The organism is Micromonospora fiedleri, assembly GCF_016774385.1.
GTDB lineage: Bacteria > Actinomycetota > Actinomycetes > Mycobacteriales > Micromonosporaceae > Micromonospora > Micromonospora gifhornensis.
In genome coordinates this window covers 1-230,686 of record NZ_JAETXL010000008.1, presented here as the reverse complement: position 1 = coordinate 230,686, position 230,686 = coordinate 1, and the positions used below count along the sequence as shown (strand labels likewise).

The window sequence follows — 230,686 nt, the reverse complement described above, 5'->3', positions numbered from 1 at the left end:
CCCGACGGTTGAACCGTGCGGATCGGCCCGGCGTGTGAACCAGCAGGGCGATGGGCGGGCGATCCGGCGCGCCGTACGCTGACAGCCACGATCATCAAGCCGGAGGTGTCGATGTTCGAGAAGGCGCTGGGCCTACCCCTGCACGTGCTGGTGGTGCACGCGGTCGTGGTCTTCGTACCGCTGCTGGTGCTGCTCGCCCTCGCGTACGTCGCGCTGCCCCGGTTCCGGGCCCGCCTGGACTGGGCGGTGGCGGCCCTGGCGGTGGTGGCCCCGATCACCGCGTGGGTCAGCGTGCAGTCCGGCGAGGCGTTGCAGGAGCGGCAGATCGCGCGCGGCTTCTCCGGCGAGATCCTCGACAAGATCAACGAGCATGCCGAGTACGGCGACGTGCTGTTCTGGATCACCCTGGGACTGGCCGTGGCGGTCGTGCTGTTGCTGGTGGCGACCGGCCGTCACGACCGGCTGCCGAAGCTGCCCAACTGGGCTGCCCCGGTGCTGTCGGTGCTGGTGCTGGGGCTCGGGGTGGCCGCGCTGGTCTACGTCTGGCTCACCGGGCACTCCGGTGCCGAGATGGTCTGGGGCAACACCTTCGAGTAGCAGTGCCCCGGTGCGGCATCCGGGTTCGCGTCAGAACAGCGCCCGGGTGCAGAGCAGGCAGACCAACGCCACGAGGACCACGCCGGCGACCGCGCCCACCCCCCAGGTCACCCGCTGGGCCCGCTGTTCCTGCGCGTCGAGGGCGATCATGTCCTGCGGCGGCAACTGTCGGGGCGGGTTGGCCTGCAGGTGCACCGGTGGCCGCCAGCCGGCCGGCGGCGCGACGGTCGGTGGCGGCCCGGAATAGCCGACCGGCCCGCCACCCGGCGTCGGTCGCGGCGGCGTCGGCTCGCCGGAGGCGGCCCCGTCGTCGGTCTCGGGTCGACGCCACGGCTCGTCGGAGGTCGGGCCGGGTCGGGAGGTCGTCACGCCGTCCGACGCTACCAACCGCACCGCCTGGAGACGGTCAGGCCGCCCCGCCGTGCCGGTGAGTGCAGCTCGATCAGCGCGCCGGTCACGGCGCAGGCTAACCTTGCGCCTCGTGATGACGCAGGAACCCCGCAGCCGGGGCGACGACGACCGGGTGGTCGACCTGGGCGACGACTTCACGGTGCTGCCCGAGCAGACCGCCGACGACACCGACCAGGGGTGGGGCGAGCGGACCGGCGACAACGACGACCGGTTGCTGGCCGAACGCCCGCCGCACTGGGACTGACGCGCCGGCGACCGGCCGACTCAGGAGGTACTGGCGGCAGCCGGTGCCTTGCCACCGCCGGAGGAACCGCTCGACGAACCGCCTGTCGAACCGGACGACGAGCTGCTCGACGGGGTCGACGGCGTACTCGTGCCGGAGGAGGACGAGTCGGATCCGCTGGACTTGCTCGTGGTGCTGCTCGACGTGCTCTCCGAGCCGGACGAGCGGGAGTCGGTGCGGTAGAAGCCGGAGCCCTTGAAGACGATGCCGACGGAGTTGAACATCTTCCGCAGTCGCCCCTCGCACGCGGGGCACTCGGTCAGCGGCTCGTCAGAGAAGGACTGCACCGCCTCGAGCTGGTGACCGCACGCGGTGCAGGCGTACTGGTAGGTGGGCACGTTCTCCTCCGGATCTGATACGGCCGGGTTGGCACTCGACGTGTTCGAGTGCCAATGGTGCGTCATCGGGGCCCGATTCGTCCAGCGGACGTGTGGGTCACGACACCCGAGAGGGGGTCGAGCGAGAGCAGACCACCGGCCGGGGTGACGACCGCGCGTACCGGCCGGTCGTGACGTTCGGCCGGGAGGGTGTCGAGCAGTTCCCCGTCGTACAACGGCGTCACCGTCAGGACGTTCGCCGGCACCCGGGCCAGCGCCCGGTCGTACGAGCCGCCGCCCCGGCCCAGGCGTACGCCTCGGCGGTCCACCGCGACGGCGGGCGCGACGACCAGGTCGGCGGTGGCGATCGCGGTCAGCCCCAGCCGGCTCGTCGCCGGTTCCCGGATGCCCCGGCCGGTGGCCACGAGCGCCTGCGGCCCGGCCCAGGCGGCCCAGTCCAGATCCAGATCGTCGCGCAGGACCGGCAGCAGCACCTGCGCCCCGGGCGGCAGCGCGGCGGCGAGCACCGCCGGCAGTTGCGCTCCACCGGGCTCGCTGCCGACCGGCACGTACGCGGCGACCCGGGCCGGCCGCAGTCGGCGTACCAGGGCAGCCAGCTCGTGCTGGACGCGCGCCGCAGCTGCCTCGCGCTCGATTTCGGTCAGGGCCCGACGGCGGGCGAGCAGCTCGATCCGCACGGCTCGCTTCGCGTCATGCGTCACTTCCGCGTCTTCCGCAAATTCCGGCACGCAACACTCCTCACGCAACGCTCGTCATGTGGTTGCTCTGTGTCAGCATCGCAGGCAACGGTCGCGCAACTTCCGGGGGGAAGTGTTGACGCTACGCGGGCGGTTGACAGCAGCCTTCCTGGCCGTGGCGTTCGGCCCGATCCTGTTCGGGGCCGTCTTCGTCGCCTCGACCGTGACGGCGGTGGACCGTAGCCGCGCCACGGAACGGCTGGCGGTGGCCGCCGCTGCCGCGCGTACCTCGATCGACGCTCTCTGCCAGCAGTTGCGGGCCGCCGCGGACGCCGTCGCCCTGACCACCGACCACCGGAGTGCCGCCACCCAGGTGGTCGGGCGGGGACTCGCCGCAGCCGTGCAGGTCACCGACGTGACCGGACAGATCGTCGTGTCCACCCCGAACGCTCCGCCGGCACCCTGGCGGGACTGCGGTGACCACGTCCGGCCCGCCGGGCCGGTCGCCGCGCTCGCGGTTCGGGTCGAGTTGCACGACGTCAGCGGCGCAGCGCTGGGCACGGTCACCGCGGCGCAGCCGGTCGACCCGATGCTCGTCGCCCGACTGGCGGCGGTGACCGGGGTCGCGGTGACCCTGCTCGACGGTGCCGCCCCCACCCTCACGGTGGCCCACTCCACCGAGTCCGACGGCGGTGCGGAGGCCGTCCTGGCCGCCGCCTCCGCGCTGCACGAGGAAGGCGTGACCAGCACCCCCGACGGGCGTTACCTGCGGCGGGTCGGCCCGACCCCGGGGCAACCCCTCCCACTGGTGCTGTCGGTGCCCAGTGACCAGCCAGCCGGGCTCTACCCGGTGCTGATCGCCGTCGTGCTGCTGGCGGCCCTGCTGGGCGTGGCGGTGGCGTGGCGGTTGGCCCGGGTGACCACCCGGCCGCTTGTGGAACTGGCCGGCGCGGTGGACCGGGTCGCCGCCGGGGACCTGACCGCCCGGGTGCCGGTACGCAGCGGCGACGAGATCGGCCGGTTGGCCGAGGCGTTCAACCGGATGACCCGGGAGACCGGCGGCTACCTGGCGGCGCTCGCCAGCAGCCGGGACCAGCTGCGTGGCCACCTCGCCGTGCTCGGCGACACCCTGGCCAGTACGCACGACCTGCAACGGATCCTGCGGGTGATTCTGCACAGCGCACTCGCGGCGACCGGGGCCCGGGCCGGCGCCGTGCTGCTCACCGAGCCGGGCGGGATGCTCGTCGCGCAGTGCACCGAGGGCCTCGACGAGTACTGGGCCGGCACCGGGACACCGCCGGTGCCGCTGGGCAGCAGCGTGGTCGGTGCGGTCGCGGCCACCGGCCAGCCCTGCCGGGGACGGATGGAGGCCGCCGCCCCCGGCGAGCCGCGGTGCGGGACGTACATCGCGGTGCCGTTCGCCGCCCCGGAGGCCGGCAGAACCGCGGACAGCCGCTCCGGGGAGGAAGGTGCAGCGTCGGCCCGGCCGTTGGGGGTGCTCGCTCTCTATGACCGACTCGGCGGGGAGGAGTTCGACGACGACGACCTGGCGACGCTGCAGACCTTTGCCGGGCACGTGGCGGTGGCGGTCGACAACGTACGCGTCCACGAGGAGGCGCAACGGCTGTCACTCACCGACCCGCTGACCGGCCTGTGGAACTACCGCTACCTGCGTGAGTCGCTGCGTCGTGAGGTGGAGCGGGCCAACCGGTTCGGTCGGATGGTCAGTGTCCTCGTCCTCGACCTCGACCGGTTCAAAAAGATCAACGACACGTACGGGCATGCGGCCGGCGACACCGTGCTGGCCGAGTTCGCCCGCCGGGTCCGCGGCGAGATCCGCGAGGTGGACCTCGCCTTCCGCCAGGGTGGGGAGGAATTCGTGGTGCTGCTGCCGGAGACCGACGCCCGAGGTGCCACGATCGTCGCCGAGCGGCTCGGCGCGGCGACCCGCAACACACCGGTCACCGTGTTGGGGCACTCGGGTGTGCAGGAGTCCATCCGGTTCACCGTCTCCATCGGCATCGCCGTCTACCCCGATCACGCCGAGACCGGACTGCGGGTGCTGGAAGCGGCCGACGAGGCGCTCTACGCCGCCAAGGCAGCCGGTCGGGACACCTGGCGGGTGGCGCAGGACACGAGTCGGATCACCGACCCGGTCGACGGCGGCACCGGTGTACGGCCCGCCCACGCGGCACCTCCCACCCGGGAGATGTCGGTGTCGGCCGTGACGAGCAGCCCGGTCGACGGCCTGCCCCGGGCTGGTCCTGTCGACGCCACCGGTGTCTGCGCCGAACGCGACGAGTCCGCCTGAGACGGTTGTGCCCCGCACCGGCTGAACCGGTCGGGTGGGCGGCGCGTCTTCCGGTCCTCACCCGCCGAGGTGCGGTCGTGGCCGATAGTCTCGCGACATGTCGGAGCACTCAGCGAACCCCTCAGCGGCCGCCACCGGTCGCCCCCGTGCCGTCAAGGCCGTGATCCCGGCTGCGGGCCTGGCGACCCGGTTCCTGCCGGCCACCAAGGCGGTTCCCAAGGAACTGTTGCCGGTCGTGGACCGCCCGGTGTTGCAGTACATCGTCGAGGAGGCCGCGCAGGCCGGCATCGGCGACATTCTGCTGATCACCGGCCGGGGCAAGACATCGATGGTCGACCACTTCGACCGCCGGCCCGACCTGGAGGAGCGGCTCGCGGAGAAACCTGACCTGCTGGCCGCCGTCAAGCGGACCGAGGAACTGGCGGCCATCTACACCTGCCGGCAGCCCGAGCAGCTGGGTCTCGGCCACGCCGTCGGGTACGCCGAGTCGCACGTCGGTGACGAGCCCTTCGCGGTGCTGCTCGGCGACGAGTTCGTCAACCTCTCCGAACCGCTGCTGCCGGCCATGCTGGAGCTTCAGGCCCGTACCGGCGGCGTGGTGCTGGCCTTCTTCGAGGTCGACCCGGCCGAGACCAAGCGGTACGGCATCGCCTCGGTCGAGCCGGCGGAGGCCGAGCTGACCGACATCGGCGAGGTCGTGAAGGTCACCGGCATGGTCGAGAAGCCGGCGCCGGAAGAGGCGCCGAGCAACCTCGCCGTGCTGGGCCGCTACGTCCTGCCCGGCAAGATCTTCGATGCCATCCGGCGCACCCAGCCGGGCAGCGGCGGTGAGATCCAGCTGACCGACGCGATGGAACTGCTGCGGACCGAGGGCACCCCGGTGCACGCGATCGTCTACCGGGGCATCCGCTACGACACCGGTATGCCGCTGGGTTACCTCCAGACCGTGGTGCAGATCGCCGCCGAGCGCGAGGACCTGGGCAGCGAGTTCCGCAAGTGGTTGGTGGAATTCGTCAACTCCGACGCGTCGGGCGGTCGGGATACATGACCGCGACGGCCGACGCCGAGGCGGCCGAAAACGGGTTGACGCCGCTCGCCGACTACCTGGGCAGCGTGCTGCGCAGGTTACGCGCGCTGCCTCCACTCGACCTCGACCTCACCCAGGCGCACGGCAACGTCCTCGCCGAGGACGTTGTCGCGCCGCACTCGTTCCCGGCCTTCGACCAGGCGGCCGTCGACGGGTACGCCGCACGCTGGGAGGACATCGCCGGCGGGGGCCGGGGCGCGATCTACGTCCCGGCCCAGTCCGGCGGTGCGGCCGGCCGCACCGTACGGCTCAACGTGGTCGGTGACCTCGGTGCGGCCAGTTGGCGTCCGGTACGACTCACCCCGGGCTCGTGTTTCTCGGTCGCCGCCGGTGCACCCCTGCCGATCGCCGCCGACGTGGTGGTGCCGGTGGAATGGACCGACCAGGGCATGGCGGCCGTGGAGATCTTCCGCGTCCCCAAACGGGGGTACGGGGTACGCCGTACGGGCGAGGAGGTGGCCGCCGGTGCGGTGCTCGCCCGCTCCGGCACGTACGTCTCGCCGGCGCTGGTGGCGGTGCTCGCCGCCACCGGCATCGGGCACGTGGTGGTCCGCCCCAGCCCGCGGGTGGTGATCGTGGCCACCGGTGACGAACTTGTCGACGTGGGCCGGGGCAGCCAGCCCGGTCAGGTGGTGGACGCCAACTCGCACGCGTTGACCGCCGCCGCGGCGGAGGCGGGCGCGCTGGCGTACCGGGTGGGCATCTGTGACGACGACCCGGAAGGGCTGCGCGGCCTGCTGGAGGACCAGACGCTGCGGGCCGACCTGATCATCACCACCGGCGGCACCGGCACCGGGCCGGGTGACATGGTCCGTCGCATCCTGTCCCGCCGGGAAGGCAACCGGGCCGGCCCGGTCACCTTCACCGACGTGGCGCTCTACCCCGGCACCGCGCTCGGGTTCGGCACCGTCGGCGCCGAGGAGGTGCCGGTGGTCTGCCTGCCCGGCGACCCGGGTGCCGCGATGATCGGCTTCGAGGTGCTGGCCCGTCCGGCGATCAACCTGCTCGCGGGCGCCGAACCGGTCTTCCGGCCCAGTGTGCGGGCACACCTGCTGGAGACCGTCTCCTCACCCGCCGGGCTGCGCGAGTTCCGGCCCGCGCACGTCGCCGAGCGGCGAGGCGGGGGTTACACTGTCCAACCGCTCAATGGCGGCCCGTTCACCCTCTCCGGCCTGGCAGAGGCGAATGGACTTCTCGTACTTGGCGAGCGGGTGACCGCCGCCGCCGCCGGCTCCACGGTGGACGTGCTGCTGCTCGACCGCCGACGCTGACGCTGGAACGTGGAGGACAGGTGCGGTTCCGACAGGCACCCGGCTGGCCGGCGGTACTCACCGACGGTCCGGTGACCCTGCGGCCGTACCGGCGCTCCGACGCGATGGCCTGGTCGGAGGTGCGCTGCGCCAACCGCGAGTGGCTGGCCCCCTGGGAGTCCTCGCTGGGCGGTGACTGGGACCAGCTGAACTCGCCGGCCACCTTCCGGTGGGTGTACCGCGACCAGCGGCGATCGGCGCGTACCGGTGAGGGCATGCCGTTCGCGGTCTGCCTCTACGCCGACGGCGAGGAGCGCCTGGTCGGGCACATCAACGTGGGCAACATCGTGCGCCGCGCGTTCTGCTCCGGCTACGTCGGCTACTGGGTGGACCGCCGGGTCGCCGGCCGAGGCGTGATCCCGACCGCGTTGGCTCTCGTCGTCGACCACGCCTTCGGCCCGGGTGGGCTGCACCGGGTGGAGGTCAACATCCGGCCGGAGAACCGGCCGTCGCGCCGGGTGGTGGAGAAGCTGGGCTTCCGCGAGGAGGCGTACCACCCGCGCTACATGCACATCGACGGTGCCTGGCGCGACCACATCGGATACGCGATGACCAGTGAGGAAATCGCCGCCGAAGGTGGGCTGCTGGCCCGCTGGCACCGGCTACGTGCCCGTACGCCATGATCACGCCGTGAGGCGTCCCACGTGCAGGATCGGCGCGGCGCGGTGGTTCCGGCGACCCTGACCCGTAACCTCAAGTAACTGCAAGCTGCGGCAGGCGCTGCCCGCTCCGCACGTTTCACGTCGCCGACGCCGTTCGGTGAAAGATTCTGCGGCCGGTCGGCGGTTGCTTCGAATCTGGTGACGGGAGGGGTGAGGGTGCCGACCTCGGTGCTCCTCGCCGTCCTCGCCGCCGCCGGTCTGCTCGCCCTCGCTCCGGCGTTGGTTCGCCGGTACGACGCCGCCGAGCGGCTGGTGGCGGAGCGGGCGCAGTCGACGGCGCGGGTGCTCCAGCGCCGCCGACGACGCCGCACTGTCCCCGGACGCCGCCCCGTCAACGCGCCCCGCGCCCTCGTCGTCACGCTCAGCGAGGATGCCGCCTCGGGTGAACTCGCCCCTCCGGTCTCCGGCGTACCCGCCCAACGCCGCCGCTCCGACGAGCCGGCGGATTCGCGGTCCGGCGGATCTTCGTCCGGTCGCTCCGGTGGATCTTCTTCTGGTCGGTCCGACGGATCTTCTTCTGGTCGGTCCGGTGGAGCGCGTTCTGGCCGCTCCGGGGAGTCCGGGGCGGTGTCGCGTCGGTCCGGGCGTCCGAGCCGGCTGCGGTCCGTGCCGCCCGCCGCAGGTCGAGGTCGCCGTCGCCCCGACCGCCGTCGCCCACACACCCCCGCGATCTACCGTCGCCGTCGGGTGCTCGCCGCGTTGTTCCTGCTCAACGCCGTCGAGCTGGTCGGCGTCGCGGTGGTCGGCCCCGGCTTCTGGGTCAGCTTCGGGGTCACCGCCACCCTCCTGCTGGTGTACGTCGTACACCTGCGCGCCCGCGCGCTCGCCGACCAACGCCGCCGCCGCGCCCGTGCCCGCGAAGCCGCCTGGCTCGCCGCCCGCCAAGCGGAGGTACGCCGCGAACAGGCCCGACGCGCCGCCGCCCGCCGCGAGGCCCAACGTCGCCTGGCCGCCCAGCGGGAAGCCGTCCGGCGCGCCGCCATGGGCCTCGACCGCCCCGCCGACCTGCCACCCGCCGCCAACGGCGGCTCGGTCTCCTACCGCCGCACCGGCGGCCTCCGCGGCCGCCCCTACGAAGCCGGCCGAGGCTCCCACTCCGCCTGACCGACCTCGCCCTCACGCCCGCCCCCGCCCGCGTGGCCCGCTGCCGGTCCCCGGCCCTGGCACCCGGCCGGCCCGCCGGTCCCCGGCTCCGCCCGATCCTCCGCCCTGGTCCCCGGCCCAGCCCGGCCCAGCCCAGCCCGGCCCAGCCCAGCCCGGCCCAGCCCAGCCCGGCCCAGCCCAGCCCGGCCCAGCCCAGCCCGGCCCGGCCCGGCTCCCGGCCCCCTGCCGTAGGCCCTCGCGGCTCGTGGCGGTGCGTGATCGACTCCGTTTCGCCGATGTGGGTGTATCCGGCTGGCGCGGACACCGCAACATCGCCGAACTTGTGCGACCGCCCTGAAGCGGAGGCTGGGCGGGCTGGGCGGGGGCGGCTGGGCGGGGCGGTTCGCGGTGGAGGTGGTCGACCTGTTAGCCTTGGCGCCGGCCCGCCCGGTGACAGCCGGGTGGGACCGACGCCGGTTTACCGGCGGAGGGGCTGTGGCGCAGACCGGTAGCGCACCTCGTTCGCATCGAGGGGGTCAGGGGTTCAAATCCCCTCAGCTCCACCCAGTTCAAAGGCCGTTTCCGCTCGCCGGAGACGGCCTTTTCGATCTTGTGAAGCGGTGAAGCGGCAGCGCGCCAGCCTGCTTTGGCTGCGCTTCTGAAGCTTCCGTCGAGACAGCAGGTAGAGGTGCCAAGCGCTGCTGGTGGGTGGGTGACGGCCGTAACGGTGGTTAAGGTTTGACTGTGCCGTGGCGGCATAGTGTTTTCTCGGCGCATGGGTCGAAGCACGTGGGCTTATCTGGGGTCGTACAGCCTGTCTCTGCTGGGGAACGGGGTCGCGTCGGTCCTGTTTCCGCTGCTGGTGCTTGCGCAGACCGGCGACATTCTCGCGGCCGGGATTCTTGCCTCGGTGACCGCCGCTGTCGCTGCGGTCGTGGGTGTGCTGGCCGGGGTGATCGTGGACCTGGTCAACCGGCGGACCGTGTCGATTGTCAGCGATGTGCTGTCGGCGGTGTCGGTCGCCGCGTTGCCGGTCGTGGACGCCCTGTGGGGGTTGAACCTGACGTGGTTCATTGTGCTGGGCGTGCTCGGCTCGTTCGGTGACATGCCGGGGATGACGGCGCGGGAGACGTTGCTGCCTCGGCTCGTTGAACTCGACGGGGGTAAGCCGGGCGCGTTGGAGCGGCTGGTCGGTGTGCGCGAGGCGTTGGCGGGTGCGCTGGTGCTGGTCGGGCCCGGTCTGGGCGGGTTGCTGGTGTGGCTGGTCGGGGTGAACTCCGCCACCTTGTTCATCACGGCTGGGATGAGTGTTGCCGCGGCGTTGCTGTCGTTTGCGATGTCGTCGAGGGCGGGAGAGGTCACCCGGCGGGACGGGGCTGCCGCGCGGGCGGGTGTGCGTACCGTGGTCTCTGATCTGGTGGCCGGGTGGCGGTTCCTGCTCGGGCATCGGCTGGTGCTGGGGGTGAGCATGCTGTCGGCGGTGCTCATCGCGGTGATCGTGGCGTTGCAGACCACGATCATGCCTGCCTATTTTACGAGCGAGAATCTGCCCGAGTTCAGCGGTTTCGCCGCGATGGGGATCGCGGGCGGCAGCCTGGTCAGCGCCGCCATCTACGCGGCGACAGTGGGCAAGGTGTCGCGTCGTACCTGGTTCGTGGTCGGGATGGTCGGCGTCGGCATCGGGTTCAGCGTGATCGGTCTGCTGGCGGCGCCGTGGCTGGTGCTCGCCGCAGCCGTGTTCATCGGATTGACGAACGGTCCCATGTCGGCGGTGTTGGGTGTGGCGACCATCGAGGCGACCCCTGACCAGCTGCGCGGACGGGTGCTCGGCGTACAGAATGCGCTCATGCTCGCCGCCCCCGCGCTCACCGCGGCCCCCATCGCCGCGATCGCTTCGGGTCGCGGGCTCAAGACGGCCGGCATCGGGCTCGCGGTGGTCATCGTGCTGACCGTCATCGTCGCGCTCTGCGCCCCCGCCTTCCGGTCGTTGGACAGGCTGAATCCGGCAGCGGAAGCAGAGGGCTGATCGTGGCGTGGAGCACCCGGCAACTCGCGGACCTGGCAGGGGTCACCCTGCGTTCGATCCGCCACTGGCATGACATCGGGCTGCTTCCCGAACCGGAGCGCCTGACGAACGGTTACAAGCAGTACGGCGCGCGGCATCTCATTCTGGCGCTGCGCATCAGCCGGCTCAGCGGTCTCGGGTTCGCTCTGGACGACGTGGCGCGCATGCTCGCCTCGGAGGAGTACGGCCAGGAGTCGCTGCACGGGCTACGCGCGGAACTCGACACCAGGATCGCCAGACTCGAACGCATCCGCACCGAGATCGACGAGCTGATCCGCCTCGGTGTCTCGCCCGACCTGTCACCGGAAGCGCTGGTCGCCATGGAGACGCTGGGACGCGACCCCGCATCACGTGACGTCGCGATCATCTTGTCCCACCTGATGCCGCGGGAGGACATGGTCGCTCTCGTCGCGGTCCTCGAAGGCGTACCCGAGGAGTTGAGGAGCATCAACACGGCGATTCTCGAACTGCCCGCCGAGGCGTCGGAGGACGAGATCGTCACCCTCGCCGGTCGCGCGGCCACCGCCCTCAAGACATTCATCTCCGCCAACTACGAGACGTTTCCGGATATCGGCAGCGGCCGGGTGAACGCCGATGTCGTCGGCGCGGTCGCCACCGAGAACATGAACCAGGCCCAACGGCGCGTCATGCGCCTCATCCACGACCAGTTGCCCACCGAGACCGGGGGACAGCACGCCAGGCGAAACCGCGCAGCGGCAAGGCGGTGAGCAGTGGCTACGCTCGCGTCGTGACGCACGAGAAGGAGATCACCGGGCCGGTCGACCTGTGTCTGGCCGACGGGCGCCTCCGGCCCGACGCGGTGGGGTGGAGTCGTCGTCCCGTACACCGGGCGAACCTGCGTGGCTGGGGCCGCAACAAACGGTGGGAGTACTGGGGGATCGTCACCCCGCAGCACATCGTCGGCCTGGTCGCCTCGTCGCTGGACTACGCCGGGGTGCACAGCCTCTACGTGCTCGACCGTACGACGAAGGTCGAGATCGACCGCGGCGCGGTGGTGCCGTTCGCGCGCGGCACCGCCTTCCCGTCGGTCAGCGGGGCGGGTGCGGTGCGGGCCCGTGGCGGCGGGATCTCGATCGACATCGACCAGTCGGCGACGGGGACCACGATCCGGGCCAGCGCCGCAGACATCGAGGTCGATCTGGTGGTGCCGCTGCCGCCGCGGCACGAGTCGCTCGGTGTGGTGGTGCCCTGGAGCAGTCGCCGGTTCCAGTACACGGTCAAGGACGTCGGTCGCCCGGTGCACGGCACCCTGCGGGTCGCCGGGGTGCCGCACGTGGTCGACGACGCCGACTCCTTCGCCGTACTGGATCACGGGCGCGGGCGGTGGCCGTACTCGATCCGCTGGAACTGGGCCGCCGGCAGCGGGCCGGGCCGGGCCATCCAACTCGGCGGCCGGTGGACCGACGGCACCGGCTCGACCGAGAACGGCCTCTTCGTCGACGGCCGCCTGCACAAGATCGGCGACGAGTTGCGCTGGGAGTACGACCGCGCCGACTGGCTGCGGCCGTGGCGGATCAGCGGCGAACGGGTGGACGTGCGGTTCCACCCCTTCCACGAGAAGGTGGCCCGGACGAACCTCGGTGTGCTCGCCAACGAGACACACCAGTGTTTCGGGCACTTCACCGGCTGGGCGACGACCGATGATGGTGAGCGGGTCGACCTGGACGGTCTGGTCGGCTGGGCCGAGGAAGCACGCAATCGCTGGTAGCGGCGATGTCGAGATCCGCCTGTCGGCTCCGTCCCCTGGGTGGAAGCGGCCAGAATGGGTCGCACAGGCATCAAGGAGAACCACCATGGCGAAGTATCTGCTGCTCAAGCACTACCGTGGTGCGCCGGCTGCGATCAACGACGTGCCCATGGATCAGTGGACGCCGGAGGAGATCTCGGCGCACATGCAGTACATGAGCGACTTCGCGGCCCGGCTGGAGGCGACGGGCGAGTTCGTCGACGGTCAGGCGCTCGCCCCGGAGGGGACCTTCGTCCGGTACGACGGGGAGGGCCGCCCGCCGGTCACCGACGGTCCGTTCGCCGAGACCAAGGATCTCATCGCCGGCTGGATGATCATCGACGTCGACAGCTACGAGCGGGCCGTCGAGTTGGCCGGGGAGTTGTCGGCCGCGCCGGGGGCGGGCGGCAAGCCGATCCACGAGTGGCTGGAGCTGCGTCCGTTCCTGGCCGCGCCGCCCACCATCACGCAGTGACCTGATGGACGAGGCACTGCTCCGGAGCCTCATTCCGGGCGTGCTCGGTGTCCTCGTCCGCCGCGGAGTCGACTTCGCGGCGGCCGAGGACGCCGTCCAGGACGCGCTGGTCGAGGCGATCCGGACGTGGCCCACCGACCCGCCACGGGATCCGCAACGCTGGCTGATCACCGTGGCCTGGCGTCGGTTTCTCGACGTGGCCCGGGCGGACGCCGCACGCCGCCGGCGGGAGGACCTCCTCGACGAGGAACCGGCACCCGGGCCCGCACCCTCGGTGGACGACACGCTGGCGCTGTACTTCCTCTGCGCCCATCCGTCGCTGACGCCGTCGTCGGCCGTCGCGCTCACGCTGCGCGCGGTCGGCGGGCTGACCACCCGCCAGATCGCCCAGGCGTACCTGGTGCCCGAGGCGACCATGGCGCAGCGCATCAGCCGGGCCAAGCGCACCGTCTCGGCGGTGCGGTTCGACCAGCCAGGCGACGTCGCCACCGTGCTGCGGGTGCTGTACCTGGTCTTCAACGAGGGCTACTCGGGTGACGTCGACCTGGCCGCCGAGGCGATCCGGCTGACCCGGCAACTCGCGGCGGTGATCGACCATCCCGAGGTGGCGGGGCTGCTCGCCCTCATGCTGCTGCACCACGCCCGCCGCGCGAGCCGGACCGCGCCCGACGGCAGCCTGGTGCCGCTCGCCGAGCAGGACCGGGGCTGCTGGGACACCACCGCGATCGCCGAGGGCATCGCGATCCTCCAGGCGGCGCTCGGGCGGGACCGGCTGGGCGAGTTCCAGGCCCAGGCCGCCATCGCGGCACTGCACGCCGACGCCCGCGCCGCCGAGGAGACCGACTGGGTGCAGATCGTCGAGTGGTACGACGAACTCGCGCACCTGACCGACAGTCCGGTCGTACGGCTCAACCGGGCGGTCGCCGTCGGGGAGGCCGACGGTCCGCGTGCCGGTCTGGCGGCGCTCGCGGCGCTTGACGAGTCGCTGCCCCGGCACACGGCGGTCGCGGCGTACCTGCACGAACGCGACGGCAACCCGGTGACGGCGGCACGGCTGTACGCCGAGGCCGCCCGCAAGGCCCCCAACCTCGCCGAACGGGATCACCTGACCCGCCAGGCGGCCCGCCTCAACACCCAGCTGTTCCGCTGAGGCGTCGCGATCCCGCCGGGCTGATCGCCGGGTCAGTCAACCGGTGACCCGGCTGACCCGGGTCCTGAGTCGACTGTCAGGATTGCGGCCATGACGGTCCGATCTGCGCACAGGGTTGCACTGGTCACGGGCGGAAGCCGAGGCATCGGCGCCGCCGTCGCGCGCCGGCTGGCCGAGGACGGCATCCACGTCGCGTTCACCTACCGCGCCGCCGAGGCGAGCGCGAAGGCCGTGGTCGCCGACATCGAGGCATACGGTCGGAGGGGTTTGTCGATCAGCGCGGACAGTGCCGACCCGGCGGCGGTCGTGGGTGCGGTCGAGCGGACCGTCGCCGAGTTCGGGCGGCTGGACATCCTGGTCAACAACGCCGGGGTGTTCGCCGGCGGGCCGATCGAGTCGGTCAGCTTCGAAGACCTCGACCGGGCGGTCGCGGTGAACGTGCGCGGGGTGTACCTGGCCACCCAGGCGGCGGTCCGCCACATGGGCGCCGGTGGGCGGATCGTCAACATCGGCAGCAGCTTCTCCAGCCGGGTGGCGGCGCCCGGGGTGAGCGCGTACGCGATGACCAAGAGCGCGGTCAACGGGCTGACCCGGGCGCTGGCCCGGGAACTCGGCCCGCTTGGCATCACCGTCAACCTGATCCTGCCCGGCTCCACCGACACCGACATGAACCCGGCGGACAGCGCCGCTGCCGAAGCCCAGCGCGCCCAGATCGCCCTCGGCCGGTACGCCTCCCCGGCCGACGTGGCGGCCACGGTCAGCCACCTCGTCGGCGACGGCGGACGGCACATCAGCGGCGCGTCGATCGCCGTCGACGGCGGCGCCACGGCCTGACGGGGTGGGCTACTGAAGCCCGCCCCGCACCGAGGTGACGCGCTGGGTGTTGAAGCCGAGCCAGTGCATCCGGCCCACGTAGCGGGCATGCTCGACCTTGAGACACCGATCCAGGATGACCGTCAGGCCGCCCTCCTCGGCGATCCGGGCGCCCTCCTCGTTGATCACGCCGAACTGGGTCCACAGCGTCTTGGCCTTGATCGCGACCGCCTCGCGGGCGATCTGCGGCAGCGCGCCGGGTGCCCGGAAGACGTTCACGATGTCCACCGGCACCGGTACGTCGGCCAGACTCGGGTAGCTGCGCTCGCCGAGGATCTCGGTCTCCCGGGGATTGACCGGGATCATCCGATAGCCGTGTCGCTTCAGGTAGTAGCCGACGAAGTTGCTGGCTCGCAGTTGGTTGGCGGACAGGCCGACGACCGCGATCGTCCGCGTGGTGTGCAGGGCGCGCTGAATGGTTGACACGTCCTGGTATCGCCCGAGTTCGAACATGCGCTTGTCACCTCTCTCCGGCCACGGCGACGTGCTCAAGGGCCTGTTCGAGGTCCCAGATCAGATCCTCGACGGATTCGGTGCCGACCGACAGGCGTACGGTCCCCGGCCCGACTCCGGCCGCCCGCAACTCGTCGTCGCTCAACTGCCGGTGGGTGGTGCTCGCCGGGTGGATGATCAGGCTCTTGGCGTCGCCGACGTTGGCGAGATGGGACCAGAGCGTGACGCCCCGGATCAGGTTCTGCCCACCGTCGCGCCCACCGGCACAGTCGAACGAGAACACCGCACCCGGGCCCAGAGGTAGGTACTTGGCCACCAGTGGCTGGTATCTGCTGCCGGGCAGACCCGGATAGGTGACGTTGGAGACCAGCGGATGCGATTCGAGGAAGGCCGCCACGCGCCGGGCGTTGGCGACGTGCCGTTCCATCCGCAGCGACAGCGTCTCCAGGCCCTGAAGGAACAGGAACGCGTTGAACGGTGCGAGCGCGCCGCCGAGATCCCGCAGCGTCTCGGCGCGCAGCTTCATCAGATAGCCGTACGTGCCGAACGTCTCATGGAACTGGAGGCCGTGGTAGGCCGGTGACGGGTCGGCGATGACCGGGAACCGGCCGTTCGACCAGTTGAAGGTGCCCGCCTCCACGACCACGCCACCGATGCTGGTGCCGTGTCCGCCGATGAACTTGGTCGCCGAGTGGACCACGATGTCGGCGCCCCATTCGATGGGTCGGCAGAGGTACGGCGTGGCGAAGGTGTTGTCCACGACCAGCGGCAGTTCGTGTTCGTGGGCGATGCCCGCCACCGTCTCGATGTCCAGCACGTTCCCGCCGGGGTTGCCGATCGTCTCGCCGAAGAACGCCTTCGTGTTCGGGCGTACCGCCTTGCGCCAAGCCTCCGGGTCGTCGGGATCGACCCAGCTCAGCTCCACGTTCATCTTGCGCAGCAGGTGCTTGAGCTGGTTGACCGTGCCGCCGTACAGGGCTGCGGAGGCGACGACGTGGTCGCCCGGCTCCAGCAGGGTGAACAACGCCGCCGCCTGGGCGGCGATCCCGCTGGAGAAGGCGACCCCACCAGCACCGCCTTCGAGATTGGCGATCCGTTCCTCGAACACCGCGACGGTCGGATTCATGATCCGTGAGTAGGTGTTGCCGTACTCCTGGAGGTTGAAGTAGGCGGCGGCCGACTCCGGGTCCTCGAAGACGTAGCTGGTGGTCTGGAAGATCGGCACCGCCCGTGCGCCCGTGTTCGGGTCCGGGCGTTGCCCGGCGTGCAGTTGCCGGGTCTCGAACCCGAACTCGTGGGCTTCCTCGATGCGGTTCGGCTGTTCTGTCACGGATTCCTCGTTGCTCTCCGACGCTCGCCGGCTCACTGCTCGGCCAGGAAGCGACGGACGATGGGGGTCTGCTGGGCTTCCTCGAGCAGGAAGCTGTCATGGCCGTAGGGTGCTTCGATCAGGTGGAACTCGACCGGCTTACCGAGGGAGTGCAGGGCTTCCTCGATCTCGGCGGAGGCGGCCGGTGGGTAGAGCCAGTCGGAGCTGAAGGCGATCAGCAGCGTCCGGGCCGACACACCGGCCAGCGCCCGCCGAAGGGACCCCGCGCCGTGTTCCCGAGCGAGGTCGAAGTAGGTCAACGCGCGGGACAGGTAGAGGTAGGTGTTGGCGTCGAAACGCCGGACGAACGACGCCGCCTGGTGTTGCAGGTAGCTCTCGACCTCGAATTCCGGGTCCCGGAAGGTGTAGCGGATGTCGTCGGCGAACTGCAACCGCCGGCCGAACCGGTCGGTGAGCGCGGGCGCGGACAGGTAGGTGATGTGCCCGAGCATCCGGGCCACGCCCATGCCGGCCTCGGGTGCCCGGCCGGTGCCGTAGTAGTGGCCGTCCTGCCAGGCGGGGTCGCGCATGATCGATTCCCGGGCAATCGCGTTCCAGGCGACGCCCTGCGGGTGCAGGGCGTGCGTGGAGGCGATCACCACGATGGCGTCGACCTGGTCGGGGTAGCGGACGGCCCATTCCAGCGCCTGCATGCCGCCGAGCGAGCCGCCGGCCACGGCCGCGAGCCGTTCGATGCCGAGCACGTCGAGGAAAGCCCGCTGACAGCGCACCATGTCGGCCACGGTGAGGACCGGAAAATCCGAGCCGTACGGGCGGCCGGTGGCGGGGTCGGTCGAGGACGGGCCGGTCGTGCCGCGGCAGCCGCCGATCAGGTTCGTGGCGACGACGAAGTAGCGGTCGGTGTCGAAGGCCTTGCCGGGGCCGATCATGCCGTCCCACCAGCCGAGGCCTTTGTCGGCCGGGCGGTCACGGCCCTCGGCCCCGAACCCGTCGCGCGTGCTGGCCGCCGGTGGGGTCTTGGCGAAGCCCGCCGCATGCGCGTCGCCGCTGAGCGCGTGGCAGACGAGGATGACGTTGTCGCGCTGTGGCGAGAGGGTGCCGTACGTCTCGTAGGCCACCCGGACCGGGTGAAGTTCGCGTCCACAGTCGAGAGATAGCGGGGCCGGCAGGTCCAGGTGCTGCGTCTCGACGCTGCCGACCGAGCCGGCCGGAAGGGTCGTCGCCGTGGCCATGCGAGGGATGATAGCTAGCCAAACTCGGGCCGGGCCAGTGTAATGTCGTTTATCTCGATAGGTCTTCTAGGAAATTCGGGCGGGAAGGGAAATTCATCACATGTCGACTGTTGACAACGGGGTGAACGTGCAGGCACTGCTCGACGCGCGGGAGGCGCTCAAGGGCGCCCCCGAGGCCGCCCAGTTCACCTGGCGCGCGTCGTCCAGGTGGGAGAAGGGCGTGCACAGCACCACCACCATCGAGAAGTACTTCGGGCTTGGCCAGGAGCAGTCGCACAAGACCCGGGCGGAGTTCTCCGCCGACCACCCGGAGGTCTTCGCCGCCGAGGACAACGGCATCACCCCGATCGAGTACCTCCTCGTCGGCCTGGCCAGCTGCCTGACCGCCGGCGTGGCGTCGGTCGCCCAGAACCGGGGCATCCAGCTGCGGTCGGTAACCTCGACGGTCGAGGGCAGTCACGACATCCGCGGCATTCTCGGCGTCGACAGCGACGTCCGGAACGGCTTCAACGACATCAAGGTCACCTTCAACATCGACGCGGACGCCTCCAAGGAGGATATCCAGGCGTTGGTGGCCCAGTCGCAGAAGCGATCGGCCGTTTTCGACGCCCTCACCAACCCGACTGACGTCACCGTCGAAGTCGCCTGAGGCGGGCCGAGCGATCGAGCAGGTCACTACCGTCGTCGTCGGGGCCGGCCACGCCGGCCTGGCGGCGAGCCACTTCCTCAGCGACCGGGCGATCGACCATGTCGTGCTCGAACGCGGGGAGATCGCCAACTCGTGGCGGCACGAGCGGTGGGACTCCCTGAGACTGCTCACCCCCAACTGGCTGAACCGGCTGCCCGGCCACAGCTACCAGGGGCCGGACCCGGACGGGTACCTGACGATGAGCGAAGTGGTCGAGTTCATCGAGCAGTACGCCGCCGTCTCGGCCGCGCCGGTGCGTACCGGCACGAACGTCGAGTCGCTGCGGCGCGACGGCGACGGGTATCTGCTCGCCACCAGCCGGGGTGACCTGCGCTGCCAGGCGGTGGTCCTCGCCAGCGGCGCCTGCAACGTGCCGACGGTGCCCGCGATCAGCGCCGGGGTGCCGGCCTCCGTCGCCCAGCTGACACCCTTCGACTACCGGGGCCCGGATCAGGTCGCCGACGGCGGCGTACTGGTGGTGGGCGGGTCGGCGACCGGTGTGCAACTCGCGGCCGAGCTGCAACGCGCCGGCCGGCAGGTGATCCTGGCGACGGGCGAGCACGTGCGCCTGCCGCGCGTGTACCGGGGACGCGACGTGCTGTGGTGGATGGACGCCTCCGGCGTGTGGGACCAGCGGTACGACGAGGTCGACGACCTCACCCGGGCCCGCCGCCTACCGTCGCCGCAGCTCGTCGGCACCCCCGAACGCAGCACCCTCGACCTCAACGCGCTCACCGCGCTCGGCGTCGAACTTGTCGGCCGGCTGGCCGCCGTACGCGACGGCACGGCGCTCTTCTCCGGTGGGCTGCGCAACGTCTGTTCGCTCGCCGACCTCAAGATGCGACGCCTGCTGGCCAGCTTCGACGAATGGGCCCGGACCACCGGCCGCGACGCCGAGGTCGGGCCGCCGGAGGAGTACGCGCCGACGACGGTCGCCGCCTCGACCCGGCTGCGGTTGGACCTGCACGGCGGTGAGGTGGGCACGATCGTCTGGGCGACCGGCTTCCGCCCCGACTACCGGTGGCTCGACGTGCCGGTGGTCGACGAGAAGGGGCGGCTGCGCCACGAAGGGGGCGTGCTCGACAGCCCTGGCCTGTACGCCCTGGGTCTGCCGCTGCTGAGACGACGCCGGTCCACCTTCATCAGCGGCATCGAGGACGACGCCCGCGCGGTGGTCGACCACCTGGCGAAGCACCTTCCTGCGTCGGCAGGCTGATCAGCTGGCCGACGCGAAGTGTTGGGTCGCGGTGCGGACGAGCCCGGCCACGGCGCGGGAGCGGTTGTGCGGCAGCCAGGCGAGAACGGTGGTGACGTGCGGCGCGTCGGTCAGGGTGACGGCAGCGTGTGCGTTCCACAGCCACGATCGGGACGAGGCGCAGAGCACGGCCACGGTGTGCCCGAGCGCGATCAGTTGCGCCAGCTGGGACTGGTCGTGGATCTCGGGACCCGGGCCGGGCTCGTACGTGCCGTCCTGTCGGGGCCAACGGGCGACCGGCAGCTCCGGTATGTCACTGACATCAGCCACGGTCAGCGACGTACGCGCGGCGAGGGGATGCCCGGCGGGCAGGATGGCGACCTGCTGTTCGGTCAGCAGATCCTCGGTGTCGAGCCCGGTGAGGTTGTCGAAGGGCCGCTGCATGAGGGCGACGTCGGCACGGCCGTCACGTAGCATCCGCGCCTGGTCGCCCATGCCGCACAACAGCACGTCGACCTCGGCCGCGCCCGGCTCGGCCGCGTGGGCGTCAAGAAGCGTCCGCAACAGCTCGTGACTCGCGCCGGCCTTCGTCGCCAGCGTCAGCCGGTTCGGGGCGGAGGCAGCCCGTCGGGTACGCCGTGCGGCGGCGGTGGTCGCGTCGAGGATGGCACGGGCCTCGTCGAGCAGCACCCGACCCGCGTCGGTGAGGGTGACACTCCGACGGTCGCGATCGAACAGGATCACACCGAGACGCCGTTCGAGCTGCGCGATCGCCCGGGACAGGGGTGGCTGGGCGATGCCGAGGCGCTGGGCCGCCCGGCTGAAGTGCAGTTCCTCGGCGACCGCGACGAAGTACCTCAGCTCGCGGGTCTCCAGCGTGTCCACCATCCGACGATACTGCGGTGATACCGGCCGGGTATGACAACGCACCGCTTCGGTGTAACGAAGCCACCGACGGCCGAGCCACCATCGGCGTCATGAGCGACACGAAGACCGCGCTGGTCACCGGCGCGAACAAGGGACTCGGATACGAGATCGCGGCAGGGCTGGGCGCACGCGGCTACCGGGTGGCGGTGGGGGCCCGGGACCGCGCCCGGGGCGAGGCGGCGGTGGCGAAGTTGCTCGCCGCCGGAGTGGACGCGTTCGCCGTACCGCTGGACGTGACGAGCGACCGGAGCGTCACCGAGGCGGCGGCACTGATCGACCGCCTCGACGTCCTGGTCAACAACGCCGGCATCTCCGGCGAGACCGGACCGGGATGGGTGCAGGACCCGACGATGCTCGACCTCGATGTCGTCGGCGCGGTCGTGGACACGAACGTCTACGGCGTGATCCGGGTGACGAACGCGATGCTGCCGCTCCTGCGCCGCTCCGCCTCCCCGCGAATCGTCAACATCTCCAGCAGCGTCGGCTCCTTGACCTGGCAGTCGGACCCGACGATCGACGTCGGCCCGATCATGGCGGCCTACTCGCCGACGAAGTCGTTCCTCAACGCCGTCACCGTGCACTACGCGCGGCACTTCGCCGGTACGAACATCCTCATCAACGCCGCCTGCCCCGGCCTGGTCGCGACCGACTTCACCGGCTTCCACGGCCGACCGCCCCAGGAGGCCGCCGCAACCCCGATCCGCCTGGCCACCCTCCCCGACGACGGCCCCACCGGCAGGTTCTTCAACGACACCGGCCCCATCCCCTGGTAACCCCCACCCCTCTGGTTGATCAAGAGGTTTTGGTCTCCGATCGCGCCGTCGGAGACCAAAACCTCTTGATCAACGGGGCGATGCGGTGGGGTATGTGTTGACGGTGATGGATGTGAGCGCTATCAATTCGTTAACGGTCGGGTCGGGCGATGAGGGGTGCGGGCATGCGAGTGGCGTTGTTTGGGGGGAGGGTGGTCGCTGTGGTGGCCGCCGTGGTGGTGGCGGGGGTTGGTGCGGTGGTGGCGGGGGTTGGGCCGGTGCGGGCTGCCGCTGTCGTGTTCAGCAATCCGGTGGCCGAGCAGCGCGCTGATCCGCACATCTACCGGCACACCGACGGGTACTACTACTTCACCGCGACGGTGCCCGAGTACGACCGGATCGTGTTGCGTCGGGCCAGCACGCTGCAGGGGCTCGCCACCGCACCCGAGCGGGTGATCTGGCGTAAGCACGGCAGTGGCGAGATGGGCGCGCACATCTGGGCACCAGAGATCCACTTCATCGACGGCCGGTGGTACGTCTACTTCGCCGCAGGGCGGACCGACGACATCTGGGCCATCCGGCCGTACGTGCTGGAGAGCAGTGCGGCGAATCCGCTGGACGGGCCGTGGATCGAGCGGGGGCAACTCCAACCGGCGCGCAGCAGCTTCTCCCTCGACGCGACCACCTTCGTCCACAACGGACAGCGTTACCTGGCCTGGGCCGAGTACGCCGGCAGCAACTCGAACATCTACCTGGCCCGCGCGATCAACCCCTGGACGTACGCGGGCACCCCGACCCTGATCGCCACCCCCACGTACGCCTGGGAGACCCGGGGTTACCGGGTGAACGAGGGACCGGCGGTGCTGATCCGCAACGGCCGGGTCTTCATGACCTACTCGGCGAGCGCCACCGACGCCAGCTACGCCGTCGGACTGCTCACCGCCTCGGCCAACAGCGACCTGCTCAACCCGGCGTCCTGGAGCAAACGCGCCACGCCGGTGCTGGCCAGCGACAGCCGGACCGGCCAGTGGGGTCCCGGCCACAACTCGTTCACCGTCGCCGAGGACGGCAGCGATGTGATCGTCTACCACTCCCGCAATTACGAGCGGTACCTCGGCAACGGCTACGACCCGCTGAGCGACCCGAACCGGCGTACCCGGATCCAGCGGGTCTACTGGAACGCCGACGGTACGCCGAACTTCGGGGTGCCGGTGCCCGACGGCGTCACCCCGATCCGGCTGCGCGCCCACGACCTGCCGGACCGCTACCTGCGGCACTGGGAGTTCCGGGTCCGGTTGGAGCCGAACGTGACGAACCTGGCCGACTCGCAGTTCCGGATCGTCACCGGCCTGTCCAACTCCGGGGCGATCTCGTTGGAGTCGACCAACTACCCCGGCTACTACCTGCGGCACCGCAACCACCAGCTCTGGGTGGAACGCAACGACGGCTCCAGCCTGTTCCGGCAGGACGCCACGTTCACCCGTCGAGCCGGGCTGGCCGACGCGGCGAAGGTGTCGCTGGAGTCGGTGAACTTCCCCGGCCAGTACGTGCGACACCGCGACGGGCTGCTCTACCTGGAGGCCGTACCGGATGCGGCCGGGCGGGCCTCGGCCACCTTCGCGCTGGACTGACCGGAGTTGTCGGTGGCCGTGCCTAAACTCCCGCGGCATGGCGACGGTGACCTTTGTGGATGAGAGCACGGCTGGTGCTCGTACCCCGGCTTGGGCCTTGCAGATCTTCGAGGAGCGGCTGACGCTGCGCGAGCTGATCCGGCGGCGGATCCACCAGGAGGTGGCCGAGTACAACGCGGCCACCCCGGCACCCCGCCGGCTGCTGGTGCAGCCCACCTCGACCGAGCGGGTGCTCAACGCCGGCCGGGAGCAGGGGGAGCGTCGCCGGGTCGACGCCGCGCGGCAGGTCGCCCTGGCCGAGGAGGCCTTCGGGCGTAACGGTTTCGTGGTGCTGGTCGGGGACCGCCAGGTGGAGGAGCTGGACGAGGAGGTCGACCTGCGCCGCGACACCGAGGTCACCTTCCTCAAGCTCGTCGCGCTGGTCGGTGGCTGAGCCGATGACCACCACCACCGACACCGTCGGGCTCGCCACCCGCGTCCGTGACCTGGTCGCCGCGAACGACCTGACCGCGCTGGCCGACCACCTCTACACGCATGCCCGGTTCTGCCGGGACGACCCGGAGGTACGCGCTGCGCTGCGGTTACTGTCCCGCGCAGACGTGGCCCGGCTGGTGCAGGCCATGGCCGCCCTGGTGAGACACGACCCGGTCCGGACCTGGCTGGTGCGGGACCTGATCGGGCAGTTGTCCCGCAGGCTCCCCACCGACCTGGCACCCGAACAGCTTCAGGATCTTGCCGCGTACGCCGTGCAGGAGCCGTACTCGTTGTCGCCGACCGCGCTGGAGACGGTGGCCCGGAGCCTGCTCGCCACCGGTCCGCTCTCCGGCGAGTTGATGGCGGTGCTCGTCGACCGGTCCGACGAGAGTCAACGGCTGCGGCAGTTGATCGCCGAGCTGGCCGGGCCGCAGCTCGACCCGGCCGACCCGTGGGCCGAGCAGATCCTGGCCGAGCTGCCCACCCTCGACCCGGTCTGGCAGCGACTGGTCGCCCATGCCAGCACCGCGACCACGCCCCGACCCGCTGCCAGTTGGTCGACCGAGGCGTCCCGACTGCTCACCGCGGTCGACCCGGCCGAGGCCCGGCAGGTCCTCGACCGGTGGCTGGCCGCCGCCGCGCGGACGCCGCAGCGCCCGCCGGCTCCGATCAACGCGGACCTGCTGCGGGGGCTGCTCTGGCTGGTCGAGCGCACCGGCCCGGCCCCCGAGCAGGTACGCCTGATCGGCGGCCTGGTCGAGGCGATGCTGCGTCGGCTGCCCGGCATCGGCCCGGCCTGCCCGAAGGTGGCCAACGCGGCGGTCGGGGTGCTCGGCCGCCTCGACGGGGAGGCGGCACTGGCGCAGCTCGCCCGACTGTCGACCCGGGTCACCTACAAGGGCACCCGCAAAGAGATCGACAAGGCGCTCGACGCCCGTGCGGCGGCAATGGGTATCGGGCGGGACGAGATCGAGGAGTTGGCCGTTCCGGATTACGGCCTGACCGGAGTGGGTCGGCACGAGGTGACCTTCGGTGGCTGCCGGGCCGAGCTGCTCATCACCGGCAGCAACGCCACCCTGGCCTGGTTCAACGAGTCCGGCCGTCAGGTGAAGAGCCCGCCGGCCTCGGTGCGCCGGGACCACCCGGCGCAACTGGCCGAGCTGAAGGGCCTGGCCAAGGAGGTCAGCGGGATGCTGGCCGCGCAGACGGCCCGGTTGGACGGGTTGTTCCTGGCCCAGCGCAGCTGGACCTTCGGCGGGTGGCGGCAGCGTTATCTGGATCATCCGCTGGTCGGTGTGTTGGCCCGCCGGTTGCTCTGGCTTGTCGACGGGGTGCCGTGCGGGTGGGCCGACGGCGCGCTGCGCACCGTGGACGACACGCCGGTCAGTGCCGCCGACGACGCGCAGGTGCGGATCTGGCATCCGATCGGGCGGCCGGTGCCGGAGGTGGTCGGCTGGCGGGAGTGGCTGGAGCGGCACCGGGTCGTCCAGCCGTTCAAGCAGGCACACCGGGAGGTCTACCTGCTCACCCCGGCCGAGGAGACCACCGGCACCTACTCCAACCGGTTCGCCGGGCACATCCTGCGTCAGCATCAGTTCCACGCGCTGGCCGCGATCCGGGGCTGGACCGACCGGCTCCGGCTGATGGTCGACGACTCGTACCCGCCGACCTTCCGGGAACTGCCCGGGTGGGGTCTGCGCGCCGAGTACTGGGTGGAGGGGATCGGCGACGACTACGACGTCGACACCACCGGAAGCGGGTCGTACCTGCGGCTCGTCACCGATCAGGTGCGCTTCTACCCGATCGGCGCCGCACAGAACTGGTCGCACGCCTCCGGTGGTGGCTACTCGTCGGCACGGTGGGCGGACGCTCGGCCGGGCGAGCCGTTGCCGCTCGACCAGATCCCGCCGCTGGTGTTCAGCGAGATCATGCGGGACGTCGACCTGTTCGTCGGGGTGGCCAGCGTCGGCAACGACCCGACCTGGTCCGACGGCGGCCCGCGCGGCCGATTCCGGGACTACTGGGCGTCGTACAGCTTCGGGGAGTTGTCCGCGACCGCCGAGACCCGGCGCGACCTGCTGGCGCGGCTGCTGCCCCGGCTCGCGGTGGGGCAGCGGGCCCGCATCGACGGCCGGTTCCTGGTGGTCGACGGTGACCTGCGCACGTACCGGATCCACCTGGGGTCGGGCAACATCCTGATGAGCCCGAACGACACCTATCTCTGCATCGTGCCCGACCGAGCCGCGAGCCGGCCCGGCGAGCAGCAGTTCCTGCCGTTCGAGGGTGACGGCACACTCGCCGTCATCCTCAGCAAGGCGATGCTGCTGGCCAAGGACCGCGACATCACCGATCCGACGATCCTCCAGCAGCTCCGGCTCGGCTGACCGGTCAGCCCTTGATGGCGCCGATCAGGACGCCCTTGACGAAGTGCCGCTGGATGAACGGGTAGACCGCGACGATCGGTGCCACGGTGAGCACGACGACGGCCATTTTGATGGCCTCGGTGGGTGGCATCGTGGCGCCGATCGCCGCACCGGAGGTGTTCGGCGCCTGCCCGGCGAGCAGGTAGCTCTGCAACACCCGCTGGATCGGGTACATGTCGTTGCGGTCGATGAACAGCAGCGCGTCGAACCAGACGTTCCAGTAGCTGACCGCGTAGAACAGCCCGACCACCGCGATGACCGCCCGGGCCAGCGGCAGCACGATCTGGGTCAGGGTGCGGAAGTCGCTGGCCCCGTCGATGCGGGCGCTGTCCACGAGTTCGGACGGGATGCCCTGGAAGAAGCCCCGGACGACGACCAGGTTGAAGACGCTGATCGCGGGCGGCAGGATCAGCGCCCAGATGGTGTCCTTGAGCCCCAGCCCGGTCACCACGAGATATTTCGGCACCAGCGGCGGATAGATCAGGAACGGCAACAGGAAGTACGCGAGCAGCCAGCGGTAGCCGAGCGAGCGGGGCCGGGACAACCCGTACGCGGCGAGCACGGTCACGGTCAACGCCAGGGCGGTGCCGATGACGGTGACCAGGGTGCTGATCCACAACGCCCGGGTGACCGCGCCGCCCGCGAAGATCGTGGCGTACGCGGAGGTGTCGATCCCCTTGGGTACGACCACGAGGCCACCGGCCTCGGCGATCGTCTCGCGGGACGACAGGCTGGTCACCAGGATCACCCAGAGCGGGAACAGCACGCTGAACACCAGCAGGCCGAGCAGCACGGCCTTGGCGCCCTGACCGAGCGGGCTGGGCGGCTCCTCCCACACCGGGCGTCGGGGGCGGCTTCCGGGTGACTTCCGGATGAAGGTGGCGGTCATGACCGTGAGTAGATCCCTCGTTCGCCGAGCATGTGTGCGACCTTGTTGGCGGCCAGGATCAGGCAGAGCCCGACAGCGGCCTTGAACAGACCGGCGGCGGCGCCGTAGCCGTAGTTCCCGGTGGCGATGGAGAAGTGGTAGACGAAGGTGTCCAACACCTCGGAGGCCTGCCGGCCGACGGCGTCGCGTTGCAGCAGGAACTGCTCGAAGCCGACCGAGAGCGCGTCACCGAGGCGCAGGATGAGCAGCAACACGATCACCGGACGCAGGCCGGGCAGGGTGATGTGCCACAGCCGTCGCCACCGGCCGGCCCCGTCGGCGGCCGCCGCCTCGTACAGGTTCTGATCGATGGTGGACAGGGCGGCGAGGAAGACGATCGTGCCCCAGCCGACGTCCTTCCAGACCGCCTCGGCGGTGACCAGGATGATGAACGTGTCCGGGTTGGTCATCACGTTCCACGGTTCCATCCCGGCCTCGCGCATGGTCTGGGCGAGCAGGCCGGCACCACCGAACATGGCGACGAAGAAGCTGACCACCAGCACCCAGCTGAAGAAGTGCGGCAGGTAGACGACAGTCTGGATGAAGCCGCGCAGTCGGCTGGAGAGCAGGCTGTGCAGCACGATCGCCAGCAGGATCGGCAGTGGGAAGAAGAAGACCAGCTGGAACGCGGTGATCGCCAGGGTGTTGCGGAACGCGTGCCAGAACGCCGGATCGGCGAACAACAGCTGGAACTGCCCGAAGCCGATCCAGTTGCTCTGCACGAAGGCGTCCAGCGGATTGCTGCCGACGTACGGGTTGTAGTCCTGGAAGGCGATGACGTTACCGAGGATGGGCAGATAGCTGAAGATCAGCAGGATGACGAAGCCCGGCGCGACCATGGCGAGCAGCTGCCAGTCCCGGCGCAGGCGGGTGCGCAACGGGAGGCGTTTGCGCCGAGGGGCGGCCCCGCCGGGCCGGGTCTGGTCGGACCCGGCCTCGGCGGTGACCTCACGGACGGTCATCAGTCAGCCTTGGGCAGTGAGTCGGCGAGCAGCTGCCGCGCCGCCTCCCCGCCGGCGGCCTTCCACTCCTGAAGGATGGAGTCCACGTCGGACAGCGGTCGACGGCCGCGCAGCACGTCGGTGAACTTGTCCTCCGTCGGCACCTGGTTGGCCTTGAACGCGGCCGGCATCTCCAGCTTCACGCCGGCCCACGGGTCCTTCTCCAGGTACGCGACAGTCGCGTTGGAGTAGGCCAGCGCGTCGCGCACGTAGTTCGGAGTGTCCGCGAAGGGGCCGATGGTCGGGTTGCGGCCACTGATGAAGAAGTACTGGTTGGCGATCTCCTTGAAGGCCAGGTCGGTCTTGACCGGGCCGTTCGGCGTACGGGTGTGGTGCCTGCCCTCCACACCGAAATCGCGCAGTTGCGCCTCCTGGCTGCCCAGCGGCGCGGAGCACCAGTTGATGACCCGCAGCAGTTCCTTGACGCGCTCCTCGCCCACGCCCTTCTTGACGAAGGTGTAGGAGATCGGCTGGTCGCTACCCCAGACCAGTGGGTCGCCACCGGTGGCGGAGAAGTTCGGCACCGGCTGGATGTTCAGCGCCTTGTTGGCCTTCTGGTGCTCGGCCTGACCGCCCTGCCAGAAACCGAAACCGTCCTGCATGAAGAGGATGTTGCCGCCCTTGGCGAACAGCTGCTTGGCGTCGGCGCCCCGGCTGGCCACGATGTCCGGGTGGACCAGGCCGTCCTGGTAGATCTTCGCCATGACCTCCAGGGCCTGGCGGAACTCCGGGGTCTCGTACTTGAACTCGGGCGTGCCGTCGGAGCGCAGCCGCCAGCCCTGCTTGGCGCCGGGCACCTTGTGGTACATCTGGATCATCGGGAAGACGTCGTTGAACGCCCACACCTTGCGGGCCGGGTCGGTGACCTGCTTGGCGATGGCGAGCAGGTCGTCCAGCGAGGTGGGGATGGCCAGGCCGCGGGCGTCCAGCAGGTCCTTGCGGGTGAACATGACCCAGGCGAAGGGCCCGTCGGTCGGGTTCGGCACCGCCGCCAGCCGCTCGTTCCAGACCGAGTGCCGCCAGGCTTCGGTCGGGAAGGTGGCAAGCATCGGGTACGCCTCGACCGCGTTGCCCTTGAGGTGGTCGGTCAGATCCTCGAACAGCACGCCGATCGCCTCGGCGAACCGCGGGATCTTGTCCACCTCCCAGCTCGGCACGCAGAGCAGGTCCGGCACGTCCCGGGCGCCGAGCATGGCGTTGAGCTTGTCGGCGTACGTGTTGCCGTCCTGGATGGTGAAGTTCACCGGTACGCCCAGCTCGTCGTTGACCGCCTGTAGGTAGGCGCTCTGCCCGATCCCGGGCGGTGCGGGACCCCACGCCGGGGTCATCGCGGTGATCTCCTTGCCGCTGGTGCCCGGCTTCTCGGTGATCAGGTCCACCAGGTTGGCCGGGTACTTGACGTAGCCGTCGGGGACCGGCCGGATTCCGGCGATGTCGGGAGCGATGCTTCCCGTCAGGCCCTTGTGCGCGGGCAACAGGTGGCCGAAGGCGCCGAGGTTCTGCGCGGCACCGCTGCCGGCGGGTGCCTCGGAACACCCGCTGAGCAGGGGACCACCGGCGACGGCGACCGCGCCGAGGCCGAACAGGCTGAGAAAGCTACGGCGCGAGGTCGGCACGCCGGGGTTGTGCCGGGTCATCGGTCTCCCTTCGAGAAGGGCTGAGGGCGAGCAGGCTCGCTCGGGTGAGAGTTCGTCTGGATGGTAAACAAACTAATAGACGTCCATACGCCTGAACAAGAGGCGACCCGTCGCGCGGCTCCCGGCCAGCTGCGCAGCGTGCGGGGCCATTCACTGGCAGTTCCACAGGGGTCGATCATCGACAGGGACACCTGCACCGTCCTGGGGCGCTTCCCGCTGTCCGGAACGGACTCGGCGTGAACCGCCGGCAGGTCACGTCTCGGCACCCGACGCGACCTGCCGGCGGCGGCTCACCCGGAGGTGCGACTCACCTGGATGTGCGGCTTCACCTGGATGTACGGCTCACCAGAACGTGCGGCTCACCTGGAGGCCAGGTGGTTCACCTGGTCGCGGGGCGGCGGGTCAGCGCGAAGCCGACCACCCCGGCGACGGCGGCCAGCACCCCGCCGGCCGTGGTCCAGATCCAGCGGGAGCCCGCCTCCGGCAGCCAGCCGGTGAGGTCGAGATTCCAGCCGTCGCTCTCCTCGTCCTGCGTGGGTGCCGTCGGCACCGCCTCCAGCAGCTTGCCGGCGTTGGCCGGTGGCACCAGCGGCGCTTCCAGCCTGCCGTCCTCGGGCGCGCTGCCCGCGTCCCCGCTGGCGGAGATCAGCAGGTCCACGTCGATCGGCAGGCCGAGGTCGCGTTCGGGGACGTCGACCACGGTCAACCGGACGTAGTAGGTGCCGGGCAGCGGGTCGACGGACCACGGCTCCGCCCACGGCCGTACCCGGCGCAGCGTGCAGCCGATGGCCACGGTGGACACCGAGGCGTCGGCCGTCGGCGTCTGCGCACCGGCCGTGCACGCCTGCCGGCGACGCAGCCCGTCGAAGACCTCCACCGCCCAGGTTGAGCTGCCGCGCCGGTCCTCGGCCAGCGACACGGTGGCGTTGATCTCGTGGATCTCGCCCGCGCCCGCCGTGAACGACCAGTAGAGGTACTCGCCGGTGGAGGCACCCACCCTGACCGGTTGACCGGCCGCGACCGGCGTGGCGCTCAGGAACGAGGTACCGGCCTTGGTCAGGGTGGTCGAGCCGGGCGAGGGGGTCGGGGTGGGCGCGGCCAGCACCGTGGCCGGTGTCAGCGCGACACCGCCGGCCACCAGCGCGGCCAGGATCGCCGATCGGGTACGCATCACTTCTCCCTCCAGGTGGCCACCCACCAGCGGGTGAGCAGACCGGTGACGAGCCCGGTGAGCAGACCGGCCAGGGTCAGCAGGAGCAGCAGCACCCAACCCCGGCCCAGGTCGGGCCCGTCCGGGGTGGGAGAGGCGGCCACCACGTCGACTGTCAACTCGACAGGCATGCCGGGTTCCTTCTCGGTCCCGGCCCTGGGCGAGAACATGTTGCTGACCACCAGGCAGACCGTGGTGACGGCAGCCGCCGAGGCCGTCGGCGTCGGGGTGGCGTCCTCGGTTCGCGCCTGCTCGTCGTCGTCCGCCCCGGCCGACCAGCGCAGTCCGGCCGACACCACGTCGGTACGCCCACTGCCCGCGTCCACGCCGCGGACCAGTTCCCGGCCGTCGGACGCGGTGGCCCGCAGCAGTACGCCGTAGTCCGGGTTGACCGGGCGATCCATCGCCACGCTGACCGAGGCGCGTAGCTCCTGGTCCGGCCGGACCGGCACCCGGTACCACCGGTGCTCGGAGAAGGTCTCCCGGTCGGTGTAGACGCCCGGCGCCAACAGCGGCGCCCCCTGGCAGACGTCCGCCCCGGCCACCTTCGCCGGCGTGGTCGCGTACGTGTCGCGGGCCCGGTCCACCAGTTGTTTGAGCCGGCCGGTGAGATCCTCTGCGCTGGTCGCGGCCGTGTAGGTCCCGCCGGTGGCGGCGGCGATGCAGAGCAGTTGGCGGCGGACCTTCTCGTCGGGCGCCAACCCGAGCGTGTCCACCACCAACGTGGTGCCCTGGGCCGCCAGTTCCCGCGCCACCTGGCACGGGTCCGGCGGGGCGCAGGTGTCCTCGCCGTCGGTGATCAGCACGATGCGTCGGGCGGTGGTGCCCCTGCCCAGGTCCTTGGCGGCCTCCCGCAGGGCGAGCCCGACCGGGGTGAAGCCGGTCGGACGCAGCGTGGCCACGGCGGCCTTGGCGCGTTCCCGGTTCACCGGCCCGACCGGCACGATCTGTTGGGTGTCCAGGCAGCCCTGCTGCTTGTCCTCACCCCGGTAGGTGGCCCCGAGTACCCGGATGCCCAGCTGGGTCTCGTCCGGCAGCGCGTCCACCACCTCGCCGAACGCCTGCTGGGCCACGGAGATGCGGCTGCGCCCGTCGATGTCGGTGGCCCGCATCGAGCCGCTCACGTCCAGCACGAGTTGGACGCGAGGCGGCTCGGTGACGGGTTCTGCCGTGTCGTCGGCGGATGCCGGCGATGCGCCGGCCAGCGTGGTTGCCGTCAGTAGTCCCAAAAGGACCACTGACGACCATTTTTTGTTGATCACTGGCGGGAGTGTAGCGACGTCCATTGAGGACAAACGCCCCCGGTGCGCTCGGTTTCCCTCGGTGGTCTCCCGACTACGGCTTCCAGGAGCCGGCGATCTCGAACTGGTGGAGGTACTCCATGACGCCGTTGGTGTCGGCGACGTCGAAGACGACCCGGCCGGAACGCGTGCTGCCGGTGGGCAGGCTGTTGCCGGCGCCGAGCGGATCGCCGCAGCCGTAGACGGCGCCCACCAGACCGTTGACGGTGCTGCCGTCGGCGGCCCGCCACTGGAAGTAGAACGGGTTGATCGACCCGGTGCCCTTGGTGACCCTGGCCCTCACCTCGGCGATCAGGAATCGTCCCTTCTGCGGGGCGGGTGCGAAGGAACGGCAACTTTCGGTCACGGTACGGAACTGCGTCACAGTGATCTCGATCGTGCCGCTGTTGTCGCTCAGCACCAGCGTGTCGCCGGGCCGCATGTTGAACGTCTCGCCCTCCTCGTCCGAGAAGACCGGTGGGATCCCACCGTCCGGCGGCCGGGCCTCCGGGGTCCTCGGGACGGCGACCGAAGGAGTCGGTAGCGCCTCGGCGATCTCGTCGGCGGTCCGGTTCATCCCGGCGATCAGTGCGACGACGCCGCCGGCGCAGCAGAGCAGCGCGACGACCACCACCGTGATCACCACGATCAGCGTGGTCCTGCCGCCGCTGCCGCCGCTGGTCGGCATCGGCGCAGCGGCGCCCGGCGGATAACCACCGGGCGGGTAGGCACCGGGCGGGTAGGCACCGGGCGGGTAGGTGCCGGGTGGGTAGGTGCCGCCGGGTGGGTAGCCCCCGGCTGGCGGGTACCCACCGCCGGCCTGGTTCGGGTTGGCCGGCGGATAGGCGCCGCCCGGCGCGTACGGTCCGGCCGGGTAGCCGGCACCCGGCGGGAAGGGGCCGCTGGGCGGGAGCGGGCCGGCCGGCGGGTACGGCGTACCCGAAGTGGGCTGCGGGGCACCCGAGGCGGGATGCGGCGTGCCCGAGGTGGGCTGCGGGGCGCCCGACGTGGGATGCGGCGTGCCGGACACCGGCGGGGCGCTGCTCGGCGGCTGCGGAGCCGGCCACGAGCCGCCCGGGTCGGCCGGTGGGGGAGGCGACCAGGTGCCGTCCTGCGGTGCGCCGTCCGTCGACCCGGCCGCAGGCGGTGGTGCCCACGGGTCGCTGGGCTGGGGTTGGTAGGGGTCCTGCGGTCCACCTGGGGGCTGGGGGTAGCTCACCGTACTCCTCGGGCACCTGATACCGGACGTGAACCGCCTGACGCTACCGCGTACCGGCAACACCGATCGGTGAGCGTCATCGTCCGATCGGCGGCTGCCGGGCGGAGCCCTATCGTGGCGGCAGGACCGCAGCGGTACGGACCAGATTCGCGTCCACCGCGAAGCGTCCGGTGATCACCGAGGGCGGGTCGGCGGACCCGGCGGCGTCGATCAGGGCCGGAGCGATCCGGGCGGTGAACGTCGCGGTGGCCGGGTCCAACTCCACAAGCGCGTCGTGAAAACCGAGCCAGTCGCCGACGATCGGATGCCAGATCTTGTAGACGGTCTCCTTGGCGCTGAACACCACCGTCGACCAGGCGACGCCGGAGGGCAACCTGTCGTGTTGCTCCTCCTCCTCGGGCAGGCAGATCAGCCGGCTCACCTCCGCACCGAGCACTCGGTGCTGCTCGGCGTCCATGCCGACCGCCCGGATCTCGCTGGTGCGTCCCACCGCGGCGGCGCAGTAGCCCTTGGTGTGGGTGATGGTGCCGACGGTGCCCGGCGGCCAGACCGGCGACCGGTCCGCGCCGGCGGGGACGGCGACTGCGGGCAGGCCCAGCATGGCCATGGCCCGGCGGGCACAGACCCGGCCCGCGGTGAAGTCGCGGCGGCGGCTGTCCACCGCCCGTTCGCCGAGGCAGGCCGCCTCGACGGCGTACAGCTCGCCGGTCCAGTCGGCAGGCTCGGCGACCGCCACCGCGACGGCCGGGGGCAACAGGTCACGCACCGTTGACTCCCGGTCGCAGGATTCGACCAGTGAGCCCGGTAGCATCGGCGGGCGCTGAGATCGGGTGCGGGCAGCGGTTGTGGTGGGTGGTGGCGGCCATGGCTCGTGAACGTACCGCAACGATGTAACGCCGCAGCGTTCCCGGGCGCTGTTGGTTCTGCGCGGGGATCACGGTTGCGGTCGATGATCGACGGCGGGTTCGCCTGCTGTCCGAGACGAGGCGGAAGGGAGCGCGATGACGGGTGTTGCGGATCGCTCGGATGTCGGGGTGACGCAGGCGGACACCGGCGCGGTTGCGGTGGTGCCGGACGAGCACGCTCCACTGACACCCGACTGGACGTGCGGCACCTGTGGCGCTGAATGGCCGTGTGAGCCGAAGCGGGACCGGCTGCTCTCCGAGTACCTGACCGATCGCGCGATGCTCAGCGTCTACCTGGGTGCCTGTCTGGCCGCCGCCGCCGAGGACCTGCACCTGTCCGGGTCGACCTCCCTGCAGGACCGGTTCCTCGGTTGGTTGCCCCGCCGCCCCAGACGGTTCTGAGAGTTGATCGCCACGCCGGTGTGATGAGTAACGCACCGGTCACCGCGGGGAGTTTGGGACGCCATCGCCGTCTCGTCGGAAAACTGACCCGCGCCGCCCCGTTGTGCCGCTGGTCATGGGTGGTTAAGCTGCTGGTGCGCGCCCCAATCGCCCGCTTCCCCCGTGGCAGGCGATCGGGGCGCGTCCTATTTCCTGCTCAGGGCAAACCTGCCTCCTCAAGCCCTGAGGGCTCCGAACGACTGCAAAAGGCCTACACGCCAGACGTGTAGGCCTTTTGCGTAGGGCCTTTTCGTGCCGGTGGCGGCGGACGGGGTCCACGCCGGGAGTCCCGGACACCGGCCCGGGACTCCGCTCACGCGGTCAGATCCAGCGATCGCCCAGCCACATCCGCGCCGACCACTCGGCGTACGGGATGTTCAGGCCCACGAAGATCGGATAGAAGTACGCGAAGCAGATCACCACCAGTGCCACGTAGGCCCCGGCGATCACCGCGCCGATCATCCGGCGATCTCGGCTCGCCTCGGCGTCCGCGCCGTCGACGGGCAGAGTCCCGCTCATTCCGGCCGGCGACGCGATCGCACCCAGCACGTAGACCACCGCCAGCACGAGGAACGGCACGGCCGGCGCGGCGTAGAAGAAGAACATCGTCCGTCCGTCGAGGGCGAACCAGAACCAGGGCAGCAGCGCGGCGGCCACGAGGAGCAGGATCGCCCCGGCCCGCCAGTCCCGCCGGGCCAGACCCAGCCAGATCAGCGCCACCAGCGCCGGTAGGAACGACCACCACAGCAGCGGCGTACCGAGCAGCAGGATCTCCTCGGCGCAACCCGCTGCTGCCCCGCAGCCGCCCTGGGGCTGCACCCAGTGGAACGCCACCGGCCGGCCCAGCAGCAGCCACTGCCACGGCCACGACTGGTACTTGTGCGGGTCGTCGAGCTGGCTGTGGAAGCCCAACGCGGCCTGGTGGTACTGCACCAGGTTCCACAGCGGGCCGATGATCGGGGTGTCGCTGAGCCCCGCCTGCGGATAGCGCTCGGCGAGGCGGTAGTAGCCCTCATTGCTGAGCAACCAGCCCGACCAGCTGACCACGTAGGTGACCGCCATCAGCACACCGGCGAGCACCATCCAGGGAAAACCGTCGAGCATGGTGGCCCGCCAGGGCCGCGGCACCCCGGCCGAGCGGCGGGCGCCGACGTCCCAGAGCAGCATCAGCAGGGCGAACACCGGCACGAAGAACAGGGCGCTCCACTTCACCGCGAAGGCACAGCCGAGCAGCACCCCGGTCGCCAGCCGCCACCAGGGCCAGTTCCGCCAGCCACCCGGCGGTCGGCCGGCGCGTCCCCGGAGGGTCGGGTCGAGCCCGGCCTCCAGCGCCCGGGCCCACCGTCGGCGGGTGGCGTCCCGGTCCAGCACCAGCGCGCCGAACGCGGCCAGCACGAAGAAGAGCAGGAAGATGTCGAGCAACGCGGTACGCGACAACACCAGGTGGTACCCGTCGACCGCGAGCAGCAGACCGGCGGCGCAGCCGAGCACCGTGGAGCCGAACAGGCGGCGGCCGATGCGGATCAGCAGCAGCACCGACAGGGTGCCGATGAGTGCGGCCGAGAAGCGCCAGCCGAACTCGGGCGCGGTGGTGAACAGCTGGCCCGGCACCGAGATGCCGTGCTCGGCGTCGGAGTAGCCGAAGGCCCACTCGCCCAGGCCGATCAACCACTTGCCGAGCGGCGGGTGGACCACGTACGACGGTCCGCCGTCCTTGTAGTTCCACTCCACGCCCTTGTCGACCAGGGCCCAGGCGTCCCGCGCGTAGTAGATCTCGTCGAAGATCTTGCCCGGCGGGTGGCTGAGGTTGGCGAACCTGAGGATCGCCGCGATCGCCACCACCACCGCTGTGGCCAGCCATGACCGGCTGTCCAACCGGGTCTCGACGGTGGCCAACCGGCGGCGGACCATGGCCGGTACGCCGCTGGCGGCCCGATCGGTCGAACCGGTCGTGGCGGATCCGGCCTCCGGCTGCGGCTGGTCGGCGCTCGCACTGTGTGCTGTCGACGCACTCGTCACCCGGCGATCGTAGGCTGCCAACGGGGTCGGTGGCGTACATCGTCCCCGAATCCGGTACGACCGTCGATGAAAGAGCGCGTAGACGTGAGTGAAATGTCCGACCTGGGGCGCCTGATTCTGCTCGGGGCACCCCTCGGCAACCCCGCCGACGCCTCCGCCCGCCTGCGCGACGTGCTCGCCACCGCCGACGTGGTCGCCGCCGAGGACACCCGCCGACTGGGCCGACTGGCCCGCGACCTGGACGTGACGGTCGCCGGGCGGATCATCTCCTACTTCGAGGGCAACGAGGAGCGCCGTACCCCCGAACTGGTCGACGAACTCACCGCCGGAAGGGTCGTCGCCCTGGTCACCGACGGTGGGATGCCGAGCGTCTCCGATCCCGGTTACCGGCTGGTCCGGGCCGCCTTGGAGGCCGGGATCCCGGTCACCGCCGCGCCGGGACCGAGCGCGGTGACGACCGCGCTGGCGCTGTCCGGGCTGCCCTCCGACCGGTTCTGCTTCGAAGGGTTCCTGCCCCGCAGTCCGAGCGGTCGTCGGTCCCGGCTGCGTGCCCTGGCCGACGAGGAGCGGACCCTGGTCATCTTCGAGGCCCCGCACCGGATCACCGCCGCCCTCGCCGACCTGGCCGACACGTTCGGCGCCGACCGGCCCGCCGCCCTGTGCCGGGAGCTGACCAAGACGTACGAGGAGGTGGTGCGCCGCCCGCTGGGGGAGCTGGCCCGGTGGGCCGCCGACGGTGACCCGCGTGGCGAGATCACCCTCGTGGTGGCCGGTGCCCCGGCGACACCCGCGACCCGCCCCGACGACGACACGCTGCGCGCCGCGGTGGCCGACCGGGAAGCCGCCGGCCTGACCCGCCGCGATGCGATCACCGAGGTGGCGAGCAGCTTCGGGCTGCGCCGGCGCGACGTCTACACCGTGGTGCATCAGGTGTAAGGAAGGGCCCCTTGTTAACGCCTCAGGTATAGGAAGGGCCCCCTGTTAACGGGCGAATTCACCAGGCGGCGGCGAGGAAGCCGAGGGTGATCACCAGTGGGCCGGCGAACGCGGCGGCGACCGCCCAACGTCGGTCGACCGGGTCGGAGAACCGGGTGGCACCGGTCCACCGGGCGATGCCGGCGGCGCAGCCCAGCACCCCCAGCAGGCCGAGCAGCCAGCGCAGGTGTGCACCGACGCCCCGGTCGGCGTACGCGATGTCGGCGTTCGGGCCGGTGAGCCGGGCGGGCAGCACCGTGCCCGCGGTGGCCCGCCGCTCGGGCACCCCGCTGACCCGGATGCCGTAGCTGCGGAATCGATCCTCGGCAGCGGCGAAGTTGCCCCGGCACCGCTGGGACAGGCCCCCGCCGGTGCAGTCGGTCACCACCACGCTGCCCGAGGTGGCATGCCCGACCGCGAGCCAGAGCGGGCCGGCGCTGACCCAGGCGAAGAAGGCCGTGGCCAGACTCAACCCGACCAGCGCGGCCAACCCGGCCAGCGGGTCCGGCGGACGGCTGGACCGTTTCCGGTCGCGCCGCAGCGGCCAGGTGGGTCGCCACCAGGCGCGGGTGGTGCGCGCCCCGTCCTGCCGTACCGGGGTGCCGTCCCAGTGCACCTGCTCGATCGGCGCCCAGAACACCTCCTCCGTACCGTCGTCGGTCCGGCGGCCCCGACGCCCGGCGGACCGCAACGGCACCCGACGCGGCAGCGCGTCGACAGGCGCCCCGGTGGTGGGTTCCACCTCCACCCCGGGCGGTGCGGGGTCGGTGGGCGTCGCGCCGTCGGGCGGCACCGTCCGGGGTTGCGGCGCCACCGCAGACGTACGCGCGGCCGCCGGCACCTCCGACCACGGAGTACGCGGGGCCGTGCTCGGATCGGGCCGGGCGTCCGTGGGAAGGCCGTCGTCGTGGTCGCGGGCGGCTCTGCTGCCAGTCACGCGGTTCATTTGACACCGGCAGAACAGTCACAGAGGGCAGCTCAGGCAGCGTGTCGGCGACAAATCGGACGAGTGGCCGGGTCGAAGTGGTCCGCTTCATCGACCCGGCACCCCCTATTGGTTCGCGGCCACCCTCGACGGGTCACTAGGCTTGCTCGTCATGAGTCACGTTCTCGCGGCAGTGGCCTGGCCGTACGCCAACGGCCCGCGCCATATCGGCCACGTCTCCGGTTTCGGCGTTCCCTCCGACGTCTTCTCCCGGTACATGCGGATGGCCGGCCACGACGTGCTCATGGTCTCCGGCACCGACGAGCACGGCACGCCGATCCAGGTGCAGGCCGACGCCGAGGGGCTGACCCCGCGGGAACTGGCCGACCGGTACAACCGGGTGATCGTGGAGGACCTGCACGGCCTCGGTCTCTCCTACGACCTGTTCACCCGTACCACCACCCGCAACCACTACGCCGTGGTGCAGGAGTTGTTCGAGGGGATGTACCGCAACGGCTACATCGTGCCGAAGACCACGATGGGGGCGATCTCCCCGTCCACCGGCCGGACCCTGCCCGACAGGTACATCGAGGGCACCTGCCCGATCTGCGGCTACGGCAGCGCCCGCGGCGACCAGTGCGACAACTGCGGCAACCAGCTCGACCCGATCGACCTGATCGACCCCAAGTCGAAGATCAACGGCGAGACGCCCAAGTTCGTCGAGACCGAGCACTTCTTCCTCGACCTGCCGGCCCTGGCCGACGTGCTCCGCCAGTGGCTGGACACCCGGGAGGGCTGGCGTCCCAACGTGCTGCGGTTCTCCAGGAACCTGCTGGACGACCTCCAGCCCCGGGCCATCACCCGCGACCTGGAATGGGGCGTACCGATCCCGCTCGACGACTGGCGGGAGCGCACCGACAAGCGGATCTACGTCTGGTTCGACGCGGTGATCGGCTACCTCTCCGCCTCCATCGAGTGGGCCCGCCGCTCCGGCGACCCGGAAGCCTGGCGCAGGTGGTGGTCCACCGACGGGGCCGGGAAGGACGCCCAGGCGTACTACTTCATGGGCAAGGACAACATCGTCTTCCACTCGGTCATCTGGCCGGCCCTGCTCGCCGGCTACTCCGGCGAGGGCAGCCGGGACGGCGAGCCGGGGCAGCTGGGGCGACTCAACCTGCCCACCGAGGTGGTTTCCAGCGAGTTCCTGACCATGGAGGGACGCAAGTTCTCCTCCTCCCGCCGGGTGGTCATCTACGTCCGGGACTTCCTCGAACGCTACGACGCCGACGCGCTGCGCTACTTCATCGCCGTCGCCGGCCCGGAGAGCAACGACACCGACTTCACCTGGGCCGAGTTCCTCCGCCGCAACAACGACGAACTGGTCGCCGGCTGGGGCAACCTGGTCAACCGGTCGATCTCGATGGCGGCGAAGAACTTCGGCCAGATCCCCGCGGTCGACCCGAACGGGCTCACCGAGGCCGACGAGGCGCTGCTCGCGGTGGCCCGCGCCGGCTTCACCACGGTCGGTGACCTGATCGCCCGGCACCGGCAGAAGCAGGCCATCGGCGAGGCGATGAAGGTGGTCGCCGAGGCCAACAAGTACCTCTCCGACCAGGCGCCGTGGAAGCTCAAGGACGAGGCGGACAAGCCCCGGATGGGCACCATCCTGCACGTCGCCCTCCAGGTGGTCAGCGACGCCAACACGCTGCTCACCCCGTTCCTGCCGCACTCCGCGCAGAAGGTCCACGAGTTGCTCGGCGGTACCGGGGTGCACGCCCCGATGCCGGTCATCGAGCAGGTCGAGGACCTCGACGGCGGGCCGGCGTACCCGGTGCTGACCGGGGACTACACGCAGGGCGCGCGGTGGGAGTCCGTACCCCTTGCGGTGGGGCGACCGCTCGCGGCGCCCAAGCCGATCTTCCGCAAGCTCGACCCCTCGATCGTGGACGAGGAACTCGCCCGGCTCGACAGCTGAACGGCGCGACGGGCGCGACCCCCGCACCGGGGTCGCGCCCGCGTCCGTGGGCGGTCAGGCCCGGGCCATCGCCGGCGCTCCGATGAACTCCATGATCGCCTGGAGTACGTCGTCGGCGTTGGTCCACGGGGTGCCGTGCGGCGCGCCCTTGAGGGTGACCAGCCGGCTGTCCGACAGCAACGGCTGCAACCGCTGGCCGGTCTTCGGGTACGGCAACACCATGTCCTTGTCGCCCTGCACGATCAGCACCGGCACGTCGATGCGGGACACGTCGCCCCGGAAATCGGTGCCCCAGGCGTCCACGCTGTCGTGCGTGCCGATCGCCGAGGCACGCGCGCCGATCTCCCAGTGCGCCCGGTACGCCTCCTCGCTGACCAGCTTGCCCCGGTTCTCGTCGTAGTTGAAGAAGTTGTTGCAGAACTGGGTGAGGTAGGCGAACCGGTCGTCGATGATCGCCTGCTTGAAGCCTTCGAAGAGGCTCGGGTCCACACCCTCCGGGTTGTCCGACGTCTGCTTCAGGTACGGCGCCAACGGCGCCAGCAACACCGCCCGGTCCACCCGGTCCGAGCCGTACGCGCCCAGGTAGCGGGTCACCTCGCCGGTGCCCATCGAGTGACCGACCAGGATCGCGTTGCGCAGATCGAGTTCGCTCATCAGCACGTCGAGATCGGCGGCGAAGGTGTCGTAGTCGTACCCGAGGGCCGGCTGCGCCGAATTGCCGAAACCACGTCGGTCGTACGTGATCACCCGGTATCCGGCCGCGAGCAGCGGCCCGGAGATCTTCTCCCAGGTCGCCCCGTTGAACGGGAACCCGTGGATCAGCACGATCGGCTGACCGGAACCGTGATCCTCGTAGTACAGGTCGATGGGCGCGGAGTTCTCCGTACCGACGGTGATGAAGGGCATCTCACTCTCCTGCGGTCGGACGACATGGTCGCCCGCGCATTCCCGGGCCACCGGCCGATATGCGTGGCCCGACCGCACACCGCGGTGTCCGGTTCGTCAGAGGACGTACGGATGATCGACCACCCGGTCGTCGGTGACCTCGCTGCCGGGTGCCCAGGTCTCGTAGACACCCCGTTCGTGACACTGCGCGCCGGTTACGGCCACCGCGTCCGGATTCGGCTGCCGCAACCGCAACCGCAGCCAGTCCGCCTCCTCGCCGAGCACCAGGCAGGGCACGCCGCGCCAGGTGGCCTGCCGCAGCCGGCGGGACACCCCGTCGACCGGGTAGCGGGCGGCCCGGGTCAGCGCCAACACCCGGAACCCGCCGGGCAGATCCGCCACCGCCTCGTACTCCCCGCCGGCGTACGTGCCGACCAGCCGCGTGGACCGGGGCGCCTCACCGGTCGGCACGTACTCCTGATCCGGCGACAGCCCCGGCACCGCGGCGAGCAGATGCCGCCACTGGGGACCCACCATCCGCAGCCAGCCGCGCTGCTCGGCCTGGTAGACGTAGAGCACCACCTCGATGCCCTCGGCCGGATACGCCAACAGGGTCGCGTTGGCCGGCATCGGCAGGTCGGCGAAGTCCCGGGTGACGAACTCGGGAACGAGTTGACTGCTGCTCGGCGCGAAACCGGTACCGAGCACCGCCGGCCCCAACCGGTCCCGGGCACCCAGCGCGGTCAACCCCCGGTACGCCACACCGGCCGGCACGTCGTAGTCACCCGGATCGGCCGCCCGCCACCGCAGCGCGTACGTCACCTCCGCCGCGTCCCCACCACCCCCGCCATCGGTACGCAACACCGAGGTGGCCGCCGGAGTACGCAGATGCGCCACATCGTGCTCCCGGTAACAGAACCCGTGCGGCAACCAGCCCCGAACATGACCGGCGAGTTGCCGGGCGGAAAGGATCTTCACCATCCGGGTGCCCCGGCGGATGGTCGCCGACGCGCGAACCGCCCGGACCAGGGGATCATCCGCCGCGTTCGGCTGCTGGCTGAGCCGGTGCACCTGCGACCAACCCCGCTCGCGGTGCAGCGGCATCAGCAGCGGCGCCTCCGGCTCCTCCGCCGGCTCGGTCGGGCAGTGCACCGCACCGACCTCGGTGACGTGCACGAATCGCCGCCATGGCAGCGCCGAGTTGGGTCGGGGCGCCCACTGGAAACCCGGCACCTCGTGTGGGCTGAACAACTCGTACGCCGCACCGCGGGCGATCTCCTCGGCGGGATAGACGGCACCGCCGTACGCCACCCGCAGCCCGGTCTGCTCCGGCGCCGCGCCCTCGGCGCGAGGGGTGATGCTCACGGCCTCACCTCGCTTCCTGCGGTCACCCCCGCGACGGTACGACCGCCCGGCGTAGTCGAGGTGAACACCGGGTGGCGGACGGGTGGAGCGACCCGTTGTGTGATGCTGTCGCTGATGAGCCAGCCGACCGAGTCCCGCAGCCAGCGCGCCGCGCGCCGCGCCGGTGAGTTCCCGCCCGCCCCCGAACCGTTGCCCCGGCCGGTGCTCGACAGCCACACCCACCTGGACATCACCGTCAGCGAGGTCGGGGTGCCGGGTGCCGGTGACGCCGCCGACCCGGTCACCGCGGCGATCGATGTGGCCACCGCCGTGGGCGTCGACCGGCTGGTCCAGGTCGGCGTCGACGTGGAATCCTCCCGCTGGGGCGCCGACGTGGCCGACCGGCATCCCGCCGTGCTGGCCACCGTGGCGCTGCACCCCAACGAGGCGCCCCGGCTGGCCGACCTCGACGCCGCGCTGCGGGAGATCGAGTCGCTGGCCGCCCGGGACCGGGTACGCGGCGTCGGCGAGACCGGCATGGACTTCTTCCGCACCGGCGACGACGGTCGCGCCGCCCAGGAGGAGAGCTTCCGGGCCCACATCGCCATCGCCAAGCGGTACGCCAAGACCCTGGTCATCCACGACCGCGACGCCCACGCCGACGTGCTGCGCATCCTCGACGACGAGGGCGCACCCGACACGGTGGTGATGCACTGCTTCTCCGGCGACGCGCAGTTCGCCGCCGAGTGCGTCCGCCGCGGATACCTGCTCAGCTTCGCCGGGACGGTCACCTTCGCCAGCGCCGGGTCACTGCGCGAGGCCGCCGCGCTGACCCCGCTGGACCAGATCCTCGTCGAGACCGACGCGCCGTACCTCACCCCGATGCCGTACCGGGGGCGGCCGAACGCGTCGTACCTCATCCCGCTGACCGTGCGGGCCCTGGCCGACGCCACCGGCGCCGACCTCGACGACCTCTGCGCCGCGATCTCCGCCACCGGCGAACGGGCCTTCGGCCCCTGGCACTGAACGCTGACGTTAAGAAGGGGCCCTTGCTATACACGAGGCGTTAAGAGGGGGCCCTTCCTTACCCGTAGGCTGTCGGGCTATGGCCGCAGACCTGCTCGGACCGGCGGAGATCCGGGACCTCGCCGCCCGGCTCGGTGTCGCCCCCACCAAGCGGCTCGGGCAGAACTTCGTGCACGACCCGAACACCGTGCGCCGGATCGTCACCACCGCCGGGCTCACCGGCGACGACGTCGCGCTGGAAGTGGGACCAGGGCTCGGCTCGCTGACCCTCGCCCTGCTGCCCGTCGCCGCCCACGTACACGCCGTGGAGATCGATCCGACGCTGGCCGCGGCGTTGCCCAACACCGCCGCCCGGCACGCCGGCCCGCACGCCGCGCGGCTCACCGTGCACCACGCCGACGCGCTGCGGATCACCGGCGCCGAACTGGCCGACCCGGCACCCACCGCGCTGGTGGCGAACCTGCCCTACAACGTCGCCGTGCCGGTGGTGCTGCACCTGCTGGCCGTACTGCCCAGCCTCCGCCACGGACTGGTGATGGTGCAGAAGGAGGTCGCCGACCGGCTCGTCGCCGGTCCCGGCTCCAAGGTGTACGGCATCCCGTCGGTCAAACTCGCCTGGTACGCCCACGCCCGCGCCGCCGGCAAGGTGCCACCGAACGTGTTCTGGCCGGTGCCCAACGTCGACTCCGGTCTGGTCGCCTTCACCCGCCGCGAACCACCCCGCGCCGACGTACCCCGGGAACAGGTCTTCGCCGTGGTGGACGCGGCGTTCGCGCAGCGCCGCAAGACCCTGCGGGCCGCCCTGGCCGGCTGGGCCGGCGGCGCCGATCGGGCCGCCGCGGCGCTCACCGCAGCCGGCGTCGACCCCGGCGCACGGGGGGAGTCACTCACCGTCGAGCAGTTCGCCGCGGTGGCCGCGTCGGCCCGAGGCGGTACGTCCGCAGCGCAGTAGGCTGACGCGGACGCGGGACCGGCCGCCTGACACCGCCGAGGAGCTGATCGTGGAGAAGTCGTTCGACATCCCGTCGTGCGGACGGGGTGGCATCCGGTGACCGAGGCCTGGCGACCGGGGGACGACGACGAACGGCGCGGGGCCACCGGACCGGTCCGGGTCCGGGTGCCCGCCAAGGTCAACCTGCATCTGGGGGTCGGACCGTTACGGCGGGACGGCTACCACGAGCTGAACACCGTCTACCACGCGATCTCGATCTACGACGAGCTGACCGCGCGGCGGGGCGACACCCTCACCCTCACCATGGAGGGCGAAGGCACCGGCGAACTCGCCCTCGACGACTCCAACCTGGTCATCCGGGCCGCCCACGCGCTCGCCGGATACGCCGGTGTGATGCCGCACGCCCGTCTGCACCTGCGCAAACAGATCCCCCTCGCCGGTGGACTCGCCGGCGGCAGCGCCGACGCGGCCGCCACGCTGGTGGCCTGCGACGCGCTCTGGGGCACCGGCCTGTCCCGCGACGAACTGGCCGGTATCGCCGCCGACCTCGGCTCGGACGTGCCGTTCCTGATCCACGGCGGCACCGCGCTCGGCACCGGCCGGGGTGAGGCGATCAGCCCCGTGCTGGCCCGCCCCACCTCCTGGCACTGGGTGGTGGCCATCGCCGACGGCGGCCTTTCCACCCCGCAGGCGTACCGCGAACTCGACCGGCTGCGCGAGACCGGCGCCGCGGGACCGGCGCTCGGCAGCACCGACGCCCTGCTGGGCGCGCTGCGCCAGCGCGACCCGAGGGTGCTCGCCCGGACCCTCGGCAACGACCTGCAGGACGCCGCCCTGTCCCTGCGCCCCTCCCTGGCGGCCACCCTCAAGGCCGGCGAGGCGGCCGGCGCCCTGGCCGGCATCGTCTCCGGCTCCGGCCCCACCTGCGTCTTCCTCACCACCGACGCGGCCGACGCCGAACGGATCGCCGCCGAGTTGACCGCGGCCGACGTGTGCCGCCACGTCCGCACCGCCCACGGCCCCGTCCACGGCGCCCGCATCACCTGACCACCACGCCACCTCCGGCAAGATTGCGCTCGATTCGGGATCGAGTGGCCTCGTCGCGGGCGCAAGCCACTTGATCCCAGATCGAGCGTGACCTTCGGAGTTCCCCTGGCTGAGTGGGGGACGGGGCGCTGCCGGCAGGCGGGGCGCCGCTCCGCGTACGCTGAGAGTCAGGCGTCCTCAAGTGCCCACCGGCACCGGGACGCCTTGATCATGAGAGGTGGGTTCGTGGCCAACATCGTCAACCTGGACCGGGTGTCCAAGGGCTACGGCGCCGCCGGGCCGCTGCTCACCGACGTCTCGCTCGGCCTGGACGACGCCGACCGGATCGGCGTGGTCGGGCTCAACGGCGCCGGCAAGTCGACGCTGCTGCGGCTGCTCACCCGCGCCGAGGAACCCGACGACGGCCGCGTCACCCACCGTCGTGACCTGCGGGTCGCCTGGCTGCCCCAGAACCTCACCCTCAGCCCCGACGCCACCGTCCGCGACGTCGTGCTCGGCACCGAATGGCTCGCCGAGAGCATGGGCGCCGAGCACGAATGGGCCGGCGACGCCGGCGTACGCGCCATCCTCGACGGGCTCGGCATGCCCTACCTCGGCCTCGACACCCCCGTCGGACCGATGTCCGGCGGCGAACGCCGCCGCGTCGCGCTGGCCGCCCTGCTGGTCCGCGAGGCCGACCTGCTCATCCTCGACGAGCCCACCAACCACCTCGACGTCGGCGGCGTCGACTGGCTGGCCCGGCACCTGCTCGGCCGCAAGGGCGCCCTCGTCGTGGTCACCCACGACCGCTGGTTCCTCGACGCGGTCTGCACCACCACCTGGGAGGTGGCCGACCAGACCGTCCGGGCCTACGAGGGCGGCTACGCGGCCTGGACCCTGGCCCGCGTCGAACGCGAACGGGTCGCCGCCGCCACCGAGGCCCGCCGGCAGAACCTGCTCCGCAAGGAGATCGCCTGGCTGCGCCGAGGCGCACCGGCCCGGACCTCCAAGCCCAAGTTCCGCATCGACGCGGCCAACGCGCTCATCGCCGACGTACCACCCCCGCGCGACACCACCTCCCTGCAACGCCTGGCCACCGCCCGGCTCGGCAAGCAGGTGTACGACCTGGAGCACGTCCGACTGCACGCCGGCCCCAAGACCATCCTCGAAGACGCCACCTGGCAGGTCGGCCCCGGCGACCGGGTCGCCATCCTCGGCGCCAACGGCGCCGGCAAGACCACCCTGCTGCGGATGCTCGCCGGCATCACCCACCCCGACGGCGGTCGGCTGATCACCGGCTCCACCGTACGACCCGCGTTCCTCTCCCAGGAACTGCGCGAACTCCCCAGCGAACTGCGTGTCCTCGAAGCCGTCGAGGAGGTCGCCCGGCGGGTACGCCTCGGCGACCGGGAGATCTCGGCCGCCCAACTCGCCGAGGTCTTCGGCTTCGACGACCGGCGGCTCTGGACCCCGGTCGGTGACCTCTCCGGCGGTGAGCGCCGCCGGTTGCAGATGCTGCGCCTGCTCGCCGGCGAGCCGAACGTGCTGCTGCTCGACGAGCCCACCAACGACCTCGACACCGACACCCTCGCCGCGCTGGAGGACCTGCTCGACTCCTGGCCCGGCACCATCGTGGTGGCCAGCCACGACCGCTACCTCATCGAGCGGGTGGCCGACACGGCGTACGGGATGTTCGGCGACGGGCGGCTGGTGCACCTGCCCGGCGGCGTGGAGGAATACCTCAGCCGAGCCGCCAACCGGCCCGGCCTCAACGCCGCACCGGCCGCGCCGACCACCACCGCCGCGACCATCAGCGGGATGAGCGCCGCCGAGGCCCGACAGGCCCGCAAGGAACTGACCCGGTTGGAGCGGCAGGTCGGCAAGCTGGAGCAGAAGGAAGCCACGCTGCTCGACCAACTCGCCGCCAACGCCACCGACTACAACAAGGTCGCCGAGCTGGACGCCCAGCTCAACCAGGTACGGGCAGAACGGGAACAGATCGAGGAGGCCTGGCTCGCCCTGGCCGACGAGATCCCCGCCGGCTGAGTCGCATCACCGGTCCTCGGTGCTGCGCCGACGACCGGCAGCGACGTCCCGACCTGCCGGGGACCCCGTGTGCGGCGTCACACCGTGGGGTACGGGACAATCCCCGGAAGACCCTGACCCAACGGCGTTGGAGACACAGAAATGGCCCACACCCCCGTCAACCACCCCGCGCGGCCGATCTACCGGGCGATCGGCGGGCTGATCGGTCTGTACCTGGTGCTCTTCGGTCTGCTCGGCTTCTTCGCCAGCACCGGCGACCCGTTCTTCGGTCAGGGCGACACCCAGGTGCTCGGGCAGGGGACCAACCTCGGCTTCTCGCTGCTGAGCATCGTGATCGGCGCCGTCGTGCTGGCCGGCACGGTCATCGGCCGCAACCTGGACGTGCTGATCAACCAGTGGAGCGCGTACCTGATCATGGTGGTGAGCCTGGGCGGGCTCGCCTTCCTGCGTACCGACGCCAACATCTTCAACCTCAGCGTGGCCACCGTCATCGTGCTCATGCTCCTCAGCCTCGCGCTGCTGATGTCCGGCATGTACAGCAAGGTCGGCACGGACGAGGAGCACGAGGCTTGGCAGAAGGCTCGGCTCGTGCTCTGAGTTGTGAACTGGTTGCGGTGGGGTTTCGCCGGAGCCCGACCCGCTCCGGGCGGTCAGGCTTGATCCCTGCGCGGGTCGGGCTCCGGCGAAACCCTTCGTAGTCGCGCATCGTCCTGGCTGCACGGCCGGGAATGGATGGGTGATCTTTGGGGGAATGGCTGCCGAAGGTGGGGCTGGTGGGGGACGATTGTCCGGATTGTTCCCGGTGGCATGGAGGGGTCGATGCCGCACTTTCCCATCAACCATCCGGCGCGGCCGATCTACCGGGTGCTGTCCGGCCTGATCGGGCTCTACATCCTGGCGTTCGGTGTCTGGGGCACCGCGTCGACCTGGGGCGAACCGCTGTTCTCCCGCGACGGCAGCTGGGCTCTCGGACTCCGGACCAACCTGGCCTTCTCACTGGCCTCGGTGATCTTCGGAGCCGTACTCATCGTCGGCGCGTCCCGGCGCGGCAACCTGGGCCACTACATGAACCTGACCGCCGGGGTCGTCTTCCTGGCCACCAGCATCCTGATGATGTCGTTCCTGCAGACCCGCGCCAACTTCCTGAACTTCTCGATGTCGACGGTGGTCGTGTCGATGCTCTTCGGGCTGATCCTGCTCGGCACCGGCTTCTACGACAAGGTGGGGCCGTCCGAGCACGCCGAGGCCGAGCGGGAGCGCCGCTACCACCCCGTCGCCGAGATCCACCGCCGCCGCTGACCCGGCCGACCAGCCGGCTTGCGACGATCAACCAGCGCGGTGATCAGCGGCCGGCGGTGATCAGCCCCGGCTTCGCCTCCAGGTGCGACAGGCCGTTCCAGGAGAGGTTCACCAGGTGCGCCGCCACCGTCTCCTTGCGCGGCTTGCGTACCTCCAACCACCAGCGGCCGGTCAACGCGACCATCCCCACCAGCGCCTGCGCGTACAACTCGGCAAGCTTCGGGTCGTACCCCCGGCTGGAGAACTCCGCGCCCAGGATGTGCTCCACCTGGTGCGCCACGTCGTTCATCACGCTGCTGAAATTGCCGGTCGCGGAGAGCGCCGGCGATTCGCGCACCAGCACCCGGAACCCGCTCGTCTCCTCCTCGATGTAGCCGAGCAGCGCCAACGCCGCCTGCTCCAGCAGCTCGCGCGGATGGCCGGCGGTCAGCGCGGTGGTGATCCGGTCCAGCAGGGCCCGGACCTCCCGGTCCACCACCACCGCGTAGAGCCCTTCCTTGCCGCCGAAGTGCTCGTAGACCACCGGCTTGGAGACCTTGGCGCGCGATGCCACCTCCTCGATGGAGGTGGCATCGAAGCCCCGCTCGGCGAAGATCTGCCGACCGATCGAGATCAGCTGTTCGCGACGTTGAGCAGCCGACATGCGTACCCGTGAGGTCGGCTTGGCCGACGCGGTGCGCACCGTACGCCGCCGCTTGTCGCTTCCCTCGCTGGGAACCTCGGCCATCGCGTCACCTCGTTGGCGCTCGGTGACGCCCTGTTGGGGAATGCTGCCTGTCTTTCGCCCGGTCATCCCGAACATACTGCCAGGTAACTTGCCGGTGGAGTGTCGGCTTTCTCGTTACGCCGGCTGGTCCGTCGGCTTGACCAGCTTCGCCGCGAGCCGTTCCGGCTTCGGCCAGCGCACGTCCCACGCCGCGCCGACCTTCTCGAACAGCCAGATCACCCGGGCCGAAATGTCGATCTGACCCCGCAGCACCCCGTGCCGGGCACTCGTCGGGTCGGCGTGATGCAGGTTGTGCCAGCTCTCGCCGAACGACAGCAGCGCCAACGGCCAGAAGTTCGACGCCCGGTCACCGTGACGCATCATGAACGGCCGCTCGCCGTACACGTGGCACACCGAATTGATCGACCAGGTGACGTGGTGCAGCAGCGAGATGCGGACCAGGCCGCCCCAGAACAACGCGGTCAACGCACCCTGCCACGACCAGGTCAGCAGCCCACCCATCAACGCCGGGCCGAGCACCGAGACGATCACCAGTACGGGGAAGAGCCCGCTCACCCGCCGGATGTCCCGATCGTTGAGCAGATCCGGGGCGAAACGCTCCCGGTTGGACAGTTCGCGGCCGAACAGCCAGCCGACGTGCGCGTGGAACAGCCCCTTGGTCAGGCCCCAGAGGGTGGGACCGAACCGCCACGGGGAGTGCGGGTCACCCTCCAGATCGGAGAACGCGTGGTGGCGACGGTGATCCGCCACCCACTGGATGATGTCGCCCTGCACGGCGAGTGAACCGGAGACCGCCAGGCCCACCCGCAGCCCCCGCTTCGCCTTGAACGAGCCGTGGGTGAAGTAACGGTGGTAGCCCACCGTGATGCCCAGACCGGAGACCACGTACCAGAACGCGGCGACGCCCACGTCGACCCAGGTGAGCCAGCCACCCCAGGCCACCGGAACGGCGGCGACGAGTGCGGCGAACGGGATCACCACGAAGGCCCACAGCGCGACGAGGATTCCGCGCGACTGGGCACCCTGGGTGAGTGGTTTCGGGCCGGGATCGAGTAGGGCGGCGGACATGGCACCTCACACAGCGGTAATGCGAATCTACGGCTACGTCACCGTAACTTACGGGTCCGGTAGATCGCATCAGACAGCGAAGCGAATCGATGACAAAGTTGTCGTACACCGGTCCTAACCTGCGTCGCATGACCGACCCGCACGGCGACGAGGTGCGCCGCCTGCGCACCGAGGAACACCTCTCCGTCCGCGAGATCCGGGCCCGCACCGGCCTCGGCCGCAACCGGGTGTACGACTTGCTGCGCGGCGTGCCGCCGCCGGAGCGGACCCGACGCCCCAACGCCAAGGACGACCTGCGGACCGAGGCGGTCGCACTGCGCTCGACCGGGCACTCCGTCCCGGAGATCGCGCAGCGGCTGGGCGTCAGCCGGTCGACGGCGTACCTCTGGGTGCGCCACCTGCCGCTGCAGCGAGACCCGGAGCAGGAACAGCAACGCCGCCGGGCCCACTCGAAGACCATGACCGAAGGGCGGTGGGCGACGCACCGCCAGGAGCGCGATGAAGCCCAGGCGGCGGTGCACGACCTGGCTGCCCGTGTTGTCGGCGAGCTCGACGACCGGGACGTGCTGTTGCTCGGAGCGGTCAGCTACTGGTGCGAGGGCACCAAATCCAAGCCTTGGCGTCGCGACGACCATGTGCAGTTCGTCAACAGTGACCCAGGGCTGCTGTTGTTCTTCCTTCGATTCCTTGAGGTCTGCGGAGTCGACCGCGCCGCGCCGAGCTACCGGGTGAGCATCCACGAGACCGCCGACGCCGAGGCGGCCGCCGACTGGTGGGCGGAGGAACTGGCTTTGCCCCGCGACCGGTTTCAGCGTCCGACGCTGAAGAAACACAAGGTCAACACGGCCCGTCGAAACGTGGGCGATGCTTATCGAGGATGCCTTGTGATCAACGTGCCGGGCAGCCGCGAGCTCTACTGGCGGATTGAAGGTATGATCGCCGGGCTGTTCCACTCCGTACGGCACGTCTGAGCCTTCGTTGACGTGGCGTTACGGGTTGACATGTCAATGGGGTGTGGGGTAACGGCAACCCGCAGGCCTTTGGAGCCTTGAGCTCCTGGTTCGAATCCAGGCACCCCAGCACGGGCGGAAGTGCTGTCGATCCTCGTGGCCATGCCAATCGCAACGGATTGTCTGGTTAGCATGGCCGCGAGACTGTCCGCGTCCGACGGGAGCCACGTCGTGCCCGAGCCCCACCTCCGTACCGTCGTCGTGCTCGCCGCCGGTGAGGGCAAACGGATGAAGTCCTCACTGCCCAAGGTGTTGCACCCGCTGCTGGGTCGCACGCTGCTGGGGCACGTGTTGAGCGCTGCCGAGCCGCTGGGCGCGCAGCGGACGATGGTGGTGGTGGGGCACGGCGCGGACCAGGTCCGGACGCACCTGGCCGAGGTGGCGCCGGAGGCCGTCGCGGTGCACCAGGCCGAGCAGCTCGGCACCGGGCACGCGGTGCGGATCGCGTTGGAGGCGGCGCCGGAGGCCACCGGCACGGTGGTCGTCCTCAACGGCGACGTGCCGCTGCTGCGTCCGGAGACGGTCGCCGCGCTGGTGGCGGCGCACGAGGGCGAGCGGGCGGCGGCAACCGTGCTGGCCGCCGAGGTGCCCGATCCGACCGGGCTGGGCCGGATCGTGCGTGACGCGGCGGGTCGGCTGGAGCAGATCGTCGAGCAACGCGACGCCACCGCGGACCAGTTGGCGATCCGGGAGATCAACGCGGGGATCTACGCGTTCGACGCGGCCCGCCTGCGGGACGTGCTGGGCAAGCTCTCCACCGACAACGACCAGGGCGAGGAGTACCTGACCGACGTCTTCGGGCTGCTGGGCTCGGCCGGGGAGCCGGTGGCGGTGCACCTGGCCGCCGACCACACCGAGACGCTCGGCTGCAACGACCGGGTGGAGCTGGCGGGGCTGCGGCGGCTGCTGCGGGACCGGGTGAACGAGCGCTGGATGCGCGCCGGAGTGAGCCTGCTCGACCCGGCCACGACCTGGATCGACGTGACGGTGGCGCTGGACCGGGACGCGGTGGTGGACCAGAACACCCAGCTGCGCGGCGGTTCGGTGGTGGGTAGTGGCGCGGTGGTCGGGCCGGACGTGACGTTGATCGACACGGTGGTGCACGCCGGTGCGACGGTGCTGCGTAGCCACGCGATCGGTGCGGAGGTCGGCCCGGGGGCCAGCGTCGGGCCGTACGCCTATCTGCGGCCGGACGCCCGGTTGGCGGAGAAGTCGAAGGTCGGCACGTTCGTCGAGGTGAAGAACTCCGAGTTGGGTGCGGGTGCCAAGGTGCCGCACCTGTCGTACGTGGGTGACGCGACGATCGGGGCGCGGGCGAACATCGGCGCGGCGACGATCTTCGTGAACTACGACGGGGTCAACAAGAGCCGTACCGTGGTCGGCGAGGGTGCGTTCGTGGGCTGTGACACGAATCTGATCGCGCCGGTCGAGGTGGGTGCGGGGGCTTATGTGGCGGCGGGCAGCGCGATCAGCACGGATGTGCCACCGGGTGCCCTCGGGGTGACCCGGGCGCCGCAGCGCAACATCGAGGGATGGGTGGCGCGTAAGCGGCCGGGGACGGTGTCGGCGGAGGCGGCTGAGCGGGCGTTGCAGGGTGGGTCGTCCCAGGTGTCGGCCGCAAGTGAAGGTGAGGCAATCCACGGCACTGCCGAGTCGGTGGGCGCGGCGACCGAGGCGGGAGATACTGCAACCGAATAGTCCCCGGCCAGCTACCACCTCCAGGCCGGGTACCACCGACCAAAAACGGGAGCAGACGGGCCCATGGGCAGCATCGTCGCCGAAAACCGCAAGAGCCTGATGCTCTTTTCCGGACGTGGCTTTCCGGAGCTGGCCAAGGAGATCGGTGAGGTGCTCGGCGTCGCGCCGACGCCGGCCGACGCGTATGAGTTCGCCAACGGCGAGATTTTCGTACGGTTCAAGGACTCGGTGCGTGGTTCGGACGCCTTCGTGGTGCAGTCCGTCACGCACGGGGTGAACACGTGGGTCATGGAGACCCTGATCATGGTGGACGCGTTGAAGCGGGGTTCCGCCAAGCGCATCACCGTGGTTCTGCCGTTCTATCCGTACTCGCGGCAGGACAAGAAGCACCGCGGCCGGGAGCCGATCTCGGCGCGGCTGGTGGCCGACCTGTTGAAGACGGCGGGGGCCAACCGGATCCTCACCGTGGATCTGCACACCGCGCAGATCCAGGGGTTCTTCGACGGGCCGGTGGATCACCTGTTCGCGATGGACATCCTGGCCGAGTACGTGGAGCGCAGGTACGCGGGTCGGCCGATGACGGTGGTCGCCCCGGATTCGGGTCGGGTACGGGTGGCCGAGCGGTGGACCGACCGGTTGGGCGGCTGCCCGCTGGCGTTCATCCACAAGACCCGGGATCCGTTGAAGCCGAACCAGGTGGTGGCGAACCGGGTGGTCGGTGAGGTCGAGGGTCGGGTCTGCCTGATCGTCGACGACATGATCGACACCGGCGGCACGATCTGCAAGGCGGCGGACATCCTGAAGGAGTCCGGTGCGGCTGATGTGATCGTGGCGTCCACCCACGCGTTGCTCTCCGACCCGGCGACGGAGCGGTTGAAGAACAGCCCGATCAGCGAGGTGGTGGTGACCAACACGCTGCCGTTGCCGCCGGAGAAGCAGCTCGACAAGCTGACCGTGCTGTCCATCGCGCCGCTGCTGGCGCGGGCCATCCGCGAGGTGTTCGACGACGGGTCGGTGACCACCCTGTTCGGTGGTCTGAGCTGATCTGATCACGGGGATCCGGACGGGTCGGTCGACTCGTCCGGATTCGTCCCGGGCCGGTGCCGGCGGAAAAGGGCTGCGGGCCGGTCGGTGGCGGTGGTACGGGGACTGCCGGAACTTCGGGATTCCGCTCGGGTAGACTGGTGCGGTTGCCACGGCGAGGGTGCCCTGCGGGCCGCTGAGAAGCGCCGCACGGAGGCACCGTGATCGACGCGGTGCTCCGGGCAGTCTGCTGACGCATGAGCCCCTGCGAGCCCCCCGCCCAGCACCGCCAGACGACAAGCTGCCGCAGCGAAAGCATCAGGAGTTTTCCCGTGTCCGAGGTAAAGATCAGCGCCGAGCCCCGTACCGAGTTCGGCAAGGGTGGTGCCCGTCGTACCCGCCGGGCCGGCAAGGTGCCCGCCGTGCTGTACGGGCACGGTGAGAAGCCCAAGCACATCGCGCTGCCGGCCCGTGAGTTCGCGGCGGCCATCCGCAAGGGCGGCGCGAACCAGCTGTTCGCGATCGAGGTGAGCGACGGCACTCAGGCGCTGGCGCTGCCGAAGGCGATTCAGCGTGACCCGATCAAGGACACCTTCGAGCACGTCGACCTGCTGCTGGTGCGTCGGGGCGAGAAGGTCACCGTCGAGGTGCCGGTCGAGCTGACCGGTGAGGCCGCGAAGGACACCCTGATCGTGCACGACCACGACACGGTGTCGGTGACCGCCGAGGCGACCAAGGTGCCGGATCACCTGGAGGCCTCGATCGAGGGTGCCGAGCCGGGCGTCCAGGTCACCGCCGCGGATGTCGACCTGCCGGCGGGTGTGGAGCTGGCCGGTGACCCGGAGCAGACGGTCGCCACGGTGACCGCCGCCCCGACCGCCGAGCAGCTCGAGGCGACGCTGCCCGAGGTCGAGGTGGCCGACGCCGAGGTCGAGGCCGGGGTCGGCGAGGAGACCGCCGAGTCGTCCGAGGGTGCCGAGGCCGGTGAGCCGGCGGCTGCGGGTGGCGAGGAGACCGCCGAGGCCAAGACCGAGGCCTGATCGGTTCGTAGGCTGTGCGACAGGCGTCCCCGGTTCTCCGGGGGCGCCTGTCGGCGTACCGGGCTCGCCTGCGGCTTCGCCACGGGCGACGATGACGGAGGGAACGGGCGGTGACGGACGAGACCGGGCCGTGGCTGGTGGTCGGGCTGGGCAATCCGGGTCGGGAGTACGCGGGCAACCGGCACAATGTCGGGTTCCTGGTGGCCGATCTGCTGGCTGACCGGTTGGGTGTGAAGTTCGGCCGGTACAAGCGGGCGATGGCGGATGTGGCCGAGGCGCGGCTGGGTTTCGGCGGGCCGAAGCTGGTGCTGCTCAAGCCGTTGACGTACATGAACCTTTCGGGTGGCCCGGTGGCCAGCCTGGCGCAGTTCTTCAAGGTGCCGGCGGCTCAGGTGGTCGCGGTGCACGACGAGTTGGACATCGAGTACGGCCAGGTGCGGGTGAAGTTCGGCGGTGGCGAGGGCGGGCACAACGGGCTGCGCTCGATGTCGAAGTCGCTGGCCACAAAGGACTATGTGCGGGTGCGGTTCGGCATCGGTCGTCCGCCGGGGCGGCAGGATCCGGCGGACTATGTGCTGTCGGATTTCGGCGCGGCGGAGCGCAAGGAGTTGGACTTCCTGGTGGACCGGGCCGCCGATGTGGTGGAGTCGGTGATCACCCGGGGTGTGGAGCCGACGCAGAATCTGTACCACGGCACCTGAGGACGGCCGGCCGGGCGGCTGGTCGATAGGGTGCGGGTTCGCGGCCGAGCGGGGCGGCTGCTCGGCGTAGACGGATTGCGACGGGAGCGCGGGGCATGAGCAGCAGTCCTCCGATGGTCGACGGGGAGTTCGCCCGCTGGTTGGCGGCCCGGGCGGGTGAGGCGCTGGTGGGCCTGCGGGCGGAGTTGGGGTTCGACGATCCCGCCGCGTTGAAGGCGGCCGGGGACAAGGTCTCGCATGATCTGATCCGGACCGAGTTGGCGAGGTGGCATCCGGGTGACGCGGTGCTCTCCGAGGAGGACGAGGGCTCCCGTCAGGCGTCCACGGCGCAGGGCGAGGCGGGGGCCGGGTCCCGGTTGACCGCGGACCGGGTGTGGATCATCGACCCGTTGGACGGTACGCGGGAATTCAGCGAGCAGGGGCGTACGGACTGGGCGGTGCACGTGGCGCTGTGGGCGCGGGACGCCTCGGCTTCCCACGGTCTGGTCGCGGGTGCTGTCGGGTTGCCGGCACAGCAGCGGGTGTTGGCGACCGACCAGCCGCCCGCGTACCCGTCGGTGTCGGTCGGTGGTGCGGGCCGGTTGCGCCTGGCGGCCAGTCGGAGCCGACCGCCGGCGTTCCTGACCGACCTGGCCGAGGAGGTCGGGGCGCAGTTGGTGCCGATGGGATCGGCCGGTGCGAAGATCGCCGCGGTGGTGACCGGTGAGGTGGACGCGTACATCCACGCGGGCGGGCAGTACGAGTGGGACTCGGCGGCGCCGGTGGCTGTGGCGACGGCCACCGGACTGCACGCTTCCCGGATCGACGGTTCTGCGCTGAAATACAACGAGGCGGACCCCCGTCTGCCTGATCTGTTGGTGTGCCGTGAGGATCTCGCCAGCCGGTTACTTGCAGCGCTGCGCCGGCATGGCGGGTAGCCTGGCGCTACTTTCTGACATCCCCGACCGGAAAGGTCTGGAAAGCGGATGAGCGAGCGAATCGAGTCGGTGTCATGACCGTGACCGCGGCCTACCAGGTCACTCACCTCGACGCCCTGGAGGCGGAGAGCATCTTCGTGATGCGTGAGGTGGTCGCCGAGATGGAGCGACCGGTGCTGCTCTTCTCCGGCGGCAAGGACTCGATCGTCATGCTCCGGCTGGCGCAGAAGGCGTTCGCGCCGGCGCAGATTCCGTTCCCGGTGATGCACGTGGACACCGGCCACAACTTCCCCGAGGTGCTGGACTACCGCGACCGTCGGGTCGCCGAGCTGGGCCTGCAACTGGTGGTGGCCAGTGTGCCGGAGGCCCTGGCCAGCGGGCTGGTCCGGGAGTCGGCGGACGGGATGCGTAACCGGATCCAGACGCCGGTGTTGCTGGACGCGGTGGAGAAGCACCGCTTCGACGCGCTCTTCGGCGGGGCTCGCCGGGACGAGGAGAAGGCCCGCGCGAAGGAGCGGGTGTTCAGCTTCCGCGACGAGTTCGGCCAGTGGGACCCGAAGAACCAGCGACCGGAGCTGTGGTCGCTGTACAACGGGCGGCACCACCCGGGCGAGTCGATCCGGGTGTTCCCGCTGTCCAACTGGACCGAGCTGGACGTGTGGCACTACATCGCCCGGGAGCGGATCGAGCTTCCGTCGATCTACTACGCGCACGAGCGTGAGGTGGTCGAGCGCGACGGGATGCTCTACGCGGTCAACGAGTTCCTGCCGGCCCGTGCCGGCGAGGACCGGTTCAAGGCCCGGGTGCGGTACCGGACGGTGGGCGACGCCTCCTGCACGGCGGCGGTCCGCTCGGACGCGGACACCGTCGAGAAGGTCATCGAGGAGGTCGCCGCGACCCGGATCACCGAGCGCGGGGCCACCCGGGGCGACGACCGGGTCAGTGAGGCCGCGATGGAGGACCGCAAGCGAGAGGGCTACTTCTGATGACCACCGAGACGCTCGCGCCGGGCGACGCGGCGGACCCGACCCGCGCCGCGGCGGAGGCCCGCCCGATGGATCTGCTGCGGTTCGCCACGGCCGGCAGTGTGGACGACGGCAAGTCGACCCTGATCGGTCGGCTGCTGTACGACACCAAGTCGCTGTTCACCGACCAGTTGGCCGCGGTGGAAGCGGTCAGCGCGGCCCGGGGCGACGAGTACACCAACCTGGCGTTGCTCACCGACGGCCTGCGGGCCGAGCGGGAGCAGGGCATCACCATCGACGTGGCGTACCGCTACTTCGCCACGCCACGGCGCAAGTTCATCATCGCCGACACCCCCGGGCACATCCAGTACACCCGGAACATGGTCACCGGCGCCTCCACCGCCGACCTGGCATTGATCCTGGTGGACGCCCGTAAGGGCCTGGTGGAGCAGTCGCGCCGGCACGCCTTCCTCTGCTCTCTGCTGCGGGTGCCGCACCTGGTGCTCTGCGTCAACAAGATGGATCTGGTCGACTACTCGCAGGAGGTCTTCGACCGCATCGCCGACGAGTTCACCGCGTTCGCGGCGAAGCTGGACGTGCCGGACCTGACTGTGGTGCCGATCTCCGCGCTCAAGGGTGACAATATCGTCACCCGCTCGGAGAGCATGCCCTGGTACGAAGGCCCGGCGCTGCTGCACCACCTGGAGCGGGTGCACATCGCCAGCGACCGGAACCTGGTCGACGTCCGCTTCCCGGTGCAGTACGTCATCCGCCCGCAGTCGACCACGGTCACCGACTACCGGGGTTACGCCGGTCAGGTGGCCTCCGGCGTGCTCAAGCCGGGCGACGAGGTGATGGTGCTGCCGTCCGGCTTCACCAGCCGGATCTCCTCGGTGGAGACCGCCGACGGCCCGGTCACGGAGGCGTTCCCGCCGATGTCGGTGACGGTACGGCTGGAAGACGAGATCGACATCTCCCGGGGCGACATGATCTGTCGTCCGAACAATGCGCCTGCCGTCGCGCAGGACATCGAGGCGATGGTCTGCTGGATGGACGAGACCCGTCCGTTGCAGGTCGGCGGCAAGTACGCGATCAAGCACACCACCCGCGCGGCCCGGGCGATCGTCCGTGGCCTGCACTACCGCCTGGACATCAACTCGCTGCACCGGGACGAGTCGGCGAGCGAACTGCGGCTCAACGAGATCGGCCGGGTCCGCCTGCGGACCACCGTCCCGCTGCTCGCCGACGAGTACCGCCGCAACCGCACCACCGGCGGCTTCGTCATCATCGACGAGAGCACCAACCGCACGGTCGGCGCAGGCATGATCGTCGAAGCCGGCTGAGCTGCGCCGACCGGCCCCTCCGACCGGCCCCTCCGGCCGGCCCCGCTGTCCCCGCTTCTTGCCCGACCTCGCTCGTCAACTCGACGCGCCGTGACGGCCCGCGCCGCACCCGTGCCGCGCGGGCCGCACCCTTTTCGGGCCGCACCCTTTTCGGGCCGCACCCGCTTCCTGGCACACGGTCCTGCTTCCGGTTCGCGCGCCTGCTTCCGGGCCTACAGGCCTGCGCCCGGACCACGGTCCTGCTTACGGGCCGCGCCGTACCCAGAGGTGTGGATGTCCTCCCGGACCCCTTTGCTCTGCTTCAACCCACGCAACGGAATCCGGCGATACCTGTTGCGTGGGTTGAAGCAGAGCAAAGGAGAGTTGGCGAAGGTGCGCGGGCGCGCGTTCCAGCGTCCAAAGTGCGGTTGCCCCAGCGTTCCGGGATGCGTGTGCCCGGCGCTCCAAAGTGTGTTGCCGCGCGTCCCAAGGTGTGCGGTTCCTGCGATTCGGAGTGCACCACATCGATGGCGCCGGCGCTCCTGCCGTCACTTCACACCAAGACCATGCTCGATCTGGGATCGAGTGGCTATCAGTGCGCTCGGAGGCTACTCGATCCCAGATCGAGGCGAGATGCCGCGCGGGCGCGGCGCGCGAGGGTGGGCAGCGCGCGGGACGCGCGACAGCGCGCTGGGCGAGGCGGCTCGCTGGGCGCAGGGCGTGGGGCAGCGCCTGGGCGAGGCGGCTCGCGGGGCAGCGCGTGGGGCGGGGGCAGGGTGTGTGGGAGGGGAGAGAGAAGGAGGGCGGGAGCGGGTCAGTCGAGGCGGGTGGCGCCGGCGGCGGGGGTGACGGTGGTGTGGGTGGGGGCGGTGAAACCCCGTCGGGCGTACGCGTCGGTGACGGCGTTCGCGACCGTGTCGGAATGGTCGGCCTTGACCAGGGCGAGTACGCAGCCACCGAAGCCGCCGCCGGTCATCCGGGCACCGAGCGCGCCGGCGGCGAGGGCGGCCTCGACGGCAGTGTCGATCTCGGGAACGGTGATGGCGAAGTCGTCGCGCATGGAGGTGTGTGAGGCGACGAGCAGCGGGCCGATCTGCTGGATCTGTCGGGCGCGCAGCAGGTCGACGGTGTCACACACCCGCTGGTTCTCGGTGACCACGTGTCGGACCCGGCGGCGGGTCTCGTCGTCGGGGAGCCGGGCCAGCGCGTCGTCGAGGTTGTCGGTCGGGATGTCTCGCAGCGCGGGTACGTCGAGCAGGGCGGCGGCCTTCTCGCAGCTGTTGCGGCGGGCCGCGTACTCGCCGTCGACGTGGCGGTGCGGGGCGTTGCTGTCGATCACGAGGATGGCGAGGCCGGCGGCGGCCAGGTCGAACGGGATGTGTTCCACCTGCTGGGTGCGGCAGTCGAGGAAGAGGGCGTGCCCGGCGCGGCAGCGGATCGCCGCCGACTGGTCCATGATTCCGGTGGGTGCGCCGACGTAGTGGTTCTCGGCGCGCTGGGCCAGCCGGGGCTGGGCCTCGGCAGGCAGGTCGAGGCCACCGAGGTCGACCAGGGCGGCGAGCACGGCGGCCTCCAGCGCGGCGGAGGAGGACAGACCGGCGCCGAGCGGCACGTCGGAGGCGATCGCCAGCCGGGCACCGGGCACCCGGTAACCGGCCTCGCGTAGCGCCCAGACGATGCCGGCCACGTAGCCGGCCCAGCCGGTGACCCGGCCGGCGCCGGTCACCTCGGCGGCACCGAAGTCGACCGTTTCGCCGGTCAGCTCGGACCAGACCGTCCAGGTCTCGCCGGGCTGCGGTGCGGCGGCGGCGACGGTACGCAGGGGGAGGGCGAAGGGCAGCACGAAGCCGTCGTTGTAGTCGGTGTGCTCGCCGATCAGGTTGACCCGGCCGGGAGCCGCCCAGCGGCCGACGGGCGGCTCGGCGTACACCTGGTGGAAGCCGGCGGTGGCGCGGTCGGCGACGGTGCGGGCGGGGTCGGTCACGGCTGGGCCAGTCGGTGCGTGCGGTAGAAGGCCCAGGCGTCGTTGATCATGTCGTGCAAGGTCGGCTTCTGCGGTTCCCAGCCCAGCTCGGCGCGGGCCAGCGCGGCGGAGGCGACCAACTCGGCCGGGTCACCTTCGCGGCGGGGTGCCATCTCGACCGGCACGGGGTGGCCGGTGACCTCGCGGACCACCTCGACGACCTGCCGGTTGGTGAAGCCGTTGCCGTTGCCGAGGTTGTAGATGCGGTGCTGCCCGGGCACGGCGGCGTCGAGGGCGAGCAGGTGGGCCCGGGCCAGGTCGGCGACGTGGATGTAGTCGCGTACGCAGGTGCCGTCGATCGTGGGGTAGTCGTCGCCGAACAGTTGCAGCTTGTCCCGCCGGTCGGCGGCCACCTCCAGCGCGATCGGGATGAGGTGGGTCTCCGGGTCGTGGCGTTCGCCGAGGGCGGTGTCACCGTCGAGGTACGCCCCGGCGACGTTGAAGTAGCGCAGCGAGACGGCGGCCAGGCCGTGCCCGATCGCCTCGGAGGTGAGCGCCATGTCGACGGCGAGTTTGGTCGCCCCGTACGTGTTGGTGGGGGCCTTGACGGCCGTCTCGACGATGGGCAGCTCGACCGGGTTGCCGTAGACGGCGGCGGTGGAGGAGAAGACCAGCCGGGGTACGCGGGCGGCGCGGACCGCGTCGAGCAGGGCCAGCGAACCGACGGTGTTGTTGTGCCAGTACCGCTCGGGGGCGACCATCGACTCACCGGCGGCGATCAGCGCGGCGAAGTGCAACACGCCGTCGAAGCCGGCCTCCGGGGTGAGCACCCGCGCGGCGTCGTGGATGCCCGCCTCGACGAAGGTGGCGTCGGGGGCGAGGGCTTCCCGGTGACCGGTCCGTAGATCGTCCAGGACGACGACCTGGTGACCCGCGTCGAGCAACATCCGGGTCACCACGCTGCCGATGAAGCCGGCGCCGCCGGTGACGAGCAGTTTCACCTCGGTCCTCCTGCCTGGCCCGTTCGGTGTGGCCATGTGGTGAGGACAGCCTACGGCGGCTGTGCTGACTACCATCACTGTCATGCGGGCAGCGCGTCGGCGCGGATCCCGGCGGCGGTGGCAATCCCAGCCCCGCCGCGAGCCCGGGCGGCTCGCCCGGGCGGTGGCCCGGGTGGTGGTCCGGGCTGTCGACGGTGGGTTGCGGCTGGTCACGGCGTTGCTGGGCACGGGTCCGGCCGCCGGTCGGGAGCGGATCAGCGAGGCGGAGCTACGCGATCTGGTCGCCGCGAACACGGTGCTCGATCCGGTGGGCCGGCGCATCATCGACGAGGTGCTGGTGGCCGGGGCGAGTCTGGTGCGTGAGGTGATGATGCCCCGCACCGAGGTGGTGTTCCTGTCGGCGGCGTTGACCCTCGCCGAGGCCGAGCCGCTGGTCCGGGCCGGCATGCACACCCGCTATCCGGTGGTCGACGGCACCCACGACGACGTGGTCGGCTTCGTGCACCTGCGCGACGTGCTGTGGCATCCGGACCGCGATCCGGACACCACGGTCGGTGCGCTGGTCCGGGAGGTCAAGCGGCTGCCGGCCAGCAAGCGGGTGCTCGCCGCGTTGACCGAGATGCGGCGGGAGGGGCACCACCTGGCCGTGGTGATCGACGAGTACGGCGGTACGGCGGGCATCGTCACCTGCGAGGATCTGATCGAGGAACTGGTCGGTGAGATCCACGACGAGTACGCCGAGGGGCCGGAACCGGAGCTGGCCGGGCTGCCGGCGGTGGTGGAGGGGCGACTGAATCTCGCCGATTTCGCCGAACGCACCGCTGTGGTGCTGCCCGTCGGGCCGTACGAGACGGTGGGTGGGTTCGTGATGGCCGCGCTCGGGCGGCTGCCGAGGCCGGGTGACGAGGTTCCGGTGCCCGATCCGTCCGGGACGGGCGGCGGGTGGCTGCTGCGGGTGCTGACGCTCGACGGGCGTCGGGTGGCCCGGCTCGCGGTCACCGCCGGCCGCCTGCCCGAACAACGGCGGACGGTGGGTCGATCCGCCAGCCGGACCGGACCGGCCAGCCCGTCATGACGTACGCGGGGTGATGCTGACAGAATTGCCGGCATGTCCGACGTACCTGCCCGCCCGCGCGTCTTCTCCGGCATCCAGCCGACGGCCGACTCGTTCCACCTCGGCAACTACCTGGGTGCGGTGCGGCACTGGGTGGCGTTGCAGGAGTCGCACGACGCCGTCTACTGCGTGGTCGACCTGCACGCCATCACCGCCGGGCACGATCCGAAGGTGCTGCACCAGCGCAGTCGGGTGGCCGCAGCGCAGTTGCTCGCCGTCGGGTTGGACCCGGAGCGGTGCACGCTGTTCGTGCAGTCGCAGGTGCCCGAGCACGCGCAACTGGCCTGGGTGCTGGGTTGCCTCACCGGGTTCGGTGAGGCCAGCCGGATGACGCAGTTCAAGGACAAGTCGCAGAAGCAGGGCAACGAGCGGGCCAGCGTGGGCCTGTTCACGTACCCGATCCTGCAGGCCGCCGACATCCTGCTCTACCAGGCCAACGCGGTGCCGGTGGGTGAGGACCAGCGCCAGCACCTGGAGCTGTCCCGCGATCTGGCGCAGCGGTTCAACACGCACTTCGGGCCGACGTTCACCGTGCCCGTCCCGCACATCGTCAAGGCCACCGCGAAGATCACTGATCTTCAGGACCCGACGGCGAAGATGTCCAAGTCGTCCTCGTCGCCGGCGGGCATCGTCGACCTGCTGGAGGATCCGGCCCGCTCGGCCAAGAAGATCCGCTCGGCGGTCACCGACACCGGTCGCGAGATCGTCTTCGACGAGGAGACCAAGCCGGGCATCTCCAACCTGCTGACCATCTACTCGGCGCTGAGCGGGCGCGAGATCGACGATCTGGTCGCGGCGTACGACGGCAAGGGCTACGGCGATCTGAAGAAGGACCTCGCCGAGGTGGTCCGGGAGTTCGTCACGCCGATCCAGGCTCGGACCCGCTCCTACCTGGAGGACCCGGCCCAGTTGGACAAGCTGCTCGCCGCCGGGGCGGAGAAGGCGCGGCGGCTGGCGGTGCCGACGCTGCTCAAGGTGTACGAGCGGGTGGGCTTCTTCCCGCCGGTACGCGGCGAGTAGCCGTTCGCGGCAGCGCGGGCGGTCCGGACAGGTCGGTGGCCGAAGGAGTGGCGCGGAACGTGGATCACGGGAGCGGGTCGCCGGATGCCGGCGACACCATCCAGATCGGCATCGCGGTGGACATCCCCGAGCCGTGGGGCGGCACGCTGACTCGGCGTCGGTTGGCCTCCGGCGACCCGAACACGGTGCCGGCCCATGTCACCCTGCTCGGGCCGACCGAGATCCCGGTGTCCGCGCTGCCCGCGGTGGAGCGGCATCTCGCTCAGGTCGCCGCCGCCCACCTCCCGTTCACCCTGCACCTGCGGGGCACCGGCACGTTCCGGCCGGTGACCCAGGTGGTCTTCGTCGCGGTCGCCGCCGGCATCAGCGAGTGCGAACTGTTGGCTGCGGCGATCAACGCCGCCCCCGAGCTGCAGCGGGAGCTTCGCTTCCCCTACCACCCGCACGTGACGGTGGCGCAGGATGTCGCGCCGGAGGCCCTGGATCAGGCGTACGAGGATCTGGCGGACTTCTCGGCGATGTTCGAGGTGGAGCACTTCACGCTCTTCTCGCACAGTGGTGAGGCCCGGTTCCAGCCCCGTCGGGACTTCCGGCTGGGCGGTTGACCTCCGGCCGCGCCGAGGAGCGAGCGCGGCGGCGAGGAAGCGGCGAGGATGACTAGGTGAACCTCCTGGGGCGGGTCGAAGCGGGCATCGACCGCCGACTCAGCGCCGCCCGGCACCGCTGGCCGGCCTTCGGGCATCTGTGGCGGGCCGGGGTGCGCTACACCGATCTTCAGGGTGGTCGGCTGGCCGCCGCGATCGCGTACTACGGGTTCTTCGCGGTCTTCGCGCTCGCGCTGGTGGCGTACGCGGCGTTCGGTGCCCTCCTCGACGACAACGACGAGGTACGCGCGGCGGCGGAGGAGTTCCTCGGGGAGAATCTGCCGTTCCTCGATCCGGCCCAGGTCGCCGACAGCAGTGGCACGGTCGGGGTGGTGGGTCTGCTGATCCTGATCCTGACCGGGATCGGCTGGGTCGAGGCGATCCGTTCCTCGCAGCGGCTGATCCACGGTCTCAACCAGCATCCGGGCAACCTGGTCGTCCGCCGGCTCGTCGATCTCGGGGTGCTGCTCGTGGTCTTCGTGCTCCTCGGCGCCTCGGTGGCGGCGGTGGACGCGCTGGAGTCGCTGCTGCGCTTCCTGCTGCGCAGCACCGGATCGATCGGGTTGACCACGGTCAGCGCGGTGCTCAGCGTGCTGGTCAACGCGGTGTTGGCCACCCTGATGCTGATCGTGGTGCCTCGGGTGCAGATGAGTCGGGCGCGGCTGCGGCCGGTGGTGCTGCTGGTCGCGATCGGCATCACCCTGCTCAACACGGTCGGCCGGTTCTGGGTGGGGCGGGTCGAGCACAACCCGGCGTACACCGTGGTGGCCACCGCCGTGGGCCTGCTGGTCTACCTGTACCTGCTCAACCAGTTGGTGCTCTTCGGCGCGGCGTTGGCGGCGACCAGCCGGCGCGGGCGGGTGGTGGACCTGGCGGGTGGCCGGCGTTCCGATCTCGACTCGGACACCGATCCGGGTACCCCGGGCGGGGCTGGTTGATCCGGTGATGTGCCGAACTTGCCGCGGGAGGTTCGGGCAGCGGCGATGATGGGCCGGTGGGGGCACTCGTGACGTTGGACCTGCCCAGCGACTCGCCGCTGAGCGAGCTGCCGTGGATCATCACGTTCGGCCCGCTCGGTGACGACGAGTGGGAGCCAGTGGTCTGTGGTCCGTACGAGCGGCCGCACGCGCTGGCCCTGGCCGAGGCGCTGGTCGCCGACGACGAGCTGATGGCGGTGGTCGAGCCGCTGATACCTGCGGTCTCGGTGGACCAGATCCGGGGCGAGATCGCCGCCGCCCAACTCGCCGCCGCGGACGAGACGGTCCAGGTGGAGCGGGCCGACCTCTACGGCGACTACGAGGACACCATCGACGAGGAGGAGTTGGCGGCCGAGGACGACCACGTCACCGGCCCGCTGCCGGTGCCGGACGTGGCCGAGCTGCGTGCCGGTTTTGCCCGGATCGCCGCCCAGTTGACCGACGGTTGACGTGGTGCGCCAGCGAGCCGGGTGTTGGTCGGCGGTCAGCCCCAGTCGTCCGGCGGCGCGCAGCACGCCGGACGACCAGGTTGCTGATGGACTACCCGTTCAGCGCCGTTCGAACCAGGCGGCCGCGTCGACGGGGAGCACGTGGCCACCGTGCTGCTCGGTGAGCGCCTCGCTGGCCACCAGCGGGGTGCCGTAGCCGTCGAGCCGTACCGGGGTGTCGCCGGTGTTGACCACGCAGGTCAGCACCGTGTCGCCGGTGGACCGGCTGAAGGCGAGCACGTCGGGCGCGGTCTCCTGCCAGGTGATGCCGCCGGTGCCGGCGAGGGCGGGGTGGCTGTGACGGATCCGCAGCGCCGCCCGGTACAGCTCCAGGGTCGAGCCGGGCACGCCGGTCTGGGCGGCCACCGACAGCGCACGCCAGGTGGCCGGGGCCGGCAGCCAGCTCAGCTCACTGCCGACCGGCCCGAAACCGTACGGGGCCACCTCGCCGCTCCACGGGATGGGCACCCGGCAGCCGTCCCGGCTCTCGCCGGTACGCAGGAAGGCCGGGTCCTGGCGCAGCTCGTCGGGCAGGTCGAGCACCTCCGGCAGCCCCAGTTCCTCACCCTGGTAGAGGTAGGCGCAGCCGGGCAGGGCGAGCATCATCAGCGCGGCGGCGCGAGCCCGGCGCAGGCCGACCTCACCGTCGCCGTAGCGGGTGACGTGCCGCTGACGGTCGTGGTTGGACAGCACCCAGGTGGTCGGGGCGCCGACGATCGTCGACTCGGCCAGCGCGGTGTCGACCACCTTGCGGAACGAGTCGGCCGACCAGGTGGCGTCGAGGAAGTCGAAGCTGAACGCCTGGTGCAGCTCGTCCGGTCCGATGTAGCGGGCCAGCCGCTGCGGGGTCTCGGCCCAGGCCTCGGCCACCGCCATCCGGCCGCCGGGGTAGCTGTCCAGGATGGGCCGCCAGGCGCGGTAGATGTCGTGCACCTCGTCCTGGTCGAAGTAGGGCAGCCGACCCTTGCCGAGCAGTTCGGACTGACGGCGGCCGGTGGTCATCGAGTTGAAACCGACGTCCGGCAGCCCTTCGGCCTTGATCATGCCGTGGGCCACGTCGATGCGGAACCCGTCGACCCCACGGTCCAGCCAGAACCGCAGGATGTCCTCGAACTCGGCGCGTACCTGGGGGTTGCGCCAGTTCAGGTCGGGCTGGGCGGGGTCGAACAGGTGCAGGTACCACTGGCCGTCCGGCACCCGGGTCCAGGCCGGGCCGCCGAAGATGCTCTCCCAGTCGTTTGGCGGCAGCTCGCCGTCGGTGCCCTTGCCGTCGGCGAACAGGTAACGCTCGCGTTCGGGTGAGCCGGGTCCGGCCGCCAACGCCGCCTGGAACCAGGGATGCCGGTCGGAGGTGTGGTTGGGCACGATGTCGACGATGATCCGCAGGCCGAGGGCGTGGGCGTCGGTGATCATCGCCTCGAAGTCGCCGAGCGTGCCGAACATCGGGTCGACGTCCCGGTAGTCGGCGACGTCGTAGCCGCCGTCGACCATCGGGGAGGTGTAGAAGGGGGTCAGCCAGAGCGCATCCACGCCCAGGTCGCGCAGGTACGGCAGGCGTGCCCGAATGCCCGGTAGGTCGCCGATGCCGTCACCGTTGGCGTCGGCGAAGCTGCGGACGTAGACCTGGTAGACGACGGCGGATCGCCACCAGTCGGCGTCGGAGGTCAGCGGCGAGGGGTTGCTGACGGTCATCGGGTGTTCCCCGTTCTGTGGCGCGGGACGGCGGCACCCGCGCGTGGCAACGGTGGGACGACGCGGGTGTCTGTGCAGAATGCCGGGCCACCGCTGCAAGAGTCAAGCAGACCTTGCGCAAGAATTGCCTACGGCCGCCGGGATGCGCCCGGTGTCAGGCCGGAACCGCCAACGCCGGCGGCGTGGGGCGCTGCCGGCCGCCCTGCGCGGGCGGGGTGTCCGTCCGGGCCACCGCCGTCGAGCCGCGTACCACCAGTTCAGGCCGGAACAGGTACTCCGAGTGCGGGGCGCCGTGGCCGTTGATCTCGTCGACCAGCGCCCGGACGGCGGCGACCGCCATCGCGGCCACCGGCTGCCGCATGGTGGTCAGCGGTGGGTCGGTGAAGGCCATCAGCGGTGAGTCGTCGTACCCGACCACGGAGAGGTCACCCGGTACGGAGAGCCCGCGCTGCCGGGCGGCCCGGATCGCGCCGAGCGCCATCAGGTCGGAGCCGCAGACGATGCCGGTGACGCCGCGCTCGATCAGCCGTCCGGCTGCCGCCTCGCCGCCCTCCACACCGAACAGCGACAGTTCGGTCAGGTCGGTCAACTCGTCCTCGGGGATGTCGGTGAGGCGCTGCATGGCCGTCTTGTATCCGCTGACCTTACGCAGCACCGGCACGAACCGGTCCGGGCCGGTGATCAGGCCGATCCGACGGTGGCCCAGGGCCACCAGGTGCGCGACCGCCAACTCCGCCGCCTCCCGGTCGTCGCAGGAGACGAACGGTGCGCCGAGCCCGGGGGCGTACCCGTTGATCATGACGATGGGCAGTGGCCGGGCGATCAGGGTCCGGTACCGGTCGTGGTCGGCGGCGGTGTCGGCGTGCAGGCCGGAGACGAAGACGATGCCGGAGACCTGCCGGTCGAGCAGCATCTCGACGTACTCGTCCTCGCGGACGCCGCCGGGAGTCTGGGTGCACAGCACCGGGGTGTAGCCGGTGGGCGCCAGCGCCGACTCGATGATCTGGGCGAAGGCGGGGAAGATCGGGTTGTCCAGCTCCGGCACCACCAGCCCGACCAGCCCGGCGCTGCGTTTGCGCAGTCGGGCGGGGCGTTCGTAGCCGAGCACGTCGAGGGCGGTCAGGACGGCCTGCCGGGTTTCGGGTGCCACGCCGGGGCGGTCGTTGAGCACCCGCGACACCGTGGCCTCACTGACGTCGGCCTGCTGGGCGATGTCGGACAAGCGAGCGCGCATGGCGGCACTGTAGCTCACGGCCAAGTTCTTGCGCAGTAGGCAGCAAGAACTTGCACAATCGAGCAGCGGATGCCGGAAAGGTGCCTACTGTGCGGGCGTACCCCCCGCGTGAGCGTGGGCTTTACGTGGACTCCTGCTCACCTTGGGTGAGGTGGGGTCGCCCTGACAAGCGGCGAAATGCCCAGTTGACGACACTTGTCGACGATTGACGTTGCGGATGGGGCACGGTTGTTGCAGGGAGGTTCGCAAGGGGTTTCGAGTTACGAAAACTCTTGCTACTGTCCCCGCCGTTACCCGGCAGGCAATTTAGGAGCGAACATGCGTCGCATAGCCAGGGGGATCGCCGTACTCGCCTCCGCCAGTCTCGCCCTCACCGTCGCCGCGTGCGGCGGAGAGGACAAGGCGGCCGAGGAGCAGCCCAAGGCCGACCCCGCCTCCCTCACCGCGGAACTGACCTGGTGGGACACCTCCGACCCGCAGAACGAGGGCCCGGCGTTCAAGGAGTTGATCGCCAAGTTCAACCAGACCTACCCGAACGTGAAGATCAACTACCAGTCGGTCCCGTTCGGCGAGGCCCAGAACAAGTTCAAGACCGCCGCGCAGGCCAAGACCGGTGCGCCGGACATCCTGCGGGCCGAGGTGGCCTGGGTGCCCGAGTTCGCCTCGCTCGGCTACCTCTACGCGCTCGACGGCTCGGAGCTGCTCAGCGACGCGTCCGACTTCCTGGCGACCCCGCTCGCCTCCAACAAGTACGACGGCAAGACCTACGGCGTCCCGCAGGTCACCGACAGCCTCGCGCTGATGTACAACAAGGAACTGCTGACCAAGGCCGGCATCAGCGCACCGCCGAAGACCTGGGCCGAGCTGAAGTCCGCCGCGCAGACCATCAAGGACTCAACCGACGCCGAGGGCGTGTACGTCAACCCGGCCGGCTACTTCATGCTGCCCTTCATGTACGGCGAGGGTGGTGACCTGGTCGACCCCGAGGCCAAGAAGATCATCGTCAACTCCGAGCAGAACGCCGCCGGGCTGGCGATCGCCAAGGACCTGATCGACAGTGGCGCCGCCGCCAAGCCGTCCGCCAACGACGCCTACGGCACCATGATGACCCTGTTCAAGGAGCAGAAGGTCGCCATGATCATCAACGGGCCGTGGGAGGTCAACAACGTCTCCTCGGCACCGGACTTCGGCGGCCTGAAGAACCTGGGCATCGCCCCGGTGCCGGCCGGCTCGGCCCGCGCCGGTGGCCCGGTCGGCGGCCACAACTACGTGATCTGGTCCGGCATGCCGCAGGAGAAGATCGACGCCGCCGTCGCGTTCGTGAAGTTCATGGCCTCCGCCGAGTCGCAGGCGTTCCTGTCGGAGAAGCTCGGCCTGCTGCCCACCCGTACCTCCGCGTACCAGGTGGACGCGGTCAAGAACAACCCCGTGGTGGCTGCCTTCCAGGCGGTGAACGAGGCGGCCGTGGGTCGCCCGTGGATCCCCGAGGCCGGTCAGTTCTTCGGCCCGCTCGACCAGATGGCCACCGAGGTCCTGATCCAGAACAAGGACCCCAAGGCCGCGCTGGACGGCGTCGCCAAGAAGTACAAGGCCGAGGTCGTTCCCGGCTACGGGCTCTGAGCCCAACCGTCGGCGGGCCGGCGCGGTAGGCCCGCCTCCGTACACCGGTGACACGCCGGTGAACCTTCGGCACCCGGCAGCGGGTCGGCGACCGTCACGGTCGCCGGCCCGGCCGGACCCTCTGCTCTGGAGCGCAGCTGGATGACCACCGTGACTGCCGACCCGGCGCCGCCGTCGACGCCGCCCGGCCGACCTGCTCGTCCCTCCCGGCTGCGCCGCAGCTGGGAGAAGCACTGGTACGCCTGGGCGATGGTGCTGCCCGTCGTCATCGTCCTGGCAGTTCTGATCTTCTACCCGCTGTTCCGCGGGATCTGGCTCTCCTTCACCAACCTCACCGAGGCCAACCAGGTCGCCGAGATCTGCACCAGGTCGATCACCGGCGGCGAGGTCTGCACCGACAACCCCAACAAGTGGGAGTTCGTCGGGCTGGACAACTACGTGCGGGTGCTCACCGGCGAGGTCGGCGAGTTCTGGCAGTGGACCGGGGTCACGCTGATCTGGACGTTCGTCTGCGTGGCCTGCCACTTCGGGCTGGGCCTGGGCCTGGCCAACATGCTCAACCGCCCGATGCGGGCCCGCGGGGTCTACCGGGTGCTGCTGGTGCTGCCGTGGGCGGTGCCGGCCTTCGTCAGCGCGTTCGCCTGGAAGTTCATCTTCAACGAGCGCTTCGGCCTGGCCAACGCGCTGCTCACCGCCCTCGGTATCGACCCGGTCTCCTGGTTCGCCGACCGGTGGACCGCCCTGCTCACCGCCATCATCACCAACGTCTGGCTGGGTGTGCCGTTCATGATGGTGGCCCTGCTCGGCGGCATGCAGACCATCCCGAGCGAGCTGTACGAGGCGGCCGAGATCGACGGCGCGTCGGCCTGGCAGCGGTTCAGGAACATCACCCTGCCCGGGCTGCGTCCGGTCAGCATGACGGTGGTGCTGCTCGGCACCATCTGGACCTTCAACATGTTCCCGATCATCTTCCTGGTGACCGAGGGGCAGCCGGCCGGGCAGAGCGAGATCCTGGTGACCGGTGCGTACCGGGCCGCCTTCGAAGGCATCCGCAACTACTCGCTGGCCTCGACGTACGGCGTACTGATCCTGTCGATCCTGCTGGTCTTCTCGGTTTTCTACCGGCGGGTGCTGCGCAAGCAAGGCGAGGTGTGGTGATGAGCAAGGTGACGCGCCGCGGGCATCGGCGACGCAGCCCGGCGATGTCCGTCCTGCTGCACGGCACGCTGATCCTGGCCTCGCTGATCGCGATCGGCCCGATCGTCTGGGTGCTGCTCTCCTCGCTCAAGCCCGGGTACGCGATCCAGAGCAGCGAGCTGACCCTGTTCCGGGACACCACGCTGGCGAACTACCGCTACGTGCTCACCGAGACGAACTTCCCGCGCTGGTTCCTCAACTCGGTGATCGTTGCGGCCTTCACCATGACCATCGGCATCTTCCTGTCCGCCACCACCGGCTATGCGGTGTCCCGGTTCAACTTCCCGGGCCGCCGACCGCTGATGCTGGTCTTCCTGGTCACCCAGATGTTCCCGGTGGCCATCCTGATCGTGCCGATCTACACGATCCTGGCCCGGTTGGGCCTGATCAACACCATGCCGGCGCTGATCGTCGCGTACCTGACCATCGCGGTGCCGTTCTGCGCCTGGATGTTGAAGGGCTACTTCGACTCCATTCCGACCTCGCTGGACGAGGCGGCGGCGCTGGACGGCTGCGGGCCGTTCGCCATCTTCTGGCGGGTGGTGCTGCCGCTGGCCCGCCCGGCCGTGGCGGTCACCGCCTTCTACACCTTCCTCACCGCCTGGGGCGAGGTGGCGTACGCCTCGGCGTTCATCCAGACCGACAACAAGTTCACCCTGGCGTACGGGCTCCAGCAGTTCGTGCCGCAGTTCAACCCGCAGTGGGAGTACCTGACGGCCGCCGCCGTCCTGGTGACCGTCCCGGCCGGGCTGGTCTTCTTCTTCGCCCAGAAGCACCTGGTGTCCGGCCTGACGGCCGGTGGCACGAAGGGCTGACCGAGTGGCTCTACTACGATCCGTCGTTGATGGGGCAGGATAGGTGGATGGAAGCACTCCGACTCATCCTCCTCTACGTCCACCTCATCGGGTTCGCGCTGCTGCTGGGCGGTGCGATCGCGCAATACATCGGTGGCAAGCTCCGGATCAACGCGGCCATGCTCTGGGGCGCGGTGATCCAGCTGCTGACCGGCATCGGCCTGTCCGCCCCGCTGCGCGACGGCGACGAGCCGCATCCGGGCAAGCTCGTCACGAAGCTGGTCATCGCCCTGGCGATCTTCGTGATGGTCTTCTTCTCCCGGAAGCGTGACGAGGTCAACCGGGGTCATTTCCTCGCTATTGTCGGGCTGACTCTGGTCAATGCGGCGGTGGCCGTCTTCTGGCGGTGACCGGCGAGTTCACACGATGATTGTGTGAATCCGGCTGGATTTCATAGTTCGGTGGGTCAGGCGGGGCCGGGAAAGGCCCCGCCTGACCCCGTGTGCTGCTCGGCACGGTGCAGCGGGTATCCGCCGACCGTGCCGCAGTCAATTGCGAAATCCGCTTTGCGCCGGGTTTTGTGTGCGGCGGCGCATATCGCGCCGAGGACCCCGACGATGTGTCGGGGTCGTGCGGCGATGGGGATTTCCCGGCGTGGATGGCTTTGTCCGCGACCGCGAACCCGGGCGGTGGGAGAAGTCGTTCCCGCTGGCCCCGGCGCGCGGAATGCAAGATCGAAAATGTGGTCGACGATGAGCGGTATGGGGGCGGCCGTCAGCGCGATGACCGGTATTCGACGGAATGCCGGATCTGCAATCGGGGTGGCGCGATCTGACAGGTGATCAAACCTGACAAAGCGTTACGAGAGAGTGAGCTTCCCCACCGCAAGCATTACGTACGGGTAACAGGCCTCCAACAGTCCTGCACGCTTGTCGTTGGTCAGATGGACGCGGGCGTACGCTCGGCGTCCGTAACGTGGGAGACCGGCGGCAAGGCGCAGGCCGGTTCAAGGGCAGCCACCGCAACCACGCGGTGTGCAATGGAAGGGAGACGTCTTGCGCTCGGTGCGTGGGATGCGGATTGCCTCGATGATCGCGGCGGGTGGGCTCGTACTGAGCGCTGCCGCCTGTGGCGAGGCGCCGGATGAGGACAACAACGCCGGCTCCGGCGGCGAGAAGTACACCGCCTGTATGGTCACCGACGTCGGCGGCATCGACGACAAGTCGTTCAACGCCTCGGCCTGGAAGGGCCTTGAGGCCGCCAAGGCCGAAAACAGCAACATCGACATCAAGTACGTCGCGTCGCGGGCCGAGGCCGACTACGAGCCCAACCTTTCCGCGTACGTCAACCAGGACTGCGACTTCATCCTGGCCGTCGGCGGCCTGATGGGCGAAGCCACCAAGAAGATCGCCGAGGCGAACCCGAACCAGCAGTTCGCCATCGTCGACGCCAACCCCGGCGTGGCCAACGTCTACCCGATGGAGTTCGACACCGCGCAGGCCGGCTTCCTCGCCGGCTACGTCGCCGCCGGCATGAGCGAGAGCGGCAAGGTCGGCACCTACGGCGGCATGAAGATCCCGCCGGTGACCATCTTCATGGACGGCTTCGTCGACGGCGTGGCCCACTACAACCAGGCCAAGAGCGCCAAGGTCCAGGCCCTCGGTTGGAACAAGGAGACCCAGAACGGCTCCTTCACCAACGACTTCGTCAAGCAGGACGAGGGCAAGAAGGTCAGCGACGCGCTGGTCGCCCAGGGCGCGGACATCGTCATGCCGGTCGCCGGTGGCGCCGGCCTCGGCACCACCGGTGCCGCCAAGGCCTCCGGTGGCAAGTACAACACCATCTGGGTGGACGTCGACGGCTGCGAGAGCACGCCGGACTGCTCGGCGATCATCACCACCGTGGTGAAGAACATCCCGGGTGCGGTCAAGGAGGCCGTGCTGAAGGCCGCCGGTGGCGAGAAGCTCAGCGCCGAGCAGGGCTTCGTCGGCACCCTGGCCAACGACGGCGTCTCGCTCGCCCCGTACCACGAGTTCGACAGCAAGGTCCCGGCCGAGCTCAAGGCCGAGGTCGACAAGCTGAAGGCGGACATCGCCGCCGGCACCGTCAAGGTCGAGTCGGCCGCCCAGCCGAAGAGTTGAGCCCTGCGCCGCCCGCCTGCAGTGCGACGATCACCGTAGGCGGGCGGTCGGTACGCCCCACCATCATCCGACCGCCCCGCAGCGGGGAGTCCCGCTGCGGGGCGGTGGCGCACCCCGGCCGGGTCGGCGCTGTGCCCCGTTCGCCAGCGGCTACGCTGCACCATCGCTTCGCACTCCCAGGAGGTTGCGCTGAGACTCGAACTGCGCGGCATCACCAAGCGGTTCGGTGATCTGGTCGCCAACGACCACATCGACCTGACGGTGGAGCCTGGAGAGATTCACGCCCTGCTCGGTGAGAACGGCGCTGGCAAGTCGACCCTGATGAACGTGCTCTACGGGCTCTACCAGCCCGACGAGGGCGAGATCCTGGTCGACGGCGAGCCGCTGAAGTTGCGCGGGCCGTCCGACGCCATCGCGGCCGGCATCGGCATGGTGCACCAGCACTTCATGCTCGTACCGGTCTTCACCGTCACCGAGAACATCATGCTCGGTGCCGAGCAGGTGCGCGGCGGCATCGTCGGGTTCCTGGACCGGCGGCGGGCCCGCCGCGAGGTCGCCGAGGTGTCCGAGCGGTACAACCTGCGGGTCGACCCGGACGCGATGATCGAGGACCTGCCGGTCGGCGTCCAGCAGCGGGTGGAGATCGTCAAGGCCCTCACCCGGGACGTCGACCTGCTCATCCTGGACGAGCCGACGGCGGTGCTCACCCCGCAGGAGACCGAGGACCTGCTCGCGGTGATGCGGTCGCTCAAGGCCGCCGGCAAGTCGATCGTCTTCATCACCCACAAGCTCGGCGAGGTCAAGGCGATCGCCGACCGGATCACCGTGATCCGGCGCGGGAGGACCGTGGGCACCGCGTCCCCGGAGGCCAGCCGCGACGAACTGGCCGCGCTGATGGTCGGCCGTACCGTCCGGCTCACCGTGGACAAGACCCCCGCCACCCCCGGCGAGCCGGTCCTGGAGGTCGCGGGGCTGGTCGTCGACGACGACCGGCAGGTCCGCGCGGTGGACGGCGTCGACCTGACCGTACGCGCGGGCGAGGTGCTCGGCATCGCGGGCGTACAGGGCAACGGCCAGACCGAGCTGATCGAGGCGATCATGGGCCTGCGCCCGTTGCTCGCCGGCACGGTGACCCTCGACGGGCAGCGCGTCGACGGCTGGTCGACCAAGAAGGTGCTCCGCGCCGGCGTCGGCTACGTCCCGGAGGACCGCAGCGTGGACGGGCTGGTCAAGGAGTTCTCCGTGGCGGAGAACCTGGTGCTGGACATCTACGACCGGCCGCCGTTCGGCCGGGGCCTGTCGATCAAACCGGACGCGATCGCCAGGTCGGCGCGGGAACGCATCGAGCAGTTCGACGTACGCACCTCCTCGGCGCAGGCGCCGGTGGGCACCCTCTCCGGCGGTAACCAGCAGAAGGTGATCGTGGCCCGGGAGCTGTCCCGGCCGCTGAAGCTCTTCATCGCCGCCCAGCCCACCCGGGGTGTGGACGTCGGCTCGATCGAGTTCATCCACAGCCGGATCATCCGCGAGCGCGACGTCGGCACCGCCGTGCTGGTGGTCTCCAGCGAACTCGACGAGGTGATCGGGCTGGCCGACCGGATCGCGGTGATGTACCGCGGCCAGATCATCGGCATCGTCGGCCCGGACACCCCCCGCGAGGAGATCGGCCTGCTGATGGCCGGCATCACCCCCGATTCGACGGGCGACGCCCCGGCGACCACCGACGGCGTGGCGTCAGGTCCCGAGGGGCCCGGCAGCAAGGACGAGAAGGCATGACCGACAACCTTCAGCCGGGCTCCCCGGACAAGGAGCCGGCGAGCGAGGAGCAGGCCGCCCAGGTCACGCTCGGCAACACCGAGCAGGCCGAAGCCGCCACCACGCCGACCGCACCGGAGCAGCGCCCCACCCTGGGACGGCTGTTCCTGGAGAACCTGTGGGCCGCCAACACCTTCACGGTGACCCTGTTGTCGCTGGTGCTGGCGATGGTCGTCGGCGCCGTCCTGATGATCATCTCCGACCCGGACGTGCTGGCCACCTACGCCTACATCACGGCCCGCCCGTCGGACGCGATCAACGCCAGCTGGACGCTGGTCAGTGAGGCGTACGCGAACCTGTTCAAGGGCTCGGTCTTCGACCCGGGCGCGAAAACCCTCACCGCCGCGCTGAACCCGATCTCGGAGACGCTCACGTACACCGCGCCGCTGGTCTTCACCGGCCTGTCGGTGGCGCTGGCCTTCCGGGGCGGTCTGTTCAACATCGGCGCCCAGGGGCAGGCCATCATGGGCGTCATCCTGGCGGCGCTGGCCGGTTTCCTGCTGCCGCTGCCCCCCGTGGTGCACCTGCTGGTCGCGGTGCTGGCCGGTGCCATCGGTGGCGCCGTCTGGGGCTTCATCCCGGGCATCCTCAAGGCGCGCACCGGTGCCCACGAGGTGATCAACACGATCATGCTCAACTACATCGCGGTCTACTTCCTGACCTGGCTGATCGTGCAGCGGGGCGTGCAGGACCCGAACCGCACCGACGCGATCAGCCGGCCGGTCGACGCCTCGGCCCAGCTGCCGCGCCTGTTCGACGACCCGCTGCGGGCGCACGGCGGCATCCTCCTCGCCGTACTGGCCACCTGGGCGGTCGCCTGGCTGCTCAACCGCTCCACCCTCGGGTTCGAGCTGCGGGCGGTGGGCGCCAACCCGGACGCGGCCCGTACCGCGGGCATCAGTGTCACCCGGACATACGTCCTGGTCATGGTCTTCGCCGGGGCCCTCGCAGGGCTCGGCGGCTCGCAGATGGTGCTCGGCACCACGGCCGCCGCGCTGACCCCGCTGGTGATCGCGCAGATCGGCTTCGACGGCATCCTGGTCGCCCTGCTCGGGCGGGTGAAACCGTGGGGTGTCGCCCTGGCCGCGCTGCTGTTCGGCGCGTTGCAGGCCGGCGGCAACCGGATGCAGTCGTACTCGGGCATCTCGCTGGAACTGGTCACCGTGCTGCAGGCGCTGATCGTCATCTTCATCGCCGCACCGGCCCTGGTGAAGGCGATCTTCCAGCTCCGGGCCGCGCGGGCCGCCCGGTTGCAGACGAGCCTCGCGAAGGGCTGGTGAGGCATGTCCACCATGGCTGTTCCCGACGTCGCCGTCGCCTCGGTCGACGAGGGCTACTGGACCCGTACCCGCAAGGTGGGCCTGGTGCTGCTGGCGCTCGGCCTGCTGGCCACGGTGCTGTTCGGCGCGCTCGCCACCGGCGAGCAGGCCCGCTTCACGCTCAGCGAGGACGCCGCCGGGGCCGCGCTGGAGATCCACGGCACGGTCGGGGCCGTTCTCTTCGGGCTGATCACGCTCGCCGCGGGTGCGGCGATGCTGGCCCGGCTGCCGAAGCGCTGGTTCATCCCGGTGCTCGCGGTGGGCCTGGTCGCGTTCGTGCTGTCGTTCCTGTGCTGGCAGGTCTCCGCCGCACCGACCGGGCAGAACTTCATGCCGCTCGTCAACATCGTGCGCGGCACCTTCCTGCTCGCCCTGCCGTTGATCTTCGGGTCGCTGGCCGGTGTGCTCTGCGAACGCTCCGGCGTGGTCAACGTGGCCATCGAGGGGCAGTTGCTGATGGGCGCGTTCAGCGGCGCGCTGTTCGGCAGCATCAGCGGCAGCGTCTGGGTGGGTCTGGTCGCCGCCGCGATCGGCGGCTCGTTCATCTCGCTGCTGCTGGCCGTGTTCTCCATCAAGTACCTGGTCGACCAGGTGGTCATGGGCATCGTGCTGAACCTGCTGGCGCTCGGCATCACCGGCTTCCTCTACGAGCGGCTGATGCAGACCGACGCGGCCCGCTACAACAGCGCCCCCCGGTTCAGCGACTGGGAGATCCCGCTGCTGTCGGACATCCCGGTGCTGGGCCCGGCGTTGTTCCGGGGCAACATCTTCCTCTACCTCGCCCTGGTGCTGGTGCTCGTGATCCACATCGCGCTGTTCCGGACCCGGTGGGGGCTGCGGACCCGGTCCGTCGGCGAGCACCCGACGGCGGCGGACACCCTCGGCGTGAAGGTGCTCGGGCTGCGCTACCGCAACGTGATCATGGCGGGCGCGATCGCCGGTATCGGTGGTGCCTCGTACACGCTGGCGCTCTTCTCGTTCACCAAGAACATGATCGGCGGTAAGGGCTTCATCGCGCTGGCCGCGCTGATCTTCGGGCGCTGGAGCCCCACCGGGGCACTGCTCGCCGCGCTCTTCTTCGGCTTCGCCGACCAGTTGGCCACCTACCTGGGCGCGATCAACAGTGTGATCCCCGGCCAGTTCCTGGCCATGCTGCCGTACCTGGCGACGATCCTTGCCGTGGCCGGGCTGGTCGGCCGGGTGCGGGCACCGGCCGCCGATGGTAAGCCGTACATCAAGGGCTGAGCCAGGGGAGCAGACCATGGAGATCGACTGGGGGCGGCTGCGGGCCGCGGCCACCGAGGTGATGCGGCACGCGTACGTGCCGTACTCGAAGTTCCCGGTGGGGGCGGCGGCGCTTGTCGACGACGGCCGGGTGGTGGTCGGCTGCAACGTCGAGAACGCCGCGTACGGTGTCGTGCTCTGTGCCGAGTGCGGTGTGGTCTCCTCGCTGCACGCCACCGGCGGCGGTCGGATCGTCGCGCTGTCCTGCGTCGACGCCACCGGTGAGCCGCTGATGCCGTGCGGGCGTTGCCGGCAGCTGCTCTGGGAGCAGGGCGGCCCGGAATGTCTGATCGAGGCCAAGGGCGGGCCGCTGCGGATGGCCGAACTGCTGCCGCACGCCTTCGACGTCGCCGACCTCGAAGCGGTGACCGGCGAGGATCCGGTGCCGGTCGTACCCGCCCGGCTGGCCGCCTGGCGTGGCCGGGGATCGGTCTTCGTGCACCCGGACCTCTCCGCCGGGCAGCAGGTCTGGACGGCGTACTGGGAGCGGTCGTCCGGCGACGACGCGGACGCCGAGACCGGGGTGCTGGAGGAGGGGCCGAGCTGGGACGATTCGGCTGAGGCGATCAGCTGGGGCCTGGCGCGGACGCCTCGGGTCGTGGTGGTGGACGCGTCCGGCACCATCTTCTGGGCTGGTGAGGGTGAGCCGCCGGTGGAGATTCCGGTTCGCTGGGGTTGAGCTTGCGGTCGGTTGCGCTGGGGCCGGGGTTGCGGTGGGGGCCGGGGCCTGCCGTGCCCGGCTCCGGGCGGTCAGGCTTGATCCCTCCGCCGGGCACGGCAGGCCCCGGCCCGTGCGCGGTACGGTCCGTGCGTCGGTGCCGGTCCGAAGCTGGAAGATCGATGTCGTGCTCGCTGCCGATGGGTGTGGCTGCCGATGGTGTGTGGCTGCTGGCGGGGTGAATAGGGATTGGACTCAATGGTGAGTGGTTTTGCGGCGGTTGATGTTATTCGGGTGAAGCGGGACGGGGGGGTGCTCTCCGACTCGCAGATCGACTGGGTGGTGGATGCGTACACCCGGGGGGCGGTGGCCGACGAGCAGATGTCGGCGCTGGCCATGGCGATCCTGCTCAACGGGATGACGGCGCCGGAGATCGCCCGGTGGACGGCCGCGATGATCGCCAGCGGTGAGCGGCTGGACCTGTCGTCGGTGGCGCGGCCGACCGTCGACAAGCACTCGACCGGCGGGGTCGGCGACAAGATCACTCTGCCGTTGACGCCGCTGGTGGCGGCGTGCGGCGCGGCGGTGCCGCAGCTGTCCGGGCGCGGGCTCGGGCACACCGGCGGCACGCTGGACAAGCTGGAGTCCATCCCCGGGTGGCGGGCCGCGCTGAGCAACCAGGAGTTCATCGCACAGCTGCGCGACATCGGCGCGGTGATCTGCGCCGCCGGGTCCGGACTGGCCCCGGCCGACCGCAAGCTGTACGCGCTGCGCGACGTCACCGGCACCGTCGAGGCGATTCCGCTGATCGCCAGTTCGATCATGAGCAAGAAGATCGCCGAGGGGACCGGCGCGCTGGTGCTCGACGTGAAGGTCGGCTCCGGCGCGTTCATGAAGTCCGTCGACGACGCCCGGCAGCTGGCCCGGACCATGGTGGAGCTGGGTGGCGCGCACGGCGTGAAGACCGTGGCCCTGCTCACCGACATGTCCACCCCGCTCGGCCTGACCATCGGCAACGGCGTCGAGGTGACCGAGTCCGTCGAGGTGCTCGCCGGTGGGGGCCCCGCCGACGTGGTGGAGCTGACCCTGGCACTGGCCCGGGAGATGCTCGACGCGGCCGGGCTGACCGACGCCGACCCGGCTGCCGCGCTGCGCGACGGGCGGGCGATGGACGTGTGGCGGTCGATGATCCGGGCACAGGGCGGTGACCCGGACGCACCGATGCCGCAGGCGCCCGAGGTCGAGGTGGTGCGGGCGGAGGCCGCCGGCTACGTGGCGGGAATCGACGCGTACGCCATGGGGGTTGCCGCCTGGCGGCTCGGCGCGGGTCGGGCCCGCAAGGAGGACCCGGTCAGCGTCCCTGCGGGTGTGGTGCTGCACAAACGTCCCGGTGATCCGGTGCGGGCGGGCGAGCCCCTGTACGAGCTGCGGGCCGAGCGGGCCGAGACGATCCCGGCGGCGTTGGCGGAGGCGGCGTCGGCGGTGACCATCGAGGCGCGGCCACCGGCGGCGACGCCTTTGGTGATCGAACGCGTCGAGTGAATCAACCGGGTCCGTCGGCCCCATGGTGCCCGACCATTCGGGCGGCTATGGTCGCAGGCCAGGGGGGAACATCGGCGTGAGACGCCGTGAGCAGACAGGGATGTTGCTGTGATCGTTCCTGCCCCGGACCCCCGGGAAGTGCGTGAGGCGAGCCTGGAGGAGCTGGCCCGGTTGCGGCTACCGCTGCCACCTCCGCAGTTTCCGCTGGTCTGGGAGCCGGGCGACCGGATCGAGTTGCGTCCCACCGCGGAGATCGAGGCGCGGATCGCGGTGCTGCACCTGATTTTGGCCCGTTGCTTCGGCATGCCCCCGCAGGCGGCGATGAGCTGGCTGCTCGCCTCGCACCTGGTGGAGATGGTCACCCCGCCGGAGTTCCAGTTCGTCACCGGCGCCAAGGGCGATCACCGCTCGTTCGTCCTGCACCACGACGCGTTGTTCTCGCTGGCCTGGGTGCTCGGCCTGACCAAGCAGCTCGACCCCACCATGGCCGTGGACGAGCGGCTGGTGGAGCGGCTGCCGAACATCGCCGAGGGGGAGACCTTCCCGCAGTGGCGTTCCCGCATCCTGGCCGCCCCGCAGCACCCGGCGGACGCGGCGGCCCTGCTCGACCTGCACTACTGCCTGGACTGGTCGTACCTGGAGGTGGACCGCTCCGGTGGACGGCTGCCCGGCCTGGTGGACGCCAACGCGATCGGCCAGCGGCGGTGGGCCCTGGAGTGGGCGGTGATCCTGCGCGGGCCGTACCACGACGAGCCGCCGGGCTGGGAAGAGGTCGACCTCTCCACCTAGTAGTGGAGTGCACCCCGAGTCGGACCTAGCGGGGCCGGTACACCCCGAGTCGAACCGCCACGGTCACCCGGACCGGCTCGCCGAGGGCGGTGATCCGGGCGGCCAACCCCGCGGGATCGGTGTGCCAGGCGCTCGGACCCATGCCGACCAGCGTGGTCACCTCCGGGCCGGACAACGTCAACTCCTGCCGGTGCAGGGTGGTCGACTCCTCGGTGAAGTGCTCGCCGAGGCTGGTCGCCACCCGGTCCGCCTTGGCCGGGTCGACCCGCAGCAGACCGAGCGCGTCGACCAGTTCGGTGAGGTGGTCGGCGGCCGGGGTCACCACCAGCAGCCGCCCGGACGGGGCGAGGACCCGGTGGAACTCCTTTCCGTTGCGGGGCGCGAAGACATTGAGCAGCAGCGCCGCCGAGGCGTCCGCCAGCGGCAGCCGCTGCCAGGTGTCGGCCAGCGCCGCGGTGACGCGCGGGTGCACCCGCGCGGCCCGACGCACCGCGGGCTTGGCGATGTCCAGCGCCAGGCCGACCGCCGCAGGCACCGCCGCCAGCACCGCCGCAAGATGCCGGCCGGTGCCGGCACCGGCCTCCACCACCAGCGGGTACGCCTCAGCCACCGCACCGTCGACGGCCGGGACACTGAGGTCCGCCCCCTTTGCTCTGCTTACCTCCACGCAACGCTTCCGCCCGCTTTCCGTTGCGTCGGTTGAAGCAGAGCAAAGGGCGTGCGGGGTGGTCAGGTGGTGCGCGGCGGCCTCCGCGAGGGCGGTGGAGATGGTGTCGTAGTGGCCCGCCTCCAGGAACTGCGCCCGGGCGGCGACCATCTCCGCGGTGTCGCCGCCGTGCGGGGAACGACCGGTGAGCAGGTTGACGTAGCCCTGCCGGGCGATGTCGAAGCTGTGCCGGCGGGGGCAGCGCAGCGCGTCGGCGGTGCCGGCGGTGGCGGTGGTCAGCCCTTCGCCGCAGACCGGGCAACGCAGACGGTCGACGACCCGGGGGTCCGGTCCAGGTGCGGTCACCAGGCCATTGTCCCCGGCGTCGGGTGGGGACGGACGGCGGCGGGGACTAGGGTCAGACCATGGCGACGACCCTGCGCTACGAGGACATTGTCAAGGCACCGAAGGCGCTGCTGCACGACCACCTGGACGGCGGCCTGCGACCTGCGACGATCATCGAGTTGGCCGCCGAGGTCGGGCATCCGCTGCCCACCACCGACCCGCAGGAGTTGGCGCGCTGGTTCGTGGCGGCGGCCGACTCCGGGTCGCTGGAGCGTTACCTGGAGACCTTCGCGCACACCGTCGCCGTCATGCAGACCGCCTCGTCGCTGCGTCGGGTCGCCCGGGAGTGTGCGCTGGACCTGGCCGCCGACGGGGTGGTCTACGCCGAGGTGCGGTTCGCCCCGGAGCAGCACCTGGAACGGGATCTGAGCCTGGACGAGGTGGTCGAGGCGGTGCTGGCCGGATTCGTCGAGGGCAGCGCCCTGGCCGCCGAGGCCGGTACGCCGATCCGGGTCGGCACACTGCTCACCGCGATGCGGCACGCGGCCCGGTCGCAGGAGATCGCCGAGTTGGCCGTACGGCACCGCGACCACGGTGTGGTGGGTTTCGACATCGCCGGTGCGGAGGCGGGCTTCCCGCCCACCCGGCACCTGGACGCCTTCGAGTACCTCCAGCGGGAGAACTTCCACTTCACCATCCACGCCGGTGAGGCCTTCGGGCTGCCGTCGATCTGGCAGGCCATCCAGTGGTGCGGGGCGGACCGCCTCGGTCACGGCGTACGCATCGTCGACGACATCACGCCCGGTCGGGAGCCGGTGCTCGGTCGGCTGGCCGCGTACGTGCGGGACAAGCGGATCCCGCTGGAGTTGTGCCCGTCGTCCAACGTGCAGACCGGCGCCGCCCCCTCGATCGCCGAGCACCCCATCGGGCTGCTGCGTGACCTGCGGTTCCGGGTCACCGTCAACACCGACAACCGGCTGATGAGCGGCACCTCGGTCTCCCGGGAGATGGCCCTGCTCTGCGACGCCTTCGGCTACGGCTGGCGCGAGGTGCAGTGGTTCACCATCAACGCGATGAAGAGCGCGTTCATCCCCTTCGACGAGCGGCTGCGGATCATCGACGAGGTGATCAAGCCGGCGTACGCGAAGCTGCTCGCGTGACGGCCGGGGCGGGCGGGGCGGGCGGGGCGGGCGGGGCTCACCGCGCGGGCGGATGACCGGCGAGCAGGTGGGCCACCCGACGCAGCACCTCCCGACCGCGGGCGGCCTCCGCGCCGAGTCCGGTCTGCCGGCGCAGCACCGCCGGCTCGGCGCGGAGCAGCGCCACGCCGCGACTCAACAGCACCCGGGGGCCCTTGCGCTGCTCGGCGAGATCCCGGCTCAACCGCCGGAGGAAGGTCGCGCTCCGGGGCCGCCGCAGGGCGTACGCCCCGGCGAGCAGATCGCGTCGGCGGCATTCCTCGACGATCTCCGCAGCGAAAATCCCTTCGGCTACGAAAAGTGGCGCATCGGCCAGATCAAATCGTCGGGTGGCCACCCGACGATCCTCATTTATGGCATAGACGGGTACGTCTGCCTTGCCGTCCCGGACGAGTTGCGCAATGACCCCGACAGCGTTGTCCGCGTCCCAGGAAGCGGGTGACTCCCAGTCGATCTGCCCGTTCCGTCGAGGTAACGTAGGGTCATCGCCGTCCTTGTAGAAGTCGTCCAAGCAGAGGACCGGAAGTCCGGTTCGTCGCGCTATGTACGACTTTCCGGAGCCAGAAGGGCCAGCAAGTAGGATGACTCGGCGCTGGGTGATCATTACTCTGAGTAACTCCGGACAGACGGACTGCGATCAAATTGCATCAACATCTCATCACACCGCCAGCTGGGGCCAACCTGGGCTTTCTCTTTGCCGACGAGCGTGATGGAATCTCGGATGGTCCGACCCGCCGGGTCGGCCGCTGGGCGTTGCCCGGGAGCAACGCCGACGCAGCAATCACGAGGGCGGTGACGTGAGCAAACGGCCGAAGACGGCAGGCTCCTTCCTGTCGCGCCTGCGCCGGCCTTTCGGTCGGCTCCGCGACATGCCGATCTGGTCAAAGCTCGGTCTCATCATGATCGTGCCGACCATCGCCACGGTCGTCGTGGGCACCAGCGGCCTGTTCGACCACCTGGACTCGCTCAACGACGCCAACCGGGCCGGTGACCTCGCCGAGCTCATCGGCTACTCCGGCGAACTGGTGGACGGCCTGCAGGACGAGCGGACCGCGGCGGTGCTGCTCCTGGGGGTGCCGCCTCAGCAGGCGGGGCAGCCCGAGCCGGAGGCGAAGAAGAAGTACTCCGCCCTCTACAACGAGGTTGCGAAGCGGGTCGACGACGACAAGGGCCCCTATTCGCAGCAGCGCTCCGAGTTGACCGACCTGCCCGTCAGCCTCGCCGGGTTGCTCGACCAGATCGACGGGCGGCTGGCCGACCTGCCCGGTACCCGCAGCCAGGTGTTCAACGGCAAGTTCAAGATCACTGACGCGCTCCAGTCCTACGACGAGCTGATCAACCAGCTGCTCACCATCCGCGACTCGGCCAGCCAGCTCGCCGGCGACAACGAGCTCAGCGACCGGATGCGGGCGGCCGCCGCCGTGGCCCGGGAGAAGGAGTGGCTCTCCGTACGCCGGGTGGTGGTGCACCGGGCCCTCCAGCGCGGCATGAGCTCCGCCCTGCGCACCGACTACATCGCCAGCGAGACCGGTCAGCAGCAGGCGCAGCAGAGCTTCACCTCCGTCGCCACCGAGGAGGAGGCGGAGTTCCACGCCCAGACCATCGGCGGTGGTGACCGCCGGCAGGCGACCATCTACATCAGCCAGGTCAACGCCGACACCTCGGCGGACCTCTCCGGTGTCTCCTTCAACGCCGACCAGTGGGACGCGGCGCTGGTCGCCAACGGCAAGCTGATCCGTACGGTCGAGGCGAAGTTCGACGCCGACGTGCAGGACCAGGCCGCCGAACTCCGCTCCGACGTGCAGCGTCAGGTGTTCCTGGAGACCGGCCTGCTGCTGACCATGCTGCTGCTTGCCGTCATCCTGGCGTACCTGGTGGCCCGCTCGATGGCTCGCTCCCTGCGCGAGCTGCGCCAGGGCGCGCTCTCCATCGCCCAGTACGGGCTGCCCCAGGCGGTCGCCCGGCTGCGCGACCCGCAGGTCACCGGGCAGCTCTCCCCGGTGCAGCTGGCCAACCAGATCGCCGAGCCACTGCCAGTACGCAGCCGCGACGAGTTCGGTCAGGTGACCGAGGCGTTCAACGCGGTCCACCTGGAGGCCGTCCGTACCGCCGCCGAACAGGCCGCCCTGCGGGCCTCGGTCGCCACCATGTTCGTCAACCTGGCCCGCCGGTCCCAGATCCTGGTCGACCGGCTGATCGGGCACCTTGACCGGCTGGAGCGCGGCGAGGAGGACCCGGACCGGCTGGCCGAGCTGTTCCAGCTGGACCACCTCGCCACCCGGATGCGCCGCAACGACGAGAACCTGCTGGTCCTCGCCGGTGCCGACTCGACCCGGGTGCAGCGCGAGCCGGCCGCACTCATCGACGTGTTGCGGGCCGCGCAGTCCGAGGTCGAGCACTACACCCGGATCGAGTTCGGGGTGATCGACCGGGACATCGAGGTCGCCGCGCACGCGGTCAACGACCTGGTCCACCTGGTCGCCGAGCTGTTCGACAACGCCACCGCGTTCTCGCCGCCGGACTCGCAGGTGCTGGTCGAGGCCCGCCGGGTCGGTGACCGCGCCTCGCTGTACGTGGAGGACCGGGGCATCGGGATCAGCCCCGAGCAGCTGACCGACCTGAACGAGCGGCTGGCCACGCCGCCGCAGGTGGACGTGGCCGTTTCCCGGATGATGGGCCTGGTCGTGGTCGCCCGGCTGGCGTCCCGGCACGCGGTCAAGGTCGAGCTGCGCCCCGGCACCGATCGGGGCACGGTGGCCGATGTCACGCTGCCGCCGACCGTGCTGGTGCCCCGGGCGCTCTCCGGTCGGGGTCCGCATCCCGCAGCCCTGCCCGCCCCGGCCGCACCGCCGCCCGGGCCGAGTCCGGCCTTCGGCGCCCTGCCCGCCCTCGGCAACGGTCCGAGTGCGCCGACCGCGCCCTCGGTACCGGCGCAACGATCCGGCGGCTCGGGTAACCAGGTGACCCTCGGCGGTCGGCCCTTCGAGCCGGCCAACCGCAACGGTTCGGGCACCCCGGCAGGTGCGGGCAACCTGCCCGCCTGGTCGGACCTGACCGGCGCGAGCGGCGTCACCGGCGGCAACAACAGCTTCACCCCGCGCCCCCCGGGTGGCCAGTCGACCGATCCACTGCCGCAGCGGCGGGTCACCGACGAGCAGACCGGTGGCCAGCCGTCCATTCCCCGTCAGCTGTCGAGCAGCCCCGAGGTCGCGCCGTACGCGCCGCCCGCGGTGTCGGCACCACCGATTCCGCCGGTCTCGTCGCCGCCGGTCTCGTCGCCGCCGGTCTCGGGCACCCCGTACTCGGCCCCGCCGGTCTCCGCCGCCCCGGTCTCCGGGCAGCCGGTCTCGGCCGCGCCGATCTCGACGCCGCCGGGCAGCCCGCTGCCGCAGCGGCCGGTCTCCGCGGGACCGGCCGGCCCCGCGACCCCGGCACCCCCCGCCTGGCCCCCGGTCGCCGCGGAGCAGGCGGCTCCGGCGGTGCCCGAGCGGCTGGCCGCCGCGCTGGACATGACCACCGAGCTGCCTCGGGTGCCACGTCCGGCCGCACAGCCGACCAGGCCGGCTCAGCCGACCGTGCCCACGCCGCCGCAGGCGCAGAACCGGCAGCGGTACGCGGATGAGACGATGGAGCTGCCGATCTTCCGGGAGCTCGAGTCGGCGTGGTTCCGTACCCGCCGTCCCGGCCCGGAGGAGTCCGCAGGTGCCCGCCAACCGGCGGCGAACGGGGCACCTGCCCAGCAGTTCTCCGCGGTCGACCCGGTCGGTCGGCCCAGTACGCAGAACCAGACCGGAACGACAGGTAACGCACCGATGGCAGAGACTCCGACAGCCGCAGGCGGGAACGGCGCTGCGGCGAACGGCGGCCCTCGCCCGGGCAGCGCCGAGAGCCGGCCCACCTACCGTCCGCCGTCGCCGGAGAGTGTGTGGCAGACTGCGGCCGACGACGGCTGGCGGGCGGCCTCCGCCGCCAGTCAGGCGCCGCCCGCCGGCACCACCCAGACCGGGCTGCCCAAGCGCACGCCGATGGCGCAACTCGTTCCGGGCGCGGTGGAGAAGCCCACCAACTCGGTGCAGCGACGTAACCCCGAGTCGGTGCGCGGACTGCTTTCCGCCTACCACCGGGGTGTCCAGCGGGGGCGCAGCCACCCGTCGGACGGCAACCCGACCGGCCCGGAGGGGACTCCGGGCGGGCAGCAATCCTCGCAGTCTGGCTCAGGCCCGGTGGCCGGGAGCAGGCAGAAGGAGCAAGAAGGATGACTAGTACGCAGGACCTCGGTTGGCTGCTGGCCAACTTCGCCGATCGGGTACCCGGTGTCGCGCACGCGGTCGCCGTCTCCGCGGACGGTCTGCTCCTGGCGTCGTCACGAGACCTTCCGCGGGACCGGGCGGACCAGCTGGCGGCGATCGCCTCCGGCCTGGTCAGCCTGACCCAGGGTGCGGCCCGGTGTTTCGAGGGCGGTGCCGTGTTGCAGACCGTTGTCGAGATGGACAATGGCTTCCTGTTCCTGATGTCGATCTCCGACGGTTCGTCGTTCGCGGTGCTCGCCGCACGCAGCTGCGACGTGGGACAGGTGGGCTACGAGATGGCCCTGCTCGTAGACCGGGTGGGTGACGCCCTGACCCCGCAGCCACGTACGGCTGTGGGGATGATGGGCTGATCGTCGCGCCAGCCGGTGGGGCGGGCGGGGCGACAACACTGCATACGACGGGTAGCACCGGTGGGTTCCGGTGCCGGGTACGAAGGAGGTGAGCGGCGACATGGATCGTGACGAGCCGACCGGTGCGTTGGTCCGTCCATACGCCGTTACCCGCGGTCGTACCCGACCCCGCCTCGACATCGCCTTGGAGGCGTTGGTCGAGACGACGGTGCGCGGTCGTGCCGTTGCCACTGGCAACGGCGGTCAAGGCCGTGAACACCAGTACATCGCCGCGCTGTGTGACGGACGCGTGCAGTCGCTCGCCGAGATCGCGGCGCGGATGCAGCTTCCGCTCGGCGTGGCCCGGGTGCTCATCGCCGACATGGCGACGGACGGCCTGGTCGCGGTCCACGAGCCGACCATCCTGGACGACTCGGACGACGCGGTGGGCACTGAACTGCTGGAGAGGGTGCTGAGTGGACTTCGCAGGCTCTGACATGTCGCACCGGCCGCCGGCCCCGAGCGGGCGCGTGACGTCGGCGAAGATCGTGATCGCCGGCGGATTCGGCGTCGGCAAGACGACGCTCGTCGGCTCGGTCTCGGAGATCACGCCGCTGACCACCGAGGCCATCATGACTTCCGCCGGGGTGGGCGTCGACGACACCCGGCAGGTGCCGGGAAAGACGACCACCACGGTCGCCATGGACTTCGGCCGCATCTCGATCGACCGCGACCTGATCCTGTACCTGTTCGGTACGCCGGGTCAGACCCGCTTCTGGTTCATGTGGGATGAACTGGTCCGGGGTGCGATCGGCGCGGTCGTGCTGGTGGACACCCGCCGGCTGGCCGACTGTTTCGCGGCGATCGACTTCTTCGAGCACCGGCGGCTGCCGTACCTGGTGGCCATCAACTGCTTCGACGGCATGCAGTACCACGACCCGCAGGACGTCCGGGAGGCGCTCGCGATCTCCAACGACGTGCCGGTGGTGGCCTGCGACGCCCGGAACCGGGAGTCGACGAAGCACGTGCTGATCTCGCTGGTCGAGTATGTGCTCACCATGCGTCGCTCGCGGGCTGTCGCCCCGGCCTGAGCGCCGCCGCAGCGCCCGGTGACGGTCTGACGTCGACACCGGGCGCTGGTTGCTGTCCGCGTGCCGGATCGCGCAGGCGTCCGAGCCCTTCGCCGAGTGCGCGTGTGGCGGCTCGGGGAGTCCCTACGCGACCCCGAGGCGGCGTCCACACCGGATAGAGCGGCTACGGCCGTCTGGTGGCGTGCCTGACGCCTTCGGTGAGTCCGGTCAGGATGTACCGTGTGGACGCCGCAAGGCGTCGACACGGCAGCACCTCATCGGGTGGTGCACCGAAAGCGACAGGCCGACCCGAGGGGTTTCAGGAGCGGTAGCCGGCGGAGCGGTACTCGTACTCCCGGTCGTCGTCACGGTCACCGGTGTCCCGGCTGAAGTCCCAGCCGCCGGCCGCCTCCCGGCCCGGGCGGCCACCGACGGCGAACCCGCCGATCTCCTGGCCGCGACGCCAGCCGCGGAAGTAGCCGGTGGTGTTCTCGGCCAGGCTGGCCGCGTCGCGCACGATCCGCAGTGGACGTTCCTCGCGCAGCGGCGAACCGGGCACGAGATTGGCCTGCGGTACGCGCTTGGGCAGGCCGGCGTTCGTCTCGGCACCCACCGCAGGGCGGGCGGCCTGCTCGGCGGCCTGCCATCCGGTGTCGGCCGTGCTCGACCAGTCCAGGGCGGCGTCCTCGCCGTGCCCGACGAACCAGGCCGACTTGGCCTGCGCGAAGATCAGCAGGTCACCGTCACCCTCGTCGGAGATCGGCGACGGCCGGTGCTCGACAGGCGGCGCCGGTCGACGCGGCAGCAGTGGGGGATCCAGCCGCTCGGCGGCATGCCCACGCTGCTCGTCGTGAGCCCGGTCCACCAGACGCAGTGGAGGGTTCTCCAGGTGCGACTCCGGCCCGTTGCGCAGCGCCCGGTCGGCCAGCGGCGGCGGCTCGACGAGCCGCAGCACCGGAGGCTCCGGCGGCAGGTCGTCGGCGAGCCACGGCGGGGTCACCCGACGCTCGGTGGTCAGCTCGGCGGGCACCTCGGGACCGGTGGCGGGGCCTGCACCCCGGTTACGGTCGTCGTACGAGCCGGCGACGGGGTTGCGCGCCGAGCTGTCGGCGGGATTCTCCGGGTTGTTCACCAGCGGCCAGTTGGCACGCGAGCCCGGTGCGGCCGGTTCCTGCCCGGGGCGGGGCGTCGGCACCGGAACGCTGAGGTCGGTGGCGCTGAAGCCACCCGTCGGCGTCGGCGGCGCACCGTTGGTCTTCGGCCGGGGCGGGATGATGGTGCGCTGCCGTTCGGCGCGGGCACTGTTGATCGCTGCGGTGGTCAGCGTCGGCCGGAACGGCTCGCCGGCCTCGGCCGGTGGGATCGAACCACGCGGCGCCGGCGCGATCGGGGTGATCCCGGGCGGCGGCGGTGGCGTGGAGATCGGCCGGTTCGTCGGCCCGTCGATCCGCGATCCGGCGGAGTCGGGACGTGACGGCGGCGCCGACACGGGCGGTCCGGCGACCGCAGCCGGCGCGATCGGGGCCGGTGCGACCGGCGGCGGGGCGACCGGGGCCGGCGCCACCGGCGGCGGATTCGTCGGGCGGGGTGCCGGCGGTGCGGTGGTGCCCGACACCGGCTCGGGACGGGAACGGCGTCCGGCGGCCGGTTCCGGGCCGGTCGGGCGTACGGCTCGCAGGCCGGCAGCGCTGTTGACGGTGGGCAGTTCGCCGACCGGCTCGCCCCGTCGGGCGGCGGCTCGCCGGCCACTGGCCAGGGCCGGGCCGGGCGTACGGGCCTGCAGCGCGCCGACGAGTGCCTCGCAGCCGGCGTCGCAGGCGCGTACCGAGGCGACGGTCTGCCGGATGGTCTCGGCGGCGGCCGAGGTCAGGGCGCGGTTGACGGTGGAGCGTCGAGGCGTCTCGGAGATGGCCACCCGCAGTGCGGTGACCGCCTCGTCGATCGCGTCCGGGTCGCCCACCCCGTCGGCCGTGAGTTGCGCGGCGACGGCGTCGGCGGTGACCGCGGCGTCCCGGCCACGGCCGGCGTCGGTGAGCATGCTCGGCTCGGGCAGCGCGTCCAGCACCGCCAGCGGGATCGACTCCGCCGGGTCGGGGAAGGCGCGCAGGGCAGCCGGGTACAACTCGCGCAGCACCTCACGCAGCGCCACCGCGGCGGAGTGCCGGCCGCTGGTCAGCGCCGCGTGCGCGGCGAGGATCTGCTTGTAACCGGCGAGATCCCGGGGTGCCGGCAGGGTCACGGCCGACAGGGCACCGGCCTGCAGGGCACGAGCAAGGCCGACGGCCCGCCGGACGGCCGGCGGGGACTGCATCTCCTCGACCGAGTCGTCATCGGCGAACCGTTCGGCGAAGTCGTCGACCGAGTCGTCGTCCGCGATCGCCAGAGGGCGGCCGGCAGCGCTGAGCAGTGAGGTGACGGTGTGGTCGTCGGTGTCGGCGGCGATCGCCGCTCCGCTCGGCCCGCCCGAGCGGTCCACGAGCAACGTGACCAGTCGGGCGTAGCCCGCCGGGTCGTCGTCGACCTCGCAGACATGCAGCAGCCGGCCTGCGTCGTCGACCACAGCGGACGTCAGCGTCGATCCGGCCGAGGCCGGTCGGTCGGCCGGATCCGCCGAGGCCAGACCGCAGTACACGCGCACGAGCGCCACGGCGTCGTCCTCCTCCCGGGACACAGGGCTTAGCTCTGCCAGAGACTGATGCTCCCTGTTGTGGGTCAGTCGCGCCAGTCCACGACCGCAGAGATCTTTCCGACAATGGTCCGCCAACCGAGACTTGCGGTTTGTGCCCCGATTTTCTTCAGCCGCCGACGGCCCAGGAAACCACCGATGCCGCCGTTGACCGAGGCCCGCAGCGCCTCGTCCAGGTCGTCGAGGCTGGAGCCGGCGGAGAGCATGTCGAGTACGGCCGGCAGACGCAGCGCGTACGACAGGTCCCGGGCGACCTCACCGGCCTCGATGAGCAGCGTCGGGTCCCAGGTGTCGTGCCCGCCGCGCAGGTTCTCCACGACCAGGTCGAGCTCGTAGATGTCCTCGTCGAGCGGCGCGATGTCGGCCGGCTCCACCCGTTCGGACAATTCATTCCAACTGTCCAGCTGAGACAGATCGTTCGGTGCGCCGGAGCGGACGAAACTCACGAGCGCCTCGGGGGTCTTGAACAGCAGCAGCCGCCCCCGGTGGCTCAGGAAGATCGGCACCTCTTCGTCGCCGGCCTCCTCGGCCGCCTTCTCGTCGGTGTCGTCGGCGTCATCCTTGTCGCCCTTGGCGTCGGTGTCGCCGTCCTTGGCCCGCTTCTCCTCGTCGTCGCTCTCGGCGAACTCCCGGGCGATCTCCTCGTCCAGGATGACGACGTCGTCGTCCTCGTCGTCCTCGGCCTCGACGACCTGGCGACGGGCCAGGAACGGGTCGTCGGCGTCGCGCTCGGCCACGTCGGTCGGGGTCAGCTCGCTGGCCGGGCGGTACGCCCGCAGCGTGTAGCCGGTGCCGGCGGGCAGGGCGATCTCCACCGGGTCGATCCGCAGCTCTTCCCAGAGCGCGCGGGACGCGCCGGGATCCGCGTCGGCGACGGCCTCCGACTCGTCGGTGGCGTCCGGCTCGGTGGGGCCGGTCGTGTCATCGAGCTCGGGCTCGTCGGCGTCCGGCCGTTGAGGCGACTGGCGGGCCACGGTGACCTCCGTGTGCGTCGGGCTGCCCACCCGCCGGCGTGGTGCCGGCGAGTGACTCTGGGCACATACCCTAGTTGGCTGCGCTGGGTGACCGGTGCCCGCCCCGGTGGCGGGGCCGTGGTTCGACAAGTAGCGTTTCTACGCATGAACGCCCAGGCGCTGCACGGCCACCTCGACTCCCTGCTGCTCGCCGTGCTGGAGCGGGGCGCCCTGCACGGCTACGCCATCATCGAGGCGCTGCGCGCCCGTAGCGACGGGCGGCTCGATCTGCCCACCGGCACCGTTTACCCGGCGTTGCGTCGGCTGGAGCGGGCCGGGCACGTGGCCAGCGTCTGGAGCACCGTCAACGGTCGAGAGCGGCGGACGTACGAGCTGACCGACGCCGGCCGACGCACGCTGGCCGAGCAGCGGGCGGGGTGGCGCGAGTTCACCGCGACCGTCGGGCGTGTCCTGGACGCCAACCCACCCTCGACGACATCGGGCTGATCACTGCGGGTGACCTCGTGGCGCGCTACCGGGTGACCAACGGTCGGGCGGCGAGCAGCCAGGTGTGCGCGGTCCGGCCCAGCCAGAGATGCGCCACACCCGCGACCAGCATCCCGACGATCATCGGTGGCCAGCTGAGCGCCGCGTCCCACAGTGCGATCGACCAGCCGAAGAGGGCCACCCCGGCCATCGCGCCCAGCAGGGTGGTGCCGGTCAGCAGGATGCCCACGGTGTGCGCCGCGACGGTGAACCCGGGCCGGGACGACCGCGCGGTCATCGCCACCAGCACCAGACCGGCCGCGCCGAACAGGAACGCCGCAGTCCAGATCACGTCGACCGACCGGGACAGCAGCAGGTAGCCGGTCGGCGGCGGCGGACCCGCGCTCCAACTCGACCCGTGCCAGGTCAGATCACCGGCGATCGCGGCGACCCCGGCGAAGGCGACGATCCACAGCGCCAGCCGGCGCAGCGCGGCCACCGCCAGCTCGGCCTGGTACGCGGGCGCAAGCTGCTCGGGCGTACCGAACTCGGCCACCGCCCGTCGGGCCGCCTCGTCGCCCGGCAGACCACCGTCCCGGTACGCCTCGACGGTGTCCAGCAGCCCGTGCCGGGCCTCGGTCAGCAGATCCGCGCGTAGCCGGCGTGGCCCGTGCAGCCGGGCGGCCAACTGCCGCAGGTGTTCCTCGACCAACACGTCATCACCGACCGGCATGTCCCCATGCTGCCAGCCGGACGGCCGTCCCGCCGTCCGGGAGATCCCTGATGAGGGGTCAGCCGGAAACCGCCAGGTAGCCGTGCTCGGCGGCCTGTTGCAGCGTCCACTGGTCCCGGTACCAGCCCGGGGTCGCGATCAGCTCCGCGTGCCGGCCGCGCTGGATGATCCGTCCCGCGTCCAGCACCACGATCTCGTCCAGCCCGGCGAGACCGCTGAGCCGATGGGAGATCAGCAGCACCGAGCGCCCGGCGGGAACGGCGGCCAGGGCACCGGCGAGCACCTCGTCCGCGGCGACCGGGTCGAGGCCTTCGGTCGGCTCGTCGAGCACCAGCACGGCGGGGGCGGCGAGCAGCGCCCGGGCCAGTGCGAGGCGCTGCCGCTGACCGCCGGAGAGCTGCGCACCCTCCTCACCGACGACGGTGTCCCAACCGTCCGGCTGGTCCCGTACCCAGTCAGCCAGACCGGCCGCCTCGGCCGCGGCGAAGAGCGCCAGCTCGTCGGCGCCGGGCCGGCCCAGCAGCAGGTTCTCCCGGACCGTGGCGTGGAAGACGTACGCCTCGGCGAGCAGCCCGCCGACCACCGTCGGCAACTCCTCGGGCGAGTACGTGCCGAGGTCACGCCCGTCGAGGGTGACCCGACCGCCGTCCGGGCGTACCGCACCGGTCAGCACCGCGGCGAGAGTGCTCTTGCCCGCGCCACTCGGACCGACCACCGCCACCCGTCGCCCCGCCGCCAGGTCGAGATCGAAGGTGTCCAGCGCGGCGGGCGCGCCGCTGCGGTACCGCACCGTCACCTGGTCGAAGCGCAGGTCAGGGGTGCTGCCCCGGTCGCCGGACGGGGCCCTGATGGCCGCTGGCGTGCCGGTGGCCTGCTCGGCGGTGTCGGTGATGAGCGGGGCGATCCGGGCCAGGCCGGTGCGGAGCGCGGTCCACTGTCGGGCGGCACCGACCAGGGCCAGGGCGATCTCCACGGCGGACAGGGTGCCGACCGCCAGCACACCGACGAGGACCCCGCCCACCCCGGCGCGGAGCGCGACGAAGACCACGGCACCGGCGGTCAGCCCGGCCACCAGCACCCCGGCGGCGTCCACGGCGAAGCCGCGTACGGCGAGCCGGCGTTCCAACCGGGCCAGCTGGCGGGCGCGGCGCTGCGCCGCGTCGAGGGCGGCGCCGGTCGCACCGAAGGCGGCGAGGTCGGCCGCGCCGTGGGTCAGGTCGACCGCGTCGGCGGCGAGCGCACCGCGCAGCGGTGCCACCTCGGCGGCGGCCCGCCGGGTCAACGCGGTGGCCAGCGCCGGCAGCGCCACCCCGGCCACCAGCAGCCCGGCGGCGAGCACCAGCGCGGCCGACGGCGAGACCAGCGCGGTCAGCCCGACCGCCAGCACGCTCACCAGACCGGCCGCCGCGCCCGGCACGACGACCCGCAACAGCAGGTCCTGCACCGCCTCCACGTCGGAGACCAGCCGGCTCAGCGCGTCGCCGGTGCGCGGTGGCGCGCCGCGTCGGGCGGCCAGGGTGGCGAAGACCCGGGTCCGGACATCGGTGACCAGACGCAGCACCGCGTCGTGGCCGGCGAGACGTTCGGTGTAGCGCAACACGCCCCGGCTGACGGCCAGGGCCCGTACCGCGACGATCGCCACGGTGAGCCGGTCCAGCGGAGGCTGGCCGGCAGCCGCCATCAACAGCCAGGTCGCCGTGGCCATCAGGGCCAGCGCGGCGAACTCGGTGACCGCCGCGAGCAGGCCGGCACCGATCAGCCGATTCAGGTACGGCCGGGCCAGCCGCAGCACCACCAGCTCCGGCGCCCCGCCGGCCGGTCGGGGACCAGCCTGGGTCGAGCCGGTCTCCGGGCCGGTCTGGTCGGATCGTTCGTCGCTCATCGGCCCTCCCCGGTCGGTTGCGGGGTCAGCTCGGTCACCCGGCCGTCGTCGACCCGCAGGATGCGGTCGGCGTCGGCGAGCAGGGCGGGCCGGTGAGCGACAAGCAGGGCGGTACGGCCCGCCACCAGGCGGTGGGTGGCCGTCAGCACCGCGGCCTCGGCGGCGGCGTCGAGGCGGGCGGTGGGTTCGTCGAGCAGGACCACGGGGGTGTCCCGCAGGAACGCCCGGGCCAGCGCGACCCGCTGCCGCTGCCCGCTGGACAGGCCGTGCCCGCGCTCGCCGAGCATGGTGTCCAGGCCGTCGGGCAGGGCGGCGATCACGTCGTCGAGGGCGGCGTCCTGAACCGCCTTCTCGACGGCGCTCGCGGAGGCCTCAGGGACACCGAGGCGGATGTTGTCGGCCAGCGAGGCGGCGAACAGGTGGGCGCGCTGCGGCACCCAGGCCACCTGCCGACGCCAGCCGTCGAGGTCGGCCTCGGCGAGGTCGACCCCACCCACGGTGACCCGGCCGCGGGTCGGCGTGACGAAGCCGAGCAGCAGGCCGAGCAGGGTGCTCTTGCCGGCACCGCTGGGCCCGATGATCGCGATCCGCTCGCCCGGTCGGATGGTCAGCGAGACGTCCCGCAACGCCACGGTGCGCTGGTAGGCGACGGTGACCGACTCGAACCTGATCTCACCGAGCCCGTCCGGCAGCGCCCCGGCGCGGGTCTGCGGTGCCGGCGCGGCACCGGTCAGGGTGAAGGCCTCGTCCAGCGCGGTGAGCCCCTCCATGCTGGCGTGGAACCGGCTGCCGGCCGCGCGCAGCGGCAGGTACGCCTCCGGGGTGAGCAGCAGCACCAGCAGCGCGACCTGGAGGGTCAGCCCGCCACCGAGCAACCGGATGCCCACCGGCACCGCGACCAGCGCCACGGACAGGGTGGCGACCAGTTCGAGCACCAGGGCGGAGAGGAAGGCGATCCGCAGGGTCTTCATGGTGGCGACCCGGTGGCTGTCGGCCATTCGGCGTACCGCGTCGGTCTGGGCCTTTGCCCGGCCGAAGGCACGCAGGGTCGGCAGCCCGGCCACCATGTCCAGGAAGTGCCCGCCGAGCCGGGACAGCCGACGCCACTGGCGTTCGGTGGCGGCCTGGGCCTGCCAGCCGAGCAGGGCCCCGAAGATCGGAATGAGCGGCAGGGTCAACGCGATGATCAGCGCCGAACTCCAGTCGGCGAAGACGATCCGGCCGAGTACGGCGACCGGCACGGTGACGCTGAGGACCAGCTGGGGGAGATAACCGGTGAAGTAGGCGTCCAGGGCGTCCAGCCCGCGACCGGCGAGGGTGGCCAGTTGACCGGCGCGCTGGCCGGCGACCCAGCCGGGCCCGTGTCGGGAGACCGCGCCGAGCAGCTCGGCCCGCAGCGCCGCCTTGACCGTGGCGGCCAGCCGCGCCGACACCGTGCCCTGCGCCCAGACCAGCACCGAGCGGGCCGCCACGGCGGCGACGAAGCCGGCCAGGGCGGGACGATTCAGATCTCCGGTGAACGCGGAGGCCAGCAGGGTGGCCAGGGCGGTGGCCTGCGCCACGACCAGCCCCGCGGCGAGTACCCCGAGCAGGCCCAGCAGGGCGAGGTCACCCCGGGCGGCGGGAACCCGGCGCAGCAGACGCGGGTCGAAGGGCCGGCGGTTCACCAGTACACCAGCGCCCTACCCTCGGTTCGTCCTCGGAAAATCCACCAGCACATCGCCTGAAAGCCTAGTAGTGCCGGCAGCAACGGTACTGCGAGCCAGCCCAACAGACGCAGGGTCGGGGCGCTGGCTGCGGCGTTGGTCACGGTCAGTGACGCTGCGGGGTCCACGGTCGAGACCAGCGCGTACGGCCAGAGGGTCGCCCCGACCAGCAGCACCGGCAGTGCCAGCGCGGTGGCGGTGGCGGCGAAGGCGACGCCGGCCCGTGCCCGGCCGAGCGCCGCCCGCGCCACCAGCAGCGCCGCGACCAGCCCCACCGCCAGCAGTACGCCGACCGCCGGTCGCTGCGCGGCGACGCGTACCCGGTCGGAGGACAGGCCCACGACGGCGGCCGTGCCGACCGCGCCGGCCGCGGTGAGGACCAGCCGGCGGGCCAGCGGCCGGAGCCGGTCGGCCTCGGCGGCCGGCAGCCGCAGCGTGAGGAAGGTGGCCCCGTGCGCCGCGACCAGCGCGACGAGCGCCAGCGCGGCAGCGGCGGCGAACGGGGTGAACAGGTGCGTCACGCCGACGACATGACCGTCGGGATGCCGCGGTACACCCTGGAGCAGCCCGGCCAGCACGACCCCCCAGCCGAGCGCGGCCAGCAGGCTGCCCACCACGATCACCCGGTCCCAGCCGGCCCGCGCCCACCCGCTGGCCGGTCGGCTGCGCAACTGCACCCCGGCGGTGACCAGGATCACCCCGACCAGTGCGCCCAGCACCGCCGGATAGCTGCCGGCGAGCAGTTCCCCCTCCAGGACGGGGAAGGCGCCGAACAGGATGCCGACGGCCGCAACCAACCACACCTCGTTGCCGAGGAAGAACGGTCCGACGGCGTTCAGGGCCGCCCGCCGCCGCGCCGGGTCGGTGCCCCGGGCCAGCAGCAGGCCGACGCCGTAGTCGTAGCCACCGAGCACCAGGTAGCCGGCGAAGAAGAGGCCGAGCAGGGCGTACCAGGCGAGTTCCATCAGGCTCTCCTCAGAGGAAGGCGGGCTCGGTGCGGCTGTCGTCGGCGGGCGGCTGCATCGGCGGTCGGCCGAGGGCGGGATCCGTCGCGCCGGCGGCTGCGTGCCGGGCCAGCAGCACCCAGTTGGTCACGGCGAGGGCACCGAGCAGCAGGGTGAAGCCGATCAGCGAGGTGGCCATCAGCCACGGGTCGATCGGGGAGATCGCCTGGTCCACCCGCAGCAGGCCGTACGCCACCCAGGGCTGGCGGCCCACCTCGCGGGCGATCCAGCCGAGGATCACGGCCACGAACGGCAGCGGCAGGGCGATCATGAGCAGCCAGAGCGGGAAGCGGAGCCGGATGATCCAGTCCCGCCAGAGCAGCGGGAGGATCAGCCAGAGCAGACCGAGGCCGAAGCCGATGAGGATCATGAAGCCGAGCCCGGCGTTGGCCAGCACAGGCGGCAGGTAGTCGCCGGGGCCGAACCGGGCGGTCCAGTCGGCGACCAGCGCCTCGGCGTCCGGGCCGGTGCCGTTGAACTTGGTCGGCTGGATCGCGCCGACCGCGCCGAACTGGGCGAAGCCGAAGCTCTGGACGAGGCCGATCGCCAGGGTGGCGGTGACCACCCCGATCCGCAGCGAGGTACGGAACAGGTCGAAGTCACAGGTGCTGCGGGTCAGGTGCCAGGCGCTGACCGCGGCCATCAGCATCCCGCCGGTGAGCAGCGCCGCCGACACGACGTGCCCGAACGCCATCCACAACGCCGGGTTGGTCAGCAGCGCGGAGAAGTCGGTCAGATGGGCGACCCCGTCGCGTACCTCGTAACCGACCGGGTTCTGCAACCAGGAGTTCGCCACCAGAATCCAGAAAGCCGAGGCGTACGCGGTGAGCGCCACCCCGTACAGCAGTGCGAGGTGTACGCCCCGACGCAGCCGGTGCCACCCGAAGATCCACATGCCGAGGAAGGTCGACTCCAGGAAGAAGGCGACCAGGGTCTCGATCGCCAGCGGGGCGCCGAAGACGTTGCCGACGTACCGCGACAGCCCGCTCCAGTTCAGCCCGAACTGGAACTCCATCACGATGCCGGTGGCGATGCCGAGCACGTAGTTGATCACGTACAGCTGGCCCCAGAACCGGGTGAGCCGCTCGAAGCGCGGGTTGCCGGTGATCAACCAGGCCGTCTGCAACCCCACCAGCAGGGTGACCAGGCCGAGGGTGACCGCGACGAAGAGGAAGTGGACCGAGGCGGTCGCGGCGAACTGGAGCCGGGCGAGGAGCAGGGCATCCATGACTCTCCTGGGGTCGACGCTTCACCTCAGGGAGCCTACAGGTAGAGAAGCTACGCATTCGGCCGCGAGAGGCCCGCGCGGGCAGGATCAGGGTCAGTTCAGGGTGCCTGCTGGTGGTCGACGCGCCCGGTCGATGCGTCCGGTTGATGCGCCCGGTTGATGCGCCCGGTCGGTGCGGGCGGTCAGCTCAGGAAGAGGCCGATCGGCAGGTAGGCGGCGGTGCTGGTCACCGCCAGCGCGGCGGCACCGATCAGCCGGGGCGGGCGCCCGGCAATCAGCAGCCGCTGCATGCGTACGTCCAGGTCCCGATGCCCGAGACCGAGCGTGCCGGCCGGGCTGATCCGGTCACCGGCGTCCGCGAACCGGCGCAACGCACCGGCCAGCGGCGCGTCCGCGTGCAGCTCCCGGGCCTTGTCGTCGGCACGCATCTCGACAAGCAACCCGACCCGCTCGTGCGCCTGGCGTACCCAGCGCACCCAGGGCAACGCCCGGCACAACGCGGTGAACGGCAGCAGCACCAGGTCGTGCCGCTCCTGGGCGTGCGCCCGCTCGTGCGCGAGCACCGCCTCCAACTCGGCCGGATCGAGCAGATCCAGCGCGCCGGCACTGACCACCACCCGAGGCCGTACGCCGGGCAGGCAGTACGCAGCCGCGCTCGGATGGTCGAGCACCAGTGCCCCGGGCACCGCGGGATCCCGCCGCGCCACCAGGGTCAGCAACTCCCGATGCCGACGCTGGGCGCGTACCGTGCCGTGGATGCTGCGTACCGTCGTGGTGAGCAGCACCGCGCCGATGCCCAGGCCGATGCCGACCAGCCCCAGATGGGCCACGCCCAGACCGGCCGGCAAGGTGCTGTGCCACAGATCCCCGACCAGCGTGAGCAGGGCACTGCCGGTCCCCATCTCGTACGGTGCCAGCCCGAGCGCGATCGGCATGCCCATCGCGGACAGGCCGGCCCCCAGCCCGATCGCCTGCCAGCAGAGGATCGCCACCCCCGGGCTCCGCCACGTCCAGGTGGAACGGGCCAGAACCTGCGCGAGCAACCAACAGGCAAGCATCGCGCCAGTGAAATGCAGGGCGTACGCCACGGTCTCGCCCCTACCGTTCCGCGGTCTCGCCCGCCCGGTCCGGGCGGTTTGCCCGGTCTGCCGGCGGCACCTCGATCCGATCGGTCAGACTGCCGACCCCCTCAGCATCCGCGCCTCCCGTGCCTGCGGTGCTGTTCGTGTCTTCCGTGCCTTCTGCGACTCCGGTGGCTTCTGTACCTTTCGTGACCGGCGTCAACGTGGCCTCTGCTGCCAGGGCCGCGCGCAACACGTCCGCCTCGGTGCCGGTGACCGATCGGGCGAACCGGACCAGCGCCGCATCCCGGCTGCCACCGAGGTCGAGTGCGTCGAGCATGAGCTGGGCGATGTGCGCCTCCCGGCTGGCCGCCGCGCGATAACGCCAGGCCCGGCCCTCCCGCTCGCGCTGCACCATGCCCTTGCCGGCGAGGCGATCGAGCACCGTCATCACCGTCGTGTACGCCAACTCGCGCCCGACCAGCGCGTCGGCCACCTCGCGCACCGTGACCCCGTCCGACCTGGCGGGCACCGTGTCCCACAACACGTCCATCACCGCACGCTCAAGATCACCCAGCCGAGTCACCCGCCAATCCTACCCCCCGTAGTAGACCCCCCGCCCGCCCCACCGTTGCTCCGCCCCCATCGCCCACCCCTCCACCCACCGCGGGCCCACCTGTCCTGAACAAGCGCCGTCGGTGGTGGTCGCACAGGTGCCAGCGCAGAGGGGCCCTGTTGCGGCATCGCCCCGCACCATGCCCAGCAAGTACGGCGATGTTGCGGTATCGACGCGGCCTGGACCCAGCAACTTCGGCGTTGTTGTGGGGCTGCGGATGCTGGCCGCGTTGGTTGGGCCCTCGTGAGGCGTCGCGCTGTTGCGGCGTTGCGCCGGGCTGCGCTCGACAAGTTCGGTGATGTTGCGGTGTCGACGCGGCCTTCACCCAGCAACTTCGGCGTTGTTGCGCGCGGCATCCGACCCACGGACAGCTTGACCCCCGAGAGCGGGTGCTCCCCGGAAGCCCACCCACGCAGGCTTCAAGCTTGATCGCCCAGACGCACCCGCACAGGCGAGCAAACCCCGAAGCCCTCAGACGCCCTTCGGGTGCCACACCGTCTTCGTCTCGAGCAGCGCCGTCATCCGCCCCAGCCCAGGGTCGGCCGACCAGTCGTGATCAGCCGACACCGGCCGGAGCACCCGCTTGAGGTTCTCCGCCGCTTTGATCTCCAGCTCAGCGGCCAGTTCGGCGTCGGTGACCCCGGTCAGGTCGATCGCGTTGACGTCCATGTGCGCGGCCAGCGTCGGTACGGTCTCCGACAGCCGGCCGGTGAGGATGTTGACCACGCCGCCCGGCAGATCGGAGGTGGCCAGTACCTCGGCCAGGGTCACCGCGGCCAGGGGCGCGGCCGGGGAGGCGGCCACCACCACGGTGTTGCCGGTGACGATCGCCGGGGCGATCACGCTGACCAGGCCCAGCAGGGCGGGTGTCTCCGGGGCCACCACCGCCACCAGGCCGGTGGGCTCGGGGGCGGAGAGGTTGAAGTAGGGCCCGGCGACCGGGTTCGCGCCGCCGTACACCTGGGGCAGTTTGTCCGACCAGCCCGCGTACCAGACCCAGCGGTCCGTCGCGGCGTCGACCTCGTCGGCCGGTACGCCCAGGGCGATGAACTGGTCGCGGCGGCCCTCCAGCATCTCGGCGATGCGGTAGAGGATCTGGCCCCGGTTGTACGCGGTGGCCCCGGCCCAGCCCTTCACGGCGGCGCGGGCGGCGACCACGGCGTCCCGCGCGTCCTTGCGGGAGGCCAGCGACACGTTCGCGGATTGCACGAGATACGACCGTCCCGACTCGCTACGCGGGAACTTCCCGCCGATGAAGAGCTTGTACGTCTTGCGTACCGCGACCCGCTCAGACATTGAGGTACGCCTCCAGCCCGTGCCGACCGCCCTCGCGGCCGTAGCCCGACTCCTTGTAGCCACCGAACGGCGAGGTCGGGTCGAACTTGTTGAACGTGTTGGCCCAGACCACTCCGGCGCGCAGCCGGTCGGCCGTCCACAGGATCCGGGAACCCTTCTCGGTCCAGATCCCGGCCGACAACCCGTACGGCGTGTTGTTGGCCTTTTCTACCGCCTCGGCCGGGGTGCGGAAGGTGAGTACGGACAGCACCGGGCCGAAGATCTCCTCGCGGGCGATCCGGTGCGCCTGGGTGACCCCGGTGAAGATGGTCGGCGCGAACCAGAAGCCCCGCTCGGGCAGCTCGCACGGCGGCGACCACTGCTGCGCGCCCTCGGCGGCCCCGGCCGCGGTCAGTTCCCGGATCCGGGCCAGCTGGGCGGCCGAGTTGATTGCCCCGATGTCGGTGTTCTTGTCCAGCGGGTCACCGACCCGCAGCTGGGCCATCCGACGCTTGAGCGACTCCAGCACCTGCTCGGCGACGGACTCCTGAACCAGCAGCCGGGAACCGGCGCAGCAGACGTGCCCCTGGTTGAAGAAGATGCCGTTGACGATGCCCTCGACGGCCTGGTCGACCGGGGCGTCGTCGAAGACGATGTTGGCGGCCTTGCCGCCCAGCTCCAGGGTGAGCTTCTTGCGGCTGCCGGCGACCGCGCGGGCGATGGCCCGACCGACGTCGGTGGAGCCGGTGAAGGCCACCTTGTCCACGCCGTCGTGCTCGACCAGCGCGCGTCCGGTCTCACCGGCACCGGTGACGATGTTGACCACGCCGGCCGGCAGGTCGGCCTGCTGGCAGATCTCGGCGAACAGCAGCGCGGTCAGCGGGGTGGTCTCCGCCGGCTTGAGCACCACGGTGTTGCCGGCGGCCAGCGCCGGGGCGATCTTCCAGGCCAGCATCAGCAGCGGGAAGTTCCACGGGATGACCTGGGCGGCCACCCCGAGCGGCTGCGGGTTGGCACCGAAGCCGGCGTGGTTCAGCTTGTCGGCCCAGCCCGCGTAGTAGAAGAAGTGCGCGGCGACCAGCGGCAGGTCGACGTCGCGGGACTCCTTGATCGGCTTGCCGTTGTCCAGGGACTCCAGCACGGCCAGCTCGCGGGAGCGTTCCTGGATGATCCGGGCGATCCGGTACAGGTACTTGGCACGGTCGCGGCCCGGCATCGGACCCCAGACCTTCTCGTACGCCTTCCGGGCGGCACGAACCGCGCGGTCCACGTCCTGCGGTCCGCCCTCGGCGACCTCGCTGAGCACCTCCTCCGAGGCCGGGTTGATCGACTTGAAGCTGCCGCCGTCGGCCGGGTCGACGAACGCGCCGTCGATGAACAGGCCGTAGGACGGTTTGAGGTCCACCACCGAGCGGGACTCGGGGGCCGGAGCGTATTCGAACATCGCGGTCAGTCCAGGGTGAAGTAGTCGGGGCCGGCGTAGACACCGGTCGTCAGCTTGGTGCGCTGCATCAGCAGGTCGTTGAGCAGGCTGGACGCGCCGAAGCGGAACCAGTCCGGGTGCAGCCAGTCCGGCCCGACGGTCTCGTTGACCATGACCAGGTACTTGATGGCGTCCTTGGTGGTCTTGATGCCGCCGGCCGGCTTCACGCCGACCTGCCGCCCGGTGGCGGACCGGAAGTCACGGACCGCCTCCAGCATCACCAGGGTCACCGGCAGGGTGGCGGCGACCGGGACCTTGCCGGTGGAGGTCTTGATGAAGTCGCCGCCGGCCAGCATCGCCAGCCAGGAGGCACGACGGACGTTGTCGTACGTGCCCAGTTCGCCGGTCTCCAGGATCACCTTGAGGTGAGCGTCCCCACAGGCTTCCTTGGTGGCCACGATCTCGTCGTAGACCTCGCGGTACCGACCGGCCAGGAAGGCTCCCCGGTTGATCACCATGTCGATCTCGTCGGCACCGGCCTCGACGGCGGCGCGGGTGTCGGCGAGCTTGACCTCCAGCGGTGCCTGACCGGACGGGAACGCCGTCGCCACGCTGGCCAGGTGCACCACCCCGGCCGGTGCGGCGCCGTTCGCCGGTCCGCCCGACGGCCGTCCGGACCCGCGCAGCACCTCGGCCGCGTACGGGACCATCGAGGGGTAGACGCAGACCGCGCCGACGTGCGGGCAGGACGGGTCGGCCGGGTCGGGCCGCAGCGCCTTGGCGGCGAGCGCCCGCACCTTGCCCGGGGTGTCCGCGCCTTCCAGCGTTGTCAGGTCGACCATTCGGATCGCGAGGTCGATGGCCTGGGCCTTGGCGGTGGTCTTGATGGAGCGGGTGCCGAGTTGGGCCGCCCGCTGCTCGGCGCCGACCTGGTCCACGCCCGGTAGGCCGTGCAGGAAGGTCCGCAGAGCGGTCTCGGATCGTCCCAGCTCGGTGAGTTCCGAGTGGGCCGACGTCGCTGTCGCCGTCATGTCCCGAAGTCTACGCAGACCGACGACGAGTGATCTTGACCAATGCGCTCCGGTGGTGAGCAGGGTCGCTGGTCGGGCCGGGGGCCGCGCACCACTGTCGGCGGCGGGTAGGTTGAGCGATCGTGGACGTAATCGTCATTGACCACCCGCTCGCCCAGTCCCGGCTGACCGCCATGCGGGACGAACGCACCGATTCATCCTCGTTTCGGGCAGCACTGCACGAACTCACCACCATGCTGGTGTACGAGGCCGCGCGCTCCTTCCCGATCGAGCGGTACCCGGTGCAGACGCCGGTGACCGCGACCGAAGGCACCCGACTGGCCAACCCGCCGCTGCTGGTGCCGGTGCTGCGGGCCGGCCTCGGCATGGCCGACGCCGCGTTGGGGTTGCTGCCGGAGTCGTCCATGGGCTTCGTCGGGCTGGCCCGTGACGAGGAGACGTTCGAGCCGCGCGCCTACATGGAGTCGCTGCCCCGGGACCTGACCGGTCTGCCGGTGCTGGTTCTCGACCCGATGCTGGCCACCGGGGGCTCGCTGGAGCACTGCTGCCGGCTGCTCGCCGAGCGCGGCTGCACCGACATCACCGTGCTCTGCGTGCTCGCCGCTCCCGAAGGCATCGAGCGCCTCAAGCGCTCCAACCTGCCACTGCGCCTGGTCACCGCCGCCATCGACCAGGGTCTCAACGGCAGCAAGTTCATCGTCCCCGGCCTGGGCGACGCCGGCGACCGCCAGTTCGGCGGCATGCCCCGCTTCTGACCCCCACCCCACTGCGTTGATCATGAGGTTAGCGGCAGTCGTTGATCTCTGCGTTGCCGTCAACGTCATGATCAACGGGGAGAGACGGGGGGTTGGAGGTGGGGGGCGGGATAGCGTTTTGGAGCATGACGGGTGTTCCGCTTGCTGAGGAGTTGCTCCTGCTCGCGTATGACGACGAGAGCGGCAAGGCGACAATGCCGCGGATCAGCCTCGACCTGGGGATGGCTGCGGCGGCACTGATCGAGTTGGCCCTGGCCGGACGGATCGCGTACGACGACGGCGCGCTGACCGTGGTCGACCCGACACCGACCGGTGAGCCGGTCATCGACGACGTGCTCGCCCGGATCGCCGCCGACACCCCGCACAGCCCGTCGTCCTGGGTGCAACGGCTACGCCACGGCCTGCGCGACCGGATCCTCGGTGACCTGTGTGAGCACGGCGTCGTCCGCGATGTCGACGAGACGGAGCTGGGCTTCATCCACGTACACCGCTATCCGGTGCTGGACCGCTCGGTGGAGGCGGACACCCGGCAACGGCTCACCGCCGCGCTGACCGGAGCGGCACCGGACGAGCGGACCGCAGCGCTGGCGACCCTGGTCGCGGTGCTCCGCATGGAGTCCGCCCTCGGGCTGAGCGGCGAGGACGCCGAGCAGACCCATCACCGGCTGGAGGAGATCGCCAGCGGTGCCGGCTTCACCGGCGAGGTCAGCATCGAGGGGTCGGTGGTCCGCCCCTCGGTCGGCCTCGTGGTGGCCGCCCTGGGCCGTGCCGTCCAAGCCGCCCTCGGCCCCCGCCACTGACCCCGGAACCCGCCTCCGCGCGCCCGCCCTCCTCCCTGGCCGGCGCAGCTGGGCCGCCACCCAGTCAGGCCGCCCCCTGCCCGGCGCAGCGGGGCCGCCACCCAGTCGGGCCGCCCCCTGCCCGGCGTAGCGGGATCGCGGCCGGTTGCTGCTCTCCAGCGTGCCGGGTCAACCCCTCCACTTAGCCCCTTTGCTCTGCTTCAACCCGCGCACAGGTTTCCGTCCGGAACCGTTGCGTCCGTTGAAGCAGAGCAAAGGGGGCGCGGGGTGGTAGGGGGCCGGCACAGGCCACGAGGGGTGCTGCCGAGCCGTACTGGTCAGATGCCCAGGGCGGCGGCGGTCTCGCTGCGTAGGGCGGCAACCGCTAGCGCCGCGCGGGAGCGGGCCGCCGCGACGTCGCCGTCCGCGACCGGCTCCACCACCTCCAGGTACGCCTTGAGCTTCGGTTCGGTGCCGGAGGGACGGATCACCACCCGGGCGGTGCCGGTACGCAGGATCACCACGTCAGCTTCGGGGAGCAGATCCTGTGCCTCGGTGACCGGCTGGCCGAGCAGGGTGGCCGGGGTGGCGGCGCGGATGCGGGCCATCGCGTCGGCGATCAGCCGCAGGTCGTCGACGCGTACGGAGAGTTGGTCGGTGTGGTGCACGCCGAACTCGGCGGCCAACTCGTCCAGCCGGTCGGTGAGCGTACGACCCTGCGCCTTGAGCCCGGCGGCCAACTCGGCGACGGTCAGCGCGGCGGTGATGCCGTCCTTGTCCCGGACGTGCTCGGGGGCGACGCAGTAGCCGAGCGCCTCCTCGTAGCCGAACACCAGCGGTTCGGCTCCGCCACCGGCCCGGACGATCCATTTGAACCCGGTCAACGTCTCGTCGTACGGCAGGCCCCGGGCGGTGCACATCGCCCGCAGCAGCGACGACGACACGATGGTGGTGGCGTACAGGCCGGTCACCCCGCGCCGCATCAGGTGATCGGCGAGCAGCACCCCCACCTCGTCGCCGCGCAACATCCGCCAACCCTGCTCGCCCCGCACGGCCACGGCGCAGCGGTCGGCGTCGGGGTCGTTGGCGATGGCCAGGTCGGCGCCGGTCGATTCGGCGAGCGCGACGAGCCGGTCCACCGCGCCCGGCTCCTCCGGGTTGGGGAAGCTGACGGTGGGGAAGTCCGGGTCCGGTTCGGCCTGGTCGGGCACCACCCCGGGCACCGGGAACCCGGCGGCGGTGAAGGCGGCGGTGAGTACGGCCGCGCCGACGCCGTGCAGCGGGGTGTACGCCACGTTCAGCTCGCGCGGACCGCCCGCGGGCAGCACCTCGACCGCGCGGGCCACGTAACCGGCGACCAGCTCGTCGCCGAGCACCTGACCGATCGGACCGAGCGGCACCTCGGCGAGCGGGCCGACCGCCCGGATGGCGGCCTCGATGCCGGCGTCGGCCGGCGGCACGATCTGCGCCCCGGCACCCAGGTCGCCGCCCAACTCGGCACCGAGGTAGACCTTGTAGCCGTTGTCCTGTGGCGGGTTGTGGCTGGCCGTCACCATCACCCCGGCCACCGCCCCGAGTTGCCGTACCGCGTAGGCGAGCACCGGGGTGGGCAGGGGTCGGGGGAGCAGCAGGGCGGCGCGTCCCGCCCCGGTGGCCACCTGGGCGGTCCGCTCGGCGAACTGCCGGGAGCCGCGCCGGGCGTCGTACCCGATCACCAGGGGGCCGGTGCCGCCCTGGGCCGCGAGCCAGGCGACCAGTCCGGCGGCGGCCTGGGTGACCACGGCGAGGTTCATCCCGTTGGGGCCGGCCCGCAGCGGGCCACGGAGGCCGGCGGTGCCGAAGGTCAGCGGGCCGGCGAACCGGTCGGCCAGCTCCGGCGCGGTGGCGGGAAGACCGTCGAGCACCGCCTGCAGTTCCGTCCGGTCGGCCGGGTCCGGATCGTCGGCGAGCCAACGCTCGGCCCGCTCGCGAATGCTGTCAAGGTCTTCGGTGTCCGCCGCCATTGGGTCTTGATAGCACGTCGGCGGATCACCGCGGGCGCTCGCCCCGACTCAGCCGGCGTTGGTGAGCTGGAACGACTTCACCATCTCCTCGTAGATCGGCTTGCTCTCCTCGAAGCGGGAGTCCGTCGCGGTCAGGTAGAAGGAGTACATCCGGCCCTCGTGGGCCACCCCCTGCCAGATCCCGTGCCGCATGTTCTCGCCCTTGCCGCAGGTGTACTCGAACTCGGCCGACGGCTTACCGGCCAGCTCCTTCTGCTCCATCGAGATCTGGTTGTACGGCTTGGCGCAGGAGGCCGACCTGCCCTTCAGGCCGTTCTCGGCGACCTCCGCCCAACGGGCCGAGTCGCCACGCCATTCCTCGTTGAGGATGCGTACCCGCCGGCCGCTGTCCTCGGGATCGGTGTAGTCGGTGTAGACGCCACCGGTGGCCTTCTTCCAGCCCTTGGGCACCAGCACCTGCACTCCGCGCGCCGAGTGTTCCTGCATCTCGATGCCCGGACCGGCGTCGGCGGAGGGGGAGGGGTCGGCGACCGGGGTGGTCGGTGACGAGTCCTCGCCGCCGGAGAGCGCCACGATGCCGATCAGCAGGATCAGCGCCAGGCCGCCGGCCGCGGCGAGCTGCATCTTGCGCGGCCAGCCCTTGACGGTGTCGACCAGCTGGGTGCCGGCTGCCTTCGCCTTGTCCATCGGGCTGCCGCCGGCGGGCGCCGGCCGGGCCCCGTACGGCTGGCTGGGCGCTGCCGGCCACTGGCCGCCGTAGTCACCGCCGATGTGCTGGGTGGCCTCCGGCTGGCCGCCGCCATAGCCGAACGCCGCCGGCCCGACCCGTTGGGTCGCGTCGGCACCGCCGATGCGCTGGGTGGCATCCGCCCCGCCGATCCGCTGGGTGGCGTCGGCACCGCCGAACCGTTGCGTCGTGTCCGCCCCGCCGATGTGCTGGGTCGCGTCCGCGGCGGTGCCGTAGGTGCGGCCGACCGGTGGCGGGGACATCGCGCCGCCCTGGCCCGGTCGGGCCAGGGCGTCGGCGCTGGTCTCCTCCATCGCGGCGGGGCTGACCGGGGTCCCCTGGCCGGGGCGCTCACCGCGGCGCAGCGCGGCCAGCCGGTCGGTGAGCGACTCGCCGGGAGCGAGCATCGCCGAGCCGCCGATCTGGCCGGACGGCTTGGCCTTGGCCGGGGCGGCTGGGGCGCTGATCGGCGCGGGCTGCGGCACCTGCATCACCGAGTACGGGTCGGTCATCGAGTTGACCGCGGCGGCGTTGCTGCTGAGCGGGCCGGCGAGCAGTTCGCGCAGCATGGCGCGGGCGGTGTGCACGTCGAGTCGGCGGGCCGGGTCCTTCTCCAGCAGGCCCATCAGCACCCGGGTCAGCGGGCCGCTGCGCTGCGGCGGGGCCGGCGGGTCCTCGACCACGGCGTGCATGGTCTCGATCGGGTCGCCCCGGTCGAACGGGGGTCGACCCTCCACCGCCGTGTAGAGCGTCACGCCGAGGGAGAACAGGTCGCTGGGCGGGCCGAACTCCTGCCCCATGGCCCGCTCGGGCGAGATGAAGTGCGGTGAGCCGAGCACCATGCCCGGCGTGGTGAGCTGCACGTCGGTGGGCATCCGGGCCACCCCGAAGTCGGTGAGCACGCAGCGCCCGTCGGAGCAGATCAGCACGTTGGCCGGCTTGACGTCGCGGTGCAGCACACCGATCGCGTGGGCCACCTCCAGGGCGCCGAGCAGCGCGATGCCGATCTTGGCGACCACCCGCTGGGCGATCGGCCCGTCCTCGATCACCATGTCGGCGAGGCTGCGGGCGTCCAGCAGCTCCATCACGATCCACGGCCGACCGGCCTCGGTGACCACGTCGTACACCTGCACCACGGCCGGGTGGGCGATGGCGGCGGCGGCGCGGGCCTCGCGCAGGGTGCGTTCGTACATCGCGTCGCGGTCGCTCGGGGCCAGCCCCGGCGGGAGGATGACCTCCTTGACCGCCACGTCGCGGCGCAGCAGCGTGTCTGTGGCTCGCCAGACCGTGCCCATGCCGCCGTTGCCCACCGCCGAGCGCAACGAGTAGCGGTCACCGATGACGGTGCCGGGTGTTGCGCGTCCATTGGTGGGAGTGCTGACTGGTCCGCCGCTCCACGTCGGGATCTGAGTCACAGAAAAGCCACCGGGGAAGTCGAGGGGGCTGGGACACAACCCCCCTATCTTGCTGGTTCAGACGCCCGATGCGAAAGCCGGCGCGACGGACGTTTACCGTACTGAACGGTACGTGTGCGCCCCCTCACCTCTCGTCGTGGCGGCCGCCGAGGTCACTCGCGTGCCACCCCGCACCGGCTGACCTGTTGCTTCGTCCTACCATCCGGTGATGAGCGAGCGGCGGCTGAGCGAGTCCGGTTTCCCGATCAAGGACGTCTACACGGCGGAAGACGTCCCCGGTGACCTGGATGCCCAACTGGGCTCGCCGGGCGAGTACCCGTACACCCGTGGGGTTTATCCCACGATGTACACGTCGCGCCCGTGGACCATGCGCCAGTATGCCGGTTTCGGCACCGCCACCGAATCCAACGCGCGGTACCACCAACTGTTGCGGGCCGGCACGATGGGTCTGTCGGTCGCCTTCGACCTGCCGACCCAGATGGGGTACGACTCCGACGACCCGATCGCCTCCGGCGAGGTGGGCAAGGTCGGCGTGGCCATCGACTCGATCGAGGACATGCGGCTGCTCTTCGACGGCATCCCGCTGGACCAGGTCTCCACCTCGATGACGATCAACGCGCCCGGTTCGGTGCTGCTGCTGCTCTACCAGCTCGTCGCCGAGGAGAACGGGGTGCCGGGCGCCGCGCTCAACGGCACCATCCAGAACGACATCCTCAAGGAGTACATCGCCCGGGGGACCTACATCTTCCCGCCGAAGCCCTCGTTGCGCCTGGTCGCCGACACGTTCGGCTACTGCCGGGCCGAGGTGCCGAAGTGGAACACGATCTCCATCTCGGGCTACCACATGGCCGAGGCCGGCGCGTCTCCCGTGCAGGAGATCGCCTTCACGTTGGCCAACGGCGTCGAGTACGTCCGGGCCGCGATCGCCGCCGGGCTGGCCGTGGACGACTTCGCCCCCCGGCTGTCGTTCTTCTTCGTCGCGCGTACCACCCTGCTGGAGGAGGTCGCCAAGTTCCGGGCGGCCCGGCGGATCTGGGCCCGACTGATGCGCGACGAGTTCGGGGCGAAGAACCCGAAGTCGATGATGCTGCGTTTCCACACCCAGACCGCGGGCGTGCAGTTGACCGCCCAGCAGCCCGAGGTGAACCTGGTCCGGGTGGCCGTGCAGGGGCTCGGCGCGGTGCTCGGCGGCACCCAGTCGCTGCACACCAACAGCTTCGACGAGGCGATCGCGCTGCCGACCGAGAAGGCGGCCCGGCTGGCGCTGCGTACCCAGCAGGTGCTGGCGTACGAGACGGACCTGACCGCCACCGTCGACCCGTTCGCCGGGTCGTACGTGGTGGAGGCGATGACCTCGGAGATCGAGGCGGCGGCGGACGCGCTGATGGCCCGGGTCTTCGAGCACGGCTCGGCGGTGGAGGCGATCGAGGCGGGCTTCCAGAAGCGGGAGATCGAGCAGTCGGCGTACCGGATCGCCCAGGAGATCGACTCGGCGGAGCGGGTGGTGGTCGGGCTCAACCGGTTCGCCATCGACGCCGAGGAGCCGTACGAGCCGCTGCGGGTGGACCCGACGATCGAGGCGGCGCAGGCCGAACGGCTGGCCAAGTTGCGCGCCGAGCGCGACGGCGCCGCCGTTCAGCGGGCCCTGGCCGACCTGCGGGAGGCCGCCACCGGCAGCGCCAACGTGCTCTACCCGATGAAGGAGGCGCTGCGTCTGCGGGCCACCGTCGGTGAGGTGTGCGGGGCGCTGCGCGAGGTGTGGGGTCTCTACCGTCCGACCGACCGGTTCTGACCGACCGTCGCGCTGCGTGTCGGTGCGCCCGTCCTGGGTATTGCGGTTCGAGTGCACCTGTCGACGTTCTCCGGCTGATCTCTGACGCACACGGTGTCCGGCCGGAGGACGACCGTGCGTGTGAACGTGCCACGGTGCGCTCGTCGCCGGGTGTGGTCGGGTAATTGTCGTAGGGTCAGTTGATCGAGCGACTAATGCGACAATTCGGAAACGGTGCCGAAAGTCCTCCGAAGGATTTTCGGTCCGGTACCCGATTACGCGTTGTAGGAGGTGAGGGGCGGATGACGACGTTCAACGGCGATCTACCTGCTGTCTCGCTCCGCTCCGGTGGCTCTCAGCAGGGCATACGTGACGCTGCGCGGTCCGACCATCACCGGAACGAGGTTGCGCAGAGTTACCACCAGAGGTCTACCCTGTCTGCTGTCCCCGATGATCCATCCATTCCTAGTGATCGAGAATTCGACGTGACGACTGCGTTGACGATGCCCACCGGCGAGCAGCTGGTGGCGTCCTGGTCCGAAGCGCCGCCGCCGGGCGGCCAACCTCTGCCGGCCGAGTTGGACCACCTGCTCGCCCTGCGGGTACCGGGCCTGATCGCCACTCGCCGTCACATCCACTCGCATCCGGAACTGTCCGGGCAGGAGTTCGAGACCGCGGCCCTGATCGCCCGGGAACTCTCCCTGGCCGGGCTCAGCCCCCGCATGCTGCCCAAGGGCAACGGGGTGATCTGCGACATCGACGGCCGCCCGGACGGTCCGGTGATCGCGCTGCGCGCCGACATCGACGCGCTGCCGCTGACCGACGCCAAGGACGTGCCGTACCGCTCCACGGTGGACGGGGTCTGCCACGCCTGCGGTCACGACGTGCACACCACGGTCATGCTCGGCGTCGGCATGATGCTGGCCCAGCTCGCCGACCTGGGCGAGCTGCCGGGCCGGGTGCGGCTGATCTTCCAGCCCGCCGAGGAGATCCTGCCCTGCGGTTCGCTGGAGGTGATCGAGGCCGGCGGTCTCGACGGGGTGGTGCAGATCTTCGCGCTGCACTGCGACCCGAGCCTGCCGGTCGGCCGGATCGGGCTGCGGGTCGGTCCGATCACCGCCGCCGCCGACAACGTCACCGTACGGCTCACCGGGCCGGGTGGCCACACCGCCCGTCCGCACCTGACCGTCGACCTGGTCGACGCCCTCGGTCGGCTCGTCACCGAGGTTCCCGCCCTGGTCAGCCGCCGGGTGCCGGCGAACAGCGGCCTGCTGCTGGTCTTCGGTCACGCCTCCGCCGGCACCCAGTACAACGTCATCCCGTCTGAGGCGTCCGCCTCCGGCACGCTGCGGGTGATGGACCGCGACACCTGGCACAGCGCCCCGGACATCGTCACCCAGGTGGTCCGCGACGTCCTCGCCCCGACCGGCGCCACGGTCGACATCGAGTACCTGCGTGGTCGTCCGCCGGTCAGCAACGACAGCCAGGCCATCAGCGTGCTGACCGCGGCCACCATCGCCGCGCTCGGCCCGCAGGGCGTCGCGGAGACCCCGCAGAGCATGGGCGGCGAGGACTTCTCCTGGTACCTGGAGTACGTCCCAGGTGCGCTGGCCCGGCTCGGCGTCGGCCGCGCCGGGCCCAACGTGGACCTGCACCGGCCGTCGTTCGACGTCGACGAGCGCGCCATCCCGGCCGGCGTACGACTCATGGTGCAGACCGCGCTCCAGGCACTGGCGGCGCACCGCTGACCTCGCCCGGCACCGCCAACCCCGACGGTGGCGGCGCGCCGACCGGCGCGACCAGCGCCGGCCCGGTGTCCCGGTCGCGCCGGCGTCGCCGATGCCACCACCAGAGCAACCCCAGCGGTACGCCGAACACCAGCAGCCACGGCAGGATCGCGCCGAGCACGGTGACCAGTACGGTCATCGAGGCCAGGAAGACCTTCCAGCCGCCGCTGAGCCCGACCAGGAAGCCGAGCTGATCCTCGTCCTCGGTGGTGCTCGCGTTCGGGCCGACAAGCGTGACGGTGATCGTGGACAGTGCGGTCAGGTCGCCCAGCCGTCGCTTCTTCGCCTCCAGCGAGGCGAGGTCGGCCTCCCGGCGGCCCAGTTCGTTCTCCAGGCTGATCAGATCGCTTATCGAGTCGGCCTGGGCCAGCAACCGTCGGGCGCTGTCCACCCGGGCCCGCTGGGTGGCGATCCGCGCGTCCAGGTCGATGGTCTCCTCGGTGACGTCCTGGGTGTCGATCTGCCGACGCTGCTGGCTGCCCAGCCGGGCGAGCTCCTCCACCACCGGGTAGAACCGGTCGGCCGGTACCCGCAACTGCAGCTCCGCGACCGCGTCCGCCGCGGCGCTGCGCCGCTGGTCGCCGCCGACGAAGCCACCGGCTCGGGTCGCCGCCGCGACGGCCTCGCGGGCCTTGACCTCCACATCGTCCACCTTGATCTCCAGGGATCCGGTGTAGATGATCGAGCGTTGTTCGACCCGGGTGTCGGTCGCCGTACCGGCCTCGCCCCGCGCCGGCTCACCGGCCTCCTGGTCCGCCATCGGCGGCCGGGCGGCACCCGCGTCCGAGCTGGTCGCCTCGTCGGTGCCACTGCCACTGCCACAACCCGCGAGCACCAGCAACGCGAGCAGCGCACCCACCGCCGCCGTCCGATGCCGACCGACTCTTCGTAGTCTCATCCCCGTACCCCTCTTCCGGCCCCGCTGCGTGGTGATAACTCGGACGCCCCGCGCCACCTCACGGGTTCCGGCAGACTGCGCTGGAGAAGTCACGATTCGATATGGGAGGCATCACGATGCGGCTCACCAAGTACGCCCACTCGTGCGTACGGATCGAGCACGACGGTGGGGTGCTGGTCGTCGATCCGGGCATGTTCAGCGAAGCGGCGGTGGCGTTGGACGGCGCCGACGCGGTGCTGATCACCCACGAGCATCCCGACCACGTCGATGCCGAGGCGATCAACCGACAGTTGGAGCGACGGCCGTTCGTCATCCACGGCCCGACGTCGGTGTCCAAGGTGCTGGGCGACGCGGCAGAGGCGCTGCGCCCGGTCAGCCCCGGCGAGTCGTTCACCGCCGCCGGGGTGCCGGTACGCGCCTACGGCGGCCGACACGCGGTGATCCACCCCGACATCCCGGTGGTGGACAACATCGGTTACCTGTTCAACGACATCGTCTACCACCCGGGCGACGCGCTCTTCGTGCCGCAGGACGTACCGGTCGACACCCTCTTCGCGCCGATCCACGCACCCTGGTCGAAGTTCTCCGAGGTGGTCGACTTCATCCGGGCGGTCGCGCCGCGTCGGGTCTTCGCCCTGCACGACGCGCTGCTCAACACGAACGGCCTCACGGTGCTCGACCGGCAGTACACGGCCCTGTCGGGCAGCGAGTACCAACGGCTGGAGCCGGGCAGCCGGATCGACGGCTGAGCCGATGCCCGAACCGGCGCCTGATCTCGTCGAGGAGCTCTACCGCACGCCGCCGGACCGGTTCGTCGCGGCCCGGGACGCCGCCGTCGCGCAGGCGCGTCAAGCCGGAGATCCGCGTACCGCCCGGGAGATCGCCCGGTTGCGTCGGCCGACCGTCGCCGCCTGGCTGGTCAACCTGCTCGCGTTGGACCGCCCTGAGCTGGTGGCCGATCTGGTGCAGCTGGCCGACGCGCTGCGGACCGCGCAGCGTGAACTGCGCGGCCCACGCCTACGCGAGCTGTCCGCGCAGCGGCGCGCCGTGGTGGGTGCGCTCGTCGCCGAGGTACGCCGGTTGGCGGCCGACGTCGAGGGGGCGCCGTCGAGCGGGAAGCTGCCGCTGGCCGAGGTCGAGGCGACCCTGAACGCGGCCCTGTCCGACGTGCAGGTCGCCGAGCAGGTCCGCTCCGGACGCCTGCTGCGCGCCACCCACTACGCCGGGTTCGGCGAGGTGCCCCGGCCGCAACTGCGCCTGGTGACCGGGGGAGAGGAGCCGCCGCCAGCGGCACCGGCCCGGCAACAGCCCACCCAGCGGGGTGCGTTGCGCGCCGAGCAGGCCCAGCGGGCGGCCCGCGCCGAACGGGAGCGCCGCCGTCGGGCGCTGGACAAGGAGCTGACCCGGGCCCGTACCGATCAGGAGCGGGCCGAGGACGAGCTGGCGGGCGCGGCGGCGGCCGAGCGCGACGGTGCCGCCGCCCTGGACCGGCTCGAAGCGGAACTGGCCGAGTTGGAACGCCGACGGGCCGTGGCCGAGCAGGAGCTCAGCCGAGCCCGGCTGGCCCGTCGGGCGGCCGAACGGGCGGCCGGCGCCGCCCGGCGGCGCACCGGCGAGGTCGAAGCCGCGGTCGAGGCGCTGGAAGCCGAGGAGGATACCGGCTCTGGCGGCGGCACGGCAGACTGACTTCCCATGGACGGACCTTCGGCCAGCCTTCACCCGGACGGACCTTCGGCCGGTATTCGCACGGACGGACCTTCGGGCCGGTCGCATGCGCCTTCCGGTGGTCGGGGATGACTCCGGAACAGGTGGCCGCGGCCAGCAAGCCGGCGGTGCTCGCGCTCGGTGACGCGTACAGCCGTTGTCCCACCACGCTGCGGCGGGCCCGGCTGCTCGGCATCTCGGGCTGGGCCTTCTACATCACCGGCCGGGCCGGTGCCCTGGGTGACGTACGGGCCGAGACGGTGGCCGCCGCGCTCGGCTTCATCGCCCCCGACGCGGTGGCCGACGGCTGGGACGCCGCCGCCCGCACGGTACGACCGCTGGAGGTGGCCGCCGCCAGCCTGGTCGAGTGCTGCCGTTGGGGCGAGGAACGCCTGGCCGACCTGCCGCACCTGGAGCGCCTGGTCGACCTGGTGGACCGGGTCGTGGCGGCGGCCGACGCCAGCGCGATGCCGTTGTTCGCGGCGTGGCGGGCCATGCCGTTGCCCGCCACTTCAGCGGGCGCGCGACTGGCCGCCGGGCTGCGCCTGCTGCGGGAGCACTTCACCGGCGCCCATCTGGTGGCGGTACGCGCCAGCGGGATGTCACCGCTGGAAGCGGTGCTGGCCGGGCCGGAGGGGGAGAGTGGTGCGATCGCGTGCGGATGGCCGCCGCCGTACCCGCCGGTCGGGCCGCTGGTGCGGCGGCGGCTGTGGGCCGAAGCGGTGACCAACCGCCTCGTCGCACCCGCGTTCGTGGCGCTGGGGCCGGCCGGCGGCGCGGAACTGGTGGAACTGCTCGCCGCGACCCGGGCGCACACCGAAAGCTGACCCCTCGGCCGAGCCAGGGGGACGAAAGCGGGCCGACCGGGACAGATCGCCCGGGTTCCGGGGTCGACGCCCGCCGCGCTGACGGCCGGTAGCAGACTGAGGGCGTGGGAGACGCGCTACGCCGACGCGGTGCCGGTGGGGCGGGACCGCAGTTCGAGGACGTAGTCGTCCGGCGCGCCCGCCTTCTCGGCGGCGTTCGCGATCTCGGACAGGTACCACGAGGTGGGCAACCCACCCTCGTAGCCGTCGAAGACGTAGACCCAGGCCGTCACGTCGCCGTCCAGCGTCGACACCCGGACGGTCAGCTTCCGGTACGTGCCGGAGGTGACGCCCTCGATCTCGTCGAGTTGGGCGGCGTCGTACGGGTGGATGTCGTAGAGGGCCACGAAGACCCGGTCACCGGGCGACTCGACCACGGTGCTGACCGCGCCCTCCCAGCCGATGACGTCCTCACCGGCGAAGGTGAGCCGCCAGCCCTCCAGCCAGCCGATGCCCACCATCGGCGAATGCGGGCAGTAGGCACGCATCCGAGCAGGGTCCAGGTTCGAGCCGTAGGCGGCGTAATGACGCACGGCGATGACGATAGCCCGACGGGCGCTCGGGGGAGAATACGACGGTGCGTGTCGCACGCGCCGGGGAGAAGAAAGTCACTGTGAGCATGAACGAGGGGCGGTCGTGGTGAGCCGGATCGTGATCATCGGCGGTGGGCCGGCGGGCTACGAGGCGGCGCTGGTGGCGGCCCAACTGGACGCCGACGTCACAGTCGTGGAGGACGAGGGTGCCGGCGGTGCCTGCGTGCTGTCCGACTGCGTGCCGTCGAAGACGTTCATCGCCAGCTCCGAGGTGGTGACCGGGTACCGCGACACCGAGGTCTTCGGGGTGCACTCCGACGGCCTGGAGGCGGTCACTGTCGACGCCACCGCGGTCAACGAGCGGGTCAAGCGGCTCGCCCTGGCGCAGTCCAGCGACATCCACGCCAAGCTGGTCAAGGCCGGGGTCACCTTCGTCTCCGGGCGGGCCCGGCTGGGCGAGGACACCCTCGGTCACACCCACCGGGTGATCGTCACCCCGCACGGCGAGGAGGCCGCGTACGCGATCGGCGCCTCGACGGTGCTGATCGCCACCGGGGCCACCCCCCGGCAGCTGCCCACCGCCGTGCCCGACGGCGAGCGCATCCTGACCTGGCGACAGGTGTACGACCTGCCGGAGTTGCCGGAGCACCTGATCGTGGTCGGCTCCGGGGTGACCGGCGCCGAGTTCGCCAGCGCGTACCTGGCCATGGGGGTGCAGGTCACCCTGGTCTCCAGCCGGGACCGGGTGATGCCGCACGAGGACGCCGACGCCGCGCAGGCCATCGAGCGGGTGTTCCGGGCCCGGGGCATGAGCATCCTGAACAACTCCCGCGCCGAGGGGGTGCGCCGTACCGACGACGGCGTCGAGGTCGAGCTCTCCGACGGCCGCAAGGTGTACGGCTCACACGCGCTGATCGCGGTCGGCTCGATCCCCAACACCGAGGCGCTCGGCCTGGCCGAGTACGGCGTCGAACTGGCCCGGGGCGGCTACGTGACGGTGGACCGGGTCTCCCGTACCAACGTGCCCGGCATCTACGCCGCCGGTGACTGCACGGGGGTGCTGCCGCTGGCCAGCGTCGCCGCCATGCAGGGCCGGATCGCCATGTGGCACGCGCTCGGCGAGGCGGTCCGGCCGCTGCGGCTGCGGACCGTCGCGGCGAACGTCTTCACCGACCCCGAGTTGGCCACCGTCGGCGTCTCGCAGGACGAGGTGGACGCGGGCAAGGTGCCGGCCCGGCAGGTGATGCTGACGCTGGACGGCAACGCGCGGGCGAAGATGGACGAGGTGGCCGACGGTTTCGTCAAGCTGTTCTGCCGCCCGGCCAGCGGCCAGGTGATCGGCGGTGTGGTGGTCGCCCCGAAGGCCAGCGAGCTGATCCTGCCGATCACCATGGCGGTGGAGAACAACCTGACCGTCAACGAGCTGGCGCAGACCATCACGATCTACCCCAGCCTCTCCGGCTCGGTCACCGAGGCCGCCCGGCAACTGATGCTGCACGAACTGGAGTGACCTCCCGTCGCCCTGCCCGCGCTCGGGCGTGCGTGGGCAGGGCGACGGCGAGCAGGGCGAGCAGGGTGACCTCACTGAGGATGAGCACCCGTTCGATCAGGCCGTAGAAGGCGCGGTCACCGGGATAGGCGGACCAGATCTGGGCGGCGGCCAGCAGCAGGCTGGCCACCGCGAGGACGCGCAACCAATGGCGGGTACGGGCCCCGGTGGGCAGGTGGGCGGCGAGCAGCCAGCCGACGACCGGCAGGGCGAGGAACGCCACCACCGAGGCGTACCGGTGCACGTACGCGGCGGTGCCCATCTCGGTGCCCGGCGGGTTGGTCGGCACCAGACCGGCCAGCAGCAGCCCACCGGCCCACGCCGCGAGCAGCAGTCGGGCCGCGCCCAGCCGACCGGCGCGGGCCCCCGGCCCGGCGAGGCGACCCAGCGCCGGTACGAGCAGAGCCGACGCCACGGCCAGCGTCAGCATCGCCAGGTGGATGATCCCGCCGGATTCGGAGACGGCGTAGTCGCTGACGGTGAGGCTCACCGGATCCAGGTCCCGCACGCCGAGGTGACCGATGACGCCGAGCAGCGCGGCGAGGGTGATCCCGCCGAGGGCCAGTGCACCGTTGTTCCGGATTCCAGGCATGCCTCAGCCTGTCGCCGAACCCACCCCAGACGGATCCGGGACGAGCACCGAAATCCGAGCCGGGGTGCACCCCGACCGGGCCATCCGGTGTTCCCCCCAGGGAGGCCGGCTGGCCGTCCCCGAGCCGTACGGGCCGACCTCAGTCGGCGGGCAGTTCGGCGGGGGCCGGGGTCAGCCGGGCGGCGATCAACGCCAGCACCCAGCCGGTCAACGCGAAGCCGGCGGCGGCCACCGCCGCGATCAGCACCATCCGCCACGCCGACCCGGTGAGCGCCGCGCCGCCGAGGTGCCCGACCAGGCCGCCGTACGACGCCCAACCCACCGCCGCCGTACCGGCGTAGGGCAGGAACAGGCGCAACGGATAGCGGCCACGGCCGGAGGCGAAGCAGACAGTCATCCGGCCGCCCGGCACGAACCGGCAGAGCAGCAGCCCTGTCGGGCCGGGCCGGCGCAGGCCGGCAGCGAGTCGACCGGTCAGCCGTCGGGCCCGACCCGTCACCTCGGGGCGCGGCGGCTGACGCCGTGATGTGCTGCGGCCGAGCAGGTAACAGGCCAGGTCTCCGGTGAACACACCGAGCGCGCCGACGGCGATGGCCAACGGCAGGTCCAGCCCGCCGTAGACGGTGAGCGCACCGCCGGTGATCATCAACAGCTGCGTGGGCACCACCGGCACGAAGGCGTCCAGCACCAGCAGACCGAACAGGAGGAGGTACGCCCAGTCAGGTGATGCCACCTGGGTGAGTAGTTCGGGCACCCCTGTCCCCTCGCGCTGCGGCCGATCCGGATACGTACCGAGCCTGACGGTGTGTCCGGCATCACCGAGGACGACCCCGTCCCGTCGTGACCAGCGACACTGCCCGGGCCGGGTGGCATGTGACTGCTTTCGACCGGCGAATATCGAAATCGACCGGTGTGGGGTGAGGGTCGCCGAAACGTCGCTCGGCGGCGTACCGTTGTCGGCGCGCGGCCCGCGCGTGCGTCGGGTCCCCCGTTCCTGATGCCCGGGCCCGCAGCCGGGCCGCTGACAGGTCCCGTGTCAGCGGCCCGGCCACCCTCCTCAGGCAGGCACGGCGACCGGGTCGTCGCCGCTGACCGGCTGCTGGAACTGCGACTGGTAGAGCCGGTGGTAGGCCCCGCCCGCCGCGAGCAGTTCGGTGTGGGTGCCCTGCTCGACGATGCGACCGTCCTCCATCATCAGGATCAGGTCCGCGTCGCGGATGGTGGAGAGCCGGTGCGCGATGACGAAGCTGGTCCGCTCCGACCGCAGCGCCGCCATCGCCCGCTGGAGCAGCACCTCGGTACGGGTGTCCACCGAGCTGGTCGCCTCGTCGAGGATCAACAGCGAGGGTTCGGCGAGGAAGGCCCGGGCAATGGTGATCAGCTGTCGCTCGCCCGTGCTGACGTTGCTGCCCTCCTCGTCGATCACCGTGTCGTAGCCGTCGGGAAGGCTGCGGACGAACCGGTCCACGAAGGTGGCCTGGGCGGCGGCGAGGATCTCCTCCTCGGTCGCGTCCGGCCGCCCGTAGGCGATGTTGTCCCGGATGGTGCCGCCGAACAGCCAGGTGTCCTGCAGGACCATGCCGATGCGGCTCCGCAGGTCGTCGCGGCGCAGCGCGGTGATGTCCACCCCGTCGAGCGTGATGCGGCCGGCATCCAACTCGTAGAAGCGCATGATCAAATTGACCAGGGTGGTCTTGCCGGCGCCGGTGGGCCCGACGATGGCCACGGTGTGCCCCGGCTCGGCGACCAGGGACAGGTCGGTGATCAGTGGCTTGTCCGGGTCGTACCGGAACGAGACGTGTTCGAACTCGACCCGGCCGTGCGGGTCGCTCACCCGGGCCGGCACCGCCGGATCCGGTTGCTGTTCCTCGGCGTCGAGCACCGCGAAGACCCGCTCGGCCGAGGCCACCCCCGACTGGAGCAGGTTCGCCATCGACGCAACCTGGGTGAGGGGCTGGGTGAACTGGCGGGAGTACTGGATGAACGCCTGCACGTCGCCGAGGCTCATCGAGCCGGAGGCGACCTGCAACCCGCCGACCACCGCGATCGCCACGTAGCTGACGTTCCCGATGAAGAACATCGCCGGCATGATGATCCCGGAGATGAACTGCGCCCCGAAGCTGGCCGCGAACAGTTCGTCGTTCTTGGCGCGGAAGGCCGCCTCCACCTCACGCTGCCGACCGAAGACCTTCACCAGTTCGTGCCCGGTGAACGCCTCCTCGATCTGTCCGTTCAGCTCGCCCGTGTGGGTCCACTGCGCGATGAACTTGCGCTGCGACCGCTTGGCGATCTGCCCGGTCACCACCACCGACAGCGGCACCGCGACCAGCGCCACCAGGGCCAGCAGCGGCGAGATCCAGAACATCATGCCGAGTACGCCGACCACGGTGAGCAGCGCGGTCAGCAGCTGACTCAACGTCTGCTGGAGGGTCTGCGAGACGTTGTCGATGTCGTTGGTGACCCGGCTGAGCAGTTCTCCGCGCGGCTGCCGGTCGAAGTAGGGCAGCGGCAACCGGTTCAGCTTCTCCTCGACCTCGGCCCGCAACTGGAACACGGTCCGCTGGACGACGCCGTTGAGCAGCCAGCCCTGCCACCACAGCAGCAGGCTGGCCACCACGTACAGGCCGAGGGCGAGCAGCAGCACCCGGCCCAGCACGGTGAAGTCGATGCCCACCCCGGGCACCACGTCCATCCGGGCGAGCATGTCGGCGAAGTTGTGGTTGCCGGCTGCCCGGGCGGCGGCAACGGCCTGCTCGGCGGTGGTGCCCGCCGGCAGTTGCTGGCCGATCACCCCGGTGAAGATCAGGTCGGTGGCGTACCCGAGCACCTTCGGCCCGATCACGGTGAGCCCGACGCTGACCACCGCCAGCGCGATGATGGCGGTCAGGTGCAGCCGGTGCGGACGCAACCGGCCCATCAGGCGTCGCGCGCTGGGCAGGAAGTTCAAGGAACGCTCGGCGGGCATGCCCATGCCCATGCCGCCGTGCGGACCGCCCCGCTGGCCGCCGCCGGGCAGCCGTTTCGGCGCGCTCTCGCTGCCCGACTGCTGCGCCGGAATGGCCGTCCCTTGCTGGCGCTCGCTCATGCCGGCACCTCCGTGGTGCGTTGGGACGCCACGATCTCGGCGTACGTGGGACAACTCGTCAGCAGCTCCTCGTGGCGGCCCATCCCGACCACGCCGCCGTCCTCCAGCACGATGATCTGGTCCGCGTCGATGATCGTCGACACCCGTTGCGCGACGATGACCACGGCGGCGTCGGCGGTGACCGGCCGCAGGGCCGCCCGCAGTCGTGCGTCGGTGCCGAGGTCGAGCGCGGAGAACGAGTCGTCGAACAGGTAGATCTCCGGCCGGCGGACCAGGGCGCGGGCGATCGCCAGCCGCTGGCGCTGACCACCGGAGACGTTGGTGCCGCCCTGTGCGATCGGTGCCGCCAGTCCCTCGGGCATCGCCTCGACGAAGTCCCGGGCCTGGGCGATCTCCAGTGCCGTCCAGAGTTCCTCGTCGGTGGCGTCCGGGTTGCCGTAGCGCAGATTGCTCGCCACCGTGCCGGTGAACAGGTACGGCCGCTGCGGCACCAGGCCGATCCGGTTCCACAGCTGCTCCGGTGCCAGTTGCCGGACGTCGACCCCGTCGACGAGTACGGCGCCGGCGGTCACGTCGACCAGCCGGGGGATGAGGGAGAGCAGGGTGCTCTTGCCCGCGCCCGTACTGCCGATGATCGCCGTGGTGCTGCCCGGTGTGACCCGGAAGGAGATGTCCCGCAGCACCGGCTCGGCGGCCCCCGGGTACTGGAAGCGCACGTCGCGCAGTTCCAACTCGGCTCGGCTGGTCACCTCGACGACCGGGTCCGGGGCGGGCACCACCGAGGAGTCGGTGTCCAGCACCTCGGTGATCCGCTCGGCGCAGACCGCCGCGCGGGGCACCATCATCAGCATGAAGGTGGCCATCATGACCGCCATCAGGATCTGCATCAGGTACTGCAGGAAGGCGGTCAGCGCGCCGACCTGGATGGCGCCCTCGTCGACCCGCTGACCACCGAACCAGAGCACCGCCACGCTGGAGACGTTGAGCACCAGCATCACCACGGGGAAGATCAACGCCATCAGCCGGCCGGTGCGCAGGGCGGTGGCGGTCAGGTCGGCGTTTGCGGTGGCGAAGCGTCGCGTCTCGTACGGCTCGCGGACGAACGCCCGGACCACCCGGATGCCGGTGATCTGCTCGCGGAGCACCCGGTTGATGGTGTCGATCCGGGTCTGCATCAACCGGAAGCTCGGCACCATCCGTTGGATGATCAGGCCCAGCACGATCGCCAGCACCGGTACGCAGACCAGCATCAGCCAGGAGAGCCCGACGTCTTCGCGCAGGGCCATCACCACGCCGCCGATGCTCATGATCGGTGCGGAGACCAGCATGGTGCAGCTCATCAGCACCAGCATCTGCACCTGCTGCACGTCGTTGGTGTTGCGCGTGATCAGCGACGGCGCACCGAAGCGGGCGACCTCCCGGGCGGAGAAACGGTTGACGTGCCCGAACATCGTCGCCCGCAGGTCCCGGCCGAAGCCCATGGCGATGCGGGCGCCCAGGTAGACCGCCGCGATCAGGCAGACGATGTGCACCACCGTGAGGGCGAGCATCCATCCGCCGGTACGCAGGATGTAGTCGGTGTCTCCCCGGGCCACGCCGAGGTCGATGATGTCGGCGTTGAGGCTCGGCAGGGAGAGCGAGGCCATCGTGCTGACGAACTGCAGCAGCACCACCACGGCCAGCGGCCGCCGGTACGGGCGCAGGTTGGCGAGCAGCAACCGGATCAGCATGTCGGACCTCCCTCGGGCTTGCCGGCCGACTCGTCCTGGCCGATGACCTCCAGGAGGAACTGCCGGATCACGGCCGCCTTCGCCGGGTCGGCGTCGACCGAGGTGAGGGGGCGTCGAGCCCGGATCATCGCGGTGAGCGCGTCGACCCGGTCCCGGCCGTCCGGGGTCAGGGTGAGTTTGATGCTGCGCCGGTCGGCGCCGTCGCGGCGTCGTTGCACCAGGCCGTCGCGTTCGAGGGTGTCGACGATGCCGGTGAGGGTGGCCGGGCGGACGAAACACAGCTCGGCCACCGCGCGGTGCGGCAGCTCCCCGTGCTCGGCGAGGGCCATCAGGGTGACCATCCCGGCCTGGGTGAGGCCGTGCTCGTCGGCGAGGTAGCGGTTCCATCGCTGGCCGGTGAGGTGCCCGGCGACCACCAGCAGCCGGCCGAGCGGTACGTCCCCGAGTTGGACCAGTTTCATATCGGCAGATTAGAACCCTGACAGTCAGGGGCCAAACTATTTTTGACCTGCCGTTTCACCAACTCGTCGGCAGCGGCATCCCCTCGGTGTAGCCGGCCGTGCTCTGCACGCCGACCAGCGCCCGCTCGTGGAACTCCGGCAGGGTACGGGCGCCGGCGTAGGTGAACGCACTGCGTACCCCGGAAATGATCTCGTCGATCAGGTCCTCCACGCCGGGCCGGACCGGGTCCAGGTACATCCGGGCCGACGAGATGCCCTCCTCGAAGATCGCCTTGCGGGCCCGGTCGTACGGGCTGTCGTCGCCGGTACGCGCGCTGACCGCCCGCGCCGAGGCCATCCCGAAGCTCTCCTTGTAACGCCGGCCCTCCTCGTCGGTGTAGAGGTCACCGGGGGACTCGTAGGTGCCGGCGAACCACGAGCCGATCATCACGTTGGACGCCCCGGCGGCCAGGGCCAACGCCACGTCCCGGGGATGCCGCACCCCGCCGTCGGCCCAGACGTGCCGACCCAGCTCGCGAGCTGCGGCCGCGCAGTCGAGCACCGCCGAGAACTGCGGCCGACCCACCCCGGTCATCATCCGGGTGGTGCACATCGCACCCGGGCCGACTCCGACCTTGACGATGTCCGCGCCCGCCTCGACCAGGTCGCGTACGCCGTCGGCGGTGACCACGTTGCCGGCCGCGACCGGGACGGCCGGTTCGAGCCGGCGCACCGTCCGCAGCGCGGCGATCATCCGCTCCTGGTGGCCGTGCGCGGTGTCCACCACCAGGGTGTCCACCCCGGCCGCCAGCAACGCCGCCGCCTTGCCCGCCACGTCGCCGTTGATCCCCACCGCCGCCGCGATCCGCAGCCGCCCCTGGTCGTCCACGGCCGGCCGGTACAACGTCGCCCGCAGCGCGCCCTGGCGGGTGAGCACCCCGACCAGCCGCCCGTCGTCGTCGACCACCGGGGCCAACCGCCGCCGCCCCTCGGAGAGCCGGTCGAATCCGGTACGCGGGTCCGCGCTCGCCGGCACGGTGTGCAGGTCGGCCGACATCACGTCCTGCAGTTGGGCGAAGCGGTCCACGCCGACCGTGTCCGCCTCGGTCACCACGCCCATCGGCCGGCCCGCCTCGTCGACCACGATGACCGCGCCGTACGCCCGCTTCGGCAGCAGGTGGATCGCGTCGCCGACGGTGTCCGTCGGGCCGAGCGCGACGGCGGTCTCGTGCACCAGGTGCCGCTGCTTGACCCAGGCGACCACCTCGGCCACCACGTCGATCGGGATGTCCTGCGGGATCACCACGATGCCGCCACGGCGGGCCACCGTCTCGGCCATCCGCCGACCGGCGACCGCCGTCATGTTCGCCACGACCAGCGGGATCGTGGTGCCCGTACCGTCGCCGGTGGCGAGGTCGACGTCGAGCCGTGATGCCACCTCGGAGCGGGTCGGGGCCATGAAGACGTCGTTGTAGGTCAGGTCGTACGGCGGGGTCGTGCCATTGAGGAAACGCACCCGGCCATCATTGCTGCCGATGCGCCACCGCGCCGCCCGTGGTGGGCGAAACCACCCCACTCAGCTCAGCACCAACGCCGCCGCCACCCCGACCATCACCACCGCGATCAGGCCGTCGAGCACCTGCCAGACGCGGGCACGCGCGAGCAGCGGGGCGAGCCGGTAGGCGCCCGCGCCGAGCGCGGTGAACCAGCACACACTGGCCAGCGCGGCCCCGACACCGAACCACCAGCGGTGCTGGTGCTGCTGGGCGATGCCACCGAGCAGCAGCACGGTGTCCAGGTACACGTGCGGGTTGAGGTAGGTGAAGGCCAGGCAGGCCGCCAGCGTCGCGCCGAGCCGGGCCGGTGGCCGTTGCGCGGGTGTGAGGGCGCCGGGGCGCAGCGCGCGGCGGGCGGCGAGGACCGCGTACCCGAGCAGGAAGGCCGCACCGCCCCAACGGATCGCGGTGAGCAGCTCCGGTCGAGCGGCCACCACCGAACCGACCCCGGCGATCCCGACGCCGATCAGCAGCGCGTCCGACACCGCGCAGGTCAGCACGACCGGCACCAGGTGTTCCCGGCGCAGGCCCTGGCGGAGCACGAAGGCGTTCTGCGCGCCGATGGCGACGATCAGGGCGATGGACAGCGAGAAACCGGCGACGGCCGAGGTGAGCATGGGTCGACGGTAGGGTCGGTCCTGATCATCAGTCCAACTAAAGATTCTTCAGATGGTTAAGGACAGCTTCATGAGCGGTCTGGATTCCGCCCAGCTCCGTACGCTCGCCGCCGTCGTCAGTGAGGGCAGCTTCGAGGCAGCGGGCCGGCTGCTGCATGTGACCCCGTCGGCGGTCAGCCAGCGGATCAAGGCGCTGGAGGAGACCGTCGGGCAGGTGCTCGTCCGACGTCAGCGGCCCTGCGCGGCCACCGAGGCCGGTCGCCCGCTGCTGCGCCTCGCCGGGCAGTTGGCGCTGCTGGAACGGGAGGCGTTGGCCGACGCGCGCGGTCCGCTCGGCGGTGACCCCGGTCGCACCCGGGTCGCCGTCGTGGTCAACGCCGACTCGCTCGCCACCTGGTTTCCCGCCGCCCTGGCCCGGCTGCCCGCCCCACCGGAACTCTCCTTCGACATCCGCCAGGACGACCAGGACCACAGCGCCGAACTGCTGCGCGCCGGAGCGGTGATGGCCGCGGTGACCGCCCAGCGGGAGGCGGTGCAGGGCTGCCGGGTACGCCCCCTCGGCGCGATGCGGTACCGGGCGCTGGCCGCCCCGTCGGCCCTGCGACGGTGGTTCGCCGACGGTCTCACCCGTTCGGCGCTCGCCGCCGCGCCGGTGGTGCTCTTCGACCGCAGGGACCGCATCCAGCACCGCTTCCTGCGTACGCTGACCGGCCGTGCCCTCGATCCGCCGGTGCACTACGTGCCGTCGGTGCCCGCGTTCAGCGCCGCGATCCGACTGGGTTTGGGGTGGGGGATGGTGCCGGAGCAGATCGCCGCCGACGACCTGGACTCCGGCCGCTGCGTGGACCTCGCGCCGGGCCGGGTGGTGGACATCCCGCTCTACTGGCAGCACTGGCGACTCGACTCGCCGGTGCTGACCGCGCTCACCACGGCCGTGTGCGCCGTCGCCGCCGAAACCCTCCGCTGACGCGCACACCATCGCCCGCGCTGGTGTGCGCGGTTGCAGTGTTAGGAGGGGGCCCCTTTACCACCCCAGGCGTTAACAAGGGGCCCTTCCTTACACCTCAGGCGATGGTGCAGATGGCGGCGCCGGCGGTGATCACCGCGCCGACCTCGGCCGACAGGCCGCTGACCGTACCCGCCTTGTGGGCGTGCAGCGGTTGCTCCATCTTCATCGCCTCCAGCACCACCACCAGGTCGCCCTCGGCGACGGTGTCCCCGTCGGCCACCGCGATCTTGACGATGGTGCCCTGCATGGGGGAGGTCAGCGCGTCGCCACCGGCCGTCGCGCCGACCGTGGCGCCGCCACCACGGCGGGCGGGCTTACGCGCGGCCGGGGCGGCGGACACCGAACCGGCGGTCAGGCCCGCAGGCAGGCTCACCTCCAGCCGCTTGCCACCCACCTCGACCACGACCGTCTCGCGCTCGGCCGGGCCGGCCGAAGCGTCGGCCGCGCCGGTGAACGGCGGCACGGTGTTGTCGAACTCGGTCTCGATCCAGCGGGTGTGCACGGCGAACGGCTCGGCGGTGAACGCGGGATCGCGGACCACCAGGCGGTGGAACGGCAGCGCGGTGGCCATCCCCTCGATCACCATCTCGGCGAGCGCCCGGCGGGCCCGCTCCAACGCCTCGGTACGGGTCTCCCCGGTGACGATCAGCTTGGCCAGCAGCGAGTCGAAGTTGCCACCGATCACGTCGCCGGCCGAGATGCCGGTGTCCACCCGGACACCCGGCCCGGTGGGCAGCCGCAGCGCGGTGACCGTGCCGGGGGCGGGCAGGAAGCTGCGACCCGGGTCCTCACCGTTGATCCGGAACTCGATGGAGTGCCCACGCGGCGTCGGGTCCTCGGTGAAGCGCAGCTTCTCGCCGTCGGCGATGCGGAACTGCTCGCGGACCAGGTCGATGCCGGCGGTCTCCTCGGTGACCGGGTGTTCCACCTGCAACCGGGTGTTGACCTCCAGGAAGGAGATGGTGCCGTCGTTGCCGACCAGGTACTCGACAGTGCCGGCGCCGTGGTAGCCGGCCTCCCGGCAGATCGCCTTGGCGCTGTCGTGGATCTGGGCCCGCTGCTCGGCGGTCAGGAACGGCGCGGGCGCCTCCTCGACCAGCTTCTGGTGCCGGCGCTGCAACGAGCAGTCCCGGGTGCCCACCACGATCACGTTGCCGTGCTGGTCGGCCAGGACCTGCGCCTCGACGTGGCGCGGCCGGTCGAGGTACCGCTCGACGAAGCACTCGCCCCGACCGAACGCGGCGACCGCCTCCCGGGTGGCCGACTCGAACAGCTGCGGAATCTCCTCCATCGTGCGGGCCACCTTCAGGCCGCGCCCGCCACCACCGAAGGCGGCCTTGATCGCCACCGGCAGCCCGTGGTCGACGGCGAAGGCCATCACCTCGTCGGCGCTGCCGACCGGGTCCGCGGTGCCGGGCACCAGCGGCGCACCGGCCCGCTGGGCGATGTGCCGGGCAGTGACCTTGTCACCGAGGTCGCGGATCGCCTGCGGGGTGGGGCCGATCCAGGTCAGGCCGGCGTCGATGACCGCCTGCGCGAAGTCGGCGTTCTCGGAGAGGAAGCCGTAGCCGGGATGCACCGCGTCGGCACCGGACCGGGCCGCCACGTCAATGAGCTTGTCGATACGCAGGTAGCTCTCCGCGGCGGTGTCACCACCCAGGGCGTACGCCTCGTCGGCGAGCGTGACGTGCAGGGCGTCGCGGTCGGAATCCGCGTACACCGCGACACTGCCCAGGCCGGAGTCCTGGCAGGCGCGGATCACCCGGACGGCGATCTCGCCCCGGTTGGCGATGAGAACCTTGCGCACCTGGTGGCTCCTCCCCGAGGTTACTGACCGGGAGTTTAGCGACCGACGGGCAGGCCCTAACGAACGATCAGTGTGGGATGGCGCACGGATTGGTCCGGCGTCGATCCGGCGTGGTGTCGCACCGATGTGATCGGCTATCGATCACGATGGTGGCCGACAGCGGCCATGAGCGGGGAGAAGCAATGATCGAGACCAGAGGGCTGCGCAAGTCGTACCGCAGCCGGGCCGGTCGGGAGACGAAGACCGTCGACGCGGTCCGCGGCGTCGACCTGGACGTGACGGCGGGCGAGATCTTCGGGTTCCTCGGCCCGAACGGCGCCGGCAAGACCACCACCCTGCGGATGCTGGCGACGTTGATCGAGCCGGACGGCGGCCAGGCCACCATCGCCGGGGCCGACCTGCGCACCGACCCGGGTGAGGTGCGCCGCCGCATCGGCTACGTCGCCCAGGGCGGCAGCACCTGGGACGAGTCCACCGCCCGGGAGGAGTTGGTCCTCCAGGCCCGGCTGTACGGCATCTCGAAGGCCGAGGCGCAGCGTCGGGCGGTGCGCGCGCTGGAGGCGTTCCAGCTCACCGAGTTCGCCGACCGCAAGTGCAAGACGTACTCCGGCGGTCAGCGGCGTCGGGTCGAGATCGCGCTCGGCATCATCCACGAGCCGAAGATCGTCTTCCTGGACGAGCCGACCACCGGCCTCGACCCGCAGAGCCGGGCGCACATGTGGGACGAGATCCGGCGACTGCGCACCGACGGGATGACCGTCTTCATCACCACCCACTACCTCGACGAGGCCGACGCGCTCTGCGACCGCATCGCGATCATGGACCACGGTGAGGTGGTCGCCGAGGGCACGCCGGCCGGGCTCAAGCGCGAGATCTCCGGTGACGTGGTGCAACTCGGCCTCAGCATCAACGCCACCGCCGAGGCGGAGAAGCTGCTCGCCGTCGAGGAGTACGTCAGTCGGCTGGAGGCGCTCGACGAAGGCGGGCTGCGGCTCTTCGTCGACGACGGGGCCACCGCCATCCCGCGCATCCTGCGTCGCGTCGACGGTGCCGGGCTCGACCTCAAGTCGATCGAGCTGCACCGCCCGAGCCTCGACGACGTCTTCCTCACCAAGACCGGGCGCTCGCTGCGCGAGTCCTGACCCGACCAGGAGAACTCATGAAACTCGCCCGCGACACCTGGCTGATCTTCCAGCGCCAACTGCACCTGCTGCTGCGCAACCCGGTGTGGGTATTCGTCGGCGTCTTCCAGCCGGTGATGTACCTGCTGCTGTTCGCCCCGCTGCTCAAGCCGGCATTGAACGCGCCCACCCAGGCCGAGGCGTACAAGATCTTCGTGCCGGGTCTGCTGGTGCTGCTGGCCATCTTCGGTGGCCTGTTCCAGGGCTTCGGCCTGATCGCCGAGCTGCGCGCCGGGGTGATCGAGCGATCCCGGGTCACCCCGGTGAGCCGACTCGCCCTGCTGCTCGGCCGCTCCCTGCGCGACGTGGTGTCGCTGCTGGTCCAGGCGGTCATCATCACCCTGCTCGCGCTCCTGTTCGACCTGCGGGTGTTCATCGGTGACCTGCTGCTGGCGTACCTGATGCTCGCCCTGATCGCGCTGATGACCTCGGCGGTCTCCTACGGCGTCGCGTTGAAGGTCAAGAGCGAGGACGCGCTCGCCCCGCTGATGAACACGGTCGCCCAGCCGGTGCTGCTGCTCTCCGGCATCCTGCTGCCGCTGGCCTTCGCACCGGGCTGGTTGCAGGGCATCGCCAAGTGGAACCCGTTCTCCTGGGCGGTCGACGGCACCCGGGCCCTGTTCAGCGGCGACATCGGCAACGACCGGGTCTGGCAGGGGTTGACCATCATCGCGATCCTGGCCGCCGCCGGCGTCTACTGGGCGGCCCGCCAATTCGCCCGCAGCGTCCGCTGAGCGGGTGAAAGGAAGGGCACCTTATTAACGCCTGCGGTAGAGCACGGGCCCCTTCTTAACATCGAAGCGCAGCGTGCGGAGAGTTCGCTCTCAGTACGGGTCGGGCAGCGGCATGCGCTTGTAGCGTGACGCGCGTGCCCCGCCTCCATCACGACCGGATCACCTGGTTGGCGTACGCCCAACTCGGTCTGTGGGGTTTCTTCCTCTACGGCTTCGGTCCGGTGGTGCCGTTGCTGCGCGATGAGCAGGGCACCAGTGCCGCCGTCGCCGGGCTGCACAGCACCGCCCTCGCGGCCGGTGCCCTGGCCGGCGGTGCGCTGTTCGCCCCGGTCGCCCGCCGGTTCGGCCGGGCGCCGACGATCTGGTTCGGGCTGGCCTGCGTCGCCGCCGGGGTGACCGGGCTGGCTCTGCTGCGCCCGCTGCCCGCCACCCTCGCCGTCGTCATGGTGATCGCCACCGCCGGGACGCTGATCGTCAGCGGCGTGAACGTGGTGCTGACCACCCGGCACGGATCGGCCGCCCCGGCGGCCCTGGCCGAGGCCAACGCCGCCTGCGCCGGCATGGGCATCCTCGCCCCGCTGGTGATCGGGCTCAGCGTGAACGCCGGCTGGGGTTGGCGGCCCGGCATGTCCGTCGTGGTGGGGCTGATCGCGCTGGTCGCCGTCACCACCCTGACCCGACGCGTACGCGGACCGCGGGTCGCCGTCGTCCACCCGCACAAGACGCCGGTTTCCGCCGGTACGCGTCGGCTGCCGAAGGCGTACTGGATCGCCTGGGTGTTGATGGCGGTCACCGGCTCGATCGAGGTCTGCCTGTCCCTGTGGACCGCCGACGTGCTGCGGGTGCACGCCGGAATGGCGCCCGGTGCCGCCTCCGCGGCGGTGGCCGCGATCGTCGCCGGCATGTTCGTCGGACGGATCTTCGGCGGCCGGGTGGCGCTGCGGCTCCGCCCGGTACCCCTCCTGCTCGCCGCGCTGGGAGTGTCGCTGGCGGGATTCGCCCTCTTCTGGGTCGCCTCGGTCGGCTGGCTGGCGGTCGTCGGCCTGGTGGTGCTGGGGCTGGGCAACGCCCTGCACTACCCGCTGGCCATCTCGCTCGCCCTCGCCGTCGCCGGTGACGCCACGGATCAGGCGGCCGGCTGGTCGGCGTACTCGATGGGGGTGGGTTTCGGGATCGCACCGGTCGCGCTCGGCTGGGTGGCCGACGGGGTCGGCGCCCACCTGGCGTTCCTGCTGCTGCCCGGCTTCATCGCGGTGGCCGCGCTGCTCGCGGTACGACTCGGCCGGGCCCTGCCGACCCCGACGCCCGCCGAGCGGCCGACGCCTGCCTCCGTCTGATGGGACGGTCGCCGCGCGACGTGCTGTTGTCGCCGGTCACCTGCCCCAGCGACGTGCTGTTCAGCGGCGTTGGAGCGTGCCGACGGCGCGCAGGGCGACGTCGACGGAGGCCTGGAGTTCTTCGCGGCTCGCGCAAAGTGCAGGTATAGCCCGACCCGGTGGCCTGCCCCTGGCTCTCGCTCCGGCCGTGGCCCGCGCCCTGCTCCTGGCCCTCGCCCTGGCTCAGTGCACCCGGGCGAGGGTCAGGCCGTCGGCGATCGGCAGCATCACCGCGTCCACCCGTACGTCGGCCAGGACATCGTCGTTGAAGGCGGCGATGGCCCGGTCGTCGGCGTTCTGCGGTGCGATGACCCGACCGTGCCGCAACACGTTGTCGACGGCGATCACGCCACCCGGCCGCATCCGGGGCACCAACTCGGCCCAGTAGATCGGGTAGCCGGTCTTGTCGGCGTCGATGAAGGCGAAGTCCAGGTACCGCTCGTTCGGCAACTGCCGCAGCGTGTCCCCGGCCGGGCCGATCCGCAGATCGATCCGGTCGTCCACGCCGGCACGCGCCCAGTACCGGCGGGCGACACTCGTGTACTCCTCGGAGATGTCGAAGCAGGTCAGCCGCCCACCGTCGACAAGCCCACGGGCGATCGCCAGCGAGGAGAGCCCGGTGAAGGTGCCCACCTCCACGGCCTGTCGGGCACCGAGCAGCCGGGTCAGGAAGGTCAGGAAGGCCGCCTGCTCGGGTGCCACCTGCATGGACGCGTGCTCCGGCAGCAGGGCCAGCGTCTCCTCGGCCAGGTCACGGATCACCTCGTCCGGCGGGGCACCGTGGGCCACCAGGTAGCCGTGCAGTTCGTCGGTGAGCGGAATCGACTTCAGCGTCATGCCGGGACGTTATCCGAGTGGCTCGACCGACTGGTTACCCGGCGCGACCTTCGTCCACAGATCAGTGATCCGCAGGTCCAACTCGGCCACCAGCCGCCGCAGCAGTGGTAGGGACAACCCGACCACCGTGCTCGGATCACCCTCGATCCGCTCCACGAACGGCCCGCCCAGACCATCGATGGTGAACGCGCCCGCCACCGCCAGCGGCTCACCGGTCCCGACGTACGTGGCGATCTCGTGGTCGCTGATGTCGGCAAAGTGCACCACCGTCGAGGCCACCGCCTCCGCCTGACGCCCCGCCTCGACATCCACGAGACAATGCCCACTGTGCAGCACCCCGCTGCGTCCCCGCATCCGTTCCCACCGCGCGGTGGCATCGTCGGGATCCGCCGGCTTGCCGAGGATCTGCCCGTCGAAGGCGAGCACGGAGTCGCACCCCAACACGAGCGTGCGCTGATCGTCGGCGGGCCGCAGCCGAGCCACTACCGCCTGCGCCTTCAACCGGGCCAACTCCAGGCAGAGATCCTCCGCCCGCTCGGTCACCACAAGCGACTCATCGACCCCACTGACCAGCACATCCGGCTCGATGCCAGCAGCTTGCAGCGTCTTACGGCGGGCCGGGCTCGCGGAAGCGAGCACCAGCCGAACAGGCATCACATCAGGCACCTCGCCGACGTTACCGGTTGCCCGTCCACCCCCGCCTCTGCGCCCAGACGCACGTCGTCGTGTCGCAGCCGCTCGTCGGGTCGACGCGGAGTCAGCGACTGACCCGCGGTGGCGGATCATCGGACCTGCGGCGGTGACGCACCACCAATGCCCAGGCCACACCCCCCGCCACCAGCAACCCCAACGTGACAAGCCCTCGCACGGTCGCCGCACCCCCACCATCAGCCTGCGGCTCATCCGCCGCCGCCGTGGTCGGGCCAGCCGCATCCGGCGAGGTCGCCGGCACCGACTCAAAACCCCTCGGCGGTACGTCTGCCGTCAGCGCCGCCACCAGGTCGATGACCCCGTAGCCGTACTGGTCGTCGCGCCCCGGCGGCCCCTTGTCGATCGCGGTAGCGGTCAACCGGTGCGCCACCTCATCCGCCGGCAGATACGGATACTTGGCCCGCACCAACGCCGCCGCCCCCGCCACAATCGCCGTAGCCCCAGACGTACCAGTCCCGACCCGATATCTTCCATTTATGCCGGTGCTGTAGATCTCAACGGCAGGCGCAACTACGTCTACTTCTGCGCCAGCGACGGATACCTCGGCGTGGTTGCCATCCCTGTCTATTCCTCCAACCGCAATGACGCCTGGATAGGCCGCGGGATGGCGGACGGTTTGGTCGTTGGGTCTATTGCCTGCGGCGGCAACAATTACAATGTCGGCTGCAATGGCTCTCTGGATCGATTTCTGCTCCAGTAGATCTGGGTCCCCGGCGGATGAAATGCTAATCACCTCGACGCCGCTGCGAACCGCGTAGTCAACCGCCTTGGCCAGGTCGGCGCCTGTCCCCTCGTGGTTGCTTGTCTTGAATCGTATCGGAAGAATATTTGCGCTGGGGGCAATGCCGAGGGCGCCTCCGGGCACTTGGCCGTGGGCGGCAATCAGCCCAGCCATGGCGGTGCCGTGGCCGTCGGTGTCCTTCCATGCGCTCTCATCATTGCCCGATTTGACGTCGGTGCCTGGGAGGAGGTTTCTTTTGAGATCAGGGTGTGGGTAGACTCCCGTATCTAGGACCGCTACCTTGACCCCGTCTCCTCTTGCGATCTGATGCGCCTTATTTATTGATAAGTATTCGAGGTGCCATTGTTTTATATGCACCCCAGGATCTGCTGTTGCCCCCTTGGTTACGCCGAATAGCGGACCGCATGCGAGCGTTGTGGCAAGTGCTATTGCTGCCAAGCGGCGAGGAGGCGTCATCACCGACCTAGGCCAATGGCTGGCCCGGGGTCGATCGGCCCTTCGTCTGGCGGGCGCATGACTGGGCTTACACCCTGATCCACTTGCCAAGGGTTGTCTGCATCCAATTGGCGCCCGTTTTCAGCTTCTGGCGTAGATCTATTGGGACGCCCATGGCTGCCGCCTGGGCCTACCGGGTTCACCCAACCTTGATGCGGCGAGCCGCCGATTGGTGTGACTCCTTGGGCTGGGCCAAGTCCTCTGCTGCCATTAGGCCGAGAGCCTGCGCCACCGGCCGGAGCGGTGCCAGCACTTCCACCAATGACTCCTCCGATGGGGTTGACGCGCCGAGGCTGACTTCCGCCTGCAATCTGACTTGGCCCTGCAGGCAGGCCACCAATTAGCCCGGTCGGTAATGTCTTTTGACGTGCGGTGGGCGGAAGGGCCCGGGATCCGCTGTTAGCTGGTCGGTTTGGCTGGCCGTTCCGGATGCCGCCTGACTCAGGGCCGATGATCGTGCTTCCGGGCGGTAACGGCCCAGAGGTCCCGGTACCTGGGGCAACCGGGGACGATGAAGGAGGTCCGCTAGTCGTTCCTCGAGACGGCGGCAAATTGGGGCCCGCGCTGCCGAGTATTGGCCCAGTGGCAGGCTGTGGCGGGGTTGGCACTGGGCGGACCGGGTTCGGCATTCGGGGTGCCTCTAACCGTGCTGCGGGTTGAATGGGTACTGGCAGGATAGGGGGGATGATTGGGGCTGGGCTTCCCGGGATCGCCTCTAGAACTGGTTTATCGCTACCTGGCTTGAGCCCAGCAGGGGGAGGGGGTTGGCGGAGCATTGCTTGGGCTTGTTGGAGTTCGCTGCTGAGGCCGTACATGATGCCGCGCGCTCGGATGTTGAGGCGTTCGAGTTCGGCGTCGGTTACCGGGGGTTCGCTGGCCCGACTGCCGGCGGCGGCTTTGGGGTCGGCGGCGATCGTCTCCCAGGTCCGCTTCTGCTGGAGTTTGCGGGCGTACTCCTCGTAGATCTTGCCCAACTCGGTGCGGGTGCTGGTGATGGCCTGGGTGGCGGCGGACAGCGCGGTCTGGTTGGCGGAGGCGGCGTCGTGCGTGCGTTGCACCTGGTCGATCAGGTCGTCGAGTTCGGCGACGTACGCCTTGGCGGCGGCGTTGGTCTCCGGCGGCCAGGCGCGGGCCAGGCCGTCGCGGTACGCCCTGAGGCGGGTGAGGTGTTGGCCGGCCAGGTCGCATACCTTGCGCCAGCCGGCGACGTGCCGCCAGTGCTGTTCGGTCTGGTGGTCCTGCACGCAGGCCCACATGTCGGCGACGTTCATCAGGTACCAGTTGGTGAGGCCGCCGCTGCGGCCGACGCCCACGTCTCTCATGGCAGCACCACCGGTCCGGGCTGGTCGGGGCCGGTGGGGTCGGCGAACGACGGCGACGGTGCCGGCGGGGTGGCGGTGATGCCGGGCCGGGCGAGGGCGCGCTCGATGTCGGCGACCCGGGCCGCGGAGAAGGCGTCGGCGTCGCCGTAGCGCAGCGCCACCTGATGGGCGGCTTCCGCGAGGTGGCCGGTGGTGTGGCCGACGCCCCAGACGGCGTTGGTGGCGGCCTGCTGGGTCTCCCAGTGTGCGCGCATGAACTGCACCAGCTCGATGAAGGCGTCGGCGGGGTTGGACACCTGGGTGAGCATGTCGCTGGCGATGTACCGCAGGTGCGGGGTGTAGTTGCTCTCCACCTCGGCACGTAGCCGGTCAGCGAATTCTCGCATCTGCCGGATGTCCGCCTCGATGGTGCGGTAACCGCCCAACCAGGACGCTTGTCGATCCTCTTCAGGGATCATCGCCCCTCCCAACCGTCACGGCCCGGTTCCCCAGAGTGAGGTTAGTGGGTGACGCCACCCACGGCTGCCCCGTCGCAGTCCGTGCGACAGCCGAGAGCCGGCTGGGCGAGGAGTGGCAGGCCGGTCAGCGGGGCAGTGCGGACGCGCGCCAGGCACCGGGGCCGGGCAGGTGACCGTTGCTTCCCGGTCGGCCGCTGCGAGCCCACGTCGACGTCGGTGCCGGGGCGGGGCCGGCGGCCCGGGGGCGGGTGACGACAGCGCCCACCAGCGCGGCCAGTTCCTCGGCGGTCGGCACACCGCGCACGATCCGCAACAGCGGCTCTTCACCACACATGCCGCTCAGCGTACGTGGCCACCTTGATCTTGGTCGCACAATGGCGTGCCGACGGTGTAGGTGTCAGCGCTGCCGGGTACCGTCTCAGCGATGTCAGACGCTTCCTCCTCCCAACTCGTCGCCGACCGGTACCGGCTCATCTCGCCGCTCGGTCAGGGTGGCATGGGTCGGGTGTGGAAGGCGCGCGACGAGGTGCTGCACCGCGACGTCGCCATCAAGGAACTCGTACCGCCGCCGGGTCTGACCAACGACGAGCGCCGCGAGATGCGGGAACGCTCGCTGCGCGAGGCGCGGGCCATCGCCCGGCTCAACAACGTCAACGTGGTACGCATCTTCGACGTGCTCCGCACCGACGGTGACCCGTGGATCGTGATGGAGTACGTCGCGTCGCGTTCGTTGCAGGACACCCTCGCGGAGGACGGGCCGGTGTCGTCGGCCCAGGCGGTCGAGATCGGCTTGGGCGTGCTGAACGCCCTGAAGGCCGCGCACAAGGCCGGCATCATGCACCGCGACGTCAAGCCCGGCAACGTCCTGCTCGGCACCGACGGTCGGGTGGTGTTGACCGACTTCGGGCTGGCCACCATCCCCGGCGACCCGAACGTCACGCGTACCGGCATGGTGCTCGGCTCACCGGCGTACATCGCACCGGAACGGGCCCGCGACGGCACCGCCGGGCCGGAGGCCGACCTGTGGTCGCTGGGTGCCACGCTCTACGCCGCCGTGGAGGGCAAGTCCCCGTTCGCCCGGCCGTCGGCGATCGCCACCCTGGCCGCGCTGGCCACCGAGCCGGTGCCGCCGCCGCGTAACGCCGGCCCACTCAAGTCGGTGCTCAACGGGCTGCTCCGCAAGGACCCCCAGGAACGCATCACTGCCGAGTCCGCCGAGCGCATGCTCCGCAAGGCCAGCGGCCGGCGGGCCCGGAGCATCTCACTGCTCGACGGCGTACGCCGACCGGGGCCGAACGGGCCGCGTGAGCCGCGCCCGCCGTTGGTGCCGGCGCCGCGACCGTCCGGGGAACGACCGACGACCCCGTCCGCGCCGGTCAGCCCGCCTGCCCCGCGTACGCCGCCGGTTTCCGGCCCGCTCGCCGCCGCCGGTGCCGTCGGGTCCTCGATCAACTCGGACGCCGCGCCGACGGCGAAGGTCCCCGCCGACGCCGCTCCGACGAGCAGGGCGGATGCTGCGGTCGGTTCCGACGCGACGCAATCGGCAGGCTCGGACGCGGCACCCACCGCCCTGGTGTCGGGTGCGGACAGCCCGGTGGACGGGGGCGAGGCCGGTACGAACAACGATGCCGGCGCGTCCCGGAACACCGACCCGGCGTCTGCGACCGCTGGTGGTGGGGCGGAGTCCGGCGACACCGACTCGGGCGCAACTGCCGGAACGGGGGAGACGGACCAGGCAGCTGCTGTTCCCGGTGGTGCAGTGGCGGGCGCCGGTGTGGAGTCGACCGCGAATGTCGAGCGCTCGACGTCCACGATGGACCCGGCGACCGCTCACCCGGACGCGGATGCCACCCGCCGGGTGGATCCCGCGCCGGCTGAGGACAACACCCGAGTCGTACCGCAGCGGACCTCGCTGATGCCGTCGGTGCCGGATGAGCCGACCCCGGCTCGCGGCTCCGTCTTCACCTCGGGCTTCCTGCGCTCGGAGCGCAACCGCCGGGGTCTGCTCGTCGGTGCCCTGGTCGCGCTGCTGCTGGTTGGTCTGGTGGTGGCGGTGCCGCTGCTGACCGGCGATGACGGCGGTGACGACGGCACGCCGCAGGGTGCGGCCAGCAGTTCCGGGACACCCACGGCGGCGACAAGCGAACCGGCCGCACCGCCACCCACCAGCGCAGCTCCGCCGACCAGCGCGGCCCCGCCCAGCCCGTCGGCAACGCCCAGCACGGCACCGCCGACCAACGGTGCGTTGCCGGACGGCTGGACGCTGCGAAACGATCCGGTCGGCTTCAAGGTGGCCGTGCCGGAGGGCTGGCGACGCAGTTCCGGCGGGACCTGGGTGAAGTACCGGGACCCGAACGGCGTCAGCGAGTTGACCATCGACCGCACGGACAGCCCGGGACGGGACGCCGCCGCCACCTGGCGGCAGCTGGAGCCGGGCCGCAGGAACGTCCCCGGCGTACGCAACTACCAGCTGATCGACATCTGGTCGTTCGACTGCAAGTGGCGGACCTGCGGCGACTGGGACTGGTACCAGACCCGTGACGGGGTGAAGATCCGAGTCCGTAACCGGGGCTTCGTCACCGCCAGCAACCGGGGTTTCGCGCTGCGCTGGGAAGTGCCGAACAGTGAGTGGGAAGCGCAGTTGCCGAACTTCGAGACGGCCTTCCGGGAGTTCGTGCCCGACCGTCAGGACTGATCGACAGGCATGACCCTCCGTCGTTCGGGGTATCTGATCTCCGACGACGGAAGGGAGGCCCGAGATGGGTTACCGAGGAAGGGATGCCCGACCGCGGCTGGCACTGTGGACGCTCGTGGTGCTCGGCAACGTCGTACTGCTGGTCGCCGCCGTCGGAGTCGCGGTGCTGGCGACCCTGCTGAGCCTGGTGACGCTGGCCGGTGCCGCGCTCGCCGGCTGGCACCTCACCCGCCGAGGCAGCGTCACCCGCCGGGGAGGCATGAGCGTGCCGGTCGCGCTCGCCCCGCGACGCCGCGCCTGAGCCTTACCGACCGCCGCGCGACGACACCTACGACGACGATCGGCCGACGTCCGCAGGGGCACGGGACGCCGGCCGGTCGTCGGGGCGTACGTCAGGTGTTGTTGGCCAGGGCGATCAGGCGGCTGCGGTCGCCGTTCCAGTAGTTGCGGTCCACCGCGCCACTGATGCCGGGGACGCTGCCGGAGTCGGTGTACTGCCAGAAGCTCCAGAAGGGCGCGCCGGCCGGCAGGGCACCCACGGAGGACGACCAGCGGGCGATCCAGAGCGGGTGGTTGTTCCACGGGCCGCTCCAGCTGCCGGTGCACTGGTTCCAGAAGCTGGTGGTGGTGTAGATGACCGCGTAGCGGCCGGTGCGCGAGCGGTAGGTGTTGAGGAAGTCCTGCACCCAGTTGCGCATCGCGGTGGTGCTCAGGCCGTAGCAGTAGCCGCCGCTGTACGGGTTCGCCTCCAGGTCCAGGGCGGCGGGCAGGGTGCGGCTGTCGGCAGACCAGGCGCCGCCGTTGGAGGCCAGGTAGTTGGCCTGGACCGCGCCGGAGGAGATGTTGGGCCGGGCGAAGTGGTACGCCCCCCGGATCACCCCCGCGTTGTACGCGTTGACGTAGTTGGTGTTGAAGTTCGGGTCCTTGTAGCTCGTACCCTCGGTGGCCTTGATGAAGGCGAACTGGATGCCGGCGTTGCGCACGCTGGTCCAGTTGATGGTGCCCTGGTAGCGCGAGACGTCGATGCCCGGCACGGTGGCCGCCGCGGCGGGGGTCGCGGTGGCGACGAGCCCGGCGGCGGCGGTGGCGAGCACGGTGAGTGCGGCGGCGGTCAGCCGACGCAGCGAAGACCTGACCTGACCCATGGCGTCCTCCTGAGACGACGGTCAATAGACAGTCATCTTTGGACGGGGCCACTCGGCCGGGCAATAGCGGCAGAGATAATTTTCGATGTCCGGATTGTGGCGTCAGCCCACCTGGCGATCAGCGCAGCGTGGCCGGATCGATCTGCCACCGGAACGGCTCAGCCAGAGTCAGCGTCTCCCCGGCCTTGGCCACCCGGTCCTCGACGTAGTGCCCGCCGTCGAGCCGGTACAGCCGCAGCGAATGGGTGTCACCGTCCTGCTCGACCAGGAGGTACCAGGGAATCCGGGCGATCGCGTAGAGTTGCATCTTGAGCACCCGGTCGGCGGCCGCGTTGCCCGGCGAGACGATCTCGGCGACGAGCACTACCTCGGCCGACTCGACGACAGTGCCCTCGTCGTCGGTGTCCGCCACGACTACATCCGGAATGACGATCCGGTCGGGACCGAGACGAAGATTGACCGCCTCGAACACGAGAAGGTGGTGCGGGTGTGTCGCTGGTCGCAACGAGGCGACAAGATTCCACGACACCAGCTGGTGTCGTTTGCTCGGTGCAGGGCTCACGATCAGGCTCCCGTCGAGCAACTCGATCCGGTCATGCGTCTCGCCCATGGCGAAGTAGTCGTCCTCCGTCCAGAGGCCGACGTGAGGTTCCAGAGGGGCTGCGCTCACCGGCGTACACCTCCCGATCCGATCGCCACCCGGTCCAGTCTCACACGATACGGGCGGTTGGCCCGGCAGTGACACCGGAACGCGGCCGGTAGGCTCGCGCCCCATGGTGTCGATCGAGGGCATGACGGAGTTCTGGGACCGCCTGGTCGGCGCGCAGCCCGACCCGCCCCCGCTGCTGGTGCTGCTCACCGGCGTGGTCGCGCTGCTGGTGGTCAGCACCCGCCTGCCGTGGCGGGTGGCACGCAACGCGATCACCATCGCGCACGAGGGCGGCCATGCGCTGGCCGCGCTGCTCACCGGCCGTAAGCTGCGCGGCATCCGGCTGCACTCGGACACCTCGGGGCTGACGCTGTCCGCGGGTCGGCCCACCGGTCCGGGCATGGTGCTCACCCTGCTCGCCGGCTACATCGCGCCACCGCTGGTCGGTCTGGGCGGGGCGTGGCTGTTGGCCGGTAACCGGATCACGCTGCTGCTCTGGCTCGCGGTGATCCTCCTGCTTGCCATGCTTGTCATGATCCGCAACCTGTTCGGGGTGCTGTCGTTGCTGGTCACCGGCGGGGTGGTGCTCGCCGTCTCGTGGTACGCCAGCCCGCAGGTGCAGGCCGCCTTCGCCTGGACGAGTGTGTGGTTCCTGCTGCTCGGCGGCGTACGGCCGGTGATCGAGTTGCAACGGCTGCGGACCCGGCGGGGGATGCCCGCCTCCGACGCCGACCAGTTGGCCGGGATCACCGGGTTTCCGGCGTTCTTCTGGGTCGTCCTCTTCGGTCTGGTCAACCTGGCGGTGCTGGTCGTCGGCGGTCTGATGCTGGCCGGCCCGTTGCTTGCGGAGGCCGGCATCACCTGGTGACCCGACCCTCCGGCTCGACCGGTTCGCCTCCGGCGGCAACCGTACCCACCCCCTGGTGCGTGTCCTCTACGACCCGCAGGGAGGTGGCAGGTGCCGGACGTCGACGGGTTCGACGATTTCTACCGGGGCAGCCGACAACGGCTGCTCGGCTTCGTCTACGTGCTCACCGGTGACCTCGCCGAAGCCCAGGACGCCGTTCAGGAGGCGTACGTCCGAGCCTGGCAACGGTGGTCCACGGTGCGGCACTACGACGACCCCGAGGCGTGGGTACGGGTGGTGGCGAGCCGGCTCGCGGTGAGCCGGTGGCGCAGCCTGCGTAGCCGGGCTCGGGCGTACCTGCGGCACGGCGCGGTGGAGAGCGTCCCCGCACCGGGCACGGAAACCGTCGAGGTGGTCGCCGCCCTGCGTCGTCTGCCAGAGGAGCAGCGGGTCGCGATCGCGCTGTACTACCTGGTCGGCCTGCCGGTCGCCGAGGTGGCGCGGCAGACCTCGGCACCGGTCGGCACGGTCAAGGCCCGCCTTTCCCGGGGGCGTACCGCGCTCGCCGGACTGCTCGCCGTCTCTGACCTGGAGGAGGCACCCGGTGCGTGACGAGATGACGTTCGTCGAGCGACTCCAGAACGACCTGCGGGACGTCCGCTGGCCGGAACCTGCGGTGCTGCGGGAGCGGGCCCGCCGACGGCGACGCCGGGCCATGGTGGGTACGGCGACCGCGGTGCTGGTCCTGGCAGCTGGGCCGGTGATCGCGGGGGTGGGTCTCGGAGGGCCGCCGGCCGTCGCTCCGCCGCAGAACTCGCAGTCGGCATACGTGGAGATTCCCCACGAGGTACTGGTGCAGCCGACGGACCTGACCGCGATGACCGACCCGCCGCTCGGTCAGGCGGGCGTCGGCGAGCTGGTGCAGATTGACAAGTTGCTGCCGGTCTGCCTGGAGGAGCAGGGGCGGGCGGCTTACTGGGAGCCGTCGCGGTACTCGCGTTCGCAGACCCTGCTGCGGGCGAGCGCGGACGGTGCCCGCCGGCCGGCCGACGTGCTGCTCAGCCAGGACGTCTACCGGATCGCACCGGAGCGGGTCGCCGGCTTCTTCAACCGACTCGACGAGATGCTCGCACCATGCGCGAACTGGCGATCGACCGGCGATGTCCTGTGGGGGGACCGCATCGCGCGGGCCGAGGCGGACCACCGATGGGAGGTGACCGACCGCGACTTCGCCGGCGACGAGGCGATGCTGATCCGGCACACCATCACCGCAACCCGCAACCTGGAGACCGGCGCGACCCGGGAACCCGCACCCCCCGACACCACCGCCGTCCTACGCGTCGGCGACCTCGTCACGGTGCTGACCCTCACCCGCGACGCCCCCGACCCGGAACTACGCCGCGTCGCCACCATCGCCGCCCAACGCCTCTGCCTAGCCTCCAACCCCCCTTGCTGACCCACCCCACTCCGCCCTCCACCCACCTAGCCCCCGCGATCTTGCACTTTTGGTCCCCGCATAAGGGGCAGAAGCCGCAGAACGGCGACCCAAACTGCAAGATCGCGGGCGCGGGCGCGGGCGCGGGCGCGGGGTGAACGCCGGGCCGGGGGAGGGGGTCAGAGGGGGATGTTGCCGTGCTTTTTCGGGGGGAGGGTCTCTCGCTTGGTACGGAGTACGCGCAGGGCCCGGACGATCTGGGTACGGGTCTCGTGCGGCGGGATCACCGCGTCGACGTACCCGCGTTCGGCGGCCACGTACGGGTTGGCGAGGGTGTCCTCGTACTCGGCGATCTTCTCGGCGCGGACGGCGGCCGGGTCCTCGGCGGCGGCCAGTTCCTGCCGGTAGAGGATGTTCACCGCGCCCTGGGCGCCCATCACCGCGATCTGCGCGGTCGGCCAGGCGAAGTTGAGGTCGGCCCCCAGGTGCTTGGAGCCCATCACGTCGTACGCCCCGCCGTACGCCTTGCGGGTGATCACGGTGACCTTCGGCACGGTGGCCTCGGCGTACGCGTAGATGAGCTTGGCGCCCCGGCGGATGATGCCGTCCCACTCCTGGCCGGTGCCGGGCAGGAAGCCGGGCACGTCCACGAAGGTCAGCACCGGGATGTTGAAGGCGTCGCAGGTACGCACGAACCGGGCCGCCTTCTCGCTGGCCGCGATGTCCAGCGTGCCGGCGAAGTGCATGGGCTGGTTGGCCACCACACCGACCGGCCGACCCTCGACCCGACCGAAGCCGACCACCATGTTCTGCGCGTAGAGCGGCTGGACCTCCAGGAACTCCCCGTCGTCGAGCACGTGCTCGATCACCCGGTGCATGTCGTACGGCTGGTTGGCCGAGTCCGGGATCAGGGTGTCCAGTTCCCGGTCGGCGTCGGTGACGGCCAGGTCCGCGTCGACGGGGAAGACCGGCGGCTCGTCCAGGTTGTTGGACGGCAGGTGGGACAGCAGCGCCTTGACGTAGTCGATGGCGTCGTCCTCGTCGGTGGCGAGGTAGTGCGCGTTGCCGCTGCGGCTGTTGTGGGTGCGGGCGCCGCCCAGCTCCTCCATGCCGACGTCCTCGCCGGTGACCGTCTTGATGACGTCGGGGCCGGTGATGAACATGTGCGAGGTCTGGTCGACCATCACGGTGAAGTCGGTGACCGCGGGGGAGTAGACCGCGCCGCCCGCGCACGGGCCCATGATCAGCGAGATCTGCGGGATGACGCCGCTGGCCCGTACGTTGCGGAAGAAGATCTCGCCGTAGAGGCCGAGGGAGACGACGCCCTCCTGGATGCGGGCCCCGCCGGAGTCGTTGATGCCGATGACCGGGCAGCCGATCTTCATGGCGAGGTCCATCACCTTGACGATCTTCTCGCCGAAGACCTCGCCGAGGGAGCCGCCGAAGACCGTGAAGTCCTGCGCGAAGACGCAGACCTGTCGGCCGTCGATGGTGCCGTAGCCGGTGATCACACCGTCGCCGTACGGGCGGGTGCGGTCGAGGCCGAAGTTGGTGGAGCGGTGCCGGGCGAACTCGTCCAACTCGACGAAGGAACCCTCGTCGAGCAGAAGGTCGATCCGCTCACGGGCGGTCTTCTTGCCCCTGGCGTGCTGCTTCTCCACGGCTCGGGCCGACCCGGCGTGCACCGCCTCGTCGACCCGTCGCGCCAGGTCCGCCAGCTTGCCGGCGGTGCTGTGCAGGTTGCTGCCGGTCTCGGTAGTCACCCAGGGAATATAACGATGGTTCAGGTCAGCGGCGTTCGGCAGGAGGGGTAAACCGTAGGCTGACGGGATGCCGGGCTCGCCGTACACCGATCTGGACCGTCCGCCGCTGTCGGCGGCGCGGCTGCGCCGGGCGTTGGTCGCGCCGTACGGACCGTGGGCGCGGTTGGAGTTGCGCGCCGAGACGGGCTCGACCAACGCCGATGTCGCCGAGGCGGCCCGCGACGGCGAGCCGGAGGGCCTGGTCGTGGTGGCCGAGCGGCAGACCGCCGGCCGGGGGCGGCGCGGCCGGAGCTGGCAGTCGCCGCCGCGCGCCGGCATCGCGACCAGCGTCCTGTTGCGGCCCGGGGAGGCGGTGCCGGACCGCGACTGGCAACCCGCACCACCGACGGGGTACGGCTGGCTGCCGTTGCTGGCCGGAGTGGCGCTGGTGGAGGCGGTCGGTCGGCTGGCCGAGCTGGACGCCAGCCTGAAGTGGCCGAACGACCTGCTGATCGACGGGGCGAAGTGCGCCGGCATCCTCGCCGAGGCGGTGCCCGGCCCCGAGTTCGGTGACCCGCCCGCCGTCGTGCTCGGCATCGGGCTGAACGTCACACTGCGCGCCGACGAGCTGCCGGAGAACCCGACCGGGCTGCGGGCCACCTCGCTGCAACTGGCCGGTGCGACGGCCACCGACCGGGACCCACTTCTGCGCGCCCTGCTCCGCTCACTCGCCGACTGGTACGCCCGCTGGCGGGCCGCCGGCGGCGACGCGAACACCAGCGGCCTGCGCGAGGCGTACCTGAAGGTCTGCGCCACGGTCGGCCGCGAGGTCCGCGCCCTCCTCCCCGACGGCACCGAACTAACCGGCACCGCCACCACCGTCACCGGTGAAGGCCACCTCCTCCTCACCACCCCCCACCCCACCCCCACCACCCACTCCCTCCCCGCCGCCGACCTCCTCCACCTCCGCTAAACCCCCCTCCCCGCCCCCGCCCTCGGCCCGGCGATCTTGCAGTTTTGGTCGGGATGAAAGGTGCATAGCGGGGCGTAAGGGTGACTGGAAGTGCAAGATCGGCGAGGTGTGGGTGGGCGGGGTGGGGAGGGTGGCCGCGTGGTGGATGTGGCGGAGTGGGGGTGGGGGGTTAACGTCTGCGCGTCCGGTTCTGCGAGGAGGTATCCGTGGCGTTCCCCGAAGACGTGCTCACCGAGGACGAGCACGTCGTGCTGCACCTGCGTCCGCACTGGAAGGCCCTGATCCGGCCGGTGGCGGTGCTGGTGCTCGCCATCGCCGCGGTGGTGGTCGGTCTGGTGTTCCTACCCTCCAGCGGAGGTGGCTCCATCACCCTCGCCGTGATCGGCGGGCTGGCGGTGCTGGCCGTACTGGTGCTGGGTGTGTGGCCGTACATCGTCTGGCGCACCACGCACTATCTGTTCACCAACGAGCGGGTGGTGCTCCAGCACGGGGTCTTCTCCCGGGAGAGGCGGGACATCCCGCTCAGCCGGGTCAACGACCACTCGATGAACCAGCAGTTCGTCGGGCGGCTGCTGGGCTACGGCACGCTCACCATCGAGTCGGCCGGCGAGCGGGGCCAGTCGGTGCTGCCCGACGTGCCGAAGGTCGACCGGGTCCAGACCAAGCTCTACGAGCTGGTCGAGGCGTTCCACGACAAGCACTCGTTGGGCGACGGGGAACTGCGCGAGATCCTCGCCGAACGCGACAACAAGTCCGGCCTCTGAGTTTGACGCAGCGAGAGCGCCCGCCAAGCCTGGCGGGCGCTCTCGGGCGTACAAGAGGATCAGCGGCGCCGGAAGCGGCGGTGTGCCGGGGCGGGCTGGAGTTCTGCGGCCAGCTCGGCCTCCAGCTCCTTGTCCAGCGCGGCGGTGAGCTCGGCCTCGTTGCTCAGGGCTGCGGCGCGGGGTTGGAGCGGCCGAGGCGTCAGGCTCGGCGGCGGTGTCAGGCCCGGCGGCCGGGTGGCGGGTGGTTCCTCTTCCTCCAACTCGGTGACGGACTCGGCGAGTTCGGCCACCGGGTCCATCCCGGCCATCGTGTCCCACTCGTCGCGGGGCAGACCGTGCCAGGCCGGCTTGGCCTCGGCGGGCGCGGCAGGTTGGAAGACGAAGGTGCGGTACGACCAGAAGCGGAACAGTGTCGCCAACACCACACCACCGGTCTTGGCCACGTTCAGCGCCAGCAGGCTGGTCATGCCCAGCCCGTACTTCGCGGCGGCGAGGACACCGAGTTCGATCAGCAGGCCCACCCCGTTGAACAGGAAGAAAAGGGCGTATTCCCGCTGCATGGCCGATTTAGGGCGATCTCGGTACGTCCAGTGCCGATTCATCAGATATGACGTGATTGTCGCCACCACTGTGGCGACCACCGTCGCTTTCAGCTGACCATCGACAAAAATCGTGAGGGCGAGGGCGTTGAACACCGCATAATTGATGGCGGTGTTGATGCCACCGACCAGGCCGAATTTGAGCGCCTCATGGATGAACTTCTGCCAGCGCTCAGGCAGCAGACGGACAAGAGGCATGCGTAACACCTTAGGGCAGTGGGCTCGGGCCGGCAGGCTCCGGCCGTACGGGTGGGCGGGAGGTCACGCCCCGCGGTCCCGGTCAACTTCCGCGGCGACAGGAGTTCCCGTATCCACGAAGACGAACCGTCGGTACGACCAGAATCGGAACAGCGTCCCGAGGCCGGTGCCCACCACGAAGCTGGCGATGTTGTCGGCCAGTCGGGTCTGGAAGACCTCCGGCCAGATGCCGCCCAGGCCGTAGCGGCTGATGGCCAGGCAGGCCACCGCGATGCCCAGGCCCACCGCGTTGAAGAAGAAGAACAGCGCGTACTCGCGGGCCGGGTGGGAGCGCTTGCGGTGCCGCCACGTCCAGAACCGGTTGCCCAGGAACGCGAACGTGGCCGCGATCACCGTGGCGATCGTCTTCGCCGTGATCTGCTCCACCCCGGCGGGGCCGATCAGGTAGTTGAACAGGGCGAAGTCGATGAGAAAGGCCACTCCGCCCACGGTGGCGAACTTGCTCATCTCGCGCACGAGGTGACCGAAACGGTCCCGCAGGGAGTGGATCAGACCCCGTCGGGTCTGCCGGGAGCCTGGCTCTCCGGTCATCGTGGCGGCCACCGTGCGAGCGTACCGGTTGGCGGCCGCGCAGGCGGGCAGCGGCGGTTTGCGGCGTCCGGTGGCGCGGCGGTGCGGACGGGCACGAACGGAGCGTAACCGCACCAGTTCGATCCGGAGTTGATTTCCGCTACCTCCCAGCGGGTGCCAAAGCGGCGACGCCGGGTGGCCCTGATGGAGGTTCACCGCAAGATTTGCGTGAAACTGCGCGCGAAAGCGGGTAAAGGGCCGTGAAGCGGCAGCGTGCCCGTACCTTGTGCAGTTCTTCACAACCAGTCCCACTGACTGTGGAGGTCCGTCGGTTTACGCTGAGGCCAATCCCAGGTTTCCACGAAGGCGACGCACATCGCGCGCCAAGACTCGTGCACTCCAATAGACCGGTCAGCGTCGACCACAAGGAGAAGTGTCATGGTTGCTCCGGCCACCGTTCGGGGTATCGATCAGGCCCCGACGTCCCACCCCAAACTGCTCGCCTGGGTCCGTGAGGTCGCTGAACTGACCACCCCTGACCAGGTGGTCTGGGTTGACGGGTCCGATCAGGAATGGCGTCGCCTCACCGATGAACTGGTCGAGGCCGGCACCCTCATCCGGCTCAATCCCGAGAAGAAACCGAACTCCTTCTATGCCCGGACCGACCCGACGGACGTCGCCCGGGTCGAGGAGCGGACGTTCATCTGTTCCGTGGACGAAGCGGACGCCGGCCCGACCAACAACTGGATGGCGCCGGCCGAGATGAAGCGGACGATGACCGATCTGTACCGCGGTTCGATGCGCGGTCGCACGATGTACGTCATTCCGTTCGTGATGGGTCCGGTCGAGGCCGAGAAGCCCATGTTCGGTGTCGAGATCACCGACAGCCCGTACGTGGTCGCCTCCATGCGGATCATGACCCGGATGGGTGCCAAGATCCTGGAGGCGATGGGTGACGACGCGGACTTCGTCCGCGCCCTGCACTCCATCGGCGCCCCGCTGGCCCCCGGCCAGCAGGACGTGGCCTGGCCGTGCAACGAGACCAAGTACATCTCGCACTTCCCGGAGACCCGGGAGATCTGGTCCTACGGCTCCGGCTACGGCGGCAACTCGCTGCTCGGCAAGAAGTGCTACTCGCTGCGGATCGCCAGCGTGATGGGGCGCGACGAGGGCTGGCTCGCCGAGCACATGCTGATCCTCAAGATCACCTCCCCGGAGGGCAAGGTCTACCACATCGCCGGCGCCTTTCCGTCGGCCTGCGGCAAGACCAACCTGGCCATGCTGGAGCCGACCATCCCGGGCTGGAAGGTCGAGACCATCGGTGACGACATCGCCTGGATGCGGTTCGGCCCGGACGGCCGCCTCTACGCGGTCAACCCGGAGTTCGGCCTGTTCGGCGTGGCGCCCGGCACCGACTGGAAGACCAACGCCAACGCCATGCGGACCCTGGACAAGGGCAACTCCATCTTCACCAACGTCGCGCTGACCGACGACGGTGACATCTGGTGGGAGGGCATGGGCGAGCCGCCGGCGCACCTGATCGACTGGAAGGGCAACGACTGGACGCCGGAGAGCGAGAGCCTCTCCTCGCACGCGAACAGCCGGTTCTGCACCCCGATCGCCCAGTGCCCGATTCTCGCCGAGGACTACTACGACCCCAACGGCGTACCGATCGACGCGATCCTGTTCGGTGGCCGGCGGCGGGACACCGTACCGCTGGTGACCGAGGCCCGGGACTGGGTGCACGGTGTCTACATGGGTGCCACCCTCTCCTCGGAGACCACCGCCGCCGCCTCCGGTGCGGTCGGTGTGGTCCGTCGTGACCCGATGGCGATGCTGCCGTTCATCGGCTACCACGGTGGCGACTACTTCCGGCACTGGATCGAGATGGGCAAGGGCGCCAACGGCGACGAGTCGAAGCTGCCCAAGGTCTACTACGTCAACTGGTTCCGCAAGGACCCCGACGGCAACTTCCTGTGGCCCGGATTCGGCGAGAACTCCCGGGTGCTCAAGTGGGTCATCGAGCGGATCGAGGGTCGGGCGGAGGCCGTCGAGACGCCGATCGGCATGGTCCCGACGCTGGACTCCCTCGACGTCGAGGGCCTGGACATGACCCCGGAGGACGTCCGGATCGCCCTCAAGGTCGACCCGGACGAGTGGCGCAACGAGCTGCCGATGGTCACCGAGTGGTTCGAGAAGTTCGGTGACAAGCTGCCCGGTGTGCTCTGGGCCGAGCTGGACGCCCTGCGGGCCCGACTCGACGCGGAACAGTCGCCGCGCGGGGTGTGATCGACGCCGGATCCGAGGCATGATCGGATCCCATGAGGACGGCCGCCGAGACCGAGGTCCGGCGGCCGTCCGCCGTCCGGGCCATGACCGTGCTGCTCGCCGTGACCGCTGCGGCCACCGTCGTGGTCGAGGTGCTCAACTGGTGGTACGCCCCGGAGCAGGGCTTCGGGCTGGCGGTACGCACCGGCTGGGCGATGCTGCGGACGATCGGCTTCCTGCTGCTGATCGGTCACGTACGACGAGGGCGTACGGTGGCCCGCCCGCTCGGCCTGATCCTCGCCGTCACGACCGTCTTCGCGGTCGGTCGGCTGATCGTGCCCCGGCACGGCGTGCCACCACTGCCCGGTCTGCTCGGGTTCGCCCTGCTCACCGCGCTGTGTGTCGCCGTGGTCTGGCTGCTGTACCGCTCCCCGGCCATCGCCGGCCACCTGGTGCGGCACCGGCCCCGCCTGGTCATCGAGCGCTCCGGCATCTTCTGGCGGGAAATGCCACCACGTCGACCGGAGGCCAATGCCTGGCTGCTGACCAGCCGGGTCGCCGCGTTCACCTACAGCCCGCTGATGCTCGTACCGGCGCTGGTGGCCGTCGCGGAGATCCTCGACGGCCGGCCGTTCGCCCTGCCCGCGGTGCTGTTCTGGTTGGCGGCGGGGATCGCCACCAGCTACCTGGTGCTGTTCTGCACCGCGTTCCTGATGCGCGGCAAGCGCTGGGCGGGCATCCTGCTCGTGGTGATCACCGTGATCGTGCTCGCGGTGGACCTTCCGCTGTGCTGGTGGTTACTCGGAGTGGATGGCCTGATCCGCGACGGCACGCCGCTTGTCGCCGCGGCGATCCTCGCCCTCTACGGCGTACGCCGTGCCTCCACCGCCGCGCCCGCGTCCTGAGCTGGGGCGATTCGACCGGGTCTCGGAGGCTCGGTGCGGTATCTGCCACCGGCACGCTCTCCTGCGCGCGGGCTCGCTACTCTGCAAGTGATGACTCTGCGGAAACTTCTCTACTCCGTCTACGAGCGGCGGCTGACGGCCAAGCTCGCGGGCCGTCCGGTGCCCCGCCATGTGGGCGTGATGTGCGACGGTAACCGCAGGTGGGCCCGGGAGATGGGCTTCGTCGACCCGAACGACGGGCATCGGATGGGCGCCGAGCGGATCAAGGAGCTGCTGCGCTGGTGCGATGCGGCCGGGGTGGGGCATGTGACGCTCTTTCTGCTCTCCACCGACAACCTCTCCCGCTCGGCGACGGAACTGGATCCGCTGCTCCAGATCATCGAGGATCTGACCACCGAGCTGGCCGAGGCGGGTAACCCCTGGCGGCTGCGGATGGTGGGCGCGCTCGACGTGCTGCCGGCGCACCACGCGGCCGCGCTCAAGGCCGCCGAGGAGCGGACCCGGGACCGCAGCGGCGGCGCTCAGGTCAACATCGCCGTCGGGTACGGGGGACGCCGGGAGATCGCCGACGCGGTCCGCTCGCTGCTGCTGGAGCACGCGGCCAACGGCGGCACGCTGGAGGAACTGGCCGGTTCCCTCGACGTCGACGACATCTCCGAGCACCTCTACACCCGCGGCCTGCCGGACCCGGATCTGATCATCCGGACCAGCGGGGAGCAGCGACTGTCCGGCTTCATGCTCTGGCAGTCGGCACACTCGGAGTTCTACTTCTGCGAACTCAACTGGCCGGACTTCCGCCGGGTCGACTTCCTCCGCGCACTGCGCTCGTACGCCACCCGTCAGCGCCGCTTCGGGGCCTGACCGGGGCGGCCTTTTCGCCGGGCCGTCAGGTCAGGTGGTGGGTGGCCTCGGTGAGGAAGTCACCCAGGGCGGCCGGCGAGTCGATGGTCAGGTCGGCGGCCTCGGCGACCTCGGCACCGGTCTCCGGGTTGGCGACGGCGACGCAGACTCCCATGAAGTCGGCATCGGCGGCGGCACGGGCCCGCAGCGCGGCGAACGCCTTGATGTCGGAGACGTCGTCGCCGAAGTACCAGGCGCCACCCGCGTCCTGCACCAGTTCGTCGATGACCATGCCCTTGTCCCGGTCGACCGGCGGCTTGACCTCCAGCACCATCCGGCCGATCTGCACCCGCAGCCCGAGGCGTTCGGCCTGGGCCCGACCCCACTGTTCGACCGTGTCCGCCAGCTGCGGCGCGGTACGCCAGTGCAGGGCCACCGACAGCCGCTTGTACTCCACCAGGGCCTGCGCCGGAAGCTCGGCCCGGGCCCGGTCGGCGAGCTCGCTCATGGTGGGCACGAAGGGCAGGGCGGCCGGCTCGGTGACCGTCTCGCCGCCGGAGTGGCTGTGCTCCAGGCCGTACAGGCCGTAGAGGTCCACGCCGCTTAGCCCGTCGAAGTGCTCCCGCAGGAACTCGACGGGCCGGGCGGAGACGATCGCGATCCGCCGTACCACCGGGGCCAGCGCCTCGATGGCGGCCAGCACCTTCGGCGCGGGCTGCACTTTTGTCGGGTCGTCGGCGACCGGCGCGAGTGTGCCGTCGAAGTCGAAGAAGAGCACGGTCTCGCCGGCCCGGTCGGCGGTGATTCGCCAGGCATGGTCGGCATTCAACGGGATCTTCGGCTGTTGGTCGCCCAGATTCAACGGTGGCACGCGCCACAGCGTACCCCGGCTCTTGGCGATCAATCCTGGCCCGAGTCGGCTCGTTTGGCCCTTGCGCTCAGCGTTCGGCGGCTCCCCGTCCTCGGCGGCCGAACGGCAATACGGCCGCCTCCTGACCGTGACTGAGCAGGTAGCCCTCCACGAATCCGGCGTTGCGGTCGCCGGTGTGCGCCTCGATCTCCCGGAGCCGCTCGACCAGGAACTCGGTGAGGGCGGTGACCCGGTCGTTGAGCCGCTCGTGCAGCTCAGCGATCACGGCCAGGACGATCGCGGTGCTCGCGGCGACGAGCGCGACGAGGTTGACGAGCAGCGGAAGCTGCCCGCCGTCGAGGGCCAGGGTCACCGCGTTGCCGGTGACGCAGAGTGTCACCGAGACTGTCGCGACCACGACTGCCGACCATTTCAGGGTCATGAAAGACCCTCCTTCTGTCCCGCAGGGCTGGGTTCGGCCTTGTCCCGTCCCCCCGCCGACGACGAGCCCAAGCAGTACAGATACGGACGCTAGCGTGCCCGATCCCGCCCCGAAGCGAAACGAATGAGGCTGACCTGCTGTTCTTTCGCCATCTGAGAACTAGCTGGCAGCTTCCCCTCGCTTTCGGACACCTGTCGGCAGGGTCGGCCGGTATGCGAGGTAACGGATGGTTTCTCTGATGTGGAACTTCTCCGCGTCCGAGACGTCGGGGTCGACCAGGCGGCGGAGCAGCGCCTCGACGTCGGGGTCCATCGGCGGGGGCGTCGAGGTGGACCGGTGTCGGGCGGAGGTCCGATCCCAGCCGAGTGCCGCGAAGGCCGGCGTCGGGTCGAGACCGAGGCCTTCGCAGAACGCCACCACCCGCTCGGCCTCGGGGTCACTGGCCCAGTCGCCGCGTACCCAGCGGTTGATCGTCTGCCGTGAGACGCCGGTACGCCGGGAGACCTCGGTGCCGCTCCATGCCCGGGTGGCACGGGCCTCGTCGAGGGCCCGTCGGACGAAGGTGGCGAAGGCGATCTTCCGTGCATTGGCGGTCTCGGTCACCTCGTGACCGTACGACCGTTGGACCTGAATAGGCGTCCTCGGCACGCCTTTGTCACGCTTACGTGACGCCGATGCTGACTGGTCAATCAGGGTTCCGACATTCTTCCTGAGGGGTGTCACCTGGGCAGGATAGATGTACGTAGGTGCGGGGGCAAACGCACGAAAAGCTGATACTGTCACGCCCATGGGACAACCTACGGTGTGTCACGTGCATGAGACGATAAGTGCTCACCTGCGTCACGCGCCCGATGCGCGGGAGGTGCGGTGACCGAACTCGCAACCCGTGCGCAGGCCTTCGGCCTGATCGCGGAGGGTGTCGCCGCAGGGCTCAGCGCGCCCTGGCGTCTTTACCTGGCTCGGGGCTGTCGCTACCTCTCGCTCAGTGTCGGCGACCGGACCGAGTGGAACGCCTGGCGGACCCACCTCGGCTGCCCGGAACTGAGCGTCCGGGTCTATGACGCCGGTGGCGAGATCCGCCGGTCGTCGGTGGCCGAAGTGGTCCTGGACGGCTGCCGGATCAGCGTCGAACTGGTCGAGGAGGTCGGCACCGACGACCTCGACCGCCTGCTGATGACCGACCCGACCACCGTCGAGCCGGAGGAGCGATGAGCAACGTGCGAGGCACCGGAGCGGCCGGATGAGTCCCTTCCTCGCGATCTTCCTGGTGCTCGTGCTCGCGGCGACGAGCTACGCGGCCGGACGGCTGCACGGGCAGCTCAGCTACCGCATCGGCTACCGCTTCGGCTATCGGCAGGGCTACTTCGACGGTGACCGTGGCGCCTGGAACCGCAGGCGGCGCGACGCCCAGGCCGCGATCGCCACCGCCCTGGCGGTCACCGGGCCGGCCAACGCCCGGGTGCCGGCCGCCGTGGCTCAGCCCGGCACCACGTACACCGGATCGTCGTTCACGACGCCGACCGCCTCGGTAACCGGGCGGCACCCGACCGGCACGCTCGTGCGACGAACCGGCTGAGACCGGTCGACGGGCTCGCGGGCCCGTCCACAAACGCGGCGTACCGCTCGATGGGCGTGTGCCGCGCGGGATCACGGCCAGACCGGTGGCGGTGGTCCCACCGGCCGGGGTGCGCGCAGGGGGCATGCATCCCGGCCGGTTCACCCCGCCCGGCGCAGGCTCGTCACCGGTGGACGTTCTGAATCATGCTCTAGCCGGGACGGGTGCGGGGAGCTAGCGTCTAGGCATGGCGCGGGATTGTCCCGAGCCAGCCGGCCCGCCCGGCCTGCGACCTCGCGCACGGGGCCCGCATCCGACCCCGTGTCCGTCGGGCACCGGAGGAGGCGGACCGCGGGTGGCCGGGTGCCCATCCGCCGGAGCAGGCCTGTGACCACTCGCCGTACGACCGCCGGGGCCGACCAGAGCCCGGCCGCGACTGCCACGACCCGCCGCACCACCCGGAGCCGCCGCACCGCGGCTACCGCGTCGGCCGACACCAGGGAGCCCCGACCAGCGGGGCAATCCTTCGTCCTGGACACCTCAGTCCTGCTCAGCGACCCGGCGGCGTTCCACCGCTTCGCCGAGCACGAGGTGGTGCTGCCGCTGGTGGTGATCTCCGAATTGGAGGGCAAGCGACACCATCCCGAGCTGGGCTGGTTCGCCCGGAAATCGCTGCGCATGTTGGACGAGCTGCGCGTACGTCACGGGCGGCTGGACCGTCCGGTGCCCGCCAACGACGACGGTGGCACGCTGCGCGTGGAGCTCAACCACACCGACGACGGCGTGCTGCCACCGGGCTTCCGTAACGAGTCCAACGATGCCCGGATCCTCTCCGTCGCGTTGAACCTCGCCGCCGAAGGGCGGGAGGTGACGCTTGTCAGCAAGGACATGCCGCTGCGGGTCAAGGCCGCCTCGGTCGGGCTACGGGCCGACGAGTACCGGCACGGCCAGGCGAGCGACCCGACCTGGACGGGGATGGCCGAACTGGATCTGGCCGAGGAGGACATCGCCCGGCTCTACGGCGGGGAGAGCATCGACGTGGACGCCGCTGCCGGCCTGCCGTGTCACACCGGCCTGGTGTTGCACTCCACCCGGGGGTCGGCCCTCGGTCGGGTGCTGCCGGACAAGACCGTCCGACTGGTCCGTGGTGACCGGGAGGCGTTCGGCGTGCACGGCCGCTCCGCCGAGCAGCGGATCGCACTCGATCTGCTGCTCGACGAGTCGATCGGCATCGTCTCGCTCGGTGGCCGGGCCGGCACCGGCAAGTCGGCCCTGGCGCTCTGCGCCGGACTGGAGGCGGTGATGGAGCGCCGCCGGCACAAGAAGGTGATCGTCTTCCGCCCGCTGTACGCCGTCGGCGGCCAGGAACTCGGCTACCTGCCGGGCTCCGAGTCGGAGAAGATGTCGCCCTGGGCACAGGCGGTCTTCGACACGCTCGGCGCGGTGGTGCACGAGAACGTGCTGGAGGAGGTCACCTCGCGGGGTCTGCTGGAGGTGCTGCCGCTGACCCACATCCGCGGGCGCAGCCTGCACGACGCCTTCGTCATCGTCGACGAGGCTCAGTCACTGGAGCGTGGCGTCCTGCTGACGGTGCTCTCCCGGATCGGTCAGGGATCCCGGGTGGTGCTCACCCACGATGTCGCGCAGCGGGACAACCTGCGGGTCGGTCGGCACGACGGCGTCACCGCGGTAATCGAGGCACTGAAGGGTCATCAGCTCTTCGCGCATGTCACGCTCAGCCGTTCGGAGCGATCTCCGATCGCGGCGATGGTGACCGATCTGCTGGAGGACATCCCGCAATGATGAGCCTTTAGGGCGTATTCCCACCTATTTTTTGAGTGACGCACGTCACAATTGAGTCTGGTCGTTTCCCATCGGCCTCACTGTGCGCGATGGTGTCCCACGGGCGCCCACGCACCGCGCGCATCAATGGTGGCGGTTCGCCACTCCCACCAGGGAGCGGACAGCCACCAGGCGTGACGCGGTGTGGCTACGGTGACCGGCAAGCCGGTCGCGGGCGCTCGCGGTGTGCTTCGGCCCAGTGGGTCGGTCGCTCCGCGTCCCTGACCCCGACGAAGGGATCACCACGTGAGTCGGCTGTGGAGCCGGTTCGCCGCCCGTGGCGTTGCTGTCGTGCTGCTCTCCGGGGGCGTTGCCGGCGGCTTCTACCTCAGCGATGACCGCCAGACGCCGCGCCCGGATCCGGGCGCGCAGGTGGCCGGCAGTGTCACCCAGATCGACGTCGACTACCGGCAGGAGCAGCAGGTCTCCCGCCAGGTGCGGGCCGCTCGCCAGCAGGCCGTCGAGACCCGCAAGCGGGCCCGCGCCGCCGCCGAGAAGGCCCGCAAGGCCGAAGAGGCGGCACGCAAGAAGGCCGCCGAGGAGAAGGCCGCCAAGGAGGCCGCCGCTCGGGCCCGGGCCCTCAAGCCGTACGACGGGCCGATCCCGGAGTCCTGCGCGGAGTACAGCGGGAACCGGAAGACCGGCTGCGCCCTCATGATCGACGCTGGCTTCAAGATCGATCAGTTCCCCTGTCTGGACAAGCTCTGGACCAAGGAGAGCGGCTGGAACCCCCGGGCGCACAACAACTCCTCCGGGGCACACGGCATCCCGCAGGCGCGCCCGGGCAACAAGATGGCCACGGTCGGCTCGGACTGGGAGACCAACCCCGTCACGCAGATCAAGTGGGGACTGGGCTACATCAAGGGTCGCTACGGCACCCCGTGCAGCGCCTGGAACCACTCGCAGAACACCGGCTGGTACTGACCTGTCAACGCATCGGCGGGAACGAGGACGGACTCCTCGTTCCCGCCGATGCGCGTTGACAGACCTGCAGTCGGGTCCGATGCGGAAGCGTCGAACCCTGAGGCGCTCGACCTCGACCTCCGGTGCCGTCATCCTGACCTGATGGATCAACTTCCCACCACCAGTCTCGTGCTGGTGCACCCCGGACCGGGCTGGGACCACTCCCAGCCGTTGGCGGCACAGCGCAATGCCGCAGGCCATTTCGCCTGGATCAGGCGTCAGGTCGACGCCGGCACGGCGGTGGTCGCCGGTCCGATCTGGCGGCATGACGAGCGACTGACCGGCGATCTCGTCGGTGTCCTGGTCCTCGCCCTGCCGCCAGGCAAGGCCGCCGATCTGACCGCGACCGATCCGGCCGTCATCGGCGGCCAGCTCACCATGACCACGCACCCGTACCACCAGGTCCAGCCCCGGTGAAAGCACGGGTAGCCGCTGCGGCCGGCTACCCGTGGCGTACTCCGTCACCGGTGTTCGGCAGCGGCACCGGACCAGGTGAATGCGCTGCCGGCGTGGATCCGAGGCGACCGAAAGTGGCGGCTGCGGGCGTTTGCTGATAGCTGTTGACGGGTGAGCCTGCACCCTGTCAATGGCGACCCGCACCGGTTCGGCACCGAGGCCTTCTACTCGTCCATCGGCCGTGCCTTCGTCGCCATGTGCGCCGTGGTGCCGGTGCTCTTCCTGATCGAGGGCCTCGACCAGTGGCTCGGCGCCGGCTTCGACGCCGCAGCCGGCATCATCCCGCAGCGCATCGAAGGGCTGGACGGTGTCTTCTTCTCACCGTTCCTGCATCACGGCTTCGAGCATCTCTACAGCAACAGCATCCCGCTGATCCTTCTCGGCACCTTCGTGCTGGCCGCCGGTGCCCGACGGTTCCTCTGGTCCACGCTGGTGATCGTGCTGGCCAGTGGCCTGGGTGTCTGGTTCACCGGGTCGCCCAACACGATCGTCGTCGGGGCGAGCGGGGTCATCTTCGGCTATCTCGGCATCCTGCTGACCCGGGGCATCTTCGAGCGAAGCTGGTGGAACTTCGCCGTCTTCCTGCTGGTCGGCCTCCTCTACGGCGGCCAACTGGCGGGCGTCCTGCCGACCGACGAACGGATCTCCTGGCAGGGCCATCTGTTCGGCCTGCTGGGCGGCATCGTGGCGGCGATCATCTTCCGTCGCCGCCGGCCCGAGTTGGACGATCCGTACGGCTCGACGTCGCCGATGACCATGCCCTGAGTCGTACGCCTCAGGACGGCCGTCGGCGGCTGGGCGGCACGCGGAGTCGGCTGCCCAGCGTGGCCACGGCGACGGCGACCAGGGTGAGCAGCGCGCCGAGGACGGTTCTCAGGCCCGGCTGCGACGCGGCCGTCGGAAGCAGCATGTCGAGCAGCACCGCGCCGATGACCTGACCGGCGATGGTTGCCAACCCGAGCACGAGTACGCCGATGAGGCGGACCACCGACGCGGCGATCGCGATGAACATCACGCCGACCAGCCCGCCCAGGTAGAGCCACGGTTCCGTCGGCAGGCTGCCTGCGGGTGCCCCGCGCACCACGACGCTGACGGCGAACGCGACCAGCAGGACACTCGTGCCAGCGGCGAAGTTCACCCCCGTCGCGGTCAACGTGCTGCCGGAGACCACCCGGACCCAACCGTTCACCGCCTGCTGCCAGGCGACCGCGACCCCGGCGACCAGCGGCAGCAGGGTCAGTCCGAGCGCGGCCGGCTCCAGTCCCCGGCCACCGACGGCCAGCAGCACCGCCGCCACGGTCAGCAGCGCGCCCGCCAGCCGGGCACCGGTCACCGGCTGGCGACCGCCCGGGCCGACGCCCGCCCGGTCGACCACGAGGCTGCTCGCCGACTGGCCGGCGACCACCGCCACCGTGAACACGGCCACGCCGAGGGTGCCGACGGTGGCTCCCTGCGTGAACACCAGCAGCGCGCCACACGCCCCGCCGATGCACTGCCACGGGCGGATGGTGCCCGCGCCCAGGGCGGTGCGCAGCGCGCTCAGCCCCTGCCGCCCGCTACGGGTGGCGGGGATCAGCATCGACAGCAGCAGCAGGCCCACCCCGAAGGAGATGGTCGCCGCGGCGAGGCCGTCGTCGAGGCGTACGCCCAACTCGCCGTTGATGCGCGACTGGACGGCCACCGCCATGCCGGCGACGGCCGCCAGTGCCACCGCGCCGGCCCGGCGTCCCGCCGACGTCGCCGTCCGGGGCGCCGTGCCGGCCATGCTCACGCCGCCGCCTCGCTCCGCCCGCGAGCGGTACGAGGCGGCCGGTCACCGTGCCTGAAGGTCCGCTCGCCGTACCCGCTCACGCCTGCTCGGCCAGCGGCCGGCCGTCGAAGTCGACCGCCGAGTAGAGCGCCAACTTCTCCAACCGGTGGTACGAGTCGATCACCCGGATCGTGCCGCTCTTCGAGCGCATGACGATCGACTGGGTGTACGCCCCGCCGGCCCGGTAGCGCACCCCGCGCAGCAGGTCGCCGGAGGTGACGCCGGTGGCCACGAAGAAGCAGTTGTCGCCGGTGACCAGGTCGTCGGTGGTGAGCACCCGGTCCAGGTCGTGCCCGGCAGCCAGCGCCTTCTCCCGTTCGGCCTCGTCCTGGGGCCAGAGCTTGGCCTGCATCATCCCGCCCATGCACTTCAACGCGCAGGCGGCGGTGATCCCCTCGGGGGTGCCGCCGATGCCCATCAGGACGTCGACGTCGGACTCCCCACGGGCCGCGGCGATGGCACCGGCGATGTCGCCGTCGGAGATGAACCGGATGCCGGCACCCGCTCGGCGGATGTCGTCGACCAGGCCGTCGTGGCGGGACCGGTCGAGCACACAGACCGTCACCTCGGAGACGCTGGTGCCCTTGACCTTGGCGATCCGGCGCAGGTTCTCGGCGACACCGGCGTTGATGTCGACGACGTCGGCGTAGGCCGGCCCGACGGCGAGTTTCTCCATGTAGAAGACCGCACTCGGGTCGAACATCGCACCCCGCTCGGCGACCGCGAGCACCGCCAGGGCGTTCGGCATCCCCTTGCTCATCAGCGTGGTGCCGTCGATCGGGTCGACCGCGACGTCCACCTCGGGTCCGGTGCCGTCACCGACCTCTTCCCCGTTGAAGAGCATCGGCGCGTTGTCCTTCTCGCCTTCGCCGATCACCACGATCCCGCGCATCGGGATCGAGTTGATCAGCTTGCGCATCGCGTCGACGGCGGCGCCGTCGCCGCCCTCCTTGTCGCCCCGACCGACCCACCGGCCGGCAGCCATGGCTGCGGCCTCGGTGACCCGGACGAGGTCGAGAGCGAGGTTGCGGTCGAGGTCTTGTGGGGTACGGGTCCTGGTGGTCGTCATCTGAACGGCTCCTCCTCGCGGCGGTGCGGGGTTGACCGGGCCGACGGTGGGCAGCTGCCGGCTTCGTTCCTGATCCTCACACGATGGCGGACGCGGAGCCGGGGCGGGGCGGTGATGGGCCGGATACCGCCGGTCGGGCAACTGCCAGAATGGCGGGGTGGAACCCGCACCGCATGCCGACCGTGAACCCGCAGACCAGACACCGGGTGATGACCTGCCGACCGCCGATCGCAGCGGTGGCCCGGGCACCCCGCAGCCCTTGCCGGGCCCGTCGGCGGGTGCCGCGAAGCCGGCCTCCACCCGCTCGCCGCGTGACATGGCGATTTCGCTGCTGGTGCTGCTGGTCCCGATCGCCCTGCTGCTCGCCTTCTACCGGGGTTTCCTCGGCGGTGACCAGCCGACCTCCGTCGACCCGACACCCGCTTTCGAGCAGGCGCGGGCGGCCGCGGAGTTCCCGGTGAGCGAGCCGTCCGGGCTGGGCGAGGGCTGGCGGACCGTGCGGGCCTCGTACCGCGCGGTCGAGGGCGGGGCCACCCTGCGGGTGGGATATGTCACTCCGGAAGGGCGCGGCCTGCAGTTGGTGCAGAGCAACGTGCCGCCGGAGCAGTTGCTCCCCACCGAGCTGACCGAACGGGGACAGCCGCAGGGGCAGGCCGATCTCGGTGGCGGCACCTGGCAGCGGTACACCGCGCGGGGCAACGAGCAGGCACTGGTGCTGCTCCAGCCGGAACGCACCGTGATCGTGATCGGCGACGCCCGGGACAACGAGCTGCGGGAGATGGCCAGCGCGGTGGACTGAATTTATGGTCCCCGAAATGTCCCTCCGATCCGTTACGCTCCCGGTCGTTCGTTTGTCGGACGGATCTGACCCGTCCGGTTTTCCGAGTTTGAGAAGAGATTGTCTGTGAACATTCGACGCTGGAGCGTGGGCGTTGTCGCTGCCGCGCTGCTCGTTCCCGGCGTGGCCGCCTGCAACTCCGGCGCCACCGACTCGTCCACCGCGTCGGGCTCCTCCGCTGCCGTCCCGAAGGACCCGAAGGAGGCGCTTGTCGCCTCCACCAAGGGGCTGGCCGAGGGCAACTTCTCCTTCACCGTCGCCTCCGAGTCGATCAGCGGCAGCGGCAGCATCCACAAGCCGAGCAACAGCGCTCAGATGGCCATGAAGGCCGGTGACGAGACCTTCACCATGGAGTTCGACGTCATCCAGATCGACTCCGAGACCTGGGTGAAGATGGACCTGGGCGAGCTGCTCGCCGGGCTGCCCGGCATGGCGGAGATGAAGGACAAGTACCAGTACATCGACGCCGCCAAGGCCGGCGACGCCAAGAACCTCGACATGCTCAAGGACGGCAGCGACCCGGCCAACGCCGCCGAGATGTTCAAGGGGCTGTCGGATGTGCAGGAGACCGGGCCGGGCACGTACAGCGGCAAGGTCGACATGACTGCGGCGACGGACTCGGTCGCCGCCGACGAGGACATGATCAAGGCGCTGGGCGACCAGGCCAAGCAGATCCCGTTCACCGCGAAGCTCGACGACCAGGGTCGGCTGATCGAGCTGGTCATCTCCGTCCCCGCCGCCGGTGACACCAAGGCGCAGGACGTCACGATCAAGTACGCCGACTACGGCGCGGCCAAGGCCGCCCAGAAGCCGCCGGCGGACCAGGTCGTCGAGGCCAACGAGCAGACGTACGAGATGTTCAAGTAGGTCTGACCGGTCATCACCCGAACGGGGGCGGATTCGTTCCGCCCCCGTTCGGCGTTCTCCGCCCACCGGCGGGTGGCGGCAGCCGAGGTGATTGCCCGACGGGCCGGCAGGGAACAGAGGAAGACAGCCTCCGGCGCGCGAGATGCGTCGGGTGACCCTGCTGGGAGACACCGATGACCGTACGACGACTGAGCGCCGGCCTGATGGCCGCCGCGTTGCTTACGCCCGGAGTCGCCGCCTGCACCGGCGACAGCACGGCCGGGCCCACCGGCACGCCGTCCGCCAGCGCCACCGCGAGCGGTGCGGCAGGTGACGCCGACGCCAAGCAGGCGTTGCTGGACTCGACCCGGGAGATCAGCAACGGCAACTTCCGGTTCCGGATGTCCGGTGTCGGCTCCACCGCCGAGGGGCAGGTGCACCAGCCGAGCCAGAGCGCCCAGATGCGGGTGAACATCGGCGAACCGACCGACGACCTCGCGATGACCCTCGACCTCATCCACGCCAAGCCGGACAGCTGGGTCAAGCTGGATCTTCAGGGCGCGGCCGCGTCCAGCGTGCCGGGGCGGGACAAGCTCAGCCTCGGCAAGTACCAGCACCTCGACCAGACCCGCATCCAGGGCAACCGCAACCTCGGCTTCGACTTCGAGAAGGTCGACCCGGCCGGCAGCGCGGTGCTCACCCAGGCCGTCACCGAGGTACGCCGTACCGGCGACGGGGCGTACGCCGGCACCATCGACCTGTCGAAGGCCGCCGAGGCGGGATCGCTCGACCAGAGCATGATCACGGCGCTCGGCGCGCAGGCGAACTCGGTGCCGTTCACCGCCACCACCGACGCGCAGGGCCGGCTCACCGAGCTGGTCCTCCAGGTTCCCGGCACGGGTGAGGCGGCGGCCCAGGAGATCCGGGTGACGTACAGCGACTACGGCAACGCCACCGCCGCCCAGAAGCCTCCGGCCGACCAGGTCGTCGAGGCCCCGCCGGAGCTGTACAACCTGTTCAACTGAGCCAGATCGCGCGGCGGGGGCCAGGGGTCCCCGCCGCGTCGTGCGGGTGCGGCGCTCAGCCGGTGGGGTCCTGCCGGGTGGCGTCGATGCGGGCACGGGCCCCGTCGAGCCAACGCTGGCAGATCACCGCGAGTTCCTCGCCCCGCTCCCAGAGCGCCAGCGACTCCTCCAGCGACGTGCCGCCGGCCTCCAGCTGTTCCACCACCGACGCGAGTTCGGCGCGGGCCTGTTCGTAGTTGAGCGGTACGTCCTTCGTCTGCTCGCTCATCGGAGCATCTCCTTGACCGATCGGCTTTCTGACCCGCGGTGCCTCTGTCGGTGATCACCGAGAGAGCGTCTGGGAGCCTACGGGGCGCTGACCGGGAACAGCGCCCGACTCGTCCGTCGGATTCGTTTTCCCGCCGGGCTGCGTGTCGTCGCCGCGTTCGCGCCCGATGAACGGCACGAGGCACGCGATCGCCACGGCCAGGACAAGCCGGGCGTTACCCCACACCACACCGCCCGGCAGCTCGGCGCCGATCGAGGTCACCGGAGCGATCATCACGATCGCCACCAGCACGGCCCAGGCCCGACGCTTCCAGACCGCGACACTGATCGGCAGGACGGCGGCCAGCACCAGCCAGACCTGGTGGTGAGTCCAGGAGACCGGAGAGAAGACCAGACCTGCGGCGCCGACGATCAGCGTCGCGGCCAGCAGGTTCTCCCGTCGGGACAGTCGGGTGGCCCGCACCAGGGCGATCACGACGATGACGCCTCCGAGCAGGAGGACGGTGCCGGACCGGATCGAGTCGGGCAGGTCCAGCCGGAGCAGCGCTCCGTTGAGTGACTGGTTCCCGCCGGTGGCGATGTTGCCGACCCGCTCGACGTCCAGCAGTTCCTTCGTCCAGTAGCGCACCGACTCGTCGAACAGAACCAGCCAGCCGAGCAGGGTGGCGACCACGAACGTGCCGAGCGCCTTCACGGCGGCCGCCCGTTGTCCGGCCAGCCAGAGGTACGGGATGAAGATCAGTGGGGTCAGCTTCAGCGCGGCGGCGAGCCCGGTGGCCACCCCCCGGTAGCGTTCGGGGACCACCTTCAACGCGTCGACCAGCACGAACAGGACCAGGAAGACGCTGATCTGCCCGAACCGCAGGTTGCTGCTGATGGGCGCGGAGAGGAAGAGGAGCAGGGTGACAGCCGCCATGGCCATGTCCCTGCGGATCCCCCACGTGCGGGCGGCGACGCCTGCCGTGATCTTCGCGATGGCCACCACCGCGGCAACCGTGAGGATCGTCCACCCGACCATCACCGCCGTGGTGTTCAAATGGCCGAGCGGCAGGAAGAGGAGCCCGGCGAGGGGCGGATAGGTGAAGGGGGCACCGGTGCCGGCGGCGGCGAAATCGTAGAGGCTGTCGCCCTCCAGCCAGGTCCTGACACCGCCGATGTAGACCTGAAGGTCGCTGAGCCGGTCCGCCCAGGGCCGGCTCAGGCCCGCCCAGGCCTGTGCGGCCGCCGCGACGCAGACCGCCACCCACATCAGCGGCACGAGAATTCGACCGAAGCCCACGGCCGGCCCGCCGGGGAGCTTGGCCTTTCTGTCGAGCACAGCAACTCCCTTCGGTGGGTGGGGCCCGGGCGTGGGGCGGGTCAGGAGGCGGCGGACTGTTTCGGCTCGCTGTGCTCTCTCCGGTCGGCAGCTGCGTCACCGTCGTCCGGCGTGGGTGTGGGGGTCGCGGCACGCTGCCGCTGCCGTCGCCGTCGCCACCACCGCTCGCCGAAGCTGACGATCGCGAAGGTGCCCAGCACGTACGCCCAGCCGATCAGCACGTCGATGACGTAGTGCTCGCCCGAGTAGACGAGGGTGAAGGTCATCGCCAGGGGATAGAGCAGCAGGATGGCGACGTAGCGCTTCCGGATGCGCCCGACGAAGAAGAGCACCACGAACAGGGCGAAGGCGGTGTGCAGCGAGGGGATGGCCGCCACCGGGTTCGAGGCCAGCTGGCCCAGCCGGATCAGACTGAACGCGCCGTGCATGCCGAACTCGGCCCCGCCGCGCAGGCTCAGGCGCTCCACCGGCTCCAGGTATCCGTGGACCGCCGCCCACCACGGGGGCGCGGCCGGGTACAGGAAGTACGTGATCAAGCCGGCCAGGCTGAGCACGAACCACCGCCGCATGAACGCCGCCCACCGAGGCCGTGCGGTGAGCCAGAGCGCGATGGCGACACCGAGCGCGACCACGAAGTGGGAGAAGTACACGTACGAGACGAGCACCTCCCACCACTGGACCCGGCTCGGGTCGTACAGCTCCTGCTGAAGCCAGACCGTCGGGACCTTGTCGTCGGTCAGCCACCCGAACATCCACAGGTCAGCGTTGATGAGCTCGGTGACGTGCGGCTCCCGGATGTTGTCCGCGAAACCACGGGAGAGGTTGTAGACCGTGAGCAGGGCGATCACCGGCAGCCAGTCCCGCGCGAAGGCCAGGTGCGACCGTACGGGCTGGTCGATGCGCCAGGCCACTGCGAGCGCCCACAACCAGAGGAAGGCGTACCCCGGATCGGTCGGCAGGCCGAACGCGAGACAGGCGGCCACCAGCAGGACCGCCCACGCCGCGACCGCACGACTGCGGGTGAGGGTGATCCGTCGACGCGGGCGGCGAGGTTGCGCACCGTGCCCCGTCGAGGTATCCGCTGCCTCCGCCTCCGTGGTGTCGTACGGCTGGTTGGTCATGGGGACGAAGCTTAACTACCTCGCGCGGTCTGCTCGGTCATGGGCCGTTGGCGTCGGGACCCGAGGTCGGGCTGTGCAGCCGGCGTCGAGGGCCGCGGTCAGGAGCCGGTCACCGTCACGGCGAGGTCACCGTCGGCGAGGCGTACGCGCAGGGCGTCGCCCTTCGCCACCTCGTCGGCCGCGCGTACGACGTGACCGTCGGCGCGCTGCACGATGGCGTACCCGCGGTCGAGGGTGGCGGCGGGGGAGAGCGCCCGCAGTCGGGCCAGGGTGTGCCGCAGGTCGTCGTCGGCGGCGGCGAGTCGGTGGCGCAGGTTGCGTTCGGCGCGCTGGCGCAGGGCGGCCAGATCGGCGGCCCGCTGCTCGACCATCACCTGCGGGCGGGCCAGCACCGGCCGGGACCGGAGCGCGTCGATGCGGTGGGTCTCCCGGTCGACGAGGTTGTGCACCGCCCGGTGCAGCCGGTGCCGGGCCTGGTTGATCAGCCGGATCTCCTCGGCCAGGTCGGGCACCACCCGCTTGGCGGCGTCGGTGGGCGTCGAGGCGCGTACGTCTGCCACGTAGTCGACGAGCGGCGCGTCCGTCTCGTGGCCGATCGCGCTGACCACCGGTGTGCGGCAGGCGAACACGGCCCGGCACAGCGCTTCGTCGGAGAAGGGCAGCAGGTCCTCGATGCCGCCGCCGCCCCGAGCCAGGATGATCACGTCGATACTCGGGTCGCTGTCCAGCACCTTGAGCGCGTCGATGATCTGCGGTACGGCGCCGGAACCCTGCACGGCGACGTTCACGGTGCGGAACTCCACCGCCGGCCAGCGGCGGCGGGCGTTGGTGAGCACGTCCCGCTCGGCGGCGCTGGCCCGGCCGGTGATCAGCCCGACGCGCTGCGGCAGGAACGGGGGGCGACGCTTGCGGGCCCGGTCGAACAACCCCTCGGCGGCGAGCAGCTTCTTGAGCTTTTCCAGCCGGGCCAGCAGCTCGCCCAGGCCCACCTGCCGGATCTCGTCGGCCCGCAGGCTCAGGGTGCCCCGGGCGGCGTAGAACTCCGGCTTGGCGTGCACCACGATCCGGGCACCCTCCCGCAGCTCGGGAGCGCCGGAGTCGAGCACGTCGCGGTTGGTCGTGACGGTGAGGCTCAACTCGGCCGACGGGTCACGCAGGGTCAGGAAGACTGTGCTGGCACCGGGCCGCCGACTGATCTGCGCCACCTGCCCGTCGACCCACACCCAACCCAGCCGGGCGACCCAGGCGCCGATCTTCTGGCTCACCACCCGCACCGGCCACGGCTCTTCCGAACTGCTGGCCCCCGTCCCCCCACCCACCCCATCACCCTAAACCCCCACCCACCCCACCCACCCACCCCATCGAGCCCCGTTGATCATGAGGTTGGCGGCAGCGTGGAGATCGAACACTGCCGCCAACCTCATGATCAACAGCTGCAGGCGGTGGGGGTCCGGGGGCGCGCGTAGGATGGGTGGGTGACTGAGGCTGGGACCGGTAAGCGCGTGCTTTTGGCCAAGCCCCGCGGTTACTGCGCGGGCGTCGACCGGGCGGTGCAGACCGTCGAGGAGGCACTCAAGCTCTACGGTGCGCCGATCTACGTGCGTAAGCAGATCGTGCACAACAAGCACGTGGTGCGGACGCTGGAGGCCAAGGGCGCGATCTTCGTGGAGGAGAACGAGGAGGTGCCCGAGGGCGCCACCGTGATCTTCTCGGCCCACGGGGTGGCCCCCGAGGTCTACGAGCAGGCCAAGGAGCGGTCGCTCAAGGCCATCGACGCGACCTGCCCGCTGGTGACCAAGGTGCACCAGGAGGCGAAGCGGTTCGCCGCCGAGGACTACGACATCCTGCTCATCGGTCACGAGGGCCACGAAGAGGTCATCGGCACCGCCGGCGAGGCCCCGGAGCACATCCAACTGGTGGACGGTCCGGAGGACGCCGACCGGATCACCGTGCGCGATCCGAACAAGGTCGTCTGGCTGTCGCAGACCACCCTGTCGGTGGACGAGACGATGGAGACCGTGGCCCGGCTCAAGAAGCGGCTGCCGATGCTCCAGTCGCCGCCCAGCGACGACATCTGCTACGCGACGAGCAACCGTCAGCACGTGGTCAAGGAGATCGCCGCCGAGTGTGACGTGGTGATCGTGGTCGGCTCGCGCAACTCGTCGAACTCCGTACGCCTGGTCGAGGTGGCCCTCGACGCGGGCGCCCGCGCCGGGCACCTGGTCGACTTCGCCCACGAGATCGACGACGCCTGGCTGGTCGGCGCGCAGACGGTCGGTCTGACCTCGGGCGCCAGCGTTCCCGACGAGTTGGTCCAGGAGGTGCTGACCCACCTCGCCGAGCGCGGCTACACCGACGTGGAGGAGGTGGTGACCGCCAACGAGCGACTCACCTTCTCGCTGCCGCAGGAACTCAAGCGCGACATGAAGGCCGCCGCGGCGGCCCGCGGCTGAGCGGACCGACCCGAGATGATGGAACGAATCAGCCTGCTACCACGTCAGAGTCAGGCATGAGGACCCTTCGGATCGCCGCCGCGGCGCTGATCGTCTGCACCGCGCTCGTCGCCTGCGCCGGTCAGGATGCCGGGGACGGCTCCGCCGCCCCGACGGGAGCGCCATCCGTGACCGATCTGCCCACCCCGGACCCGACCGGCGCCGTACCCCCGCCGGTCGACCCGGTGGACCCGACCGCCCCACTCACCAAGCCCGGCAAACGGCCGGGCGGCCCGCCGCAGCCGACGTCCACCAGCGAGATGACCCTGACCGGACGGATCGAGTCCGGCGTCGAGCCCGGTTGCCTGCTGCTCGACGGCTATCTGCTGCTCGGCGGCCCGCGCGAGGTGCTCACCGCCGGCGCGTCGGTGACGGTTACCGGTCGACCCGCACCCGGCCTGATGACCACCTGCCAGCAAGGCACCCCGTTCCAGGTCGAGACCGCCAAGCGCTCCTGAGTTAGCCGCCCGGCGACTGCCGGAGCCCGGTGGCCGGCGGCCTCACTGTCGTGGTCGGACGGCAGGATGCATTGATGCGTTTACGATCACTGCTCCTGCCGTTGGCGGGGCTGCTGGCCGCCGCACACGTGGTGGGCGTGCTCACGGCCGCACCTATCCTGCGCCACGCCGAGGTCCTCGCGGTGGCCGTGCTCCTGGCGTACGCGCTGCTCGTCGGTCTGTCGTCCCACCTGCCAGCGGGCGACCGCGCCACCGCGCGCTGGGCCCTGCCGGCCGGGCTCGTCGTGGTGGCCACCGACGCATGGCGGACGATGCCCGCCGACCCGGCCGACGGTGGCTACCGGTGGCAGGTTCTTGAGTCCGGTCCGCCGCCCGAGTTCACCGATGGACTGTGGACCGGGCTTGCGCTGACCTGGGCAGCACTGTTCTTCGTGCTGGTGCTGGCCGTCGTGAGCTGGCCGCAGACCGACCGCCGCCCGAGTGGACGGCTGGTGGTCGGGGTGCTGCTGAGCGCCGGGGCGGTGGTGGGGTACGCGGTGTTCCGGTTGGCGGGCCGCAACGGTGGGCAGCCCGGTGTGGTCGCCGCCGCGATGCTCGCGCCCCTCGCGTTGGCCCTCGCCGCCCTCCTGCTCGCTGCGCTACTCCTGCGTCAGGGTCGGCGACGGGCCGCCGGTGGCGCGATCCTGCTGGTGGTGGCCGCGCTGTGCCACATGGATGCGGCTCTCGCCCCGTACACACTGCTGCCGTTGTCCCCGAGTCGGGGGACTGTGTTCACCGGCGCTGTGGTTTCCCCGATCCTGGTCGTGGCGCCGGCCCTGGCCGTCGCCGCCGAGTTGACCGGATACCTGCTGCTCGTGGCGGGACTGCGTACCGACCGGACGGAGCGGGGTCGGGCAACGGGTGGACGACCGGAGCCGGTGCTCGGGTAGGCCAGGGGAGGGGCGCGGAACGCGTCGTGCCCGGGGGTGAACGGGCGGGAGCCCGCCTCCGGTAGATCCGGAGGCGGGCTCCCTGGTGCGGTGGTGGTGGGTCAGTTCACCGCGCCGATGTTGACCGCGCCGCGGCCGACGACCGCGCCTTCGCTGGTCACCACGGCCAGCTCACCGGAGAGCGTCCGGCCCGCGGGCGGGGCGGACTGGGCGGTCACCGTACCCGTGAGGGTGCCGGTGGCGCCGTGCGCGAGGGTGAGGCTGCTGCTCGACGCCGTCAGGGTGCCGAGCGCCGGGGAGGAGTACGAGTCCCGGTAGTCGTACGCGGTGCTGCCGCCCGCGCCGTCGACCGAGTACGCCTCCACGACGACCGTGTAGGTGCCGGCCGCCGGGTTGTTGAGGGTGACGAACTCCTCCGAGTCGCCGTCGGCGTTGTACGCCACCAGGGCACCGCCCCGGTAGACGAACAGGTCGAGGTCGGCGCTGGCGTTGGAGACGTTGCCGATGCGGGCGGTGAAGCTGGTGGCACCCGCCGGAACCACGACGGTGAACTCCTGCACGGCGAGTTCCACGATGGTCGGGCGCTCGGTGTGCGTGCTGGACAGCGAACCGCCCTGACCGGTGACCGTGACCGGGCCGAAGGTGTTCTTCAGCGACCAGGTCACCGGGGTCGGGGTGCCGGTGGTGACCGACGGCAGTTCGACCACGGCCGGCTCGACCGTGACGCCCTGCACCCGCGCCTGGATCTGGTACGGGTTGTTCAGCGACGGCGAGGTACGACGGGACTCCACCTCGATCTCCCAGATGCCGGGCATCGGGTTGGCGTAGTCACGCTCGAACGGGTTGCAGACCACCGTGCTGACGTGGTTGGTGAAGCACGCCAGGCTGGAGGTGCTCTCCACCGGAACGCCGTACGGGTTGATCGCGATGAAGCGGGTCTGCGACGCGGTGGCGATGCCGGAGAGGTTCACCTGCAGCGCACCGGCACCCGGCGGCACCGTCACGAAGTACGACGTGGTGTGGTTGCGGTCCACCGAGCCCTGCGCCGAGTAGGCGAAGTTGGGCTTCGCGACGTCGTTCGAGGCCACCACGACGGCGGAGAACTCGAAGTCGATCGTGTTGGTGGCCTTGTCGTCCACGGTGACGATGGCGCTGTGCGCGCCGGCCGTCTTCGGCTTGGCGGTGACCGTGATGGTGACGGTCTTGTTCAGCGGCAGGGTGACGTTCTTCGGCGCGGAGAAGGTGCCGTTGTTGCCACGCAGGCCGATCGAGTGCTTGATGTTGCCGGCCGGACCGCTGGTCCGGGTCAGCTTCACCTGGTACGACTTCGACTGGTTGATCTTGTGACCACCGTTGGCGGAGTCGCAGCGGTTGTAGATGCCGGTGCCCTGGTTCGGGGTGACCAGCTGACCGGAGAGCGGGGTGCAGACCGGCGCGTCAGCGGTGTACGAGCGGGTCTGGACGCCCTTGCGCAGCAGCTTCCAGGCACCCGGCACGTCGAACATGCCGTAGCCCTGACCGTAGGTCGGGGTGTCGGCGATCGGCTTGGCCGAGGTGTAGATCGCCCGACGCAGCGCCTCCGGGGTGACACCCAGGTGGTTCGCCTTGGCGGCCGAGAGCAGCAGCGCGGCGGCACCGGCGGCCTGCGGGGAGGCCATCGACGTACCGTTGAACATGCTGTAGCCCGGCGGCAGCGCGTAGCCGGCCTCGGCGACCGGGCCGCCGGCCTGCCAGACCGGGGTGGTGGAGATGGCCGAACCCGGCGCGGCGATGTTCGGCTTGGCGCCGCCGTCCTCACGCGGACCGCGCGAGGAGAAGTTGAACAGCGCGTTCTTCTTCTTGACCACCGAGCCGTAGTTGGCCAGCCAGGTGTCCTTGCTGACGCTCGCGGCCACGCTCACCACGTTGCTCGACGCCGACGGGTCGCCGATGGTGTTCACACCCGGGCCGGAGTTGCCGGCCGAGATGAACATCTGCACTCCGTAGGTGGTGATCAGGTTGTTGTAGAGGGTGGCGCGGGCGTTGTTGCCGTCGTTGAGCGCCGGCAGACCACCGATCGACATGTTGATGACGTCGACCCCACGGTTGATCACCAGATCGGCCATGCCGGTGGTGAGTGCGGCGTACGTGCAGCCGCCGCCCCAGGAGCAGGCACGGGAGGAAACGATCTTGGCGCCGGGGGCGGCACCGTTGAACGCGCTGTTGCCCATCATGCTGTTGGCGGCGGTGATGCCGGCCACGTGGGTGCCGTGCGCGCTCTCGATGATGCCGATGTTGACGTAGTCGACCAGACCCGGGCCACCGACCGGAGTGGTGTCGACGTTCTTGCGGTACTCGACCACGAACGACATCCGCTCCTTGACCGGAGTCGCCGGGTCGTCCGTGCCGAAGTAGCCGACGTCGAACTTCTCCTTGTACGGCCGCATCAGGGCCTCGTCGGTGAAGTCACCGTCCTGGTCGGTGTCGACCCAGACGTTGTTGGTCACCGGGTCGTACAGGACGCCCCACTGGTCGGTGCGGTCGCCGTCGCGGTTGACGTCACCGGCCGGCTCGCTGTTGTTCGTGATCGACTCACTGAACAGGTTGAACCGGTAGGTGCCCGCCGGTGCGGTCCAGGTGCGGCCGGCGAGGGTGAACGACGGGCCGGTCACCTGGTTGAGCATCGGGCGCCAGCTGGCGTCCTCCAGGGGGTCGGTGGCGGTGACCCAGTCGACGATCTTCCGCTCGCCCGTGGTGGTCTTCTGCAGCGCCGGGTGCTCCAGGTCCACACCGGAGTCCATGATGCCGATGGTGACGCCCCGGCCGTCCCACTTCTTGTTGGACTTGACGAACTTGACCGCACCGGTCTCGCCCGTCGGCATGTAGGGGTTGTCGGCGGGGGTCTTGATGCCCGGACCGCTGAGGGTGCTGCCCTGCTTGTCGCCCTTCTTGCCGCCCTGGACGATCTCCGGCTTGGGGTCGGGCAGCTGGATCTTCTCGTCCAGGTCGACGGCGGCGACGCCGGGCAGGGTGGCGGCCTTGACCGCCTTGCTGGTCGGCACCTTGGCCAGCACGTAACCGATGGTGTCGTAGCGCTCGGTGACCGCAGCGCCCAGATCCTTGAGGTCGTCGGCGACGTCCTTCGCCTTACCCTTGTCGGTGGCGACGATCATCGTGACGGTCGGGGCCTTCTTGGCCTCCGCCTCGGCGAGCAACTTGGCGTCGTGCTCGCCCAGGGCCTCGGCGGGGGTGACCTGGGCCGGGTCGGTTCCGGCAGGAGCGGCGCTCGCGGTGGCGGTACCGCCCACCACGGACACGGCGCCAGCCGCCATGACCGAGGCGAAGAGCGCGGCGGAGGTACGCCGGCTCAGGTTTCGGGGTCTACTCACGTTCTCTTTCCTCCAGAGAACTCAGGCGCCCTCAGATGCAGGGCACGCGTGAGCGAAATCCTTCGCGGTGTCGACCGTCAATGTCACTACCGACAGGTACGTTGTGACCATCTCGTGATAAGTGAGACGCGCAATGTCACATCGAAGGTGGTAAAGGCCCGATTAGGTTGACCGACTTCGACCATCCGAGATGGAATCCTCGACCAGCAACTCAGGTGCCTGGGGCTGGCGGGGAGCCAGCTCCACCTGCGCCAGCGTCGCCAGCTCCTGATCAGACACGCCCAGCTCAGCCAGCTTGCGGGCGCTGACCAACACCCGCGCCTCCAACGACCCCACCGCCCGGTTGTACGCGGTCACCGCGCCGCCGAGCGAGGCACCGAGTTTGCCGACATGATCGCCGAGCGTGGAAAGACGACCGTACAGTTCACGGGCCAGGGAATGCACCGCCACGGCGTTGCGGGCCAGCTGCTCCTGCCGCCACGACCAGGCCACGGTGCGCAGCATTGCGATCAAAGTGGCCGGGGTGGCCAGCACCACGTTGCGGGCGAATGCGTGCTCCAGAAGTGTGGGATCACGCTGCAGAGCCACGTCGAGGAACGGATCGGCCGGCACGAACAGCACCACGAACTCCGGCGTCGACTCGAATGCCGTCCAGTACGACTTCGCCGCCAGCGCGTCCACATGGGCCCGCAGGTGCCTGGCGTGGTTGTCCAGCTGGGTGTCGCGGCTGCGCTCGTCGCGGGCCTCCATCGCGGTCAGGTACGCGTCGAACGGCGCCTTGGCGTCCACCACGACCGTACGGCCGCCGTGCAGGCGGACCACCAGGTCGGGGCGTACGGTCTGCTGGTCGGTGGCGGCGGTGACCTGCTCGGAGAAGTCGCAGTGTTCCAGCATGCCGGCCGCCTCGACGATGCGGCGCAACTGGTGCTCGCCCCACCGGCCGCGTACCTGCGGGGCCCGCAGCGCCGCGACCAGCTGCTTGGTCTCGGTGCGCAGCTCGCCGGAGACGCTGCTCATCGCCCTGACCTGCTCCCGCAGTTCGGCGTACGCGTCGATGCGGTCACGTTCCAGTTCGGCCACCCGCTGCTCGTAACGACGCAGCGTGTCGTGCAGCGGGGCGACCGCCCGGGCGACCGCCTCCTGGGACTGGGCGGTGGCCTCGTAGCTCAGCGCCCGCATCGACTGTTCCAGCCGCCCTTCGCCCTCACGGGTGGCCCGCAGGGTGGCGTCCAGCCGGGCGATCTCGGTGGCCGCGCGGGACCGGGCCGCGAACCAACCCACCGCGCCGCCCGCGCCGAGGCAGACGACTACCACCGCCAGGGTCGCAAGCTCCATCCCCGGAGCTTGCCAAAGATGAGCGGGCGATGCCTCGGTGGGGCCGGAAATGCCGATGGGCCGGGCGCAAGGCCCGGCCCATCGCCGGTCATCGCATCAGATCGACGCGGTGACCGGGTTCGGTCACTTCAGCTTGTGAGCGAGACCGAGGGTGGCGCCGTCGCGCTCGTACGAGACGAGCAGCGAGGAGCCGGCCGGCAGGGCGCCGTTGAGCGGCAGGACCAGGGTGCGGTCCTTGTTCAGCGAGACCTCGGTCTGCGCCACGACCCGCTCGCCGTCCCAGATGAAGACCCGGGCGACGCCGGACTTCTTCACCTTCAACTCCACCGAGACCTTCGAGGAGGACTTGGTGACCTTCTTGATCTTGAGGATCTTCTCGTCAAGAGCCGCGTAGCCACCCGGTGCCACCCCGTCCGAGGCGGACTGGAGGATAGTCTGCGGCGACTTGACGCTCTGCGCCGCGGTGTCGGGCATGATCGGAGCCTTCGGCGCCGACGGCCGCGCCGGCAGGCCCGGCAGGGTGGCGACACCCCAGCGCCACGGGTCGGCCCGCACGCCGCTCCAGGTCGACCAGCCGATCCGGGTCTGCGTGGACAGGTCCTGCGTGTCCGAGTCGTTGACCAGGATGTTCAGGCCCATGTGGTTCGGGTCGATGGTGTCCGGCAGCACGCTGAACGGAACCTTGACCTCGATCTGGTACCCGGTGCCGGTGAGAACCGAGGCGACCTCGAGACCCGGTGCGGTCTCCGGGCCACCCTGGTGGTTGTCCCGCTCCCGGGCGAAGCACGGCGGGTTGCCGTTGGCCGGGTCGTCGGTGGCCGGGAAGAGCGCCACGTTGAACACCGTGGAGGTGTTCGCCGAGTTGCCCCGCGGGTCGATACCGAACTCGACGGCGTCGGCACGACGCGGACGCTTGCAGTCCTCCGGCAGCAGGAACCGGCCGAGCACGTCATCGGTGATGTTGAAGATGGCGTACAGGGCGTCGTCGGTGTGGGTCAGCTGGGCGGTGCCGGAGATGTCCGCCGCCGTGGTGGCGGTACCCTCCCAGCGCGTCGAGATGTCGATGACCTCGCCGGTGTACTCGTGGGAGTGGCCGTGGCCGTCGACGGCCGGCGCGGTGGTGGCCTTCGGGATCACCGTGGTCGGCACCAGGTTGAAGGCACCCGGCTCGGTGGCGCTGCCACCGTTGTAGGTGGTCTCGATCTGCAGCCGGTACGCACCGTTGTCCGGCGCCCGGTTGGCGGTCGGCAGGGTGGCGTCGGTGTTGGTCACCGTGAAGGTCACCGAGCCACGGGCACCGGGCTGGAGCCCGCTGTACGGCAGCTGCTGCGGGCTCGCCGAGAATCCGGCCGGCAGGTTCAGCCGGACGGTGCCGGACTGGACGGTGTCGCTGTGGTTGGTCAGGTCCACCCGGACGCTGCGGCTCTTACCGCTCGGGATGTTGAGCAGCGACTCGATGAGGGCATCGAGCTGCTTGACCTTCTTCTGCTCGGTCCATGCCCGGAAGTCCGCGATCTCCTCCAGCGGCTCGAGGGTGCCCCGAACCGGAGCGGTCGCCTGCACCCGCGCACTGCTGGTGCCGCTGCCGTCCTTGCTGCTGGTCATCGTCGCTTCGATCTTGAAGCGGGTGCCCACCGGAAGCTGCGCGGGCGGGGTGACCGTGAAGCTCTTCACGACCTCCTTGCCCTTCTTGAGCGTGCCGACGTTGCCGTTGCCGCTGACCCGCCAACCGGCCGGAACCTCCAGCGCGACCTTGGCACCCTTGATGTCCTGGGTGGCGTAGAGGACGGTGTCGACCTTGATGGACTTGCCGGCGAGCACCTCCCACTTCTGCGGACGCACGTGGATCTCGGTGCCGAGCGGCAGACCACCCGGAGCACGGAGGGTGGCACCCTGGAGCGCACCGGTGCCGGCGCCCACGTTCGGGTCCGGGTACGGGGTGCGGGTGTCGATCAGGGTCAGCCGGTTGCAGCCGATGTTGTCCGGGTTGGTCGTCGGGAAGGAGCTGTTGCCCCAGCCCTGCGACACGTACTCCCGGCGGGCCCAGGTCGTGACCGTGTTCCACCGGTTGCCGTCGTGGCGCGCCGACTCGTAACCCTGCCAGGTGCCGAAGATGACGTTGCTGGCCTCAGCCGGCGTGAAGCTGGTCTCGCAGGACGGACCCGTGTTGCCGGAGCCGCTGCCGCCGGTCTGGAAGATCCGGGAGACCCGCCAGGGCTCCAGGCCCTCCTTGGTGATCTGCTCCGGGAACTTCTTCGGGTCGGCCGCCGCGTAGAAGGCGTCCACGGCCAGCATCGCGGCTTCCTGGTGGTTACCGTGGTTGCCCTGGGTGGCCGAGGGGTTCATCGTCAGGATGACCTCGGGCCTGGTGGTCCGCAGCACCCGCACGATGCGGGACAACGTCTCGTCGTAACCCCAGACCTCGGCGGTCAGCGGAGCGCTGGCGGTGTACCAGAAGTCGAGGGCGTCGAGGTTGTAGATGTGCTCGATGCCGGCGTAGGCAACGGCCTTGCGCTCTTCGGCCTCCCGGAGGATGCCGAGCTCAGGGCCCTCCTCGAAGCCGGTGGCGTTACCGCCACCCTCGCCACGAGTGGTGGTGATGACGCCGGCCTTCATGCCGTGATACTCGTTCCAGTATCCCAGCATGCCGAGCTGGCCGGCCTCGTCGTCGGGGTGCGCGCCGATGAACATGATGTCCAGGTCGATCGGCTTGTCGGACTTCTTGGACGGGTTCTTCGGCTGGCTCTTCGAAGGTGACGGGTGCTTGGGCGACGAGCCCTTGCCGTGAGCCTGAACCGGTGCGGCCAGGCCCAGCGAGAGCAGACTGCACATGGCGATTGTCGCCGGAGTGCGCCATCTCATGGGCATACCTCTTCGTATGGGAGCGCTTGCTGCGTCTGGGACGGATGCAGGCCCGGCCGAGGCCCCCTGACACCTGGCTCGTGCCGGCCCTGACGACGGACAGCTGTCCACTGGAGACCACGGCGGTCTCCACGAGTGATGGTTGCTAGACGGTTCGTTCGTGCACACGCACCGTCACGGTGTGAGCGGTGCGGACGGTGGTGGGGGTGGTCCACCGTGAAGGCCTTCGGGCCGTAACGCTAGGAATCTTGGACTCGGGTAGTCAATAGGCCCAAGCGACTTTCTTACTTCTTCGAAAAAACGATCGTCCTGTTCAGGGCCGGTGGGCGACCGCTACATCAGACACCACTAGCCCCCTTTGTGGTGATTTAAGGCGATCGACTTCTCCGCTGCCGCCCGATCTATGCGCTAAGGCGCGGTCGTCGGCCGATGATCTCCTGTCGATGTATCGTTTGCGCAGGTCGGAGCTGAGATCATCTCGTTACTTGACGGCCCACTTTTTTCTCAGTAGGAAGAAACTGTGTCTGACAGAGCATCGACCAGCCCGGTCAGCCGTGAGCGGTCCCGCGAGATCAAGCGTCTCTCGGTGATCCTGGCCGCCCGGCAGGCGCGGCTGTTGTCCCGAGTGGATCTGGCCGAGATGACCGGCCTTCCGGCGGCCACGGTGACCGCACTCGTGCGGGAACTCATCGCCGAGGGCTACCTCATCGAGCGCGGGCCGGGCGCACCCACCACCGGACGACCGCGCGAGATGCTCGAGTTCAACCCGCGTGCCGAGCTCGTCGCGGCAGTCTCGCTCGAACCACCCCGGATCAGCTGCGAGATCGCCGACAGCGAGGGTGCGATCATCGCGCACCGCACCGCCCGGTTCGGCGGCGACGTGGTGGAGACCGTCTGCACGTTCGTCCTGGACCTGGTCGGCGACAACCTGCCGTCACTGCGCGGCGTGGCGATCGCGGTGCCGGGCGTCTCCACCAACGGCGCGGTACGCCTCGCGCCGTCGGTCGGGCTGGTCGAGGCGTGGCCGATCGGCGAGTCGGTCCAGCAGCGACTCGGCGTACCGGTCGTCGTCGACAACGACGTCAACCTGATGGCCGCCGGCGAGTGCGTGGCCGGTGCCGGTGCCGACGTCGCCAACCTGCTGCTGATCCACGTCGCCGACGGCATCGGCGCCGGGCTCGTGCTCGACGGCAAGGTCCGGCGCGGAGCCAGCGGAGCAGCGGGCGAGGTGGGCTTCCTGCCGCTGGACGCCGCGCCGGCGCGCAGCTACAGCGGCGTCGGCGAGTTCGAGGCCCGCTGGTCGGTGAACGCGATCACGGAGCGGCTGGTCGCGCTGCACCCGGGCCGCCGACCCGAGTCGCCGGTACGCGAGCTGATCCAACTCGCCGCCACGTCGAAGCCGGCCCGCGAGTATCTCGACGAGGTCCTCGACGCCTGGGCGCGGCTCATCCTCTCCTGTGTCTGCGTGATCGACCCGGGGATGGTGCTGCTCAGCGGTGCCGCCGCCGAGCTCGACGACGCCGCGCTCGAACAGATCCAGAGCCTTCTCGCCGCCAAGACCCCCGCACCCACCGAGGTGCGTCGAGCCACCCTCGGGGACCAGGCCGTACTGCACGGAGCGATCAGCTACGCGCTCTCGGCCGCGGTCCCGCTGCCCTCACTGCCCTGACCACAGCCGCGTAACCCGACCCCGCACCCCTGCAACCACCACCACCCGTCCCCTGCCCCGGAAGAACCGCCACCCCCGCACACCCCGATCCCACGGCCACCTCCGCCGCACCCTCGCGACCCCGTACGCGTCGGCGCGGCCGGCCACGACGTGGCCCGCTCCGTCGGCCTCGATCTTCGATCCGTGCCGCAACCGGCGGCCCACACACTCCGGCATGCCCCGGAGTCCGATTTGCAGCTATCTATCGGAAATCTCCAATAGATCCCCCCGTCAAGTGGAGGTACCAATGAGACGTCGTCCTTTGGCCATTGCCATCGCGATCGGCGCAATGCTGGCTGTCACCGCAGGCTGCGGCGGCAGTGACGACGCGGACACCGGCTCGTCCGGCACACCGACGGCCGAGAAGTTCGTCATCTACAGCGCCCGTGACAAGTCGGTCACCGACTACGTCGTCGAGCAGTTCACGACCAAGAACCCCGAGTACAAGGGCAAGGTCGAGGTGCTCAACATGGGCGCCCAGGAGGTCCTGGAGCGGGTCCGGGCCGAGAAGGCCAACCCGCAGGCGTCCGTCTGGTGGGGCGGCACCCAGCAGGGTCTTGCCGCCGGCGCCTCGGAGGACCTGCTGGAGTCGTGGCAGCCCTCGTTCGCGGCCAAGATGGACGCGCGCTACAAGGACGAGCAGGGCCGTTGGTTCGGCGAGATCCTGCTGCCCGAGATCATCATGTACAACAACAAGGCGCTGACCCCGCAGACGGCTCCGCAGGACTGGGACGACCTGATCGACCCGAAGTGGAAAGACAAGATCATCATCCGGGACGTGGCCGCCTCCGGCACCATGCGCTCGATCTACTCCTCGATGATCCAGCGGCTCTCGCCGGACGGCTCCAACCCGCAGCCGGGCTACGAGTGGCTGCTCAAGCTCGACACCAACACCGTCGAGTACGCCGCCAACCCGGCCGACCTCTACCTGAAGATGTCGCGTGAGCAGGGCGTGGTGAGCGCCTGGAACCTGCAGGACATCCTGCTGCAGGCCAACGAGGGTATGCCGTTCGACTACATCATGCCGGCCTCCGGCGCTCCGGTGCTCGTCGACGGTGTCGCCGCGGTCAAGGGTGGCAACACCGCCGCCGCGCAGAAGTTCCTGGAGTTCCTCTTCGACGACTCGCTGCGCGCCACGCTCGCCAAGGACTACTTCCAGATCCCCGCGGTGGAGATCGGCGAGAAGCCGGAGTGGCTGGCCAACCTCAACCTCAAGCCGATGGACGTCGACTGGGACGTGATCGGCAAGAACGAGACGGCGTGGATCACCCACTGGAACGCCGAGATCAAGGACAAGGGCTGAGTTGACAGGGGTCCGGGTCGTGCTCCCCGGCACGACCCGGCTCCGTCCTGGAAGGACCCAGAAAATGATCGATGTCCGGCTGACTGCCGTCAGCAAGCGCTTCGACAAGTCGAGCGATGCCGCGGCGGTCGACGATGTCACCGTCACCATCGGCGCCGGCGAGTTCTTCACTCTGCTCGGACCCAGTGGTTGCGGCAAGACGACGACCCTTCGGATGGTGGCAGGCTTCTACTTCCCGACCTCCGGGCAGATCCACTTCGGCGACGACGACGTCACGCACTTGTCGCCGAACAAGCGGGACACCGGCATGGTGTTCCAGAACTACGCGCTCTTTCCGCACATGACGGTGGCGCAGAATGTCGCGTACGGCCTCCGGGTCCGCCGGGTCTCCCGCACCGAGCGGGACCGCCGGGTCGAGGAGGCGCTCGCCCAGGTCCACCTCTCCGGGTACGGCGCCCGACGCATCGACGCCCTCTCCGGTGGCCAGCAGCAGCGGGTGGCCCTGGCCCGAGCCCTGGTCATCCGCCCCCGCACCCTGCTGCTCGACGAGCCGCTGTCCAACCTGGACGCCAAGCTGCGCGAGGAGACCCGTACCGAGATCCGGCGCATCCAGCGGGAAAGCGGCAACACCGCCATCTACGTGACGCACGACCAGGCCGAGGCGATGGCCATGTCGGACCGGATCGCCGTCATGCAGTCCGGCAAGGTCCAGCAGGTCGGCTCCCCGCAGGAGATCTACTACCGGCCCGCCAATGCCTTCGTGGCCCGCTTCATCGGGCGCAGCAACGTGCTCAGCCTGCCGGTGGTCGGTGCCGCTGAGAACAGGGTCGAGGTACGCCTGCCCAACGGCACGACCATCGAGGTCGGTGCCGCCACGGGACACGGTCTCACCGAGGGCGACACCGCCCTGGTGTCGGTCCGTCCCGAGCACATCACCCTCGCGAGTGGGGAGGATGAGTCTGCCCTGCGGGGTCGGGTCACCCATGTCGAGTTCACCGGTATGGCCACCAACCTGACCGTGGACGCCGACGGTACCGAGGTGATGGCGGCCGTCGTCGACGCGCCGTCGAGCATCAACGTCGGTGACCTGGTGGGCCTGCGGCTGGTCCGGGAACGTCTCTGGGTGGTCAAGCCGTGACCGCAATGCCCGAAACCGCCCCGCCCCGGCTGGCCTGGCTGCGTCAGCGTCTGGCCGGCGGCACCAACTCACAGTGGTTCCCGTACCTGCTCGTGCTGCCGCTGGTCCTGGTGCTCTACGGCTACGTCGTGCACCCGATGTTCGCCACCTTCTCGGAGAGCGTCAGCGAGAACGGCACCCGCAACTACCTGCAGTTCTTCACCTCCTCCGGGGTCGCCCGGGAGTCGCTGTTCACCTCGCTGTTCATCTCGGCGGCGAGCGTGCTGCTCTGCGGCATCGTCGGCGTGACGATGGCGTTCCTGCTCAAGCGGTTCAGCTTCCGGGGCCGTCGCCTCATCGAGGCGATCATCCTGGTGCCGGCCGCCCTGCCGCCGCTGATCGGCGCCGTGTCGTTCCAGCTGCTCTACAGCAACATCGGCATCGTGCCCCGAGGGTTGCAGGCGCTCTTCGGCACCGAACGGCCGATCATGGCCTTCGACGGGATCGCCGGGGTGCTGGTGGTGCACACCTTCACCATGTACCCCTTCTTCTACCTGGCCGCCGCCGCGGCGCTCGCCGGGATGGACCCCTCGGTCGAGGAGGCGGCCTACAACCTCGGTGCCGGCCGGGTACGGGTCTGGCGCACCGTCCTGCTGCCGATGCTCACCCCGGCGATGGTCTCGGCGTCGCTGCTGGTCTTCATGACCTCGTTGGCCTCGTACACCGCGCCACTGCTGTTCAACGTCAGCCAGACCATGACGATGCAGATCTACATCAACCGGACCAACGGCGACCTGCCGATGGCCTCGGCGTACGCCTCGGTGCTGGGCATCGTCTCCATCATCTTCCTGCTGGCGATGCGGTGGTACGAGGGTCGGCGCAGCTACCAGTCGCAGTCGAAGGGCATCTCGGCGAACCGTCGGGAGCTGACCAACCCGATCGGCCGGTGGCTCGCCCCGGTCGCCTCGGTACTGGCCACCATGGTGCTGCTCGCCCCGGTCGCCACGATCGCCCTCGTGGCCTTCTCCGAGAACCGGACCTGGACCACCCAGGTGCTGCCGGAGACGTACACCCTTGACAACTTCGTCACCATCTTCTCCGACCCCAAGGCGTTCGAGCCGATCCTCAACTCGCTGCAGATGAGCCTGCTCGCGGCCGTCGGCTGCGTGGTGATCGGTGTGCTCGTCGCCTACGCCGTGCGGCGCCTGAAGTTCATCGGCCGAGGGCTGCTCGACGTGGCGGTCATGATCGCCTGGGCGCTGCCGGGCACGGTCGTCGCGATCAACCTGATCTCGGCCTTCAGCACCGGCAACGCGTTCAGCTTCGGGCAGGTGCTGATCGGCACCTTCTGGATCCTGCCGCTGGCCTACTTCGTACGGTTCCTGCCGATCGTGTTCCGGTCCAGCTCCGCGGCGCTGGCGCTGATCGACCCGTCGCTGGAGGAGGCCGCCCGTAACCTCGGCGCCTCCTGGCTGCGGGCCTTCTACACCATCACCGTACGGCTGATGCTGCCCGGCGTGCTGGCCGGCGCGTTGCTGGCCTTCGTGCACGGTGTCGGCGAGTTCGTCGCCTCGGTGCTGATCTACACCTCCTCGACGGTGCCGATCTCGGTGGCGATCAACAACCGGATGTACTCGTTCGAACTCGGCACCGCCGCGGCCTACGGCATGCTCCAGGTGGCGCTGATCTTCGTGGTGATGTGGTTCTCGGGCCGACTGGAGAGCAGCCGCACCGCGACCCGGAGGGCCGAGCAGTGGACGAACTGATCGAACGCTGGAAGGCCGAGGGCGGACTGCTCCCGATCACCCGGGTACCCGGCCACGCCCTGGCCGCCGTGGCCGAGTCGGCCGACCTCGCGGTGCTGCCGGTCGGTGCCGTCGAGTGGCACGGTCCGCACCTGCCGCTCGGCACCGACCTGCTGCTCGCCGAGGGGTTCGCCGGGGAACTGGCCACCGGCACGGCCCGCGCCGTGCTCTTTCCCGCCGCACCGTACGCCGCCTGCCCCGGCCAGACCCGGCCCTGGCCGGGCACGGTGGCGCTGCGACCCGAGATCGCCGTGGGCTACCTCAGCGACGTGCTCACCGGCATCGTCGAGGCGGGCTTCCCCCGGCTGCTCGTGGTCAACGGCCACGACGCCAACCTCTCCACGGTCCGTGCCGCGATGGAATGGGTGTCCGGCCGGCGCCTGGCGAGCCTGCTGCTGGTCAACTGGTTCCAGCTGGTCGGCCCGGACGAGACGGGCGAGATCTTCGGTGCCCTGCCGGCCCGGGGACACGGCGGGGCGTACGAGAGTTCGGCCGTGCTCGCCTTCGACCCCGAGGCGGTGCACCTGTCCGCCACCCCGGACCTGCCGCCGAAACCGAAGCTGCCCACCCCGTACCCGTACGTGCTCATCGAGTCGCGGCCCGACCCATGGCAGGGCTGGTCGGGTCATGTCTCGCTGGCCAGCGAGGCGGCCGGGCAACAGATCCGCCACCTGGCCGGCGCGCGGCTGCGTGAGGTGATCGAGGCGTGGCTGGCGGCACCGTTACCCAGCCCGCCAGGGACGGACCAGCAGGGCTGGTCCGGCCGGCCGACCTGGTCCGACCGACCTGACGGGAGCGGTAGGTCGGACCAGGCGGTCGGATGACCCACTCGTCGGCTGCGCAGGACAACGGACCACATTGGGAGGCCACCATGACCCCGTCACTGACCACGTACCAACAGCACCATCTGCGCGTTGTGTTCGAGCATCACGCCGCCAACCTGTATCCGGCCATGGTCAAGGCCAGCCAGGCCCACGTCGTCATGCTCGCCGAGCAGGGGCTGATCCCCGCCGACTCCGCCGCGATGATGCTGCGTGGCCTGCTCGTCCTTGCCCAGGACCGACCCGAGGACCTCGACTACGACGGCAGCGTCGAGGACGTCTACTACACGCTGGAGAAGCGTCTCGCCGCCGCCTGCGGGGTGGAGCCGTCCCAGCTCAGCGTGCAACTCGCCCGCAGCCGTAACGACCTCGACGCCGGGGTGTTCCGGATGGTGCTGCGCGACCAGCTGCTCGCAGTGCTCGACGCGGTGCTGGCGACCGGTCGGACCGTGCTGGACCGGGCCGATCGGCACGCCGACGTGGTGGTCACCGGCTACACCCACCGACGCCCGGCCCAGCCGACCAGCATCGGGCACGTCTTCGCCGGCTACGCCGAGGCGTTGGCCGGTGAGGGTGTCGCCTACGCCGACCTGCTCGACGAGATGAACCGCTCGCCCCTGGGCTCGTGCGCGTTCGCCGGCACCGACCTGGACATCTCGCCCCGTCGCCTGGCCGACCTGCTCGGCTTCGAGCGGCTCATCGTCAACTCCTACGAGGCGGTGGCCGGTGCCGATCACCTGGTGCGGGTCGCCACCCTCAACGCGCAGTCACTGGCCACCGGGGCCCGGCTGGCCCGTACCCTGATGGACTGGCTGACCTGGGGCTGGGTGGTCACCCCCGGCTCGTTCACCCAGGGCAGCAGCATCATGCCGCAGAAGCGCAACCCGGTCGTCCTGGAACACCTGGTGTCGATGGCCGGCGCTGCCGCGGCCGACGCCGCCAGCGTGCTCAACAACGTCGGCGCCGCCTGGTGGGAGGACTCCAACAACGCCACCACCGACGTGCAGGCCCGGCTCTGGGACAGCGACGACCGGGCGTACCGGTTCTTCAACCTGCTCGGCGGGCTGATCGCGGAACTGGATCCGCTGCGTCCGCCGACCAGCGAGGAGATCGTCGCCTCCGGTGCCACCACGACCGCCGCCGCCGACGCGCTGGCCCGCCACGGCGTACCGTTCCGGGGCGCCCACTCGCTGCTCGGCCGGCTGGTACGGGCCGGTGCGCCCGCCACCTGGACCGTCGACGACGTCCGTACCGCGGCGGTCGACCTCGGCATCGCCGACCAGCTCGACGAGGTCGCGATCAGTGACCTGCTGGCCGCCGCCGTCCGCCCCGAGTTCGTGCTCCGCCGCGCCCAGGCCGACGGCCCGGGCGAGACTGCAGTTCGGGAGCAGGTGGCGCAGCTGCGGTCGATAATGGACGATGTGGCAGCGCGGGCGGATGCCCTGCGGGAACGGCTGCACCGTGCCGACGCGGCTCTGGCCGAGGCGGTCGGGGCGAGGGTGAGCCCGTGACCGGGCAGCAGACACAGCATCGTGTGACAGCGGCAGTTGTGTCACCGCGACCACAGAACCAGCTGGACCGACGGCCCGAAGGGCGATTTGACATCACCATGGAACAACCGGCAAACCCGCGACTGCTCGGGATCGACTTCGGCGGCACGAAGATGGCGATCGGCGTGGGTGACGTCGATGGTCGGCTGCTCGTCTCCGAGCGCCTGCCGACCAACGCCGAGCAGGGCGCGCAGCAGGCTCTGACCCGGGCGCTCGACCGGGCGCGGGAACTCGCCGACAGTACGGGCGGCACGCTCGTGGCAGCCGGCATCGCCTCTCCCGGGGTGGTCCACGACCACTCCATCGAACTGGCCCCGAACGTCCCCGGTTGGGAGCAGTTGCGCCTCGCCGAGGCGGTCCGCGCCCACCTGGGAGTGGCCTCCGTACGGGTGGCAAACGACCTCAACGCGGCCGCCTACGCCGAGCTGCGCCTCGGCGCGTTGCGGGGCGTCGATCCGGGCCTGGTGATCGGGCTCGGGACCGGCGTGGCCGCAGCGGTGACGATCGGCGGCGAGGTGATCGCCGGACACCACGGCGCGGCCGGCGAGATCGCCTACGGCCTGACCGACCACAGTTGGCCCACCGGCCTGGAGCCGATGCTGGAGGCGACCTTCTCCGGTCGGGCCCTGGACGAGTTGGCACAGCGCCTCGGGCTGACCGGGCAGGCCGCCGCGCTCTGCGCCGCCGCGACCCAACCTGGCCGGTTCCGGGACGAGCTGCGCCTGCGCGTCGACGAGTTGGCCCGCCACCTCGTCACCTGCTGCCTGCTGCTCGACCCGCACCGGATCGTGCTGGTCGGCAGCGTCGCCGGCAACGAGGTGGTCCGGGAGTTGCTCATCGAGCGGCTCACCCACGCGCTGCCGTACCGGCCGGAGATCGTCCTGTCGGCGTTCGCGCAGGACGCCGCCCTGCTCGGCTCGCTCGCCATGGCCATGGAGGCGCTACCGGCGGCCGTCTGAGAGCTCGTGAACGGCGAACCGGCCCAAGCTGTTGCTCGGGCCGGTTCGCTGTTTCGCTCGATGACGTCGGCGTCAGCCGGTGTTGCGCATGCCGGCGGCGATGCCGTTGACGGTGGTGAGCAGGGCGCGCTCCAGGGCTGTGCCGTCGTTGGGGGCTCGGCGGCCGCCGGGGGCGGTGACCACTGCGCGGCCGGCGGCGCCGGAGTCGCGGTACTGCCGTAGCAGGGCTACCTGGAGGTGGTGCAGGGGCTCCAGGTAGGTGTCGCGCACCGCGAGGGTGCGTTGCAGCACGGGGGCGTTCTCCAACAGGTCCGGTGAGTCGGTGACGGCCAGCACCTCGCGCCGGGTCAACTCGTACTCCGCCTCGATCTTGTCGAAGATCGGGTGCAGCTTCTTCGGGACCAGGGTCTCCACGTACCGCCGGGCGATGCCGAGGTCGGTCTTGGTCAGCATCATCTCCACGTTCGACAGGAACGTGCGGAAGAAGTGCCAGTTGCGGTGCATCTCGGCCAGTACGTCGGCCAGCCCGGCCTCCCGGGCGGCGGCCAGACCGGAGCCCACGCCGTACCAGCCGGGCACGATCTGCCGGGTCTGGGTCCAGCCGAACACCCACGGGATGGCCCGCAGCCCGGACAGCCCGGCCCCGGTGTTCGGCCGCTTCGCCGGCCGGGAGCCGATGTTCAACGCGCCGAGCAGCTCGGTGGGCGTGGACGCCCAGAAGTACGCCGGCAGATCCGGATCCTCCACCAGCGAGCGGTACGACCGGTAGGCCGAGGAGGAGACCACATCCATCGTGGCGTCCCAGCGCTCCAGCATCTCGGCGGGCTGCCGGGGCGCGGTGTGCAGCAGGGTGGCCTGGAGCACGGCGGCCACGGTCAGCTCCAGGTTCTCCCGGGCCAGCGCCGGCAGGGTGTACTTGTCGGAGATCACCTCGCCCTGCTCGGTCACCTTGATCGCGCCGTCGAGGGTGCCGTACGGCTGGGCCAGGATCGCGTCGTGCGTGGGCCCACCGCCGCGACCCACCGTGCCGCCCCGGCCGTGGAACAGCCGCAGGTGCACACCGTGCCGGGCGGCCACGTCCCGCAGCGCCCGCTGCGCCCGGTGGATGGACCACTGGCTGGTGGTGATGCCGGCCTCCTTGTTGGAGTCGGAGTAGCCCAGCATCACCTCCTGCACGTCCCCCCGGGCCGCCACCAGCGCCCGGTACGCGGGCAGCGACAGCAACTCGTCGAGCAGCTCACCACCGGCGTTCAACTCGGCGGGGGTCTCCAGCAGCGGCACGATGCCGATGCGTGCCCGCCCGCTGTGCACGTCGACCAGCCCCGCCTCGCGGGCCAGCACCACGGCGGCGAGCACGTCGTCGACCCCGAGGGTCATCGAGATGATGTACGACTCGATGACCTCGCTGCCGAACCGGTCCTGCGCCTCGCGGATGGTGCTGAACACGTCGAACGTCTTGCGGGCCGACTCGGACAGCGGAGTGTCCGCAGCCGACAGCGGTCGGCGGCCGGTCAGCTCGTCGGCGAGCAGCTTGGTGCGCTCCAGCCGGGTCAGCGCCGGGTAGTCGTCGACCTCGCCGACCGCCGCGTACAGCTGGGCCAGCACCTCGTGGTGCTTCTCGGCGTGCTCCCGCACGTCCATGGTCGCCAGGTGCAGGCCGAACGCGGAGACCGTACGGATGGTCGAGGCGAGCCGCCCGACGGCGGTGAGCTGACCGGAGTTGCGGGCCAGCGAGGCGCGCAGCAGCTCCAGGTCGGCGATCAGCTCGGCCGAGCCCCGGTAGTCCCGCCCCGGCACGTGCGGGGTGCCCTGGCGCAGCCGGGCACGGGTGTTGGCCAGCTTGGCGCGTACGCACCGGGCCTTGAGCCGGTACGGCTCCTCCGCGTTGACCCGGCGGAACCGGGGCGCCACCTCGGGCAGCGCGTCCAGGTCGGCGGCGAGGCTGGCGGACAGATCCAGCGACACCCCGCGCAGCCGGCGGGACACTGACACCTCGTTGATCAGCTCTTCCATCGCGGCCTCGGTGGCGGTCAGCCCGTGCTCGTGCTGGATGGCCAGCACCTCCCGGGTGACCGTCGGGGTGACGAACGGGTTGCCGTCGCGGTCGCCGCCGATCCAGGTGCCGAAGGTCAACGGGCGGGCCGTCGGTGAGGTCTCCACGCCGAGGGTGCGCAGCGTCTCGGCGAGGTCGTCGAGCACCTGCGGGGCGGCCTCGGCGTACAGGTCGCGCAGGTAGTAGATGGCGTTGCGGGCCTCGTCGGTCGGATCGGGCCGGTCCAGCCGCAGCTCGTCGGTCTGCCACATCAGGTCGAGCAACTCGGCCAGCCGACGGTTCGCCGGGCCCTCGTCGCTGGCACCGTAGAGGATCGCGTTCGCGGTCTCGGTGTCCAACTCGTCGGCGATGGCACGCAGCTTCGACAGGATCGACCGGCGGGCCGCCTCGGTCGGGTGCGCGGTGAAGACCGGCCGGATCGCCAACCGGCGGGCCACCGCTGCGATCTCCTCCGCCGGTACCCCCCGCTCGGAGATCATCTTGGCCGCCTGGTCCAGCCAGCCACCCTGCACCGCCCGACGCCGACGCAGGTCGCGGGCCCGATGCACCTGCTCGGTGATGTTGGCCAGGTGGAAGTAGGTGGAGAAGGCGCGAGCCAGCTTCGTACCGGTGGTCACGTCCAACCCGCCGAGGCGGCGCGCGGCGGCCGGGGCGTCGGTACGGACCTGGGCGCGGATCTCCTCCACGAGGTCGAGCAGCGGCCGGCCCTCCTGGCGCGCCAGGGTCTGCCCGAGCAGGGTGCCCAGCCTGCGGATGTCGGCGCGCAGGGCGGCGTCGGGGCCGTCGTGATCGTGCTGGTCGGTCACCATGCGCTCCTCACGGTAGTGCGAAGGACAGCGCTGTCCGACTTCCCCCGATCGTATCCGCGTCGGCCCGGCTGAAAGGAGGGGACCCGGCTTATCGCTTTCCGCGCGGTGCCGGTCCGCTCTCAACCTCACACGGTGCCGCAGATCGACTGTCAGCGCTGGTCGGGGCGGTGGTGTCGCCGTGAGCGGACACCGGGCGCGGCCCGCCGGGACCGGGCTGCGGTGATCAATCCCACGCCGTACCGTCGGGGCGTGTCAGCGTTGATCTACCCGCCCAAACCCCGGCCCGGCGACCGCGTCGCGGTCGTCTCACCCTCGGCCGGTCTGCCAGCCGTCTTCCCGCACGTGTACGAGTTGGGACTGCGTCGATTGCGCGAGGAGTTCGGCCTGGAACCGGTGGAGTACCCGACCACCCGGATCACGGGTGCCGACCCGCGGGCCCGCGCCCGCGACCTGACCGCCGCCTTCGCCGACCCGAGCATCACCGCCGTCCTGGCCACCGTCGGCGGCGACGACCTGATCACCGTCACCCCGCACCTGGACGACGAGGTGCTGCGGGCCAATCCGAAGCCCTACTTCGGGTACTCGGACAACACGAACGTGCTCAACCACCTGCACCGGCTGGGAATGGTGAGCTACCACGGCGGCTCGGTGCTGGTGCACCTCGGCAGACCCGGCGCGCTGCAACCGCTCACCGCCGACTCGCTGCGCGCGGCACTGTTCGGCTCCGGCTGGTACGACCTCACCCCGGCGCCGCAGTGGGGCGACGAGCCGAACGACTGGAACGACCCCGACTGCCTGGCGGACGAGCCGGTGATGTTCCCCGGCACCGGTTGGCACTGGCAGGGCCCGGCGACGGTGGTCGAGGGCCGCACCTGGGGTGGCAACCTGGAGGTGCTGCACTGGCTGCTCGCCGCCGACCGGGTCGCCCCGGCGGAGTCACTGCACGGCTCGGTCTTCCTGATGGAGACCTCCGAGGAGTTGCCGCCGGCCGTCGAGGTCTACCGGATCCTGCGCAACCTCGGCGAGCGCGGCCTGCTGGCCGGCTTCCCCGCCGCGCTGGTCGGCCGCGCCAAGGCGTGGGAGTTCGGCCGCCGGCTCACCCCGTCCGAGAAGACGGCGTACGCCCAGGAGCAGCGGGCCGCGGTCAGTCGGGCCTTCGCCGAGTACGCCCCGGACGCGGTGCTGGTCTTCGACGTGGACTTCGGCCACACCGACCCTCAGTTGATCATCCCCTTCGGCGGCCAGGTCCGCGTCGACCCCCTGGCCCGCCGCATCTCCGTCCGCTACTGAGGCACCGTTGCTTCGCCGGGTGCGCAGCGGCGAAAGCCGCCGTATCGGCGTAGTGGCGGGATCCGGCTGGGATGGGAAGCCGCCGTTTCGGCGCAACGGCGGGTCTGTAGCGGGGCGCAGCCGCCGTTTCGGCGTAGTGGCGGGGTTGCAGGGGCGGGAAGCCGCCGTTTCGGTGTAACGGAGTCGATCAACGCCCCCGAGAGTGCCCTCAGGTGAGGTGGCAGCGGTTGGCGCTGAAGTGGGCGACGGCGGCGAGGATCTCCGCCTCGGACTTGTCGGCGAAGTTGAGGGTGGCGACCAGGCCGGAACCGTGCAGGGCGCTCAGCGCCGCACTGTCCAGCGCCGTGTAGAAGCCGGCCTTCGGCAGGATCCGGGGATCGTGGGGCTTGACCACGAGCATCTTCTCGAAGGTCCAGCGGCGGCGGGAGATCTGCGCGATGGCCTCCCAGGGCAACCAGACCGCCTGGCCGCGGGTGGGTCGGGTGCGGATCCACAGCCCGGCCGGGCTCAGCGCCAGCACCGGGTGCCGGCCGATCAGAAACAGCTGGATCCCGATCGGGATGGCGCTCAGCGCGAGTAGGCAGCCCAGCAGGCCCAGGATGCCGAAGGCGGCGTTCTCGCGCAGGTCGGGATCGGCGGAATCCAGGATGCTGAGGCTGGCGCAGGCAGCTACCGGGATGCTGAACAGCAGGGTGAGGCCGCCGAAGATCAGCGCCCGCTTGGCGAGGTTGGGGCGTACGACGAAGGGCTGGTCCTCGGGAATGTGCGCGGCCATGGGCGCCGAGGGCGGGGGAGGACCCCAGGGCTGGCCGCCGTACGGTGGCGGTGGGGGTGGGTAGCCGGGTGGCGGGTTGCTCACGGTTCTCCGGTCTCCGGTGGATACGGGCGTCAGCGCCGGGGAGGGAAGGTGCCGTCCGCGGGGGGCCTGCACGGCAACCGGGGTGTGGGCCGCCGTCGACGAAACGCCCGTAACGTCGAAGTGCGTGCCACATCTCCGTCCAGCGGGGGCAGCCGATCACAGACCGGTGGCAGCGTCAAGGTCCGCCGGCCGGTGCGGGGTGAGCCGGAGCACGGCAACAGCCGTGGACGGCGCGGGATCGTCGGCCCGGAGAGATAGTGTCGACCGGTATGACCCCCCGTCCGGTCGGACGCGGGGTGCTCGTCGTGTCCTCGCCTCGGAAGTGATCATGACTGCGCTCACCGGACTGTTCGCCGCCGCCCTTGCCGACCCGGGTCTGGCGCGGGTCCGTGACCTGGCACGCTCCGGTGCGGCCCAGGTCGACGGGCTCGACCTGACCGCCCCGCCGGCACTGCGCCCGTTCGCGGTAGCCGCCGTCGCGGCCGACCCCACCCCCGGAACCAACGCCGACAAGCAGGGCGGCGGCAAGCAGGGCGGCGGCAAGCAGGGTGGCGGTGCGGGGCGGCCGGTGCTGGCGGTGACGGCGACCAGTCGTGAGGCCGAGGATCTGGTCGCCGCGCTGGGCACGCTGCTGCCGGCCGAGCAGGTGGCGATCTTCCCGAGCTGGGAGACGCTGCCGCACGAGCGGCTCTCGCCACGCTCCGACACCGTGGGCCGGCGGCTGGCCGTGCTGCGCCGGCTCTCGCACCCGGAGTCGACCGACGCGCACGGGCGTACCGGACCGTTGCGGGTGGTCGTCGCGCCGGTGCGGTCGCTGCTGCAACCGCAGCTCAAAGGGCTCGGTGACCTGGAGCCGGTGCGGCTGTCCGCCGGGGACGAGGCCGACCTGGAGCAGGTCGCCCGCCGGTTGACCGACATGGCGTACGCGCGGGTCGACCTGGTCACCAAGCGGGGCGAGTTCGCCGTGCGCGGCGGCATCCTGGACGTCTTCCCGCCCACCGACGAGCACCCGTCCCGGGTCGAGTTCTGGGGCGACGAGGTGGAGGAGATCCGCACCTTCGCCGTCGCCGACCAACGCACCATCGAGCAGGTTCCGCAGCTCTGGGCGCCGCCCTGCCGGGAACTGCTGCTCACCCCGGCGGTACGCGAGCGGGCCGCCGCGCTGGCGCAGCAACACCCGGAGCTGGCCGAGATCCTGGACAAGCTGGCCGGCGGCGTACCGGTGGAGGGGATGGAGTCCCTGGCCCCGGCGCTGATCGGCGCGGACTCGATGGAGTTGCTGCTGGACTGCATGCCCAAGGGCACCCACGTCCTGCTCTGCGATCCGGAGCGGATCCGCACCCGGGCGCACGACCTGGTGCGTACCTCGGACGAGTTCCTGGCGGCCAGCTGGGCCGCGGCCGCCGTCGGCGGCCAGGCCCCGATCGACCTCGGCGCCGCCGCCTTCCGGACCCTGGCCGACGTACGCGCACACGCCGCGACCCTGCGCCAGCCCTGGTGGACGCTGTCCCCGTTCGGGCTGGCCGAGCCGGGTGCCGTGACTGCCCGGCAACCGTGGGAGGACGAACCGGACACGGTCGACATCACCCCCGACGACGCGATCGCGGTGACGCTTGCCGCCCAGCCGGCACCGCTCTACCACGGTGAGACCGCCCGGGTGGTCGACGACCTCAAGCGGTGGGCCGGCGAAGGCTGGTCGATCGCGCTGGTCTTCGAGGGGCACGGTCCCGCCCAGCGGGCCGTGGAGGTGCTGCGCGACGGTGGCCTGGGGGCCAGGATGACCGAGCAGGTGCCGGCCGCCCCCGCCGCCGGCGAGCTGCTGGTCACCTGCGGCAGTCTGACCGGTGGTTTCGTCGACGAGGCGGCCCGGTTCGTGCTGCTCACCGGCAACGACGTCACCGGTGGTCGGGGCGCCTCGACCCGGGACATGCGCAAGATGCCGAGCCGGCGGCGCAACACCATCGACCCGCTGGAGCTGCGCGCCGGTGACCACGTGGTGCACGAGCAGCACGGCATCGGCCGGTACGTGGAACTGGTGCAGCGCACGGTCAACGGCGCGTCCCGCGAATACCTGGTCATCGAGTACGCCCCGAGCAAGCGCGGCCAGCCGGGCGACCGCCTCTTCGTCCCCACCGACCAGCTCGACCAGCTCAGCCGGTACGTCGGCGGCGAGCAGCCCACCCTGCACAAGATGGGCGGCTCGGACTGGCAGAAGTCCAAGGCGCGGGCCCGCAAGGCGGTCAAGGAGATCGCCGCCCAGCTGATCCAGCTCTACGCCGCCCGCAAAGCGTCCAAGGGGCACAACTTCGGGCCGGACACGCCGTGGCAGCGGGAGTTGGAGGACGCCTTCCCCTGGCAGGAGACGCCCGACCAGCTCGCCGCCATCGACGAGGTCAAGCGGGACATGGAGCAGAGCGTCCCGATGGACCGGCTGATCTGCGGCGACGTCGGCTACGGCAAGACCGAGATCGCGGTACGGGCGGCGTTCAAGGCGGTGCAGGACGGCAAGCAGGTCGCCGTGCTGGTGCCGACCACCCTGCTGGTGCAGCAGCACTACAACACGTTCGCCGAGCGGATGAGCCAGTTCCCGGTGACGATCCGGCAGCTGTCCCGGTTCCAGACGCCGAAGGAGGCCGAGCAGACGCTGGAGATGGTGGCCAACGGCACCGCGGACATCGTCATCGGCACCCACCGGCTGTTGCAGGCCGCCACCCGGTTCAAGTCGTTGGGGCTGGTCATCGTCGACGAGGAGCAGCGTTTCGGTGTCGAGCACAAGGAACACCTGAAGTCGATGCGGGCGGCCGTGGACGTGCTGAGCATGTCGGCCACCCCGATCCCGCGAACCCTGGAGATGGCGATCACCGGTATCCGGGAGATGTCGACAATCGCCACCCCGCCGGAGGAGCGGCATCCGGTGCTCACCGCCGTCGGGGCGTACGACGACCGGCAGGTGGCCGCCGCGATCCACCGCGAGTTGCTCCGCGACGGCCAGGTCTTCTACCTGCACAACCGGGTCGAGTCGATCGAGCGGACCGCCCGCAAGCTGCGGGAACTGGTGCCCGAGGCGCGGGTCGCGGTGGCGCACGGCCAGATGGGCGAGGAGGCCCTGGAAAAGGTCATGGTCGGCTTCTGGGAGAAGGAGTTCGACGTCCTGGTCTGCACCACGATCGTCGAGTCCGGCATCGACATTCCGAACGCCAACACCCTGATCGTGGAGCGGGCCGACCTGCTCGGCCTGGCCCAGCTGCACCAGATCCGGGGCCGGGTGGGCCGGGGCCGGGAGCGGGCGTACGCGTACTTCCTCTACCCGCCGGACAAGCCGCTCACCGAGCACGCGCACGAGCGGCTGGCCACCATCGCCCAGCACACCGAGTTGGGCGCCGGCATGTACGTGGCGATGAAGGACCTGGAGATCCGGGGCGCCGGCAACCTGCTCGGCGGCGAGCAGTCCGGGCACATCGAGGGCGTCGGCTTCGACCTGTACGTCCGGATGGTCGGCGAGGCGGTGTCGGCGTTCAAGGGCGAGCAGCCCGAGGAGGAAATCGACGTCAAGATCGACTTGCCGGTGGACGCGCACCTGCCCCACGACTACGTGGGCGTGGAACGGCTGCGCCTGGAGATGTACCGCAAACTCGCCGAGGCCCGAGACGAGGAGCGGCTGCGTGAGGTGGCCGCCGAGATGACCGACCGGTACGGCGAACCACCCGCCCCGGTGCAGAACCTGATCGCGGTGGCGCGGTTCCGGCTGCTGGCCCGTCGTTACGGCCTGACCGACGTCAGCGTGCAGGGCAAGCACCTGCGTTTCAGCCCGCTGCCGCTGCCCGACTCGAAGCAGATGCGGCTCAAGCGCTACCACCCCGACTCGGTCTACAAGACCGCGTTGGACCAGGTCAGCGTCCCGCGTCCGACGACCCGCCGGATCGGCGGGGAGCCGCTGCGCGACCAGGCCCTGCTGGACTGGTGCGCCCAGCTGCTCTCCGACGTCCTCGGTGCACCCACCGCCGCCCAGCCGGCCACCGCCGGAGCCCGCTGACCCGCCAGTCGGTTCCGGCGGAACCCTCCCAGCCAGGGCGGGAACCGGTCATGAGAGAGTGACGGGATGCGTGCTCGCCGTCTTGTCGCCGTCGCCAGCGTGGCGGTCGGCCTGGTTGCCCTCTCCGGCTGTCGTTCCGAACCCGGTGTCGCCGCCTACATCGGTGATCACTCGGTCACCGAGGACGCGGTCACCGCGCTGATCGACGACGCGCGGGCGAAGAACCCGGCGCCGACCGAGGAGGACGCGGCCATGCCGGGGCAGCAGCCGCGGCTGCCCGGGCGCAGCGAGGTGGTGAGCGTCCTGGTGCTCAGCGAGGTGTGCGAGCGGGTCTCCGCCGCCGAGAACTACCGGCCGCAGAACGCCGTCGACCCGGCGCAGATCGCCCAGGGTGTCGGCATGAACCCCGAGACCGAGTACGTGCGGCGCACCGCCGAGCTCTACAGCTGCCTGTCCGGCATCCCGGTCGGCGAGCCGGTGGCCCCGACCCAGCAGGAGCTGACCGAGCTGGTGAACGCCGGCAAGCGGGCCGGCGCGGTGCCGGCCGAGGTGACCGTGGAGCAAGCCGCCAGCCAGCTCGACGGTGAGCAGCTGCGCTACGCGCTGGCCAACCGCAACTCGCTGGCCGAGGCGGTCGAGGCGTACGACGTGACGGTCAACCCCCGTTACCGTCCGCTGGTGTTCCCGGTGTTGAGCTTCTCGGGTGCGACTCCGATCGTCGCGGTGGGTGTGCCGCTCGGTGAGCCCGCCTCCACGGCGGTCACCGACGTCTCCACCCCGAAGCCGCAGCCGGCGTCGGACCAGGCGGCCGAAGGGGACGACGCGGGTCACGGGCACGGCTGAGCATGCCGCGGATCGTCCTGCTGGTGACCTCACCCCGGTTGCCGGCCGGTCTGCTGACGGCAGCCGCCTGGGATGTCGTACGCACGGCTGTGGTGTTGGCCGGGGCGGAGAGTGAGCTGGCCACGGCGATCCGGTCGGCGGGCGGGCAGGTGCGGGTGCCGGACGGCCCGGCGGTGCCGGCGCTGCTGGACGCCGCGGCGGCCCACGACACGGTGGTCTGGTTGGCCGGTCCGGCCGGTGACGAGGCGCTGGCCCGGGAACTCGGCCTGCGGCTGGCCCGGGAGCCGGGCCTGGCCGAGATGGAGCTGATGTACGGCTCCTGGGATCCGCCCGGTGCCCGGCTGCTCGACGCGGTGGCGGTGCTGGACCGGCTGCTCTCGCCCGGTGGCGATCCCTGGAAGCGGGCGCAGACCCACCAGAGCCTGGCCGGCTTCCTGCTGGAGGAGTGCTACGAGGCGTACGACGCGATCGTCGCCTCGGACACCGACTCGCTCCGCGAGGAGTTGGGCGACGTGCTGCTCCAGGTGGTGCTGCACGCCCGGCTGGCCGAGGAACTGCCCGAGGACGAGCGGTGGACCATCGACGACGTGGCCGGCGGCCTGGTCGACAAGATGATCCGCCGCAACCCGCACGTCTTCGCCGGTGCCGAGGCAGGCACCCTGGAAGAGATCACCGCCAACTGGGAACGGATCAAGCAGGCCGAAAAGTCCCGCACATCAGTGCTGGACGGCATCGCCCTCAGCCAACCCGCCCTCTCCCTCGCCGCCCAGATCCTCGACCGCGCCACCCGCGCCACCCTCACCGCCCCACTACCCCCACCCCAGACGCAGCCGGACGCCGAATCCGCCCTCGGCGCCGCCCTCCTATCCACAGTGGCCGAAGCCCAGGCAGCCGGCCTCGACCCCGAATCAGCCCTCCGCCGCACCACCCTGGCGTACGCCCAAACCCTCTCCACCACCAAATCCCACCCCACACCCCCACCGCCCCCCGACCCATCGAGTTGATCAAGAGCTTTGCGTCTGAATCGGTGCCCCGAGAGACGCAAACTTCTTGATCAACGAGCTGGCGGCGGGGGCCGGGCCCGGTGGGTAGGGTCGGGGGGTGGAACCGTTTGGGGTGGTGGCGGAGCGGATTGTTGAGGCGCTGCTGGTCAGTCGGCCGGGGTTGGCGGCGGTGGCGGGGGATCATCGGGTTGATGATCGGTTGCCGGATCTGAGTGCTGACGCTGTCGCGGGGGATCGGGCGATGCTGGTGGACGCGGCGAGTGTGTTGTGTGAGATTGATGGGGATTCCCTTGATGTCGAGGAGCGGGTGGACCATGCGTTGCTGTCCACGCTCGTCGACCGGCAGTTGTTCGAGCTGACCGAGATCCGTGAGCATGAGTGGAATCCGCTCGTGCACAATCCCGGGCCACTGCTGAACGGGCTGTTCGTGCGGCCGTACGCGCCGGCCGAGCAACGGCTGACCGCGCTGGTCGGTCGGCTGACCGCCGTACCGGATGCGCTGGCCACCGCGCGCGCGACGCTGCGTGACATGCCTCGCGTGCACGCCGAGACGGCCGTCGGGCAGTTCACCGGCACCGCCGCGCTGATCCGCGACGAGGTGCCGGCGCTGCTCGAACAGGCGCCGGCGTTGCTGGACCAGGTCGAACCGGCGGCCACCGGCGCGATCGCCGCGCTGGAGGAGTTCGTCGCCTGGCTGCGCGCCGGCCTGGCCGCCGACACCGGGCCCGGTCGCGACCCGCGACTGGGCCGACGCCGGTGGGAGGCGCGGCTGTGGTACGCCCTCGACACCGAGCTGAGCGCCGCCGAGATCCAGCGCCGCGCCTGGGCGAACCTGGACCGGGTCGGCGAGGAGATCCGCGCGGCGGCGGTCGAGCTGGTCGGCGGCCCGGCCGACGACGAGACGGTACGCCGAGCCCTGGACCTGCTCGCCGCCGAGCACCCGGACGACCACACCATCGTCGACCTGGCCTCGATCACCATGGACGAGGCGAGCGACTTCGTCCGCGCCCACGACCTGGTGACGGTGCCGGACGACAGGTGCGTGATCCAGGTGATGCCGGAGTTCGCCCGGGGCGTGGCGGTGGCCTACTGCGACGCGCCCGGTGCGCTGGAGACGGCAGAGGTGCCCACGTTCTACTGCATCGCCCCCACCCCGGCGGACTGGCCGGCGCACCGGGTCGACTCGTTCTACCGCGAGTACAACGACCACATGATCCGCAACCTGACCGTGCACGAGGCGATGCCGGGACACTTCCTTCAGCTCGCCCACGCCCGCCGTCACGTCGGCTCCACCCGGGTCCGGGCGCTCACTCGTTCCGGTCCGTTCACCGAGGGCTGGGCGGTCTACGCCGAGCAGGTGATGGCCGAGCACGGCTTCGGTGGCCTGCCAGTGCGTCTGCAGCAGCTCAAGATGCAGCTGCGGATGACCCTCAACGCGCTGCTCGACCAGTTGGTGCACGCCGAGGAACTGCCCGAGGGCGAGGCGATGGCGCTGCTGACCGGACGCGGCTTCCAGGAGGAGGGCGAGGCGGCGGGCAAGTGGCGACGGGCCCTGCTCACCTCCACCCAGCTGTCCACCTACTTCGTCGGCTACAGCGAGGTGGCGGAGATCGCCGCAGCCCGCCCGGCCGAGGTGTCGATCCGCGACTGGCACGACGCGATGTTGGCGCACAACTGCCCGCCGCCGCGCCACCTGCGCACCCTGCTGGGGTGGTGAGGCTCAGGAGCCGGCCCGACGGCGGTCCACGATCCCGGCGCCCTGCGGCAGCTCGAAGGTCGCCCCGTCGACCTGCTCCTGGAATCGGCTCAACGCCAGCTCCACCGGCTCCCCGTCGACCCGGCCGGTGAAGCTGCCCAGCGCCCCCTCACCGGTCACGCAGGCGGAGAAGTTCTCGACGGCCTGCTGCACCTCGACGCAGGTGGCGAGGAGACCGGCGACGGTGGTGCCGCTCTGGGTGATCACCGCGCCCGGGTCCAGGCCGGCGGCGGTCAGCAGCCCCATCACCATCGGCGGGGTGACCAGACCTTCCCGCTCGGCGGCGGCGTAGACGACCGTCGACGGGTTGCTGTCCGCGGCGGGCGGGGCGTGCAGGGTGCAGACCGTACGTTTGCCCTCGGTGTCGCAGCGGGCGGTCGCCTCGGCGGTGACCGTCAACTTCCCGCCCGGCCACTCGTACGCCGACCGGGCCGGGTCCTGGGCGATGAGGGCGGTCTGTCCTCCGCCGAGCTGGTACTCCGCCGAGTAGGTCAGCTCCAGCGCCCGATCCATCCGGGCGGCCAGATCGTTGACGATGTCGGTCCGCCCCATGGCCCGCCCGGCGTCGTCCAGGGCCTGACAGCCGGTGACGGTGAGCAACATGACGGCTGACGCGGTCAGCGCACGAAGGGTGGCCGAGGGGGCGGGCATGGTGACCAGCCTGATCGATCGGATCCCGCTCGTGCAAACCCGTTGTCGGTTGACGCACGAGAATCCGGGAATGTCCGACCCGTCCCTACGGACCAGTGCGGCCCGGTCGCGGTGTGGGCAGGCGGGGACCGATACGCTGCGTTCAACACCTGCCTCAGCCGCACCGTCGCGGCCGATACCGGACGAGACCACACAAGAGGAGCGACTCAGTGGCAACCATCGAGGTAATCGAGGCTCGGGAGATCCTGGACTCGCGGGGTAACCCGACCGTCGAGGTCGAGGTCGGGCTCGACGACGGGACGATCTCCCGGGCGGCCGTGCCTTCCGGCGCCTCGACCGGCGCCTTCGAGGCGATCGAGCTGCGCGACGGTGACAAGGGCCGCTACCTGGGCAAGGGAGTGGAGAAGGCGGTCGCCAACATCGAGGACCGGATCGTCGACCAGCTGATCGGCTACGAGGCCAGCGAGCAGCGGGTCATCGACCAGAAGATGCTCGACATCGACGGCACCGACAACAAGGCCGAGCTGGGCGCCAACGCCATCCTCGGGGTCTCGTTGGCGGTGGCCAAGGCCGCGGCCGGCAGCGCCGAGCTGAGCCTGTTCCGCTACCTCGGTGGGCCGAACGCGCACCTGCTGCCGGTGCCGATGATGAACATCCTCAACGGTGGGGCGCACGCCGACAGCAACGTCGACATCCAGGAGTTCATGATCGCGCCGATCGGCGCGCCGAGCTTCCGGGAGGCGCTGCGCTCCGGTGCCGAGGTCTACCACGCGCTGAAGTCGGTGCTGAAGAAGAAGGACCTGTCGACCGGGCTCGGTGACGAGGGCGGCTTCGCCCCGAACCTGCCCACCAACGCCGCCGCGCTGGACCTGATCGCCGAGGCGGTGGAGAAGGCCGGCTACCGGCTCGGCACCGACATCGTCTTCGCCCTCGACGTGGCGGCCACCGAGTTCTTCTCCGACGGGACGTACACCTTCGAGGGTGTCGCCAAGACCGCCGAGGAGATGAGCGAGTACTACACCAAGCTCGCCGACGCGTACCCGATCGTGTCGATCGAGGACCCGCTGGCCGAGGACGACTGGACCGGCTGGCAGACGCTGACCGCCGCGGTCGGCGACCGGATCCAGATCGTCGGCGACGACCTGTTCGTCACCAACCCGCAGCGCATCGCCCGGGGCATCGCCGAGAAGGCCGCGAACGCCGTCCTGGTGAAGGTCAACCAGATCGGCTCGCTGACCGAGACGCTGGACGCGGTCGACCTGGCCCACCGGGCCGGCTTCAAGTGCATGATGAGCCACCGTTCCGGCGAGACCGAGGACACCACCATCGCCGACCTCGCGGTGGCCACCGGCTGCGGCCAGATCAAGACCGGTGCGCCGGCCCGCTCGGACCGGGTGGCGAAGTACAACCAGCTGCTGCGGATCGAGGAGGAGCTGGCCGACGCGGCGCGGTACGCCGGCGCGGGCGCTTTCCCGCGCTACCGTTCCGCCTGAGCCGATGCGAGACCTCGGGGGAGGGGTGTGATGCACCAGCGCCGCACGCCGGGTGGTCAGCGACCGGCCCGCCGGCCGGCTCGCCCTGGCACCGGCCGGGGCACGGTTCGCGACGGCGGGGTGCGCGCGCAGTCGCGGGCCGCCGGTCGCGCGCCGTCGGCCGCTCGCGGTGCCGAGGGCGTACGCTCCGCCAAGCGGCCTGCCGCCAGGCGGGCGGCGGCCGGCGGGGTGACCCGGATGGCCGCCCCCCGACCCCGAGGTCTCACCGGACGCGCCACCGTCCTCATCGCGGTGTTGATCGCATTGGCGTTGGCCTACACCTATCCGGTCCGGGTCTACCTGGATCAGCAGGCCGACATCGAACGGATGGAGGCCGCGCAGGCGGCCCAGCGCGAGTTGATCGCCGAGCTGACCAGCCAGGCCGAGAAGTGGCAGGACGATGCGTACATCGAGACGAAGGCCCGGGAGCGGTTCTTCATGCGTCGGCCCGGCGAGAAGATGGTGATCCTGCTGGAGGATCCGGCCGGGGCGGCCCGGGACGCGGGCGAGAGCGGGCAACCGACGGCACCTGTCGAGCCGGACGCCTGGTACGAGACCCTCTGGTCGAGTGTGCGGGCCGCGGACGCCGCGCAGACCGACGCCGAGACCGCCCCGCAGCTGGACGAATGAGCACCGAACGAGAGATGGCACCGTGACTGTCGTACCACCGCCGGAGCCGGCGGCGGCTTCCGTACCCCGGCCCGAGCGTGAGCCGGCCACCGACGCCGACCTGGCCGCGGTGGCCGCGCAGCTCGGCCGCCCGCCCCGGGGGACCCGTGCGGTGGCCCACCGCTGCCCCTGCGGCCTGCCCGACGTGGTGGAGACGACCCCCCGGCTGGCCGACGGCACGCCGTTCCCGACGCTGTACTACCTGACCTGCCCCCGGGCCACCGCCGCGTGCAGCCGACTGGAGTCGGCCGGGCTGATGCGGGAGATGGCGGACCGGCTGGCCACCGACCCGGAACTGGCCGCCCGCTACCGCGCCGCGCACGAGGACTACCTGGCCCGCCGGGACGCCATCGCCGAGGTGCCGGAGATCGCCGGCATTTCGGCCGGCGGCATGCCGGGCCGGGTGAAGTGCCTGCACGTGCACCTCGGCCACGCACTCGGCGCCGGGCCCGGAGTCAACCCGTTCGGTGACGAGACCCTCGACCTGGTCGAGCCCTGGTGGACGGCCGGGCGCTGCGTCGACGTGCCGGAGAGCGAGTGACCGCGGAGGCGACGCAGGCGGTGCCCGACGACATCGTGATCCGGCGGGCCCGCACCGCGGACGTGCGGGCCATCCGGCGGCTGGTGGACACCTACACCGACGACCGGCGGCTGCTCAGCAAGGCCACCGTGACCCTCTACGAGGACGTGCAGGAGTTCCGGGTGGCCACCCGGGTCGGCGACGGCCGGGTGGTGGGCTGCGGCGCGCTGCACGTGATGTGGGAGGACCTGGCCGAGATCCGTACCGTCGCCGTCGACCCGTCCTGCCGGGGACAGCGGATCGGGCACCGGATCGTCGCCGAGCTGATCGACGCGGCCCGCGAGCTGGGCGTGGCCCGGATCTTCGTACTGACCTTCGAGACCAGCTTCTTCGCCTCGTTCGGCTTCACCGAGATCGACGGTGCGCCGGTGCCGCACGCCGTCTACGAGCAGCTGCTGCGCTCCTACGACGAGGGTGTCGCCGAGTTCCTCGACCTGGAGCGGGTCAAGCCGAACACCCTGGGCAACACCCGGATGCTGCTGCGTCTCTGACCCCGGCGGGGCGGGACGCCAGCGAGCGCGGTCGGGCCGGGTCGCGGCCGGTACCGGCGAGCAGGCGTTCGCGGCGCGGCGGCGCTATAGGGTGACCGACGTGACGACGCGTGTGGCCGCCATCGACTGCGGAACCAATTCCATCCGGTTGCTGGTCGCCGACCTGCCCGACCCGACGGCGGGCTCGACCGCACCCCTGGTCGACCTGACCCGGCGGATGGAGATCGTGCGGCTCGGTCAGGGGGTGGATGCGACCGGTCGGCTGGCGCCGGAGGCGATCGAGCGGACCCGGGTCGCGTTGACCGACTACGCCACCGACATCGCGAAGCTGGGCGCCGAACGGGTCCGGATGTGCGCCACCTCGGCCACCCGGGACGCCGAGAACGCCGCCGACTTCCGGGCCATGGTGGAGCAGATCCTCGGCGTACCGCCCGAAGTGGTGAGCGGCGACGAGGAGGCCCGGCTCTCCTTCACCGGCGCGGTGCGCGGGCTGCCCGCCGACGCGCAGTCGCCGTACCTGGTGGTGGACATCGGCGGCGGCTCGACGGAGTTCGTCGTCGGCAGCCGCGACGCGGGCGTGCACGCCGCGATCTCGATGGACATCGGCTGCGTCCGGATGACCGAGCGGCACCTGCACGGCGACCCGCCCAGCCTCGACGAGATCGCCGCCGCGCAGGCGGACATCGCGGTCGCGGTGGACCGGGCGCTCACCGCCGTGCCGGGACGCGAGGCGTCCACCCTGGTCGGGCTCGCCGGTTCGGTCACCACCGTCGTCGCGATCGCCCAGGACCTCACCGAGTACGACCCGACCCGCATCCACCACGCCCGCGTGTCGTACGACCGGGTGGCCGAGGTGACCGCGCGGCTGCTGACCCTGACCCGGGAGCAGCGGCTGGCCATCCCGGTGATGCACCCCGGCCGGGCCGACGTGATCGGTGCCGGGGCCCTCGTCCTCCGCGTGATCATGGAGCGGGCCGGCATGGACTCGGTGGTCGCCTCCGAGCACGACATCCTCGACGGCATCGCCTGGAGTCTCGCCGGTTGAGACGTCCTCCGCAGCGGCCAGCGAGGATGCGAACGGGAGGTGAATGCCACTGTTTCGGCATCTTCCGGCGGGAGGTCACCGCGTGGCAGGCTACCGGCACGTAGGACCACTGGGCGACCAGCCAACGATGACTGACCGCTAGGAGGACGGGCCGATGGGCGAGATGGTGACCTACCGTGGCGGTGGCGGTACGGGTGAGGGATACCTCGCGATACCGGCCACCGGTACGGCCAGTCCCGCGGTGATCGTCATCCAGGACTGGTGGGGGCTCGCGCCGCACATCCGGTCGGTGGTGGACCGGTTCGCCGAGGCGGGCTTCGTCGCCCTCGCCCCGGACTTCCGGCACGGTGAGCCGGCCGGCAAACCGAGCGAGCCGCAGCAGATGCTGAACGGGCCGCAGATGGACGAGGCGGCGCGGGAGATCGCGGCGGCCGCCGAGTACCTCGCCGGTCGACACGACGTCACCGGCAAGATCGGCTGTGCCGGGTTCTGCGCCGGGGCCAGCCTGGCCCTGTGGGCCGGGAACTTCTCCGAGCGGATCGTCGCCACCACCGCGTTCTACCCCCGCCTGCCCTGGGAGGGCATGCGGTCGGAGTGGACGGAGTACGCCGGCAAGGACGCCCTGGTGCACTGCTCCGAGGCGGACGGCACCTCGGCCGACCCGGGGGTGCAGACCGTACGCCGGGCCATCGAGAACGCCGGTGGCACCTGCCACCTGCACGACTACCCGGGCACCGCGCACGCCTTCTTCAACGAGGACCGGCCGGAGCACTTCGACCAGCGCGCCGCCACCAGCGCCTGGGCCCGCAGCCTCGAACTCTTCCGGGCGAAGCTTGGCTGAGTCGCGTACCCCCGCCGAGGTGGTCGCCCGCGCTGCGCGGGCGACCGACCTGGCCGACCTCGACGCAGCGGTCAGCGACTGTTTCGCCTGCCCGCGGTTGGTCTCCTGGCGGGAGGAGGTGGCGCGCACCAAGCGGGCCGCCTTCCGGGACCAGGAGTACTGGGGTCGACCGGTGCCCGGCTTCGGCGACCCGGCGGCGCGGATCGGCATTCTCGGGCTGGCCCCGGCGGCGCACGGCGGCAACCGCACCGGGCGGATCTTCACCGGTGACCGTTCCGGTGACGTCCTCTTCGCCGCCCTGCACCGCGCCGGGCTGGCCAACCAGCCGACAAGCGTGGCCGCCGACGACGGGCTGACCCTGCGGCACACCCGGATCTTCGCCGCCGTCCGCTGCGCCCCACCGGACAACAAGCCCACCCCCGCCGAGCGGGACACCTGCGCGCCCTGGCTGCATCGAGAGGTGGCGCTGATCCGACCGACGCTGCGGGTGGTGGTCGCCCTGGGTGCCTTCGCCTGGGCCGCGTGGTGGCCGGTGTCCCGGGAGGTCTACGGTGTCGCCGCGCCCAGCCCGCGACCGTCGTTCGGCCATGGGGCACACTGGTCCGGCACGGCCGTACCGGAACTGCTCGGCTGTTACCACGTCAGCCAGCAGAACACCTTCACGGGACGACTGACACCGGGGATGCTGGACGATGTGTTCACCGAGGCGAAACGGTTGGCCGAGGTGGACTGAGGCTGCGGGGTGGTGGCGATGACGGACAGGACCCCTGACCTGCCCGGCGTACGCCCCGGTGCCCCGGAGACAGACCGAATGGACCTCGTACGCAGGTGGTGGCCGGTCGCGGTGGTGGCCGCGTTGCTGGCTGCCGTGGCGCTGGCCGCCACCCATTCCTCCATCGGGGCCAGCCGGATCCCGCCCGCCGTGCAGGACGCTCCCTTCGTGCTGGAATACCCGACCGGCGACCCCAGACCCTCCATCCCGGCCGAGCCGCGGCAAGCCGCCGAGCAGGCCAGCACGGCCCTCCCCGCCTGGCTCGGCACGGTGGCCGTGGTGCTGCTCGGGATGGCGCTGCTGGCCGCCCTCAGCTATCTGGGGTGGAGCGTGATGCGGTCGGTGGCCCGGCGGGTCACCCGACGGCTGCCGGTCGGTGTCACCCGACGCAACGCCGAAGGCACCGCCCGGGAGGTCGTCGCCGCGGTCGACGCCGGTCTGGTCGAACTGGACGATCGCTCCACCGACCCCCGGACCGCGGTGATCGCCTGCTGGGTACGCCTCGAAGAGGCCGCCGCCGCGGCCGGGGTGCCCCGGCTGACCGGCGACACCCCGACCGACCTGGTCACCCGGCTGCTGCGCGGCGACCCCTCCGCCGGTGTGCCGGCCATCGTCAGCGCCGATGTGCTGGCCGAGTTCGCGAACGTCTACCGGGAGGCCCGCTACGCCACCCGGCCGGTCGACGAACACACCCGCGACCAGGCGCGGGCCGCCCTGCGCCGGTTGCGCGGCGAACTGGCCGCCACGGTCGAGCAGGTGACGACATGAGCAGCACCAGCATCGACGACCTGCTCAGATTCGAGGAGGACCGGCCGGTCCAGCCCGAGCAGCGCCCGGCCGGGCGGGTACGGTCGGTCGCCACCTTCCTCGGTGTCGCCGCCGCCAGCACGGTGGTGCTCGTCGCCGGGCTCCGCGCCGTCGGCCTGCGGGTGTCGTTGCTGGTGCTGGTGGCCGCGGTGGTCACCCTGCTGCTGGTGCGTCGCATCGTCGTCCTGCTGGCCCCGCCGTCGAGGCCCGCGCGGTCCACCTCAGGTACCGGTGGCGAGGAGGACGGCATGTACAACTGGGATGCCCGGGACGCGTTGCGTACCGCGGTCAACCGTTGGGAAGTGCCGCTGGAGTGGTCGAAGTCCCGCCCGGAGCGGTTCGGCGGGGTGGTCCTGCCTCGGCTGGCGGAACTGGCCGACGAGCGGCTCCGCCTCAAGCACGGCGTGACCCGTGAGTCGGATCCGACCCGGGCCCGTGCTCTGCTGGGTGATCGCCTGTGGATGTTCCTGGAAAACCCGCCTCGTCGTACCCCCTCACCGCGCGACCTCGCGGTGATCGTCGCCGAACTGGAGAAGATCTGATGAACGACACCGCCCGGACCATGCCCCCCACCGAGGTCGGTCACCTCGCCCGGGCGGTACTGGACGCGGTGGGCCAGGTCGTGGTCGGCAAGCGGGACGCCCTGGAACTGGTGCTCGCCGGCATCCTCGCCGGTGGTCACGTGCTGCTGGAGGACCTGCCCGGCCTGGGCAAGACCCTCACCGCCCGGTGCTTCGCCCAGGCGCTCGGGCTGGACTTCCGGCGCCTGCAGTTCACCCCGGATCTGTTGCCGGCCGATGTCACCGGCTCCTTCCTGTACGACCAGCGCAGCGGGGACTTCACCTTCCGGGCCGGGCCGGTCTTCACCAACCTGCTGCTCGCCGACGAGATCAACCGGACCCCGCCGAAGACCCAGTCGGCCCTGCTGGAGGCGATGCAGGAGAAGCAGGTCTCGGTGGAAGGCGTGACCTACCGGCTCGACGAGCCCTTCCACGTGCTGGCCACCGCCAACCCCATCGAGTACGAGGGCACCTATCCGTTGCCGGAGGCGCAGCTGGACCGGTTCCTGCTGCGGGTGTCCTTCGGTTATCCGCCCCAGGACGAGGAGTGGGAGGTGCTGCGCCGCCGGATGGCCCGCCGCCGTGAGGAGGCCGACATCAAGCCGGTGGTCGACGCGGCGACCCTGCGGGCCATGCAGGCTGCGTTGGAGGACGTCACCGTGGAGGATTCGGTGGGCCGCTACATGGTGGCGTTGACCGCCGCCACCCGCGAACATCCCTCGGTGCTGGTCGGCGCCTCCCCGCGCGGCTCGTTGGCCCTGCTGCTGCTGGCCCGGGTACGGGCGGTGCTCTCCGGGCGGGACTTCGTGGTGCCGGAGGACGTCAAGGATGTGGCGGTGCCGGCCCTGGCTCACCGGATCACCCTGCGACCGGAGATGTGGCTGCGTCGGGTCGATCCGTCCTTCGTGGTCGGTGAGGTCCTCGACCAGACCCCGGCACCGGCCAGCGGGGCACTGCCCAGCTACGCCGCCGGGCGGCAGGGGATCTGACCCGACGTGAGGCTCGCGGATCGATCGGCACCAGCCAACTGGGCGCCCACCCCGGCGCTCGGTCGGGCGGTGCTGCTCACCGGCCTGCTGCTGGTCGCGGCGGTGCTGCTGGGCCGGGTGGACCTGATCGTGCTGGCCGCCCCCTTCGCCCTCGGCACGGCGTACGCGCTGCGCAATCGCCCCACCGAGCTGCCCCGGGTATGGGTCAGTGTCGACGAGGGGCACCTGGTGGAGGGCGGTGAACTGGTCGGGCGGGTCACCGTCGGCAACCCGGACGCGACCCCGTACGACGTGGCCGTGCTGCGTACCCGGGTCTCGCCCTGGCTGCGCATCGAGCAGGCCGCCCTGGCCGGTGGCGCGGTCAGCGGGCGCAGCGGCGACCGCCGTTCGGTGACCGACCGGCCGTTCGTCACCTCGGTGGACCCGGACACCGCGGTGGACCTGGAACTGACCGGCACCGCCCTGCGCTGGGGGCGGCACCCGTTCGGACCGGCCGGGGCCCGGGTCGCCGCCGCGCAGGGCCTGCTGGTCTCCCGCGCGGTGATCGCCGAACCGGTCGTCAACCGGGTGTACCCGAAAACCGAGCCCTTCGAGGCGGTCAACGCGATGCCGCGCGCGGCCGGGCTGGTCGGCGCGCACCACTCCCGGCGGCCCGGAGAAGGGGGAGAACTGGCCGGGGTACGGGTCTTCGCCCCCGGTGACCGGCTCCGCCGCATCGACTGGCGGGTGTCGCTGCGGGCCCGGCAACTGCACGTGGCGGCCACCCTCTCCGACCGGGACGCCGAGGTGGTCGTCCTGCTGGACGTGCTGGCCGAGGCGGGCCGCTCCGGCGGCATCGCGGGCGCGGCCACGGTGCTGGACACCACGGTCCGGGCCGCCGCCGCCATCGCCGAGCACTACCTGCACCGGGGCGACCGGGTGGCCCTGCTGGAGTACGGCCCGAACGCCCGGCGACTGCGCCCGGCGACCGGCCGGCGGCAGTACCTGACCGTCCTGGAATGGCTGTTGGACGTCAAGGCGCAGCATTCCCCGCACGAACCGTACGACCAGGTTTTCGGCTCGCAGCTGCTCTCCGCGGACGCCCTGGTGGTGGTGCTCACCCCGCTGCTGGAGGAACGGTCGGCGCAGATGCTGGCCCGGCTGGCCCGGTCAGGACGGTTCGTGGTCGCGGTGGACACCCTGCCGGCCGACCTGTCGCCCCCCAAGGACCGGGGCTGGGCCGAGGTGGCGTACCGGCTGTGGCGGCTGGACCGGGACACGATGATCGCGCAACTGCGCGAGCACGGCGTGCCGGTCGTACCGTGGGCCGGCGCCGGCAGCCTCGACCAGGTCCTGCGCGACGTGGCCCGCCTCGCCACCGCCCCCCGGGTCGGTGGCCGGTGAGCGCGAGGAACGCAGCGCAGCGGAGTCCCGCAGTCGCGAACGTAAGGTGGGCTCGGTGAGCGCGAGGAACGCAGCGCAGCGGAGTCCCGCAGTCGCGAACGGAGAGCCAGCTCAGTGATGGGAAACCTCACCGGCCGGGTCCGGGGGTTGCAGACGGTGGCGAGCCGGGTCGCGCTGGCGCCGGTGTTGATCCGCCTCGGGATCTTCGTCAGCTCGCTGGCGGGGTTGCTGCTCGCGTACCCGGCCGAGGTCGTCCTGGGGCAGACCCTGCTGCCGTTGCTCGCGGTCGCGGCCCTGCCCGCGCTGGCGCCGCGCCGGTTCTGGCCGACCTTCGCCGCGCTGGTCACCGTCGGCGGCTGGTTGATGGCCACCGACGGGTACGGCCGGCCGGTCGCCCTGTGGCGGTTGATGGCCGTGGCGGTGCTGCTCTACCTGACCCACACCCTCTGCGCCCTGGTGGCGGTGCTGCCGTACGACGCGGTGGTGGACCCGGACCTGATCGTGCGTTGGCTCACGCGTACCGGCTGGGTGTTGCTCGCCACTGCCGTGCTCGGGGTGCTGCTGCTGGAACTGGGCCGCCTGGGGGCGGGTACGGCCGGCTGGCAGTTCGTCACGATCGCCGGTCTTTTGGTCGCGCTGGCGGTGACTGCGACGCTGGCCTGGCTGCTGAAACGCCGCTGACGGCGGGGCCGAGCGACGTTTGGGGCGGTCCTGCCCGGGTGCCCGAAGTGCCACGAGTGGCCTGAGTAGTCCAGGTCACACAGAGGTTGTGCTCGGTCACAGAAGGGGGCCGGGAACGGGATTAGCGCCGCCGCTGGGGGAAAGATGGTAGGCGTGAATCCGAAGCGGATCCTTGTGGTGGGTGCCGGGCACGTCGGTCTCTACGCGGCGCTGCGCCTGTCGAAGAAGCTGAGTTCCCGTGAGGCTGAGGTCATCGTCGTCGACCCCCAGCCGCACATGACGTACCAACCGTTCCTGCCGGAGGCGTCCGGCGGCAACATCTCCCCGCGGCACTCCGTGGTGCCGCTGCGGCGGGAGTTGCGCCGGTGCACCGTCGTGTCCGGTGCGGTGACCCGCATCGATCACCACCGCAAGACCGCCACCGTGCAGCCGATCGTCGGCCCGCCCCGGGAGATCGCGTACGACCATGTGGTGGTCGCGCCCGGCTCGGTCTCCCGTACGCTGCCGATTCCCGGGCTGCACGAGCACGGCATCGGCTTCAAGACCATCGGTGAGGCCATCTATCTGCGCAACCACGTGTTGGAGCAGCTGGACGTGGCCGCCGCGACCACCGACCCGCAGGTGCGCCGCCGGGCGCTGACCTTCGTGTTCGTCGGTGGCGGGTACGCCGGCATCGAGGCGCTCGCCGAGATGGAGGACATGGCCCGCGACGCGCTGCGGTACTACCCGGAGCTGAAGACGTCGGACATGCGGTGGGTGCTGGTCGAAGCCACCCAGCGGGTGCTGCCCGAGGTCGACCGGGACATGGGCGCCTACACGGTGCAGCAGTTGCTGAAGCGGGACATGGACATCCGGCTGGACACCCGCCTGGAGTCCTGCGTCGACGGGGTGGTCAAGCTCTCCGACGGCGACAGCTTCGCCTCCGACACCATCGTCTGGACCGCCGGGGTGAAGCCCTCGCCGATGCTGGACGCGACGGACTTCCCCCGTGACGACCGGCGGCGGGTCACCTGCCTGCCGACGCTTCAGGTGGTCGACGGCGACCGGGTGGTCGAGGGCGCGTGGAGCGCCGGCGACTGTGCCGCCGTACCGGACCTGACCAAGGCGCCGGGCAACTTCTGCTCGCCGAGCGCGCAGCACGCGGTGCGCCAGGCCCAGCGGATGGCCGATAACATCGTCGCGGTGATCCGGGGGCGCGAGCCGGTCGCCTACAAGCACAAGCACGCCGGCAGCGTGGCAAGCCTCGGCCTGCACAAGGGCGTGGCCCAGGTGTACGGCATCAAGATGACCGGCTGGCCGGCCTGGTTCATGCACCGCACGTACCACATGAGCCGGATTCCGTCGTTCAACCGGAAGGTCCGAGTGGTGGTCGACTGGACGCTGGCGTTCTTCCTCAAGCGTGAGGTGGTCGCCCTCGGCCAGCTGCACGACCCCCGCGAGGAGTTCGCCGAAGCCTCCCGCAAGTAGGGGACGCAAGTAAGGAAGGGCCCCTTCTTAACGCCTCGCGTAGAGCAGGGGCCCCCTTTTAACACCTGCGCCTATGCCGCATCTAGCTGCGTCCGCCCGGTTGTCGTCCGATTGGGGCCGGGGTGCGTTGACGTGTGTCGTTTCGGATTGGCGCTGGAGTGGTCGGCGCACGGGACGTCGTATCGGCCGGGAAACCGCTACCGTGGCACTGCACCGCCGCGTGTCGGCGCGTCGGGGTCACCCGCCCGGGTGGTGGAACGGCAGACACGGCCGCCTTAAAAGCGGCTGCCGCAAGGCGTGCGGGTTCGACCCCCGCCCCGGGCACTCTCAGCGTTCCCTCAGCCTTCCGACGTCCAACCCCCTGTTCCGGCCGTTTACTCTTATAGGGCGCGTTGACGTGCCACGACCCCCTTAGGGAGGCCAGACAGTGAAGACTTCGAACCCGGTACTCGCTCGGCTCGGCCAGGCGGCCGAGCGGGAGCGTGCCGCCGGGTACGCCCCCACCGGGCCGTACGGACAGCCCGGTTACCCCCAGCAGTACCCACAGGCCGGTTACCCCCAGCAGCCTGGTTACCCCCAGCAGTACCCGCCGCAGGCGGGTTACCCCGGCGCGCCGGGCTTTCCGGCGGCGCCGCAGGCGGTCACCCCCATGTCGATCGACGACGTGGTGGTCAAGACGGTCATGCTCCTGGCCATCGTCGGCGTCTCCGCCGCAGCGGCCTGGATCATGGTGCCGGACGCACTGCTCGGTGTCGCCTGGATCGGCGCGGCCATCGTCGGCCTGGTGCTCGGCCTGGTCATCTCGTTCTCGAAGATGGCGAACCCGGCGCTGGTCGTCGCGTACGCCGTCGTCGAGGGTGTCCTGGTCGGCGCGATCAGCAAGTTCTTCGAGGCGCGTTACCCGGGCATCGTCATCCAGGCGGTCGTCGCCACCTTCGGTGTCTTCTTCGTGATGACCATGCTCTACAAGGCACGGGTCATCCGGGCCACGCCGAAGTTCACCAAGGGTCTGATCGCGGTGATGGCCGGCCTCTTCGCGGTCATGCTGATCAACCTGGTGCTGTCGCTGTTCGGCGTCAACACCGGCCTGCGTGACGGTGGCGCGCTCGCCATCGGCTTCAGCCTGGTCTGCATCGTGGTGGCCTCGCTGAGCTTCGTGCTCAGCTTCAAGGAGGTCGAGGACGGCGTCCGGATGGGCCTGCCGCAGCGCTACTCCTGGGTCGCCGCGTTCGGCATCCTGGTCAGCCTGATCTGGCTCTACATCGAGATCCTGCGACTGTTGAGCTACTTCCAGGGCGACGACTGACCTCACCGCCCCACGACCGACCGGCGCCCGCTCCCGCCAGGGAACGGGCGCCGTCGTCATCCCACCCCGCCCTCACCCGCCTAGGGACCGTCGCCGTCCCACCCCCTCTCCACCCCGCTGGCCGCCCTCACCCCGGCCACCGCTGCCGTCGATCATGCACTTTCGGTCCCGGCAAAAGGTTTGTAAGAGGCAATTCGGCGACCAAAAGTGCAAGATCGACGGAGTTGGAGGGTGGGGCGTGGGGGTGGGTAGGGTTTTGGGGGTGGGGGATGTGGAGTTGGAGCGGGGCGTGGAGTTGCTGGTGCGGCAGGTGGGGCACTGGCAGCAGGGGCGGTGGTCTGGTGTCGCCTCGGCCAGCGAATTGCCACGGGCCGATCTGGTGTATCGGCTGATTCAGGACATCGCTGATCTGGCGGCCGATGCGGAGGGGCAACCACGGCGGGTCGTCCCTCGGCTCGACAACGACCTGGCTCTGGCCGACCAGCTCCGGGTGGTCGCGGCCGATCTGCTCGCCGCCGGCCCGTCCGACGACGTCCTGGCCCGGGCCACGGCCGAGGTGGCCGCGACCCGAGCCGCGCTCTGACGGAACGCCGCCGAGCAGGCAGGTGAGCCGCGTACTGCTCAGCTGAGGCGTTCCAGCACCATGGCCATGCCCTGTCCGCCGCCGACGCACATGGTCTCCAGGCCGATGGTCTTGTCGTGCCACTGGAGGGCGTTGAGCAGGGTTCCGGTGATCCGCGCGCCGGTCATCCCGAACGGGTGGCCGACGGCGATCGCCCCGCCCATCACGTTCAGCTTCTCCTCGGGGATCCCGAGCTGACGGTACGACGGGATGACCTGGGCGGCGAACGCCTCGTTGATCTCGACGAGGTCGACGTCGTCGATGGTCATGCCGGCCCGTTGGAGGGCCTGCCGGCTCGCCTCGACCGGGCCGAGTCCCATGATCTCCGGGGATAGCGCGGTGACGCCGGTGGAGATGATCCGGGCCAGCGGGGTGACGCCCAGCTCCTGCGCCCGCTGCGCGCTCATGATGACCACGGCGGCGGCCCCGTCGTTGAGCGGGCAGCAGTTGCCGGCGGTGATCCGGCCGTCCGGCCGGAAGACCGGCTTGAGGGCGGAGACGGCCTCCAGGGTCACCCCGGCACGCGGGCCGTCGTCGGTGCTGACGACCGTGCCGTCCGGGGTGGTGACCGGGGTGATCTCGCGGGCCCAGAAGCCGTCCGCGATCGCCTTCTCGGCCAGGTTCTGGCTGCGTACGCCGAACTCGTCCATGTCCGCGCGGGAGATGTCGTACACCTGGGCCAGGTTTTCCGCGGTCTGCCCCATGGCGAGGTAGACGTCGGGGAGCGCGCCCTCGTCGCGCGGGTCGGTCCAGACCGGTGCGTCGCCCTCGGAGCGGGCCTTGGAGCGCTTACGCGCCTCGGCGAAGCGCGGGTTCTCCCAGCGGCCCACGAGGGCCTGCGCCTCCGGCGGCAGGCCGTCGGAGCTGCCCCGGGCGTACCGGGAGACGGCCTCGACCCCGGCGGAGATGAACACGTCGCCCTCGCCGGCCCGGATCGCGTGCATCGCCATCCGGGTGGTCTGCAGCGACGAGGCGCAGTAGCGGGTGAGGGTCGCGCCGGGCACCTGGTCCAGGCCCATCAGGATGGTGACCACACGGGCCATGTTGAAGCCCTGCTCGCCGCCGGGCAGACCGCATCCCAGGTAGAGGTCGTCGATCTCCTGCCGGTCGAGCTGGGGGACCTTGTCCAGGGCGGCCTGCACGATGGTGGCGGCGAGGTCGTCGGGGCGGAGGTCACGGAGGGAGCCCTTGTGTGCCCGACCGATGGGCGAGCGGGCGGTGGCGACGATCACGGCATCGCGTGGCGACTCAATCGGCATGACCCAACGTTAACGCGCCAGTAACTTGTGAGGGAAGCGGTCAGCGACGGGGAGAGACGGCCGCTGCGGCGGCCACCGCCGGCAGGAGCGCGTGCGCCCAGACGCGGTAGCCGTCGGCGGAGGGGTGGTAGCCGTCGTGGCAGAACGTGCCGGGGTCGGCCCGAAACACCTGGCCGGTCTCGGCGGCCAGATCGACCACCGTGCCGCCGGCGTCGAGGACCGCCTTGGTCTGGGCGCGGCCGACCTGACGACCGACCCAGCCGACGACCTGCCGCAGCGGTGGGGCGATGGCGCGTACCGCGCCGAGGTCCGGGCACGTGCCGACGACGACCTCGACGCCGGCCTGGCGGAGCCGGTGCACGGCCGCGCCGAGGTAGGCGGCGGCGTCGGCCGGGCGGCGCAGGGTGGTGGCGTCGTTCGCCCCGATCAGGATGACCGCCACGTCCGGTTGCTCGCCGAGCAGCGCCCGGGCCACCTGGGTCGCCAGGTCGGTGGAGCGTGACCCGGAGACACCGACGCTTGACAGCCGCACCTGACGCCCGGCCGGGCCCTCCGCGAGAAGCTCGGCCAACTGCCCGCCGATGGTGTCGCCGAGCCGGTCGACGCCGACCCCGAGGGCGGACGAATCACCGAGCAGCACCAGACGCAGCTGCGGGGCCCCGGTGCGGCCGACCGTGGCGCGCAAAGCCAGACCCAGCTCGGGCTGGGCGTAGCGGCGGCTGCGGGCCACCACGGCCTGCCCGGCGAGCACCGCCGCGCCGCCGATCGTGCCGGCGAGCAGGGAGGCCGCAGCCGTACGGGCCAGCCAGCCGGCGAGCCGGCCGCCGGGTGTGCTGTTCATCGTGCTGCCCCGGCCCGGGGAGCGCGGGTGAACGGGAGCATCGTCCGCTCGGTCATCTGAGTTCCTCCACTGCGGGTGAGTCGGCACCGGCCGGCTGTGACACCGCACCGACACCGAACAGCCCTCGGCGACGCAGTTGCGCCCAGCGGCCACCCGGACCGCTCTCGCTGCCACGGACCTGCGTGCCGCTGACCTCCGTCCCCGGATGCCTCGCCGCTTCGTGAGCGGCCTTCGGCAACGACCGTACGCCTTCGACGCGGGTTGGCGAAGGCCTGCGTTCCGCTCCGTGACCGAGTGCGGCGAGTGCGGTGGGCAGAATGGCGGCGGCGGCCACCGCGTACCCCTCAGCGGAGGGATGGAACCGGTCCCAGGCGAACATTCGCCCCGGCTCGGCGGTGAAACGTGGCCCCAGCAGGTCACCGAGGGAGACCGTCCAGCCACCGGCCGAGACCACGGCCACAGTCTGGGCGGCGGCCAGTTGGCGGCTCCACCGGCGGGCGAGCCAGCGCAGCGGTGGCTGGATGGGGCGGATCGTGCCCAGGTCGGGGCAGGTGCCGACGACCACCTCGGCACCGGCCGCGCGCAGTGCCCGGACCCCCTCGACGAGGTGTCGCACGGCCAGACCGAGGGGGGCACGGTTTGTCACGTCGTTGCCGCCGATCAGGATGACCGCGATGTCCGGGTCGCCCTCCAGAGCCGCCTCGACCTGGAACTTGAGGCCGGCGGAGATGGCACCGACCACCGCGAAGCAGCGCAGCCGCACCGGGCGTTGAAGCCGCCGGGACAACCCGGTGGCCAGCAGGGAGCCGGGCGTCTCCCGGCGGCGGTGCACGCCGTAGCCTGCGGCGGAGGAGTCGCCGAGGACGACCAGGTTGAGCGCCGGGCCGGGGAACTTGGCCCCGTAGACCCCGTCGCAGCGCGGTGGCGGCGCCTCGGCCATCGGGATGGTGCGGCGGGCCTGACGGGCCTGACCGAGCAGAATGCCGGTGGCGGCGGCCGCAGCCGCCGCGGTGGCGCCGGTGCCGAACGCGGCCAGTCGGGCCACCCGCCAGGCGCGCTGCAAACGCGGACGGTCCGGTACGACAGAACCAACGGCCCCCATAGGGCGACATTAGCGCGCCGGTACGACGTTCCGCGGTGCTCGCCAACTGCACCGGTTGGCCTGGAAACTGACAGCTCTGGGTATTTGATTGCAGGGTGTTGCGTCGGGTCGTCACGCTGCACGTGGAGAGGAGCAAGACGATGGCTAGGACGTTGAAGCGGGGTGCCGCCTTCGTGGCCCTGGGCAGGGCATTGACTGCAGGTGCGCGGGGCGGACCGTCGCTCGGCGCGCGGATCGGCGCGCTGCCCAGGATGATCGCCGCCACGGCCCGCGGCCGGTACGACGGGGGCCTTCGACTGGCCATGATGACGGCGGCGACGGCGTACATCGTCTCCCCGGTCGACGCGGTCCCGGAGTTGTTCCTGACGGTGTTCGGGTTGATCGACGACGCGGTGATGGTCACCTGGCTGGCCGGGGCCGTCCTCGCCGAGACCGAGCGGTTCCTGGAGTGGGAGGCCCGCACCAGCACCGTGGTCCCTGGCCACGTGGTGCCCTGATCGACGTACCCTTGGCGCGGGAATTTCACGCCAGACACCCCCGCCAGGCCTGCGGCGCCGGCGTCGAAGGAAAGGGCACACCGAGGTGCAGTACTACGACAACGTCGTCGAGTTGATCGGCAACACCCCGCTGGTGCGGCTGCGCAACGTGGCCGAGGGCATCCAGGCCACCGTGTTGGCGAAGGTGGAGTACCTCAACCCCGGCGGGTCGGTGAAGGACCGGATCGCGCTGCGCATGGTGGAGGACGCCGAGGCCGCGGGAATCCTCAAGCCCGGTGGCACCATCGTCGAACCGACCAGCGGCAACACCGGTGTCGGGCTGGCCCTGGTGGCCCAGCTCAAGGGCTACAAGTGCGTCTTCGTCTGCCCGGACAAGGTCAGCCAGGACAAGCAGGACGTGCTGCGGGCGTACGGCGCCGAGGTGGTGGTCTGCCCGACCGCCGTCGCGCCGGAGGACCCCCGCTCGTACTACAACGTCTCCGACCGGCTGGCCCGGGAGATCCCCGGTGCCTGGAAGCCCAACCAGTACGCCAACCCGGCGAACCCGCGTTCGCACTACGAGGTGACCGGCCCGGAGCTGTGGAAGCAGACCGAAGGGCGGATCACCCACTTCGTGGCCGGCGTCGGTACCGGCGGCACCATCTCCGGCATCGGCCGGTACCTCAAGGAGGCGTCCGGCGGGACGGTGAAGGTCATCGGCGCGGACCCGGAGGGCTCGGTCTACTCCGGCGGCACCGGTCGGCCGTACCTGGTCGAGGGGGTCGGCGAGGACTTCTGGCCGGAGACGTACGACCGCAGCGTGGCCGACGAGATCATCGAGGTCTCGGACAAGCAGTCCTTCGAGATGACCCGGCGGCTGGCCCGCGAGGAGGGGCTGCTGGTCGGCGGTTCCTGCGGGATGGCGGCGGTGGCCGCGCTGGAGGTGGCCCGTTCCGCCGGCCCGGACGACGTGGTCGTGGTGCTGCTGCCGGACGGCGGCCGGGGCTACCTCTCCAAGATCTTCAACGACACCTGGATGGCCCGGTACGGCTTCCTCGACAACTCCGGCTCAGAGCCGACGGTGGCCGAGGCGCTGGCCGGTAAGCCGGGTGGCCTGCCCGAGCTGGTGCACGTCCACCCGACCGAGACGGTCCGGGACGCGGTCGACTACATGCGTGAGTACGGCGTCTCGCAGCTGCCGGTGCTCAAGGCCGAGCCGCCGGTGGTGACCGGCGAGGTGGCCGGCTCGATCGCCGAGCGGGACCTGCTCGACGCCCTGTTCACCGGTCAGGCCCAGCTGCACGACACCATCGAGCGGCACATGGCACCGCCGCTGCCGATGGTCGGTGGTGGCCAGCCGGTCAGCGAGGCGGTCAACCTGCTGGAGAAGTCCGACGCCGCCCTGGTGTTGATCGACGGCAAGCCCAAGGGCGTCCTCACCCGCCAGGACCTGCTCGCCCACCTCGGCGCTCGCTGACTCGTATCCCAACCCTCACCGGCCGGTCCGCCACGTACGTGCGGGCCGGTCGGTGGCGTGCGGCCCGGTCGGTGGCGTGCGGCCGGCCGGTGAGCGGAAGCCTCCAGGCGCCCTTTGCTCTGCTTCAACCGACGCAACGGTAATCAGCGAGAACCGTTGCGCGGATTGAAGCAGAGCAAAGGGGGCGCGGAGGTGATGCTGCGCCACCCGGCCCCCGGCCACCCGGCCACCCGGCCACCCGGCCCCCGGCCACCCGGCCCCCGGCCGCCTGGCCGTCAGGAGGTCGGGGGAGGGCAGCGGCGGCTGCCAGGTCAGGGGGTGTGGGCCAGCGGGCGGGTGTAGCGCAGTTGCCGGACGCTCATGGTGCCGATCATGTCGTCGCGTTCCAGCCCGGTCCGTCGCCAGCCGCCGCGCTCGTAGAAGCGGCGGGCGGGCGCGTTGTCGCGCAGCACCCAGAGCACCGCGCGGCGCCAGCCGCGCCGCCCCATGGCGGCCAGCGCGTCGATCATCAAGGCCCGACCGACGCCGCGACCACGCTCGGCCGGCTCCAGGTGAATGGCGTTGAGTAGGCCGGTGTCCGGGTCGTCCTCGTCGTCCGGCCCCAGGTAGCTGAAGCCGACCAGGGTGCCGTCCCGCTCGGCCACGGTCATCCGGTGGTCGGCCTGCTCATAACTCCACCGGAGCGTCCAGTACTCGGCCATCGCCTCCGGTGTCGGGTCGGCCAGTGCCTCGGGCGGCAGGATCGACGAGTACGCGGCGACCCGCGAACGCTGGTGGAGCCGGCCCACCGCCGCGATGTCGTCAGCGGTCGCGGCACGCAGCGTGACAGTCACCCAGCCGAGGGTACCCGCCGGGGTGGGACCTGCACGGTGGTGAGGTCCTCGGCGATCACCAGGTCACCGTCGAAGTGGGCGCGGGCCTCGTCGGCGAAGCGGCGTGGGTCGGCGTACCGCTGGGAGAAGTGGGTGAGCACGAGACGGCGTACCCCGGACTCGGTGGCCACCCGGGCGGCCTGACCGGCGGTGAGGTGGCCGACCTCGGCCGCCAGGGCCGCCTCCGACTCCAGGAAGGTCGACTCGATCACCAGCAGGTCGGCGTGCTCGGCCAGCGCGTACACCCCGTCGCAGAGGCCGGTGTCCATCACGAAGGCGAACCGCTGCCCGGGTCGCGGCACGCTCACCTCGTCGCGGGTGACGCGATGCCCGTCGAGGTCGAGGTGGCCGACGCGCTGCAGCTCACCGACCGCCGGCCCCTCGATGCCGTACGCGGCCAGCCGCTCCGGCAGCATCCGGCAGCCGTCCGGTTCCACCAGCCGATAGCCGTACGTGTCGATCGGGTGCCGCAGCCGGCGGGCCTCCAGGGTGCCGCAGCGCAACGCGATGCGCTGCCCGTCCGCCTCGATCGGCGTCACCGCCAGCTCGGCGGTCTCGTAGAAGGAACTGGCGTGCCGCAGTCGGGCGAAGTACTCGGCGCCCTCGGCCGGGAAGTGCACCGCCACCGGGCGGGAGACCCGGTCCAGGGAGAGCCGCTGGATGGTGCCGGGCAGGCCGAGGCAGTGATCGCCGTGGAAGTGGGTGATGCAGACCCGGGTCAGGTCGGTGGCGGTGACCGTGGTGTGCAGCAGTTGCCGCTGGCTGCCCTCACCCGGGTCGAAGAGGATCACCTCGTCGTCCCAGCGCAGTACGTACCCGTTGTGGCTGCGGGCGCGGGTCGGGGCCTGGCTGGCCGTACCGAGCACCACCAGCTCACGCATCGACACGGCGGCCTCCCGTGGAATGAAGCGACCCCCGGGGCTTCCGCGCTAGGCGGGCCGACTGGACTGGGTCGGCACCCCGGGGGTCGGGTGGCTTGTCGTGGTTTCGCCGCACCGCTGCCACACGGTCTCGACGACTTCTTACTGCCCGCCTGGGATCAGACGGTCACTGTCGAGGACAGCGGCTAGCGGACAGCCACCTCACGAGTCCGATTGCTATACAAGTCTGGACCACCTCCTTTCCCGTGTACCGTCACGCTAGCCAGCCCGGAAGCCGGCGGCAACGGATTTCGATCACAACCGCCCCGGGAATGCCGGGGCCGGCGGGTCACGAGGCGGGGACGATGCCGATGGGACCCTCGCGGGGGCCGTCCTCGCTGGCCGGCTGCACCGACAGGGACGGGAAGTTCGCCAGGTCACCCTCGGGCTCGGCGTCCCACTCCGGGAAGACCAGGTCGCTCTGCAGGTAGAGGCAGAGCAGTTGGGCCAGCTGCCGCAGCCCTTCCAGGTGGGTACGTTCGTGGCCGTGGGTGGCGTCGACGCCGAAACCGAGCAGCGCCACCCGGGCGTGCGCGCCGGCCTCCACCGCCGCCGCCACGTCCGAGCGGTAGTAGTCGAAGACGTCGCGGACCAGATCCACGCCGTGCTCCCGGGCGATGGCGGCCAGATTGCGGGTGAGGTGGTAGTCGAACGGGCCCACCCCGTCGCCCATGGCCAGGGTGGCGGCGTCCTCCCGGGACTGCTGGCCCGGGGCGACCACCGCGGCGTCCACCGAGACGATTTCCGCGACGTCCGGGTCGAGGCCGTGCGAGGCGCCGTGGCCGATCTCCTCGGTCACGGTGATCAGCAGGTGCGCGGTGACGGCCGGCTGCACCCCCGCGTCGACCATCGCCTTGATCGCGGTGAGCACCGCGGCCACCCCGGCCTTGTCGTCCAGGTGGCGGGACTTGACGTACCCGCTGGGCGTGACGGTCGGGTTGGGCAGGAACGCCACGAAGTCGCCCGCGTCGATGCCGAGCGCCCGCAGACCGTCGATGTCCTCCACCGGCTCGTCGACGCGTACCTCGACCTGCTCCCAGCCGATGCCCTGCTCGTCGACCGCCTCGTTGTAGCGGTGGCCGCTGGCCTTGAGCGGCAGCACCTGACCGGTGATCACCCGTTCCAGGTCGTCGGTGAAGATCCGTACGTGTGCCCCCTCGGCGAACCGGGCGCTGTGCGTGCCGATCGCCTTGAGTTCGAGCCGGCCGTTCTCCTTGAGCCGCTTGACCATCCCGCCGATGGTGTCGGTGTGCACCACGATCGCCCGGTCCGCCCCGGTCTCCCGAGGGCCGGGCAGGCAGGCGCTCAGCGCCCCCCGGCGGGTCAACGTCGACGGGATGCCGAGCGCGGACAACCGCTCGCCGACGTACTGCTGCACGTGGTCGGTACGCCCGGAAGGGCTGGGAATGTCCAGCAGTTCGATCAGTACCTGGCGCAGGTAGTCCAGGTCGAGCGGCAGCGGGATGGTCTTGCGTACGGTCATGCCCCAGATGGTGCCGCACCCGCCGGGGTCCAGAGCCGTTGCGGTGCCCGCGTCCCGGGAAAGAGGAGATCCACGAACCGTTCCGCGGTGGGCTGCGGCTCATGGTTGGCCAACCCGGGCCGTTCGTTGGCCTCGATGAAGACGTGCTCGGGCTGATCCGGTGCCGGTACCAGCAGGTCCAGACCGGTGACCGGGATGTCCAGGGCCCGGCTGGCGGCCACGCACGCCTCGGCGATCACCGGATGCAGCTCGCCGGTGATGTCGTGGATGGTGCCCCCGGTGTGCAGGTTCGCGGTGCGCCGTACGGCCAGCACCTGCCCCTCGGGCAGGACGTCGTGCAGCGCGTACCCGGCCTCGGCGACCACGTCACGGGTCATGTCGTCCAGCGGGATGCGGGACTCGCCACCGGTGGCAGCGGCCCGACGACGGCTCTGCCGCTCGATCAGCTCGGCGATGTCGTGCACCCCGTCACCGGTGACCGACGCGGGACGGCGGACCGCGGCGGCCACCACCTCGTGATCGATCATGACCACCCGCAGGTCCTCGCCGGCGCACAACTCCTCCAGCAGCACCTCCGGGCAGTACCGTGCGGCCAGCTCGACCGCGGCGGCCAGCGCCTCGGGCGTCCTGACCCCGACGGTGATGCCATTGCCCTGCTCGCCACGGGCCGGCTTGACGACCAGCTCGCCCACCTCGGCCAGGAACTCGGCGTCGGCGGCGTCCCCGGTGGCGGTGCGTCCGCGCGGCACGGACAGCCCGGCCTCGGCCAGGATCCGGCGGGTGACCCGCTTGTCGTCGCAGCGGCTCATCGCCACCGCCGAGGTCAGCTCGGACAGCGACTCGCGGGTGAGGATCGTCCGGCCGCCGGTGGACAGCCGCAGCTCACCCCACTGCGGGTCGGTCACCTCCACCCGGATGCCGCGCCGCATCGCCTCGTCGGCGACGATCTTCGCGTACGGGTTGAGCTGGTCGTACCCCTCGGGCATGGCGGGCAGGAACAGTCGTTCGTTGATCGGGTTCTTGCGCTTCACGCAGAGCGTCGCGGTGCGGTAGAAGCCGAGCCGCTCGTAGAGCCGGATCGCGCCGACGTTCTCGGCGAGCACCGACAGGTCGACGTACGCCCGACCCCGGGCGACCAGCCGGGCGGCCAGCTCGGTGATCAGCGCCTGGCCGGTGCCCGGCGGCGCCTGGTTGAAGTCGACGGTCAGGCACCAGAGGCTGGCGCCGTTGTCCGGGTCGTCGAAGACCGCGACGTGGTCGATGCCGGTGATGGTGCCGACGATCTCGCCGGTCGTCACCTCCGCCACCAGATGCAGGAAGCGGTCGGTGGCGGCGTTGTCCACAAGCACCTCGACCGGTGCGGTGACCATGCCGTTGGACGCGTAGATCCGGTTGACCGCGTCCGCGTCGGCGGCGTCGCGCAGCCGACGGATGCGCACCCCGGGCAGCTCCGGCGGGCCGCCGGTGAGCGCCGGGGTGCCGGCGCTGCCGGTCTGCTCGCCGGTGCCGGTGTCGGCCCGGGGGCCGTACAGCGGCAGCCGATAGGTCAGCGACGGGTCGATGAACAACTCGTCGGGCAGGCGGGACACCAGCACGTGCGGGTCCCGCAGGTAGATGCAGATGTCGCGGGCACCGGCCGCCTCGGAGCGCAGGATGTCGGCGACCGCAGCCTGGTCGTGGAAGGTCTGGCCGAAGACCAGCCGCCCCCAGCCGCAGTCGAGCACGACACCTGCGTCTTCGCGCGGGCGTTCGGCGTCCTCGCCGGGGTCGGCGCTGCCGCCTGCGGCGATCGGATCACCGCCCGGTCCGACCCGCTCGTACCGCCGTCCGCGGCCCCGGTCGGTCCGAGCTGTCCCGGTGGCCAGGGTGTCGGTCACGGTCAGTCGATTCCGTGGCTCTGGAGCCACATTTCCAGGAGTCCGAGTTGCCACAGTTTGTTTCCGTTCAACGGGGTCAGTTCGGCGTTGGGTGCGTCGAGCAGGGCGTTGACGTAATCGGGGCGGAACAGGTCGCGGCGACGGGCCTCGGGCGCGTACAGCGCGTCCCGTACCCGGTCGAGGAGCTTGCCCTCCAGGTGGGTGAGGCCCGGCACCGGGAAGTAACCCTTCGGCCGGTCGATCACCTCGTGCGGCAGCACCCGACGGCCGATCTCCTTGAGGACGCCCTTGCCGCCCTGGGCGAGCTTCAGCTCGGGCGGGCAGGCGGCGGCCAGTTCCACGAACTCGTGATCCAGGAAAGGCACCCGGGCCTCCAGCCCGTGCGCCATGGTCATGTTGTCGACCCGCTTGACCGGGTCGTCGGTCAGCATGATCTGGGTGTCGATACGCAGGCCGGCGTCGACGGCGGTCTGCGCGCCGGGGGCGGCCAGGTGCGCGGCGACGAACTCCCGCGCCGGGTCCCCCTCGGCCAGCCAGTCCGGGTTGAGCACCTGGGCCAGCCCGGCCGCGTCCCGGTCGAAGAACGCCCGGGCGTACGTGTCGAGGGCCTGCTCGCGGTCGATCCGGTGCAGCGGCGGATACCAGTGGTAGCCGCCGAGGATCTCGTCGGCGCCCTGGCCGGACTGCACCACCTTGACGTGCCGGGACACCTCCTGACTGAGCAGGTAGAACGCCACGCAGTCGTGGCTGACCATGGGCTCGCTCATGGCCGCGACGGCGGCCTCCAGCGGCGGCACCAGATCCCGGGCGGCGACCCGGATCTGGTGATGGTCGGTGTCGAAGGTCTTGGCGACCACATCGGAGTAGCGGAACTCGTCGCCCTCCCGGCCACCGACGGCGTCGAAGCCGATGGAGAAGGTGGACAGTCCCCGCTGTCCCTCACCGGCCAGCAGCGCGACCACCAGGCTGGAGTCCAGGCCACCGGAGAGCAGTACGCCGACCGGCACGTCGGCCACCATCCGTCGGCGTACGGCGGTGGTCAGGGATTCGAGCAGGGCGTCCTGCCAGTCCTTCTCCGACCAGTCGGCGTGCTCGTCGCGGCGCAGGAACGGCGGGTTCCAGTAGATCCGTTCGTGGCTGCGGCCGTCGGGCTCGTAGACCCGGACGGTGGCCGGTGGCAGCTTGCTGACGCCGCGCAGGATGGTGCGCGGCGGCGGCACGATGCTGTGGAAGCTCAGATAGTGCGCCAGCGCGACCGGGTCGATCGTGGTGTCCACGCCGCTGCCGGCCAACAGGGCGGGCAGGGTGCTGGCGAAGCGCAGCACACCCGCTGATTCGGCGAGGTAGAGCGGCTTGATGCCGAGCCGGTCCCGGGCCAGCACCAGGCGACCGCTGTCCCGCTCGCTGATCGCCACGGCGAACATGCCGATCAGATGGTCGACGAAGTCGAGCCCCCACTCGGCGTACGCCTTGACCACGACCTCGCTGTCCCCGGTCGAGAAGAACCGGTGGCCCTTGGCCGACAGTTCGGCGCGCAGCTCACGGTAGTTGTAGATGCAGCCGTTGAAGACGGCCGACAGCCCGGTGGCCGAATCCACGATGGGCTGACCGCTGGCCGCCGAAAGGTCGATGATCTTCAGGCGTCGGTGACCGAGCGCGACCGGGCCGTTCGACCACACTCCGCTGCCGTCAGGCCCGCGGTCGCACATCGTGGCGGCCATCCGTTCCACCGCGACGACATCTGCGCGCGTCGCGTCCGTTCGGAATTCTCCAGCCAGTCCGCACATGTCAGAACATGCTGCCAGAGGATGTTGCAGTCTGCCTGTTGAGACAATGACAGTCATGTAACAGACTTGCTAGAATCCGCGCCCCGCGTAACCTGCGCGCGCCCAACTTGGTGACCTCGGGCGTTCGGCTGTCGCATCGTGCCCGGATGCCCGAGTTCGGCTGCCCCTCCGCGCTGTGACGTATGCCCTAATAGTGCTTTGTTAGGTCGTTGTGGCGTGTCGCTTGTATGAGCGTCGTGCTGGTGTTTGGGTGCGTGCGTGGATGAGCGGGAAATCGCTCGGGTGCGGGCGCAGTTGGAGGACTTCGCGGCAGGGGTG

At 70.9% G+C, this 230,686-nt stretch carries 203 protein-coding genes, 3 tRNA genes and 3 pseudogenes; 126 read left to right on the top strand and 83 right to left on the bottom strand.

What is annotated here, in order from left to right:
• Positions 1-111: 111 nt before the first annotated feature.
• A complete protein-coding gene (locus JMF97_RS22920; RefSeq protein ID WP_013731438.1) occupies positions 112-597 on the top strand; it encodes a DUF2231 domain-containing protein in 486 nt (161 codons plus the stop codon).
• Positions 598-627: 30 nt separating this feature from the next.
• Here JMF97_RS22920 and JMF97_RS22915 read toward each other — a convergent pair whose 3' ends face one another.
• Positions 628-966, bottom strand: a complete 339-nt coding sequence (locus JMF97_RS22915; protein WP_203223401.1) for a hypothetical protein — start codon at positions 964-966, stop codon at positions 628-630.
• Between the two features lie 112 nt (positions 967-1,078).
• Between JMF97_RS22915 and JMF97_RS22910 the strand changes: the two genes are divergently transcribed.
• Both JMF97_RS22910 and JMF97_RS31475 read left to right on the top strand, forming a co-directional pair.
• Positions 1,079-1,252: a hypothetical protein gene (locus JMF97_RS22910; RefSeq protein WP_169804606.1), complete on the top strand. Its 174-nt coding sequence runs from the start codon at positions 1,079-1,081 to the stop codon at positions 1,250-1,252.
• Positions 1,253-1,300: 48 nt separating this feature from the next.
• Entirely contained in the window at positions 1,301-1,474 is a 174-nt protein-coding gene (locus JMF97_RS31475) for a hypothetical protein (RefSeq protein WP_238360010.1), read from the top strand.
• 62 nt (positions 1,475-1,536) lie between these two features.
• Here JMF97_RS31475 and JMF97_RS31470 read toward each other — a convergent pair.
• Positions 1,537-1,695, bottom strand: a pseudogene (locus JMF97_RS31470) (FmdB family zinc ribbon protein); the annotation flags it as partial.
• A complete protein-coding gene (locus tag JMF97_RS22900; RefSeq protein WP_412101318.1) occupies positions 1,692-2,330 on the bottom strand; it encodes a 5-formyltetrahydrofolate cyclo-ligase in 639 nt (212 codons plus the stop codon). The pseudogene JMF97_RS31470 and the gene JMF97_RS22900, both read right to left, overlap by 4 nt.
• 112 nt (positions 2,331-2,442) lie before the next feature.
• Between JMF97_RS22900 and JMF97_RS22895 the strand changes: the two are divergent.
• The 12 genes and pseudogenes from JMF97_RS22895 to JMF97_RS22840 all read left to right on the top strand — a co-directional run bounded on the left by JMF97_RS22895 (position 2,443) and on the right by JMF97_RS22840 (position 15,030).
• Positions 2,443-4,705, top strand: a pseudogene (locus JMF97_RS22895) (diguanylate cyclase).
• A gap of 9 nt (positions 4,706-4,714) precedes the next feature.
• Entirely contained in the window at positions 4,715-5,665 is a 951-nt protein-coding gene (locus tag JMF97_RS22890) for a UTP--glucose-1-phosphate uridylyltransferase (protein WP_203223397.1), read from the top strand.
• Positions 5,662-6,975: a molybdopterin molybdotransferase MoeA gene (locus tag JMF97_RS22885; RefSeq protein WP_013731445.1), complete on the top strand. Its 1,314-nt coding sequence runs from the start codon at positions 5,662-5,664 to the stop codon at positions 6,973-6,975. The genes JMF97_RS22890 and JMF97_RS22885 overlap by 4 nt, the downstream gene beginning before the upstream one ends.
• Before the next feature lie 20 nt (positions 6,976-6,995).
• Positions 6,996-7,637, top strand: a complete 642-nt coding sequence (locus tag JMF97_RS22880) for a GNAT family N-acetyltransferase (RefSeq protein WP_203223396.1) — start codon at positions 6,996-6,998, stop codon at positions 7,635-7,637.
• A 189-nt stretch (positions 7,638-7,826) separates the two neighbouring features.
• Positions 7,827-8,780: a SepX/GlpR family protein gene (locus JMF97_RS22875; protein ID WP_203223395.1), complete on the top strand. Its 954-nt coding sequence runs from the start codon at positions 7,827-7,829 to the stop codon at positions 8,778-8,780.
• A gap of 468 nt (positions 8,781-9,248) precedes the next feature.
• Positions 9,249-9,322: transfer RNA gene (locus JMF97_RS22870), tRNA-Ala, on the top strand.
• Between the two features lie 212 nt (positions 9,323-9,534).
• On the top strand, positions 9,535-10,785 hold the full coding sequence (locus tag JMF97_RS22865; protein ID WP_203223394.1) for an MFS transporter: 1,251 nt from the start codon (positions 9,535-9,537) through the stop codon (positions 10,783-10,785).
• A gap of 2 nt (positions 10,786-10,787) precedes the next feature.
• Positions 10,788-11,552: a MerR family transcriptional regulator gene (locus JMF97_RS22860; protein ID WP_203223393.1), complete on the top strand. Its 765-nt coding sequence runs from the start codon at positions 10,788-10,790 to the stop codon at positions 11,550-11,552.
• A 20-nt stretch (positions 11,553-11,572) separates the two neighbouring features.
• Complete coding sequence (locus tag JMF97_RS22855) at positions 11,573-12,553, top strand: DUF2804 domain-containing protein (RefSeq protein ID WP_203223392.1); 981 nt, start codon at positions 11,573-11,575, stop codon at positions 12,551-12,553.
• A gap of 85 nt (positions 12,554-12,638) precedes the next feature.
• Complete coding sequence (locus JMF97_RS22850; protein ID WP_203223391.1) at positions 12,639-13,046, top strand: YciI family protein; 408 nt, start codon at positions 12,639-12,641, stop codon at positions 13,044-13,046.
• 4 nt (positions 13,047-13,050) lie between these two features.
• The gene (locus tag JMF97_RS22845; RefSeq protein WP_203223390.1) at positions 13,051-14,196 is read left to right on the top strand and encodes an RNA polymerase sigma factor; all 1,146 of its coding nucleotides are present in this window, start codon (positions 13,051-13,053) and stop codon (positions 14,194-14,196) included.
• A 90-nt stretch (positions 14,197-14,286) separates the two neighbouring features.
• Positions 14,287-15,030 (top strand): SDR family NAD(P)-dependent oxidoreductase, encoded by a 744-nt coding sequence (locus JMF97_RS22840; RefSeq protein WP_203223389.1) that lies wholly within the window; start codon positions 14,287-14,289, stop codon positions 15,028-15,030.
• 9 nt (positions 15,031-15,039) lie between these two features.
• On the opposite strand, the gene JMF97_RS22835 is transcribed toward JMF97_RS22840, so the two are convergent.
• The 3 genes from JMF97_RS22835 to metX are packed head-to-tail and all read right to left on the bottom strand — an operon-like array spanning position 15,040 to position 18,084.
• Positions 15,040-15,522, bottom strand: a complete 483-nt coding sequence (locus JMF97_RS22835; RefSeq protein ID WP_203223388.1) for a CoA-binding protein — start codon at positions 15,520-15,522, stop codon at positions 15,040-15,042.
• Positions 15,523-15,529: 7 nt separating this feature from the next.
• Positions 15,530-16,852 carry an O-acetylhomoserine aminocarboxypropyltransferase/cysteine synthase family protein gene (locus tag JMF97_RS22830; RefSeq protein ID WP_203223387.1) on the bottom strand — a complete coding sequence of 441 codons (1,323 nt, stop codon included), beginning with the start codon at positions 16,850-16,852 and terminating at the stop codon, positions 15,530-15,532.
• 32 nt (positions 16,853-16,884) lie between these two features.
• Positions 16,885-18,084, bottom strand: a complete 1,200-nt coding sequence (metX, locus tag JMF97_RS22825) for a homoserine O-acetyltransferase MetX (protein WP_203223386.1) — start codon at positions 18,082-18,084, stop codon at positions 16,885-16,887.
• Positions 18,085-18,184: 100 nt separating this feature from the next.
• Between metX and JMF97_RS22820 the strand changes: the two genes are divergently transcribed.
• Together JMF97_RS22820 and JMF97_RS22815 are read left to right on the top strand one after the other, a co-directional pair.
• Positions 18,185-18,733, top strand: a complete 549-nt coding sequence (locus tag JMF97_RS22820; RefSeq protein WP_203223385.1) for an OsmC family protein — start codon at positions 18,185-18,187, stop codon at positions 18,731-18,733.
• The gene (locus JMF97_RS22815; protein ID WP_307817072.1) at positions 18,642-19,988 is read left to right on the top strand and encodes an NAD(P)-binding domain-containing protein; all 1,347 of its coding nucleotides are present in this window, start codon (positions 18,642-18,644) and stop codon (positions 19,986-19,988) included. The genes JMF97_RS22820 and JMF97_RS22815 overlap by 92 nt, the downstream gene beginning before the upstream one ends.
• Here the strand turns inward: JMF97_RS22815 and JMF97_RS22810 are convergent, their stop codons facing one another.
• Positions 19,989-20,855, bottom strand: a complete 867-nt coding sequence (locus tag JMF97_RS22810) for a LysR family transcriptional regulator (protein WP_273543908.1) — start codon at positions 20,853-20,855, stop codon at positions 19,989-19,991.
• 89 nt (positions 20,856-20,944) lie between these two features.
• Here JMF97_RS22810 and JMF97_RS22805 point away from each other — a divergent pair, with 89 nt between their 5' ends.
• From JMF97_RS22805 to JMF97_RS22790, 4 genes are all read left to right on the top strand, one after another.
• Complete coding sequence (locus JMF97_RS22805; RefSeq protein ID WP_203223384.1) at positions 20,945-21,667, top strand: SDR family oxidoreductase; 723 nt, start codon at positions 20,945-20,947, stop codon at positions 21,665-21,667.
• A 200-nt stretch (positions 21,668-21,867) separates the two neighbouring features.
• A complete protein-coding gene (locus JMF97_RS22800; RefSeq protein ID WP_203223383.1) occupies positions 21,868-23,277 on the top strand; it encodes a family 43 glycosylhydrolase in 1,410 nt (469 codons plus the stop codon).
• Between the two features lie 37 nt (positions 23,278-23,314).
• The gene (locus JMF97_RS22795) at positions 23,315-23,710 is read left to right on the top strand and encodes a hypothetical protein (RefSeq protein ID WP_238359903.1); all 396 of its coding nucleotides are present in this window, start codon (positions 23,315-23,317) and stop codon (positions 23,708-23,710) included.
• 4 nt (positions 23,711-23,714) lie between these two features.
• The gene (locus JMF97_RS22790; protein ID WP_203223382.1) at positions 23,715-26,135 is read left to right on the top strand and encodes a DUF4132 domain-containing protein; all 2,421 of its coding nucleotides are present in this window, start codon (positions 23,715-23,717) and stop codon (positions 26,133-26,135) included.
• A gap of 4 nt (positions 26,136-26,139) precedes the next feature.
• On the opposite strand, the gene JMF97_RS22785 is transcribed toward JMF97_RS22790, so the two are convergent.
• The 7 genes from JMF97_RS22785 to JMF97_RS22755 all read right to left on the bottom strand — a co-directional run bounded on the left by JMF97_RS22785 (position 26,140) and on the right by JMF97_RS22755 (position 34,215).
• Complete coding sequence (locus JMF97_RS22785; RefSeq protein ID WP_203223381.1) at positions 26,140-27,063, bottom strand: carbohydrate ABC transporter permease; 924 nt, start codon at positions 27,061-27,063, stop codon at positions 26,140-26,142.
• Complete coding sequence (locus tag JMF97_RS22780) at positions 27,060-28,064, bottom strand: ABC transporter permease (protein WP_203223380.1); 1,005 nt, start codon at positions 28,062-28,064, stop codon at positions 27,060-27,062. The genes JMF97_RS22785 and JMF97_RS22780 overlap by 4 nt, the downstream gene beginning before the upstream one ends.
• The gene (locus JMF97_RS22775) at positions 28,064-29,740 is read right to left on the bottom strand and encodes an extracellular solute-binding protein (protein WP_203223379.1); all 1,677 of its coding nucleotides are present in this window, start codon (positions 29,738-29,740) and stop codon (positions 28,064-28,066) included. Before JMF97_RS22775 ends, JMF97_RS22780 begins: the two co-directional genes overlap by 1 nt.
• Positions 29,741-30,119: 379 nt before the next feature.
• The gene (locus tag JMF97_RS22770; protein WP_203223378.1) at positions 30,120-30,911 is read right to left on the bottom strand and encodes a peptidase; all 792 of its coding nucleotides are present in this window, start codon (positions 30,909-30,911) and stop codon (positions 30,120-30,122) included.
• Positions 30,911-32,236, bottom strand: a complete 1,326-nt coding sequence (locus tag JMF97_RS22765) for a vWA domain-containing protein (RefSeq protein WP_203223377.1) — start codon at positions 32,234-32,236, stop codon at positions 30,911-30,913. Before JMF97_RS22765 ends, JMF97_RS22770 begins: the two co-directional genes overlap by 1 nt.
• Before the next feature lie 49 nt (positions 32,237-32,285).
• A complete protein-coding gene (locus JMF97_RS22760) occupies positions 32,286-33,449 on the bottom strand; it encodes a hypothetical protein (RefSeq protein ID WP_203223376.1) in 1,164 nt (387 codons plus the stop codon).
• Positions 33,450-33,558: 109 nt separating this feature from the next.
• Positions 33,559-34,215, bottom strand: coding sequence for a 4'-phosphopantetheinyl transferase family protein (locus JMF97_RS22755; protein ID WP_203223375.1), 657 nt, complete (start codon positions 34,213-34,215; stop codon positions 33,559-33,561).
• A gap of 268 nt (positions 34,216-34,483) precedes the next feature.
• On the opposite strand from JMF97_RS22755, the gene JMF97_RS22750 reads away from it, so the two are divergent.
• Positions 34,484-34,756: a hypothetical protein gene (locus JMF97_RS22750; protein WP_203223374.1), complete on the top strand. Its 273-nt coding sequence runs from the start codon at positions 34,484-34,486 to the stop codon at positions 34,754-34,756.
• A gap of 360 nt (positions 34,757-35,116) precedes the next feature.
• Here JMF97_RS22750 and JMF97_RS22745 read toward each other — a convergent pair whose 3' ends face one another.
• Complete coding sequence (locus JMF97_RS22745; protein ID WP_203223373.1) at positions 35,117-36,814, bottom strand: dolichyl-phosphate-mannose--protein mannosyltransferase; 1,698 nt, start codon at positions 36,812-36,814, stop codon at positions 35,117-35,119.
• A 66-nt stretch (positions 36,815-36,880) separates the two neighbouring features.
• Here JMF97_RS22745 and rsmI point away from each other — a divergent pair, with 66 nt between their 5' ends.
• Entirely contained in the window at positions 36,881-37,750 is an 870-nt protein-coding gene (rsmI, locus tag JMF97_RS22740) for a 16S rRNA (cytidine(1402)-2'-O)-methyltransferase (RefSeq protein ID WP_238359901.1), read from the top strand.
• Positions 37,751-37,808: 58 nt separating this feature from the next.
• Here the strand turns inward: rsmI and JMF97_RS22735 are convergent, their stop codons facing one another.
• Entirely contained in the window at positions 37,809-38,735 is a 927-nt protein-coding gene (locus JMF97_RS22735; protein ID WP_238359900.1) for a hypothetical protein, read from the bottom strand.
• Between the two features lie 151 nt (positions 38,736-38,886).
• Between JMF97_RS22735 and metG the strand changes: the two genes are divergently transcribed.
• A complete protein-coding gene (gene metG / locus JMF97_RS22730) occupies positions 38,887-40,689 on the top strand; it encodes a methionine--tRNA ligase (RefSeq protein WP_203223371.1) in 1,803 nt (600 codons plus the stop codon).
• Positions 40,690-40,743: 54 nt separating this feature from the next.
• On the opposite strand, the gene JMF97_RS22725 is transcribed toward metG, so the two are convergent.
• Both JMF97_RS22725 and JMF97_RS22720 read right to left on the bottom strand, forming a co-directional pair.
• The gene (locus tag JMF97_RS22725) at positions 40,744-41,595 is read right to left on the bottom strand and encodes an alpha/beta fold hydrolase (protein ID WP_203223370.1); all 852 of its coding nucleotides are present in this window, start codon (positions 41,593-41,595) and stop codon (positions 40,744-40,746) included.
• A 96-nt stretch (positions 41,596-41,691) separates the two neighbouring features.
• On the bottom strand, positions 41,692-42,939 hold the full coding sequence (locus JMF97_RS22720; protein WP_203223369.1) for a hypothetical protein: 1,248 nt from the start codon (positions 42,937-42,939) through the stop codon (positions 41,692-41,694).
• A gap of 102 nt (positions 42,940-43,041) precedes the next feature.
• On the opposite strand from JMF97_RS22720, the gene JMF97_RS22715 reads away from it, so the two are divergent.
• From JMF97_RS22715 to JMF97_RS22690, 6 genes are all read left to right on the top strand, one after another.
• Complete coding sequence (locus tag JMF97_RS22715; RefSeq protein WP_203223473.1) at positions 43,042-43,944, top strand: TatD family hydrolase; 903 nt, start codon at positions 43,042-43,044, stop codon at positions 43,942-43,944.
• Positions 43,945-44,023: 79 nt separating this feature from the next.
• Positions 44,024-44,896 carry a 16S rRNA (adenine(1518)-N(6)/adenine(1519)-N(6))-dimethyltransferase RsmA gene (gene rsmA, locus JMF97_RS22710; RefSeq protein ID WP_203223368.1) on the top strand — a complete coding sequence of 291 codons (873 nt, stop codon included), beginning with the start codon at positions 44,024-44,026 and terminating at the stop codon, positions 44,894-44,896.
• 96 nt (positions 44,897-44,992) lie between these two features.
• Complete coding sequence (locus tag JMF97_RS22705; protein WP_203223367.1) at positions 44,993-45,943, top strand: 4-(cytidine 5'-diphospho)-2-C-methyl-D-erythritol kinase; 951 nt, start codon at positions 44,993-44,995, stop codon at positions 45,941-45,943.
• 225 nt (positions 45,944-46,168) lie between these two features.
• Positions 46,169-47,968, top strand: coding sequence for an ABC-F family ATP-binding cassette domain-containing protein (locus JMF97_RS22700; protein ID WP_203223366.1), 1,800 nt, complete (start codon positions 46,169-46,171; stop codon positions 47,966-47,968).
• A 141-nt stretch (positions 47,969-48,109) separates the two neighbouring features.
• Positions 48,110-48,565, top strand: a complete 456-nt coding sequence (locus JMF97_RS22695) for a DUF4383 domain-containing protein (RefSeq protein WP_203223365.1) — start codon at positions 48,110-48,112, stop codon at positions 48,563-48,565.
• Positions 48,566-48,787: 222 nt separating this feature from the next.
• A complete protein-coding gene (locus tag JMF97_RS22690; RefSeq protein WP_203223364.1) occupies positions 48,788-49,267 on the top strand; it encodes a DUF4383 domain-containing protein in 480 nt (159 codons plus the stop codon).
• 43 nt (positions 49,268-49,310) lie between these two features.
• On the opposite strand, the gene JMF97_RS22685 is transcribed toward JMF97_RS22690, so the two are convergent.
• Positions 49,311-49,994, bottom strand: a complete 684-nt coding sequence (locus tag JMF97_RS22685) for a TetR/AcrR family transcriptional regulator (RefSeq protein ID WP_203223363.1) — start codon at positions 49,992-49,994, stop codon at positions 49,311-49,313.
• A 114-nt stretch (positions 49,995-50,108) separates the two neighbouring features.
• Positions 50,109-51,062 (bottom strand): acyl-CoA desaturase, encoded by a 954-nt coding sequence (locus JMF97_RS22680; RefSeq protein WP_203223362.1) that lies wholly within the window; start codon positions 51,060-51,062, stop codon positions 50,109-50,111.
• A 128-nt stretch (positions 51,063-51,190) separates the two neighbouring features.
• Here JMF97_RS22680 and JMF97_RS22675 point away from each other — a divergent pair, with 128 nt between their 5' ends.
• The 9 genes from JMF97_RS22675 (at position 51,191) to cysN (ending at position 59,759) form a co-directional block, all read left to right on the top strand.
• Positions 51,191-52,033, top strand: a complete 843-nt coding sequence (locus tag JMF97_RS22675) for a helix-turn-helix domain-containing protein (protein WP_203223361.1) — start codon at positions 51,191-51,193, stop codon at positions 52,031-52,033.
• A 37-nt stretch (positions 52,034-52,070) separates the two neighbouring features.
• A tRNA-Gln gene (locus JMF97_RS22670) sits at positions 52,071-52,142 on the top strand.
• A gap of 101 nt (positions 52,143-52,243) precedes the next feature.
• Positions 52,244-53,770: a bifunctional UDP-N-acetylglucosamine diphosphorylase/glucosamine-1-phosphate N-acetyltransferase GlmU gene (gene glmU / locus JMF97_RS22665; RefSeq protein WP_438803774.1), complete on the top strand. Its 1,527-nt coding sequence runs from the start codon at positions 52,244-52,246 to the stop codon at positions 53,768-53,770.
• Positions 53,771-53,833: 63 nt separating this feature from the next.
• Complete coding sequence (locus JMF97_RS22660) at positions 53,834-54,814, top strand: ribose-phosphate diphosphokinase (RefSeq protein WP_013731491.1); 981 nt, start codon at positions 53,834-53,836, stop codon at positions 54,812-54,814.
• A gap of 311 nt (positions 54,815-55,125) precedes the next feature.
• Positions 55,126-55,833, top strand: coding sequence for a 50S ribosomal protein L25/general stress protein Ctc (locus JMF97_RS22655; RefSeq protein ID WP_203223359.1), 708 nt, complete (start codon positions 55,126-55,128; stop codon positions 55,831-55,833).
• Positions 55,834-55,943: 110 nt separating this feature from the next.
• On the top strand, positions 55,944-56,534 hold the full coding sequence (gene pth, locus JMF97_RS22650; RefSeq protein ID WP_203223358.1) for an aminoacyl-tRNA hydrolase: 591 nt from the start codon (positions 55,944-55,946) through the stop codon (positions 56,532-56,534).
• A 113-nt stretch (positions 56,535-56,647) separates the two neighbouring features.
• The gene (locus JMF97_RS22645) at positions 56,648-57,451 is read left to right on the top strand and encodes an inositol monophosphatase family protein (protein ID WP_203223472.1); all 804 of its coding nucleotides are present in this window, start codon (positions 56,648-56,650) and stop codon (positions 57,449-57,451) included.
• Between the two features lie 74 nt (positions 57,452-57,525).
• Positions 57,526-58,437, top strand: a complete 912-nt coding sequence (gene cysD / locus JMF97_RS22640) for a sulfate adenylyltransferase subunit CysD (protein ID WP_203223357.1) — start codon at positions 57,526-57,528, stop codon at positions 58,435-58,437.
• Positions 58,437-59,759 carry a sulfate adenylyltransferase subunit CysN gene (gene cysN / locus JMF97_RS22635; protein WP_043719643.1) on the top strand — a complete coding sequence of 441 codons (1,323 nt, stop codon included), beginning with the start codon at positions 58,437-58,439 and terminating at the stop codon, positions 59,757-59,759. The genes cysD and cysN overlap by 1 nt, the downstream gene beginning before the upstream one ends.
• Before the next feature lie 793 nt (positions 59,760-60,552).
• On the opposite strand, the gene galK is transcribed toward cysN, so the two are convergent.
• Together galK and galE are read right to left on the bottom strand one after the other, a co-directional pair.
• A complete protein-coding gene (galK, locus tag JMF97_RS22630) occupies positions 60,553-61,722 on the bottom strand; it encodes a galactokinase (RefSeq protein WP_203223356.1) in 1,170 nt (389 codons plus the stop codon).
• Positions 61,719-62,738 carry a UDP-glucose 4-epimerase GalE gene (galE, locus tag JMF97_RS22625; protein WP_203223355.1) on the bottom strand — a complete coding sequence of 340 codons (1,020 nt, stop codon included), beginning with the start codon at positions 62,736-62,738 and terminating at the stop codon, positions 61,719-61,721. The genes galK and galE overlap by 4 nt, the downstream gene beginning before the upstream one ends.
• A 46-nt stretch (positions 62,739-62,784) precedes the next feature.
• Between galE and JMF97_RS22620 the strand changes: the two genes are divergently transcribed.
• From JMF97_RS22620 to JMF97_RS22600, 5 genes are read left to right on the top strand one after another with little or no spacing between them, the layout of a single operon-like run.
• Entirely contained in the window at positions 62,785-63,777 is a 993-nt protein-coding gene (locus tag JMF97_RS22620; protein ID WP_203223354.1) for a hemolysin family protein, read from the top strand.
• 33 nt (positions 63,778-63,810) lie between these two features.
• Positions 63,811-64,836, top strand: coding sequence for a tryptophan--tRNA ligase (trpS, locus tag JMF97_RS22615; protein WP_013731500.1), 1,026 nt, complete (start codon positions 63,811-63,813; stop codon positions 64,834-64,836).
• A gap of 35 nt (positions 64,837-64,871) precedes the next feature.
• Entirely contained in the window at positions 64,872-65,441 is a 570-nt protein-coding gene (locus JMF97_RS22610; RefSeq protein WP_203223353.1) for a 2'-5' RNA ligase family protein, read from the top strand.
• 56 nt (positions 65,442-65,497) lie between these two features.
• Complete coding sequence (locus JMF97_RS22605; protein ID WP_203223352.1) at positions 65,498-66,418, top strand: YihY/virulence factor BrkB family protein; 921 nt, start codon at positions 65,498-65,500, stop codon at positions 66,416-66,418.
• Between the two features lie 56 nt (positions 66,419-66,474).
• Positions 66,475-66,906 (top strand): hypothetical protein, encoded by a 432-nt coding sequence (locus JMF97_RS22600; protein ID WP_203223351.1) that lies wholly within the window; start codon positions 66,475-66,477, stop codon positions 66,904-66,906.
• 99 nt (positions 66,907-67,005) lie between these two features.
• Here the strand turns inward: JMF97_RS22600 and JMF97_RS22595 are convergent, their stop codons facing one another.
• Positions 67,006-68,637 carry a glycoside hydrolase family 13 protein gene (locus JMF97_RS22595; protein WP_203223350.1) on the bottom strand — a complete coding sequence of 544 codons (1,632 nt, stop codon included), beginning with the start codon at positions 68,635-68,637 and terminating at the stop codon, positions 67,006-67,008.
• Positions 68,638-68,791: 154 nt separating this feature from the next.
• Complete coding sequence (locus JMF97_RS22590) at positions 68,792-69,871, bottom strand: LacI family DNA-binding transcriptional regulator (protein ID WP_203223349.1); 1,080 nt, start codon at positions 69,869-69,871, stop codon at positions 68,792-68,794.
• 318 nt (positions 69,872-70,189) lie between these two features.
• On the opposite strand from JMF97_RS22590, the gene JMF97_RS22585 reads away from it, so the two are divergent.
• From JMF97_RS22585 to JMF97_RS22530, 12 genes are all read left to right on the top strand, one after another.
• The gene (locus JMF97_RS22585) at positions 70,190-71,491 is read left to right on the top strand and encodes an extracellular solute-binding protein (protein WP_203223348.1); all 1,302 of its coding nucleotides are present in this window, start codon (positions 70,190-70,192) and stop codon (positions 71,489-71,491) included.
• Between the two features lie 141 nt (positions 71,492-71,632).
• Positions 71,633-72,649 carry a carbohydrate ABC transporter permease gene (locus JMF97_RS22580; RefSeq protein WP_203223347.1) on the top strand — a complete coding sequence of 339 codons (1,017 nt, stop codon included), beginning with the start codon at positions 71,633-71,635 and terminating at the stop codon, positions 72,647-72,649.
• The gene (locus JMF97_RS22575; RefSeq protein ID WP_203223346.1) at positions 72,649-73,503 is read left to right on the top strand and encodes a sugar ABC transporter permease; all 855 of its coding nucleotides are present in this window, start codon (positions 72,649-72,651) and stop codon (positions 73,501-73,503) included. The genes JMF97_RS22580 and JMF97_RS22575 overlap by 1 nt, the downstream gene beginning before the upstream one ends.
• Positions 73,504-73,550: 47 nt before the next feature.
• On the top strand, positions 73,551-73,892 hold the full coding sequence (locus JMF97_RS22570) for a hypothetical protein (protein WP_203223345.1): 342 nt from the start codon (positions 73,551-73,553) through the stop codon (positions 73,890-73,892).
• Between the two features lie 92 nt (positions 73,893-73,984).
• Positions 73,985-74,317, top strand: coding sequence for a hypothetical protein (locus tag JMF97_RS22565; RefSeq protein ID WP_203223344.1), 333 nt, complete (start codon positions 73,985-73,987; stop codon positions 74,315-74,317).
• Between the two features lie 238 nt (positions 74,318-74,555).
• A complete protein-coding gene (locus JMF97_RS22560; protein ID WP_203223343.1) occupies positions 74,556-75,623 on the top strand; it encodes a BMP family lipoprotein in 1,068 nt (355 codons plus the stop codon).
• 129 nt (positions 75,624-75,752) lie between these two features.
• The gene (locus tag JMF97_RS22555; RefSeq protein WP_273543912.1) at positions 75,753-77,399 is read left to right on the top strand and encodes an ABC transporter ATP-binding protein; all 1,647 of its coding nucleotides are present in this window, start codon (positions 75,753-75,755) and stop codon (positions 77,397-77,399) included.
• The gene (locus JMF97_RS22550; protein ID WP_203223342.1) at positions 77,396-78,718 is read left to right on the top strand and encodes an ABC transporter permease; all 1,323 of its coding nucleotides are present in this window, start codon (positions 77,396-77,398) and stop codon (positions 78,716-78,718) included. The genes JMF97_RS22555 and JMF97_RS22550 overlap by 4 nt, the downstream gene beginning before the upstream one ends.
• A 3-nt stretch (positions 78,719-78,721) precedes the next feature.
• Entirely contained in the window at positions 78,722-80,002 is a 1,281-nt protein-coding gene (locus JMF97_RS22545) for an ABC transporter permease (protein ID WP_203223341.1), read from the top strand.
• Positions 80,003-80,018: 16 nt separating this feature from the next.
• Positions 80,019-80,720, top strand: coding sequence for a cytidine deaminase (locus tag JMF97_RS22540; RefSeq protein WP_203223340.1), 702 nt, complete (start codon positions 80,019-80,021; stop codon positions 80,718-80,720).
• A 240-nt stretch (positions 80,721-80,960) separates the two neighbouring features.
• Entirely contained in the window at positions 80,961-82,241 is a 1,281-nt protein-coding gene (locus JMF97_RS22535) for a thymidine phosphorylase (protein WP_203223470.1), read from the top strand.
• A gap of 108 nt (positions 82,242-82,349) precedes the next feature.
• Positions 82,350-83,030, top strand: coding sequence for a DUF4272 domain-containing protein (locus JMF97_RS22530; RefSeq protein WP_203223339.1), 681 nt, complete (start codon positions 82,350-82,352; stop codon positions 83,028-83,030).
• A gap of 25 nt (positions 83,031-83,055) precedes the next feature.
• Here JMF97_RS22530 and JMF97_RS22525 read toward each other — a convergent pair whose 3' ends face one another.
• On the bottom strand, positions 83,056-84,042 hold the full coding sequence (locus JMF97_RS22525) for a putative RNA methyltransferase (RefSeq protein WP_203223338.1): 987 nt from the start codon (positions 84,040-84,042) through the stop codon (positions 83,056-83,058).
• Positions 84,043-84,101: 59 nt separating this feature from the next.
• Between JMF97_RS22525 and JMF97_RS22520 the strand changes: the two genes are divergently transcribed.
• On the top strand, positions 84,102-85,181 hold the full coding sequence (locus JMF97_RS22520; protein WP_203223337.1) for an adenosine deaminase: 1,080 nt from the start codon (positions 84,102-84,104) through the stop codon (positions 85,179-85,181).
• A gap of 37 nt (positions 85,182-85,218) precedes the next feature.
• Here the strand turns inward: JMF97_RS22520 and JMF97_RS22515 are convergent, their stop codons facing one another.
• Positions 85,219-85,824: a uridine kinase family protein gene (locus JMF97_RS22515; protein ID WP_203223336.1), complete on the bottom strand. Its 606-nt coding sequence runs from the start codon at positions 85,822-85,824 to the stop codon at positions 85,219-85,221.
• 193 nt (positions 85,825-86,017) lie between these two features.
• Here JMF97_RS22515 and JMF97_RS22510 point away from each other — a divergent pair, with 193 nt between their 5' ends.
• The 4 genes from JMF97_RS22510 to JMF97_RS22495 all read left to right on the top strand — a co-directional run bounded on the left by JMF97_RS22510 (position 86,018) and on the right by JMF97_RS22495 (position 90,950).
• Positions 86,018-89,479, top strand: a complete 3,462-nt coding sequence (locus tag JMF97_RS22510; RefSeq protein WP_203223335.1) for a sensor histidine kinase — start codon at positions 86,018-86,020, stop codon at positions 89,477-89,479.
• Positions 89,476-89,880 (top strand): roadblock/LC7 domain-containing protein, encoded by a 405-nt coding sequence (locus JMF97_RS22505; RefSeq protein ID WP_013731521.1) that lies wholly within the window; start codon positions 89,476-89,478, stop codon positions 89,878-89,880. Before JMF97_RS22510 ends, JMF97_RS22505 begins: the two co-directional genes overlap by 4 nt.
• Positions 89,881-89,980: 100 nt before the next feature.
• A complete protein-coding gene (locus JMF97_RS22500) occupies positions 89,981-90,355 on the top strand; it encodes a DUF742 domain-containing protein (protein WP_013731522.1) in 375 nt (124 codons plus the stop codon).
• A gap of 1 nt (position 90,356) precedes the next feature.
• Entirely contained in the window at positions 90,357-90,950 is a 594-nt protein-coding gene (locus JMF97_RS22495) for a GTP-binding protein (RefSeq protein ID WP_013731523.1), read from the top strand.
• 832 nt (positions 90,951-91,782) lie between these two features.
• Here JMF97_RS22495 and JMF97_RS22490 read toward each other — a convergent pair.
• Together JMF97_RS22490 and JMF97_RS22485 are read right to left on the bottom strand one after the other, a co-directional pair.
• Positions 91,783-93,600: pseudogene (locus tag JMF97_RS22490) on the bottom strand (transposase); the annotation flags it as partial.
• Positions 93,601-93,641: 41 nt separating this feature from the next.
• Positions 93,642-94,619, bottom strand: coding sequence for a SatS C-terminal domain-containing protein (locus JMF97_RS22485; RefSeq protein ID WP_203223333.1), 978 nt, complete (start codon positions 94,617-94,619; stop codon positions 93,642-93,644).
• A gap of 114 nt (positions 94,620-94,733) precedes the next feature.
• Between JMF97_RS22485 and JMF97_RS22480 the strand changes: the two genes are divergently transcribed.
• Entirely contained in the window at positions 94,734-95,075 is a 342-nt protein-coding gene (locus tag JMF97_RS22480; RefSeq protein WP_203223332.1) for a PadR family transcriptional regulator, read from the top strand.
• 25 nt (positions 95,076-95,100) lie between these two features.
• On the opposite strand, the gene JMF97_RS22475 is transcribed toward JMF97_RS22480, so the two are convergent.
• From JMF97_RS22475 to deoC, 10 genes are all read right to left on the bottom strand, one after another.
• Positions 95,101-95,787 carry a permease prefix domain 1-containing protein gene (locus JMF97_RS22475; RefSeq protein ID WP_203223331.1) on the bottom strand — a complete coding sequence of 229 codons (687 nt, stop codon included), beginning with the start codon at positions 95,785-95,787 and terminating at the stop codon, positions 95,101-95,103.
• A gap of 58 nt (positions 95,788-95,845) precedes the next feature.
• A complete protein-coding gene (gene cydC, locus JMF97_RS22470) occupies positions 95,846-97,669 on the bottom strand; it encodes a thiol reductant ABC exporter subunit CydC (protein WP_203223330.1) in 1,824 nt (607 codons plus the stop codon).
• A complete protein-coding gene (cydD, locus tag JMF97_RS22465) occupies positions 97,666-99,336 on the bottom strand; it encodes a thiol reductant ABC exporter subunit CydD (protein WP_203223329.1) in 1,671 nt (556 codons plus the stop codon). The genes cydC and cydD overlap by 4 nt, the downstream gene beginning before the upstream one ends.
• Positions 99,333-100,340: a cytochrome d ubiquinol oxidase subunit II gene (locus JMF97_RS22460; RefSeq protein WP_203223328.1), complete on the bottom strand. Its 1,008-nt coding sequence runs from the start codon at positions 100,338-100,340 to the stop codon at positions 99,333-99,335. The genes cydD and JMF97_RS22460 overlap by 4 nt, the downstream gene beginning before the upstream one ends.
• A 10-nt stretch (positions 100,341-100,350) precedes the next feature.
• Positions 100,351-101,607 carry a cytochrome ubiquinol oxidase subunit I gene (locus JMF97_RS22455; protein WP_203223327.1) on the bottom strand — a complete coding sequence of 419 codons (1,257 nt, stop codon included), beginning with the start codon at positions 101,605-101,607 and terminating at the stop codon, positions 100,351-100,353.
• A 182-nt stretch (positions 101,608-101,789) separates the two neighbouring features.
• Positions 101,790-102,695, bottom strand: a complete 906-nt coding sequence (locus JMF97_RS22450; RefSeq protein WP_203223326.1) for a M56 family metallopeptidase — start codon at positions 102,693-102,695, stop codon at positions 101,790-101,792.
• 10 nt (positions 102,696-102,705) lie between these two features.
• Positions 102,706-103,254, bottom strand: coding sequence for a BlaI/MecI/CopY family transcriptional regulator (locus tag JMF97_RS32060; RefSeq protein ID WP_307817050.1), 549 nt, complete (start codon positions 103,252-103,254; stop codon positions 102,706-102,708).
• 501 nt (positions 103,255-103,755) lie between these two features.
• On the bottom strand, positions 103,756-104,580 hold the full coding sequence (locus tag JMF97_RS22440; protein WP_203223325.1) for an aldehyde dehydrogenase family protein: 825 nt from the start codon (positions 104,578-104,580) through the stop codon (positions 103,756-103,758).
• A complete protein-coding gene (locus JMF97_RS22435; RefSeq protein ID WP_203223324.1) occupies positions 104,573-106,003 on the bottom strand; it encodes an aldehyde dehydrogenase family protein in 1,431 nt (476 codons plus the stop codon). Before JMF97_RS22435 ends, JMF97_RS22440 begins: the two co-directional genes overlap by 8 nt.
• Before the next feature lie 5 nt (positions 106,004-106,008).
• Positions 106,009-107,013 (bottom strand): deoxyribose-phosphate aldolase, encoded by a 1,005-nt coding sequence (gene deoC, locus JMF97_RS22430; RefSeq protein WP_203223323.1) that lies wholly within the window; start codon positions 107,011-107,013, stop codon positions 106,009-106,011.
• A gap of 122 nt (positions 107,014-107,135) precedes the next feature.
• On the opposite strand from deoC, the gene upp reads away from it, so the two are divergent.
• Both upp and JMF97_RS22420 read left to right on the top strand, forming a co-directional pair.
• Entirely contained in the window at positions 107,136-107,768 is a 633-nt protein-coding gene (upp, locus tag JMF97_RS22425) for a uracil phosphoribosyltransferase (RefSeq protein WP_126711843.1), read from the top strand.
• Between the two features lie 125 nt (positions 107,769-107,893).
• Positions 107,894-108,568, top strand: coding sequence for a GOLPH3/VPS74 family protein (locus JMF97_RS22420; RefSeq protein ID WP_203223322.1), 675 nt, complete (start codon positions 107,894-107,896; stop codon positions 108,566-108,568).
• Positions 108,569-108,885: 317 nt separating this feature from the next.
• On the opposite strand, the gene JMF97_RS22415 is transcribed toward JMF97_RS22420, so the two are convergent.
• Both JMF97_RS22415 and JMF97_RS22410 read right to left on the bottom strand, forming a co-directional pair.
• Positions 108,886-110,550 carry a phospho-sugar mutase gene (locus JMF97_RS22415; protein WP_203223321.1) on the bottom strand — a complete coding sequence of 555 codons (1,665 nt, stop codon included), beginning with the start codon at positions 110,548-110,550 and terminating at the stop codon, positions 108,886-108,888.
• Between the two features lie 48 nt (positions 110,551-110,598).
• Positions 110,599-112,692: a serine/threonine-protein kinase gene (locus tag JMF97_RS22410; RefSeq protein WP_203223320.1), complete on the bottom strand. Its 2,094-nt coding sequence runs from the start codon at positions 112,690-112,692 to the stop codon at positions 110,599-110,601.
• A 208-nt stretch (positions 112,693-112,900) separates the two neighbouring features.
• Here JMF97_RS22410 and JMF97_RS22405 point away from each other — a divergent pair, with 208 nt between their 5' ends.
• Both JMF97_RS22405 and JMF97_RS22400 read left to right on the top strand, forming a co-directional pair.
• On the top strand, positions 112,901-114,484 hold the full coding sequence (locus tag JMF97_RS22405; RefSeq protein ID WP_013731541.1) for an acyl-CoA mutase large subunit family protein: 1,584 nt from the start codon (positions 112,901-112,903) through the stop codon (positions 114,482-114,484).
• A 464-nt stretch (positions 114,485-114,948) separates the two neighbouring features.
• Positions 114,949-116,211: an amidohydrolase gene (locus tag JMF97_RS22400; protein ID WP_043719675.1), complete on the top strand. Its 1,263-nt coding sequence runs from the start codon at positions 114,949-114,951 to the stop codon at positions 116,209-116,211.
• Here the strand turns inward: JMF97_RS22400 and JMF97_RS22395 are convergent.
• Entirely contained in the window at positions 116,168-117,148 is a 981-nt protein-coding gene (locus JMF97_RS22395) for a DUF4349 domain-containing protein (protein ID WP_238359895.1), read from the bottom strand. The genes JMF97_RS22400 and JMF97_RS22395 overlap by 44 nt on opposite strands.
• Positions 117,149-117,264: 116 nt before the next feature.
• Between JMF97_RS22395 and JMF97_RS22390 the strand changes: the two genes are divergently transcribed.
• The 3 genes from JMF97_RS22390 (at position 117,265) to JMF97_RS22380 (ending at position 119,679) form a co-directional block, all read left to right on the top strand.
• On the top strand, positions 117,265-117,897 hold the full coding sequence (locus JMF97_RS22390; RefSeq protein WP_203223319.1) for an MBL fold metallo-hydrolase: 633 nt from the start codon (positions 117,265-117,267) through the stop codon (positions 117,895-117,897).
• A gap of 4 nt (positions 117,898-117,901) precedes the next feature.
• On the top strand, positions 117,902-118,834 hold the full coding sequence (locus JMF97_RS22385) for a hypothetical protein (protein WP_203223318.1): 933 nt from the start codon (positions 117,902-117,904) through the stop codon (positions 118,832-118,834).
• A gap of 107 nt (positions 118,835-118,941) precedes the next feature.
• On the top strand, positions 118,942-119,679 hold the full coding sequence (locus JMF97_RS22380) for an SCO6745 family protein (RefSeq protein ID WP_203223317.1): 738 nt from the start codon (positions 118,942-118,944) through the stop codon (positions 119,677-119,679).
• 116 nt (positions 119,680-119,795) lie between these two features.
• Here the strand turns inward: JMF97_RS22380 and JMF97_RS22375 are convergent, their stop codons facing one another.
• The gene (locus JMF97_RS22375) at positions 119,796-120,251 is read right to left on the bottom strand and encodes a gamma-glutamylcyclotransferase (protein WP_043719680.1); all 456 of its coding nucleotides are present in this window, start codon (positions 120,249-120,251) and stop codon (positions 119,796-119,798) included.
• Between the two features lie 106 nt (positions 120,252-120,357).
• Here JMF97_RS22375 and JMF97_RS22370 point away from each other — a divergent pair, with 106 nt between their 5' ends.
• Positions 120,358-121,761, top strand: a complete 1,404-nt coding sequence (locus JMF97_RS22370) for an NAD(P)H-quinone dehydrogenase (protein WP_013731548.1) — start codon at positions 120,358-120,360, stop codon at positions 121,759-121,761.
• Here the strand turns inward: JMF97_RS22370 and JMF97_RS22365 are convergent.
• From JMF97_RS22365 to JMF97_RS22335, 7 genes are all read right to left on the bottom strand, one after another.
• The gene (locus JMF97_RS22365) at positions 121,718-122,392 is read right to left on the bottom strand and encodes a DUF998 domain-containing protein (RefSeq protein WP_203223316.1); all 675 of its coding nucleotides are present in this window, start codon (positions 122,390-122,392) and stop codon (positions 121,718-121,720) included. The two genes, JMF97_RS22370 and JMF97_RS22365, sit on opposite strands and share 44 nt — an antisense overlap.
• Before the next feature lie 139 nt (positions 122,393-122,531).
• Entirely contained in the window at positions 122,532-123,146 is a 615-nt protein-coding gene (locus JMF97_RS22360; RefSeq protein WP_126711848.1) for a DedA family protein, read from the bottom strand.
• Between the two features lie 303 nt (positions 123,147-123,449).
• Complete coding sequence (locus tag JMF97_RS22355) at positions 123,450-125,477, bottom strand: ABC transporter ATP-binding protein (RefSeq protein WP_203223315.1); 2,028 nt, start codon at positions 125,475-125,477, stop codon at positions 123,450-123,452.
• Positions 125,474-127,207: an ABC transporter ATP-binding protein gene (locus JMF97_RS22350; RefSeq protein ID WP_203223314.1), complete on the bottom strand. Its 1,734-nt coding sequence runs from the start codon at positions 127,205-127,207 to the stop codon at positions 125,474-125,476. Before JMF97_RS22350 ends, JMF97_RS22355 begins: the two co-directional genes overlap by 4 nt.
• Entirely contained in the window at positions 127,201-127,668 is a 468-nt protein-coding gene (locus tag JMF97_RS22345) for a MarR family winged helix-turn-helix transcriptional regulator (RefSeq protein ID WP_013731553.1), read from the bottom strand. The genes JMF97_RS22350 and JMF97_RS22345 overlap by 7 nt, the downstream gene beginning before the upstream one ends.
• A gap of 55 nt (positions 127,669-127,723) precedes the next feature.
• Positions 127,724-129,163, bottom strand: a complete 1,440-nt coding sequence (locus JMF97_RS22340; protein ID WP_203223313.1) for a GuaB1 family IMP dehydrogenase-related protein — start codon at positions 129,161-129,163, stop codon at positions 127,724-127,726.
• Between the two features lie 60 nt (positions 129,164-129,223).
• Positions 129,224-129,820, bottom strand: a complete 597-nt coding sequence (locus tag JMF97_RS22335; RefSeq protein ID WP_203223312.1) for a LysE/ArgO family amino acid transporter — start codon at positions 129,818-129,820, stop codon at positions 129,224-129,226.
• A 70-nt stretch (positions 129,821-129,890) separates the two neighbouring features.
• Here JMF97_RS22335 and JMF97_RS22330 point away from each other — a divergent pair, with 70 nt between their 5' ends.
• Positions 129,891-130,787, top strand: coding sequence for a LysR family transcriptional regulator ArgP (locus tag JMF97_RS22330; RefSeq protein WP_203223311.1), 897 nt, complete (start codon positions 129,891-129,893; stop codon positions 130,785-130,787).
• Between the two features lie 97 nt (positions 130,788-130,884).
• Here the strand turns inward: JMF97_RS22330 and JMF97_RS22325 are convergent, their stop codons facing one another.
• The gene (locus JMF97_RS22325) at positions 130,885-132,636 is read right to left on the bottom strand and encodes an acetyl/propionyl/methylcrotonyl-CoA carboxylase subunit alpha (RefSeq protein ID WP_203223310.1); all 1,752 of its coding nucleotides are present in this window, start codon (positions 132,634-132,636) and stop codon (positions 130,885-130,887) included.
• A 182-nt stretch (positions 132,637-132,818) separates the two neighbouring features.
• Here JMF97_RS22325 and JMF97_RS22320 point away from each other — a divergent pair, with 182 nt between their 5' ends.
• The 3 genes from JMF97_RS22320 (at position 132,819) to JMF97_RS22310 (ending at position 135,888) form a co-directional block, all read left to right on the top strand.
• On the top strand, positions 132,819-133,778 hold the full coding sequence (locus tag JMF97_RS22320; RefSeq protein ID WP_203223309.1) for an ATP-binding cassette domain-containing protein: 960 nt from the start codon (positions 132,819-132,821) through the stop codon (positions 133,776-133,778).
• 17 nt (positions 133,779-133,795) lie between these two features.
• The gene (locus JMF97_RS22315; RefSeq protein WP_203223308.1) at positions 133,796-134,551 is read left to right on the top strand and encodes an ABC transporter permease; all 756 of its coding nucleotides are present in this window, start codon (positions 133,796-133,798) and stop codon (positions 134,549-134,551) included.
• A 134-nt stretch (positions 134,552-134,685) separates the two neighbouring features.
• Positions 134,686-135,888: an MFS transporter gene (locus JMF97_RS22310; protein WP_203223307.1), complete on the top strand. Its 1,203-nt coding sequence runs from the start codon at positions 134,686-134,688 to the stop codon at positions 135,886-135,888.
• Between the two features lie 222 nt (positions 135,889-136,110).
• Here JMF97_RS22310 and JMF97_RS22305 read toward each other — a convergent pair whose 3' ends face one another.
• From JMF97_RS22305 to JMF97_RS22285, 5 genes are all read right to left on the bottom strand, one after another.
• The gene (locus JMF97_RS22305; protein ID WP_203223306.1) at positions 136,111-136,764 is read right to left on the bottom strand and encodes an O-methyltransferase; all 654 of its coding nucleotides are present in this window, start codon (positions 136,762-136,764) and stop codon (positions 136,111-136,113) included.
• 9 nt (positions 136,765-136,773) lie between these two features.
• Positions 136,774-137,418, bottom strand: a complete 645-nt coding sequence (locus JMF97_RS22300) for a Maf family protein (protein WP_238359894.1) — start codon at positions 137,416-137,418, stop codon at positions 136,774-136,776.
• Between the two features lie 103 nt (positions 137,419-137,521).
• Positions 137,522-138,655 carry a type VII secretion-associated serine protease mycosin gene (gene mycP / locus JMF97_RS22295; protein WP_238359893.1) on the bottom strand — a complete coding sequence of 378 codons (1,134 nt, stop codon included), beginning with the start codon at positions 138,653-138,655 and terminating at the stop codon, positions 137,522-137,524.
• 1,375 nt (positions 138,656-140,030) lie between these two features.
• A complete protein-coding gene (locus tag JMF97_RS22290) occupies positions 140,031-140,492 on the bottom strand; it encodes a hypothetical protein (protein ID WP_203223304.1) in 462 nt (153 codons plus the stop codon).
• A gap of 124 nt (positions 140,493-140,616) precedes the next feature.
• A complete protein-coding gene (locus JMF97_RS22285) occupies positions 140,617-140,826 on the bottom strand; it encodes an acyl-CoA carboxylase subunit epsilon (RefSeq protein WP_013731569.1) in 210 nt (69 codons plus the stop codon).
• A 90-nt stretch (positions 140,827-140,916) separates the two neighbouring features.
• On the opposite strand from JMF97_RS22285, the gene JMF97_RS32055 reads away from it, so the two are divergent.
• Positions 140,917-143,187 carry a serine/threonine-protein kinase gene (locus tag JMF97_RS32055; RefSeq protein ID WP_203223303.1) on the top strand — a complete coding sequence of 757 codons (2,271 nt, stop codon included), beginning with the start codon at positions 140,917-140,919 and terminating at the stop codon, positions 143,185-143,187.
• Between the two features lie 64 nt (positions 143,188-143,251).
• Positions 143,252-143,488, top strand: coding sequence for a hypothetical protein (locus tag JMF97_RS22275; protein ID WP_203223302.1), 237 nt, complete (start codon positions 143,252-143,254; stop codon positions 143,486-143,488).
• 91 nt (positions 143,489-143,579) lie between these two features.
• On the opposite strand, the gene JMF97_RS22270 is transcribed toward JMF97_RS22275, so the two are convergent.
• The gene (locus tag JMF97_RS22270) at positions 143,580-144,332 is read right to left on the bottom strand and encodes a GH25 family lysozyme (RefSeq protein ID WP_126711861.1); all 753 of its coding nucleotides are present in this window, start codon (positions 144,330-144,332) and stop codon (positions 143,580-143,582) included.
• A 118-nt stretch (positions 144,333-144,450) separates the two neighbouring features.
• Positions 144,451-145,002 carry a Uma2 family endonuclease gene (locus JMF97_RS22265; RefSeq protein WP_307817049.1) on the bottom strand — a complete coding sequence of 184 codons (552 nt, stop codon included), beginning with the start codon at positions 145,000-145,002 and terminating at the stop codon, positions 144,451-144,453.
• A gap of 103 nt (positions 145,003-145,105) precedes the next feature.
• Between JMF97_RS22265 and JMF97_RS22260 the strand changes: the two genes are divergently transcribed.
• The 3 genes from JMF97_RS22260 (at position 145,106) to JMF97_RS22250 (ending at position 147,284) form a co-directional block, all read left to right on the top strand.
• Positions 145,106-145,849, top strand: coding sequence for a M50 family metallopeptidase (locus JMF97_RS22260; protein WP_203223301.1), 744 nt, complete (start codon positions 145,106-145,108; stop codon positions 145,847-145,849).
• A 90-nt stretch (positions 145,850-145,939) separates the two neighbouring features.
• Positions 145,940-146,440 (top strand): SigE family RNA polymerase sigma factor, encoded by a 501-nt coding sequence (locus JMF97_RS22255; protein ID WP_013731575.1) that lies wholly within the window; start codon positions 145,940-145,942, stop codon positions 146,438-146,440.
• Entirely contained in the window at positions 146,433-147,284 is an 852-nt protein-coding gene (locus tag JMF97_RS22250) for a hypothetical protein (RefSeq protein ID WP_203223300.1), read from the top strand. Before JMF97_RS22255 ends, JMF97_RS22250 begins: the two co-directional genes overlap by 8 nt.
• Before the next feature lie 158 nt (positions 147,285-147,442).
• Here the strand turns inward: JMF97_RS22250 and JMF97_RS22245 are convergent, their stop codons facing one another.
• Complete coding sequence (locus JMF97_RS22245; protein ID WP_203223299.1) at positions 147,443-149,026, bottom strand: acyl-CoA carboxylase subunit beta; 1,584 nt, start codon at positions 149,024-149,026, stop codon at positions 147,443-147,445.
• Positions 149,027-149,093: 67 nt separating this feature from the next.
• Between JMF97_RS22245 and JMF97_RS22240 the strand changes: the two genes are divergently transcribed.
• Both JMF97_RS22240 and JMF97_RS22235 read left to right on the top strand, forming a co-directional pair.
• On the top strand, positions 149,094-149,978 hold the full coding sequence (locus JMF97_RS22240; protein ID WP_203223298.1) for a biotin--[acetyl-CoA-carboxylase] ligase: 885 nt from the start codon (positions 149,094-149,096) through the stop codon (positions 149,976-149,978).
• Positions 149,979-150,184: 206 nt separating this feature from the next.
• Positions 150,185-150,742, top strand: a complete 558-nt coding sequence (locus JMF97_RS22235; protein ID WP_203223297.1) for a PH domain-containing protein — start codon at positions 150,185-150,187, stop codon at positions 150,740-150,742.
• Between the two features lie 59 nt (positions 150,743-150,801).
• Here JMF97_RS22235 and JMF97_RS22230 read toward each other — a convergent pair whose 3' ends face one another.
• The gene (locus JMF97_RS22230) at positions 150,802-151,539 is read right to left on the bottom strand and encodes a GtrA family protein (RefSeq protein ID WP_203223296.1); all 738 of its coding nucleotides are present in this window, start codon (positions 151,537-151,539) and stop codon (positions 150,802-150,804) included.
• A 63-nt stretch (positions 151,540-151,602) separates the two neighbouring features.
• A complete protein-coding gene (locus JMF97_RS22225; protein WP_238359939.1) occupies positions 151,603-152,130 on the bottom strand; it encodes a GtrA family protein in 528 nt (175 codons plus the stop codon).
• 417 nt (positions 152,131-152,547) lie between these two features.
• Between JMF97_RS22225 and JMF97_RS22220 the strand changes: the two genes are divergently transcribed.
• From JMF97_RS22220 to JMF97_RS22210, 3 genes are all read left to right on the top strand, one after another.
• Entirely contained in the window at positions 152,548-154,398 is a 1,851-nt protein-coding gene (locus tag JMF97_RS22220) for a phosphoenolpyruvate carboxykinase (GTP) (protein ID WP_126711864.1), read from the top strand.
• Between the two features lie 32 nt (positions 154,399-154,430).
• Positions 154,431-155,282, top strand: a complete 852-nt coding sequence (locus JMF97_RS22215; RefSeq protein ID WP_203223294.1) for a hypothetical protein — start codon at positions 154,431-154,433, stop codon at positions 155,280-155,282.
• A gap of 90 nt (positions 155,283-155,372) precedes the next feature.
• Positions 155,373-156,143 carry an isoprenyl transferase gene (locus JMF97_RS22210; protein ID WP_203223293.1) on the top strand — a complete coding sequence of 257 codons (771 nt, stop codon included), beginning with the start codon at positions 155,373-155,375 and terminating at the stop codon, positions 156,141-156,143.
• A gap of 25 nt (positions 156,144-156,168) precedes the next feature.
• On the opposite strand, the gene otsB is transcribed toward JMF97_RS22210, so the two are convergent.
• From otsB to JMF97_RS22195, 3 genes are all read right to left on the bottom strand, one after another.
• The gene (otsB, locus tag JMF97_RS22205) at positions 156,169-156,993 is read right to left on the bottom strand and encodes a trehalose-phosphatase (RefSeq protein WP_203223292.1); all 825 of its coding nucleotides are present in this window, start codon (positions 156,991-156,993) and stop codon (positions 156,169-156,171) included.
• Between the two features lie 67 nt (positions 156,994-157,060).
• Complete coding sequence (locus tag JMF97_RS22200) at positions 157,061-157,414, bottom strand: hypothetical protein (protein WP_013731586.1); 354 nt, start codon at positions 157,412-157,414, stop codon at positions 157,061-157,063.
• A 159-nt stretch (positions 157,415-157,573) separates the two neighbouring features.
• Positions 157,574-158,017: a helix-turn-helix domain-containing protein gene (locus JMF97_RS22195; protein WP_013731587.1), complete on the bottom strand. Its 444-nt coding sequence runs from the start codon at positions 158,015-158,017 to the stop codon at positions 157,574-157,576.
• A 264-nt stretch (positions 158,018-158,281) separates the two neighbouring features.
• Between JMF97_RS22195 and JMF97_RS22190 the strand changes: the two genes are divergently transcribed.
• The 6 genes from JMF97_RS22190 (at position 158,282) to JMF97_RS22165 (ending at position 162,995) form a co-directional block, all read left to right on the top strand.
• Positions 158,282-158,626, top strand: a complete 345-nt coding sequence (locus JMF97_RS22190; RefSeq protein ID WP_013731588.1) for a hypothetical protein — start codon at positions 158,282-158,284, stop codon at positions 158,624-158,626.
• A 28-nt stretch (positions 158,627-158,654) separates the two neighbouring features.
• Positions 158,655-158,990: a hypothetical protein gene (locus JMF97_RS22185; protein WP_013731589.1), complete on the top strand. Its 336-nt coding sequence runs from the start codon at positions 158,655-158,657 to the stop codon at positions 158,988-158,990.
• Between the two features lie 366 nt (positions 158,991-159,356).
• On the top strand, positions 159,357-160,772 hold the full coding sequence (gene phoH2 / locus JMF97_RS22180; RefSeq protein WP_203223291.1) for an RNA 5'-3' helicase PhoH2: 1,416 nt from the start codon (positions 159,357-159,359) through the stop codon (positions 160,770-160,772).
• A 285-nt stretch (positions 160,773-161,057) separates the two neighbouring features.
• Positions 161,058-161,735: an aggregation-promoting factor C-terminal-like domain-containing protein gene (locus tag JMF97_RS22175; RefSeq protein WP_203223290.1), complete on the top strand. Its 678-nt coding sequence runs from the start codon at positions 161,058-161,060 to the stop codon at positions 161,733-161,735.
• Positions 161,736-161,876: 141 nt separating this feature from the next.
• Positions 161,877-162,191, top strand: coding sequence for a YciI family protein (locus tag JMF97_RS22170; protein ID WP_203223289.1), 315 nt, complete (start codon positions 161,877-161,879; stop codon positions 162,189-162,191).
• Positions 162,192-162,341: 150 nt separating this feature from the next.
• Positions 162,342-162,995: a rhomboid family intramembrane serine protease gene (locus JMF97_RS22165; protein ID WP_126711866.1), complete on the top strand. Its 654-nt coding sequence runs from the start codon at positions 162,342-162,344 to the stop codon at positions 162,993-162,995.
• A 10-nt stretch (positions 162,996-163,005) separates the two neighbouring features.
• Here the strand turns inward: JMF97_RS22165 and JMF97_RS22160 are convergent, their stop codons facing one another.
• Positions 163,006-163,995, bottom strand: a complete 990-nt coding sequence (locus tag JMF97_RS22160; protein WP_203223465.1) for a DMT family transporter — start codon at positions 163,993-163,995, stop codon at positions 163,006-163,008.
• 82 nt (positions 163,996-164,077) lie between these two features.
• Complete coding sequence (gene glpX, locus JMF97_RS22155; protein ID WP_013731596.1) at positions 164,078-165,109, bottom strand: class II fructose-bisphosphatase; 1,032 nt, start codon at positions 165,107-165,109, stop codon at positions 164,078-164,080.
• A gap of 157 nt (positions 165,110-165,266) precedes the next feature.
• Between glpX and JMF97_RS22150 the strand changes: the two genes are divergently transcribed.
• From JMF97_RS22150 to JMF97_RS22140, 3 genes are all read left to right on the top strand, one after another.
• Entirely contained in the window at positions 165,267-165,908 is a 642-nt protein-coding gene (locus tag JMF97_RS22150; protein ID WP_203223288.1) for a DUF4245 domain-containing protein, read from the top strand.
• Between the two features lie 126 nt (positions 165,909-166,034).
• Complete coding sequence (locus JMF97_RS22145; RefSeq protein ID WP_203223287.1) at positions 166,035-166,814, top strand: hypothetical protein; 780 nt, start codon at positions 166,035-166,037, stop codon at positions 166,812-166,814.
• Between the two features lie 173 nt (positions 166,815-166,987).
• The gene (locus JMF97_RS22140; RefSeq protein WP_203223286.1) at positions 166,988-167,818 is read left to right on the top strand and encodes a hypothetical protein; all 831 of its coding nucleotides are present in this window, start codon (positions 166,988-166,990) and stop codon (positions 167,816-167,818) included.
• 55 nt (positions 167,819-167,873) lie between these two features.
• On the opposite strand, the gene JMF97_RS22135 is transcribed toward JMF97_RS22140, so the two are convergent.
• The 4 genes from JMF97_RS22135 to xseA form a co-directional block, all read right to left on the bottom strand.
• Positions 167,874-168,086 carry an exodeoxyribonuclease VII small subunit gene (locus JMF97_RS22135; protein ID WP_203223285.1) on the bottom strand — a complete coding sequence of 71 codons (213 nt, stop codon included), beginning with the start codon at positions 168,084-168,086 and terminating at the stop codon, positions 167,874-167,876.
• Between the two features lie 54 nt (positions 168,087-168,140).
• Positions 168,141-169,403 carry a glycosyltransferase 87 family protein gene (locus tag JMF97_RS22130; RefSeq protein WP_203223284.1) on the bottom strand — a complete coding sequence of 421 codons (1,263 nt, stop codon included), beginning with the start codon at positions 169,401-169,403 and terminating at the stop codon, positions 168,141-168,143.
• A gap of 41 nt (positions 169,404-169,444) precedes the next feature.
• A complete protein-coding gene (locus JMF97_RS22125) occupies positions 169,445-170,524 on the bottom strand; it encodes a phosphatase PAP2 family protein (protein WP_203223283.1) in 1,080 nt (359 codons plus the stop codon).
• Between the two features lie 98 nt (positions 170,525-170,622).
• Positions 170,623-171,843 (bottom strand): exodeoxyribonuclease VII large subunit, encoded by a 1,221-nt coding sequence (gene xseA, locus JMF97_RS22120; protein WP_203223282.1) that lies wholly within the window; start codon positions 171,841-171,843, stop codon positions 170,623-170,625.
• 156 nt (positions 171,844-171,999) lie between these two features.
• Between xseA and JMF97_RS22115 the strand changes: the two genes are divergently transcribed.
• The 3 genes from JMF97_RS22115 to JMF97_RS22105 all read left to right on the top strand — a co-directional run bounded on the left by JMF97_RS22115 (position 172,000) and on the right by JMF97_RS22105 (position 174,403).
• Complete coding sequence (locus JMF97_RS22115; protein ID WP_203223281.1) at positions 172,000-172,977, top strand: 4-hydroxy-3-methylbut-2-enyl diphosphate reductase; 978 nt, start codon at positions 172,000-172,002, stop codon at positions 172,975-172,977.
• Positions 172,978-173,033: 56 nt separating this feature from the next.
• Entirely contained in the window at positions 173,034-173,474 is a 441-nt protein-coding gene (locus JMF97_RS22110) for a hypothetical protein (protein WP_203223280.1), read from the top strand.
• Between the two features lie 74 nt (positions 173,475-173,548).
• The gene (locus JMF97_RS22105) at positions 173,549-174,403 is read left to right on the top strand and encodes a hypothetical protein (RefSeq protein ID WP_203223279.1); all 855 of its coding nucleotides are present in this window, start codon (positions 173,549-173,551) and stop codon (positions 174,401-174,403) included.
• Positions 174,404-174,504: 101 nt separating this feature from the next.
• On the opposite strand, the gene JMF97_RS22100 is transcribed toward JMF97_RS22105, so the two are convergent.
• From JMF97_RS22100 to JMF97_RS22090, 3 genes are all read right to left on the bottom strand, one after another.
• Positions 174,505-177,771, bottom strand: a complete 3,267-nt coding sequence (locus tag JMF97_RS22100) for a S8 family serine peptidase (protein WP_203223278.1) — start codon at positions 177,769-177,771, stop codon at positions 174,505-174,507.
• A 162-nt stretch (positions 177,772-177,933) separates the two neighbouring features.
• On the bottom strand, positions 177,934-179,106 hold the full coding sequence (locus tag JMF97_RS22095; protein WP_203223277.1) for a DNA recombination protein RmuC: 1,173 nt from the start codon (positions 179,104-179,106) through the stop codon (positions 177,934-177,936).
• A gap of 123 nt (positions 179,107-179,229) precedes the next feature.
• On the bottom strand, positions 179,230-181,968 hold the full coding sequence (locus tag JMF97_RS22090) for a sugar-binding protein (RefSeq protein WP_203223276.1): 2,739 nt from the start codon (positions 181,966-181,968) through the stop codon (positions 179,230-179,232).
• 520 nt (positions 181,969-182,488) lie between these two features.
• Here JMF97_RS22090 and JMF97_RS22085 point away from each other — a divergent pair.
• The 7 genes from JMF97_RS22085 (at position 182,489) to JMF97_RS22055 (ending at position 191,231) form a co-directional block, all read left to right on the top strand.
• Positions 182,489-183,637, top strand: a complete 1,149-nt coding sequence (locus JMF97_RS22085; protein ID WP_203223275.1) for an ROK family transcriptional regulator — start codon at positions 182,489-182,491, stop codon at positions 183,635-183,637.
• A gap of 286 nt (positions 183,638-183,923) precedes the next feature.
• The gene (locus JMF97_RS22080) at positions 183,924-184,979 is read left to right on the top strand and encodes an extracellular solute-binding protein (RefSeq protein WP_203223274.1); all 1,056 of its coding nucleotides are present in this window, start codon (positions 183,924-183,926) and stop codon (positions 184,977-184,979) included.
• Between the two features lie 64 nt (positions 184,980-185,043).
• A complete protein-coding gene (locus JMF97_RS22075) occupies positions 185,044-186,117 on the top strand; it encodes an ABC transporter ATP-binding protein (RefSeq protein WP_203223273.1) in 1,074 nt (357 codons plus the stop codon).
• 5 nt (positions 186,118-186,122) lie between these two features.
• Complete coding sequence (locus JMF97_RS22070; RefSeq protein WP_203223464.1) at positions 186,123-187,862, top strand: ABC transporter permease; 1,740 nt, start codon at positions 186,123-186,125, stop codon at positions 187,860-187,862.
• Positions 187,850-188,725: a creatininase family protein gene (locus tag JMF97_RS22065; protein ID WP_203223272.1), complete on the top strand. Its 876-nt coding sequence runs from the start codon at positions 187,850-187,852 to the stop codon at positions 188,723-188,725. The genes JMF97_RS22070 and JMF97_RS22065 overlap by 13 nt, the downstream gene beginning before the upstream one ends.
• Positions 188,726-188,772: 47 nt before the next feature.
• Positions 188,773-190,233 (top strand): argininosuccinate lyase, encoded by a 1,461-nt coding sequence (locus JMF97_RS22060; RefSeq protein WP_203223271.1) that lies wholly within the window; start codon positions 188,773-188,775, stop codon positions 190,231-190,233.
• Between the two features lie 98 nt (positions 190,234-190,331).
• Entirely contained in the window at positions 190,332-191,231 is a 900-nt protein-coding gene (locus tag JMF97_RS22055) for an ROK family protein (RefSeq protein WP_203223270.1), read from the top strand.
• Positions 191,232-191,303: 72 nt separating this feature from the next.
• Here JMF97_RS22055 and ppc read toward each other — a convergent pair whose 3' ends face one another.
• Complete coding sequence (gene ppc / locus JMF97_RS22050; RefSeq protein WP_203223269.1) at positions 191,304-194,090, bottom strand: phosphoenolpyruvate carboxylase; 2,787 nt, start codon at positions 194,088-194,090, stop codon at positions 191,304-191,306.
• A 252-nt stretch (positions 194,091-194,342) separates the two neighbouring features.
• On the opposite strand from ppc, the gene JMF97_RS22045 reads away from it, so the two are divergent.
• A complete protein-coding gene (locus JMF97_RS22045) occupies positions 194,343-195,383 on the top strand; it encodes a S66 family peptidase (protein ID WP_203223268.1) in 1,041 nt (346 codons plus the stop codon).
• 208 nt (positions 195,384-195,591) lie between these two features.
• Here JMF97_RS22045 and JMF97_RS22040 read toward each other — a convergent pair whose 3' ends face one another.
• On the bottom strand, positions 195,592-196,242 hold the full coding sequence (locus JMF97_RS22040) for a hypothetical protein (protein WP_203223267.1): 651 nt from the start codon (positions 196,240-196,242) through the stop codon (positions 195,592-195,594).
• Positions 196,243-196,570: 328 nt separating this feature from the next.
• Here JMF97_RS22040 and mfd point away from each other — a divergent pair, with 328 nt between their 5' ends.
• From mfd to JMF97_RS22020, 4 genes are all read left to right on the top strand, one after another.
• A complete protein-coding gene (gene mfd / locus JMF97_RS22035) occupies positions 196,571-200,275 on the top strand; it encodes a transcription-repair coupling factor (protein ID WP_203223266.1) in 3,705 nt (1,234 codons plus the stop codon).
• A 66-nt stretch (positions 200,276-200,341) separates the two neighbouring features.
• On the top strand, positions 200,342-201,118 hold the full coding sequence (locus JMF97_RS22030) for a hypothetical protein (protein WP_203223265.1): 777 nt from the start codon (positions 200,342-200,344) through the stop codon (positions 201,116-201,118).
• Between the two features lie 2 nt (positions 201,119-201,120).
• Positions 201,121-202,122: a nucleoside triphosphate pyrophosphohydrolase gene (locus tag JMF97_RS22025; protein WP_203223264.1), complete on the top strand. Its 1,002-nt coding sequence runs from the start codon at positions 201,121-201,123 to the stop codon at positions 202,120-202,122.
• 97 nt (positions 202,123-202,219) lie between these two features.
• Positions 202,220-203,839 carry a DUF885 domain-containing protein gene (locus JMF97_RS22020; RefSeq protein ID WP_203223263.1) on the top strand — a complete coding sequence of 540 codons (1,620 nt, stop codon included), beginning with the start codon at positions 202,220-202,222 and terminating at the stop codon, positions 203,837-203,839.
• A 3-nt stretch (positions 203,840-203,842) separates the two neighbouring features.
• Here the strand turns inward: JMF97_RS22020 and JMF97_RS22015 are convergent, their stop codons facing one another.
• On the bottom strand, positions 203,843-204,529 hold the full coding sequence (locus JMF97_RS22015; protein ID WP_013731623.1) for a hypothetical protein: 687 nt from the start codon (positions 204,527-204,529) through the stop codon (positions 203,843-203,845).
• A 209-nt stretch (positions 204,530-204,738) separates the two neighbouring features.
• On the opposite strand from JMF97_RS22015, the gene eno reads away from it, so the two are divergent.
• From eno to JMF97_RS21935, 16 genes are all read left to right on the top strand, one after another.
• Positions 204,739-206,022, top strand: coding sequence for a phosphopyruvate hydratase (gene eno / locus JMF97_RS22010; protein ID WP_013731624.1), 1,284 nt, complete (start codon positions 204,739-204,741; stop codon positions 206,020-206,022).
• 30 nt (positions 206,023-206,052) lie between these two features.
• Positions 206,053-206,691, top strand: coding sequence for an FtsB family cell division protein (locus JMF97_RS22005; RefSeq protein WP_013731625.1), 639 nt, complete (start codon positions 206,053-206,055; stop codon positions 206,689-206,691).
• Between the two features lie 22 nt (positions 206,692-206,713).
• Positions 206,714-207,271, top strand: a complete 558-nt coding sequence (locus tag JMF97_RS22000) for a DUF501 domain-containing protein (RefSeq protein ID WP_203223262.1) — start codon at positions 206,714-206,716, stop codon at positions 207,269-207,271.
• Positions 207,268-207,801 (top strand): amino-acid N-acetyltransferase, encoded by a 534-nt coding sequence (locus JMF97_RS21995; protein ID WP_307817046.1) that lies wholly within the window; start codon positions 207,268-207,270, stop codon positions 207,799-207,801. The genes JMF97_RS22000 and JMF97_RS21995 overlap by 4 nt, the downstream gene beginning before the upstream one ends.
• 112 nt (positions 207,802-207,913) lie before the next feature.
• On the top strand, positions 207,914-208,846 hold the full coding sequence (locus JMF97_RS21990) for a Ppx/GppA phosphatase family protein (protein WP_203223462.1): 933 nt from the start codon (positions 207,914-207,916) through the stop codon (positions 208,844-208,846).
• 154 nt (positions 208,847-209,000) lie between these two features.
• Positions 209,001-209,687 (top strand): dienelactone hydrolase family protein, encoded by a 687-nt coding sequence (locus JMF97_RS21985; RefSeq protein WP_203223261.1) that lies wholly within the window; start codon positions 209,001-209,003, stop codon positions 209,685-209,687.
• Complete coding sequence (locus JMF97_RS21980) at positions 209,680-210,420, top strand: uracil-DNA glycosylase (protein WP_273543906.1); 741 nt, start codon at positions 209,680-209,682, stop codon at positions 210,418-210,420. The genes JMF97_RS21985 and JMF97_RS21980 overlap by 8 nt, the downstream gene beginning before the upstream one ends.
• An 18-nt stretch (positions 210,421-210,438) precedes the next feature.
• Complete coding sequence (locus tag JMF97_RS21975; protein ID WP_412101287.1) at positions 210,439-211,227, top strand: DUF4129 domain-containing protein; 789 nt, start codon at positions 210,439-210,441, stop codon at positions 211,225-211,227.
• Positions 211,224-211,808 (top strand): hypothetical protein, encoded by a 585-nt coding sequence (locus tag JMF97_RS21970; RefSeq protein ID WP_203223260.1) that lies wholly within the window; start codon positions 211,224-211,226, stop codon positions 211,806-211,808. The genes JMF97_RS21975 and JMF97_RS21970 overlap by 4 nt, the downstream gene beginning before the upstream one ends.
• Positions 211,808-212,815 (top strand): AAA family ATPase, encoded by a 1,008-nt coding sequence (locus tag JMF97_RS21965; RefSeq protein ID WP_203223259.1) that lies wholly within the window; start codon positions 211,808-211,810, stop codon positions 212,813-212,815. Before JMF97_RS21970 ends, JMF97_RS21965 begins: the two co-directional genes overlap by 1 nt.
• Before the next feature lie 6 nt (positions 212,816-212,821).
• Positions 212,822-214,198, top strand: coding sequence for a DUF58 domain-containing protein (locus JMF97_RS21960; protein ID WP_203223258.1), 1,377 nt, complete (start codon positions 212,822-212,824; stop codon positions 214,196-214,198).
• 117 nt (positions 214,199-214,315) lie between these two features.
• Entirely contained in the window at positions 214,316-214,879 is a 564-nt protein-coding gene (locus JMF97_RS21955) for a hypothetical protein (protein ID WP_203223257.1), read from the top strand.
• 153 nt (positions 214,880-215,032) lie between these two features.
• A complete protein-coding gene (locus JMF97_RS21950) occupies positions 215,033-216,346 on the top strand; it encodes an NAD(P)/FAD-dependent oxidoreductase (protein ID WP_203223256.1) in 1,314 nt (437 codons plus the stop codon).
• 243 nt (positions 216,347-216,589) lie between these two features.
• Positions 216,590-216,670 (top strand) — tRNA-Leu (locus JMF97_RS21945).
• 103 nt (positions 216,671-216,773) lie between these two features.
• Positions 216,774-217,652 carry a Bax inhibitor-1/YccA family protein gene (locus JMF97_RS21940; protein ID WP_203223255.1) on the top strand — a complete coding sequence of 293 codons (879 nt, stop codon included), beginning with the start codon at positions 216,774-216,776 and terminating at the stop codon, positions 217,650-217,652.
• Positions 217,653-217,914: 262 nt separating this feature from the next.
• On the top strand, positions 217,915-218,235 hold the full coding sequence (locus JMF97_RS21935; protein ID WP_307817044.1) for a hypothetical protein: 321 nt from the start codon (positions 217,915-217,917) through the stop codon (positions 218,233-218,235).
• A gap of 38 nt (positions 218,236-218,273) precedes the next feature.
• Here JMF97_RS21935 and JMF97_RS21930 read toward each other — a convergent pair whose 3' ends face one another.
• Genes JMF97_RS21930 through JMF97_RS21920 form a run of 3 tightly spaced genes read right to left on the bottom strand, consistent with a single transcriptional unit; the run spans position 218,274 to position 221,476 of the window.
• Positions 218,274-219,533, bottom strand: coding sequence for an acetyl-CoA C-acetyltransferase (locus JMF97_RS21930; RefSeq protein ID WP_203223254.1), 1,260 nt, complete (start codon positions 219,531-219,533; stop codon positions 218,274-218,276).
• A 40-nt stretch (positions 219,534-219,573) separates the two neighbouring features.
• On the bottom strand, positions 219,574-220,374 hold the full coding sequence (locus tag JMF97_RS21925) for an SGNH/GDSL hydrolase family protein (RefSeq protein WP_126711889.1): 801 nt from the start codon (positions 220,372-220,374) through the stop codon (positions 219,574-219,576).
• A gap of 52 nt (positions 220,375-220,426) precedes the next feature.
• Complete coding sequence (locus JMF97_RS21920) at positions 220,427-221,476, bottom strand: SGNH/GDSL hydrolase family protein (protein ID WP_203223253.1); 1,050 nt, start codon at positions 221,474-221,476, stop codon at positions 220,427-220,429.
• Positions 221,477-221,616: 140 nt separating this feature from the next.
• Here JMF97_RS21920 and JMF97_RS21915 point away from each other — a divergent pair, with 140 nt between their 5' ends.
• Complete coding sequence (locus tag JMF97_RS21915; RefSeq protein WP_013731647.1) at positions 221,617-221,973, top strand: YkvA family protein; 357 nt, start codon at positions 221,617-221,619, stop codon at positions 221,971-221,973.
• Positions 221,974-222,058: 85 nt separating this feature from the next.
• Positions 222,059-223,429 carry a cystathionine beta-synthase gene (locus tag JMF97_RS21910; protein ID WP_013731648.1) on the top strand — a complete coding sequence of 457 codons (1,371 nt, stop codon included), beginning with the start codon at positions 222,059-222,061 and terminating at the stop codon, positions 223,427-223,429.
• Positions 223,430-223,740: 311 nt separating this feature from the next.
• Here the strand turns inward: JMF97_RS21910 and JMF97_RS21905 are convergent, their stop codons facing one another.
• The 5 genes from JMF97_RS21905 to JMF97_RS21885 form a co-directional block, all read right to left on the bottom strand.
• On the bottom strand, positions 223,741-224,262 hold the full coding sequence (locus JMF97_RS21905; protein ID WP_203223252.1) for a GNAT family N-acetyltransferase: 522 nt from the start codon (positions 224,260-224,262) through the stop codon (positions 223,741-223,743).
• Positions 224,259-225,188, bottom strand: a complete 930-nt coding sequence (locus tag JMF97_RS21900) for a ribonuclease Z (protein WP_203223251.1) — start codon at positions 225,186-225,188, stop codon at positions 224,259-224,261. The genes JMF97_RS21905 and JMF97_RS21900 overlap by 4 nt, the downstream gene beginning before the upstream one ends.
• A 322-nt stretch (positions 225,189-225,510) precedes the next feature.
• Positions 225,511-226,704, bottom strand: a complete 1,194-nt coding sequence (locus JMF97_RS21895; RefSeq protein ID WP_203223250.1) for an osmoprotectant NAGGN system M42 family peptidase — start codon at positions 226,702-226,704, stop codon at positions 225,511-225,513.
• Positions 226,701-228,581: an N-acetylglutaminylglutamine synthetase gene (ngg, locus tag JMF97_RS21890; RefSeq protein ID WP_203223249.1), complete on the bottom strand. Its 1,881-nt coding sequence runs from the start codon at positions 228,579-228,581 to the stop codon at positions 226,701-226,703. Before ngg ends, JMF97_RS21895 begins: the two co-directional genes overlap by 4 nt.
• A 2-nt stretch (positions 228,582-228,583) precedes the next feature.
• Positions 228,584-230,368 carry an N-acetylglutaminylglutamine amidotransferase gene (locus JMF97_RS21885; RefSeq protein ID WP_203223248.1) on the bottom strand — a complete coding sequence of 595 codons (1,785 nt, stop codon included), beginning with the start codon at positions 230,366-230,368 and terminating at the stop codon, positions 228,584-228,586.
• Positions 230,369-230,686: the final 318 nt, after the last annotated feature.

Bases quoted from the DNA above. Each gene is read 5' to 3' on its own strand.
- JMF97_RS22920 (WP_013731438.1), top strand. From the start codon at position 112: ATGTTCGAGAAGGCGCTGGGCCTACCCCTGCACGTGCTGGTGGTGCAC.
- JMF97_RS22890 (WP_203223397.1), top strand. From the start codon at position 4,715: ATGTCGGAGCACTCAGCGAACCCCTCAGCGGCCGCCACCGGTCGCCCC.
- JMF97_RS22885 (WP_013731445.1), top strand. From the start codon at position 5,662: ATGACCGCGACGGCCGACGCCGAGGCGGCCGAAAACGGGTTGACGCCG.
- JMF97_RS22865 (WP_203223394.1), top strand. From the start codon at position 9,535: ATGGGTCGAAGCACGTGGGCTTATCTGGGGTCGTACAGCCTGTCTCTG.
- JMF97_RS22850 (WP_203223391.1), top strand. From the start codon at position 12,639: ATGGCGAAGTATCTGCTGCTCAAGCACTACCGTGGTGCGCCGGCTGCG.
- JMF97_RS22845 (WP_203223390.1), top strand. From the start codon at position 13,051: ATGGACGAGGCACTGCTCCGGAGCCTCATTCCGGGCGTGCTCGGTGTC.
- JMF97_RS22840 (WP_203223389.1), top strand. From the start codon at position 14,287: ATGACGGTCCGATCTGCGCACAGGGTTGCACTGGTCACGGGCGGAAGC.
- JMF97_RS22835 (WP_203223388.1), bottom strand. From the start codon at position 15,522: ATGTTCGAACTCGGGCGATACCAGGACGTGTCAACCATTCAGCGCGCC.
- metX (WP_203223386.1), bottom strand. From the start codon at position 18,084: ATGGCCACGGCGACGACCCTTCCGGCCGGCTCGGTCGGCAGCGTCGAG.
- JMF97_RS22820 (WP_203223385.1), top strand. From the start codon at position 18,185: ATGTCGACTGTTGACAACGGGGTGAACGTGCAGGCACTGCTCGACGCG.
- JMF97_RS22810 (WP_273543908.1), bottom strand. From the start codon at position 20,855: ATGGTGGACACGCTGGAGACCCGCGAGCTGAGGTACTTCGTCGCGGTC.
- JMF97_RS22805 (WP_203223384.1), top strand. From the start codon at position 20,945: ATGAGCGACACGAAGACCGCGCTGGTCACCGGCGCGAACAAGGGACTC.
- JMF97_RS22795 (WP_238359903.1), top strand. From the start codon at position 23,315: ATGGCGACGGTGACCTTTGTGGATGAGAGCACGGCTGGTGCTCGTACC.
- JMF97_RS22790 (WP_203223382.1), top strand. From the start codon at position 23,715: ATGACCACCACCACCGACACCGTCGGGCTCGCCACCCGCGTCCGTGAC.
- JMF97_RS22785 (WP_203223381.1), bottom strand. From the start codon at position 27,063: ATGACCGCCACCTTCATCCGGAAGTCACCCGGAAGCCGCCCCCGACGC.
- JMF97_RS22780 (WP_203223380.1), bottom strand. From the start codon at position 28,064: ATGACCGTCCGTGAGGTCACCGCCGAGGCCGGGTCCGACCAGACCCGG.
- JMF97_RS22775 (WP_203223379.1), bottom strand. From the start codon at position 29,740: ATGACCCGGCACAACCCCGGCGTGCCGACCTCGCGCCGTAGCTTTCTC.
- JMF97_RS22770 (WP_203223378.1), bottom strand. From the start codon at position 30,911: ATGCGTACCCGATCGGCGATCCTGGCCGCGCTGGTGGCCGGCGGTGTC.
- JMF97_RS22765 (WP_203223377.1), bottom strand. From the start codon at position 32,236: ATGGACGTCGCTACACTCCCGCCAGTGATCAACAAAAAATGGTCGTCA.
- rsmI (WP_238359901.1), top strand. From the start codon at position 36,881: ATGAAAGAGCGCGTAGACGTGAGTGAAATGTCCGACCTGGGGCGCCTG.
- JMF97_RS22735 (WP_238359900.1), bottom strand. From the start codon at position 38,735: ATGAACCGCGTGACTGGCAGCAGAGCCGCCCGCGACCACGACGACGGC.
- metG (WP_203223371.1), top strand. From the start codon at position 38,887: ATGAGTCACGTTCTCGCGGCAGTGGCCTGGCCGTACGCCAACGGCCCG.
- JMF97_RS22725 (WP_203223370.1), bottom strand. From the start codon at position 41,595: ATGCCCTTCATCACCGTCGGTACGGAGAACTCCGCGCCCATCGACCTG.
- JMF97_RS22715 (WP_203223473.1), top strand. From the start codon at position 43,042: ATGCTGTCGCTGATGAGCCAGCCGACCGAGTCCCGCAGCCAGCGCGCC.
- rsmA (WP_203223368.1), top strand. From the start codon at position 44,024: ATGGCCGCAGACCTGCTCGGACCGGCGGAGATCCGGGACCTCGCCGCC.
- JMF97_RS22695 (WP_203223365.1), top strand. From the start codon at position 48,110: ATGGCCCACACCCCCGTCAACCACCCCGCGCGGCCGATCTACCGGGCG.
- JMF97_RS22690 (WP_203223364.1), top strand. From the start codon at position 48,788: ATGCCGCACTTTCCCATCAACCATCCGGCGCGGCCGATCTACCGGGTG.
- JMF97_RS22685 (WP_203223363.1), bottom strand. From the start codon at position 49,994: ATGGCCGAGGTTCCCAGCGAGGGAAGCGACAAGCGGCGGCGTACGGTG.
- JMF97_RS22680 (WP_203223362.1), bottom strand. From the start codon at position 51,062: ATGTCCGCCGCCCTACTCGATCCCGGCCCGAAACCACTCACCCAGGGT.
- JMF97_RS22675 (WP_203223361.1), top strand. From the start codon at position 51,191: ATGACCGACCCGCACGGCGACGAGGTGCGCCGCCTGCGCACCGAGGAA.
- JMF97_RS22660 (WP_013731491.1), top strand. From the start codon at position 53,834: ATGGGCAGCATCGTCGCCGAAAACCGCAAGAGCCTGATGCTCTTTTCC.
- JMF97_RS22645 (WP_203223472.1), top strand. From the start codon at position 56,648: ATGGTCGACGGGGAGTTCGCCCGCTGGTTGGCGGCCCGGGCGGGTGAG.
- cysD (WP_203223357.1), top strand. From the start codon at position 57,526: ATGACCGTGACCGCGGCCTACCAGGTCACTCACCTCGACGCCCTGGAG.
- cysN (WP_043719643.1), top strand. From the start codon at position 58,437: ATGACCACCGAGACGCTCGCGCCGGGCGACGCGGCGGACCCGACCCGC.
- galE (WP_203223355.1), bottom strand. From the start codon at position 62,738: ATGGCCACACCGAACGGGCCAGGCAGGAGGACCGAGGTGAAACTGCTC.
- JMF97_RS22620 (WP_203223354.1), top strand. From the start codon at position 62,785: ATGCGGGCAGCGCGTCGGCGCGGATCCCGGCGGCGGTGGCAATCCCAG.
- trpS (WP_013731500.1), top strand. From the start codon at position 63,811: ATGTCCGACGTACCTGCCCGCCCGCGCGTCTTCTCCGGCATCCAGCCG.
- JMF97_RS22595 (WP_203223350.1), bottom strand. From the start codon at position 68,637: ATGACCGTCAGCAACCCCTCGCCGCTGACCTCCGACGCCGACTGGTGG.
- JMF97_RS22590 (WP_203223349.1), bottom strand. From the start codon at position 69,871: ATGCGCGCTCGCTTGTCCGACATCGCCCAGCAGGCCGACGTCAGTGAG.
- JMF97_RS22585 (WP_203223348.1), top strand. From the start codon at position 70,190: ATGCGTCGCATAGCCAGGGGGATCGCCGTACTCGCCTCCGCCAGTCTC.
- JMF97_RS22580 (WP_203223347.1), top strand. From the start codon at position 71,633: ATGACCACCGTGACTGCCGACCCGGCGCCGCCGTCGACGCCGCCCGGC.
- JMF97_RS22575 (WP_203223346.1), top strand. From the start codon at position 72,649: ATGAGCAAGGTGACGCGCCGCGGGCATCGGCGACGCAGCCCGGCGATG.
- JMF97_RS22570 (WP_203223345.1), top strand. From the start codon at position 73,551: ATGGAAGCACTCCGACTCATCCTCCTCTACGTCCACCTCATCGGGTTC.
- JMF97_RS22560 (WP_203223343.1), top strand. From the start codon at position 74,556: ATGCGGATTGCCTCGATGATCGCGGCGGGTGGGCTCGTACTGAGCGCT.
- JMF97_RS22550 (WP_203223342.1), top strand. From the start codon at position 77,396: ATGACCGACAACCTTCAGCCGGGCTCCCCGGACAAGGAGCCGGCGAGC.
- JMF97_RS22545 (WP_203223341.1), top strand. From the start codon at position 78,722: ATGTCCACCATGGCTGTTCCCGACGTCGCCGTCGCCTCGGTCGACGAG.
- JMF97_RS22540 (WP_203223340.1), top strand. From the start codon at position 80,019: ATGGAGATCGACTGGGGGCGGCTGCGGGCCGCGGCCACCGAGGTGATG.
- JMF97_RS22520 (WP_203223337.1), top strand. From the start codon at position 84,102: ATGGCGACGACCCTGCGCTACGAGGACATTGTCAAGGCACCGAAGGCG.
- JMF97_RS22515 (WP_203223336.1), bottom strand. From the start codon at position 85,824: ATGATCACCCAGCGCCGAGTCATCCTACTTGCTGGCCCTTCTGGCTCC.
- JMF97_RS22505 (WP_013731521.1), top strand. From the start codon at position 89,476: ATGACTAGTACGCAGGACCTCGGTTGGCTGCTGGCCAACTTCGCCGAT.
- JMF97_RS22500 (WP_013731522.1), top strand. From the start codon at position 89,981: ATGGATCGTGACGAGCCGACCGGTGCGTTGGTCCGTCCATACGCCGTT.
- JMF97_RS22495 (WP_013731523.1), top strand. From the start codon at position 90,357: ATGTCGCACCGGCCGCCGGCCCCGAGCGGGCGCGTGACGTCGGCGAAG.
- JMF97_RS22480 (WP_203223332.1), top strand. From the start codon at position 94,734: ATGAACGCCCAGGCGCTGCACGGCCACCTCGACTCCCTGCTGCTCGCC.
- JMF97_RS22475 (WP_203223331.1), bottom strand. From the start codon at position 95,787: ATGCCGGTCGGTGATGACGTGTTGGTCGAGGAACACCTGCGGCAGTTG.
- cydC (WP_203223330.1), bottom strand. From the start codon at position 97,669: ATGAGCGACGAACGATCCGACCAGACCGGCCCGGAGACCGGCTCGACC.
- JMF97_RS22460 (WP_203223328.1), bottom strand. From the start codon at position 100,340: ATGGAACTCGCCTGGTACGCCCTGCTCGGCCTCTTCTTCGCCGGCTAC.
- JMF97_RS22455 (WP_203223327.1), bottom strand. From the start codon at position 101,607: ATGGATGCCCTGCTCCTCGCCCGGCTCCAGTTCGCCGCGACCGCCTCG.
- JMF97_RS22440 (WP_203223325.1), bottom strand. From the start codon at position 104,580: ATGTCTGAGCGGGTCGCGGTACGCAAGACGTACAAGCTCTTCATCGGC.
- JMF97_RS22435 (WP_203223324.1), bottom strand. From the start codon at position 106,003: ATGTTCGAATACGCTCCGGCCCCCGAGTCCCGCTCGGTGGTGGACCTC.
- deoC (WP_203223323.1), bottom strand. From the start codon at position 107,013: ATGACGGCGACAGCGACGTCGGCCCACTCGGAACTCACCGAGCTGGGA.
- JMF97_RS22420 (WP_203223322.1), top strand. From the start codon at position 107,894: ATGACGGGTGTTCCGCTTGCTGAGGAGTTGCTCCTGCTCGCGTATGAC.
- JMF97_RS22415 (WP_203223321.1), bottom strand. From the start codon at position 110,550: ATGGCGGCGGACACCGAAGACCTTGACAGCATTCGCGAGCGGGCCGAG.
- JMF97_RS22405 (WP_013731541.1), top strand. From the start codon at position 112,901: ATGAGCGAGCGGCGGCTGAGCGAGTCCGGTTTCCCGATCAAGGACGTC.
- JMF97_RS22395 (WP_238359895.1), bottom strand. From the start codon at position 117,148: ATGAGACTACGAAGAGTCGGTCGGCATCGGACGGCGGCGGTGGGTGCG.
- JMF97_RS22390 (WP_203223319.1), top strand. From the start codon at position 117,265: ATGCGGCTCACCAAGTACGCCCACTCGTGCGTACGGATCGAGCACGAC.
- JMF97_RS22385 (WP_203223318.1), top strand. From the start codon at position 117,902: ATGCCCGAACCGGCGCCTGATCTCGTCGAGGAGCTCTACCGCACGCCG.
- JMF97_RS22380 (WP_203223317.1), top strand. From the start codon at position 118,942: ATGACTCCGGAACAGGTGGCCGCGGCCAGCAAGCCGGCGGTGCTCGCG.
- JMF97_RS22365 (WP_203223316.1), bottom strand. From the start codon at position 122,392: ATGCCTGGAATCCGGAACAACGGTGCACTGGCCCTCGGCGGGATCACC.
- JMF97_RS22355 (WP_203223315.1), bottom strand. From the start codon at position 125,477: ATGAGCGAGCGCCAGCAAGGGACGGCCATTCCGGCGCAGCAGTCGGGC.
- JMF97_RS22350 (WP_203223314.1), bottom strand. From the start codon at position 127,207: ATGCTGATCCGGTTGCTGCTCGCCAACCTGCGCCCGTACCGGCGGCCG.
- JMF97_RS22345 (WP_013731553.1), bottom strand. From the start codon at position 127,668: ATGAAACTGGTCCAACTCGGGGACGTACCGCTCGGCCGGCTGCTGGTG.
- JMF97_RS22335 (WP_203223312.1), bottom strand. From the start codon at position 129,820: ATGCTCACCTCGGCCGTCGCCGGTTTCTCGCTGTCCATCGCCCTGATC.
- JMF97_RS22330 (WP_203223311.1), top strand. From the start codon at position 129,891: ATGAGCGGTCTGGATTCCGCCCAGCTCCGTACGCTCGCCGCCGTCGTC.
- JMF97_RS22320 (WP_203223309.1), top strand. From the start codon at position 132,819: ATGATCGAGACCAGAGGGCTGCGCAAGTCGTACCGCAGCCGGGCCGGT.
- JMF97_RS22315 (WP_203223308.1), top strand. From the start codon at position 133,796: ATGAAACTCGCCCGCGACACCTGGCTGATCTTCCAGCGCCAACTGCAC.
- JMF97_RS22305 (WP_203223306.1), bottom strand. From the start codon at position 136,764: ATGACGCTGAAGTCGATTCCGCTCACCGACGAACTGCACGGCTACCTG.
- JMF97_RS22300 (WP_238359894.1), bottom strand. From the start codon at position 137,418: ATGCCTGTTCGGCTGGTGCTCGCTTCCGCGAGCCCGGCCCGCCGTAAG.
- JMF97_RS22290 (WP_203223304.1), bottom strand. From the start codon at position 140,492: ATGATCCCTGAAGAGGATCGACAAGCGTCCTGGTTGGGCGGTTACCGC.
- JMF97_RS22285 (WP_013731569.1), bottom strand. From the start codon at position 140,826: ATGTGTGGTGAAGAGCCGCTGTTGCGGATCGTGCGCGGTGTGCCGACC.
- JMF97_RS32055 (WP_203223303.1), top strand. From the start codon at position 140,917: ATGTCAGACGCTTCCTCCTCCCAACTCGTCGCCGACCGGTACCGGCTC.
- JMF97_RS22275 (WP_203223302.1), top strand. From the start codon at position 143,252: ATGGGTTACCGAGGAAGGGATGCCCGACCGCGGCTGGCACTGTGGACG.
- JMF97_RS22270 (WP_126711861.1), bottom strand. From the start codon at position 144,332: ATGGGTCAGGTCAGGTCTTCGCTGCGTCGGCTGACCGCCGCCGCACTC.
- JMF97_RS22260 (WP_203223301.1), top strand. From the start codon at position 145,106: ATGGTGTCGATCGAGGGCATGACGGAGTTCTGGGACCGCCTGGTCGGC.
- JMF97_RS22240 (WP_203223298.1), top strand. From the start codon at position 149,094: ATGCCGGGCTCGCCGTACACCGATCTGGACCGTCCGCCGCTGTCGGCG.
- JMF97_RS22230 (WP_203223296.1), bottom strand. From the start codon at position 151,539: ATGCCTCTTGTCCGTCTGCTGCCTGAGCGCTGGCAGAAGTTCATCCAT.
- JMF97_RS22225 (WP_238359939.1), bottom strand. From the start codon at position 152,130: ATGACCGGAGAGCCAGGCTCCCGGCAGACCCGACGGGGTCTGATCCAC.
- JMF97_RS22220 (WP_126711864.1), top strand. From the start codon at position 152,548: ATGGTTGCTCCGGCCACCGTTCGGGGTATCGATCAGGCCCCGACGTCC.
- JMF97_RS22215 (WP_203223294.1), top strand. From the start codon at position 154,431: ATGAGGACGGCCGCCGAGACCGAGGTCCGGCGGCCGTCCGCCGTCCGG.
- JMF97_RS22210 (WP_203223293.1), top strand. From the start codon at position 155,373: ATGACTCTGCGGAAACTTCTCTACTCCGTCTACGAGCGGCGGCTGACG.
- JMF97_RS22200 (WP_013731586.1), bottom strand. From the start codon at position 157,414: ATGACCCTGAAATGGTCGGCAGTCGTGGTCGCGACAGTCTCGGTGACA.
- JMF97_RS22185 (WP_013731589.1), top strand. From the start codon at position 158,655: ATGAGTCCCTTCCTCGCGATCTTCCTGGTGCTCGTGCTCGCGGCGACG.
- JMF97_RS22170 (WP_203223289.1), top strand. From the start codon at position 161,877: ATGGATCAACTTCCCACCACCAGTCTCGTGCTGGTGCACCCCGGACCG.
- JMF97_RS22160 (WP_203223465.1), bottom strand. From the start codon at position 163,995: ATGGCCGGCACGGCGCCCCGGACGGCGACGTCGGCGGGACGCCGGGCC.
- glpX (WP_013731596.1), bottom strand. From the start codon at position 165,109: ATGACGACCACCAGGACCCGTACCCCACAAGACCTCGACCGCAACCTC.
- JMF97_RS22140 (WP_203223286.1), top strand. From the start codon at position 166,988: ATGACCGTACGACGACTGAGCGCCGGCCTGATGGCCGCCGCGTTGCTT.
- JMF97_RS22135 (WP_203223285.1), bottom strand. From the start codon at position 168,086: ATGAGCGAGCAGACGAAGGACGTACCGCTCAACTACGAACAGGCCCGC.
- JMF97_RS22125 (WP_203223283.1), bottom strand. From the start codon at position 170,524: ATGACCAACCAGCCGTACGACACCACGGAGGCGGAGGCAGCGGATACC.
- JMF97_RS22110 (WP_203223280.1), top strand. From the start codon at position 173,034: ATGAGGACCCTTCGGATCGCCGCCGCGGCGCTGATCGTCTGCACCGCG.
- JMF97_RS22105 (WP_203223279.1), top strand. From the start codon at position 173,549: ATGCGTTTACGATCACTGCTCCTGCCGTTGGCGGGGCTGCTGGCCGCC.
- JMF97_RS22095 (WP_203223277.1), bottom strand. From the start codon at position 179,106: ATGGAGCTTGCGACCCTGGCGGTGGTAGTCGTCTGCCTCGGCGCGGGC.
- JMF97_RS22090 (WP_203223276.1), bottom strand. From the start codon at position 181,968: ATGAGATGGCGCACTCCGGCGACAATCGCCATGTGCAGTCTGCTCTCG.
- JMF97_RS22080 (WP_203223274.1), top strand. From the start codon at position 183,924: ATGAGACGTCGTCCTTTGGCCATTGCCATCGCGATCGGCGCAATGCTG.
- JMF97_RS22075 (WP_203223273.1), top strand. From the start codon at position 185,044: ATGATCGATGTCCGGCTGACTGCCGTCAGCAAGCGCTTCGACAAGTCG.
- JMF97_RS22070 (WP_203223464.1), top strand. From the start codon at position 186,123: ATGCCCGAAACCGCCCCGCCCCGGCTGGCCTGGCTGCGTCAGCGTCTG.
- JMF97_RS22060 (WP_203223271.1), top strand. From the start codon at position 188,773: ATGACCCCGTCACTGACCACGTACCAACAGCACCATCTGCGCGTTGTG.
- JMF97_RS22055 (WP_203223270.1), top strand. From the start codon at position 190,332: ATGGAACAACCGGCAAACCCGCGACTGCTCGGGATCGACTTCGGCGGC.
- mfd (WP_203223266.1), top strand. From the start codon at position 196,571: ATGACTGCGCTCACCGGACTGTTCGCCGCCGCCCTTGCCGACCCGGGT.
- JMF97_RS22030 (WP_203223265.1), top strand. From the start codon at position 200,342: ATGCGTGCTCGCCGTCTTGTCGCCGTCGCCAGCGTGGCGGTCGGCCTG.
- JMF97_RS22025 (WP_203223264.1), top strand. From the start codon at position 201,121: ATGCCGCGGATCGTCCTGCTGGTGACCTCACCCCGGTTGCCGGCCGGT.
- JMF97_RS22015 (WP_013731623.1), bottom strand. From the start codon at position 204,529: ATGCCCGCCCCCTCGGCCACCCTTCGTGCGCTGACCGCGTCAGCCGTC.
- JMF97_RS22005 (WP_013731625.1), top strand. From the start codon at position 206,053: ATGCACCAGCGCCGCACGCCGGGTGGTCAGCGACCGGCCCGCCGGCCG.
- JMF97_RS21985 (WP_203223261.1), top strand. From the start codon at position 209,001: ATGGGCGAGATGGTGACCTACCGTGGCGGTGGCGGTACGGGTGAGGGA.
- JMF97_RS21975 (WP_412101287.1), top strand. From the start codon at position 210,439: ATGACGGACAGGACCCCTGACCTGCCCGGCGTACGCCCCGGTGCCCCG.
- JMF97_RS21970 (WP_203223260.1), top strand. From the start codon at position 211,224: ATGAGCAGCACCAGCATCGACGACCTGCTCAGATTCGAGGAGGACCGG.
- JMF97_RS21965 (WP_203223259.1), top strand. From the start codon at position 211,808: ATGAACGACACCGCCCGGACCATGCCCCCCACCGAGGTCGGTCACCTC.
- JMF97_RS21955 (WP_203223257.1), top strand. From the start codon at position 214,316: ATGGGAAACCTCACCGGCCGGGTCCGGGGGTTGCAGACGGTGGCGAGC.
- JMF97_RS21930 (WP_203223254.1), bottom strand. From the start codon at position 219,533: ATGCCGATTGAGTCGCCACGCGATGCCGTGATCGTCGCCACCGCCCGC.
- JMF97_RS21925 (WP_126711889.1), bottom strand. From the start codon at position 220,374: ATGAACAGCACACCCGGCGGCCGGCTCGCCGGCTGGCTGGCCCGTACG.
- JMF97_RS21920 (WP_203223253.1), bottom strand. From the start codon at position 221,476: ATGGGGGCCGTTGGTTCTGTCGTACCGGACCGTCCGCGTTTGCAGCGC.
- JMF97_RS21915 (WP_013731647.1), top strand. From the start codon at position 221,617: ATGGCTAGGACGTTGAAGCGGGGTGCCGCCTTCGTGGCCCTGGGCAGG.
- JMF97_RS21895 (WP_203223250.1), bottom strand. From the start codon at position 226,704: ATGACCGTACGCAAGACCATCCCGCTGCCGCTCGACCTGGACTACCTG.
- JMF97_RS21885 (WP_203223248.1), bottom strand. From the start codon at position 230,368: ATGTGCGGACTGGCTGGAGAATTCCGAACGGACGCGACGCGCGCAGAT.